The organism is Dyadobacter sp. CY345, assembly GCF_021502725.1.
In the GTDB taxonomy this organism is placed as follows: Bacteria; Bacteroidota; Bacteroidia; order Cytophagales; family Spirosomataceae; genus Dyadobacter.
On record NZ_JAKFFS010000001.1, the window covers coordinates 2,133,845 to 2,306,101 of the forward strand.

General features: G+C 40.4%; 157 protein-coding genes and 1 pseudogene (1 of these 158 running past the window's edge). 76 read left to right on the forward strand and 82 right to left on the reverse strand.

Going from position 1 to position 172,257, the window contains the following annotated elements; translation table 11 throughout:
- From L0657_RS09015 to L0657_RS09040, 6 genes are all read left to right on the forward strand, one after another.
- A protein-coding gene (locus tag L0657_RS09015; RefSeq protein WP_235150254.1) for a hypothetical protein crosses the window boundary here: on the forward strand, positions 1–751 show its 3' portion. 698 nt of this gene lie to the left of the window's left edge; the window shows 751 of its 1,449 coding nt (coding positions 699–1,449); its start codon lies beyond the left edge, outside the window; it ends in the stop codon at positions 749–751.
- Between the two features lie 237 nt (positions 752–988).
- Positions 989–1,666, forward strand: coding sequence for a response regulator transcription factor (locus L0657_RS09020; RefSeq protein ID WP_235150255.1), 678 nt, complete (start codon positions 989–991; stop codon positions 1,664–1,666).
- Positions 1,663–2,925: a HAMP domain-containing sensor histidine kinase gene (locus tag L0657_RS09025; RefSeq protein WP_235150256.1), complete on the forward strand. Its 1,263-nt coding sequence runs from the start codon at positions 1,663–1,665 to the stop codon at positions 2,923–2,925. The genes L0657_RS09020 and L0657_RS09025 overlap by 4 nt, the downstream gene beginning before the upstream one ends.
- 76 nt (positions 2,926–3,001) lie before the next feature.
- Positions 3,002–3,826, forward strand: coding sequence for an HAEPLYID family protein (locus tag L0657_RS09030; RefSeq protein WP_235150257.1), 825 nt, complete (start codon positions 3,002–3,004; stop codon positions 3,824–3,826).
- Between the two features lie 60 nt (positions 3,827–3,886).
- The gene (locus L0657_RS09035; protein ID WP_235150258.1) at positions 3,887–4,327 is read left to right on the forward strand and encodes a PepSY-like domain-containing protein; all 441 of its coding nucleotides are present in this window, start codon (positions 3,887–3,889) and stop codon (positions 4,325–4,327) included.
- 263 nt (positions 4,328–4,590) lie between these two features.
- Positions 4,591–5,223, forward strand: coding sequence for an HD domain-containing protein (locus L0657_RS09040; protein ID WP_235150259.1), 633 nt, complete (start codon positions 4,591–4,593; stop codon positions 5,221–5,223).
- An 84-nt stretch (positions 5,224–5,307) separates the two neighbouring features.
- Here the strand turns inward: L0657_RS09040 and zwf are convergent, their stop codons facing one another.
- The 5 genes from zwf to tkt form a co-directional block, all read right to left on the reverse strand.
- Positions 5,308–6,822 (reverse strand): glucose-6-phosphate dehydrogenase, encoded by a 1,515-nt coding sequence (zwf, locus tag L0657_RS09045; protein WP_235150260.1) that lies wholly within the window; start codon positions 6,820–6,822, stop codon positions 5,308–5,310.
- Positions 6,823–6,847: 25 nt separating this feature from the next.
- Entirely contained in the window at positions 6,848–8,281 is a 1,434-nt protein-coding gene (gndA, locus tag L0657_RS09050) for an NADP-dependent phosphogluconate dehydrogenase (RefSeq protein ID WP_235150261.1), read from the reverse strand.
- The gene (locus L0657_RS09055) at positions 8,278–8,907 is read right to left on the reverse strand and encodes an HAD family hydrolase (RefSeq protein ID WP_235150262.1); all 630 of its coding nucleotides are present in this window, start codon (positions 8,905–8,907) and stop codon (positions 8,278–8,280) included. The genes gndA and L0657_RS09055 overlap by 4 nt, the downstream gene beginning before the upstream one ends.
- Before the next feature lie 8 nt (positions 8,908–8,915).
- The gene (gene tal / locus L0657_RS09060) at positions 8,916–10,016 is read right to left on the reverse strand and encodes a transaldolase (protein ID WP_235150263.1); all 1,101 of its coding nucleotides are present in this window, start codon (positions 10,014–10,016) and stop codon (positions 8,916–8,918) included.
- 105 nt (positions 10,017–10,121) lie between these two features.
- Positions 10,122–12,134, reverse strand: coding sequence for a transketolase (gene tkt, locus L0657_RS09065; RefSeq protein ID WP_235150264.1), 2,013 nt, complete (start codon positions 12,132–12,134; stop codon positions 10,122–10,124).
- A gap of 473 nt (positions 12,135–12,607) precedes the next feature.
- Here tkt and L0657_RS09070 point away from each other — a divergent pair, with 473 nt between their 5' ends.
- Complete coding sequence (locus L0657_RS09070; protein ID WP_235150265.1) at positions 12,608–13,045, forward strand: response regulator; 438 nt, start codon at positions 12,608–12,610, stop codon at positions 13,043–13,045.
- Positions 13,046–13,116: 71 nt separating this feature from the next.
- Here L0657_RS09070 and L0657_RS09075 read toward each other — a convergent pair whose 3' ends face one another.
- The 3 genes from L0657_RS09075 to L0657_RS09085 all read right to left on the reverse strand — a co-directional run bounded on the left by L0657_RS09075 (position 13,117) and on the right by L0657_RS09085 (position 16,948).
- A complete protein-coding gene (locus L0657_RS09075; protein WP_235150266.1) occupies positions 13,117–13,965 on the reverse strand; it encodes an aldo/keto reductase in 849 nt (282 codons plus the stop codon).
- A 235-nt stretch (positions 13,966–14,200) separates the two neighbouring features.
- Complete coding sequence (locus L0657_RS09080; protein ID WP_235150267.1) at positions 14,201–15,631, reverse strand: sigma-54 dependent transcriptional regulator; 1,431 nt, start codon at positions 15,629–15,631, stop codon at positions 14,201–14,203.
- 141 nt (positions 15,632–15,772) lie between these two features.
- Positions 15,773–16,948 carry a Gfo/Idh/MocA family protein gene (locus tag L0657_RS09085; RefSeq protein ID WP_235150268.1) on the reverse strand — a complete coding sequence of 392 codons (1,176 nt, stop codon included), beginning with the start codon at positions 16,946–16,948 and terminating at the stop codon, positions 15,773–15,775.
- Positions 16,949–17,282: 334 nt separating this feature from the next.
- On the opposite strand from L0657_RS09085, the gene L0657_RS09090 reads away from it, so the two are divergent.
- The gene (locus tag L0657_RS09090) at positions 17,283–20,069 is read left to right on the forward strand and encodes a PAS domain-containing protein (protein WP_235150269.1); all 2,787 of its coding nucleotides are present in this window, start codon (positions 17,283–17,285) and stop codon (positions 20,067–20,069) included.
- Positions 20,070–20,177: 108 nt separating this feature from the next.
- Positions 20,178–21,440 (forward strand): Hsp70 family protein, encoded by a 1,263-nt coding sequence (locus L0657_RS09095; RefSeq protein ID WP_235150270.1) that lies wholly within the window; start codon positions 20,178–20,180, stop codon positions 21,438–21,440.
- A gap of 195 nt (positions 21,441–21,635) precedes the next feature.
- On the opposite strand, the gene L0657_RS09100 is transcribed toward L0657_RS09095, so the two are convergent.
- Positions 21,636–21,941, reverse strand: coding sequence for a hypothetical protein (locus L0657_RS09100; RefSeq protein WP_235150271.1), 306 nt, complete (start codon positions 21,939–21,941; stop codon positions 21,636–21,638).
- Between the two features lie 253 nt (positions 21,942–22,194).
- On the opposite strand from L0657_RS09100, the gene L0657_RS09105 reads away from it, so the two are divergent.
- The 4 genes from L0657_RS09105 (at position 22,195) to L0657_RS09120 (ending at position 29,692) form a co-directional block, all read left to right on the forward strand.
- A complete protein-coding gene (locus L0657_RS09105) occupies positions 22,195–27,582 on the forward strand; it encodes a S8 family serine peptidase (RefSeq protein ID WP_235150272.1) in 5,388 nt (1,795 codons plus the stop codon).
- 180 nt (positions 27,583–27,762) lie between these two features.
- Complete coding sequence (locus L0657_RS09110; RefSeq protein ID WP_235150273.1) at positions 27,763–28,398, forward strand: outer membrane beta-barrel protein; 636 nt, start codon at positions 27,763–27,765, stop codon at positions 28,396–28,398.
- 115 nt (positions 28,399–28,513) lie between these two features.
- Positions 28,514–28,894, forward strand: coding sequence for a glyoxalase (locus L0657_RS09115; protein ID WP_235150274.1), 381 nt, complete (start codon positions 28,514–28,516; stop codon positions 28,892–28,894).
- 432 nt (positions 28,895–29,326) lie between these two features.
- A complete protein-coding gene (locus L0657_RS09120) occupies positions 29,327–29,692 on the forward strand; it encodes a DUF488 domain-containing protein (RefSeq protein ID WP_235150275.1) in 366 nt (121 codons plus the stop codon).
- Here the strand turns inward: L0657_RS09120 and L0657_RS09125 are convergent.
- The 3 genes from L0657_RS09125 to L0657_RS09135 all read right to left on the reverse strand — a co-directional run bounded on the left by L0657_RS09125 (position 29,689) and on the right by L0657_RS09135 (position 31,940).
- Positions 29,689–29,877, reverse strand: a complete 189-nt coding sequence (locus L0657_RS09125; protein WP_235150276.1) for a hypothetical protein — start codon at positions 29,875–29,877, stop codon at positions 29,689–29,691. The two genes, L0657_RS09120 and L0657_RS09125, sit on opposite strands and share 4 nt — an antisense overlap.
- 72 nt (positions 29,878–29,949) lie before the next feature.
- Entirely contained in the window at positions 29,950–30,423 is a 474-nt protein-coding gene (locus L0657_RS09130; protein ID WP_235150277.1) for a Dps family protein, read from the reverse strand.
- Positions 30,424–30,563: 140 nt separating this feature from the next.
- The gene (locus L0657_RS09135) at positions 30,564–31,940 is read right to left on the reverse strand and encodes a Gfo/Idh/MocA family protein (protein WP_235150278.1); all 1,377 of its coding nucleotides are present in this window, start codon (positions 31,938–31,940) and stop codon (positions 30,564–30,566) included.
- A 181-nt stretch (positions 31,941–32,121) separates the two neighbouring features.
- Here L0657_RS09135 and L0657_RS09140 point away from each other — a divergent pair, with 181 nt between their 5' ends.
- On the forward strand, positions 32,122–32,595 hold the full coding sequence (locus L0657_RS09140; RefSeq protein ID WP_235150279.1) for a DinB family protein: 474 nt from the start codon (positions 32,122–32,124) through the stop codon (positions 32,593–32,595).
- Between the two features lie 25 nt (positions 32,596–32,620).
- On the opposite strand, the gene ligD is transcribed toward L0657_RS09140, so the two are convergent.
- Both ligD and L0657_RS09150 read right to left on the reverse strand, forming a co-directional pair.
- Entirely contained in the window at positions 32,621–34,168 is a 1,548-nt protein-coding gene (gene ligD / locus L0657_RS09145) for a non-homologous end-joining DNA ligase (RefSeq protein WP_235150280.1), read from the reverse strand.
- Positions 34,168–34,941 (reverse strand): Ku protein, encoded by a 774-nt coding sequence (locus L0657_RS09150; protein ID WP_235150281.1) that lies wholly within the window; start codon positions 34,939–34,941, stop codon positions 34,168–34,170. The genes ligD and L0657_RS09150 overlap by 1 nt, the downstream gene beginning before the upstream one ends.
- Positions 34,942–35,273: 332 nt before the next feature.
- Here L0657_RS09150 and L0657_RS09155 point away from each other — a divergent pair, with 332 nt between their 5' ends.
- Positions 35,274–35,576 (forward strand): hypothetical protein, encoded by a 303-nt coding sequence (locus L0657_RS09155; protein WP_235150282.1) that lies wholly within the window; start codon positions 35,274–35,276, stop codon positions 35,574–35,576.
- Between the two features lie 47 nt (positions 35,577–35,623).
- On the opposite strand, the gene L0657_RS09160 is transcribed toward L0657_RS09155, so the two are convergent.
- The 3 genes from L0657_RS09160 to L0657_RS09170 all read right to left on the reverse strand — a co-directional run bounded on the left by L0657_RS09160 (position 35,624) and on the right by L0657_RS09170 (position 36,513).
- Entirely contained in the window at positions 35,624–35,827 is a 204-nt protein-coding gene (locus L0657_RS09160; RefSeq protein WP_235150283.1) for a hypothetical protein, read from the reverse strand.
- Between the two features lie 38 nt (positions 35,828–35,865).
- Positions 35,866–36,162 (reverse strand): hypothetical protein, encoded by a 297-nt coding sequence (locus L0657_RS09165; RefSeq protein ID WP_235150284.1) that lies wholly within the window; start codon positions 36,160–36,162, stop codon positions 35,866–35,868.
- A 78-nt stretch (positions 36,163–36,240) separates the two neighbouring features.
- Positions 36,241–36,513 carry a hypothetical protein gene (locus L0657_RS09170; RefSeq protein ID WP_235150285.1) on the reverse strand — a complete coding sequence of 91 codons (273 nt, stop codon included), beginning with the start codon at positions 36,511–36,513 and terminating at the stop codon, positions 36,241–36,243.
- Positions 36,514–36,758: 245 nt separating this feature from the next.
- Here L0657_RS09170 and L0657_RS09175 point away from each other — a divergent pair, with 245 nt between their 5' ends.
- From L0657_RS09175 to L0657_RS09205, 7 genes and pseudogenes are all read left to right on the forward strand, one after another.
- On the forward strand, positions 36,759–36,962 hold the full coding sequence (locus L0657_RS09175) for a hypothetical protein (protein ID WP_235150286.1): 204 nt from the start codon (positions 36,759–36,761) through the stop codon (positions 36,960–36,962).
- A gap of 206 nt (positions 36,963–37,168) precedes the next feature.
- Positions 37,169–37,552: a hypothetical protein gene (locus L0657_RS09180; RefSeq protein ID WP_235150287.1), complete on the forward strand. Its 384-nt coding sequence runs from the start codon at positions 37,169–37,171 to the stop codon at positions 37,550–37,552.
- A 184-nt stretch (positions 37,553–37,736) separates the two neighbouring features.
- Positions 37,737–38,306: a TetR/AcrR family transcriptional regulator gene (locus tag L0657_RS09185; RefSeq protein WP_235150288.1), complete on the forward strand. Its 570-nt coding sequence runs from the start codon at positions 37,737–37,739 to the stop codon at positions 38,304–38,306.
- Between the two features lie 158 nt (positions 38,307–38,464).
- The gene (fabF, locus tag L0657_RS09190; RefSeq protein WP_235150289.1) at positions 38,465–39,727 is read left to right on the forward strand and encodes a beta-ketoacyl-ACP synthase II; all 1,263 of its coding nucleotides are present in this window, start codon (positions 38,465–38,467) and stop codon (positions 39,725–39,727) included.
- 479 nt (positions 39,728–40,206) lie between these two features.
- The gene (locus L0657_RS09195; RefSeq protein WP_235150290.1) at positions 40,207–40,443 is read left to right on the forward strand and encodes a hypothetical protein; all 237 of its coding nucleotides are present in this window, start codon (positions 40,207–40,209) and stop codon (positions 40,441–40,443) included.
- A gap of 103 nt (positions 40,444–40,546) precedes the next feature.
- Positions 40,547–41,671 carry a redoxin domain-containing protein gene (locus L0657_RS09200; protein WP_235150291.1) on the forward strand — a complete coding sequence of 375 codons (1,125 nt, stop codon included), beginning with the start codon at positions 40,547–40,549 and terminating at the stop codon, positions 41,669–41,671.
- Between the two features lie 119 nt (positions 41,672–41,790).
- Positions 41,791–42,932 (forward strand): annotated as a pseudogene (locus L0657_RS09205) (glycoside hydrolase family 5 protein).
- Positions 42,933–42,948: 16 nt separating this feature from the next.
- On the opposite strand, the gene L0657_RS09210 reads toward L0657_RS09205, so the two are convergent.
- Positions 42,949–44,424 (reverse strand): PLP-dependent aminotransferase family protein, encoded by a 1,476-nt coding sequence (locus L0657_RS09210; RefSeq protein WP_235150292.1) that lies wholly within the window; start codon positions 44,422–44,424, stop codon positions 42,949–42,951.
- A gap of 80 nt (positions 44,425–44,504) precedes the next feature.
- On the opposite strand from L0657_RS09210, the gene L0657_RS09215 reads away from it, so the two are divergent.
- From L0657_RS09215 to L0657_RS09230, 4 genes are all read left to right on the forward strand, one after another.
- A complete protein-coding gene (locus tag L0657_RS09215; RefSeq protein ID WP_235150293.1) occupies positions 44,505–45,140 on the forward strand; it encodes a pyridoxamine 5'-phosphate oxidase family protein in 636 nt (211 codons plus the stop codon).
- Between the two features lie 153 nt (positions 45,141–45,293).
- Entirely contained in the window at positions 45,294–45,878 is a 585-nt protein-coding gene (locus L0657_RS09220) for a DUF4202 domain-containing protein (RefSeq protein WP_235150294.1), read from the forward strand.
- A gap of 494 nt (positions 45,879–46,372) precedes the next feature.
- Positions 46,373–46,762, forward strand: coding sequence for a response regulator transcription factor (locus L0657_RS09225; RefSeq protein WP_235150295.1), 390 nt, complete (start codon positions 46,373–46,375; stop codon positions 46,760–46,762).
- 20 nt (positions 46,763–46,782) lie between these two features.
- Positions 46,783–48,003 carry a sugar transferase gene (locus L0657_RS09230; protein WP_235150296.1) on the forward strand — a complete coding sequence of 407 codons (1,221 nt, stop codon included), beginning with the start codon at positions 46,783–46,785 and terminating at the stop codon, positions 48,001–48,003.
- Positions 48,004–48,062: 59 nt separating this feature from the next.
- Here L0657_RS09230 and L0657_RS09235 read toward each other — a convergent pair whose 3' ends face one another.
- Positions 48,063–48,680, reverse strand: coding sequence for a DapH/DapD/GlmU-related protein (locus tag L0657_RS09235; RefSeq protein WP_235150297.1), 618 nt, complete (start codon positions 48,678–48,680; stop codon positions 48,063–48,065).
- Positions 48,681–48,793: 113 nt separating this feature from the next.
- Between L0657_RS09235 and L0657_RS09240 the strand changes: the two genes are divergently transcribed.
- From L0657_RS09240 to L0657_RS09265, 6 genes are all read left to right on the forward strand, one after another.
- Positions 48,794–49,465, forward strand: a complete 672-nt coding sequence (locus tag L0657_RS09240; RefSeq protein ID WP_235150298.1) for a TolC family protein — start codon at positions 48,794–48,796, stop codon at positions 49,463–49,465.
- Positions 49,462–51,642 (forward strand): lipopolysaccharide biosynthesis protein, encoded by a 2,181-nt coding sequence (locus L0657_RS09245; protein WP_235150299.1) that lies wholly within the window; start codon positions 49,462–49,464, stop codon positions 51,640–51,642. Before L0657_RS09240 ends, L0657_RS09245 begins: the two co-directional genes overlap by 4 nt.
- Entirely contained in the window at positions 51,639–52,817 is a 1,179-nt protein-coding gene (locus L0657_RS09250; RefSeq protein ID WP_235150300.1) for a glycosyltransferase, read from the forward strand. Before L0657_RS09245 ends, L0657_RS09250 begins: the two co-directional genes overlap by 4 nt.
- 159 nt (positions 52,818–52,976) lie before the next feature.
- Positions 52,977–54,527, forward strand: a complete 1,551-nt coding sequence (locus L0657_RS09255) for an O-antigen ligase (protein ID WP_235150301.1) — start codon at positions 52,977–52,979, stop codon at positions 54,525–54,527.
- A gap of 26 nt (positions 54,528–54,553) precedes the next feature.
- The gene (locus L0657_RS09260) at positions 54,554–55,384 is read left to right on the forward strand and encodes a beta-1,6-N-acetylglucosaminyltransferase (protein ID WP_235150302.1); all 831 of its coding nucleotides are present in this window, start codon (positions 54,554–54,556) and stop codon (positions 55,382–55,384) included.
- Positions 55,385–55,440: 56 nt separating this feature from the next.
- Positions 55,441–56,619: a glycosyltransferase gene (locus L0657_RS09265; RefSeq protein ID WP_235150303.1), complete on the forward strand. Its 1,179-nt coding sequence runs from the start codon at positions 55,441–55,443 to the stop codon at positions 56,617–56,619.
- A gap of 23 nt (positions 56,620–56,642) precedes the next feature.
- Here L0657_RS09265 and L0657_RS09270 read toward each other — a convergent pair whose 3' ends face one another.
- The 4 genes from L0657_RS09270 to L0657_RS09285 are packed head-to-tail and all read right to left on the reverse strand — an operon-like array spanning position 56,643 to position 60,787.
- Entirely contained in the window at positions 56,643–57,410 is a 768-nt protein-coding gene (locus L0657_RS09270; RefSeq protein WP_235150304.1) for a glycosyltransferase, read from the reverse strand.
- A 20-nt stretch (positions 57,411–57,430) separates the two neighbouring features.
- On the reverse strand, positions 57,431–58,207 hold the full coding sequence (locus L0657_RS09275; protein WP_235150305.1) for a glycosyltransferase: 777 nt from the start codon (positions 58,205–58,207) through the stop codon (positions 57,431–57,433).
- Positions 58,208–58,213: 6 nt separating this feature from the next.
- The gene (locus L0657_RS09280) at positions 58,214–59,086 is read right to left on the reverse strand and encodes a glycosyltransferase family 2 protein (RefSeq protein WP_235150306.1); all 873 of its coding nucleotides are present in this window, start codon (positions 59,084–59,086) and stop codon (positions 58,214–58,216) included.
- A 42-nt stretch (positions 59,087–59,128) separates the two neighbouring features.
- Positions 59,129–60,787 carry a glycosyltransferase family 39 protein gene (locus L0657_RS09285; RefSeq protein WP_235150307.1) on the reverse strand — a complete coding sequence of 553 codons (1,659 nt, stop codon included), beginning with the start codon at positions 60,785–60,787 and terminating at the stop codon, positions 59,129–59,131.
- A 176-nt stretch (positions 60,788–60,963) separates the two neighbouring features.
- Here L0657_RS09285 and L0657_RS09290 point away from each other — a divergent pair, with 176 nt between their 5' ends.
- Positions 60,964–62,304: an oligosaccharide flippase family protein gene (locus L0657_RS09290; protein WP_235150308.1), complete on the forward strand. Its 1,341-nt coding sequence runs from the start codon at positions 60,964–60,966 to the stop codon at positions 62,302–62,304.
- A 6-nt stretch (positions 62,305–62,310) separates the two neighbouring features.
- On the opposite strand, the gene L0657_RS09295 is transcribed toward L0657_RS09290, so the two are convergent.
- Genes L0657_RS09295 through L0657_RS09315 form a run of 5 tightly spaced genes read right to left on the reverse strand, consistent with a single transcriptional unit; the run spans position 62,311 to position 66,070 of the window.
- Positions 62,311–63,459, reverse strand: a complete 1,149-nt coding sequence (locus L0657_RS09295) for an acyltransferase (RefSeq protein ID WP_235150309.1) — start codon at positions 63,457–63,459, stop codon at positions 62,311–62,313.
- A complete protein-coding gene (locus L0657_RS09300; RefSeq protein WP_235150310.1) occupies positions 63,456–64,025 on the reverse strand; it encodes an anti-sigma regulatory factor in 570 nt (189 codons plus the stop codon). The genes L0657_RS09295 and L0657_RS09300 overlap by 4 nt, the downstream gene beginning before the upstream one ends.
- A 3-nt stretch (positions 64,026–64,028) precedes the next feature.
- On the reverse strand, positions 64,029–64,367 hold the full coding sequence (locus L0657_RS09305) for an STAS domain-containing protein (RefSeq protein ID WP_235150311.1): 339 nt from the start codon (positions 64,365–64,367) through the stop codon (positions 64,029–64,031).
- 6 nt (positions 64,368–64,373) lie between these two features.
- Positions 64,374–65,531: a response regulator gene (locus L0657_RS09310; RefSeq protein ID WP_235150312.1), complete on the reverse strand. Its 1,158-nt coding sequence runs from the start codon at positions 65,529–65,531 to the stop codon at positions 64,374–64,376.
- Positions 65,528–66,070, reverse strand: coding sequence for a hypothetical protein (locus L0657_RS09315; protein ID WP_235150313.1), 543 nt, complete (start codon positions 66,068–66,070; stop codon positions 65,528–65,530). The genes L0657_RS09310 and L0657_RS09315 overlap by 4 nt, the downstream gene beginning before the upstream one ends.
- A 188-nt stretch (positions 66,071–66,258) precedes the next feature.
- On the opposite strand from L0657_RS09315, the gene L0657_RS09320 reads away from it, so the two are divergent.
- Positions 66,259–67,176, forward strand: a complete 918-nt coding sequence (locus L0657_RS09320; protein WP_235150314.1) for a glycosyltransferase family 2 protein — start codon at positions 66,259–66,261, stop codon at positions 67,174–67,176.
- A gap of 3 nt (positions 67,177–67,179) precedes the next feature.
- Positions 67,180–68,352, forward strand: a complete 1,173-nt coding sequence (locus L0657_RS09325) for a glycosyltransferase family 2 protein (protein WP_235150315.1) — start codon at positions 67,180–67,182, stop codon at positions 68,350–68,352.
- Positions 68,353–68,412: 60 nt separating this feature from the next.
- On the opposite strand, the gene L0657_RS09330 is transcribed toward L0657_RS09325, so the two are convergent.
- The 7 genes from L0657_RS09330 to L0657_RS09360 form a co-directional block, all read right to left on the reverse strand.
- Positions 68,413–68,787 (reverse strand): Hpt domain-containing protein, encoded by a 375-nt coding sequence (locus tag L0657_RS09330; protein WP_235150316.1) that lies wholly within the window; start codon positions 68,785–68,787, stop codon positions 68,413–68,415.
- A 219-nt stretch (positions 68,788–69,006) separates the two neighbouring features.
- On the reverse strand, positions 69,007–70,032 hold the full coding sequence (locus L0657_RS09335; protein ID WP_235150317.1) for an MlaD family protein: 1,026 nt from the start codon (positions 70,030–70,032) through the stop codon (positions 69,007–69,009).
- A gap of 2 nt (positions 70,033–70,034) precedes the next feature.
- Positions 70,035–70,799 (reverse strand): ABC transporter ATP-binding protein, encoded by a 765-nt coding sequence (locus tag L0657_RS09340; RefSeq protein ID WP_235150318.1) that lies wholly within the window; start codon positions 70,797–70,799, stop codon positions 70,035–70,037.
- 6 nt (positions 70,800–70,805) lie between these two features.
- Positions 70,806–71,594: an ABC transporter permease gene (locus L0657_RS09345; RefSeq protein WP_235150319.1), complete on the reverse strand. Its 789-nt coding sequence runs from the start codon at positions 71,592–71,594 to the stop codon at positions 70,806–70,808.
- A gap of 448 nt (positions 71,595–72,042) precedes the next feature.
- Positions 72,043–73,035, reverse strand: coding sequence for a glycoside hydrolase family 43 protein (locus L0657_RS09350; protein ID WP_235150320.1), 993 nt, complete (start codon positions 73,033–73,035; stop codon positions 72,043–72,045).
- Positions 73,036–73,104: 69 nt separating this feature from the next.
- Positions 73,105–74,247, reverse strand: coding sequence for a hypothetical protein (locus tag L0657_RS09355; protein WP_235150321.1), 1,143 nt, complete (start codon positions 74,245–74,247; stop codon positions 73,105–73,107).
- Positions 74,244–75,212, reverse strand: coding sequence for a DUF2157 domain-containing protein (locus tag L0657_RS09360; protein WP_235150322.1), 969 nt, complete (start codon positions 75,210–75,212; stop codon positions 74,244–74,246). Before L0657_RS09360 ends, L0657_RS09355 begins: the two co-directional genes overlap by 4 nt.
- A gap of 91 nt (positions 75,213–75,303) precedes the next feature.
- Between L0657_RS09360 and L0657_RS09365 the strand changes: the two genes are divergently transcribed.
- Complete coding sequence (locus tag L0657_RS09365; RefSeq protein ID WP_235150323.1) at positions 75,304–76,386, forward strand: putative zinc-binding metallopeptidase; 1,083 nt, start codon at positions 75,304–75,306, stop codon at positions 76,384–76,386.
- An 8-nt stretch (positions 76,387–76,394) separates the two neighbouring features.
- On the opposite strand, the gene L0657_RS09370 is transcribed toward L0657_RS09365, so the two are convergent.
- Together L0657_RS09370 and apaG are read right to left on the reverse strand one after the other, a co-directional pair.
- On the reverse strand, positions 76,395–77,171 hold the full coding sequence (locus L0657_RS09370; protein WP_235150324.1) for an O-methyltransferase: 777 nt from the start codon (positions 77,169–77,171) through the stop codon (positions 76,395–76,397).
- A gap of 56 nt (positions 77,172–77,227) precedes the next feature.
- A complete protein-coding gene (gene apaG, locus L0657_RS09375) occupies positions 77,228–77,614 on the reverse strand; it encodes a Co2+/Mg2+ efflux protein ApaG (protein ID WP_235150325.1) in 387 nt (128 codons plus the stop codon).
- A 152-nt stretch (positions 77,615–77,766) separates the two neighbouring features.
- Between apaG and ung the strand changes: the two genes are divergently transcribed.
- Positions 77,767–78,432, forward strand: coding sequence for a uracil-DNA glycosylase (ung, locus tag L0657_RS09380; RefSeq protein ID WP_235150326.1), 666 nt, complete (start codon positions 77,767–77,769; stop codon positions 78,430–78,432).
- 73 nt (positions 78,433–78,505) lie between these two features.
- Here the strand turns inward: ung and L0657_RS09385 are convergent, their stop codons facing one another.
- Positions 78,506–78,910 (reverse strand): Dabb family protein, encoded by a 405-nt coding sequence (locus L0657_RS09385; RefSeq protein ID WP_235150327.1) that lies wholly within the window; start codon positions 78,908–78,910, stop codon positions 78,506–78,508.
- 405 nt (positions 78,911–79,315) lie between these two features.
- Here L0657_RS09385 and L0657_RS09390 point away from each other — a divergent pair, with 405 nt between their 5' ends.
- Positions 79,316–80,284, forward strand: a complete 969-nt coding sequence (locus L0657_RS09390; protein WP_235150328.1) for a zinc dependent phospholipase C family protein — start codon at positions 79,316–79,318, stop codon at positions 80,282–80,284.
- On the opposite strand, the gene L0657_RS09395 is transcribed toward L0657_RS09390, so the two are convergent.
- From L0657_RS09395 to L0657_RS09410, 4 genes are all read right to left on the reverse strand, one after another.
- On the reverse strand, positions 80,281–81,198 hold the full coding sequence (locus tag L0657_RS09395) for a sugar phosphate isomerase/epimerase (RefSeq protein WP_235150329.1): 918 nt from the start codon (positions 81,196–81,198) through the stop codon (positions 80,281–80,283). The two genes, L0657_RS09390 and L0657_RS09395, sit on opposite strands and share 4 nt — an antisense overlap.
- 66 nt (positions 81,199–81,264) lie before the next feature.
- The gene (locus L0657_RS09400; protein WP_235150330.1) at positions 81,265–82,110 is read right to left on the reverse strand and encodes a sugar phosphate isomerase/epimerase; all 846 of its coding nucleotides are present in this window, start codon (positions 82,108–82,110) and stop codon (positions 81,265–81,267) included.
- Positions 82,111–82,201: 91 nt separating this feature from the next.
- Complete coding sequence (locus L0657_RS09405) at positions 82,202–82,741, reverse strand: DinB family protein (protein WP_235150331.1); 540 nt, start codon at positions 82,739–82,741, stop codon at positions 82,202–82,204.
- A 78-nt stretch (positions 82,742–82,819) separates the two neighbouring features.
- Positions 82,820–84,646: a DEAD/DEAH box helicase gene (locus L0657_RS09410; protein ID WP_235150332.1), complete on the reverse strand. Its 1,827-nt coding sequence runs from the start codon at positions 84,644–84,646 to the stop codon at positions 82,820–82,822.
- A gap of 601 nt (positions 84,647–85,247) precedes the next feature.
- Between L0657_RS09410 and L0657_RS09415 the strand changes: the two genes are divergently transcribed.
- The gene (locus L0657_RS09415; protein WP_235150333.1) at positions 85,248–85,793 is read left to right on the forward strand and encodes an outer membrane beta-barrel protein; all 546 of its coding nucleotides are present in this window, start codon (positions 85,248–85,250) and stop codon (positions 85,791–85,793) included.
- A 54-nt stretch (positions 85,794–85,847) separates the two neighbouring features.
- Here the strand turns inward: L0657_RS09415 and ald are convergent, their stop codons facing one another.
- Positions 85,848–86,960, reverse strand: a complete 1,113-nt coding sequence (gene ald / locus L0657_RS09420) for an alanine dehydrogenase (protein ID WP_235150334.1) — start codon at positions 86,958–86,960, stop codon at positions 85,848–85,850.
- Between the two features lie 186 nt (positions 86,961–87,146).
- Between ald and L0657_RS09425 the strand changes: the two genes are divergently transcribed.
- The 8 genes from L0657_RS09425 to lepB (L0657_RS09460) all read left to right on the forward strand — a co-directional run bounded on the left by L0657_RS09425 (position 87,147) and on the right by lepB (L0657_RS09460) (position 94,607).
- A complete protein-coding gene (locus L0657_RS09425) occupies positions 87,147–87,608 on the forward strand; it encodes an Lrp/AsnC family transcriptional regulator (protein WP_235150335.1) in 462 nt (153 codons plus the stop codon).
- A 96-nt stretch (positions 87,609–87,704) separates the two neighbouring features.
- The gene (locus L0657_RS09430; protein WP_235150336.1) at positions 87,705–88,727 is read left to right on the forward strand and encodes an SPASM domain-containing protein; all 1,023 of its coding nucleotides are present in this window, start codon (positions 87,705–87,707) and stop codon (positions 88,725–88,727) included.
- A gap of 163 nt (positions 88,728–88,890) precedes the next feature.
- Entirely contained in the window at positions 88,891–89,688 is a 798-nt protein-coding gene (locus L0657_RS09435; protein WP_090335931.1) for a ParA family protein, read from the forward strand.
- A 32-nt stretch (positions 89,689–89,720) separates the two neighbouring features.
- On the forward strand, positions 89,721–90,650 hold the full coding sequence (locus L0657_RS09440; protein WP_235150337.1) for a ParB/RepB/Spo0J family partition protein: 930 nt from the start codon (positions 89,721–89,723) through the stop codon (positions 90,648–90,650).
- On the forward strand, positions 90,647–91,351 hold the full coding sequence (locus tag L0657_RS09445) for a DUF5683 domain-containing protein (protein WP_235150338.1): 705 nt from the start codon (positions 90,647–90,649) through the stop codon (positions 91,349–91,351). The genes L0657_RS09440 and L0657_RS09445 overlap by 4 nt, the downstream gene beginning before the upstream one ends.
- A gap of 39 nt (positions 91,352–91,390) precedes the next feature.
- Entirely contained in the window at positions 91,391–92,110 is a 720-nt protein-coding gene (gene dapB, locus L0657_RS09450; protein ID WP_235150339.1) for a 4-hydroxy-tetrahydrodipicolinate reductase, read from the forward strand.
- Between the two features lie 27 nt (positions 92,111–92,137).
- Positions 92,138–93,271, forward strand: coding sequence for a signal peptidase I (gene lepB, locus L0657_RS09455; RefSeq protein WP_235150340.1), 1,134 nt, complete (start codon positions 92,138–92,140; stop codon positions 93,269–93,271).
- A 148-nt stretch (positions 93,272–93,419) separates the two neighbouring features.
- Entirely contained in the window at positions 93,420–94,607 is a 1,188-nt protein-coding gene (gene lepB, locus L0657_RS09460) for a signal peptidase I (protein ID WP_235150341.1), read from the forward strand.
- 52 nt (positions 94,608–94,659) lie between these two features.
- On the opposite strand, the gene L0657_RS09465 is transcribed toward lepB (L0657_RS09460), so the two are convergent.
- Positions 94,660–96,483 (reverse strand): alpha-amylase family glycosyl hydrolase, encoded by a 1,824-nt coding sequence (locus tag L0657_RS09465; RefSeq protein WP_235150342.1) that lies wholly within the window; start codon positions 96,481–96,483, stop codon positions 94,660–94,662.
- Positions 96,484–96,638: 155 nt separating this feature from the next.
- Here L0657_RS09465 and dprA point away from each other — a divergent pair, with 155 nt between their 5' ends.
- A complete protein-coding gene (dprA, locus tag L0657_RS09470) occupies positions 96,639–97,778 on the forward strand; it encodes a DNA-processing protein DprA (protein WP_235150343.1) in 1,140 nt (379 codons plus the stop codon).
- A 3-nt stretch (positions 97,779–97,781) separates the two neighbouring features.
- Entirely contained in the window at positions 97,782–98,411 is a 630-nt protein-coding gene (locus L0657_RS09475; RefSeq protein ID WP_235150344.1) for a helix-turn-helix domain-containing protein, read from the forward strand.
- Between the two features lie 65 nt (positions 98,412–98,476).
- On the opposite strand, the gene L0657_RS09480 is transcribed toward L0657_RS09475, so the two are convergent.
- On the reverse strand, positions 98,477–98,908 hold the full coding sequence (locus tag L0657_RS09480; RefSeq protein ID WP_235150345.1) for a peptidylprolyl isomerase: 432 nt from the start codon (positions 98,906–98,908) through the stop codon (positions 98,477–98,479).
- A gap of 67 nt (positions 98,909–98,975) precedes the next feature.
- Positions 98,976–100,451 carry a proline--tRNA ligase gene (proS, locus tag L0657_RS09485; protein ID WP_235150346.1) on the reverse strand — a complete coding sequence of 492 codons (1,476 nt, stop codon included), beginning with the start codon at positions 100,449–100,451 and terminating at the stop codon, positions 98,976–98,978.
- A 190-nt stretch (positions 100,452–100,641) separates the two neighbouring features.
- Here proS and L0657_RS09490 point away from each other — a divergent pair, with 190 nt between their 5' ends.
- Together L0657_RS09490 and L0657_RS09495 are read left to right on the forward strand one after the other, a co-directional pair.
- A complete protein-coding gene (locus L0657_RS09490) occupies positions 100,642–101,934 on the forward strand; it encodes a hypothetical protein (RefSeq protein ID WP_235150347.1) in 1,293 nt (430 codons plus the stop codon).
- A 115-nt stretch (positions 101,935–102,049) separates the two neighbouring features.
- On the forward strand, positions 102,050–103,609 hold the full coding sequence (locus L0657_RS09495) for an OmpP1/FadL family transporter (RefSeq protein ID WP_235150348.1): 1,560 nt from the start codon (positions 102,050–102,052) through the stop codon (positions 103,607–103,609).
- Positions 103,610–103,658: 49 nt separating this feature from the next.
- On the opposite strand, the gene L0657_RS09500 is transcribed toward L0657_RS09495, so the two are convergent.
- From L0657_RS09500 to L0657_RS09510, 3 genes are read right to left on the reverse strand one after another with little or no spacing between them, the layout of a single operon-like run.
- Positions 103,659–104,162 (reverse strand): shikimate kinase, encoded by a 504-nt coding sequence (locus L0657_RS09500; protein ID WP_235150349.1) that lies wholly within the window; start codon positions 104,160–104,162, stop codon positions 103,659–103,661.
- 24 nt (positions 104,163–104,186) lie between these two features.
- Positions 104,187–105,281 carry a BT_3928 family protein gene (locus L0657_RS09505; protein ID WP_235150350.1) on the reverse strand — a complete coding sequence of 365 codons (1,095 nt, stop codon included), beginning with the start codon at positions 105,279–105,281 and terminating at the stop codon, positions 104,187–104,189.
- Between the two features lie 29 nt (positions 105,282–105,310).
- Positions 105,311–105,856, reverse strand: coding sequence for a DUF1599 domain-containing protein (locus L0657_RS09510; protein ID WP_235150351.1), 546 nt, complete (start codon positions 105,854–105,856; stop codon positions 105,311–105,313).
- 170 nt (positions 105,857–106,026) lie between these two features.
- On the opposite strand from L0657_RS09510, the gene folP reads away from it, so the two are divergent.
- From folP to L0657_RS09535, 5 genes are all read left to right on the forward strand, one after another.
- Entirely contained in the window at positions 106,027–106,890 is an 864-nt protein-coding gene (gene folP, locus L0657_RS09515) for a dihydropteroate synthase (protein WP_235150352.1), read from the forward strand.
- Between the two features lie 24 nt (positions 106,891–106,914).
- Positions 106,915–107,718: a diadenylate cyclase CdaA gene (gene cdaA, locus L0657_RS09520; RefSeq protein ID WP_235150353.1), complete on the forward strand. Its 804-nt coding sequence runs from the start codon at positions 106,915–106,917 to the stop codon at positions 107,716–107,718.
- 107 nt (positions 107,719–107,825) lie between these two features.
- Positions 107,826–108,089 carry a 30S ribosomal protein S20 gene (rpsT, locus tag L0657_RS09525; protein ID WP_235150354.1) on the forward strand — a complete coding sequence of 88 codons (264 nt, stop codon included), beginning with the start codon at positions 107,826–107,828 and terminating at the stop codon, positions 108,087–108,089.
- Positions 108,090–108,395: 306 nt separating this feature from the next.
- A complete protein-coding gene (locus tag L0657_RS09530) occupies positions 108,396–109,667 on the forward strand; it encodes a lactonase family protein (protein ID WP_235150355.1) in 1,272 nt (423 codons plus the stop codon).
- 155 nt (positions 109,668–109,822) lie between these two features.
- A complete protein-coding gene (locus L0657_RS09535) occupies positions 109,823–111,436 on the forward strand; it encodes an ABC-F family ATP-binding cassette domain-containing protein (RefSeq protein ID WP_235150356.1) in 1,614 nt (537 codons plus the stop codon).
- 74 nt (positions 111,437–111,510) lie between these two features.
- Here L0657_RS09535 and L0657_RS09540 read toward each other — a convergent pair whose 3' ends face one another.
- Positions 111,511–112,146: a gluconate 2-dehydrogenase subunit 3 family protein gene (locus L0657_RS09540; RefSeq protein ID WP_235150357.1), complete on the reverse strand. Its 636-nt coding sequence runs from the start codon at positions 112,144–112,146 to the stop codon at positions 111,511–111,513.
- A 33-nt stretch (positions 112,147–112,179) separates the two neighbouring features.
- Positions 112,180–113,919 (reverse strand): GMC family oxidoreductase, encoded by a 1,740-nt coding sequence (locus tag L0657_RS09545; RefSeq protein WP_235150358.1) that lies wholly within the window; start codon positions 113,917–113,919, stop codon positions 112,180–112,182.
- A 291-nt stretch (positions 113,920–114,210) separates the two neighbouring features.
- Between L0657_RS09545 and L0657_RS09550 the strand changes: the two genes are divergently transcribed.
- Complete coding sequence (locus tag L0657_RS09550) at positions 114,211–115,167, forward strand: L-threonylcarbamoyladenylate synthase (protein ID WP_235150440.1); 957 nt, start codon at positions 114,211–114,213, stop codon at positions 115,165–115,167.
- A gap of 7 nt (positions 115,168–115,174) precedes the next feature.
- Here the strand turns inward: L0657_RS09550 and L0657_RS09555 are convergent, their stop codons facing one another.
- Complete coding sequence (locus tag L0657_RS09555) at positions 115,175–116,605, reverse strand: ATP-dependent RecD-like DNA helicase (protein WP_235150359.1); 1,431 nt, start codon at positions 116,603–116,605, stop codon at positions 115,175–115,177.
- A 141-nt stretch (positions 116,606–116,746) separates the two neighbouring features.
- Here L0657_RS09555 and L0657_RS09560 point away from each other — a divergent pair, with 141 nt between their 5' ends.
- The 4 genes from L0657_RS09560 to coaD all read left to right on the forward strand — a co-directional run bounded on the left by L0657_RS09560 (position 116,747) and on the right by coaD (position 119,372).
- Entirely contained in the window at positions 116,747–117,187 is a 441-nt protein-coding gene (locus tag L0657_RS09560) for a CBS domain-containing protein (protein WP_235150360.1), read from the forward strand.
- Between the two features lie 127 nt (positions 117,188–117,314).
- The gene (locus L0657_RS09565) at positions 117,315–117,809 is read left to right on the forward strand and encodes an NUDIX hydrolase (RefSeq protein ID WP_235150361.1); all 495 of its coding nucleotides are present in this window, start codon (positions 117,315–117,317) and stop codon (positions 117,807–117,809) included.
- 42 nt (positions 117,810–117,851) lie between these two features.
- The gene (locus L0657_RS09570; protein ID WP_235150362.1) at positions 117,852–118,757 is read left to right on the forward strand and encodes a DUF3822 family protein; all 906 of its coding nucleotides are present in this window, start codon (positions 117,852–117,854) and stop codon (positions 118,755–118,757) included.
- 120 nt (positions 118,758–118,877) lie between these two features.
- The gene (coaD, locus tag L0657_RS09575; protein ID WP_090335858.1) at positions 118,878–119,372 is read left to right on the forward strand and encodes a pantetheine-phosphate adenylyltransferase; all 495 of its coding nucleotides are present in this window, start codon (positions 118,878–118,880) and stop codon (positions 119,370–119,372) included.
- Positions 119,373–119,417: 45 nt separating this feature from the next.
- On the opposite strand, the gene L0657_RS09580 is transcribed toward coaD, so the two are convergent.
- Entirely contained in the window at positions 119,418–119,831 is a 414-nt protein-coding gene (locus L0657_RS09580) for a DUF983 domain-containing protein (RefSeq protein ID WP_235150363.1), read from the reverse strand.
- 63 nt (positions 119,832–119,894) lie between these two features.
- On the reverse strand, positions 119,895–120,584 hold the full coding sequence (locus L0657_RS09585) for an NUDIX hydrolase (protein ID WP_235150364.1): 690 nt from the start codon (positions 120,582–120,584) through the stop codon (positions 119,895–119,897).
- 101 nt (positions 120,585–120,685) lie between these two features.
- Between L0657_RS09585 and L0657_RS09590 the strand changes: the two genes are divergently transcribed.
- The 4 genes from L0657_RS09590 (at position 120,686) to L0657_RS09605 (ending at position 125,653) form a co-directional block, all read left to right on the forward strand.
- Entirely contained in the window at positions 120,686–121,987 is a 1,302-nt protein-coding gene (locus tag L0657_RS09590) for a hemolysin family protein (protein WP_255717770.1), read from the forward strand.
- 1 nt (position 121,988) lies between these two features.
- Entirely contained in the window at positions 121,989–122,630 is a 642-nt protein-coding gene (gene pyrE, locus L0657_RS09595; RefSeq protein ID WP_235150366.1) for an orotate phosphoribosyltransferase, read from the forward strand.
- A gap of 116 nt (positions 122,631–122,746) precedes the next feature.
- The gene (ppk1, locus tag L0657_RS09600; RefSeq protein WP_235150367.1) at positions 122,747–124,846 is read left to right on the forward strand and encodes a polyphosphate kinase 1; all 2,100 of its coding nucleotides are present in this window, start codon (positions 122,747–122,749) and stop codon (positions 124,844–124,846) included.
- Positions 124,847–125,059: 213 nt separating this feature from the next.
- Positions 125,060–125,653 (forward strand): TetR/AcrR family transcriptional regulator, encoded by a 594-nt coding sequence (locus tag L0657_RS09605; protein ID WP_235150368.1) that lies wholly within the window; start codon positions 125,060–125,062, stop codon positions 125,651–125,653.
- On the opposite strand, the gene epsC is transcribed toward L0657_RS09605, so the two are convergent.
- On the reverse strand, positions 125,646–126,479 hold the full coding sequence (gene epsC / locus L0657_RS09610) for a serine O-acetyltransferase EpsC (RefSeq protein ID WP_235150369.1): 834 nt from the start codon (positions 126,477–126,479) through the stop codon (positions 125,646–125,648). The genes L0657_RS09605 and epsC overlap by 8 nt on opposite strands.
- Before the next feature lie 204 nt (positions 126,480–126,683).
- Between epsC and L0657_RS09615 the strand changes: the two genes are divergently transcribed.
- The 3 genes from L0657_RS09615 to L0657_RS09625 all read left to right on the forward strand — a co-directional run bounded on the left by L0657_RS09615 (position 126,684) and on the right by L0657_RS09625 (position 131,690).
- Positions 126,684–127,592, forward strand: coding sequence for an alpha/beta fold hydrolase (locus L0657_RS09615; RefSeq protein ID WP_235150370.1), 909 nt, complete (start codon positions 126,684–126,686; stop codon positions 127,590–127,592).
- Between the two features lie 79 nt (positions 127,593–127,671).
- Positions 127,672–130,287: a phosphatidylglycerol lysyltransferase domain-containing protein gene (locus L0657_RS09620; RefSeq protein ID WP_235150371.1), complete on the forward strand. Its 2,616-nt coding sequence runs from the start codon at positions 127,672–127,674 to the stop codon at positions 130,285–130,287.
- Entirely contained in the window at positions 130,284–131,690 is a 1,407-nt protein-coding gene (locus L0657_RS09625; RefSeq protein WP_235150372.1) for an AcvB/VirJ family lysyl-phosphatidylglycerol hydrolase, read from the forward strand. The genes L0657_RS09620 and L0657_RS09625 overlap by 4 nt, the downstream gene beginning before the upstream one ends.
- Before the next feature lie 196 nt (positions 131,691–131,886).
- On the opposite strand, the gene L0657_RS09630 is transcribed toward L0657_RS09625, so the two are convergent.
- The 3 genes from L0657_RS09630 to L0657_RS09640 all read right to left on the reverse strand — a co-directional run bounded on the left by L0657_RS09630 (position 131,887) and on the right by L0657_RS09640 (position 136,187).
- The gene (locus L0657_RS09630) at positions 131,887–134,361 is read right to left on the reverse strand and encodes a TonB-dependent receptor (RefSeq protein ID WP_235150373.1); all 2,475 of its coding nucleotides are present in this window, start codon (positions 134,359–134,361) and stop codon (positions 131,887–131,889) included.
- A 171-nt stretch (positions 134,362–134,532) separates the two neighbouring features.
- The gene (locus L0657_RS09635; RefSeq protein WP_235150374.1) at positions 134,533–135,060 is read right to left on the reverse strand and encodes a hypothetical protein; all 528 of its coding nucleotides are present in this window, start codon (positions 135,058–135,060) and stop codon (positions 134,533–134,535) included.
- 14 nt (positions 135,061–135,074) lie between these two features.
- Positions 135,075–136,187 (reverse strand): T9SS type A sorting domain-containing protein, encoded by a 1,113-nt coding sequence (locus L0657_RS09640; protein ID WP_235150375.1) that lies wholly within the window; start codon positions 136,185–136,187, stop codon positions 135,075–135,077.
- Positions 136,188–136,448: 261 nt separating this feature from the next.
- Here L0657_RS09640 and L0657_RS09645 point away from each other — a divergent pair, with 261 nt between their 5' ends.
- Positions 136,449–138,302, forward strand: coding sequence for a glycoside hydrolase family 2 protein (locus L0657_RS09645; RefSeq protein WP_235150376.1), 1,854 nt, complete (start codon positions 136,449–136,451; stop codon positions 138,300–138,302).
- 252 nt (positions 138,303–138,554) lie between these two features.
- A complete protein-coding gene (locus L0657_RS09650) occupies positions 138,555–139,055 on the forward strand; it encodes a hypothetical protein (RefSeq protein WP_235150377.1) in 501 nt (166 codons plus the stop codon).
- 64 nt (positions 139,056–139,119) lie between these two features.
- Here the strand turns inward: L0657_RS09650 and L0657_RS09655 are convergent, their stop codons facing one another.
- The 7 genes from L0657_RS09655 to L0657_RS09685 all read right to left on the reverse strand — a co-directional run bounded on the left by L0657_RS09655 (position 139,120) and on the right by L0657_RS09685 (position 146,141).
- Positions 139,120–140,328, reverse strand: a complete 1,209-nt coding sequence (locus tag L0657_RS09655) for an MraY family glycosyltransferase (protein ID WP_235150378.1) — start codon at positions 140,326–140,328, stop codon at positions 139,120–139,122.
- A gap of 176 nt (positions 140,329–140,504) precedes the next feature.
- A complete protein-coding gene (locus tag L0657_RS09660; RefSeq protein WP_235150379.1) occupies positions 140,505–141,248 on the reverse strand; it encodes a glycosyltransferase family 2 protein in 744 nt (247 codons plus the stop codon).
- On the reverse strand, positions 141,245–141,811 hold the full coding sequence (locus L0657_RS09665) for a WcaF family extracellular polysaccharide biosynthesis acetyltransferase (protein WP_235150380.1): 567 nt from the start codon (positions 141,809–141,811) through the stop codon (positions 141,245–141,247). The genes L0657_RS09660 and L0657_RS09665 overlap by 4 nt, the downstream gene beginning before the upstream one ends.
- Positions 141,768–142,694, reverse strand: a complete 927-nt coding sequence (locus tag L0657_RS09670) for a glycosyltransferase family 2 protein (RefSeq protein WP_235150381.1) — start codon at positions 142,692–142,694, stop codon at positions 141,768–141,770. The genes L0657_RS09665 and L0657_RS09670 overlap by 44 nt, the downstream gene beginning before the upstream one ends.
- A 61-nt stretch (positions 142,695–142,755) precedes the next feature.
- The gene (locus L0657_RS09675; RefSeq protein ID WP_235150382.1) at positions 142,756–143,904 is read right to left on the reverse strand and encodes a glycosyltransferase; all 1,149 of its coding nucleotides are present in this window, start codon (positions 143,902–143,904) and stop codon (positions 142,756–142,758) included.
- Between the two features lie 36 nt (positions 143,905–143,940).
- Positions 143,941–145,098: a glycosyltransferase family 4 protein gene (locus tag L0657_RS09680; RefSeq protein ID WP_235150383.1), complete on the reverse strand. Its 1,158-nt coding sequence runs from the start codon at positions 145,096–145,098 to the stop codon at positions 143,941–143,943.
- Complete coding sequence (locus L0657_RS09685) at positions 145,098–146,141, reverse strand: hypothetical protein (RefSeq protein WP_235150384.1); 1,044 nt, start codon at positions 146,139–146,141, stop codon at positions 145,098–145,100. Before L0657_RS09685 ends, L0657_RS09680 begins: the two co-directional genes overlap by 1 nt.
- A gap of 83 nt (positions 146,142–146,224) precedes the next feature.
- Here L0657_RS09685 and L0657_RS09690 point away from each other — a divergent pair, with 83 nt between their 5' ends.
- From L0657_RS09690 to L0657_RS09700, 3 genes are all read left to right on the forward strand, one after another.
- A complete protein-coding gene (locus L0657_RS09690; RefSeq protein ID WP_235150385.1) occupies positions 146,225–147,928 on the forward strand; it encodes a hypothetical protein in 1,704 nt (567 codons plus the stop codon).
- A 568-nt stretch (positions 147,929–148,496) separates the two neighbouring features.
- Positions 148,497–151,421 (forward strand): SusC/RagA family TonB-linked outer membrane protein, encoded by a 2,925-nt coding sequence (locus L0657_RS09695; RefSeq protein WP_235150441.1) that lies wholly within the window; start codon positions 148,497–148,499, stop codon positions 151,419–151,421.
- An 11-nt stretch (positions 151,422–151,432) separates the two neighbouring features.
- Positions 151,433–153,127 (forward strand): RagB/SusD family nutrient uptake outer membrane protein, encoded by a 1,695-nt coding sequence (locus L0657_RS09700; protein ID WP_235150386.1) that lies wholly within the window; start codon positions 151,433–151,435, stop codon positions 153,125–153,127.
- A 108-nt stretch (positions 153,128–153,235) separates the two neighbouring features.
- Here the strand turns inward: L0657_RS09700 and L0657_RS09705 are convergent, their stop codons facing one another.
- The 10 genes from L0657_RS09705 to L0657_RS09750 form a co-directional block, all read right to left on the reverse strand.
- Entirely contained in the window at positions 153,236–153,751 is a 516-nt protein-coding gene (locus L0657_RS09705) for a cupin domain-containing protein (RefSeq protein ID WP_235150387.1), read from the reverse strand.
- 23 nt (positions 153,752–153,774) lie between these two features.
- A complete protein-coding gene (locus L0657_RS09710; protein ID WP_235150388.1) occupies positions 153,775–155,118 on the reverse strand; it encodes an amidohydrolase family protein in 1,344 nt (447 codons plus the stop codon).
- A 753-nt stretch (positions 155,119–155,871) separates the two neighbouring features.
- Complete coding sequence (locus tag L0657_RS09715; RefSeq protein ID WP_235150389.1) at positions 155,872–156,807, reverse strand: bifunctional riboflavin kinase/FAD synthetase; 936 nt, start codon at positions 156,805–156,807, stop codon at positions 155,872–155,874.
- A complete protein-coding gene (gene truB, locus L0657_RS09720; RefSeq protein ID WP_235150390.1) occupies positions 156,804–157,505 on the reverse strand; it encodes a tRNA pseudouridine(55) synthase TruB in 702 nt (233 codons plus the stop codon). Before truB ends, L0657_RS09715 begins: the two co-directional genes overlap by 4 nt.
- Positions 157,506–157,548: 43 nt before the next feature.
- Positions 157,549–158,328, reverse strand: coding sequence for an undecaprenyl-diphosphate phosphatase (locus L0657_RS09725; RefSeq protein ID WP_235150391.1), 780 nt, complete (start codon positions 158,326–158,328; stop codon positions 157,549–157,551).
- Entirely contained in the window at positions 158,325–158,540 is a 216-nt protein-coding gene (locus L0657_RS09730; protein ID WP_235150392.1) for a DUF3098 domain-containing protein, read from the reverse strand. Before L0657_RS09730 ends, L0657_RS09725 begins: the two co-directional genes overlap by 4 nt.
- Before the next feature lie 36 nt (positions 158,541–158,576).
- Positions 158,577–159,458, reverse strand: a complete 882-nt coding sequence (locus tag L0657_RS09735; RefSeq protein ID WP_235150393.1) for an ABC transporter permease — start codon at positions 159,456–159,458, stop codon at positions 158,577–158,579.
- 137 nt (positions 159,459–159,595) lie between these two features.
- Entirely contained in the window at positions 159,596–160,195 is a 600-nt protein-coding gene (locus tag L0657_RS09740) for a bifunctional nuclease family protein (protein WP_235150394.1), read from the reverse strand.
- A gap of 274 nt (positions 160,196–160,469) precedes the next feature.
- Positions 160,470–161,435 (reverse strand): electron transfer flavoprotein subunit alpha/FixB family protein, encoded by a 966-nt coding sequence (locus L0657_RS09745; protein ID WP_235150395.1) that lies wholly within the window; start codon positions 161,433–161,435, stop codon positions 160,470–160,472.
- Positions 161,436–161,495: 60 nt separating this feature from the next.
- On the reverse strand, positions 161,496–162,233 hold the full coding sequence (locus tag L0657_RS09750; protein WP_235150396.1) for an electron transfer flavoprotein subunit beta/FixA family protein: 738 nt from the start codon (positions 162,231–162,233) through the stop codon (positions 161,496–161,498).
- A gap of 168 nt (positions 162,234–162,401) precedes the next feature.
- Between L0657_RS09750 and L0657_RS09755 the strand changes: the two genes are divergently transcribed.
- Together L0657_RS09755 and L0657_RS09760 are read left to right on the forward strand one after the other, a co-directional pair.
- Positions 162,402–162,728, forward strand: coding sequence for a tetratricopeptide repeat protein (locus L0657_RS09755; protein ID WP_235150397.1), 327 nt, complete (start codon positions 162,402–162,404; stop codon positions 162,726–162,728).
- A 185-nt stretch (positions 162,729–162,913) separates the two neighbouring features.
- Positions 162,914–163,270, forward strand: a complete 357-nt coding sequence (locus L0657_RS09760) for a hypothetical protein (RefSeq protein WP_090335811.1) — start codon at positions 162,914–162,916, stop codon at positions 163,268–163,270.
- Positions 163,271–163,340: 70 nt separating this feature from the next.
- Here L0657_RS09760 and L0657_RS09765 read toward each other — a convergent pair whose 3' ends face one another.
- Both L0657_RS09765 and L0657_RS09770 read right to left on the reverse strand, forming a co-directional pair.
- Positions 163,341–164,645, reverse strand: coding sequence for a Gfo/Idh/MocA family protein (locus tag L0657_RS09765; protein WP_235150398.1), 1,305 nt, complete (start codon positions 164,643–164,645; stop codon positions 163,341–163,343).
- A gap of 64 nt (positions 164,646–164,709) precedes the next feature.
- On the reverse strand, positions 164,710–166,038 hold the full coding sequence (locus L0657_RS09770) for an acetylxylan esterase (protein WP_235150399.1): 1,329 nt from the start codon (positions 166,036–166,038) through the stop codon (positions 164,710–164,712).
- Positions 166,039–166,173: 135 nt separating this feature from the next.
- Between L0657_RS09770 and rluF the strand changes: the two genes are divergently transcribed.
- Positions 166,174–166,911, forward strand: a complete 738-nt coding sequence (rluF, locus tag L0657_RS09775) for a 23S rRNA pseudouridine(2604) synthase RluF (RefSeq protein ID WP_235150400.1) — start codon at positions 166,174–166,176, stop codon at positions 166,909–166,911.
- 357 nt (positions 166,912–167,268) lie between these two features.
- On the opposite strand, the gene lspA is transcribed toward rluF, so the two are convergent.
- The 5 genes from lspA to L0657_RS09800 form a co-directional block, all read right to left on the reverse strand.
- Positions 167,269–167,769 (reverse strand): signal peptidase II, encoded by a 501-nt coding sequence (gene lspA / locus L0657_RS09780; protein WP_235150401.1) that lies wholly within the window; start codon positions 167,767–167,769, stop codon positions 167,269–167,271.
- 21 nt (positions 167,770–167,790) lie between these two features.
- Entirely contained in the window at positions 167,791–168,660 is an 870-nt protein-coding gene (locus tag L0657_RS09785) for an alpha/beta hydrolase (protein ID WP_235150402.1), read from the reverse strand.
- A 78-nt stretch (positions 168,661–168,738) separates the two neighbouring features.
- The gene (locus L0657_RS09790) at positions 168,739–169,746 is read right to left on the reverse strand and encodes a phosphotransferase (RefSeq protein WP_235150403.1); all 1,008 of its coding nucleotides are present in this window, start codon (positions 169,744–169,746) and stop codon (positions 168,739–168,741) included.
- A gap of 92 nt (positions 169,747–169,838) precedes the next feature.
- Positions 169,839–170,531 carry a DUF1080 domain-containing protein gene (locus L0657_RS09795; protein WP_235150404.1) on the reverse strand — a complete coding sequence of 231 codons (693 nt, stop codon included), beginning with the start codon at positions 170,529–170,531 and terminating at the stop codon, positions 169,839–169,841.
- Between the two features lie 27 nt (positions 170,532–170,558).
- A complete protein-coding gene (locus L0657_RS09800; protein ID WP_235150405.1) occupies positions 170,559–172,070 on the reverse strand; it encodes a glycosyltransferase family 39 protein in 1,512 nt (503 codons plus the stop codon).
- Positions 172,071–172,257 lie beyond the last annotated feature (187 nt).

Below are 172,257 nucleotides of genomic sequence, written 5' to 3' on the forward strand. Positions count from 1 at the left end.
TCGTCAAAAACTTGCTGATGCGCACGAGAAAATAGAAGCAGAAAACAAACAGGATCTGGATAATTACAAACAGGAATTAGCGCAGGATCCTCAGGCCCAACGTGAGTACGACCAGGCGGCGCAACAATATGCGGAAAGCAAAGGATACAGCTACCCTGCACCGACAGGCGATAAGGTAATTAATTATTACAACAACCCATATTCATATTGGTTTGGTTATCCGTCCTGGTATGGTTCACCTATGTGGTACCCCGGTGCGTTCGGTTTTGGTGGCGGCATGTATTACGGAATGGGTTTATACGGATATGGTTTCCCGACGCTTGGATTTTCGTCCTGGTTCTTTGGCGGAGCTTACCGGTATTATCCTCACTTATACCGCACTTACGGCAACTACTACCGAAACCATTATATTTCGCGGGGACGTTATATTTCCCCAAGAAATGGTTTTATAGGAGCTGCCGGAAGACATTACAATCCTGAAATGGGAGCGCGTTCGAATTGGTTATCCTCGCCAGGAACTTATAACAATGCTCCTCGCAGTTACTCGCAGGGATCGCGTATGATGCAGGGACAGCGTGCGTACAACAGAAGTTACAGTGCCCCAAGAACATATAATAATACACCCAGAAGTTATAATAATGGTGGAAGTAACTTCCGGAGTCCGTCTTATGGCGGAGGGTATAGCCGTGGTTCTTATGGAGGCGGTGCATCCAGAGGCGGCGGAGGCGGTACCCGTGGAGGACGTCGTTAAAGATTTGTTGGTGAGTAAATAGGTTTTAATATGGAAAGGGGTGGTCACATTGTGGTCACCTCTTTTTGTGCGAATACAGTGGACTGATTCGGCAACGATATTGTTTAGCCAGGTTGTATTTCCCAATATCTAATTCAAAATTAATTCGCTGGCCGTAATATTTTTCGAAGTTATTTGAATTTAATAAATAAGGTTTTTCCAGATTCTTTCCAGTTTTGTTTTTGATATTTACGGGTTATGAAAATACTGATTATTGAGGACGAAACTGAATTGATGGAAGTAATCCGTCAGTCGCTGGAAAAGGAAAATTTTCTCGTGGAAACTGCGGAAGATTTTGGCAGTGCGCTGGACAAAATAATTTCGTTTGATTACGACTGTATTTTGTTGGATATCATGTTGCCGGGCGGCAGTGGACTGGATATTCTGCAGGAATTAAAAAAACTGAATAAGTCCGATAATGTTATCATTATTTCTGCAAAAGACTCTCTTGACGACAAACTGACCGGACTTGACCTGGGAGCTGACGATTATCTTACCAAGCCGTTTCATATTGCAGAGTTAAACGCACGTATAAAATCCGTTTTACGCAGAAAAACGTTCGGCGGGAAAAATACGGTTGATTTAGCTAATATAAGGCTGGATCTGGATGACAGAACCTTACAAATTGACAATCAGCCATTGCCTTTAAACCGCAAAGAATTTGACATTCTCAGCTATATGGTGGTTAACAAAAATCGGTTGGTGAACAAAACTTCACTTGCCGAACATGTATGGGGAGACCATATGGATGAGGCTGACGACTATGAATTTATTTATTCACAGATCAAAAATCTTCGTAAAAAGCTGAAAGAAAACCGCGCAGGTATAGAAATTCAGGCGGTGTATGGATTGGGCTATAAACTCGTTGTGGTATGAAACTGCTCAATCATACTTTAAAATATTTGTCCATAACGTTATTTGTCATTATCAGTATCTGGGCGGCGATTTTCTATATCAATATGCTCGATGAAGTCTATGACAGTCTGGACGACGGTTTGGAAAATTATAAGCTCCTGATTATTAAAAAAGCGGAGGAAGATTCCAGTATTTTGAATAAAAAGGAATTTGCAGAAAGTAATTATGAAATTCGTCAAATACCTGAATCTGTTGCGGTTCTAAGGAAGGATGTCCATCAGGATACGCTCATGTATATGCTGAATGAGGAAGATTATGAGCCAGTCAGAATGCTCACTTCGGCGTTTGCGCTCAACAATAAATTTTATGAGTTAAAGGTAATTTCTTCTATGGTGGAGGAAGATGATCTGATCGAAGACCTTCTTTATTCACTGATTTGGCTCTACGTGGCGATGATCGCAAGTATATTGATTGTCAATAATTTTCTCCTGAAAAAAACCTGGAAACCGTTTTACTTGCTTTTGGATCAGTTGAAACAGTTCAAGCTTGGGAAAGATCCCATTATTGCCCCGGCTGAAACACAGGTCAAAGAATTTAAAGAGTTAAATGAGGCTGTTCATTTACTGCTCAACCGGACCCTGGAAACGTATCAGGGCCAAAAACAATTTATTGAAAATGCGTCGCACGAGCTGCAAACTCCACTCGCGATCAGTATCAACAAACTCGAATTATTATCTGAAAGAGAAGATCTGACTGAAAATAATCTGGTCGCCATAGGGCAAGTGATACAAACTCTGGAACGTTTGAAAAGGCTCAATAAATCTCTTCTGTTGTTATCAAAAATCGAAAATAAACAGTTTCAGGATCGCGAGCAGGTTAATATAAACGCAACGTTTAAAAATCTGATTGACGAATTTTCAGACTTTGCAGATTATAAAAATGTCCGGATTTCTATACAGGAAAATGGTCAGTTGAGTGCTAATATGAATAAAGATCTCGCCGGAATATTTATTACTAATTTCCTGAAAAACGCAATTGTACATAATCGTGAAAACGGAACGGTTGAAATTATTATTGAAGCGAATGCTTTTACAATTCATAATTCCGGAACCGAAATTGCCCTAAACGCAGAGAAAATTTTTGAGCGCTTTCATAAAAAATCAAACGAGAAAAATAATACTGGGCTTGGTCTGGCAATTGTCAAGGCAATTTCAGATCTGTATGGATTATCCGTTACTTATCAATTTGATGAAGGACATAAGATGGCCGTAACTTTTTAAATAAAAGTCGAAGGATTTCGATTACCAATTCTTTCCGGTTTTGACTTTTAACATTGTGTTATCAACCGTTAGAAGTATGAAACACATCATCAAAACCTTCATCGCACTGGCCACCTGTTCCGCAGCATTTGGACAATCAGATACTTTGTCAAACCTTCCTGTCAAAATTCACCACGCCGAACCACTATTTATCGACCTTATTCGAGACCTCGGTGCACGAAAGGGCGAAAAAGAATTGAATTTGGGCTGGGGCATGGAAGATCAGAAAGGATTTGTTGCCAACACAGGTTTTTTTGAATATGAGTTCTCGCCTGTGAACAGATTAGGATTGGAAGTTGAAGTACCATTTAGTTTTTATAAGCCTGAATTTGAACGTCAGGACGGAGAATCGGCGCCAAGAAATAGAATGGAAGGAGTAAAACTGGCCTCCCAATATACATTTCTGGTTGCCCAAAAATACAACTTATCGATGGCGATTGGTTATATTCATGAATTTAAAACACACTCATTTTATTCATTAAGGCATGGATCTGCACCTTTAAAAGGACATAGTCTAAACCCGTTTTTTGTGGCAGCCAAACGATGGGGAAAACGGATTCACTCGATGATATATACGGGTCCTGAATGGGAATTTACTTCTGGTGACAGAAATCCGGAAAAGTATTTTCAGGTAAACGCAAGTACGCATTACCAGTTAAATAATGGAGGGAATTTGATCGGTGTGGAAGTCAATCAGGAGTATTCCGGATGGGAGTTTGCTACTGTAGTGAGGCCGCAGGTGAAATTGATGATAACCTCTAATCTGGCCTTAGGATTGGTGACTGGAATTCCTGTAAATTTAGATGATCATGGCATCAGTTTCATGGCCCGTATAATATTTGAGCCCCCCAAAAGAAAGTAGCAAATTCCAGTTTCTTTCCGGAATTGAGTATTTATTTTGTATAAATTAAATCCAAATCATATGAAAAAGTTAATTGTTATTGTCTGTGGTATGTTTTATGCAACCGTTAGCTTCGGGCAGGACCTAAAAGAAACCGAAGTGCCGTCCGTTGTACTAAACACATTTAAGCAACAATTTCCAAAAGCAGCTGAGGTTGAGTGGAAGTTAAAAGCAGAGATGTATAAAGCTGAGTTTGAAATCGCAAAAGATGATCACGAAGTGTGGTTGGAAAAATCCGGTAAGATTGTCAAACATAAGGAAGAAATAAAATCAGAGCAGCTTCCGAAAGAAGTGGTGGCGGCAATAAACAAAGACTATAAAGGTTATAAGATTCATGACCCGAAAAAGACAGATAATGCAGGTGTGGTTACTTACAAGGTTGAACTAAAAAATACTGGTTCCGAGGTGGACGTTACCTATGATAAAAATGGAAAAGTAATCAGCAAAAAGGCGGAAGACTAATAACGGCAACTAGATTTCACAGAAGATATCAAAATCTGATTAGAAAATACGTTAGTTATGTATTGCAATGACCACTATTTTCAGAATTTCCAACTGGAAAATGCAGATCGAAAAATTTTTTCTTGAAAAGTCCGTTCTGTATTCATAAATTCAGAAAGTATTTTGGTTGCTGCTGTAAATTGGTACAGGTTTTGTATGATGAATATATGGTATTTTAAGATGAACCAGGAATTTTGTCGGATGTCGATTTTTATTTCCAGGATATGAAATATACGGAAATTCTAAATGTGGTTGAGCAATATATCGAGCAGTTTTATGGTGCAAAGGAGGATTCAACGCTTACTTTTCACAATTTTGCTCACACGCTTGACGTAGTAACGCATGCTGCGAAGATGTCGCATCATTATGGACTGAATGATAGAGATACCTTTATCGTTGTGGCTGCTGCATGGTTCCATGACACCGGATACTACACAGGAGAGCCAAGCGGTCACGAGCAGCGCGGCGCCGACATGGCGGCTGGATTTTTAAGAGAATTGGGCGTCAGAGAGGAGCTTATCCATGAAATCCAGAAGTGTATCATGGCAACTGTGATGCCTCAAAAGCCGGAAAATCTTTTGCAGCAAATTATGTGTGATGCCGACCTGTTTCACTTTGGAACAGAACAATTTTCAGAAAGGGATATGCTGATGCATGAGGAGGTCGAACGCAAAATGGGTTGTAAAATAGATAGCGGTAAATGGCGTAAAGCAACGATTTGCCTTCTGGAATCTCATTTTTTCAAGACCGGATACGGGCGTGAGTTGCTGGAATTTGGGAAAAGGAAAAATCTTGAAAGACTAAAGCGTAAGGAAGAAAGAGGGATTTTAATGAAAACGCAGTCGACAAATATATAGCCAAATAGTTTTTTCAATTAATTGATACTAAAATAGGGGAGAGCTTTTCGGCTTCTCCCCTTTATTTTTATTAATTCTGTCAGATTATTTCTTGCTTTTTATTGGCAAGGTAAACCAGTGAAAACCATCTCTTGCGATAAGTGCTTCGGCGATTTCCGGGCCCCATGAATCAGCGGAATAATTTGGAAAGTTAAGACTTTTTCTGCCCTGCCATGCATTTAAAATTGGCATAATTAGCTCCCAGGCAGTTTCAACCTGGTCTCCACGCATGAATAAGGTCTGGTCTCCCAGCATGGTATCCAATAGCAAAGTTTCGTAAGCTTCCGGCGCCTGTTCCGTATACGTTCCTTTGTAGTCAAAAACCATGTCGACAGCATTCAGATACATATCCAAGCCCGGACGTTTTGCCTGTACTTGCAGGCGTATGCTCATTTCCGGCTGAATACTGATGATAAGGCGATTTTGCTGCCAGCTTTCATTCGCCTCTTTCGGGAAAACAAAATGCGGAACATCTTTAAATTGGATGGTGATTACAGACGCCGATTGGTGTAACCTTTTTCCGGTACGCACGTAAAACGGAACTCCTTGCCAGCGCCAGTTATCTACAAAAAATTTAATTGCAGCGAACGTTTCAGTGTTCGATTCAGGATTGACTTTTGGTTCCTCGCGATAACCCGGAACTTCCTGTCCTTTCATCCAGCCGCTACCATATTGCCCTCGAACCGCTGACAAACGAACATCCTCTGGCGTAAATTTGCGCATCGCTTTCAATACATCCACTTTTCTATTGCGAATTTCGTCTGCGTCAAAACTTACCGGAGACTCCATCGCAACCAGGCAAAGAAGTTGTAATAAGTGATTCTGAATCATATCACGCATGGCACCCGAACCGTCGTAATAATCACCACGCTCTTCTACGCCAAGTTGTTCAGTTACAGAAATCTGTACATGCTCGATATAATTCCGGTTCCAGATTGGTTCCAGAATTGCATTTGCAAAACGGAAAGCCATGATATTTTGTACCGTTTGTTTGCCGAGGTAATGATCGATACGATAGATCTGTTTTTCGTCAAAAATTCCTGAAAGAAGTTTGTTAAGCGAAACAGCCGAGTCAAGGTCGTGGCCGAAAGGTTTTTCGATAACGATTCTTGTTTTTTCAGGATCAGAAGCCAGATTACTTTTTGAAATATTTTCAGCAATAATCGGGAAAAAATTCGGGGCAACAGCCAGATAATAAATTACGTTCGCTTTTTTGCCCCATTCAGCATTGTGTGCTTCAATTCTCGAACCGAACTCTTTATAAGTTTCATGATCATTAATGTCAGAAACCTGGTAAAAAAGATGCTTTGAAAATTCAGCCCATTTGTCGTCAGCGGCCTTTCCGCTTCTTGAAAACGAATTGATACCTTCAAGGATTTTTACTTTAAAATCGTCGTCAGAAAGGGGAGTTCTCCCGGTTCCGATAATGGCAAACTCATCTGAAAGCCAGCCTTCTAGAAATAGATTATATAAAGCCGGCGCCAGTTTACGGGAATTAAGATCGCCGGTACCACCGAAAATAATAAATATCGTCGGCTGAGATTTAAGTGTTGAATACATGATGTCGTTGGTTTACAGACAATTTTTAAATTTCCGAACCGCTTTTCGGAACCCATTGTGTATGAAAAACACCTTCTTTCCCAATAAGTTCATAAGTATGAGCGCCAAAAAAATCGCGTTGCGCCTGAATCAGGTTTGATGGCATTCTCTTGCTGCGGAAGGAATCGAAATAGCTCAGGGATGAAGCGAAGGCTGGAACCGCGATGCCGCTCGCCACACATTTTGACAAAACAGATCGGATTCCCGGAATTGTTTCGTTCACTATTTTTGCCACATTTCCGTCAAGCAAAAGATGTTGGAGTCCGTTGTCTTTTTCGTAGGCATTGTAAATTTCGTTCAAAAACGAAGAACGGATAATACATCCGCCGCGCCAGATTTTGGCAATTTCCGAAAGGTTCAGACCATAATTATATTCCGTTGATGCATTTGAAAGCATCTGCATACCCTGCGCGTACGTTATGATCATGCTGAAATAAAATGCTTGCTCCAGTTCTAACAGGAACTGTTCCTGATCTACGTCAAAACTAACCGTCTCGTCAGCACTATATAATCCAGATGCCTGTTCGCGAAGTGTTTTATACTTAGACAGATCCCGCATTGATACTGCTGTGTCGATTGTAGGAATTGGAGATTGGAGATCCATGGCAGCCTGCGAAGTCCATTTTCCTGTTCCTTTCGCTCTGGCTTCATCCTTGATGTCATCCAGGAGTAAATGATCGGAACCAGGCTCTTTGTATTTAAAAATATCGGCAGTAATATCTACCAAAAATGATTGCAGGCGGCCTTCATTCCAGCTGGCGAATATTTTCTGGATTTCATCACCTTCCATCTTCAATCCATTTTTCAGAATCTCATATGTTTCGGAGAGTAATTGCATCATGCCATATTCGATACCATTATGGACCATTTTGACAAAATGACCTGCCGAACCTTGTCCGATATACGTGACACAAGGTACTCCGTCGACTTTTGCAGCGATGGCTTCCAATATGGGCTTCATAACGGAGTAAGCTTTTTTATCGCCACCAGGCATAATGCTCGGACCGCGTCGTGCTCCTTCTTCTCCTCCGGAAATACCCATTCCAAAGAAATGAAAACCAAGATTTTGCAGGTATTCAACGCGTCGGTTGGTATCAGTAAAGTGAGAATTTCCTCCATCAATCAAAATGTCGCCTTTGTCTAGAAGCGGCAATAGCTCCTCTATAACACTATCAACAATTTTTCCAGCCGGAACGAGCATTGTGATTGCACGAGGCGTGGTAAGGCTCGCAACAAATTCGTTGATATCGCTGAACCCTTTGACTTTTATATTTTTGCCCTCTTCTTCAAGCAAGGCACCTTTTGAAGCATCTTTGTCATATCCGGCGCCAGCAAAGCCATGGTCACCGATATTGAGAAGTAAGTTTCGGCCCATGGTACCCAGGCCGATCATACCAAAATTATATTGTTGCTCACTCATGATTGCGGAAATTTTTCTCTTTTAAGACCTTCAAGAATTTCTTTCGTAGACTCGAAACTGGTATGATGAAAGGCACGGATACCTAACTTTTGAGCCGTGGTCGTAAACATAATGCGATCATCGAAATAAACACATTGCGCCGGAGTGGCCTGCGCGATACCCATCGCAAGGTTGAACAATCCTGGATCAGGTTTACGCATTTTCACTTCACAGGACGAAATAAAGGCATCAAAACATTCATGGAGTTTGAACTTCCGGACGCGATAATCATTTAATTCCTTGCCTTCATTATTGATGGAAATAACGCGGAAACCGCAGTCTTTTTTCCACTCTTTCAGCCATTTAAGCATATCCGGCAGTTCGACAGATTGTGCGTAGATAAATGCCTTAAAATCTTCTCTTGCGAAGTCGCGGGGATGATTAAAGATGACAGTGTCCAGATATTCGTCAAGTGTTATGCTGCCAATTTCATACACATTAAAAATGAAATTATGTAACACATTAACTTCATTGTAGTCGAGACCGAACTGTTCGGAGGCAATTTTGCGGGATTCGTGCCCCCAGCCATTGCTGAGGAGCACGCCACCGATATCAAAAAACAGAATTTTAAGATCAGTACTTTCCATTATTGCTTTTAGTTGACTTTGGATTTTTGGTCTTCAATAGCCTGTAATAATTTTTCAAAAGGCTTATTAAACTTATCAATTCCTTCGTCTTCCAATTGCTTAGTCACTGCGTCGATATCAATACCAGCCGCTTTGATTTTTTCCATGATTTCTGTTGCTCCTTCAAGATCATCTTCCAGACGGCTCGCAGGATCGCCATGATCACGGTATGCTTCCAATGTATCCAATGGAATAGTATCAACTGTATCAGGGCCAATAAGCGCTTCTACATATTTTGTATCTTTGAAGGCAGGGTTCTTGCTGCTTGTACTTGCCCAAAGAAGACGTTGTGGAACGGCACCTTTATCAGCCAGTTTTTTCCAGCGTTCAGTGCTGAATACGCGTTTATAAATTTCATAAGCCTTTTTAGCAGAAGCAATTGCCACTTCGCCTTTAAGCTCACCAAGTCCTTTTTCATCCAGCATTGGATCAACCAGAACGTCAATACGGCTAAGGAAGAAACTTGCAACGGATGAAATTTTATCAATTGGCAAGCCTTTTTCGGCTCTCTCTTCCAAACCTTTGATATACGCTTCGGTAACTGCTTCGTAACGATCCAGGCCAAAAAGCAAGGTAACGTTGATGTTCAAGCCCTCAGCAATTGCTTTTTGGATTGCAGGAAGACCAGGTTCAGTTCCTGGAATCTTGATCATCACATTTTCCTTATCAACCGCTTTCCAAAGTTCAAGTGCTTGTTTGATCGTTCCTTCTGTATTTAACGCAAGGAATGGCGATACTTCAAGACTTACATATCCATCTGCACCAACAATTTCTGCATCATAAACCGGGCGCAAAAGGTCACATGCACGTTTTATATCACTTACAGCAAGACCAAAAAAAATCTCTTCGTTGGTTTTATCACCTTTTGATAATTCATTGATATCTGCATCGTAGTCTGAGCTGCTGCTGATGGCTTTTTCGAAAATAGCCGGGTTGGAAGTAACGCCTCTTACGCCGTCTTCTTCAACCAGTTTTTTTAATTCACCGGTGTTAATAATCTTACGGTCAATGAAATCCAACCAGATGCTTTGTCCAAAATCGTGGATCTGTTTTACTTTGTTACTTGCCATAATTAACTGTTATTTGAATTAAAAAATACCTTTTACAATTTATTAAATCAGGACGAGAAAAATGTGGTTCTAACCCTAGCAGAACCACATTTTTCGAGTTGCGCCTTATTTATTCAACAAAGCTTTCGCCTTATTAATTACATTTTCGACCGTAAAACCGAAAACTTTATACAATTCATCGGCAGGCGCAGATTCCCCAAAAGTTGTCATCGCAATGATGTCGCCTTCGTCCGTTACGTATTTATGCCATCCCAGCGGAGAGCCTGTTTCAACGGCAAGACGTTTTCTGATTGCATTCGGGAAAACTTCTTCCTTGTATGCTGCATCCTGCTTTTCAAATAATTCCCAGGACGGCATACTCACCACTCTTGCCGCAATTCCTTCCTCTTTCAACTTCGCCTGCGCCGACATAATCAATTCAACCTCCGAACCGGTTGCAATTAAAATTAAATCCGGTGTCTTCTCTGAATCAGAAAGTACATAAGCACCTTTTTCTAACTGTTTTGCATCGCCATATTTTGTCTGATCCAAAATTGTCAAACCCTGACGTGTAAAAACCAATACAACCGGCCCGCCCTTATGTTCCAACGCAACACGCCAGGCCTGCGCAGTTTCGTTAGCATCAGCAGGGCGAATGACAGTGATATTCGGAATCGAGCGAAGTGATATCAATTGTTCAACAGGCTGATGTGTCGTGCCGTCTTCTCCGAGACCGATACTGTCATGGGTATAAACAAATATTGGCTTGATCTTCATAATTGCCGCCAAACGAATCGGTGGGCGCATATATTCTGAAAAGATCAGAAATGTTGCGCCAAAAGGTATCAATCCCTTGGTAAGGGCCATTCCATTTAACGCTGAACCCATCGCATGCTCGCGTATCCCAAAATGGAAATTTCTTCCATCTCTTTTTTCAGGCGTGAAGGAATCAAATTCTTTGAGATTCGTATCGGTGGAGGGAGCCAAATCAGCTGCTCCGCCTATCAAACCTGGAATGCTTGCTGCGATTGCATTCAGCACTTTTCCCGAGGCCTGGCGTGTCGCCATTTTTTTGTCAGCAGCTTCGAAAACAGGAAGATTGTCGAGCCAGCCATCGGGCAATTCTCCGCTAATTGCCAGTTCATATTCTGCCGCCAGATCAGGGAATTTTTCCTTGTATTCACTGAAAAGCTCGTTCCATTTTTCTTCGAGTTTCGTACCTTTTTCTCCGACACCCTGGTAGTATGCAGCGACTTCCTCCGGCACGACAAAAGATTGTTCCGGGTCGAAGCCGAAAAATTCTTTAACCAGCTTAACTTCGTCTGCGCCCAGCGGAGATCCGTGAGAACCAGCCGTATCTACTTTGTTCGGACTTCCATAGGCGATCTGCGTGCGAACTTTGATAAGTGAGGGACGGTTTTTTTCTCCCTGTGCATTTCTTACAGCAATGTTGAGAGCACTGATATCATTTCCATCTTCGACAACTTGCACATGCCAGCCGTACGACTCGAAGCGTTTTGCCACATCTTCAGTAAAAGCGATATCTGTCGTGCCTTCGATCGAAATATGGTTATCATCATACAGATAGATGATATTCCCTAATTCCAAATGTCCCGCCAGCGACGCTGCTTCGGAAGTTACGCCTTCCATCATATCGCCGTCACTGCAAATTGCGTAGACATTGTAATCAAAAATGTCAAAACCAGGTCTATTATACCTCGCTGCAAGATGTTTCTGGGCGATTGCAAATCCAACGCCATTGGCAAATCCCTGGCCTAAGGGTCCTGTTGTTACGTCGATTCCGGGAGCAAGTCCATATTCCGGGTGTCCTGCTGTTTTACTATTAAGTTGTCTGAAATTTTTGAGGTCGTCGAGTGAAAGATCGTAACCTGTCAAATGCAGATAGCTGTATTGAAGCATACATCCATGGCCCGCGGATAAAACAAATCTGTCCCGGTTTGGCCAATCTGGATTTTTAGGATTATAGTGCATAAAATGCGACCATAAAACATGGGCCATTGGCGCGGCTCCCATTGGCATTCCAGGATGTCCCGAATTTGCTTTTTGCACTGCATCAACGGACAATAATCTTGCGGTGTTGATGCCTAATTGTTCAATTTCCTTCGTATCTGATCCCATTTTAAGCTATGCTGATTGATTAGTTATCTTGGTAAAACTATTAAACGGTTACTCTCGAAAGCATGACCTGACCTTTTAAGTACATATTTAATCAATACTTTTTCAAACTGATTTTATAATTTCACCAATTAAAAATTAAGTTACCTGACTTGTTTTAAAAATTCTATTCTTATCCGGCAGAGAGGTTTAGTATAACATTTATGCCAAATATTTTAATCTGAGTTGCTGCCAGGTGGATATCGATGATGTGGGCAATTTATCAAGCCGAGTTTTTTGAATGACAAAGTTGGGCTTATATAATTAATTCATAAAGAGCTGTTTTATCGATTTTGTTGTACATATCAGTGGATTATGTTTTGATTAAAATTAGTCAGGAAGAGGGTGAGGTGCAGTTTTGGAAAAATCCTGAAAAACTTGTAAATAGAAATTAGTTACGATCTTTGTAGTAAGTATTAACCAGTTAACTTTGAAATATGTCATTGAGGGGCCCGATAATTTCAATTGAGGACGACGCAGATGATCAGTACCTTTTAAAAAGTGTGCTGGATGAAATGAAAATACCGAATACTGTTCATTTTTTTAATAATGGGCTTGAAGCGCTTCAATACCTGGAAGTTACAACCGAACAGCCATTCCTGATCCTTTGCGATATCAATATGCCGATTATGAATGGCCTTGAATTGCGTCAGAGAATCGATAGCGAAGAATATTTAAAAAGGAAATCTATCCCATTTGTTTTTTTAAGCACCTCGGGAAGTCCGAAGTTGGTGGAGGAGGCTTATGCTTCGACGATTCAGGGATATTACCAAAAGGCGAGCGGTTTTGATGCCTTTAGACAACAAATCGAATTGATTGTTGAATATTGGAAATCCTGCCTGCATCCAAATAATTTCACCGTTAGCAGTAAGTAGTGTATCTATGTTTAAAACAACTCGCGGCTCCTGAATGTTTCGGAAACCGCGTCTTGTAAAACAATTAAAATCTACTTAGAAAGCTGTTCGAATTCTTCATCCGTCAATTGGATGTCCGCAGCTTTCAAATTTTCATGTAAGTGACCAATGGACTTGGTTCCCGGGATCAATAGTATATTTGGAGATCTCCTTAGAAGCCACGCGAGTGCAATTTGTGCAGTTGTGGCCTTATGATCTGCGGCGATCCTACCAAGTTTTTCTGCAAGCTTCTGAGGCCCTGACGCCAGTGGGTACCATGGTATAAAAGCTTGCCCTTTTTTGGCAGTATAATCTACAATTTCTTCCCACTGTCTGTTACCGAGGTTGTAAAGATTTTGAACCGATACGATTGATATAACTTTTTCTGCCCGTTCGATCTGTTCAATGTTCACTTCGGATAAGCCGACATATTTAATTTTACCTGTTTTTACTGCCTCTGCAACAGGAGCAAGCGTTTCTTCAACAGGAATTTTTGGATCAAAACGGTGAAGCTGCCAAAGGTCGATCGTATCAACTTTTAATCTTTTCAAACTTCCCTCAATGTTTTCACTGATGAATTTTGGATCTCCGTTCGGCACCCATTCATTTGGTCCCGGACGATTGAATCCACCTTTGGTGGCAATAACGAGATCGTGTTTATAAGGCTGCAAAGCATCGGCAATTAATGATTCGTTGAAGTGAGGACCGTAAGCGTCTGCTGTGTCAATGAAGTTGACGCCTGATGCAACAGCTTCCTGTAAAACTTTTATAGCGTTAGGTCTGTCCGCAACCTCGCCAAACACGCCTGAGCCTGTCAATTGCATTGCACCATAACCTAAACGTTTAATTTCTATTTCATCACCTATTTTATAGGTTAATGATATTTTCGAATCTGCTGACATTTTATTTAATGTTCTAATTGAAAAACGTGTATATAAAATTTCCTGATCCTAAAATACCTGATTGGTATTTTTAGTTCAAATCTTAACAGTCAGCTTAATTTTTATGCCAGGTATCAGCCTGAAAAATCCTGATCGAGATTATACTTGATAATAAATTGACTTTAAGAAATCTTGGAACGTCATGTTTTGGTGAAGTTAAATTAGTGAGAGATGATCAAAATGGTAGCAGTAATAATTAAGCGATATTGATTTTTACGATGCCGAGTTTTTTCATTTTGCTTACCATTGTTGATACGGGCAGATCCAGCAGTACCGCTGCTCCATTAGGTCCGGAGATTCTGTTATTGCATTTTCTCAAAACAGAAAGTATGTGATCCCGTTCAAGCTCTTCCATTGTTTTTACTGCAAAACCAGTGTTTCTCGCTGCAATGTCAACTTTTGCGTCATTGGGAAATGGTAACGTGAGTTCTTCTATCTGTTTGCCGGATGTCAGTAACACGCTTCGCTCTATCAAATGTTGTAACTCTCTGACATTTCCTGGCCAGGCGTAAGTTATTAACCGTTCCATCGCAGAATCTGAAATCGAATCTACGCGTTTACCGGTTAGTTTGGCATAATATTTCAGAAAGTGGAAAGCTAGTAAGGGGATATCCACGGGCCGCTCACGCAAAGGCGGCAGCACAATAGGAAAAACGAAAAGCCGGTAATACAGGTCAAGCCGAAAACGACCGCTTGCTATTTCTTTTTCCAGATTACGGCTGGTCGCGGCTATCACACGAACATCTATTTTAATAGAACCCTTTCCGCCAATTCGCTCGATTTCTTTTTCCTGTAAAACCCGGAGCAGTTTGACCTGGAAATCCACCGGCATCTCACCGATCTCGTCCAGCATTATCGTACCGCCGGAAGCTTGCTCAAACTTTCCAATACGCCTTTCATAAGCACCTGTAAAAGAGCCTTTTTCATGCCCAAAAAATTCGGATTCAATCAGATTTGCAGGGAGCGCTGCGCAATTAACTTTGATAAAAGGTTTGTTTTTTCGCGGGGATAGTTTGTGGATAATTGAGGCTATTCCCTCTTTTCCTGTACCACTTTCACCTAAAATCAAAACCGATGTTGTGCTGGCTGCAACCTGCATAACAAGTTCGAAAACTTCCTGCATGCCTTCACTGGTTCCGATAATTCCCTCAAATTCGATTTTACTTTTATCAATATCCGCCCTTTCAGAAAAGGTTGATTTGAAAGCACTTTGATATTCGGAAATATTGCGAAGTTTAGGTTTTTGTTGCTGATCATAATGATGGCGATACTGGGCGATGTCCAGTGTTACCAGCAAATCTTTTTCACGAAATGGCTTGACAAGAAATCCATAAGGATTCGTCGCTTTGGCTGCCTGCAATACCTGAGTGCTTGAATTTGCAGATAAATAAATGAAAGGCAGATTCATTTCATTGAGTAACAACGCAAGGTCAATTCCTGTGCGGGCGCCTTGGAGGTAAATATCCAGGACGATCAGGCATGGCTTTTCATTAGCGATTATTTCCAGTGCTTCGTCCACAGAAAAGGCGATACTACAAACTGTGTATCCCGCATTTTCCAAAGTAATACGAATATCGCCAGCCACGATATATTCGTCTTCAACGATCAGGATCTTGTCACACATCATTGCATGCAGTTTGGCGCTCAAAAAGTTGGCTGGTACTTAATGGTTTTGTCGAACTGCAAGTAAACTATTTTAATTCAGGTTTTATTTTTAAACGATGATATGTACTAGTCTGTTGATAAAATATCAATGTGTTTTTCGTTGTCAAACAGTCAGTTTTACCAACTGCGCTTGTTTTTGAGCTTTCAGCGAGAGTTCTGTTGCAAGGAAACAATGCTCTTGCGACATCGCAGTTTCAGTTCTGTTCAAAACATCCTCTACAAGCTGTTTTCCGTAAGGCAGTGGTTCTTTGCTGCAATCGATATATTGCGTTTCTTTTTGTGTTACCAGAAATAGGTGATTGCCACCATCGCGTCCTGCGATATCGACATTCTTGCGAATTTCAATAAACCCCTCTGTTCCCAAAATTGTTAAGCGACCGTCGCCCCAGCTTTTTAAACCGTCCGGCGTGAACCAGTCCACACGGATGTAGCCTGTACCGCCATTTCCCCGAATCATGCAATCGCCAAAATCCTCAAATTTCGGATATTGCGGATGGCTGACGTTGCCAATCTGCGAAGCGACAACCTCTGCCTTGGTTGATCCGGTAAAAAATAAAAATTGATCAAATTGATGAGACGCGATATCACAAATGACACCGCCATACCGTTTTGCATCAAAAAACCATTCGGGTCTGGAACTGGCTGACATACGGTGAGGTCCAAGTCCAATGGTTTGGATTACCTTCCCAATTGCACCGGATTTCACAAGTTCACCAGCTTTCACAGTTGCCCGGTTTTCGAGCCGCTCACTGTACATGATAGAATAAATCCGGCCGGTTTCCTTTTGAACTTTCCGAACCTGAGCAAGCTGTTCCAGAGAAGTAATTCCTGGTTTGTCAGCCATATAATCCTTACCGCTCTGCATAACTCGAATACCGATCGGGGCACGCTGATCGGGAATTGCTGAACTTAATACAAGCTGAATAGATTTGTCATCCAGTATTTCTTTTTCGTTCGCCACCATCTTCGCGTCAGGATATCTTTTGCCAAAAGCTGCCGTAAGATCAGCCTCAGCGGCATAATATGCGACGAGCTGTCCGCCGCCGCGAATTACTGCTTCAACTTGTCCGTATATGTGCCCATGGTTCATACCGATCACCGCAAATTTGATTCTGCCAGGCTCCACTATTTCTTTCTCGACCGTTTCAGATTTCAATGTTCCTATGGAGACGGCGCTATTTTTAGCCTCGCCCGGAAGGGAAGACATCATCATAATTCCAGCGGCGGTACCTACGGTGCTGCGAATAAATTCACGTCGGTTATCTTCTGTTTTTTTCATTTTGGCTGAAATGGGAAGTGTTTCTTTTTTGTAACATTTTCTATTAAACAGGAAGACTAATTTCCCAATTAACTACCCTTAATGTGATGTGTAAATGTTCATATTCATCGAAAATATGTAATTGAATTGAATTACGCCCATTGGCTGGGTAATCGCAAAATGAGATAGAAAACATCAGATTTTAGAAGCAAACTATAAGTAGATATCAATTGGTACATATTTTGTTAAAGTTTATCGGACATTAAATTTATCTTGATGCCCTGTCTGAAGCTGTTACGATTAAAGTTGCATCTCGATAAAATCTAGCCAAATTTCAAGTTATAATACGCTACTAATGAATGATAAAAAAAGCTCCGTTAATGATCGTCTTCTGTTACAGGAGAGATTTGATCTGGTGGCAAAGGCAACCCATGATGTAATCCGTGACTGGGATCTTGAAAAAAAGACACTTTGGTGGAATGACGTGATGGAATCTCTTTTTGGTTATATAACCGAGGATCTGGAACCTGGACCCGACTCCTGGTATAACAGAATCCATCCTGAGGATCAGGAACGCGTCATTACGAGTATCCACAAATTGATAGAAAAAAAAGAATCGAATTGGTCTGAACATTACCGGTTCAGGCGAGCTGATGGATCCTACGCATTTGTTCACGACCGGGGTTATACGATTATCGATGGCGGCAAACCTGTGCGTATGGTAGCATCCATGCAAGATACATCGGAACAAGTTTTGATGCAGAAAGCGCTGGAAGAAAGCGAAGCCCGCCTTCTATTTGCCCTTTCATCAGCTCAGTTATTTACGTGGGACATCGATACACAAAACCAGATCGTTCACTGGGGAGAAGGAACTCAAAGGCTTCACGGATTTACAAATGCGCAATCCGTCCCATCTACCCAAATGTTAGAAAATGCTCATCCGGAAGATCGAGACCGACTAACTGAGGCCGTAAATCGTGCGCTTACCAGGGATTCGGGAGGTTATTTTGATATTGAATACAGAATTTGCGACCCAAAGAGCAATAGTTTGAGATGGATTCATTCGTCAGGGCAAGCTTACTTTGGGACAGATAACAAACCTTATCGCTTTTCAGGGGTGACGAAAGATATTACTGATCAGGTCTTATCCAGAGAAAAGGCAGCAATAGCTGATCATCAAGCCTCCATTGCCATCGAGGGTTTTGGGGCAGGTTCGTTTGTTTTGGATCTGGCAACGAATGAAATCACTTATTCACCAACTTTCGTCAGGATTCTTACAGGTACAGAGTTCGTTGCAAAAAGCGGAAAGGTTTTTGTTGATCATATTCATAGGGACGATCTTCCGTTTCGTGATGAGGCGCTGGCACTGTTGAGGAAGACTGGCGTTTTGAGCTATGAAGCGAGATTTATCTGGCAGGACGGCTCAGAGCATTGGGTGCGAGTTATCGGTAAAAACCTGGTTGACGCTTCCGGTAAAGCCATTACCCTGTCTGGGATCGTGTTGGATATTACAGATAGCGTGGAAGCGGAGAAAAAGCTTTCTGAGAGTGAGGCAAAACTTAGAACGTTAATGGGCAAGGCTCCCGTTGCCATAGGACTTCTGAAGGGAGAAAATTTTATCATAGAGGAGGCAAATCCTTGCATTCTTCAGGTCTGGGGAAAGGATGAAAGTGTTATTGGAATGCCGCTCATTGAAGGATTACCTGAACTGGCAGGGCAGGCGTACCCGGAAATTCTGGCAAATGTCTATAATTCTGGTGTGCCTTATCATGGTTTGGAGAGCAGGGTTGAATTGATAAGAAACGGACAGAAAGAGGATGTGTATTTCAATTTTGTTTATACTCCATTATTTGAATCAGAAACGGTTACAGGAATTATTATTGTTGCCAGTGAAATTACCGAGCAAGTCCAGACAAAGCTGAAAATAGCTGAAAGCGAGCGGAAGTTTAGAAATCTGATCGAGGAGGCGCCTATTGCCATTTGCCTTTTTAAAGGGCGGGATTTGATTATCGAAAATCCAAACGACGCAATTCTCAAAATTTTCGGAAAAGGTAACGATGTTGCTGGTAAAAAGCTAGCTGACGTGCTGCCTGAGCTTTTGGATCAACCCTTTATGCAGATTCTTGATGATGTTTACACCACTGGTATCGCTTATCATTCAGACGCGGCAAGAGCTGATCTGGTAATAGACGGCGTCATGAAAACCTTTTATTTTGATTTTACCTATCAGCCTTTACGTAATGAAAACGGTGTGATTTATGCAATTGTTGATATAGCTATTGACGTGACCTCGCAGATTGAGTATAGGACTATGCTTGAAAAAAGTCAGGATAAATACCGTCAGCTGGCCAGCGAACTGGAAAACCGCGTGCAAAAAAGTACGAACGAGCTTCGGAAGGCCAACCACGATTTGACCCTTTCTAATGCAAATCTTCAACAATTTGCTTATGCCGCCAGCCACGACATGCAGGAACCGCTTCGGAAAATTCAGGCATTTAGTTCGCGGCTGCAGACACAGTACGAAGATGTTCTGGATGACACCGGTGTCTTTATGCTGAACCGAATGCAGGACGCCGGAAAAAGGATGTCGGCGATGATTGACGATCTGCTTGCTTATTCAAGACTTTCAACGCGCGACGGCGAGTTTGCAGTGGTAAATATGAACAGAGTTGTAGCGGAAGTTTTATCTGATTTAGAGATTGTCGTGCAGGAATCCGGTGCCCATATTATTACAGGAGAACTTATCCCGGTTTGGGGAAATGCCCGTCAATTCGCACAGCTTTTCCAAAATATTATCAGTAACGCTGTAAAATACAGGAACCACGAGCAAAAACCCATTATTCAAATCCGTAGTTCAAGAGTATCTCAGACTGATTCTGAAATTTCGTCTGACCTTTCACCAGAACAGAGCTACGTTAAAATAGAAATTGAGGATAACGGGATTGGATTTAATATGGATAACCTGGACAGAATTTTTCAAATGTTTCAGCGTCTGCATGGAAGAAGTGAATACTCCGGCTCGGGTATTGGTTTGGCGTTATGCCGGAAAGTTGTCCAAAATCACAACGGATATTTAACTGCTGTAAGTGAGGAAGGTAGGGGCGCAACCTTTATCATTTATCTGCCAGAACAAAATGGCTAAGACAATTTCAAAATTCTAAATTTGAATGCTATCGATAATAATACGGTTGTAAATTGTAAAATTTGATAAAAAATCGGACATTGCGCGCCCAAATTTTTACAGATTATAATGACCAGTATTTCCTGCGGAATCGATTTCGGAACTTCCAATTCAAGCATAGCAATAGCAAATCAGGGTAACGTCCATCTCGTTGAGGTAGAAGGTTCAAGTACGACAACACCAAGTGCCATGTTTTTTCTGCGCAAGGGGAATATACCCTTTTATGGACGAGCGGCCGTGAATATGTTTCTGGAAAGAAATCCAGGCCGCTTCATGCGAAGTCTGAAACGTGTTTTAGGTACTCCAGTGATGCGCCAGGGAACCATGGTAAATGGAGAACTAATGCGTTTCAATGAGATTATTACTTCATTTCTAAAAAACTTAAAAGATAAAGCTGACGCAGAAGCAGGGCTGGAAATTGAAAGCGTAGTAATGGGTAGGCCGGTGCACTTCGTAGATGGAGACAGTGCGGCGGATTTAAGAGCAGAAGCAGAATTGAAAGAAATTGCCAGACAATTAGGTTTTAAAAATATTGATTTTCAATTTGAACCGATTGCAGCAGCGTTCGCACATGAGATTAATATTTCGGGTGAAAAATTAGCAATTGTAGTCGATCTGGGCGGAGGTACTTCTGATTTTACCGTTATTCGTTTATCCAACAAATACATTCATAAAGCCGATCGCACGTCTGATATTCTTGCTAATACAGGTATCCGGGTTGGCGGAAATGACTTTGATAAAGATTTGAGCTTGGCTGCCATTATGCCTGAGCTTGGGTATAGAAGTACATACGGCGCCAAAAACCTGGAAGTGCCATTATATCATTATTTTGACTTATCAGAGTGGAGTAAAGTTAACTTTTTATACACCACAAAAATAATCTCCCAGACAAAACAAATCTTGTTTGAGGCGCACGACAAAACCCGTTATAAAAGACTTTTACAAGTATTGGAACAGGAAACGGGCCATACCTTATTGGCTGCTACGGAAGAAACTAAAATCGCACTGACGTCAAAAGCTGAATATGACGCGCCTTTTGACTTTCTTGAAGACGGGCTGACAACAAGAGTTACCCGGGAGCAGTTTGACGAGGCTATTTTTCAGAAAATTGAAAAAATTTCCAATTCTGCTTTGCAGTGTTTGTCTGATGCCGGGGTTCAAAAAGAGGATATAGATTTGGTAATTCTTACAGGAGGATCGACAGAAGTTCCGTTGATTCAGTCAGAATTCAAGAAACTATTTCCAAATGCTGCACTGGCTGATGAGAATAAGCTTTCCAGTGTGGGGCTTGGTCTCGCCTATGATTCCCAAAACAAGTTTGGTAGAATTTAATCGCTAAACGGAGCTTCTTTGGAGCTCTTTTTTAATTTATATTTAAAGTAAAACAGGTTTGATATATTAATATTTCCTGTATGAAACTTCAATTTAGATTTCGAACCTTAGTAATGTAATATAACAAAAAAAACCGGAGCAAGCTCCGGTTATATCAACGTTGAGTAAAGAATTGATGTTATTACTATTTGAAAATTATTCTACGTTACGTCCGTTTTTATCGAGTTTTACACGGGCGGCTTCCTTACCTTTTTTGACCGATAAGTCATAATATTGCGTCTTATCGTCAGCGGTTACCAGAAATGCTTCAACAACTGTCCATCCCGCAAATGCTTCGCTGCTTATGGTCTCTTTGACTGCGGCGGGAAGATCCTCTGGTTTTACTGAAACCTTGTCTTGGTTAATATTAATTTCTGCCTTCGTTTTTAGAACTGGATTAGCCTGAACAGAGGCAAAAGATATAAGTGTTAAGGCCACGGCCGACATTATTAACTTTTTCATAATCTGTGTTTATTTTATTAAATCAGTATTACTGTGCCCTTGCACGTTGTGAAGTCTTGTAATAGTATTATGCCTGTCGATTCAATGTGCTGATAACTAATAACTTGTAATTATAAATATAGCTGAAAGGTGTTTACTAGATACCCCAGGTTGTTGAATATCTCGCCATTGAATTGATTGGTACACGGAATTGGAATATGAATTTATTTATTGAAATTAGCTTTTAATGAAGCCACACATTTTTCACACTACTATGAGATCAGGACCACTACTCAAACTTCTTCTGTTTTGCCTTACCATATCTTTTTCTGCACGTGCCCAGAAGCCGGAGCCGCAAGAGCTTATTTTGAAAAACGGCTCATTTGCTCCGTCGAATAATATAGATCCGGCCAGCCTTCGCGCGCTAACCAGAAAGCTGGTCCCGTTCAAAAAAAAGGTATTTGTTATCATTCAGTTTGACCAAATTCCGTCAGCATCACAGCGTGAGCAATTGCAAAAAGATGGGATAGAATTATTGGATTATGTTCCCAACAACGCATATACAGCAACTGTCGCCGGTTCACTAGATGATAAAGTTTTGAGAAAATCAGGCGCACGATCCGTTATTTCTCCAACACCAAAACAAAAATTGCAGGTTTCTCTGGCGAACGGTACTGTCCCTGAGCATGCAAAAAGCATTGACGGTTTTATCGACGTGTGGGTCAGTTTTCTAAAATCTTTTACAGCTGACGAAATTATTGGGGCTTTGAAAGAGGGCGGTTATCAGATTACTTCGGATGTGTATAAAAGTTATCAGGTACTGGAAATCCGACTCACTGAAAAGCGGTTGATGGAATTGGCCGCATTACCGTATATACAATACATCCAGGCGAAACCAAAGGAGGACAAACCCGTTAACAATCATAGCATTGTTAACGGGCGGGCAAATGTATTGGGCTCGTCCATTGGCGAAAGCCGGAATTTACATGGGGAAGGAGTGGTGGTCGGTGTGGGAGACAACGCTGACCCGATGCAGCATATCGATTTAACAAATCGGATCATCAATAGGATGGCATTAGACTCGGGTGCCCACGGCGTTCACGTGATGGGGACACTGGGCGGGGCCGGAATTGTGACTGAGAAATACGCAGGTTACGCGCCAAAAGTAAAAATGATTGCGCAGTTATATTCCAATATTCTGGCTTATGCGCCGACCTATGTCCAGGATTTTGGTATGGTCATTACAAATAATTCGTATGGGAATGACGTATCGAATTGTTCGACCTTCGGCGACTACGATCTCACCTCAAATATCCTTGATCAGCAGGCATTTCAAATGCCATACTTACAACACGTCTTTGCTGCCGGAAATAGCGGAGCGACTAACTGTGCGCCTTTCACGAATGGTTTTGGAAATGTAGTAGGAGGATATCAGGCGGCTAAAAATGTAATTACGGTTGGAAATACTACGGCAGAAGCCATTGTTAATTTTAATTCAAGTAAAGGACCTGTGTCGGATGGAAGGACCAAACCGGAAATTTCTGCCCAGGGAACTCAGGTCGTTTCGTCTTATGCAGTAAATAATGGTTACATCAATTCTACTGGCACCAGTATGGCTGCTCCCGCGGTTTCTGGCGGGTTGGCGTTGTTATATCAGCAATACCGTAAACTGCATAATCAGGAGAATCCAAAGAATGGTTTAATGAAAGCGTTGATTTGCAATGGAAGTATAGATAAGGGAAACGCAGGTCCGGATTATCAGTTTGGCTTTGGCTGGATGAATCTTTTGCGTTCCGTTAAAATGCTGGAAAGTAATAGTTATAGAAACGCAACGGTTGCGAATTCAGCTGTAAATTCTTTCGATATTGTTATTCCTGCAAATACCGCGCAGGTAAAAGTGATGCTCTACTGGAACGATCCTGCGGCCTCTATTTTGGCTGCAAAAACACTGGTAAACGATCTGGATCTGACCGTTGAGAATTCTTCGGTCGTGACGTTACCAAAATTATTGGATCCAAATCCTGCAAATGTAAACGTTCCGGCCACGACGGGAGCTGACCATATCAACAATATGGAGCAGGTAATCATCAATAATCCAGGTGCCGGTACTTATAAAATTAACGTAAACGGTACGGCCATCACGCAAGGTGCGAATCAGGAATATTTCGTGGTTTATGATATTGTTCCTGCTTCAACAACGTTGACTTATCCGATTGGAAAGGAGCGTCTGGCACCTGGCGACGTCGTGTATATCAGTTGGGACGCATTCGGTAATACATCCAACGAATTCAGGGTACAGTATTCCAAAGACGATGGGGTGACCTGGAATAATATTGCAGGAAATTCGCTCAGTACTAATTCTCTAATAGCCTGGTCCGTTCCTGACGATGTGACAGACAAGGCCAGGATCAAAATTATGAATACGGCCACAGGTGCAGAAACGATAAGTGAAGCCTTTACTATCGTTCGGCCGCCATCAATTCGACTCTCGAATGTTCAATGCGAAGGTTATATTGCTTTGGAATGGGATGCCGTTCCGGCTGCCACCGATTATGAAGTGATGATATTGCAAGGTGATGAGATGGTTTCAGCAGGAGTTACTTCCAATTTAAATTACACATTTAACGGATTATCAAAAGATGATACCTACTGGTTTTCTGTAAGGGCCAGAGTAAATGGAAACCCCGGACCAAGAGCAAATGCGTTGTCACGAAAGCCAGACGCTGGTACCTGCGCAGGAGCGATTTCCGATAACGATCTAATAATAGAAAGTATCGTGTCGCCTGCTTCATCCGGGAGGCAGTTTACGCCGACAATGTTTTCTCCAAATACTCCGATTACCATTCGAATAAAAAATCTTGATGACCAGGTTTCTTCCGGCAATGTGGCACTGAGTTATGCCGTAAATAACGGTGTCGTAAATAGTTTTACCGTTCCTCTGTCAATAAATGGTGGGGCGACCTTGGATTACACTTTTCCCGTCCAGGAAAATTTTTCTGCATTAGGTATTTATTCTGTTTCGGCAGCGGTAAGTAAAGCGGGTGATCCGGTAACTTCAAATAATTCCGTTACAAAAATCTTCAAACAGCTTCCTAACGCAGCTTTGGCCTTGCCATTTATTGACAATGTTGAATCCGTACCAATTCAAACTCAAATTGTTGATGTGACGGGACTGGAAGGAGCTGACCGATATGATTTGACAAATACTACCACGGCAGGACGCTTACGAACTTTTGTTAATTCGGGTATGGCATTTTCCGGAAATAAAGTTTACAATTTAGATGTTGATCGCTACTTTCCAGCCGGCAACAGTAATTTCCTGGATGGTACTTTCAACTTATCAAACTACAATTTAACAAACGATGTGCGACTTTATTTTCGATATAAAAACCACGGCCAGACAGCTCATCCGGATAATAGTGTTTGGGCAAGAGGGAGTTATAACGATCCTTGGATACCGATTTACGATTTGGATGCTGAGCAAAATCCTGCGGATAGGCCGTATAAACTTTCGAAAAGCATAGAGTTAAGGAATTTTCTTCTGGAGAACAATCAGAACTTTTCAACAAGTACGCAGATCAGATGGGGACAACATGGAACAAGAATAACCGCAGATCCTACCAGCGGAGCAGGATATTCCTTTGATGACATAACCCTGAAAGTTGAGACAGACGATGTTCAGCTTTTAAGTCTGAATAGTATCACTGAAAATAGCTGCGGTCTCGGTGCGCAACATCCGGTAACTGTCACCATTCGTAATAGTGCTGATAACGCAGTCAATAATGTTTCTGTATCATATAAACTAGGGAACGGCCAGGAAGTGGTTGAAACAATTCCGACAATTGGTGGTAAGCAAACGATCCAATATACTTTCACGACAAAATTGAATTTGTCTGCTCAGGGGCGATATGCTGTAAAGGTAGCTGTAAGTTTGCCAACTGATACCTATCTGGAAAACAACGTTCTGAACCTTTCGTTTTATAACAATGCCTTGATTTCAGCCTTTCCATATCTCGAAAACTTCGAGACGAATAACGGGAACTGGCATAGCTCCGGCACAAATAATTCCTGGGCTTATGGCACACCCGCCTCAACGAAGATCAACAGAGCTGCCAGCGGTTCGAAAGCCTGGAAAACAAATTTGACAGGCAATTATAATAATCAAGAAACATCTTATTTGTATTCTCCCTGTTTCGATATTACGGGTATGGCAAACCCGACACTTAGTTTAAGCCTGGCGCTTGACATTGAATTCTGCGGCCAGGAAGACTGTGATCTGGCGTTTTTGGAATATTCAATCGATGGAAATACCTGGATTCGGTTAGGTGCGAAAGGGCAGGGAACGAACTGGTACAATAAGGTGGCCACCGACCAGGAAGCTTGGAGTATCGAAAATTATACGCGCTGGCACGTTGGTACGATTACTCTGCCTGTAACAAATGGAAACATTCGTCTCAGGGTGGTTATGAAGGCAGATCCTGGAACCACACGCGAAGGAATTGCGATTGACGATGTGCATATATACGACAGCAACGCAGGCATTTATGACGAGGGAACAACCTTATCTGCCGTCTCTCAGCAACCTGCAAATGCTTCCGGCTGGATCGACTTCAAACAAAACGGAAAACTCGTCGCATCAATAAATCCGAATGGGCAGCAGATTGGTAACACCGGCGTTCAGGCATTCATTAACCCAGGTGCAGTGCGCAACAATGGCAGCCAATACTATCTGGACAGAAATGTGACGATCAAACCTGCCAACAATAGTTTGAGTGCCGACGCGACTGTTCGTATTTATTTCCTGGATTCGGAAATTGAGAAGTTGATCAATGCTGGGGGCTGCACAAATTGTACTAAAATTTCGACCGCCTATGAGGCTGGTATTTCCAAGTACACAGACGCGGATAAGAGTAAAGAGGATGGAGACATCAGCAACAACTCATCAGGTATCTGGTCATTCATCGCTCCGGCCAGTACTGTAAAAGTCCCTTACGACAACGGATATTATGCAGAAATCAAAGTTAGGAACTTTTCCGAATTCTGGATAAATAACGGTGGAAACGACGATAATAATCCGCTTCCTGTTGAACTTATCAGTTTTAATGTCAGCAAAGATCCGGCTCTTGAAAACCCTGATAAGGTGCTTGTTCATTGGGAGACTTCATCTGAGATGAATTCAGATCATTTCGAAATTCAGCGGGCTGATGGAGATGACGCATTTAAAATCGGCCGCTTCAAAAAAATAGGAGAGGTCCGTGCATTTGGCAATTCTATTTCCACCAAAGTTTATAGTTATGTAGATAATCAGGCTGACAAATCCGGGAATTACTACTACCGCTTGAAGATGATCGATGCGGACGAAAGTTTTGAATACTCTGCGGTAAAGTCAATCAGCTTCGACGCGATTGCTGATTGGCGGGCATATCCAAATCCGACCCGCGGGAATTTTGACATACAATTCCAGGCAAGCGCGGGCTCCACTGTGTATTTCAAAGTGTTGGATTTGAAAGGAAATAGAATCTATCAAAAGACATTAATTGGCAACGGAACACGACAAATACTTTCAGTGGACTTGACAGATTCCAAGTATGCATCAGGTTTGTATGTTGTCGAAGTAACTTCTCAGGAACAAAAGAAAGTTTTCAGAGTTATAAAATTGTAATTTTTAAATATTTGTCATTCAATGATTTAATCTGAAAAGGGAATATTTCAGTCGCTGAAATATTCCCTTTTCAGATTAAAAGAATATTAGAAGGACAAAAAAAACCTCAGTTTCTCAACAAAACGCCATTTCTTCGCGTATCGAGTAAAAACAGTAGAGATAATAAAATCAACAGAGTTTATGAAAAAGTTATTTGGCCTCTCCACGCTGCTATTATTAAGTTTCTTCTTTTCCGGAACTGCATCAGCACAAAAATCCCTTACGTTACTCGGTACTTACGGAATCACAAACCAGAGCGATGATTCCGATGGTGCTTATGGTTTCGGAGCGCAGTACCGCTATTTTGTGAAACCCAATATGGCAATCGGTTTGTCAGCCAAATATATTACAGAAGATATAAATCGCGAGCTTTCTTTAAAAACGATCAGAGGTAGGGCAACGAATATTCCTGTTAATTTAATGGGAGAATATTATTTTGGAAGCAGAGGAATAAAACCCTATGTAGGTCTTGAAGTGGGTTTGAATATTCAAAAAATCGAAGGTTTTAATATTATCGTTGATAAATCTACAATCAGACCGGGTGTTTCCCCTAAGGTTGGAATTATTTTGCCAATGGGAAGACGTTTACAATTTATGGTTGAAGGTTCTTATGATGTTGTTATCGGCTCGGCAAACTCAGTGAATGTAGATGCTACTAAAATCGGGAATGAGCTTTATTCAGTAAAAAACAGCAATCAGTCGATTACCGTTACAGGTGGTATCCGTTATATTTTTGGTAAAATGGAAAAGAAAGTAAAACCTGTTCCGGAGCCTTAATTTTATAATTGTTTCTTATAAAAACCGGCAGCAAGATCTTTACAAGATCAGCTGCCGGTTTTTATTTGCGATTTCTTTCGTTAATTGCGCACCAGGTTCTTAATTTAAATTCCGCATGTCAGAAAAATCCAATCTATTACTTTCTATTCGCCCCGTTGTTAAAACTGAACCCGCAATAAATCCGGCAGAGCATTTCCAGAATTTGACACTCCGTCCTATTTTGAGGTTCCAGAATGATACTTTGATCCGCATTTTCAGAAAATATGTGGTCGAACGAAAAAACACATTCAACACATTGACAGAAGCTGATAAGAAAATATATATCACCAACGCGTTAAGGCAAGATGTAAAACTCCATTCGCTTCTAAAAGGTGTCATTATCGGTCATTTTACCGAAGAGGAATGGCAGGTTTATCTGACGGAAGAAACAGATATTAACCGACGTTTATCCAACCTGATTTCACAGCGGCTTTTGAGCAATTTAGCAGATATTTAATCCGCTATTGCTGGATTGAAAACGTGCAGTTGCATACCAACTGACTATTATAGTCTGATAATGGATACTGACCTTGTCATATTATTTCGATAGGGATTAAAATTTTAATAAAATAATAATATAAGATATCTCAAACTTATTTGACTCAGAACCAAGCATAAAATAAGGAAGTGATTTTCTCTTCTTTATTTTAATTTCCATTTAATACCCTGTTTATCTGTTAGTTGAATCCAATTTAATGCAACCATTACGAAACGATTTCAATAATTTTCGGACGACTTTTTTTTCATCAATATTTAAATTGTGACAAAAGAAACGCATAATTAACTGGGCGAGAAAATCATTCAAAAACTAGATTGGTTGTTATGGAAACTATTTTTAAATTTCCCTAGTTTTTATTTAGTCTAAGAACTGTAAAGCCCTAACTATGATATGAGTACCGTACAGATTAAACGAATTTATGACCCAAAAGATGAAGCGGACGGCTTCAGAATTCTTGTGGATCGTTTATGGCCTCGCGGGTTGAAGAGAGAAGAGGCAAATGTTGATGAGTGGTTGAAAGGTGTAGCTCCATCGGCCGATTTGAGAAAATGGTTTAATCACGACCCTGAAAAATGGGAGGAATTCAGGCAGGATTATACCTTCGAATTGCGGCATTGCATGTCGTCTGTGCATGACCTTGTTGACAGGATAAAAAAACATAAAACGGTTACGTTGCTTTATGCATCTGACGATGAAAAGCATAATCATGTCGTTGTTTTAGCTAAGTTTATCAATAATTTGATGCAGTCAAATTAATGTCCTGATAGCGTGTTTCTGATTTCCTGCTCGGTGCCGTGAACGAAATGTTTATCGCCATTATTCAGGATAATAAGGCTGAATCTGAAATCTGCATCCGGCACAATTTCCTGAATATCAGACTGGTTAATGGCTATTTCGGAATTTTCGTCTTCTTTTAATTTGAACTTTGCCGCTTTATTCATCTGTGAGTTTAAAATATTTTTTGGATTTGAATAAAAAACACCGGAAAAGCCGTCCGGTGTTTTTTAGTGATGTTATTGTATGTGGGCGCGCAGCATCCACGCTATCTTTTCATGTTGTTCCATTAATTGCGTAACATAATCACTGGTTCCGGCATCCTTATGCTGATCAGCAAATGTGTTGATATTCCCACGGATGAACTCAATAATACTTTCATGATCCTGAAGCAAATATTTAATCAGGCTCAAACTATCATTTCCACCTTCATACTGCTCGGTAAGGTGACTAAGCTGCAAATAATTTTTGAGTTTAGCCGGAGCAAAATGTCCAAGCTGACGAATTCTTTCGGCTACGCTGTCAAGAATTTCTGCGGATTGTCCATACAAATCTTCAAAGTAAACGTGTACCGAATGGAAATCAGGGCCGACAAGGTTCCAGTGTGCATTTAGCGTTTTAGTATATAGGATAAATTCGTCTGCCAGTAATATAGCAAGTTGGTCAGCGACGATTTTCCTGTTTTCATCTGATATTCCGATTCCTGGTTTCATTGGTAAGATTTTTTAAGTTTAATAAGTCAGTGTAAAAAAGTAACTCTAATTGACATGTTTAGGCTCGCTAAATTACAAAGCTAAAAAGCACTATAATTGTACCAACCGAGGTTATTAATGTATATTTTACTTTAAATTAATCACTTTTTAATTTTCATTTCAACAGGGTCCCATTGAATAATTTTTTTCTTGAAGTAACTGTCGTTGCAGGCCAAAACCGGGGCGGCTGCACGGAAGCCAAAAACAGGATCTTCAACGGTTCCCAAAGTGCCTTTTCTCACATTTTCAAAGAAATCACGGAAATGATTTGCGTGCGCATCATCTTCTTTCGGCGCATCAAAGCGGATTTCTTTCACAGGGTCTGCTTTTCTGGTATCGGCGGGATATCTGGCGTTATACTGCTTCTCAAATTCTTTTTGCTCGCTAGCAGAAAAAGTCCCGAAACTGTCATATCCACCATAACCCGGCGCTTTTGGCAGTTTCTTTTTGGTGAGGATCAGATTGTTTTCTGTGAATTCAATCTGGCCTTCCGTGCCGATAATCCGAGTGTTATTGGCGACAGCGCCAGCATTTGCAAAGTTTACCCGCAGAACCATTTGAAAATTTGAATGAAGATCAGTTTTTGGATATTCCAAAATGGAAACAAGAACATCGGGTACATCACGTCCGTCTTTCCAGTAACTCAATTCTCCTGATGAAAAAATTCGTTCTGGTCCCATAGAGTTGGTTACAAAGTGAACGCCGGTGATCAGGTGAACGAATAAGTCACCTGCGACACCCGTTCCGTAATCTTTATAATTTCTCCATCGGAAAAAGCGTTTGGCATCAAAAGCAGTTTTCGGTGCATCTCCTAAAAACGTATCCCAGTCCAGCGTTGTCAGCGAGGCGTCAGTTGGAATAGAGTAATTCCATGCACCAAGCGAATTGAAGCGGTCATTGTTAGATTCTACAAAATTGATATCACCGATTTCCCCTGCCTGAAAAAGTCTTTTCGCTTCTTTGAAAGAAGCTGAACTGATCCGTTGGCTTCCAATCTGCATAGTTTTTCCCGATTTCTTCCAGGCATCAATGACTGATTTCCCCTCGTCAATGTGTTGAACCATCGGTTTCTCACAATACACATGTTTGCCAGCTTGCAAAGCCGCTTTGGTGATATGGTCATGCCAGTGATCGGGCGTTACGACAAGCACGGCATCGATATCTTTTCTTTCCAGAATCTTTCGATAATCACGGGTTGTAAAAATATCTTTTCCATAGGTTTCCTTGACATGCGTCAGACGGCCATCATACAGGTCTGCCGCAGCAACAAATTCAGCGTCAGGTGCGCCCCGAAGAGCTGCTTTGGTGTCCTGATTTCCCTGAATACCCATTCCGATTGTTGCAAAACGGATTTTGTCGTTTGGACTGATTTTCCTCAGATCACGAATGATATTAAATGGCTTGGCAACGCTTCCTGTTGCAATTAATGCCGAAGCGGCTGTCACGCTTTTGATAAAATGACGGCGGTTACTACTCATGGGTTTAGTGTTATACGTTTGGGGATATTCAATTCCCTAAAATAAGTAATAAAAACAGGATGTAATTACGCTCATGACAATTATTCAATAATCACGTAAAAAAGTATAGCCTGACCAGGCACTAAAATTTTGTGTCAAATAGTATCAACTCGTACATTTAAAATTTAAAAGTATCCAACAAATGCAAAGGAAATTAATTAACGATGAGCTGATAAAGCTTATCAAAATTGGGAATGCCCATGTTTCGCTGGACGATGCGGTGGCAGATTTATCGCCTGAACTGCGCACGGTTGTACCTGCAAATCTTCCTTATAGTATCTGGCAGCTGCTCGATCACATAAGAATCACGCAGTGGGATATCGTTGAATTCTGTTTGTCTGAAAATCATAAGTCGCCGAAATGGCCGGATGATTATTGGTCAAAAAATCCGGATAAGGTCTCAGATACGACTTGGGAAGACTGTATAGAACAGATTCACCAGGACCGGGAAAGGTTTTTCGATTTATTGGAAAATGATGAAATTGATCTTTTAGCGCCTTTTCCTTATGGCGAGGGTCAGAATATTTTCAGAGAAGCGCTTCTGATCGCTGACCATACATCGTATCATTTAGGGGAAATTCTGGTTTTACGAAGGCTTTGGAAAGATTGGGACTAAATAAAAAAGCACTTCCAACGAGTGGTTATGAGTGATGCGATGCTTCCAGTTTTTGGATGGCTTTTTCAAGATTGATTCCCTTGCCAAGAACACCTTTGAAAAGATCTCCTTTTTTCTCAATTCTTTCGAGCGTGTTTTTTATTGTAAAATCATGGAAATCCAGCCCACGTTTCACTTCATCCCATTCCAACGGGGTGGAGACAGTTGCGCCTGGTTTCGGGCGAACGCTGTAGGCGCAGGCCAATGTTTGCCCGATACGATTTTGAAGATAGTCAACGTAAATCTGGTTTTTCTTACGTTTTGATAGCGATCTTTCAAGTGTCGTAATATCCGGCAATTTTTCATTAACCATGATCGCAATGATATTTGCAAACTCTTTGGCTTCGTCGTAGGTATGTTTTTTATTAAAAGGCACATAAACGTGCAGTCCGGAAGAACCGGAAGTTTTGCAGTATCCAACAATACCAGCCTGGTCCAGAATTTCCTTGGTTGCGAGCGCCACGTCGATGACATCGTCAAAAGTATTTTTATCTGACGGGTCAATATCAATAACGATATAATCCGGATTGTCGAGATTTTCAACCGTCGAATTCCACGGATTCATTTCGATACAACCCAGATTCGCAGTGTACAGCAAACTTTTTTTATCATTACAAACCAGGTAATCAATCATTTTATCATTCGATTCGGAATGAATTTCTGCCGTTGTTACCCAGTCCGGCGCATTATCTCCCGCATCTTTATGGAAAAATGCCTGTCCGTTGATTCCATTCGGATTTCTCTTCAACGAAAGCGGCCTGCCTTTTAGGTACGGAAGAATATATTTGGAAACTGAGTCATAATATTCAATCAGGTCGCCTTTCGTAATTTTCTCGTCGGGCCAATAAATTTTGTCCAGATTTGTCAATTCAAGCTTTGCCTTCGATTTGGAAGCTTTTTTGACGTTGGCGGTATGTACTTTATCTGCTGTTTCCGGCTCTGATTTTTCTGCCTTGCCCTGCGTCTTTTTGCTTTTTTCCTTCTTTGAATCGAACGGTTCCAAGGATTTTACCTTCTTGATATCATATTTTTTATCAATAGAAAACTCATCCTTGTGTTTGATCAGAAGCCAGTTTTTTTCGCCGTTTTTCATACGGACTAGCACAAAACCGCCTTCGACATTCTGGCCTTTTAAAAATACTTTCAACTCACCTTTTTCCAATGCTTTCAAGGCCTCCTTTTCCGTGATTTTTTCAAGATCCTCATTCACCGGAAAAAACGCGCCATGATCCCAAACATCGACCGTCCCGGCACCATAGTTTCCATCTGGTATTGTTCCGAAAAAGTTGATGTAATTCACAGGATGATCTTCCACTTCCACAGCAAGCCTTTTATCCTCCGGATTCATGGAAGGACCTTTCGGAACCGCCCAACTTTTCAAAACGCCGCCAAGTTCCAGCCGGAAGTCGTAATGAAGTCGCGTGCCTTCATGTCGCTGGATCACAAATCGAAAAAGGCTTTCTTTTTCATCATGTGCCTCAGGCTCGGGCGTCTCCTTAAAATTTCGCTTTTTCTTATAATTGGTAAGTGACATCAGGATGCTTTTCTTTTACTGTTTTCGAGACTTTCTTTCAGTTGTGCCATCAAATCCTTACTGCGCGAATGAACCACCTTCATAGTTGAAGCCGCAGGTTTTTTGCCCTTCGATTTTGCTTTTATCAATGACAAAAGCTTTTCTGTATAGGTATCTTTATATTTGCTTATATCAAAATCGGTGGTCAATTGTTCGATCAGGTGAACGGCCATTTTCATTTCCGCGGGTTTAACCTTTACCTCGGGAATATTAAGCTCATCAGTTTCTTTTATCTCAGCATGAAACCTAATTTTGTTTAAAACCAGAACGTCACCAATTGGCTTGATTATTACCAGACTTTCCCGGTTTCGCAGCACATAACTACCTAAACCGACCATTCCGGTTTTGGCGAGGGCCTCACGCAGTAATGCATACGCTCTTATCCCAGATTTTTCAGGTTGCAGATAATAAGGCGTCTCATAATAAATGCTGTCGATTTCCTTTTCATTTACAAATTCAGCGATCTCAATAATCTTGCTCTGCTCAGGACTGGCTTTTTCAAAATCTTCATCGTCAAGCACCACGTACTGATCGTCTACTTTATAACCTTTCACGATATTTTCCCAGAGAACTTCCTTTCCAGTATTGGCATTGACTCGTTGGAATTTAATATTTGCCTTGTCCTTTTTGTCAAGCATGTCGAGATCGAGCTCACTATTCTGAACTGCACTGAATATTTTAATCGGAATATTTACGAGGCCAAATCCAATTGCCCCTGTCCATATCGCTCGCATAAGTTTTCATGGTTTGTTAGTGAAATTATTCCTGAAAAATCTATGCCGTAATTTATTTGTTGACTGACAGACGTTTACAGCTTCGATCGGGGAAAAATATGGACAGAAAATTTTTGTATATCCAATCAGTATGACATCCAAATAGCCAGATAATTTGGCATTTATTGACAGAGAATCAAGGGAAATGCGTTTTTTGGTAAAATTAATAGTTCTGAAATCTGAATATTCTTGACATTTTCTTGTTGCTTTAAGAGAGCGGTTACTATCCTGCATTTTTCCAGTCTAACCACGAGAGAACGCGATTTTGAATTATTTAAATTGAAAAAAGTAAAATGAAAAGTAAGTATTTGGCCATCGTAATTTTGGCGGGTTTATCAGCAAGTGCATTGATGGAATCCTGTGCAACAAGTAAAGAATATTCGGCATCCGGAACGGTTCAAGCGATTGAATTTGGCAAGGATGGTTATACGGCCAGTTTGAAAGATAAGGATGAAAATGATTTCGATGCGCTGATCAGCGTAGTCCGGATGCAAAAAGATTATAAGGTACTGAAAGTAGGGGATAAGATAGAATTATCCGGCGATACTATTCATCTGGACAATAAGACCAGAATTTTGGTGAAGAAAATTAAATGATTTGAAAGGAAAGTGCCCTGATCAATTCCGGGCATTTTTCTTATTACTTATTCTTTGGTATAGACCGGAAGAATAATATATTTTGAACCATTGTAATCATATTCACTCATCAGCCGCTCAATCACTTTTTCGGCATGGCGTTCGGAAAGGAACTCAGTATACCATTTTCCGATTTCATTTTGTGCACTGACCGGATGCGGCAATATCCCTTTTTCAGGATCAAGAATAAATATGCTGAAAGTTTTTTCCATAATTTTTTAGGGCGCATCAGGTGGTTCAAATGGGTAGATTACCACTCCGACAAATAATTGTTATTTTTTGCCTCGCTCCGTTTTGTATTTTCAAAAGCGATCTTTATTGTTTCAATTATCTGGTCAAGGTCGGAATATGCTTCTTCAACGGAGGGGAATTCGTTCTCATGGACAAACAACACATTACTTTCCCTTTCAGTATACTCACCTAATAAAATTATCTTTCCGATATAACCTTCATTAATTTTTTCGACTGAGGTGATAATAGCTTCCGGCTTTGAAGCGATTATGGCCAGATCGTCGTAATCAATCCGAAAAATATCAAAATAATTCATGAGTTTGTGAGTAGAATAATTTGAATCAAAGGTAGAGAATTTACCCAATTTCTACTCACAAACTGTTGGTAAGATGTTTTATGCCGATTTCTCGACATTGTTAATAGGTTTCAAATTTTCCCAAAACTCAATTTGAACATCATAAGCTTCTTCCGGAGTAACATAGTCAATATACTTCTCCTCCCGACCCTGGTTTTTTGCCCTGACAACCGGATCAACCCAGCCATCCAGTTCGTATGTTTCTGCACGATAGTCCCAGTTTGTTTCATCCTGGCTCACATTCGCTGTTACAATCACTTTTACTTTACCTCCCATCGGACGATGAAGGATTTTTTCATAGCTTATTTCCATGGTTTGATAGTTTAATTTGTAGCGTCATCGCGTTTAAGTCGCTTAATTTGACTTTCAATTATACCTATAAATTCAATGCCAACCAGGTCATATAGCAAGAAAAGTCCGATCTCATGCCAACATGCGGAAAAAATTAAATATTTTGAATATTCTTTTGAGAGAAGTAGAAAAACTTGGTTTTTAGCCAATTTAAAAAATAAAATATTTATATTGCGGCATAATTAATAAAATCCGAGTCCACAATTATGAGGAAATCTGTATTTAACGACATCTATACATACACTAAAAAGAATGGTGATAGAGTTTTCATGATCTCTATGTTGACGGTGGTTATGATTGTCGTTTTGGCTTTTAAGAAGCCAGAGCAGCGTAATTCAGGTGAAGACAGAAACTTCTCTAATGTTGAATTAAAAAAGGACAAGATCAATTATAATATCTTGTTGAGATAACCCTTCCAAAAATTTCCGAAAATACTTCCGAATAGTTTCTTCTTGCCGCACGAAGTTTCGACGCTTATTCCTTCCATAACTGAGACAGTGTATTAATGCGCATCGATTCTTGCTTTTTGCAAAGTCATTGTAGCTATTCTATAATTTTATGGCACAATATTTGAACCATAAAAATTATTGAAATAAACCAAACCGAAAGATTTGTTATGGAAAACAACACCACCGCCAACGAGCCTGATTCTTCACATAGGGTGACCGACATGTCCACTTTATCACAAGTATTGGAAAGATTAAGATTAAGGAAAATCGATAATGAATATAAGTGGACCGAAGAAGGTTTTAACGCCGGAAAGGGTAAAAACTACGATCCGGAAGATTTGACCATTATCAAGACATATCGTTTTGAAGGAGAGTCAGATCCCGCCGATACTTCAATTTTATATATTATTGAGGCAAAAGATGGAATGACTGGGTACAGTATGGATAGATACGGCGTGTATAGCGATCATGATGACGAAGAAGGATATGATAATTTCATCAGAAAAATTCCTATTTCGGATCGGGATGAACAGCTGATCTTCGAAGTTTAGGCAAGCTAATTGTTTTAAAAACCTTCATAAAAATATTCAAGCGGGGAAGTGGGAAACCATTCTTCCCGCTTTCTTTTTTTTTCTCTGTTAAAATCTCTACACTTTTATCTGAGTTAATTACGGCAATTTTAATTTTAACTGAAATTGCAGTATTTTTACCGAACAGTCGGTAAAGTGAAAAGATATGCCAGTAATCAAAGTTGTTCCTGAGGATGTGGATAGAAAACTTACAGAAGTTTTCACGCAATATGGTTATGACGGCGCATCAATGGAACTGTTATCAAAGGCGACAGGCTTGAAAAAGGCGAGTTTGTATCATCGATTTCCCGGCGGTAAAAAGGATATGGCTGCTCATGTTTTGAAAAACACAGAAACGTGGTTTCAGGAGCAGGTCGGGAGTTTGCTTCATGATCAGGATCGTGAAATAGGAGAGCGGCTATCGGAAGCGATTGGAAAAATAAGTCTTTTATTTGAAGATGGCGCCCGCAACTGTTCGTTAAGAATGTTGTCTGCTTGCAGCGAGGCCGCCTATTTCCAGGAAATCATTGCGAGTTGTTTTAAAATTCTGCGCGATGGTTTTTCTTTCGTTGCAAGGGAAAGCGGTCTGTCTGAAAGAGAAGCAAATGAAAGATCAATGCAGGCGATTATAAATATTCAGGGCTCCCTGGTGTTATCCCGCGCGATGGGTGATAATGATATCTTCAAAACGAGTATTTCAGCGATACCCCAACTTCTTGGCATTCAGAAGAAATAAAATAGAAAATAATTTTTATTTTACCGATCGTTCGGTAAATTTACAATTTCTTAGCTGTAAAAGTTTTTTTCGGGAGGTTTTAGATTAAACAAACTTTAATTTCGTCCCCTGAAATCGGCAACTAACTAAAAAGTTAATATAAAATCGAAGTCTGGAAAATGAAAATTAATAAGGAATTAAACCGTGTGGTAGTAACAGGCCTTGGTGCACTGACGCCGATCGGAAACAATGTAGATGATTTTTGGAGTTCATTGATTAATGGCGTTAGCGGTGCCGGGAATATAACAAAGTTTGACACCACACATTTCAAAACCAAATTTGCATGTGAGCTAAAAGGCATAAATGCACAGGATTTTTTTGAAAGAAATGAAGCAAGAAAATACGATCCTTTCACGCAGTATGCGTTGATCGCAGTGGACCAGGCGGTACAAAATGCCAATATAAATTTTGATAAACTCAATAAAAATAGGGTTGGTGTAATCTGGGGAAGTGGTAATGGAGGTATTCAAACCTTTCAGGAGCAGGTTATGGAATTTGCTTTGGGAAATGGTACGCCACGTTTTAATCCCTATTTTATTCCAAAAATGATTGTGGACATCGCTTCTGGCGTTATTTCGATTAAATATGGTCTTCGAGGACCAAACTTTACGACGGTATCCGCTTGTGCCAGTTCTAACACAGCGATCATTGATGCTTTTAATTACATACGTTGGGGCAAAGCGGACATGATTATCACCGGTGGGTCAGAAGCTCCCATCAATGAAACATCAATTGGCGGGTTCAACGCATCCAAAGCCTTATCCACTTACAACGAAGATCCTTCAAAAGCTTCACGTCCTTTCGATGTGAAACGGGATGGATTTGTCATGGGAGAAGGGGCCGGTGCCTTGGTGCTTGAAAGTTATGAGCACGCTGTAAAACGTGGCGCACCGATTCTCGCTGAGGTTGTGGGTGGTGGTATGGCAGCTGACGCTTATCATTTAACAGGGACACATCCGGAGGGAGAAGGCGCTTATCTTGGAATTTTGGAAGCGCTGGCTGAGGCCAATTTGCAGCCAGGTGAAATTGATTATTTGAACGTTCATGCGACTTCAACGCCAATGGGTGACGCAAGCGAATTGAAATCTGTGGAACGTGTTTTTGGTTTTAATTCCGGGCTTAACATCAGCGCGACGAAATCGATGACCGGACACTTATTGGGTGGAGCCGGAGCGATCGAGGCAATTGCATGTATCAAAGCGACCATGCACGACATCGTACCGCCAACGATCAACACAACAGAAATAGATGCCGACTTTGAGGGCAGATTTAATCTGACGTTAGGAGCCGCGCAAAACAGAAAGGTCAATTATGCGATGAGCAATACTTTTGGTTTCGGTGGACATATTGCAACAAGTGTATTTAAAAAGTTTGAAGAATAGATTGTTAGTGATTATTCATCCACAAAGTCCCCTGAACTTGTTTTGAAGTTTAGGGGCTTTTTTATAACCTATACGAGATTGAATAATGTAAAAAGTGCTGCATAGCAATAAATATAAAAAGCCTTGATATCATCAAGGCTCTTTTGCTCATTTTAACCCTCCTCTACACTTGTAAAATAAGTGGCACAAAAGTAGGAGGTGAAAATTTAATAACAAAGCAAATAATAGAATTAATATTACCTATTTGTAATATTAATTCGCAATAAATATTCGATCCTGTGAATTATCGCAACAATTTGATTTCTAAATTGTCAGGAACAGTTGCCGGAAAGCTGGATATAAGTTCCCGGTATAAGTGCTATTAAATTGTTTTGAAATTGGTACGATTTTAATAAAACATAAAAGAAAATTTAATATTCAACGTTTAAAGGCTGTATAGCAAGATTATTACACGGGTTAAACCTAAAAAACAATATAGTATGTTCGTGCCAAAATTTATGAAGGACGATTGGGTCAGGAGGAAAGGTAGTTCGCAACTAATGCAAATCGATGAATATCAGACAGAGCTGGTTGTAGAAGTATTAGCGGGAAGAAAATCGGCTGAACATATTCACAGGCAGTACAATGGGAAAGTCTGGTGTACGTGGATCAATGAAAATGAGCATGTCGTGTCAGAGCCATTTCCTGAATCAGAATTGGAAGTTGCCAAACAGTAGGATTGGTCGTCTCAGAAATTGTAGGACCTGGCAAGTATAATGATTTTTATAAATACTTTAATATACTGTGTTTGTAAGAGTCAAATTATCAATTCTGCGAGATATGCGTATACAGTTATCAGTTCTCAGGCTATTTATCTTGCTTGCTTCTTTTTCAGGAGGTTATGCATTGGCCCAGCCAGCGACATTGGCTACCGGTTCGGCCGCACCGGATTTTAATTTAAAAAATGTTGACGGGAAAAATTATTCCTTGAAGAGCTTCGCCGACGCCAACGTCCTGGCGATCGTGTTTACATGCAACCATTGCCCTACCGCGCAGGCATACGAAGACAGATTAATCGCTTTGACATCTGAATTTAAAGACAAAAAGGTTGCGGTCTTGGCCATATCTTCTAATGATCCCAAGGCGATCCGGCTGGATGAGTTGGGATATACAGACATGGGCGACACTTTTGATGAAATGCAGCTTCGCGCAAAGGACAAAGGTTATAACTTCCCCTATCTATATGATGGAGATGATCAGGCAACGGCTTTGGCTTACGGCCCCGTTGCGACTCCGCATATCTTTATTTTTGATAAGGAAAGAAAACTTCGGTATACAGGCAGAATTGATGATGTTGAAAAGCCTACCGGAACTCCCAAGAACAGAGATGCACACAATGCGATCCTGGAATTGATCGCCGGCAAACCTGTCACTGTTGCAACAACCAAAACTTTCGGCTGTTCAATGAAGTGGACTACGAAAGAGCATAACGTGCAGGATGAGGAAGCGGGCTGGGCAAAGGAGCCTGTAAGTTTAGAGACCATAGACGAGGCAGGTATCAAAGAATTAATTTCCAATAAATCTGATAAGCTAAGATTGATCAATGTCTGGGCGACATGGTGCGGCCCTTGCGTAACCGAATTTCCGGATTTTATGCAGATGCATCACATGTATCGAAACCGGGATTTTGAGTTTATTTCGATCAGCGCGGATACACCGGATAAGAAAGGTAAAGCTTTAAAATTTCTGCAAGGAAAAAGGGCTTCGAACAAGAACTTTATTTTTCAAAGTGAAGATAAATATAAGCTAATCGAAGCGATTGATCCGAAATGGCAGGGAGCGCTTCCTTATACAATTCTGGTGGAGCCGGGCGGCAAAATAGTATATGCACAACAAGGGCCCATCGACCCTAAAAAAATGAAAAAGATTGTAGTTGAAAATAAATATTTAGGCCGGTTTTACTGATAAAATGATTCCAAATACCAGCACAACCACGAAGTGATTTTAAAAAGCAATTTGTGGTTGTTGTTTTAGCAGCAGCAAAATTGAGCTTTCTTTTTGGCTAAATAAATTTTTAAATCTTCATGCATAGAAGGACATTTGTTAAAAGCGCAGGTATGCTCGCCGGTGCCGGTTTGGCACTTCCTGATTTAATGGGAGCGGTTGGCACATCTGTTTCAAAAAATAAATTACCCAAATGGAAGGGTTTCAATTTGCTCGATTTCTTCTCGCCAGACCCGAATTCTTCGAGAAAAAGAACAGAAGTGGAGCAATTAAAATGGATCAGTGACTGGGGATTTGACTTCATTCGCCTTCCTATGGCATATCCGTCATATCTCAAATTTGACAGAACCAAAAATATCACGCCAAAAGAAATTTATCAGATCGACGAGCAGGCGGTGGATCGAATTGACAATCTGGTTTCGCTTGCCCATAAATATAAATTACATGTCAGCCTGAACCTCCACAGGGCTCCAGGTTATTGCGTCAATGCTGGATTTAATGAGCCATATAATCTTTGGAAAGACCAGGAAGCGCTTGACGCTTTTTGTTTTCATTGGAATATGTGGGCAAAACGATATAAAAAGTATCTTCAAGGCTGATAAGTTTTGATCTGCTCAATGAGCCTAGTATGCGTGAGGACATGAACGAACAGCTTTCTAAAAGAAGCGCTGTGCCGGGTGCTGTATATAGAAAACTTGTCATTGCTGCTTCGGAAGCGATTCGGAAAGAAAATTCAGGCCACCTGATCATTGCAGACGGAAATGATGTCGGCTCCAACGTAATTCCTGAAATTACAGATTTAAACATTGGTCAAAGCTGTCGTGGATACCACCCTGGTACTATTTCACATTATAAAGCTCCTTGGGCACATAAGGATCCGGAAAATCTTCCTGAGCCTAAATGGCCGGGCCAGGTTGGGGATCAATATCTGAGCAGGGAGATGCTTGAAAAATACTATAAACCGTGGATTGATCTTGTAAAACAGGGAGTTGGGGTTCATTGCGGAGAATGTGGCTGCTGGAATAAAACCCCGCACGCAGTATTTTTGGCCTGGTTTGAAGATGTGCTTGATATTCTTTCTTCAAATGGCATCGGTTTTTCGTTATGGGAGTTCGCAGGAGATTTTGGTGTTCTTGACTCGGGCAGAACGGATGTTGTCTACGAGGATTTTCACGGCCATAAACTCGACAGAAAATTGCTTAACCTGATGTTGAAATATTGATTTATAAGCACTCACATTATTGATTTTTCAAAAGTTTAGTGAGGATTTCAACACTTTGTTCCAGCTCTTGTACTGTCGAAGAAGCGAAGCCAAATCGGGTTGCGTTTAATCTTTCCGGGAGTAAATTGCTTTCAGCTCCATCGGAAAAGTACAAACCTGTTTTCAAGGCTTTTTGAGCCAGCTTTTCGAGATCAATATTTTTATCAAACTTGGTCCATACTGCCATACCGCCATCAGGAATTTGAAACTGAACGAAATCGGATAAGTGTGAGTGTAGCAATGAACAAATAACATCCCGTCGTTGGCGGTACGTCCGAAGAGACTTTCGCAAGTGCCGTTGGATAATACCATTTTGAAGAAGCTCAGCCATAGCATTTTCGAGCATGGTGTCTCCCTGACGATCAATAATGCGGCGCAGAAGAGAGAGATGTTTGATCACGTTTTCTGGCCCTACCAGATATCCGACACGAAAGGCTGGCGAAATGGTTTTTGTGAATGAACCGCAATAGAGTACCATACCCGCCTGATCCGCTCCTGCGAGCGGAAGCAATGGCCGGCTCAGGTAGTGAAAATCGTAGTCGTAATCGTCCTCAAAAATGATGAAGCCGTACTTTTCTGACAATGCCAGTAATTGCAGACGGCGGTCAGCACGAAGGGCGACGGTGGTAGGGTAATGGTGGTGAGAAGTTACATATAACATGCGTAACTTTATTTTTTTGCAGATATCGTCAAGTGCGTCAACAATAATTCCGTGCTCGTCCACAGGGATTTGTAAAATATTTGCTCCTGCCTGCATAAAGTTCATCCTGGCGCCCGACCAGCCAAGTTCAGTAAGTGCAACATTATCGCCTGGATTTAAAAGTCCTGTACTGGATAGATACAAACCCATTACCGTCCCACGGACAATAAGAATATTTTCTGGCCCGGTCTTTAAACCGCGGGTTTCGTTGAGGTAAGTTGAAAGTTGGCGACGGAGCCAATAGCTGCCCGCGGTATCACCGTAACCTAACTTTACATAAGAATTTCCAGTGATCAGCTGGGTCCGATAAGCCCTAGAAAGTTCTTCTAGAGGAGCAATCCGCGGATCCGGGAAGCCGTCATCAAGACGTAAAGATGATGCGTTTTTCAAAACACCACGATGTAAATGAGGTTTATCTTCAAACGAAAATCCGGCGAATTTTTTTGTGTCAATTATTTTGTCTGGATTATCATTCAGCGGTTGCGGATTAATTTCCGGAAAGTGTTTGGCGACAAAAGTTCCGCTGCCGGTTTTGCTTTCGAGCCAACCTTGTGCTAATAGTTCGTCGTATGCGCGCACAACTGTTTTTCTGTGAATATTTAGTGCGTCTGCCAATTGCCGGCTACTTGGTAATTGCTGACCGGATTGCATAATTCCTTTTCTGATCAAATCGGTAAGCTGATTTGCTATTTGCAAATAGACCGGAAGCTTTTCTAATTTGTCTATAATCAGTTCAGAGGAAATTGGCTGCATCAATTGGACTATCTATTTTGTGTGAATTGGAGTCTTCTCTTGATCCAATAAACAAACAATTTTGTAAAAAAACAAACGATATGTCAGCACCACTCGAACATCTTGTCCCTAGCCGCGCCGCTAAAAAGGCCCGTTTTGATTCTGATTCAATTTATCCAATCCTGGATGAAGCGCTTTTTTGCACTATAAGTTATTCAATTGATAATCAGCCATTCTCCATTCCGACTTCCTTCGTGCGATATGAAGATAAGATTTATATACACGGTTCAGTAGGTAGTCATTTTATCAGGCAAATAGCCACAGGGATTCCCGTTTGCATCACAGTCATGCTGGTAGACGCACTCGTAGTTGCCAAGTCTGCTTTCAGCCATTCGGTGAACTATCGGTCTGTTGTAATTTTCTCCAAAGCAGAAATAATCGAGGATTATGAGCAAAAACTGGCATCCTTTGAATGGCTGACCAACAAAGTGGTACCGGATAGTTGGGAATATTTGCGGCCGGTTAAGCCAAATGAGGTTAAAAAAACAACGGCCCTGGCCTTTAAACTTGACGAATCGTCTGCGAAAGCACGAACAGGTATGCCAAACGATGAAGAAGAAGATTTGGAGCTGCCGATCTGGTCAGGACTTATTCCTTTGTCAAACAAAAGATTATCTCCAATAAGTGATTCGTTAAGTGAAAATATTTCGCTGCCAGCTCATTTACAACATTTGTAACCCTGCCCAAGATTTTGCATCCGCTCTGGAATCACAAAGTACCTTTGTGGTTTCAGAGCCTTTTTAGTTTTAGATGTTTTATCAGGATTTTAAATTTCTATCGTATTTATCTTTTATTTGTAACATTGTCGATTTAATGCAGAAAATATCACCATGGACAAATTAGAGAAAGCTTTTACCCTTTTTGACGCATATAATAAAAAATCGCCGGAAACTGTTTTTTGGGAAAATCAGGAATTTCCATCTGAATACTTTTACGCGTTAAAACTGTACGACTGGGTGAAAATACTGGAACCACAAGCGTCAGAAAGTCTGCTGCTGGCATCCCGGGCACAACATATTGGTCGCTGGGAAATTTCCCGTAAATCTTATCCAGAGGGTAGAGTTGGTTATTTAAAGTGGCGAAGTGACCTGGGTAAATTTCATGCTCAAACTGCGTCAGAGCTGTTGAAGGAAGTTGGATATGATGATGAAACCATTAAACGTGTGCGGGAAATTATCCAAAAACAACGGTTAAAAACGGACGAAGATGTTCAGACTATTGAAAATGCGCTTTGCCTGGTTTTTCTTCAGTTCCAGTTCGACGACCTGATTGAGAAGGTAAATGAAGAAAAAATGATTGATATACTTCGGAAAACATGGGGTAAAATGAGCGAGCCCGGAAGAAAGCATGCCCTGGATTTAAAATTTAGCGAAGCTGGAACCGCTTTGATTACAAAAGCTTTGCGTGATAATTGAATTTATTAATGTTGAAATAAACTAACTGTTAGTATTATTTCTATTGTACTTCTTCAAGTTTTAAATTATTGCATCTACCGTAAAATTTAATATCTAAAACGACCGCTTAGCCGCTTCGCAGGCTGGATTACCCATTTATTTACTATCAGAAAACAACTTTAAAATTCTTAAATCCTAGTCGATTTGAGAATTTAAATAAAATAATATTTAGTTTGACTTGGTGATTGTAGACATTGTTCGTAATTTTACTTTGCAAGTTATTCGACAAGTTAAATACACATACTATTTACAATAACTTCAAATCTGTGTTGTATTTAGCACTATTCATACCCGATTATTTATCACTATTCCCATATCTTGATGAGAAGGCAGATTTTAGTGCATTTGAGCAGACCTTAATGCAAAGTTACTCGATGAACTATTTCTACAAAATTTTACAGGACTATACACGCACTATAAAAGACTTTTAAAGTATATCCGATTTTACTCAACATATGGACCCTAGAAAAAATCTACTTGTAATGGATGATGAGCCAAGTATTTGCAAGATACTTGAGCATTTTTTGAAGAAGGATTTTAATGTATTTGTCAAAAGCGACGGCGCTGAAGGTATGTTATGGCTGGAAGAAGGGAACGAAGTCGATCTTATCATTGCTGATTTACAAATGCCTAATTTAAATGGCAAGGAATTTCTGAAAACTGCAAGAGCTAGTAATCTTTATGCGGATATTCCTGTCATCATACTTTCCGGTTCCGATGAAAGTAGTGAACGAATACAATGTCTTAACCTTGGCGCAGATGATTTTATGGTGAAGCCGTTTAATCCGGTGGAAGTTCATGCCAAGATTAACGCCATTTTGAGACGTAGCAAAAGATACTCCTGATACCGTAAACCTGCAACACGATGGAATGGACAAGTCAGTCTGAAGTTACTTTTGTTGATACAAAAGTACCCCCTTCTGCACAATACCGAATTGCTTATCTGACAAAAGATTTTGACCAATATTTATGGTTCGTGGCTAATTACGGCGCTTTTCTTCGGATAGAATATTTCGAGGAAAAGGAAGAACTTTTGAGAGCGTTGCAAGATTATTTTCCAGCGGATGCAATTCTGGCCCATGTAAAAAGCGGCGCCTGGGAGCTTTTAGATACTGTGAGAAACAGTCCCGGTTTCGGGAATATTCCATTTATCGTTTTAGTGGAAAATCTGAACCCTGCGGTTGTTAAAAATGCCCGGGTGAAGAAGGCAGACGATATTTTTGCAACTAATTTTTCAGAGGGAGACCTTTTGAACAGGCTGCACTATTTCACAAAACGCAAGTGGTATGTTGCCAGCAAAGCTTCCAAAAAAATAGAATCCGAAAAAAATCAGACGCCGTTCTGGAAAAGAGCAATCGATATTATTTCCACAGGAACAGCTGTAATTCTGTTATCTCCAATATTTCTTCTTGTGGCGCTGCTTATCCGGCTCGACTCCAAAGGTCCGGTCTTCTACAAGTCTAAGCGTGTGGGGAGCGGATATAAGATTTTTGACCTTTACAAGTTCAGGACTATGCGTACCGATGCCGATCAAATGATCCGCAAAATGGCTGCGTTGAATATGTATAACGTCAAAACGCCTTCTGCCGAAGTGAAGGCTGAAAATTCAAATCTCTGTGAAGTTTGTCGAGGAGGCGGATCTTGTAACCGACGATTATTTCTCGATGGAAAAGAGATTTGCGAAAAAGTCTATCAGACACAAAAAGAACAGAAAGCCGCTTTCATGAAATTTCAAAACGATCCAAGAATTACAAGAATTGGAAATTTTTTGAGGAATACCAGTCTGGACGAATTACCCCAGCTCATCAATATTCTGAAAGGGGATATGTCTCTGGTTGGAAATAGGCCTTTGCCACTTTATGAAGCGGAAAAGCTGACAACGGATCATGCCATTTTACGTTTTGCAGGTCCTGCGGGACTTACTGGTCTTTGGCAGGTTACCAAAAGAGGCAAGGGGAAATCTGACATGTCGGAAGAAGAAAGGACGGAACTTGATATCACGTATGCAAGAAATTTTTCTTTTAAGATGGATATGCAAATTATCCTAAAAACTTTTCCGGCATTGTTTCAATCTGAAAATGTCTAATAATTTAAGATTCCGACATTTTCAATTTCACGCAACAGACTTACTTTGAGTAATTTATGTTAAGAGGTTTTTACCCATTCTTTTTGCGTATCGTCATACCTCTTAATTACCCGCGCAGGGTTGCCAACGGCTACCGAATAAGCTGGAATATTTTTGGTTACAACAGCTCCGGCAGCCACTACACAATGTTTACCAATGGTCACTCCGGCGGTAATCACGGTATTGGCGCCAATCCAGCAATCGTCCTCAATAATGATGGGTGCTATGCTGACACCTTGCTTATGAATGGGTTGGCTAATGTCTGTGTAAGTATGATTCAATCCGCTTGCTACAATGTTTTGAGCAAGAATGACATTATCTCCAATTTTAACAGGGCCAATTATAACGTTACCAAGCCCAACCAGAGCGTTTTTCCCGATTTGTACCGCACCGACACCGTTGTTAATGGTACTAAAATCTTCAATAACAGAATTGTTCCCGATTGAGAACGGGTTGAACGGAACAACATCCATTCTAACCCAACGTCGAATAATTACTTTTTTTCCCTTTTGATGATAAAACGGATTTAAGAAAATTCTTACCCATAATCTTGGACGAGCCTGATTGGTAGGAATTAACATCCAGTGAATGAATGTTTTAAGTCTTGGATTGTTTTTTATTTTTTCGGAAACCGACATGGTTAGGAGTTATTTTAAGAACGTTGAGTTTCTTGCTTTTTTAACAGATGGCTGTTTGCCTTATCCAAACAAATGTAGTTTTTAATATTTTATTTTTTCAAAAATTAATGCAGATGAGATACGCAGTGATTTTGTTTTTTTCCTTTTTCATCGTTCAAAATGCGCAAGCACAAGAATCGCTGGCCAGGGATATTTCATACGATTATCTCGAAAAATTGCTGGCAGTCTGCAAGAAAAATTACCCGAAGATCAAGATGTTTGAAGACCGTGTGAGTGTGGCTGAGTATGGAGTAAAAAGAGCCAAGTTATCTTATTTTGATATCTTTTCCGCAGGCTATTTATACAGTCCCAACAACAGCAACGCCACCTCCGGGACTGCCAGTTTCCTTGGCGGATATCAGTTAGGTTTTTTCGCCAACGTAGGTTCCTTGCTGCAGAAGCCCAGTATTATCAAGCAGGCAAAAGGAGAGTTTGCTGCTGCAAAACACGACAAAGAAGCCTTTGATTTAAGTATGGAGGCAGAGGTAAAAAAACGGTATTTCACTTATGTTCAGAAAGTTGCAGTGCTTAAAATAAGATCCGGGGCCATCCTGGATGTTGAAAATATGCTTACAATCATTAAGCACCGATTTGAAAAAGGAGAGGAAACGCTCGACAATTACAACAAAGCACTGATTTTACAATCTGACCACGTGCAGAATATTATCAATGCGGAAGCTGATGTTTTAAATGCAAAAAGCAATTTGGAAGAATTGCTGGGGCAAAAACTGGAAGAGATAAAATGACGGATTTTTTACAATTTTTAAAATTACTGCAAAGGAACAAAATTACACTTATTGTGGTCCCACTGATCACAGTGATTGTGTGTTACTTTCTGGTCAAAAAACTCCCGGACTCTTTTGAATCCCGTGGACGGATAGCGACTGGTCTGGTGGACAAAACGGATCAGGTCGTCACCAAAGCGAAAGATGAGCAGGAAAACCAGATCGCGCGAAAATTCGAAAGTCTTATTCAGGTGGTATTCCTGAAAAGAACATTGGAACAGGTCTCTTATCGTCTGATATTAAATGATTTAAAGGGAATTAAAGATTCGACGTGGCGGGAGCCTGTGAGGGAACTCAGGGATATGAGTAAGGCTGACAGGGCCAAGGCCATCGCTGTAATCACTCAGAAATATAAGGCGAGAGAGGAGCTTTTTGATTGGAATCCGTATGAAAATCAATTGAATAAAATCATTGAGGACATGCATTATGACCCTGCATCGCTCAGAGAAAAGCTCACCATTTATCGTACGGGCAGCAGTGATTATATCGATATTAATTACGAATCAGACAATCCATACCTTTCGGCATATGTAGTCAACACACTAGCCGAAGAATTTATTTCCTTAAACTCTTCCCGCGTTGTCGACAACAACAGGAAAACAATTGATTTTCTTCAAAATTTCATGCAGCAGAAGATGACTGCTCTAAACGAGCGAATGAATGCGCTGCGAAATTACAAAATCAAGAACCGGGTATTGAACCTGAATGAGCAAGCGAAGAGTATTTATGGTCAAATGTCTGATTTTGAAACCCGTAGAGAAATGTCACAAAAAGATATTATTGCCTATGGTGCAGCGATCAAAAATATTGACAATAAATTTAATCCGACAGACAGAAAGTACTTTGAAAGCGCGCTTACTGAGATTAACCAGAGTATTGTCGCCAACAAGATCATTCTAAAATCCTTAAATGAGCGATACATCCAAAATAACTTTGATTCCAAATTAAAGTTCAGCATCGATTCGCTGAAAAATAAACTTGGAGAGCAGATTGCATTGGCTTCTGATAAATATGCTTATAATCCGATGGCATTGAAACAGGATCTGGTAACGCAGAAACTTACGATGGAAATATCGCTAGAATTAGCCAAAAACAGTGTCTCATCGATACAGGGCGAGCTGGACAGGCTCAATCGGAAATTTGATGGCCTGGTACCCAATGAAGCTAAAATTCAGGAGTTTGAAACGGGGATTGATATTGCAAGTAAAGAGTATATCGAGGCGCTGCAAAGATACAATGAGGCAAGTCTGGAATTTAGCTTTCCAGTTTATCTCAAAATGATTGAAAGAGCTTTACCAGGTGAAGTTCAGGCATCGAAAAAGATGGTGCTAGTTATACTTTCCGGGATAATCAGTTTGACATTTTGCGTGTTCGTATTCTTTATTCTGTTTTATCTGGATAAGTCAATTCGTTACCCGGCGCAACTGGCCAACGCGACTAATATGCCTGTACTCGGCTATCTAAACTTACTGGGAAGGGAGTCAGATATAAGTCTTTCCGGGATGAATTCCTCGGACGGGAAATCAATACGACTATATAAAAACCTGGTTCGTTCAATTCGTTATGAAATTGATAATGAGATAAATGATCCTAAAATTATCGCAGTTACCAGCTTAACTTATGGTGTTGGGAAAACATCTTTTGTGCTCGCTTTGGCCTGGGCTTTTTCGAAGATCAGTAAAACTGTTTTGATTATTGATGGAAATTTTGGTCAACCGGATATTTCCAAACTAAACCCTGATGCAACGCTTTTTGAAACTTTTCTGAATAATCAGTCTTCCTTGGAAGGAATTAGCGGACAAATAAGTATTCTTGGAAATAAAGGCGGGGATGTTTCCTTACTTGAATTGAACGACGAGAAACTGATCGGCGAAAAAATTAAGATATTAAAAAACCAGTTTGATATCATTTTAATTGAAACAGATTCTTTGGCAGCAATGAACAAAGCGAAAGAATGGGTCACATTTTCTGACCGTGTTGTCGCTGTGTTCTCTGCCGGTCACACCATTGCAGAAGATGATCAATCTAAAATTCAGTACCTGAAAAATGTTGGAGACAAATTTTCGGGTTGGATTTTAACGAATACCGAGGATATTCCTGAACAGGCAGGCAAGCTGGATAAAATACTAGAAGTATGAAAGTAATAAGCTACCTATGGATTTTTGTTCAGGTTTTAATCGGGTTTAATCTCGTCTTTCCTGTTCTCTTGTTATTGATATATTTGTTGCGTCGATCTGTCAGAAATGCGGTCAGAAATTCGACCTTGCCCGAAATGCCGGATTATGGTATCATAGTAACTGCTTATGAACAGATACAGCAGCTACCTGCAGTGGTAAATTCACTGTTGAAACTTAACTATTCAAATTTTCACATTTACGTTGTAGCCGATAAGTGCGACATTACAAATTTGCATTTCGAATCAGGGAAAGTATCACTTCTCAGGCCTGAGCAAGTTTTAGGAAGTAATACAAGATCTCATTTTTATGCAATCAGAAATTTTATCAGGCCTCATTCACATCTGACTATTATTGATAGCGACAATTTAACAGATCCAGAATATCTCAACGAATTAAATGTATACTTCAATCTAGGTTTTTATGCGGTGCAAGGTGTCAGGGAAGCTAAAAATCTCGACAGTACTTATGCATGCCTGGATGCAGCACGTGATATTTATTATCATTTTTACGACGGGAAAATTCTTTTCGGCTCGGGCTCTTCAGCTACACTTGCGGGTTCAGGAATGGCCTTTACAACGCCTCTTTACAAACAATGTCTCGAACATCTGGACGTCACCGGAGCTGGTTTTGACAAGGTTCTGCAAGATGGAATTGTAAGCAGAAAGTTTAGAATCGCTTTTGCTGAAAAGGCTATTGTTTACGATGAAAAAACCAGCGGAACAGATCAGCTTGTAAATCAAAGAGCGCGATGGATCAATACCTGGTTTAAATATTTTACGCTCGGCTTTAAGATTTTCTTTAAGGGAATTGCTGGTTTCGACTGGAATCAGATCGTTTTCGGGTTGGTTCTTTTACGGCCCCCCTTATTCATTTTTCTCTTGCTTTCAGGGTTCTTTCTTTTTATAAATCTGTTCATTGCACCGGTAATGGCTTTGATCTGGTTTCTTGCAATGGTCGTTTTTGTTATCGGATTTTACATTTCCCTGAAAGTTTCAAAGACAGATCAGCGGATTTATCAGTCGCTGGTTAATATACCAAAATTCATTTTCTTTCAGGTAATGGCTTTACTCAAAGCGGGCAAAGCAAATCAGATTTCCGTAGCAACTCGCCATGGACAGCCAACCGGGAAGGAATAGAATAATATGAAAATATACCCGGAAAAAAATAAGGAAAAAGACGAAGAAACGTCCATTTTTGGCCATTTGACCCCCTTACAGAAAATAATGAGGCAATTGGCACTTTTACTGGCGTTTGTGAGTGTTTTTATTTTTTTTGTCAAAATACTATTCTTATAAGTGGAAGAGAATATCCTTTTTTTGGGCAATAAGAAGGCAACCCGCCACAATTTGATGGGGAAATTAAAGCAATGGTATTGGATTGAAAAGTTTAATAATCCCGTTGGTATCATCACGCTGCTGATTATTTCCGTGGTTTTTGGGACTCTTATCGCTTATAAAGGTATCACTGCAGCAGCGCTGATTTTAGTCGTCCTGTTTGTCCCCACTGTCGTATTTGGTATTGTAGCCTATCCCGTTTTTGGTATCACTATTCTCTTAATAATGGCCTATTTGCTGTTTTTTATCATGAGAGTGGGAATTAACTTTCCATTAGGAACTGCCATGGACGGGATTCAGGCTTTACTGATATTAGGTTTTTTTATTTATCAGAGAAAGTACCCTGACTGGAGTGTTTTTCGTGGTCCCATCAGTTTCATGATCCTGGTATGGATCGGGTATAATATTATGGAAGTCATCAATCCAATTGCTGAATCGAGGCTTGCCTGGGTGTATACAATAAGATCGGTGGCTGTTGTGATGCTCATGTATTTCGTTTTTATGTTCCAGATAAAAACGGTAAGTGCGATCAGAGGAATTATAAAAATGTGGTTGCTGCTTTCAATTTTTGCAGCACTTTATGCCTACAAGCAAGAATATATTGGCTTCTCGGCTGCTGAAGACGAGTGGCTTCATTCAGATCCAAACATTGCCAATTTGCTTTTTATTGCCGGTCACTGGCGGAAATTTTCCATCTTTTCTGATCCGGTAGCGTTCTCTTATAACATGGTCGTAAGCAGTATTCTTTGCATCGGATTGCTAACTTATGTCAGGACTTTTTGGAAGAAAATTGTGTTAATGTTACTCATTGCCTTGTTCTTTTCAGCCATGTTATTTTCAGGGACCAGAGGCGCTTATGTGCTCTTACCAGCTGCAATGGTTCTTTTTCTTATTCTGAGGTTTAACAGACAGGTATTGTTCGGAACTGCAATCGCTGGTGTCTTTATGGTATTTCTTATTTTTGTTCCTACTTCAAACTCGAATATCGTCCGCTTCCAAACTGCTTTTAAACCATCGGATGACGAATCTTTTAAATTGCGGACAGCCAATCAAAAGCGGATCCAGCCTTATATCTGGGCTCATCCGATAGGAGGAGGGTTAGGCGCTACTGGTGCCTGGGGACAACGTTTTGCTCCGAATTCTTACCTGGCAAATTTTCCCCCGGATAGCGGATATGTCAGGATCGCCGTGGAGCTAGGGTGGGTGGGACTTTTATTGTTTTGCATTTTCATGTTTTTCATTCTTCGCGAAGGAATAAACAACTATTTTCTTATTCAAGACCAGGAACTCAAAACATATTGCATGACAATGCTTATGATCGTTTTTGCCTATAATATCGGAAATTATCCGCAGGAGGCGCTGGTGCAGTTTCCGTCAAATATTTATTTTTATCTGGCAACGGCACTGATCAATATCACCCGAAGAATAGAATTGAAGCAAATCGCAAAGAGGCAAAAAGAGGCGGATCTGTCAGATAAGGTTTACGCTGCCAGGATGAATGTTGTGGTTTAATAATTTACAAATTTGATTTTTGTTTGATGAAAATTGCTCATTTGATACTGGCTCATTGCGATTCTCAACAATTGGGGCGACTCATTGACAGATTACAAAATCCGGACGCGTTTTTTTTTATACATATTGATAAAAAAACAGAGCTCGATTCATTCATGTTTTTGAAAGACAAGAAGCAGGTTTACTTTGTAAAAGATCGGGTGAACGTGGGCTGGGGAGCGTATAGTATTATTGAGGCCACAATTAATGGTTTTAAAGAAATATTAAGTTCAGATCTTTGCGTTGACTATGTAAACCTGTTGAGTGGTGCAGATTATCCACTAAAAAAAGCCAGTCAGATCCATCAGTTTTTTGAAGAACATAGCGGTCAAAATTTTATGGAATATCTGTCCGTTTACGATGAATGGACGGAAGCAATACCCAGATTGACGGAATATCATTTGACAAACTACGCTTTTCCGGGAAAGTACGTCGCTCAGAAGTGGCTCAATCGATTGACACCAACACGAAAAATGCCTAATAATCTGATACCAGTCGGGAAGTCACAATGGTTCAGCATAAGTGTAGAGGCAGTGAAATTTATTTTAAATTATTTGGAAAAATATCCCGAAGTGGTGCGTTTTTTCAAGTTAACATGGGCACCTGACGAGATTATTTTCCAGACCATTCTGTATAATTCGGAGTTTAAGGACCGTTTGGTCAACAATAATTTACGGTATATAGACTGGTCCGCAGGGAAAGCAAGTCCGGAGATTTTGACAGAAGCCGATCTGCCAACGCTGAAAGCTTCAAACGCATTGTTTGCCCGGAAATTTAGTATGTCAAAACATCCGGAGATCATGGATCTACTGGATTAAGATTAGGAAATTAGCATTTCAGTTCAGGGATTATACTCACGTTATTAAAGATTTATATGGACATTATTATTACCGGACAACAGGCCTGGGACGTGGAAATTGGCAGTAATTGCAAAAACATCGCCCTGGAATTCAGTAAGACGAATCGGGTTTTGTATGTCAATTCCGCGCTTGACAGAATCAGTCTGATGAAAAACGGTAATGATCCTAAAATAGCAAAGCGAAAAAGAGTAATTAATAAGCAAGAAAGCGGATTGGAAGAAATTCAGGAGAACCTTTGGGTACTTAATCCTGATCAGATGATCGAGTCGGTCAACTGGATTTCATCAGATTTAATCTTTAATTTTCTTAATAAACGGAACAACAGGATTTTTGCTCAAAGTATCAGGGCCGCTGCGGATAAGCTCGGGTTTCAGAATTGCATTCATTTCAACGACAACGATATGTTCCGTAGCTTTTATCTGAAAGAGTATTTGAAGCCGCGTCTTTCAATTTATTATTCCCGGGATTTCATGCTCGCCGTGGATTACTGGAAGAAACATGGAACTGCATTAGAACCTCAACTCATTGCTAAAAGCGATTTATGCGTTGCGAATTCCACATATCTGGCAGATTATTGCCGAAAATTTAATGAAAAATCGTATTACGTCGGACAAGGATGTGATCTGGATATTTTCATGAATGGCACGAACGATCCGACACCAAAGGACATGATAGCTATTAATTCACCCCGAATCGGATATGTTGGAGCATTGCAAAGTCTGAGACTGGATTTGGATCTGCTTCGTCATATAGCAATTTCGCGTCCAACCTGGAACATTGTGCTGGTTGGTCCTGAGGATAATGAATTCAGGGAAAGTAGTTTGCACATGTTACCAAATGTGGTTTTTACCGGATCAAAGACCTTTGACCAATTGCCTGCGTATATCAATTCATTCGACGTTTGTCTGAATCCTCAGCTACTCAATGAAGTGACGATAGGGAATTATCCTCGTAAAATTGACGAATATCTGGCGGTTGGAAAGCCGACAGTTGCAACGAAAACGGATGCTATGAGCGTGTTTTCAAAACACGTTTATCTCGGAGAAACCAAGGAGGACTATGTCATACTGATCGAGCAGGCATTGGCCGAAAATTCGACGTCAAAATCAGCTGAGCGCAGGGAATTTGCAAGTTCGCATACCTGGGAAAATAGTGTTGCAGAAATTTATAAAGCGATTGAGAAATCGCTTTAAACGTTGCCTTATTTTGTAAATACTTATTTCAAATAATCCAGATTAAACTTCAAATGCCGGTATAAATGGCGTAACTGGGTCAGGATGACATTATCACTTTCCCGCCAGATATCTCGTTTCATCGTACTTGGCTCGGCTTCTGAATTTTTTTGCAAAAAAATGCTTGTATAATCTTTATAGAACATGGCCTTCCCTTTATTTTTCAGAAAGGACATCATCATACTATATTCGGTTACATCTCCCTTAGCTCCTTCGATATAGCGGCCAAACTTTTGGAAAAAGTTTGTTCTGCGCAGATGGGGATGATCGCTGTAAACGTAGAATTTCTGATATCCTGGTTTCCACAACTTAAAATCCATTTCATAGTAACCGTGCTCTGAGTTTTTAAGATATGGATATTCAAAATAGGCATAAAAACGCACCACGTCCAGATCTGCTTTTTGATTCATCAAACCGACTGCATTTTTAAAACTTTCCGGGAAAATTGAAGTAGGTGTAAAATCTTCCTGGACATACAGTGTCAGCGGCGTTTTTACAGCATCCTGACCTTTGTTTATATTATTACCCAGCCCTTTATTTTTTTTGGTAGTTATAAGTTCGAAATCGAAGTTCTTTTGAAGTTCATTCAGGTATGTAATATGTTCCGGCTTGCTGCCATCGTCGGAAACGACGATTTCTTCGAACCTGCAGTTAAGGTCCGTAAAGGATTGCAACAGATGTTCAAGCGATTGACTCCGGTTGTAATGGGTAATCAGCAAGGTTATATCCTTAAAAAAATAGTCGTTTTCCATCGTTGTTGAGCCGCAAAAAATTAATTCATTATTAAAAGATCCAGTGTGTTTTTCAGCCAGCGGTAACGCAGATACACCAGGCGGCTCAGCTGAATTAAAGGATTTTTACTTAGCCGCCAATCCGGGCGCTCCATTGTACTTGGCTCATCAGAAGAATTTTTCTGATAGAATAACTTCGTGAAATCGTCAAAAAAGAGGCCTTTGCCTTTTCTCTGGAGAAAATGGATTGCCATTCGGTATTCGGTTAAATCACCTTTGATACCTTCCGGATATCTGCCGAATTTTTTTAAAAAATCACTTCTTCTTAAATGCGGATGGTCGCTGTAATAATAGAATTTTAAGTGATTCATGTCCCAGAAAGAATAGACCATTTCTGAAAATCCTTTCTTGTATGGTTTCAAGTTCGGATATTTGAAATAAGCGTAAAATCTTACGATATCCCATTTTGGATCCTCGCGCATAAAATTTAGGGCATCTTCAAAATGAGCCGGAAATATTTCAGATGGTTCGAAGTCTTCCTGGACATACAAAGTGAAGGGCGTCTTCACGATATCTTGTCCCTTATTTATATTGTTACCAAGACCTTTGTTGACATCGGCCGTTGTTAGCTGTATAGGGTAGCGGGTTTTTAAAACACCTATTCTTCTTAAATGCTCTGGGCGACTGCCATCGTCTGAAATGATGATAGCGCCAAAAGTGCAGTCTAATTTGTCGAAAGTGGTTAAAAGACGATCAAGGGATTCGCTCCGGTTGTAATGTGTTATTAGTAGCGTCGTATCTGGGAATGTATATTTCATGAGTTTTTAAAACAAGGATAGATAATCTCGCATACCTTTTAACTGCCTTTTAGCACGGTTCAAAAAGGCATTGAAAATACTTCCATCATCCAGAAGTCTGCGGGGAGAAGTGAAAACAGTTGCTCTGGAATCGGTTACCATTTTCAGATTGCCCGCTTTTTTCAGGTTCATTGCCATACGTCCGTCTTCGGCTTCATTTTCATAGTCGCTGCCAACGATATTTGCATAGACTCTGGTGCCACTAACTTTGAAGCCGCCTGTATTCCGGCCGATTTCAGTCACAAAGCCCATATTGAATCCATAAACGTTTAGATATTCGCGGTTTTTTTTTCGGATCTGAATCATTACTCCGGCAAATTTCTCGTAGAGCCAGAGCCCGAACCGGCCTTGATTTTCCGGAGGAATGAATGAATAATTTCCATAAACGCCCGTGATATTGGCATCTTTTACCATGGGGGCGACCATAAGATCAATCCAGTCTGGCGGATAAAAGGTATCAGAATCAGCGCATAAGTGATATTTTCCCCGAGCCGAATCCAAACCCATTTGTCTTGCAAAAGGAGTTCCTTGTATAGGTTGCAAATAATTTCTAACGCCAAGCGTATCGAGGACTTTTTGCGTCCCGTCGGAAGAATTATTGTTCACAACAACAATCTCCACCTTATATTTAGTCTTGCTTGCAGACAAAGAGGACAATGTTCTGTAAATATTATTTTCCTCATTCCATGCCGGTATCACGACAGAAATGTCCGGATGCTCATGCTTGAAATTGTTAATAGCTGTTTTAAGAATATCAATTTCACCAGAGGATAAATCCTGAAATTGTTTATTTTTAAAAAGGTGCGGATGAATCCATTTCGGTAAACCCAAGAAGTTCATATTTTGATAAATTTCATAACGTTGAGACTATAAGTTCGGCTTTCATAAACGTCTTTCAGGATCGAGTTCAAATAAGTATAATTTCACATCGGTACCAGTTTCCCGGGAGGGATATGAATCTTTTAAAACACCAAATGAAGAAATTTTTTCCAGCATTTTTTTGACCGCATCAACCTTGTAATAGTACCATTTAGGTTCTTTTTCTATGTCACCTATTTTAATCCCGTTGTATGGTTTGTATGCATACCACAATCTTCTACTCCCGTTCAATTTTTTGAAATCAGAGGATAGATTTTTAAAGTAACTATCGAAATTATGTGAAACATACCTTACATCACTTCCAAAAACCGTCTTGAAATTAAAGCCATATGCTTGCTGATAATACCTGAATGAAGGCTGATTGTTCCAATATACATACACCACATCACCAGCCTGATAATTTTTCTGCAAATATTGCATAGCTTCCCGCTGGCTGGATTTTTTATAGTCCCCGAATAATTCAGGATCGATCATTTGTAAAGTAGAATTCAGTAAGGGTGCTGCCAGCAAAGCGCAAAGGAAAATTTTCTTCGCCCATGCTGATACAGGCCAGGTATAAATATTTTCAACACCCTTGCCTATAACCAAAATAAATATCGGTGAAAGAAAAACTGTTAACCTTTCGCGTAACGGATAGAATTCCAAAGCTGAGGCAATCAACGCCAGAATTACGGGAAGAGCAAACAAGAGCAGGTGTTTGCGTTCTTTTTTTAAAAGCGTCCAAAGCCCGAGAAGCCCGGTCAAAATCGGTAGCGCAGGCATCCTCGCCAGAATTCGCAATTTGTCGCTGTAGTCGTTTTTGTAGTCTAGGTCAAACCACGTCAGGCCCATGGGATACCGGACCAGTGAATATATCTGTTTAAATGGCCAAAGTAAATCTTTAACAGAGTGTGGCGGAATTGGCATAAAAGCATCCCTGTTGCGCCAGAATTGGATAAGCCATTCCTCTTCGGGAAATTTACTTATAAAAAAAGCATACTGAATTAGAAAACTTATAAGCCATACTGAAAAGGGGATCATGTATAAGAAAAGCTGTTTCCACTCTTTTTTTATCAGGCAGGTAAGGCAAACCGAACCAGCCATTCCGAATAAAACAAATAAAGATGAAAAGGAAAACCATAAAATAATGGCTCCCAAAATTCCCCAGATCAAAAGATCTTTAATATTATCTTTTTGAACAAAATGAGTATAGAGGTATAAAGACAAAACCGAAGCGAAGAATTCCGTACCATATTGTTTCACTTCTACGGCATGGTAGATGATGGGCGGAGCAAGTGCTACGACAAAAATAGCAGCGAAAATGCTTTGATTCGAGCGTAAAAAATAACGCGCTACCGGCACAAAAGTAAAAAGCGCAGCAATGCCTGCGACAAACGGAAAAAGTCTGAGAGATAACTCCTTTTTGTCAAAAAAGAAAACACCCAAATGTGCCAGCCAAAGAAAACCAATAGGCGCGCGCTGCTGATAGTCGAGCGGTAACGTCGCCAGTTCTGTAAAGTTCATCCGGATCAGACTGGATGCCAGGAAAACCTCATCCTCCCAAAGAGATCTGTTGTTCAGGTAGTGAAAAACCCGAAAAAAAAACCCGGCGAACAGAATTAGTAATATAGGAAAACGATGATTTTTGAAAATATTTTTAGAGCTGGTAAACGTTTTTGTCATGCGTCGGGCAGGAATTTTTATTGATCAATGAATTGTAAAGTATCTTTATGAGTTCAGTGGCAAATTAGCGATTTTTTTTGTAGAAATTATTCGTACTCTCGACAATTAATATTAAAAAAATTCACGTATTTGCATTACTTCTGCAATGCACTGGCCAAAACCTACTCAACAGATAAATGACTACACAATTATTACAGAAGTTACAAAACAAGCATTTCCTTTCTCTTGCTGGTAACGGTATCATGTCGGTTTTGGGCATGTTAAATATGATTATTCTCTACCGTGCGCTGCCGGTTGCCAGTATCGGAATGTGGGTATTTTTTCTTTCGATACTCTTATTAGTTGATACTTTCCGGTCTGGTTTTCTGACTACTGCTTTTATCAAGTTTTATGCAGGTGCTAATCCTGAGAGAGCGAAGGAAGTTGTCGGCTCTGCCTGGTTCATTGGAGGAGCGATTACGGCCATTTTGGTACTGATCAATATTCCTGCCTATTTTTTGATTTCTTATTTAAAAAACCCATCAATTGTTTTATTTGTTGAGTGGTTCGGGATCATTTATGTGGCTTCATTGCCCTATTTTATTGCCTCGTGTGTTGTTCAGGCTGAGCAGCGTTTTGATAATCTTTTGTATATCCGCTTCTCAAGTCAGGGCATTTTTATCGTCTTTGTAATCATTATGGCATTTACAAAAACTGCTACGCTTCAAAATATTATTTATGCTTATCTGGGTGGCGCATTTTTAACAAGTTTATTGACCATTGTAATGGGCTGGGCCAGGATTTCATGTTTCAAAAACAGAACTTGGGCATGTATTAGTGAGATTTTTCATTTCGGTAAGTACAGTGTCGGGACTACATTGAGTTCAAATTTATTCGGTACGTCCAACACCATGATTGTTAACTTTATGCTAGGACCGTCTGCGCTCGCCGTGTTTAATTTGGGACAACGCTTGATGGAGATAATAGAAATTCCTCTAAGAAGTTTTGCTGCGACAGGGATGCCTGAACTTGCTGCTGCATACAATGCCGGAGACAGGGAAAGGGTGATTGATACCATGAAACGATACACCGGTCTGATTACAGTGGCATTGCTGCCTGCTTGTCTGGGTGCAGTTGTTTTGGCAGACGTTGCGATCCATATTATTGGTGGGAGCAAATATGTAAATTCTGAGGCAGCTAATATCATGCGGCTGTTTATGACATTTGCATTGCTATATCCGCTCGACAGATTTTTTGCATTAACGCTTGACGTTATTCATCAACCCAAAATCAATTTTATAAAGGTTTTATTAATGCTCCTGGGTAGTGTCTCAGCTACTTTTGCAGGGATTTACCTAACCGGAAATATCTATGGCGTTGCGATAGCCGGCATTGTTCCAACTTTAATCGGTGTGAGTATTGGGTACTGGGGACTGAACCGTTGGCAGCCATTTAATGTCTGGAGCGTCTTTAAAACTGGATATGATGAAGCACTAATTTTAATAAAAACATATTGGCTAAAGTTATCAGCCAAATAATTAAGTTTATTTCTCAAGATTCAAAGTAGCAGTTTCAGGCAACCCTGAATTATTTTTTTGCTTCTTATATTGAAACCTCATTTCTATATTTTTGTAGGTCCAGGAGGATACCAGATAAATGATCAGGAAATTTAAAATGAAAAGATACGAATAAGCAGTTGGCGGGAATTTAAGAATTCTGATAAATAGTACGTTAAACAGGCTGATCAGCAGTGCGTGTGACATATAGATGGAATAGGAATACTGACCGAGTTTTTTCAATATTCCGATGTTTTTTAATTGTTCTGATATCAAACCTTTTTGGAAGGAAAAAATATAAACACAAGCAAAAAATAAGATTTCAAAGATAATTCCCCAAGGCTTCAGAAGATCACCATTCGTGATGCAAAAAATAATAATGACCAGCGATATGATCTCGGCGATCGTAAAAAAGCCTACTGATAACACCCGAACGTTTTGATTTGTTTTGTCGAAAACACTGAAGCAAACTACGCCAGTGAAAAATCCTAGTATGCCGCGCAGAAAGCCATAATTGAAACTATAATTGATTTGGAAACTATCCGAAACGAACCATAAACCGGCAATTGAAATGATGATAACAATACCGAAATAGAGATTGCGCCGTAAAGACTGATTGGATAAATAAAGGATTAAGAGTAAACTTGCAAATACCACATAGGATATCATTTCTGCACTGATCGACCAACTTGGTATGTTCCAGCTAACGTCTTTGACACCAGGGATCGGGGTGGAGTTTATCAGAAAAAGTGAAGTGAAAAACGTAATGATATTGTTGGCGGGATTTTCAAGATTATTTACCTTAATGTAAGGGTTAAGCAGATTTTTGGCAACTTCCATTCCCGCAAATGCGATCAGCATTATAAAATGAAGCGGGTAAATCCGATAAATTCTTTTAGTCAAAAATAGTCTGAATTGCTGCCAGTTCTCCATGCTTTTATAACTGTAAGCGATCACAAATCCGCTCAATACAAAGAAAAAATCAACAAACATGTCCGAGTTTTCGATAAAACTATTGTTTATTATGGGTGTCTCGGCAAAGGGGCCCAGGTGAAAAAGGAAAACCATGGATGCGAAAATACCCCGAAACATGTCTAATACTTCAAATCTGTGTTTTTGATTAAGTAAAGTGTTCATTCATAATATTTAAATGTCACGCTGAAAATATTTTTTTTGGTATTTGGATCATATAGATATCGAAATTCTTCGGCAGCCTTCGCGATGATCATCAGTCCAAAATGTTCACTGGTCGTAATCAAAAGTTGGGGCATTTCAACATCTTCCACTTCTTTTACGACAAATTCAGCGCTCAGTTCAGATCGGACCATTACCTGCAAAGAATCCATTCCGTTTTGGTATACTTCAAATTGCTGATGTGACTCAAAATCTTCTAATGGCCAGACCAGCAGTTTTTCGCCACTGTTAACCAGCAGCTTTAATGGGTTTCCACGGTCTTCCTTTTCAATCGTCAAAGAACTTTGAATTAAGGTTATTAGCAGAAAGCTCTCGTCTGTGCCGGCATGTTTAGTACCATTAATCAGTAACTCGGTTAATGCCCATTTTATCCGCGCCAAAATTTCTGACGACACAGGTACCAAATCCTTCGGCTCTTCAATAAATTCAACACAATTTCTTACCACCGAAGCAACGTCTTCCGCCTTGTTTGAGAACACAAAAGACTTACTATACCCGTTATTTTTCATGCATTAATTTAACATTTCCATTGCCTGATTAAAATCCTTGTAAATTTTAAACACTTTATCCATTCGAATCAACGTAAGCAGATTTTTGACGTCGGGCTTTAATGATACAAGGTAAATGTCTGTTTTTCTGGGCATTGCATATTTCAGCGCAACGACTAAACTTCCCAGAAATGAGCTGTCTATATAGTTTACGTTTTCAAAACTGACAATAACCAGACTTGCGCCGTTGGCAACAAGCGTTATCATTTCTTCCTTAAATTGATCAGCATTTGAAAGACTTGCTTCGTCTGTTAAAATTGTCGCCTGAACGACTTTGTCGATTTGATTAACCTGAAGTATCATGATGGGTTATTGTTTTTCGATAAAAATTATACTTGCGTCGTCCATTTGGTTACTATCATTGATCTGATCTAAAACATGCGTCCTGATCAAGTCAAAACTTTTTAACTTACCTAGGTATGGTTTTATTTTTTCTACGAAAAAAGGATAATCACTCTTTTTGGAATTGTTTGATGGGATATCTATCATGCCATCTGTAAATATCGCCAGTTGATCGCCGGACTTCATTTGAATAAATTGTTCATCATAAAATCCATCTTCCAAAAGTCCTAATAAAAGGCCGCCCGAGAGAACGGTGGCTGCGTTACCGTTCTCCGCATTGAAACTTATCAGAGGTAAATCTCCAGCCCCGGTATAAGATACTTGGCCCGTTTGACTGTCCAGAAGGAGCAGCGAAAGGCTCGATAAAATATTTTGCAGGCTTTCGTCCAGGCAAACCAACTTGTTTATTTTTTGAACAATGGTGTTTAATGCGAGATCATTATCAAGCACGCAAAACCTGATTGCAGCACGGATATAACTTAGAAACCCGAATGTGAAAAACCATGCTTTCCATTTCTTTCCCATAATATCACCCAGAAGTGCGAAGCAGTAGCGTTCGTCGACTTTGATGAAATCAATAAAATCGCCACCCGGATATCCAAGGTATCCTCTATGCCAAAAGTGCACTTTAAAACTTTGCAATTCCGGGCTTCGTTCCGGGACTGACTTTACGTTTAAGGTCTCAGCTGCTATGCGTAATTCGCGGATGGAACGTATGTGTTCATTTTCAAGCGACTTGATGATATTATTCAGCTTAGAAATGATGACGGGAATCGGCGTTTCCTTATTGATATAATCTAACGCATTCATATTCAGTCCTTCGAGCATCATCGAGTCGTCCGTAAACGAGGTCAGAAACACGAACGGGATATCACGAATATTCGGGTTAAGTAAAACGGTCTGTCTAAAATCGAAGCCGTTGATTTCAGGCATATCATAATCTGACAAGATCAGATCTGGCATTTCCTTTTCCAGCAATTTCAGCGCTTCGATTGCAGAATCAGAGAGCAGACATGTGTAACCCGCTCGTTTCAAAGCTGATTCTATAACTTTTCTGAAAAGTAGATTATCTTCTACAATCAGAATCGTTCTTACTTTTGTAGGAGTTTCGGGGAAGGCGATCATTTCTTATTGAAATTTAGAACAAACAATAGAACTCCGCCGAAAATAATTAACAACGAAACCAGATCCATGATCGTTACGCCGTCATTTGCATTAAAATAAAATACAGTGAAAAGCTCAAAACTTGGCGGTGCCGGCATTATGATCATTGCAAAACCTACTACAATTAATAATAGGGCCAGAATAAACATGACACCTTTTTGTACTGCATTTTTCTTGATGTAATTCTTACTTATTTCACTATCAATTTTTGTTTCTGACAACAGTTTTTCCAATCCTTCCAATAATTCTTCCCGCGACAAATTATTGTCCTGGTCAAGTGTGGCGAAAGGTTCGAGCTGTTTTGGCGTGAACAATGACCTCTGAAACGCATCTGCAATTTGCTGCTGATAGCGTTTGGAACTCATACTGTCGACGCTTGTTTTGTCAATTACTGCAATTAATTCACTCACTTTTTGTTCCAAAGCAATATTTCCGTCGCCATTTGCCGGCGACTTTGAAGTCGGAATATTATTGATGTCTGGTAAGCGAGTTATTTTCACTTTTTTTACAATTGATTACACTTTCATTAGTTTGAAGGGTGCCCAGGATGCTTTTTGGTCAAAAAACACAGCCGCGAGACAAATTTTGTTTAAAGCTATGTTTTTATTGTTAATTTTGAAATACTTCTACAAATCATTGAAATTAATTCTTCAATTTTATAGATAATAATTCGATACAGTTCGACCTGATGAAAAGAGTTTCTATTGTTACTGTTAATTTTAATCAACCAAAGGTTACAGAAGATTTACTCAGATCGCTGACGGAGGTAAATACCTATCCTAATCTGGAAATTATAGTTGTTGATAATGGGAGTAAAGATAACTGGGTTCCTGATTGGCAAAAAAGATACGAAGACGTCACATTTATTCGATCAGAGCTGAACACCGGGTTTGCAGGCGGAAATAATATCGGCTTGAAAGTCGCAGCAGGAGATTACTATTTTCTGATTAATAATGATACAGAAGTAACCGCGGATCTTATCGGAAAGCTAGTGGGAACGCTGGAAGAAAATCCGAAAATTGGTGTTGTCTCGCCAAAAATTCACTATTTCGATCAGCCCGGAATGCTCCAATATGCAGGATATACAAAAATGAATTATTTCACGGCCAGAAATGCCTGCATAGGGCAGTTTGAAGAAGATCGAGGACAATTTGATTCCCTAACTGGCGCAACTGGATATGCGCACGGCGCTGCAATGATGCTTTCCAAAGCTGCGGTGGAGAAAGCGGGTTTCATGGCAGAAAATTATTTCCTATACTACGAAGAGCTGGATTGGTGCGAACGTATTCGAAGGGCTGGTTATGAAATTCATGTCAATTTACAGGCTTTGATTTATCATAAGGAATCAGTTTCTGTTGGCAAGCGATCGACGCTGAAAGAATTTTTTATGACTAGAAACAGGATTCTGTTCATTCGGAAAAATACGCCAACTACCACTTTTGCTATTTTCTGTGTATACTTTTTTTTGATGGTGATACCGAGAAATCTATTCGGTTATATAAAAAATAAGGAGTTCAACTTTATTCCTTTTTTCTTAAAGGCGATTCTCTGGCACTTCTCGAATTCTGTCGATAGTAAAAATCTAGGCTACCCCGTCAAATTTTAAAATATGAAAATCCTCTTTTGGCTTAGTTTATTTATTATTTTTTACACCTTTCTCGGTTACGGAATTCTACTTTTTTTTCTTGTTAAGCTTAGGAGATTTTTTAAAGGTAGGCGGCTTATTCCAAGTTTAGATCAGGATTTTCCCACGCTGACTCTGATTGTGGCAGCTTACAATGAGGAGGACCTGATTTTGGAAAAAATTGCTAACACGCTGAGCCTTAATTATCCAAAAGACAAGCTGAATCTATTGTTTATTACAGACGGATCTTCAGATAGAACGCCTGATTTAATTGGTGGGTTTGCTGATATAAAACTCATGCACTCCCCGGAACGAAATGGGAAAATTCATGCGATTCATCGTGCAATGTACGAAGTTGATACGGAGGTTGTAGTATTTACGGACGCCAATACTTTCTTGAACAAAGATGCGCTGTTGTTAATTGCAAGACATTATGCAGACCCGAAAGTAGGAGCAGTGTCGGGTGAGAAACGAGTTTTGCAGGACGATGTCTCAGATGCAACTGCGGGAGAGGGGTTTTATTGGAAATACGAATCAACTTTGAAGAAATGGGATTCTGAGCTGTATTCTGTCGTAGGAGCTGCAGGAGAATTATTTAGTGTCAGGCGCTCGCTTTATGAGCAGGTTGAGGCGGATACGATTCTGGACGATTTCATGATTTCCATGCTGATCGCGCAGAAGGGATACCGTATCATTTACGAACCGGAAGCTTATGCGTCGGAGCTGTCTTCGGATAATATAAAAGAGGAATTAAAGCGGAAAGTAAGGATTGCGGCTGGTGGAATTCAGTCAATTCTTAGGCTGAAAAAGTTGTTTCTGCCATTCAGTTTTCCTTTGTTATGGTTTCAGTATATCAGCCACCGTGTTCTTCGATGGACCGTCACACCATTTTTAATGATTCTGGTCTTTATTTTAAATTTTATCATTTGTTTTCAGGATCCATCAATTATATACTTCCTCATCATGGCTGGACAAGTGCTTTTCTATGGGGGAGCGTTGGCAGGTTGGGTTTTGGAGAAGCGTAAAATAAAAGTGAAAGCCTTATTCGTTCCTTACTATTTTTGTGTAATGAACTACGCCGTGATAGCAGGAATTAATAGATATTATAAAGGCAGCCAAAGCGCAGCCTGGGAGAAAGCCAAAAGAAAAACCGCTTAAAAACTAAAAGCCTCTGAACTCCCTTGAGAATTTCAGAGGCCTAGCTAATGTTATAAGTTATCAGGAAGCGAGGTGCCCTAGCTTTTCAGCTTCCTCCTCCAGGATTGGAATAATACGCTCAACATCCTCGTTGATCCGAAGATAATGGGCAACAATTTCCTTTGTTTCAACTTCATTATGAATATCACGTTCCAGAGCTTCCACTTTCAGTCGGATACCCGTTAGCCCTGCCATTGTAAAGGATGGCTTTATCCCGTGAACTACACTGGCAGCTTCTGCGATGTTTTCCTCTTCAATAAGTGATTTTAAACTTTTCCACCTAGGTAAAGAGTCCGAAAGGAATGCTTCAAATATTATTTGTATTATAGACGCGTCATCACCATAAATTTGACTTAGGTAATTAACGTCGAGTGCGGGGTTAAGAGATAGAGCCATTCAGATATTTCTTTGGAATTATATGGGTGTTAAAATGATTTCAAAACTTTTGAACAATTGTAACGAATATCTTAACTTTTTTCTACAACAGAAATAACAATATAGAATACATTATAATGTAAAGTTATAAGTACTTCTCTAAATCTCTCGTAATACTACCTAAAATCGCCGCTTGAAATTAGGACTGCCCTGATCCACAATTAGTTTCCCCGCCAGTTTTTAAGGTTTCACCTCAGTTTCTTTTTCTTCCTCTTTTTTTAATTCTTCCTTAGCTTTTTCTTCATTCTTGTCTTTTTTCTTGAAATATCTTCTAAATAAAAAGTTCTGACGAAGAGCAAGCATGTTTTCATCTAATTTTGCTGTGCTTGTTTCAAGATTTTGAATCGTGTTTTTCAAATTTGACGCGGTGCCTTCATCATGAAGCAAAACACCCATCGGGCTTTTCGTATTAGAATTTATATCAGCACTTGCTGTTTTTAAATTATTTACCATTGTGTTGGCCGAAGCAACCGTTTCGTTCAAACGAACCATGGTTGCTCTAACGTCACGCATGATAATAGTATCAGTCGCCAGGTCATTTGCCAAACCACCTTTTTGATTCAATTTGGCTCCGTAGGAAGACAATGCCGCCGTAAGATTCTGCGCATTCATAGATGCTTTCTTCAATCCCGCCATCGTAGCGTCCACGTCCCGATATAATTTGTCGTCATTTAAAAGCATACCAACCGTTCCTCTTCCTTCAAGAACATTCTTACTGATTTTCTTAAAAGCATCAGTAATGGATAAAAGATTTTTGTTGTTTTCAGACAACACGCTCAACATTTCTTCAGTGCTTTCAACCTTTGCAACAGCCAATTGATCACCATCTTCTATGGACGGCACTTTCTGAGTTCCTCCGTAGATTACAATAATTTTATTACCAATTAGTCCATCTGTACTGACTTTCGCCAATGCATTTTTTCTGATAAATTCCTGGGATTTTTCTTCGATATTCATCATCACCTCAACTTGTGAGTTTGGGAGAAATCGAAGCGACTTTACAGTCCCGATTTTTACACCCGAATACCAGATATTGTTGCCGGCTTTCAAACCATTAACATCTTCAAAAATCGTTTTGACCGTTATATTGGATGAAAATACTTTTTTCATACTCCCGATCGTAAGAATTCCGGCGAGTAAAATGACCAGTCCGACTATCACGAAAAGGCCTACTACAACGGAGCGTTTTCTATTGCTTGTTTCCATTACTATTGAATAAAATTATAATCGTAAAAACTTTTAACTCTTTCTTCATTTGAAGCAAAGACTTCTTCAAAAGTGCCCGTCATCGCAAACTTGCCATCCAGTAACATCGCAAGTCTGTCGCCGGTTTGTCGTGCACAGGTTAGATCGTGGGTAATAATAATTGCAGAGGTGTGATATTTTTCCTTCACCTCATTGATTAATTCATTGATTTCGATACATGTGATCGGATCGAGTCCGGCCGTCGGTTCATCATATAACATGATTTCAGGCTGCAAGATCAGCGTACGGGCAATACCAATGCGTTTACGCTGTCCACCGGAAAGCTGCGATGGAACCTGGTTGATTGTCTGCGATAACCCGACAGATTCCAATACTGATTCAACCTGGTCTTTCACCTCAGCCTTGGAAAGATTTGCAACATTTCTCACCAAAGGAAATTCAAGATTTTCCCGCACCGTCATACTATCATACAACGCACTATTCTGAAACGAAAAACCAATTTTTCTACGGAGCTCATTCAGTGTTTTGCCCTGAAGGTCTGAAACTTCCTGACCAAGTACATTTACAGTTCCTTTATCCTGAAGAAGTAACCCGACGATTATTTTAATCAAAACCGATTTTCCGGTTCCTGACCGCCCAAGCACGACAACATTTTCACCTTTGAATACATCCAGGTCCACTCCATTCAAAACATGCAAGTCGCCAAACGACTTATACACGTCCCGGATTGAAATGATTGGATCTTCCTGATTTGTATTTTCTGACATACAATTCTAACCTCTGAAATAATTAGATACCTGAACTATAATAACCTCTTCAATAAAAATTAAAAACATAGAAAGAACAACCGAAGTGTTCGCTGCTTTTCCAACACCTTCGGTTCCTTTGGTGGCGTTATAACCCTGGTAACAACCTACCATTCCGATTGTGAAACCGTATGCAACTGCCTTGGCAACTGAGGTTCCAAGATCCAGGAAAGTTATCTGCTCAAATGCTTTTTCAAGGAATGCTACGCCGCTGGTTCCTTCGTTCAAGTAAACGTTTAGGAATGCTCCAAGCAAACCAACCAGCGTACAATAGAACATAAGTAATGGAATTGTAATGGTTGAAGCCAGTACCCGTGTCACAACCAAAAACTTGAAAGGATTGATTGCGGAAACTTCCATAGCGTCAATCTGCTCCGTAACGCGCATCGAACCAAGTTCTGCACCAATACTGGAACCCACTTTCCCGGCACTAATCAATGCAGTTACCAATGCAGCCAAGGCTCTTACAATCGCAATGGAAACCAGCGAAGGGAGCCATGATGTCGCCCCAAACTCCGCCAACGATGGTCTGGATTGTTTTGTAAATACCATTCCGGTAATGAAACCGGTCATCCCTATAAGCATTAGGGATTTGTAACCAATTGCATAACATTGCTTGACCAATTCCTGAAATTCCATCCGCCCACGAAAGGCTTCTACGAAAAAGCGGATAAAAAACTTATAGCCGTTGTATACTGATAGAAAGGCGTGATCTAAATTTTTTGTAAAAACATGTTCTTTTGGCTTCGTGCTCATCAAAAATTGTGCAAAAGTTGATAACCTATATTATGGTATTAAATGATTTGGCCGTAATTTTTTTGTCAAAATTGTGCGATTCTGGTATATCGAAGCACCTTCAACGTTTAGTGTATGAGTCATAGCAAAAATTATTCCATGCACTTCATTTTATCCAATAATTGTGAAATAAGATTAATAAAAGAAATGATCTATGATGCGCCGAGTGGTTAATTTTACTCCATGTACTCAATTTTTGAATCATGACGAAAGTCTTCGGCGAGAGGATATTCTAAAATTCCTTAATAAAACATACGACAGATAATCCTGAAATTCAGAATGTTTTGTTAGCATAAGTATCGAATGTCGTTGTGAGATTTGAATCTGTGCGTCGATCAGCCAAATATTTTAAAGAAGGAAAAAGTAATAATTCGGCATAGGAATAAATTTTCATTCCTATGCCGGACAATTATTTTAAAGGCAGCGGTTTCACACCCTCGTTCGTGATGATTACAGGATTGATCATGCCTTTTTCATCGAATGTCATTAAATCTACACAGGTTACACGGTGATTCCCATCAGTTTCAGTGAGTGGGCGGCGGTGATAGACAATATACCACTCGTCTTTTCCGGGAATTTGTATAACGGAATGATGACCTGCCCCGGTTGCAACTTTCGGATCCTGCTGAAGAATTTTCCCAATTCTTTCAAACGGACCAAACGGAGAATCAGCGATTGCATAGGCCACCGAGTAGTTGGGTCCCGTCCAACCACCTTCTGACCACATAAAATAATATTTTCCATTACGGATAAACATAAACGGTCCTTCAACATAACTTGCCGGCGTTATTTCCTTAAAAATTTTTCCGTCTTCAAAGGGAATAAATCCTGTAAAATCGTTTTTCAGTTTGGCCACGTTACAATGTTTCCAACCACCGTAGTAAAGGTAGTATTGTCCGTCTTTATCCTTAAAAACAAACTGGTCGATAGGTTGAGCGCCATTGTGGAATTTGTCTATCAGCGGTTTTCCCAGATAATCTTTGAACGGGCCCTCTGGTTTGTCGGATACAGCCACGCCAATTCCACCCGATTCGTTGTCGCTTTGAATATCGTTAGCTCCGAAAAACATGTAGTATTTTTTATCTTTCTCTATAATGGAAGGAGCCCAGACTGCTTTTTTAGCCCATTTTACGTTCAAGGTGTCTAGAACTCTATCGTGTTTCTTCCAGGTTACCAGGTCTTTTGAAGAAAATGCGTCAAAGAAAACCTGGTCTTTATAAGGCGCAGAAAAAGTAGGGTAGATCCAATACTCCTTTCCTCCCTTCGGACTATTGAAGATAATTCCCTCAGGATCGGCATACCAGCCTGGAAATACCGGATTGCCGGAAGTCGTTTTGGCTTTCTGGGCGTATGAAGAAATTGAAATAATGACAAGGATGACTAACAAGAATTGTTTTTTCATATGTAGTTTTTTGATGCAAGATAAGCGCACTGTTAAGGAATTCAAATACTATACTATTTAACAGACCATTTAATAATCGTTTCCGGCTCCACCACCACCAAAGTTTCCACCGCCGAATTTAACCGAATCTGCTTCCGGAGCCTGGCCAAATTGATTGGCGATCAGTAAAGCCTCCAGATTAGCCAGCTTTCTTTTTTCAGAAACATCATCGGAAATACCGAATCGTGGGGTTTTCAAATAATGTATAATCAACAAACTGAACAGGATCAGTACGGAACCGGCGATGCATAAAATAATTTCGATAGCAAGCATATCAAAGTAGTATCGAAAAGTGAAACAAGAAAATGCGACAGCCAGAAGACCAACGACCAGAAAAATACGGTCTTTACTTTTAAGTCCTTTTAAACAGTAGAAAAGCGGTATCGCGGCAGTGAATATGTAGAAAACTATCGCAAACGGGATTTCTGGCGCATTGTTGGTTGCGAGATCTGCAAGTAACGCATTTCCTTGCCTGACGATATAATAATTTCCTCCCAGGTAGAAAGTAATCAGGACAACTATTTTGATCAGTTTCTGACACTCTTGATAATAAAGGCTCTCTATTTTTTTGTTTAATAAATAAACGGCTGCGGACAAAATCATGATGGCAAATGGCAACAGCGATTTACCAATGGGAAATTTGATCAAAAAAGAGGCAAAGAGAACAAAAACGGATGTTATTGTAATGAATACTGTAAAAAGGTCGGCATAACGTAATGAAGTAATGCCATTGACTAGCAGCACAAACAAACAATATTGCCAAAATTCCAGACCCTCAAATAATACTAAGAGGAAGGTAATTACGGCTAGATTGGCCATATAAAGAAGGGCATTGTCGATACCTGAATGAAACAGTTTACGTTCCTTGATTAAAAATTCAAGGACAAAATAGTAGCAAACAGCACTGATCAGACATAGAATGGCAAAAGTTTTATTTCCCGCACTTTCAAAAAAAAATAACGAAAGAAAACCTGCAAAAAAGCTGCCGCCAAATATTGTAAAAAGAAATAATCCAATTTTAACAAATATTCCCGGCCTGTAAAACGACTCAGGATAAGTGGCTTCAACTTGATCGATCTGCCCGTCGGTCAATAAATTATTTTTCGACCAGGAACGTGCAGTACTCTGAATGAACAAATTTTGAACCCAGGATTCGTTATAACCTTTTTTCATTTTTTAAGTCCTAAGATTTTTTTGACATTCAACAGGAAAAACAGCACACCGACGCTGCTGAGCATAAAATAATAGATACTAAATGCGGCTAAAATTGTGTCGGGGAGATATGCGAAGAGCGAATAACTAATCAGAAAATATCCATAGATAACGCCCATAAGGAGAAATATGAGCGACTGAGAATTTCTTGCATAATATACCAGAAACAAACATAACATCGCAACTATTAGCAAATAGACGATTTTAAATTCTTGATTAAATACCCCCGTCAGCCCGGTAACAGCGGCCAGATTTCCGCCCAGAATAAGATAAGTAAAAGCAAAATGTTTTTTCAAATTTCTTGTTTCAGATAGCCAACCGATCAGGCAAAGGGCTAGACCGAGAATGGTTCCGGTGGCGATAAGTCCGGGAGAGCTGAAATCATTTTTTGTCAAAATAGACATAGGAGATATAGTGATTCCCAACCAGGAAGCGAGTCCGGTTATGGCCATTGACAAGACGCCTCGATGATCAAATCGGTATGCAAGTAAAAAGAATAGCAGAGTTGGAATGAATATTGCTATACCATAACGCGTACCAAAAAAATTATATTGGAATTGCAGGTAACCTTCCAGAATAAGGAAAAGCGTACAGCCAAATAGTAGGGAGTAATCGCCATATTTGGTGGTTTGGTTTATTTCTGACCATTGAAAGGGTTGCCTGGTTTTATAGACGTAATAGAAACAAGTGGCAATCAGTGCCGAAATGACGGTAATAATTGCCTGATGTCCAATGGTATCGATGTTTTCATAGACAAGAATTCCCAGACCGGAGGTTAGCAGCGATATGCCAAGATATAAAATTGAACGAAGTTCCCAGTGAATGGAAAACGGTTTTTGCGTTTCAAATTCCAGGATCTTTTCGGCTTGTTGTCTTGGAATAATTTCTTTTAAAATAAGACTTTCAAGTATTGATTTGGTATTCATCGGCTTTCAAGGTGGGGGAGAATCAGGATATAATTTATAAAGATAATTGATTCTTGGAATCTGTATATTGCCCGTAAATAAGTAGTCGCATATGAAGTTATTTAAGTGCAGTAATTGCAGCCACGCCGTTTATTTCGAAAACATTTACTGTCAGTATTGTCATTCTTCCCTGGGTTTTGAAACGCAGGAACTCAATCTTTATGCGCTTAAACCTGAAAGTAACAGAAATTACAAGCTTATAAATGGTTCTGAAAATCAGAAAGCCTACAAATATTGTCAAAATCATGGCTACAATGTCTGCAACTGGCTTGTGCCGGTTGGCAGTAATTCTGTTTTTTGTAAAGCTTGTGAATTGAACCGGACAATTCCATATTTAGGACAAAAGGATGATTACGACAAGTGGTATCGTGTTGAAACAGCTAAACGAAGGCTGATACATTCGCTACTTCGATTTGGATTGGAAGTTAAGAGCAAGAGCGCTGCTTCATTCGGCGGCATTATGTTTGACTTTCTTTCGGACCGGAATGTTACAGATGGAAACCGCGTCCTAACCGGACATGATAATGGTTTGATTACCATGAATATAGACGAAGCGGATGATATTTATCGGGAAATGTCCCGAAATCAAATGAATGAAGTTTACCGTACACTTCTCGGACACTTTCGGCACGAAATCGGGCATTATTATTGGGATATTCTCATCGGGCGAAGTTCAAAAATTATTGAGTTTCGTAATCTTTTTGGAGACGAACGCGCTGATTATGGTTATGCTTTACAACAGTATTATTCCAATAATACTTCAAAGATCTGGAAGAAGCATTTTATTAGTAAATATGCCAGCGCACACCCTTGGGAAGACTGGGCAGAGACGTGGGCACATTACATGCATATTGTAGATACTCTGGAAACAGCCGACTCATTTGGGTTAAATGTGCAGCCCAAAGTAACGACCGGAGCCATGAAAACATCTTTTGTCGATCCCTACTCAGTTGCGGATTTTGACAACATTATTGACATGTGGCTCCCGCTAACGTTTGCCATGAACAGCCTTAACAGAAGTATGGGACTACGCGATTTATATCCTTTTGTAATCAGTAAAACGATCAAGGAAAAATTACGGTTTATACACCAGATCGTAAAGGAAGCTGGCAGCAATCGGCAGCAGCAATACTAATTACGCATCTAAAACCTTAGAACGAAATTCTCCTTTACCTGTTCTTTACGAAAAAACACCAGTCCAATCCAGAATAAATCGACGGTAAGTGTAACCTGAGGATGCGCTTTAATATATTCCCATGCCTGTGTCATTTCCTCCGACCAGTAAATATCATCGAAGATAAATAACGATTCGTTTTTCGCATGGGGGAGGCATTCTTCGAAATATCTTACCGTTGGTTCATAACGGTGATTTGCGTCAAAATAAGCATAATCCAACCCGTTTGTTAGTTTGCTTAATGTTGCTGGCAAAGTCTCATCAATATTTCCCAGCATGACTTCAATATTTTTAGCACCAGATTTTTCGAAATTTCTCCGGGCAATTTTTGCTGTTTCAGGGCATCCTTCAAATGATAAAATATGGGAGTCGGGTTTGGCTTTTGACATATATAATGTCGTCAAACCAAGCGATGTGCCCAATTCTAAAATACTTTTGGGTTGAAAGTGACGGATCAGCCGATGAAAAAGTTTTCCGAATTTTTCGGGCTTTTCTGCGTTTTTAGCAATTGTCTTTATTTTTCTTAGATTCGATTTGTTGATACGGGATCCTGCACCAAGGTCAAGAATTTCTATCGTTTCATTTGAAGCAAGCAATTCCTGACGCAGCAATTTTAGATTTTTATAGTCTGAGTGCGTTTCACTTTTATCCTTAATTACCTTCGTGTAGAGTTCAAACAAGAAGGGTGAGTGGATTGCGTGTTCATTCCCCGAGCGAAGGAGATACTTAAAATAAGAAGTAATCAATTTTGGTATTTTTTATTTTTAAATTCTTTCGGCTTTCACAGTTGGTGTGAAAGATTTTAATTAAGCCGGTATGGAACAACGAGTGAAAATGCGGGGATGATTACACGAAACTGGCGTCCGTCCAGCACTCTTTCCATTAGATAGGTACCTGACATTTTCCCAAGATCTGTACGTAAATTGCAGCCTGATACATATTCGTGTATATCGCCAGGTTCCAAAACAGGCTGTAAACCCACAATGCCTTCTCCTTCTACTTCTCTGACAGTTCCGTTAGCGTCGTATATTAACCAGTGCCTACGAAGCAATTTCACTGTATGCTCACTATGATTTTCAATGAGAATCTTGTAAGTAAACACAAAGTGATCCTGTCTCGGATTCGAATAATCCGGCTGATACTCAGTTAATACTGTGACTTTAACGCCGTCTGTTACTTTCGAAACCATATGCATTAAGGATATTGATCAAATATTCCAGCAGACAAAGCCTGGTGGTATGTCTTTTGTAAACTTCAATTTAAACGAAAATAGTCATCATTTAGTGATAAAACCAAATCAAAAAACAATTAATTTGGTTTTAAATTCAATAACAAAAAAGCATGGATGTTAAAATAGAAGAATCCTGGAAAAAACGACTGTCAGCGGAATTTGAAAAACCATACTTTGGTGCGCTGACTGATTTTGTAAAGCAGGAATACACAACAAAACAAATATTTCCACCCGCAAAACAGATTTTCAACGCCTTCAATCATTGCACATTTGACAACTGTAATGTTGTAATTTTAGGTCAGGATCCTTATCATGGATTTGGACAGGCAAACGGACTTTGTTTTTCGGTGAACGATGGTGTAAGAATGCCTCCATCGCTACTGAATATTTTTAAGGAAATTAAGGAAGATTTGGGAATTGATATTCCAAAATCAGGAAATCTGGAACGTTGGGCTGATCAGGGAGTTTTATTGCTCAACGCTACACTGACGGTCGAAGCAGGTCAGGCCGGTTCTCATCAGAATAAAGGTTGGGAGACGTTCACGAATGCTGTGATCAAATGTTTGTCTGACGAAAAAAAAGATCTGGTTTTTATGCTCTGGGGTAAATATGCTCAGGATAAAGGGAAAATCATCGATGAAAATAAACATCATGTTTTAAAAGCCAAACATCCCTCGCCAATGGCTGCAAATTACGGAGGGTGGTTCGGCTGTAAACATTTCAGTCAGGCCAATGATTATTTAAGCCAACGTGGGTTGAAACCAATTATCTGGTAATCGAAGGAACAAAAAAAGAGTCGGGAATTCCCGACTCTTTTTAATAATTTTCACTCCTATTACTATTTAATAATTACCTGTCGATATTGGAATTCATTTCCAATACTTTATCCCAGTGGGCTTCATTGCTTTTCACGAAAGCTGTGCGATCCTTATTCGTTGCATATTGTTTCGCTGCCTCGTTAGTACGGAAAGTCAAATAATGAACAACATCATATTCCTTTTCGCCTCCTTCTGAATTTTGTACACGACCAGCCGAATAGGCTACGACGTCGTTGACATTATTTTTTAATACAGCAAAATCACGCATGTGTTTTTCGATGTCTTCCGAAGTTGTACCAGGTTTGAATTTGATACAAACAACACGCTGCGTTTCTGCTGGTTTGTGCGGAACATAAGCTCCGTAAATGATTAGCATAAAAATGCTCAGCAGAAATACTGGCAGTAAATATCCTAGTGTTTTATTTTTAGTTCTCATTATTTCTATGTCGGCTTAACCCTTAATTCTATTACTAAACAAAAATAAAACAAATAATTAACATTGCACTATTTTTATAAATAATATAATGTATTCTGTATTTTACGTATTTCTCAAAATATTAATTTGTCAAGTTTAATTCTGCGATATTTTATTTTGCAAACGCTGTTTTGCCTCTTTTGTCAGAAATGTAGAGGTAGGGATTAAAATTTAGTGAGATGATTTTTAAAATTTATGTAATACTGAAATCAAGTTTAAAAATTGGTTAAAACGTTACTTTTTTCGTGAAAACAAGTATAAAGCGGTGATAAATAGCAATGTTCACACACCAAACTTTATATGGATTCGTCAATAATAAGTGATGATAATTTTCGAAAAAAATTTAAAGTTTTTTTGAAAAAACCGATGATTTTGATTTTCGTGCTTCTCATTTTAACGCTTGAATCGGGATTTGGGCCTAAGTGGGGATTCTGGGCGCACAAAAGAATCAACCGTCTGGCTGTGTTTAGGTTGCCGCCGGAGATGCAGTATTTTTACAAAAAACATATCGACTATCTTACGGAAAATGCAGTAAATCCCGACCGGAGAAGATATGCCGTAGTTGGCGAAGCTGAAAGACATTTTATCGATCTTGATGTTTACGGAGATAGTGCGCTGGCAATTTTGCCCAAATTCTGGTCTGCCGCTGTTAAAAAGATAGGAGAGGACAGTTTAAGAAAACACGGCATTGTTCCGTGGTTTATTCAATCGGCGGCATTCCAGTTGACAGATGCATTTAAGGAAAAGGATACACGGCGAATTTTACGGATTTCTGCGGATCTGGGACATTACGTTGCGGATTCAAATGTACCGTTGCACACGACCAGAAATTATAACGGACAACTAACGGGGCAGGAGGGGATTCATGCATTTTGGGAATCCCGTCTTCCAGAGCTTTATGTGCAGGACTACGATTTATGGATTGGTCAGGCTGTTTATATTGATAATCTCGCCGAAACTGTCTGGAATTCTGTGAATCGTGCACATTTGGCCAGTGACTCCGTTTTTTTGTTTGAAAAGCATCTGAGCGAATCTTTCGATCCGGACAAGAAGTTCAGTTATGAATTGAGGAATAATTTCCTGGTGAGAACCTACTCTCAGGAATTTTCAGAACAGTACCATAACTTGTTAAAAGGTCAGGTCGAACGGCAAATGAAGGCGTCAGTTGAGATGGTCGGCAACTTGTGGTTCACGTGCTGGATAAACGCGGGACAGCCCGATTTGCGAAAAATGAAAGATTTCGCTCCAGATGAAAAGGAGAAAAAAGCAGAAGCCGCTGAACAACGGAGTTGGTTACAGCGGCTTCTGCGTATCAGGTCAGAAAGTGATGATTAGGCTTCTTTGAAAACTAGTTTTTTCATATACTCGGCGTCATTTCCAATACTTGTAATAACCGATCCCGGATATTCTTCCTGCTCAACAATAAATTGTGTGATACCGCTGTCGGAACCTACTTTTAATAAACTTGCAAAGTCGATCTCGCCAGTTCCCAAATCAACAGAATGTGGCTCTGGCTTGCTTACAAGGTCTTTAATATGGCAAAGATCGTAGCGGCCGGCGTACTTTTTCAAATGTGCAACAGGATCCTTACCCGCAGCCACGATCCACATCAAATCAAGTTCATAGTGAACAAGCGATTTGTCTGTGTTGTCAAGTAAAATTTCTTGTGGTAGTTTTCCGTCCTGCTCCTTGAAAGAATAATCGTGGTTGTGGTAGCCGAATTTAATACCAGCTTTCTGGCAGATTTCGCCTCGTTTGTTAAATTCATCCGCACGTTTTTTCCATTCGTCCAATGTTTTCTGCGGGCCGATATACGGTTGCAGCAAGTAAGAAATGCCGGCTTCTGAGGCTTCCGCCGCCGCTTTTTCCAAATCTTTTGTCGTATCTGCGTGGGTGCTTACAATGGTCATCCCAAGCTCGTCCATGTATGCTTTGAATTCCTTTGGTTTCATACCCCATAAAAATCCTTTGTCGCCGGCGTAACTTTCAATCTTTTTATAACCCAAACCAGCAATTTGTTTTAATACGCCTTTTGGATCTGCGGCAATGATATCACGCACACTATATAATTGTAAACCGAAATCCGGGATAGAAGGAGCGCCAGATGCGCCTGTCGACGAAAGGCTGGTTGAGTCGGTACTTTCGGACGATTTTTCTTTGGATCCACCACATGACGAGAGGGAGAAGGCCAGAGTGCCTGCGGCGGCAACACCAGCTGATTTTAAAAATAATCGGCGATTATAAGTCATAAAAAAGGTACTGTTAGGATTAAAAGGAAATTATTGTCTTGGTTTTAAACTGTATTTCCGGCAATTTTATTTTGATTTTTCGAAAGAGCTTCGGAAATATTTGACGCTTTCCGCCACTTCCGCACTGCTATTTTCCCAATGGTACTCATACTCAGCAGATATTGGCCCTTTGAATTTTTGACGTTTCAGCTCCAAAATAACCGCATCCACTTTGCTATCACCTTTTCCCCAGACAACATCATGGTATTTGCCATCGGGCGTGTCTTTCACCACATCTTTAAAATGAGATCCAAGCACATGACCGTCCAGCTTTTTCAGGCATTCCACAGGATCCAGTCCGGAACGAACCCAATGTCCAATGTCCGAACATGACCCAATAAATTTACTTTTTGCGGCATATTTCAGAACAGAATCCGGATGCCAGTAATGTGAAGGTTTCGGATGGTTATGAAGCGCAACATTAATTTTATACTGATCGGCAAGCGGAGCGATGTAGGCAAATTGCTCAGGTTTAGGCTCTGTATTGATATTCAGGATTCCCATATCTTTGGCAAACTCGAACAATATTTTCCATTCGCTTTCATCTTTTGCGTTCACAACGCCGAAGGCAGTCATCGTTATGCCGTGCTTCTTAAGAAGCGCTTTTACTTCCTGGCGTTTGGCGGCGTCCATTTTAAAATCCATATTGCCTTCCAAACCACCGCCCAATTTCTGCCCGGGAAATGCTTCTATATACTTCAATCCACAGCTGTCGATTTTGCGTAGGGCTTCATCGAAAGTGAATAAACGAAAGGTATATGACTGAGCGCCAAGTTTCCAACCCATTTTATCCTCGGGAGTTTTTTGGGCGAAAGCAGCAAAGCTGCATAAAACAAACAGCGAGAAAAGGATTGTAGATTTTGAAAATTTCATGAATTTGAATAATAATGTAAAATAAACACCTAGAAAAGTTCGGGTGTTTATCGAACTACTCAACATTCGTTAATTGTCTAAGTTATACAGCTTAATCTGGAATTGGTATATTGTACAAACCTGAGCGCAAGAATTGAAAAGTGACAAATAGCTGACCAAAATGTCTGGTGGTATGTTCTGCGGCGTGGAAAAGTAATCCTAGATGTGTTGAAGGAATTTGTGACCGGCCAACCATGCGAACTTCTAAAAGGGTTGCAGAATCAGTACCTTCTATTTGCGCGATTGTGCTGGAAATTTGCTTATTCAGATTTTCCAGTAAATCAATAAAGGTACAACCTGGAAATGGCTCCTCACTTTCCCTTTTGAGATATTGAAGCTGCTCCTCAGTCAGTGGCTCAGACCGCGCATAGGTAAGCAAACGATCCAGAACACCGGCAAGATGTTGCATATGAAATCCTACGGATGCGAGTCCTGCGGGTTTTTTCCATAATAATTCGTTTGGGAAGCTGTTGTCAAGAGAATTTATTTCCTCTTGAACCTGCAAAATTGCCTGCGCGACAGGTTGCAGCAGCGGAGGTATGTCAGCAAGCGGTCCGCGCAGCCAGACTTCGGGTTTTTGATTATTTTCCATCCTGAAAACAACAAAAAAAGGGACTCTTTTACAAGTCCCTTTTCAATTCATATATTGGTGTCAGAAATAACCAACTGATTATTTTGCAATATCAATCTGTACTGCTTTACCTTTAATCGTATTACCGTCCATTGCGCGCAATACTGTACGAGCATCACGTTCCGGAACGTCAACGAAAGTAAATTTATCATAAATATCAATTGCGCCGATTGTTTTACCAGGAATATTTGCTTCACCAGCAATTGCTCCAACGATATCACGAGGCATGATATGATCCTTACGTCCAAGACTTAGGAAAAGGCGAGTCATACCAGCTTCCGGTGCCGCTGTACGTTTTGCTTCTCCATCACGCTCACGTGGTTCACGCGGTGCACGTGATTCGCTGCCAGAACGTTCTCTGCTTGCAAAACGGTCACTTCCTCCACGACTTCCGCCGTCACGGCTTCCACCATCGCGGCTGCCTCTGTCGAAACGTCCGCCTGTTGCGCTTGAAGAGCGACGTTCGAAACGGTCATTTCCGCCTTCACGACGACCTTCTCCGCCACGTCTTTCTTCCCATGCAAGATTTCCTTCTGAGTATTCATTTTTCTGAACCCCCATAATTTGCTTAGCAAGAGCAGCAACAATTTGTTCTGTTGTGAAACCGCTGTGACGCAACATTTCCAGAACATCCTGATAAAGATCTGTGTCGCCTTCCTGAATTGCAGCAGAAATACTTTCTACAAAACGAGCCTTACGAACACCAACGATATCTTCATAAGAAGGAATAACGCCTTTCTCGATTTTTACTTTTGTATAATTCTCAATAGTTTTCAAACGGAACTTTTCGTCACGTGCAACCAGAGAGAAAGCTTTTCCGGACATACCGGCACGACCTGTACGGCCGATACGGTGTACGTAATATTCTTCATCCAATGGAATATCGTAGTTGATAACTCCGTCAAGACCGCTAACGTCAATACCACGGGCAGCTACGTCAGTTGCAACAAGGATGGTGGTTACGCCAGCCTTAAATTTGCTCATTACATTGCTACGTTGTTGCTGACGCAAATCACCGTGGATACCTTCTGATGCATATCCGCGAAGCTGAAGATCTTCAACGATCTCGTCAACTTTACGCTTTGTGTTACAAAATACAAGTAATGATTTTAAATGATACATATCGATCAAACGAGTCATTACTTCCACTTTTGCCTGTGGTTTTACTTCAAAACAAACCTGTTCGATATTTACGTTAGTCAGCTCATTACGAACCACTTTAATCAATATCGGATCATTTAGGAAGCGTTTTGTGATAGACATAATCGGCTTAGACATTGTAGCCGAGAAAAGAATCGTTTGACGATCTTCAGGCATGTCAGCCAAAATGCTTTCAATATCTTCACGGAAACCCATGTCAAGCATTTCATCCGCTTCATCAAGTACCATCATACGTACTTCATCAAACTTCAAAGTGCGGCGTTGCATGTGATCCATTACGCGGCCAGGAGTTCCTACAACAATATGAACACCTTTTTTCAACGAACGTATCTGGCGATCAATAGAATCACCACCGTATATAGCTTCAATTTTAATTCCACGTTGAAATTTAGCAAGTCTTCCGATTTCCTCAGAAACCTGTACAGCTAATTCTCTTGTAGGGCAAAGTATAAGTGCCTGAACAGCATTGCTAGATGTGTCAATACGTTCAAGTACAGGTATTCCAAATGCAGCAGTTTTTCCGGTTCCCGTTTGAGCCTGACCAATCACGTCAGATCCTTGCATAACAGCAGGGATACCTTGCGCTTGTATTGGAGAGGGTTTGGTGAACCCCATTTCAGTTAAGGCTTTAAGGATGTTTTCTGAGAGTCCTAAATCAGCGAAGGTCTCAAAATCTTCAATTGTCTCAATTGTTTCAGTAGTCATCTATCTTATTATTGTTAAATTCTTTAAAAATTATTTTTAAGAATTAGAAGTCAGTAGGTTGCCAGCAATATCAGACCCGATATCCTTCATGACGAATATCAAATACAATATTGAAAACCTGCACAATTTGAAATCATGTCTGATTGTTAAGGTAAACCGCGAAACCGGTTTGGTACAACAACGCTGATGACTTCGAGTATTTTAAATTTAAGGGATTGCGCTAAGCCCACCACAAGACATCCGTGGGGCTCTGCATGACGAAACGGGTAAAACCAACCAGGCGTTTTAAAGGTTGGTGGCGTTAAATAATAATCGCCGGACCGTGATATGAAGCAGAGAAGCGAACGGATGTTCGTTCTAATTTTTTTACAAAAGTACGAATTAATATTTAATATGCAAATCTCTGGGAAATAATAATTGTAATATTTTTAGAAAGCTGAGTCTACCGGATAGTCTAGCTTGCTGTAAATGATCCATTATCATGCAGGAAATAACTTTTTCTTTATGTCGGGCCACAGTTACTTTTTTGCATTAAGCCCGTATAAAGTAGCAAATCACCGAATCAGGTGAAAGTTTTAACGCAAATATAAAACACACTACAATGAAAAAGTACCTTTTAGGCGTAATGCTTGCCTGCGCTGGTTTATCTTCTTATGCTCAGAGCAATACAGTTCTTGTTTATGGAAATTTAGGGATCAATTCGAGTAAATCTGCTATGGATATTAAAACCAGCAGTTTCGAATTTTCACCGGGGGTAGGATATCAGTGGAATGACCACTGGACGGGAGGGGTGAATTTGAAGACAACCTCAGCAAAGACAGGTTCACCTGAGATCAAAACAACTTCTTTTGGTGCTGGCCCGTTTGTTCGTTATGCCTATCCGTTGTCGGATATTTTTGCAGTGTATGGCCAGTTGAATACCAATTTCTTGGCGGGCAAAACGGCTGGTGTAAAAATGAATGGATTTGAATCCACGCTTTTTCCAGCAATCGGAGTCAATCTGAAAAACGGGTTTGCACTAAACTTTAATTTCGGAAGTCTTGGTTTCGCAACCGGCAAAGTAAAGGGCCAGAATAAAACAAATAGTTTCGGCTTGAATTTCGGCAGCGGCGTGGGATTTGGGATGTCCAAAAACTTTGGCTTGTAAAAAACAAGGGCTGTATCGATTGGATACAGCCCTTGTCTTAACATTATATATAAATCATAACACTTCGCTCACCTCTGTATAAGATAAGTTCCAAGCATCGGAAACACCTTTGAAAACAATTTTTCCGTTTACAACATTAAGTCCTTTACGCAGTTCTTCGTTAGTCGCGCATGCTGCTTTCCATCCTTTGTTTGCGAGCTGCAAAGCATATGGAAGCGTGGCATTTGTTAATGCAAGTGTAGATGTATAAGGCACAGCACCCGGCATGTTTGCCACGCAATAGTGGACAACACCATCAACTTCATAGATTGGATCTTCGTGAGTGGTTGCATGGGAAGTTTCAAAACATCCGCCCTGATCGATCGCTACATCGACCATAACAGTGCCTGGCTTCATCAGTTTCAACATGTCGCGGGTAATTAATGAAGGAGCTTTTGCGCCCGGGATCAATACGCCGCCAATAATCAGGATTGAGCTTTTTACAAGATCACGGATATTGTATTCGTTTGACATCACCGTGTCAACATTTGCAGGCATGATGTCTTCAAGATAACGAAGACGCGCAAGGCTTATATCTACAATCGTGACATTGGCACCTAAACCTGCCGCCATTTTCGCAGCCTGTGTTCCAACAATTCCACCACCTAAAACCAGTACGTTTGCAGGTTTTACTCCGGCAACGCCGCCAAGTAAAATTCCAAATCCACCCATAGGTTTTTCAAGATATTTCGCACCTTCCTGGATTGCCATACGTCCGGCTACTTCGCTCATTGGAATTAGGAGCGGAAGGCTTCTGTCAGTTCTTTCCACCGTTTCGTAAGCAAGGCAAACAGCCTTACGTTCGATCATCGCATGTGTCAACGGCTCTGACGAAGCAAAGTGGAAATAGGTAAATAACAATTGATCTTCTTTGATAAGCGCATATTCGCTTGCAATTGGCTCTTTTACTTTTACGATCATTTCAGCAATTGCGTAAACTTCTTCGATTGAGGGAAGAATTACCGCACCTGCTTCGGCATATTGTTCGTCTGAGAAACCGCTTGCTTTTCCCGCTTCCGTCTGAACGTAAACCGCGTGGCCATGTTTGCGAAACTCAGTTACTCCGGCTGGCGTAACGGCCACACGGTTTTCATTGTTTTTGATTTCTTTCGGAACTCCGATGATCATAGTAATCGAATGTTTTATTTTTGGAAAAGAGTGAATCTTGTCTGGTTTGTAAAATTACCAGATTGAGGAAAAACATTCTTTTCTGATAGAAAAATATAGAAATAAAAACTATTAGATTTAAGTTTTAAAGAAAAATATTCTTTCATTTACCCCAAAATCAGCCTGAACTATAAAAAATTACTTTCTATGCAACTCGATACCACAGATCGCCGGATTTTGGAACTTCTGCAAGAAAATGCACAATTCACAATGAAAGAAATTGCGAGCCGGATCAATCTTTCTGTAACACCCGTCCACGACCGTATCCGTAAACTGGAAAGGGAAGGGTTTATTGATAAATATGTTTGCCTTTTAAATCGCAGAAAACTTGGGAAATCGCTCATCGTTTATTGCAACATAACACTAGATAAGCAGAAGCGTGAAAGTTTTGAAGATTTCAACCAGGCGATCGTTAATATGAGTGAAGTTTTGGAATGCTCGGTTGTTTCAGGCAATTTTGATTATATGTTGAAAGTGGTGGTAGAAGACGGCGAGGCTTATAATCAATTTTACCAGCATAAACTTTCTGCACTAAAAAGCGTGTTACACATTAGCAGTTACTTCGTAATCTCAGAAATAAAGTACTCGACCGGTATTTCTTTACGTTGAAGGATTTGGAGTTTGTTTGGTAAGCCGTGTTCAAAGTGTTGTTTATAAGCTCAGTTCGGATTGCAGATGCCGGTAAGCTGGCTAAAAATTAATAGAATGAATAAGAATTTAAAAGATGGTTTGAACCTGATGTCGAAAGTAACGCCTAAGCGTGCCTGGAACGCCATTCAGATATTAAGCAGTTATTTTTACTCAAAATCTACGGGTAGACCAGTTCATTGGGGTATGCCGATTGCAATTTCCTTTGAACCGACAACTTCCTGTAATCTACGTTGCCCTGAGTGTCCAAGCGGTTTGCGGTCGTTCACCAGGCCAACCGGTATGATGGAAGAAGCATTATATAAAAAAACCATCGACGAATTGGCAGATACGCTCTTGTATCTGATTTTTTACTTCCAGGGCGAACCCTATCTGCATCCTAAGTTTTTTGAACTGGTGCAATATGCACATGATAAAGGAATTTACACTGCAACTTCTACCAATGCTCATTATTTAACGGATGAAAAAGCAAGGAAAACTGTTGAGTCTGGCCTGGATCGTTTGATCATTTCAATCGATGGCACGACGCAGGAAACCTATCAACAATACCGGATCGGTGGAAAATTGGAAAAAGTGCTGGAAGGGACACGAAATATTATTAAGTGGAAAAAAGAATTGAAATCGAGCACGCCACATGTGATTTTCCAGTTTCTAGTTGTAAAGCCTAATGAACATCAGATTGAAGATGTGAAAAAGCTGGCCGAGGAAATGGGTGTGGATGAAGTGGGTTTGAAAACAGCTCAGATCTATGACTATGAAGAAGGTTCTGAGCTTATACCAACCATCGATAAATATTCCCGCTATAAGAAGGAAGAGTCAGGGCGCTTTTCAATCAAAAATAAGTTTGTAGACCATTGCTGGAAAATGTGGCATTCCTGTGTTATTACCTGGGATGGAGCCGTTGTGCCTTGCTGTTTTGACAAGGACGCAGAGTACCAGTTAGGCGATATGAAACGCTCAACTTTCAAAGATTTATGGCGTGGAAAGAAATATACTGACTTCCGTGCTTCACTGATTCGCTCGCGCTCAGAGATTGAAATGTGCAAGAATTGCACCGAAGGAACTGAGGTTTGGGCGTGAAACATTCGTCAATTTTCCAATTTTTAAGAAAATTAACAAATATTAATCTGATTCAATCGATTGATATTCAGTGATTAATCAGTTTTTGTTAAAACTGCGTGGAACATTTTTTGGTGGTTTGCTCCGAATAATTGAAATTTGGCACTGGTAACTCAAACAATTCATGGGCAAAGTAATTGCAATTGCAAACCAAAAAGGCGGAGTAGGTAAGACTACTACTGCAATAAATCTCGCTGCCAGCCTGGCAGCATTAGAATTTCGTACGCTTATTATTGACGCAGATCCGCAGGCGAATTCCACCTCAGGACTGGGATTTAATCCTCAGGAAATGCAGAACAGCATCTACGAATGTATGGTAGAGGACGTTCGTACGAGCGAGGTAATATTGGAAACCGATTTTCCTAACCTCAATCTATTGCCTTCGCATATAGATCTTGTCGGGGCGGAAATAGAAATGATTAACCTCAAAAATCGTGAGCAGCGCATGAAAGATGCGATTGCCGAAGTTCGTGACGATTATGATTTCATCATCATTGATTGCTCTCCTTCGCTTGGTTTAATAACGATCAATAGTTTAACAGCGGCAGATTCTGTCATCGTACCCGTTCAATGTGAATATTTTGCATTGGAAGGTCTGGGGAAACTTCTGAACACCATCACAATCATTCAGTCGCGGTTGAATACGAATCTTGCGATTGAGGGTATTCTTCTGACCATGTACGACCTTCGCTTACGTTTGTCGAACCAGGTGGTTAATGAAGTCACGAGTCACTTCGAATCCTTGGTATTTAATACAATCATTCCCCGAAATATCCGTCTAAGTGAATCGCCAAGTTATGGGATCCCTGTTTTGGCGCAGGATGCAGATAGCAAAGGTGCCATCAGTTATCTTAATTTGGCCAGAGAAATCCTGACTAAAAACGGATTGCTGTCAACGGATGCACATCAGGGAGTTAATTGATCAATTGTATTTAGGGGAGATCATAGCGCAGAATGGAAACAAGCAATAAAAATAAAAAAATGACCGGTCTTGGTCGAGGCCTGGGAGCACTGTTGCAGGACTCTGACAAGGTCAATAACACCCCGCGCCCAAACACGAGGCCGTCTTCTATGGATGCCGTTGGATCCATGAACGAAATCGAGCTGGACCAGATTGAGGCAAATCCTTATCAGCCAAGAACAAAATTTGATCAGGAGGCGCTTCAGGAATTAGCAGATTCGATTCGGGTGCAGGGAATAATCCAGCCGATAACGGTCAGGCAATTAGGCCCGGATCAGTACCAGCTTATTTCAGGAGAACGGCGTTTGCAGGCTTCCAGGTCACTTGGTATGCTTCGTATTCCTGCTTATGTACGTACCGCCAATGACCAGCAAATGCTGGAAATGGCGCTTATTGAAAATATCCAGAGGGAAAATCTTAACTCTATTGAAATTGCATTAAGTTATCAACGACTGATTCTGGAATGTAATTTAAAACAGGAAGAACTTGGTATTCGCGTTGGTAAAAACCGGACAACTGTCAATAATTATATCCGTCTTTTGAAATTGCCACCGGTGATTCAGGCTGCGCTGCGTGACAACAGGATCAGTATGGGACACGCACGTGCGATTATCACAATCAACAGCGATCAGATACAGTTAAAGATTTTTAATAAAATTATTGAAGAAGGCTGGTCGGTGCGGAAGGTAGAAGAAGAGGTTCGGAAACTAGGTATGATGAGCAGCATGTCTTTTGAAACAAAAAAACCTGTTGCGCTTAATCAGGAAATAAAGTCATTGCAATTTCAACTGTCTTCGTTTTTTGGAGCCAAGGTTTCTGTAAAGAGCAGTGATGACCATAAGGGTGAAATCAAAATTCCTTTTGGTTCGCAGGATGAATTGAAGAAGATTTTGGAAACATTGAAATTTGAGGGGAAGGCTTGAAAAAGTGGTTTTTAATCGGCATCGTTCTTTTTATCTCAGGTAGAGGAAATGCGCAGACTGTCAGACCGGATGGTGAGAAAGGAGCAGCTGTCAAAATCGTGGTTTCAGATACGGCAGCGATTGTGAAAGGGGATACGTCTTTGTTAAAAACAAACAAAAAATGGGTTCCTAATCCTAAGAAAGCTACTAAATTGGCGGCAATTTTACCAGGATCCGGGCAAATTTATAACCGTGATTATTGGAAAGTCCCACTGGTCTACGCTGCTTTTGCAGGTGGGACGTGGACGGCAATTTACTGGAATGTCCGTTATCAGGATTTTGTGAGAGGTTACAAGACCTTTTATGATCTCAATGAAGGTAGTGCAAAATACGGCCAGTTGAAAGATGGCGTAACATCTGATACCCGTTTGCCGGTATTTTATCGCGGAGGTATCTTAAATGGAGAACGGGTTGATTCACTTGCATTGACAGTCGACCAGGTAAGGAGAGAAAAAAATCGTTACAGACGTTTTCGCGAGACGGCGATTGTTTTCACCGTAGCACTTTACGCACTTTCCATTATTGAGGCAAACGTGGCAGCGCATTTAAAGACTTTTGACCTTTCAGAAGATTTATCTTTGAATGTAGCACCAAAGGTTCAGCAGCCAAATATGACCAGACCAACACCCGGCATTAGTCTGGTGTTTAATTTTAAGAGATAGATTATTAGTAAAGTATTGATTGGAATTTAAGTTTTTAAAATGAAAATATTATTGCTGGGTTACGGCAAAATGGGTAAGACGATCGAAAAGATTGCTCTTGAAAGAGGCCACAGTATTGCTGGAAAAATCGATCTTCAAAACCGGTCCGAAATGGACTCTTTGGGAAAAGATGATGTTGACGTTGCCATAGAATTTAGCTCACCAGAATCTGCTTATTCAAATATTACTTATTGTCTTAAAAAAGGATGGCCAATTGTATGTGGTACAACGGGCTGGCTTGAACATCGGACAGAAATTGAGCAGTTATGCAAAGCTGAGCAGGGATCGTTTTTCTACGCTTCCAATTACAGTATCGGTGTTAACCTTTTCTTCCGCTTAAATCGTCATCTTGCAAAATTGATGAATGGTCAGGGCTATCAGGCTTCTATGACTGAAATTCACCATATCCACAAACTTGACGCCCCAAGCGGAACAGCAATAACGCTTGCAGAAGGAGTAGCGGCTGAAAACAAAGCGGTGCAAGGATGGAAACTGGCTCCGGAAATTGAAGGTGGCTTTATCACGATCACTGCTGAAAGAGAAGGCGAAGTTCCGGGTACACATATTATCCGTTACGAATCAGACGTGGATACGATTGAAATTTCGCATACGGCTCATAACCGGGCTGGTTTCGCACTTGGTGCCGTGGTTTCAGCTGAATGGCTTCCTGGAAAACAAGGTGTTTTTGGCATGGATGATCTCCTAAAAAATTTAGATTAATACACGTAACGCTCAATAATTTCTAATATGGCTTTTAATAAGGGAATAAACTCTACGACATCACCAAAACATAAAAAATCGGCAGTCCGAGAGTGGTTCGACTCTGTCCTTTTTGCAGTAATTGCGGCTACGCTTATTCGCTGGCTGTTTTTTGAAGCATTTACAATTCCAACGCCTTCCATGGAAAATAGCCTTCTGGTTGGCGATTTTTTGTTTGTAAGTAAGCTTCACTACGGAACGCGTACACCAAAAACACCTTTACAGGTCCCATTGACGCACCAAACCATTTGGGGTACAAATATTCCTTCCTACACCGATGCTATTCAATTACCTCAATTTCGTTTACCGGGTTTCAGTGATGTAAAACGTGGCGATGTGGTGGTTTTTAATTACCCACCAGAGCTTCAACATCCGGTTGATTTGAAAACCAATTATATTAAAAGGTGTATGGGACTACCCGGCGATAAACTAGAAGTTCGGGATCTTCAGGTATTTGCTAACGGAAAAGCCGTTGAAAATCCTGTAAGAATGGAAAACGAGTATTTTGTTGCAACTACGACGAGCGTTAACGAAGCGAAAGTTTTTAAGGATAATGGAATTTCTGAATACAACTCTTATCAGGAAACATTCAACGACACGATTGCCAGCAACGATCAGTCGGGTTATCTGGTTTTCACGACAGTTGAGTTGGCGGCAAAATTAAAGACTTATGATTTCGTTAAGGGCGTTACTTTGGTAAAGGCTTCAAAAGAAATAAGTGAGCCGATGTTATATCCAAACTCTCAGCTATTCAAATGGAACCGTGACAATTATGGACCGATCACAATTCCTGCGAAAGGTATGACAGTTCAGCTTACTCCCGAAAACATTGCGTTGTATGGGCCAGTAATCAAAAATTATGAAGGAAAAGATGCTGTGGAGCTCGAAGAGAACAATGTAAAAATTGCTGGTAAGGCAATTACATCTTACACTTTCGATCAGGATTATTATTTCATGATGGGAGATAACCGCCACAACTCGGCGGATTCGCGTTACTGGGGATTTGTTCCAAAAGATCACATTGTTGGCAAAGCAGTATTTGTATGGATGTCGATTGATCCTGCACCAACCACTTTCTTCGGTAAAATCAGATGGAGCAGATTGTTCCGCGTGATCAACTAAGCAATATTGAACTAAGGAAAAAGGGGGAGGGATGCTAAATGCATTTCTCCCTTTTTTATTTTAATCCTCAATTATATAATAAAATTATATATAGTTGTTTGTTTATTATATTGAAATGTTGCAATATTGTATTTAAAATGTTGCTATTATGATAACCTTTCCGAAAAACAATACTATTGCCGAATCAATCAGTACAAAGAAAACCAAATCTGCGTTTCGGGAGTGGCTGGATTCAGTTTTTTTTGCCGTTATTGCTGCAACATTGATCAGATGGTTGTTTTTCGAAGCATTTGTAATTCCTTCTTCTTCCATGGAGCACACGCTTTTGGTTGGTGAGTATTTGTTTGTGAGTAAGCTGCATTATGGAACCCGTACGCCAATTACGCCGCTGCAAGTTCCGCTTACGCACCAGACAATTTGGGGAACCGAAATACCTTCTTATCTCGAATGGATTAAAATGCCTGAAATGAGGTTGCCAGGTTTTTCTGACGTGAAAAGAGGTGATGTTGTTGTTTTTAACATACCTTCTGAAAACCCGGGTGTTTATCAGAAGTATAGTAATGTGCTGCCAAATTTAAAACCGCATCCGATTGATCTTCGCACAAATTATATTAAAAGGTGTTTGGGACAGGCAGGAGATAAACTGGAAATTATAGCTGGCCAGGTTTACGTAAATGGTACAGTAAGTGAAAATCCAGTTGGTATGCAAAGTGATTACTTCATTTCATCCGGCACAGCAATTAATGAGGTGAATATTTTTCGAAAAAACGGGATCACTGAATATTCTCCATATACCGAAACCTTTGACGATACCTTACCAGGCAATGATGAGAATGGATATATCGTTAAAACGGCAGCTCAAACCGCTGAGAAATTAAAGTCCTATGATTTTATAAAACGCGTTCAATTGTCTGTCCTGCCAAAAGGGATAAAGGAAAGTTATCTTTTCCCAAATTCTGATTTGCTTAATTGGAACAAGGATAACTATGGGCCCATTGTTGTGCCAAAACAAGGAATGACAGTTGAATTAACCGCTTCAAACAGTGCCCTGTATGGAGAAGTAATTCAGTTTTTTGAAGGAAATCCAGACATAACAAATAACAATGGCGTATTAAGTCAGGCGGGTAAACCGATCACAAAATACACATTCAAACAGGATTATTATTTTATGATGGGGGATAACCGTCATAATTCTGCGGACTCACGCTATTGGGGGTTTGTACCGAAGGATCACATTGTTGGAAAAGCGGTATTTGTATGGATGTCTATTGATCCTGATCCTTTGCGTTTTATCGATAAGATTCGCTGGGACAGGTTATTCAGAGTGATTAATTAAGCAAAAAAGCTTCCCGGACCGGGAAGCTTTTTTGATATTTGAGAACTAAATATTACTCTTCTTGTGAGAATATCAATGCGCTGTATGGTGGAATTTCAAGTGCTGCGAAATTAGGCATATTATCAAAATCACCAGGCATTGTATTGATATCAAAAACGCCAAGATTTGAGAATTCCTGATCGTAATAGGTATTATCACTATTGAAGCGAAGTTTCCACAAGCCCTCTCTCGGGAAACCAACTTTGTAGTCATGAAAAGTTTCAGTTGAAAAATTCAGGACGACAACCACACTATCTTTCGGACCGCCATTTTTGTATCGGTGCATAACGATTATTTTCTTCTCGTTATCAGCACGTAAAATATGAACATCCTGACCTAACAAACCTTCGGTTACTCCATACCAGTTTCGGCGAAGATGGATTAAATCCCGATGTAAATTTGTATATCCTGAGAAAATTTCTTGTCTTGACCAATCAAGCGGATCAGTATCGGAGAACCATTTATCTTCCAAAAGAGGTTGTCCCTGGAAGATCATTGGAATCCCAGGAGAAGTCATAACAAGCGCAACACCGAGTGCAGCACGTTTTTTGGAGTACCAATTATTCACATCGCCATTGGCAATTTCTTCCGCAACCCTGGCCTGACCATTCGAAACTTCATCATGTGATTCAGTATAGATAATTCGTTGAAACGAATCGGAATTGTAACGACTGGTAATCGCGTGAACAACGCTTGGAATATTTCGATCCTGATCGTTGGCAGTTATAATTGCATCACGAACGGAATGAACGAATTCTGCATCCCATTGAGAACCATAACCCATACCATCGTTTTCGACGGAATTAGTCACCATATCCAAAGAATGCATATCCTCTGCGATGGTTATATGATTTGGGAAATTGTCGCTTATATCTTTATTGATCCACTGCATCAAGGAAATTCCTTCTTCAAGATCGTTTCCAGGGTTTCCGTCGGCTTTCACGTTTCTGATATAAACAACCATATCCATGCGAAGACCGTCGATGCGGTAATCACGCAACCACATCATGGCGTTATCATGAATATATTGTCTGACCTCGCCACGTCCGAAATCCGGTCTCGTTCCTCCCCATGGCGTTTCTGCCTTCCAATCGTTGTAGAAATAAATTCCTCCGCCTTCATTTTCCGACCAACCATCAAATCTCCAAAGATCAAGATCAGACGGGCCAAAGTGATTATAAACAACGTCCAAAATTACCGCGATTCCATATTCATGGGCCGCTTTTACAAAAGCTTTCAAACCGTCAGGTCCACCGTAGTCCGACTCAATTGCAAATGGATTGGACGGATTATATCCCCATGAGCGATCGCCCGGGAATTCGGTACTTGGCATAATCTCCACAGCATTGATACCTAAGCTTTTCAGATAATCTAGCTTCTCAATCGCAGTATAAAACGTCCCGATCTTATTTTCTTCCTTTGCGTTGAAGGTTCCGATATGCAATTCGTAAATAACCAGTTCATTCCAACTAGGCATCGCGTAATCTACATCTTGCCAGTCAAAAGTTGCATGATTATAAACAACACTATTCCCAACTGAATTGGTAACTTTTAAAGCATAAGGGTCATTACGCTGAAAATCGCCGTAAGGTGTTTTTAAAGCGAACTTGTACTCATCATCTTCCTTTGAATTCTCAACCAAAAGGCCCCAATTTCCATTTTCTTCTTTGTGCATTGGATGCGCCTCTACATCCCAGTCATTAAATGTTCCAATAATCGAAACACTGTCTGCATTCGGCGCCCATACTCTGTAATGAACTCCTTCCGGATGGCAGATTGCGCCCATCCCTTCAAAATTTTCTATGATGTCGGTGTTGTCTGTATTTAGGTTTTCCATGTAGGGATTTGACTTTTTGAATTTATGATATGTATGGCAAAATCTGTGCCACGTATATATCCTTAAATCGCGACGTGTATATATGTTTTTATACTGCGGAAAAAACTGAATTTGAATCAATATTTTATAATTTGCGATTCAAAACACACACTACTATGTTGGAATCACCGGAAAGTGAAAAGCTTTGCACGCTTGCTTTGGTCAATACGCCTGGCATTGGATCAGTCACTATACGACAGTTGATTAGTTACTGCGGAAGTGCTGAGAAAGTATTTAGATCGGATTATAAAACCCTGATTAAAATCCCGGGCATCGGCGATAAGGTTGCAAGACTTATACTTAAAAAGGACGGCATCGCGGAGGCAGAAAAAGAATGGAATGAATGTATAAAAAGCGGTGCTGATCTTCATTTTTTCTCGGATAAAACGTATCCCAATCGCTTGAAGTCACTTTATGATGCACCGGTGATGCTGTATTCGAAAGGTAATTTTGACTACAATAATCAGCGTACAATTGGCATTGTCGGTACCAGGCAAATTACTGATTACGGCAAAAGTGTAACTGAAAGTATCATAAAGGATCTCGTTCCTTTTAATCCTCTTGTTGTCAGCGGTCTGGCCTATGGCGTAGACATTACTGCGCACAGAGCCTGCCTTAAACATGAACTGACAACCATAGGAGTTATGGCCAGTGGGCTTAATGTAATCTATCCGGCGACACACCAGAAAACTGCTCGTGAGATGCAAGATAACGGTGGTTTAGTTACAGAAAATGCATTAAATACAAAACCGGATTTTATGCGTTTTCCAGCAAGGAACAGGATCATTGCCGGGTTGAGTGACATTACAATCGTGGTAGAGTCTGCGAAAAAAGGCGGGAGTTTAATTACTGTGGAATTTGCACAAAACTATCACCGGGAAGTGTTTGCGGTACCAGGAAATTTAAACAATCCACAGTCGGAAGGTTGTAACCAACTAATTCGGGATAACAAAGCCGCAATCTTCACTTCCGTGAACGAAATGGCGGAGGCGATAGGTTGGAATTTACAGAACAAAGAAAATGATTTGCGTGTTACTAATTTGAAAGATTCTGAAAGCGCTAACCTAGTATTTGACGGATTCACACAAGATGAGGGGCAAATTCTTTCACTTTTAAAACGGCAGGGGAGCATGCAGCTGGATGAATTGTCGTGGCAAAGTAGTATGCATCTGAATAAACTGGCAACGTTATTGTTAAACCTTGAATTTCAGGGAATAGTTAAATCCTTTCCGGGGAAGAAATACGGATTAATTTAAATAATGACAAAAAGTACAATACAGTTAATTAAACAGGGTGAGGGTTTGACTGTTGAATTTAAAAGGACAATAGACAGTCCATTTAAAATTGCAAAGACGATTGCGTCGTTTGCCAACACTTCGGGAGGTGTTTTACTTGTGGGGGTTGGTGATAATCGCGAATTGTTTGGAATCACTTCGGAGCTGGGTGAACTGGAAAAACTGGAAAAGGCCTGTACCGAATTAATCGATAAGATGGTTCCCATCAGGTTCAAATCCGAAAAGCTTGACAACAGGACACTTTTGAGAATAGAGATAGACGAAAGCCAGGAACGTCCGCATTATGCAATCAACGAAAAGGGGCAGAGAATGATTTATATCCGGGTAAAAGATAAAAGTGTCCCAACTTTAAGGCTGTTTATTGAAGGACAAAGTGACTTTGACACCCGAACCTTACTTGATTCCAGACATGTCAGAACTTTGGTTCAGTATCTAAAGGAATATGATTCGGTAACAGCCAAAGTGTTTTCAAGAATAATAAATATTTCAGAAAAGAGGGCAGAACGCTTGCTGAATGATCTGGCGGAGAAACAGGTGTTGTTGAGATTGAAAAAAGGTAAACCGGAATTATTCAGTTTAAAATGGGTTGAATAAAAGGATATACATAAAAACGGCTTTGAATCAAAAATTCAAAGCCGTTTTTATGTATTATCAATAAATTACTCAATACCAACAAGTTCCAGTTCAAAGATCAAATCCTGACCCGCCAATGGATGGTTTGCATCCAGAAGCACATGAGTTTCTGTAACTTCTTTAACGATAACCGGGATAACCTGGCCATTACCATCCTGATGCATATTTAGCGTGATACCAACTTCAAGTGGAATATCAGCAGGAATCTGGCTGCGCTCGAAATTTACGATCATATCTTCATTCAAAGGTCCGTATGCCTCTTCGTTAGGAATATGGATTGTTTTTTTATCTCCAACTGCCATGCCTGTAACGCCATCATCAAACCCTTTGATCACTTGTCCGCTTCCCAATAGAAATGACAATGGTTCACGTCCTGCTGAGGAATCAAACAGTTGGCCATCCGGAAGGGTGCCTGTGTAGTGTACCTGGACAGTATCACCTGCTTGTGCTTGTTTCATTTTGTTAGATATAATGGTAAAAAAATATATTAAGGTGATGCTTGCTAGTGTTTGAAAGTTTTTCTTATCAATAAGCTCTTGCAAACACAACACGCCTCGACGAAGGATTGCCTGAATAAATACAAACGCCTTCTTCATCTTCGGAATTTAAAGGAACGCAGCGGATAGTTGCTTTAGTTTCTTCTTTAATTTTTTCTTCCGTTTCGGACGTTCCATCCCAGTGCGCCAGAATGAAGCCGCCTTTGGTATCCAATACCTTGTTAAACTCTTCGAAAGTATCTACTTTATAAGTATTTTCTTCACGAAAGGCTAGGGCTTTATTATAAATCGATTCCTGAATATTATCAAGCAAAGCGCTGATGTGCTCGATGATACCTTCCAGTGAAACAGTTTCTTTCGTCTTTGTATCGCGGCGTGCGATTTCAACAGTATTGTTTTCCAGATCACGGGCACCCATCGCCAAACGAACAGGGACGCCTTTCAATTCATACTCAGCGAATTTGTAACCAGGTTTGTAAGCGTCGTTATTATCAAACTTAACACTGATACCTTTTTTCCTCAATTCTTTTGTTATCTCACTCACCTTCTCAGAAATCTGGGTAAGTTGTTCTTCATTTTTATAGATCGGAACAATCACTACCTGAATAGGCGCAAGTTTAGGTGGTAAAACCAATCCGCTGTCATCAGAATGTGCCATAATCAGCGCACCCATCAAACGTGTGCTTACACCCCATGAGGTACCCCAAACATATTCAAGTTTTCCTTCCTTATCCTGGAATTTAACATCAAAAGCGTTAGCGAAGTTTTGTCCGAGAAAATGGGATGTTCCTGCCTGTAGCGCTTTTCCGTCCTGCATAAGTGCTTCGATACAATAGGTATCCACAGCGCCTGCGAAACGTTCATTTGCTGTTTTAACACCTTTCACGACCGGAAGTGCCATCCATTCCTCTGCAAACTGAGCATAGATTTCAAGCATTTGTTTCGTCTCCGCTACCGCTTCCGCAGAAGTCGAATGCGCAGTATGTCCTTCCTGCCAAAGAAATTCAGTGGTTCTTAGAAACAATCTTGTACGCATTTCCCAACGCACCACATTCGCCCATTGATTTATCAAAAGCGGCAAGTCGCGATACGATTGAATCCAGTTTTTGTATGTACTCCAAATCACCGTTTCCGATGTTGGACGTACGATTAATTCTTCTTCCAATTTGGCTTCGGGATCAACAATTACGCCACCGCCATTTGGGTCATTTTTTAATCTATAATGAGTTACAACTGCACATTCTTTTGCAAATCCTTCAACGTGGGAAGCCTCTTTGCTCAGATATGATTTCGGGATAAATAGGGGAAAATAAGCATTCTGATGGCCTGTTTCCTTAAACATATCATCCAATGCGCGCTGCATTTTTTCCCAGATAGAATAGCCGTAGGGCTTAATTACCATACAACCTCTCACAGCGGAAGTTTCAGCCAAATCGGCCCTTTTTACAAGTTCATTGTACCATTCGGAGTAATTTTCACTGCGTGTTGGTAAGGCTTTACTCATTCTTCTTAAATATTATGTAATGGAAAGCAGTATGACGGTTTGTCAACTCGCTTTTTAATCAAGTTGCAAAGATAGTTTTTTATGTTAACTTTGGAATTAATGTCATAATAATGATGTTTTATTAAAGTCTGGTACAAAATTTTATGTATATTAGAGACAACATTATAAACTACTAAGAGCCATGGGGAGCATGAATAATTTAAAGTATCTCTCAGTGATGTTGCTATTTGGTGTTGGTGCCTGTACCAACAATCAATATGCATCTCAGGGGGGATATGATGACCTTTACGGAGGGAATCCAAATTCGGGAGAAGTAAGAAGAGATTCGCGTGCCAGAGGCGGGCGTTCACAAGAGGAGCTATCTCGTTCAAATAATCCTGATTATCAGGGGTCAGATGAAGAGCAACTAGCTGGTAGTGCTGATTACTACGATGATTCGTACCTTTCAGCAAGAGGTGTTCAGAGAAATTTGAACGATAATGTTGGTTACAATGCTGGATTCACGGATGGTTTTAATCAAGCTACACGTTTATCAGGTGGTTACGGTTTTAGCCCATATTCAAATTTTAATCCATATTTCGGAGGAAGCGGTCTAAGCCTTGGCTTGGGCTTTGGCTTTGGTAATATGTTTAGAATGAGACCGTCGATTGCGATGGGCTATGGTATGGGAATGGGTTACGGCATGGGAGGAATGGGTTATGGTATGGGTGGCTTCGGTTACTCGCCATATTCGATGTATGGTTACAGTCCGTTTGGATATGATCCATTCTACGGTGGTTTCGGTTCAGGGCTTTATGGATACGATGCATTCGGATATGGTGGTTATGGAGGCTACGGAGGATATGGGTACGGATATAACCCATGGGCTTACAACGCTCCGGTTATTGTTGTAAATAATACTGATCGCAGAGGATATTCAAGAACTTACGGCAATCGTGTTTCAGGCAATGGTGTGAGAGCTTCAGATCGTTATAACTCTAACTTTGTAAACACTCCGCGTTCATCGAATTCGGTTGGTCGCAGCAATGCCAGAACGTCTGGTGAATATACTGCGCCAAGGTCTAACGCACGTTCTTACTCGAACAGTGGCCGTGGGGTTTCTAATGCGAATGGTAATTCGAATGCAAGGACTTATTCGAGAGATAATAATTCAAGTGATGGAAATACTTATTATTCTCGTCCGCGACAATCATCAGGAAGTAACTATTCCAATAATTTGAATACTTACACGCCGCGGTCGTCAAGGACTAACAATAACGATTCCTATAGCGCACCAGCGAGAAGCCAGTCTAACTATTCTGCTCCTTCACGCAGTACGCAATCTTATCAGGCGCCGACCAGAAGTTATAACGATGCTCCGGCGAGAAGCAATAACACATATAATGCACCAGCGAGAACTTACAGTGCACCGACTTACAGTGCGCCAAGTAGCGGTGGTGGAGGAGGCGGTGGTCGTTCGTCTTCTTCGAGAGGTCCACGCTGATAATCAGGAATGATTTTTATACGTTGAAAATATAATTTAGACCCTGCAAAATGTCATATTTTTGCAGGGTCTTCGTTTAGTAACCAGTATATATAATTAAAAAATTACTCTCGCCATGACAAAACCCAAAATATGGATCGGGCTATTTTGCAGTCTAACGTTTTCTTTTCCAACCTTTGCACAATATGCGTCCGATGCTTTTAGATATTCAGAAATTAATCAAACAGGAAGTGCCCGTTTCCAGGGGCTTGGGGGAAATCATACGGCTTTGGGGGGCGATCCAAGTTCAATAAGCGGAAATCCTGCCGGGCTTGGTTTTTATTCAAGGTCTGAGGTTAGCCTTAGCCCGTCAATAACTAATTTCGGAACAAAGACGAGTTATATTGATAACACTACATCGGATAGTAAATCTAACTTTAATCTTGCGCAGGCATCATTAGTCATCACCAGTCAGCCAAGTTTTCAAAGAAAATGGAAAAGATCATCACTTGGAATTTCTTACTCACGTCAGCAGTCTTTCCAAAATAGGTTTAGCTATTCAGGATTAAATAATCGGAGCGCCTATGTTGACAAGGTGATTGACGATGCAAATAATGCAAATCTCGCGCAGTCTACACTAGCACAAGATTATTTGCCTGGGACATCGACGGAGCTGCCTCTGGCATATTCGGAAGCAGCTGCTTATTTTGGGATGCAATACATTTATCCAACCACGAGCGCAGGTCCTCCATATGCAAGAGACGACAGACAGAGGGCATCAAATCAATCAGGAATATTTGATTCGAAAGGTGGCCAGACGCAGTGGACAGTTGCATACGCCGGAAATTATGACGATAAATTGTATATCGGTGGCTCGATAGGTTTCACCAGAATTAAATATGATTATTCACATTCTTTTACCGATAGCTTCGTCAATCCTACTGTGTTTAACAGCGCATCGCAGAATGAGGAATTATCAGCTTCCGGAAATGGTATAAATGCAACTTTCGGTTTGATATATAAAGTTTCTCCCACACTTCAATTCGGTGGCGCGTTGACGTCTCCAACATTTATGGCCATTAAAGAAACATTTACCCAAAGTTTGAGAGCTGATTACATTAGAGGATCAATTCTCGATGATAATGGGAATGATGTTGGGCCGGTTGAAAATTATATTCCGGTCGCTCCAAACGATTTTGAATACTCAATTACCAGTCCGCTACGTGGTTCTGTCGGTGCCACTGTATTCCTGTCAAACAAGGGCTTTTTAACGGGTTCGCTGGAATACGTAGGTTATGGCGCGATGCGGGTAAGAACAAATTTCTATTCTGCCAGTGCAGACAACAACGCATTCAGGGATGATTACAAGGCTGAAATAAAAGATACTTACAAAGGTGCTGTGAATGCCCGGTTGGGTGGTGAATATCGCGCAGGAATTTGGAGAGGAAGATTGGGGCTGGCTTATCTGTCAGACCCATATAGATTCGCGTCGGATGATATAAACAGAGACAAATTGTTGTTTTCCTTGGGAGCTGGTGTGCGTAACAGCCGTTTCTTCGCAGATATTTCAGGCACTTACAATACATTCAAATCCGTTTATACTCCTTATGTTTTGAACAATTCTGAGGACTATGCGTCCGCGAGAATCACAAATAATACTGTTAATGTAGTTTTGTCAATAGGAACATTTTTCTAAAATAAAATGGTCATAAAAAAGCAGAGCTCAAATCGGGCTCTGCTTTTTTTTATAGCAACGGCTGAACAATCGTCGACAATTGTGTCACATCGCTGTCTCCCGAAAGCGTATAATCCGCACGGGAATAATAGGGAAGCCGTTGTTGATATTTCTGTTCAAGTTCTTTTTGAAGAGATGTTGCGCCGGATAATAACGGTCGGTCATCTTTTCCGTGATGTTGGATACGTCTGGCAAGCTCATTTGGGCTGACGTCAAGGAAGATACTAATCCCACTTTTTTTAATAAAATCCATGTTGTCAAAAAAACATGGAGCTCCGCCGCCAGTCGCTATAACCACTCGCCGATTTTCGATCGTGTTTTTTAAAACACGGCTTTCCACCTCGCGAAAATATGATTCTCCCTTCTGACTAAAAATTTCTTGAATTGTCATATTTTGATCTTTCTCGATCAGTTTATCCATATCGACAAAGCGATAATTCAGAAGCCGCGCAAGTTTTTTTCCCAAAGTAGACTTCCCCGAAGAGGGCAGCCCGATAAGAAATATGTTTTTCATCAATTAAATGCTCTTTGGGTAATATTATTTCGCCGCATCTTCTAAGACTTCCTCCGGCGTTGGCGTGTCGTTATAATGCCATTTTCCTTTTACCGTTCCTTCGTTTAAAAGCCACAGACCGGGATTAGAACGGGAAATTGTTTTTAAAACCGTTGCATCGACATAATAGTACGGTAGAGACAGCTGGTGTTGGGTCAGGAATTCTGTTATTTCGGCGCTGCTGGCCGAAGTCAGGACAATCGGCTCAACTCCTTGCTTTTTTACCGCATTAACAAGTTTCTGAATGTCAGGAAAAGCAGCCGTGTTAATATCAGTCAGGTTTTTAATGATTAGGAAAAGCTTTTTGCCTTTAAAAGCTTGTTCGGTAAAATCACCATCGTCATTCCAGACCCTGAAATCAGTAATTGTTGGTTTTGCGTCTTCATTCATCACAATCATATCCTTGAAAACCATGGTCGTATCCGTTGGATATTGCTCGAATTCTAACTCTTTACCGCCTTTGGTAAAAACATATTTGTAACGCAAAGGTTCGGAAGGTTTCATCTGAGCGGGAATATTGGCGCCGACACGGTATGCCAAAAGATCAAATATTGGTAAATGTCTTAATGAATAAACAGCAATTCCTAAAGAAGCGAAGGTTGAAAGCGCAACGATAAAACCGGTTGGCTGAGACTTGAATATTTTTCGATTATAAATAATGAATACGATCAGAATCAGCAGAAATACATCCTTTCCAAAAGAAGTCCACGGAGTCAGTTTTATTGCTGCACCAAAACATCCGCAATCGGTCACCTTATTGAAGTATGCTGAATAAAATGTCAGGAACGTGAAAAATACGATGATTAATAATAATAGCCATGAAATTGTCTTTGGCTTATATCCAACGAGCAACGCGATTCCTAATACAACCTCTGCCGCGCAGAGAAATACGGAAAAGTAAAGCGCAAACGGTATGAGTGCTTCAAAAAAATGTTGAAAAGCAGAAAAATCTGTTGCAAAAACTTCAAAATATTCTTCGAGTTTGTATTGAGTCCCGACAGGATCGTTTAGTTTTATTAATCCTGAGAAGATAAATAACAGACCAACAATACCTCTGGAAATGTGCGCAAGAATTTTCATGTAGACAATTTTGTTAGGCAACCGTATTATTAATTAGTTTGAAGGCCGTTCGATTTGATGAGGCAGAAAACAGAATAATTTATAATATCCTGATACCCCGATTTGACACCTTCGGAAACAAGCGTAAATCCCTCGTTATCCTCAATTTGTTTAATTCGAAGCAATTTCATTAAAATAATATCTGTCATCGAGCTGACACGCATATCTCTCCAGGCTTCACCATAGTCATGATTTTTATCAAAAAGCAGCTGTCGCACAATGCCAACCTGGTTGTTGTAAAGCCGTGTAAGTTCATCGGCATTGATATCACTTTTGTCGGAGCCAAGTTCAATCTGAATCAGGGCCATAACGCAATAATTGATAATTCCGACAAATTCTCCGGAGATATCATCATTTACTTTCTGAACACCTTTTTCCTGGATCGTCCGGATCCGCTGGGCCTTGATAAAAATTTGATCCGTTATAGAAGGAATGCGCAAAATACGCCATGAAGTTCCGTAATCTTTATTTTTTTTTGTAAAAAGATCTTGGCAATACTGAATGATTTCCTGATATTCCGCTTCGGTCGATTTCACGCGTACTTAAAATGTTTGGCTTAATTAAATCTTTAAAACGTAAAGCAATAATATCTTACGGCGCCGCTAACATCAGGCGAAAATCCTTGTATAAATTATTTGTGGACTACTTGACCGTCTGTCATTAAACTAGAAAAACACGCTTTTTATTCTAATATCATTGCTTTAATATGGCGCAAGTTAGTAAAAAATCGATCAAAATTCGGGGACGACTACTGGATCTTTCGGTTCCAAAGGTGATGGGAATTTTGAACATTACACCAGATTCGTTCTATTCCGGAAGCAGGATGAAGTCGATGGAGGAGGTTACAGATCGTGCCGGGAAAATGCTGGAAGATGGTGCATCGATGCTTGACGTTGGTGGTTACTCCACAAGACCAGGGGCGCGGGAAGTGGGGACTGAGGAGGAGCTTGACCGTATTGTTCCGGTGATAGCGCAGTTAAATAAGTATTTTCCCGAACTTATAATTTCCGTTGATACCTTTCGTTCAAAAGTGGCACACCAGTCTGTTTTGAATGGTGCTCACATAATTAATGATGTAGCCGGAGGGAATTTGGATGGCGAAATGTTCAAGACTGTTGCTGAACTTGGCGTACCGTATATATTGATGCACATGCGCGGCACGCCGGAATCCATGAGCAAACTTACCGATTATGATCCTCTGGTGCCAACAATATTGCAGGAATTGCAGGTGAAATTGGTTCGTTTACGGGACATGGGTGTTTCAGACGTCATCGTTGATCCGGGATTTGGTTTTGCTAAAACAATCCCTCAGAATTTTTCATTGATGAAAAATCTGTCTGAATTTCATAAGCTGGGTTGTCCGCTGCTTGTAGGAATATCTCGGAAAGGTATGATTTATAACACTTTGCATATCACTGCGGCGGAAGCTTTGAACGGTACGACGATTTTGAATACGATTTCTTTACAGCATGGAGCGTCAATTTTGCGTGTTCATGATGTGAAACCTGCGGTTGAAGCTGTAAAACTGTGGATGACTACTATTGGTATGAATGAAAAAGTGGTAATTTAGTCTTGAAATAATATTAATGTTATTATGCGTGTTGGTTTTTTGAATGTTAACTGGACTGATATTCTGGATGTTTTTTTGGTATCGATACTTCTTTATCAGGTTTACTTTCTTGTTCGCGGCAGTATAGCAAGCAGAGTATTTTTGGGATATCTATTTGTCTACGTCTTTTATCTTGTCGTTAAAGGACTAGGGCTAGGGTTGCTCACAGCAATTCTTCAATATTTCATGGGCGTTGGGGCGGTTGCGCTTATTGTGATTTTTCAACAGGAGATTCGCCGCTTTCTGCTCATTATAGGGAAATCTACCATATATACGAATAACGACTTTCTGAAAAAAATCCTTGGAAATACAGTACTTGATCTTAAAAACAAGAATCTTAGAGAAATAATAGATGCCAGCAAGACCATCGCATCAAATTTCAATGGTGCATTGATTGTTTTGAATAAGCGTGACGACTTGGGGAAATTCATTGAAACGGGTGAATTATTGGACGCAAGAGTTTCCAAGCCTTTGATAGTTTCCCTTTTCAACCAATATAGTGAATTGCACGATGGAGCAGTTGTCATCGTTGACGGACGCTTAAAAGCTGCGCGTTGTGTGTTGCCCGTCGCTGATGGAGTAGATGTTCCATCTTCACTCGGATTTCGTCACCGTGCTGCTATGGGAATGAGTGAAGCGACTGATGCTGTGGTGATTGTGATATCTGAACAAACCGGTAAAATATCAATTGCCGTGGAGGGTGAATTGTTAAGCAATATTCCTGTCGCAGAACTGGAAACACGAATCGCAGAGTATTTATCTTCGGATGTTCAGCGACTGGTTAAATAGAAACCATGCTTTTGTTTAAATTATTTGCAACTTAAGTTGCGTTTTTAATATCGTATGACTATTTTTGCAGACCGATTCTAAGAATTGAAAAATATCATCATTATACAATGGCAAATCATAAATCAGCATTAAAAAGAATTCGTGCCAACGAAACGAAACGCTTGCGTAATCGTTACCAACACAAAACTACTCGTTCATACGTAAAAAAACTACGTGAAACGACTGACAAAACTGTTGCAATAGAAGTTTTCAAAACTGTTTCTTCTATGTTGGACCGTTTGGCTAAGAAAAACATTATCCATAAGAAAAAAGCGTCTAACCAAAAATCGAAATTGGCTAAGTTAGTTAATTCGTTAGCGGTAGCAGCATAAGCGGCTTTTTTACTAAGATATTTGCCCTGATAGTTTACTATCAGGGTTTTCTGTTTTATCTGCCATGTGAAACGAAATGAATGAAAATATCTTGAGATAAATTTGAGTTAAAAGTTGAAAGGTCGGTTAAGACCAAAAAATGGAACTTGCCAGCGAGTAAATTTTGTGTATTAAATCTTTTATACTCTATATTGCAATCTGTTAAAAGAAACCTTGTGGCACCTGAAAACAGGCTCACAAGGTTTCTTTTAATAATAACCAGTTTATGTTTTATTAAAATTCAATTATCTAAAACTTTCTTTTTCTATGAAAAAAGTCGCATTATTTGCCGGTTTGGTAGCTATGGGAGCAATTCCTGCGGTTGCTCAATCGCCTATTAATTTTAACGCGAGAGGCCTTGTGGTTGTTTCTGATGCTGATATGTCAGCCTCTGCGGTAGTTGATGGGAAGCTATTAAGAGACAACACAGCAAAAGATCTTTTAACATCAATTAAATTTCCTATTGAGAGGAGCAAGTCAGTGGGGACAGCCTTGGTTTCAAACTCAGCGCTGGGATCGGGAAAAACAATGGCAGTTCCAACGACAGGAGGGCTCGCCTATGTCTTAGAAAGTCGTTTGCGTCCGGATGACGGCGTTGCAGAATACAAAGATGCAGCTTTGGAGTTTCCGGCAGGAGAGAAACTTTTTGTGGTAGATATCACAAATTTGGCGGCGCCCAAAGCGAAGTTCGGATTTCCGGTAGGGAAATATCCTACTGCAATCGACATTAACAAAAATGAGCTGATCATTTCCACACGTCAGGCGGGAAAAGATTTGGTATTTATTGAATCCGCGCCAGATGGAAAGCCTGCAAGGTTTTTAAATTTACCTTCTGGCATTGATTCGACAAATAAAATTGTTGACGTTACATGGCACCCATCTGGTGACTTTATTGCTTTTACGCTTGGAACAACCCACGAGGTAGGGCTGTACAAAGTTATACGTGAAGCCGGAAAATTGAAAAACGTTGAGATGGTTGGCAAACCAGTCGTGGTTGGAACAGAACCTGGTTTTGGCAAGTTTTCACCAGATGGAAAACATTACTTCGTTGTTGACTCCAAAGGCGCAGCTGGTAAAGGTACCGGCGAAGGTGAATTATTTGTCGTCGATTTCTCGATGGACGGTGCAGTGGAACACAAAATTGCAAGTAAAACTGCCATTGGCGTAAATACGGGTTCTTTCGCAATCAGCCCTGACGGTACTTCTCTGGTAACTGTGAATGCTGCTAAGAGTGGCAGTCCCTGGTCACAAGCAGGTGCTGCAACAGGAGCTTCGTTAAGTCTATATAAATTGGCTGCGGATGGAGCTTTGACAAAAGTTTCTGACTACCCATTCGAAGGTGTGTATCCTCAAAGCGTTGCATTTGACAAAGACGGATCTAACCTTGCTGTATCTGTTTACGAATATCTTGATTACGGCAATGGAACAGGTGGCGTTGAGTTCTGGGCAGTCACCAAAGGTGACGCGCCAGCGTTGAAAAAACAAGGAGCCAAAGTAAGCGTTGGAAAAGGCGCGCATACTTTACGCGTTATCCCTTAATCGAAAACTAAAAATATTTAGGTAGAGGCCGGTGTTCCATCGGCCTCTTTTGTTTGGGAAGTTGATAGAAACTCAGGATATCGTAGCTTCCTGTCATAGATTATCCCTCTAAATTTCGTAATTTTGCACTTTCATTCATAAAAATCAATTTTAAGATGATTACGGTTCAGAACGTATCCTTGCGGTACGGCAAAAGGGTGTTGTTTGATGAAGTAAATATAAAGTTTGTACCTGGAAACTGTTACGGTATAATAGGGGCGAATGGAGCAGGTAAATCAACATTTTTGAAAATTCTTTCAGGCGAAATCGAAGCTCAGACAGGTTTGATCAGCATGAATCCCGGAGAACGGATGACTTTCCTGAAACAGGATCAGTTTGAGTTCGACGCATATACGGCCATGGATACGGTGATTTTGGGACACGAACGTCTTTACAAAATCATGAAGGAGCGTGAGGCGATTTATGAAAAGGAAGATTTTACGGACGCTGACGGAGAAAAAGCAGCAGATCTGGAAGCAGAATTTGCTGATTTGAATGGTTGGGAAGCTGAAACCGAAGCTGCACAATTACTGAGCGGTTTGGGGATAGGAGAAGAGGCGCACAATATCTTAATGGGCGACTTGAATGTGAACCTAAAAGTTCGTGTTCTTTTGGCACAAGCACTTTTTGGAAATCCGGACGTACTTTTGCTGGATGAACCTACGAACAACCTTGACGTTGAAATGGTGTTGTGGCTGGAAAACTTCCTTGCCGATTTCAAAAATACAGTGATTGTTGTTTCTCACGACAGGCACTTCCTGGATGAGGTTTGTACGCATATTGTCGATATCGATTTCAGTAAGGTGCAAATGTTCTCGGGTAACTATTCATTCTGGTACGAATCCAGCCAGTTGGCGATGAAACAACGCCAGGATCAGAATAAGAAATCTGATGACAAGCGTAAAGAACTTGAAGAATTTATTCGTCGTTTTAGCGCAAATGCATCTAAATCTAAACAAGCAACTTCTCGCCAGAAATTGCTGGAAAAGATTACAATTGAAGACATTAAGCCGTCATCACGTAAATATCCTTACATCGCTTTCAAGTCAGAGCGTGAAGTTGGAGATCAGATTCTAGCTATTGATGGTTTGTCTAAAAAGACTGAGGATGGAATCACTTTGTTTAACAATATGAGTTTCAGCGTTAACAAAGGAGATAAAATTGCCTTTGTAAGTCGTAACACGTTGGCGATTAGTGCGTTTTTTGACATTTTAAATGGTGAACAAAAAGCAGACAGAGGAACTTTCAACTGGGGCGTTACGATCACCAAGTCATATTTCACGAAGGATCCAACGTCATTTTTCGATGTAGATTTGAATTTGGTGGATTGGCTTCGTCAATACTCTGAAGAAAAAGACGAGAGCTTTATTCGCGGTTTCTTAGGTCGTATGCTTTTCTCGGGAGAAGAATCGCTTAAAAAAGCAAAGGTACTTTCAGGAGGGGAAAAAGTGCGTTGTATGCTTTCTCGCACAATGCTTTCAGGCTCCAATGCCCTGATCATGGATGACCCGACCAACCACCTTGACCTTGAATCAATCACAGCATTGAACAATGGATTGATTGATTTCTCCGGGTGCCTGTTGTTCTATTCTCATGATCACCAGTTCGTACATACCATCGCAAATCGCATCATCGAAATCGGACCAAAAGGTATTTTGGATAAACTGATGTCTTATGATGATTTCCTTAAAGACGAAACTGTTAAAGCACAGCGGAACGCGTTGTACTAATAATATCTAAGTATATAAAAATAGCGGTCATCAAATTTTTGATGGCCGCTATTTTTTATATAACAGTTTACTGATTACTCTTTTGTAAAGCCGTATTGCTTCAAAACTTCCTCAGGAGGGCCAGACCACATGTTGGGCGTATTACCAACATAACCGATATCATCGATACCAATTTTGGTCGTGTAAAATCCGGATGCTGTAAGATTTCTCATCAAATTGAAAAATGCAACACCTTGACTGTAAATAGGTTTAGCATTTTCAGGATAAGCAATATCATCTACAATTTGAATTCTTTGTGCCGGCGTCAGAAGCGTAAAAGTTTTTTGAAAGCGTTTACTTGACTCACGGTCCAGCCACTTCAAACCACCGCGCATCGGTACCTGATGTTGCGGCATATCCTTCACGATAAATTCAATGAAGGCAGGAACTCCTGCATCGGATGCGCTTCCGGATTTGGAATCAGCCGGAATAATGATGTCTGCCAAAACCTTAATTGTCGCTAATTCTGATACTGTGAAGAATTTCTCCTTCATCAACTGAGCATCTCGAATCGCTTCTTCTTTCTGACGTCCCCCCGGAATTTTGAGAGGAGTTTCTGGCGGCAATTGACTTTCAATCTCCCGCGCTTCCGCAAGGGCTTCCTGTGGGTTCATCGCCGCAAATCCCAGGGAGCTCAGTGTTAATGCTTTTAATGAATCTCTACGTTTCATTTTTCTATAATTTAAATCACGACGAAGTGACTATTATATATTCTTTTGTTTGATCTGTTCAATGATGTGGTCAGACGCTCTCCATGACAATGCAAGAATCGTCCATGTTGGATTTTTATCCGCCTGAGATACAAATGATCCACCATCGACAACGTATACATTTTTAGCATCATGCGCTTGCGAAAACTTATTCAAGGCAGAAGATTTTTTATCGTCTCCCATACGAACTGTTCCCACTTCATGGATAATACGGCCAGGAGCAGCAATACCATAATTAGTATCGGCACCTGGTTTCTTGCCCAGTGCGACACCTCCCAGAGCGTGAATCATTTCTTCAAATGTCTCATGCATGTGTTTTGCCTGCTTGATTTCGTAATCTGTCCAGTTGTAATTGAAACGCAAAACAGGAATACCATATTTGTCAACGACATTCGGGTCGATCTCACAATAATTATTTACGTTAGGAACTGCTTCCCCACGTCCGGCCATTCCCACATAAGCACCATAGAAGCGACGATAATCTTCTTTTAGTGAAGCTCCATAACCTCCGGCCTGTTTGGTAGTTCCGTTGGCCGTTGGATATTTACCATTTAATCCCTCAATTCCTGAACCGAAACCATAACTTGGCATACCCATACCTCCACCGTATTCGATGTGATATCCACGAGGAAAATCTAGTTTTTTATTGTCAAGCCACCAGGGCGTGTACACGTGCATACCACCTACGCCATCTTCATTGTAACGCTTGCGATCCATCAAATTTGGAAGAAACGCGCTTCGTGACGCACCCGTTGAATCGTGAAGATATTTGCCAACAACACCGCTTGAATTAGCAAGTCCAGCTTCGTGACGGCTTGATTTAGAGTTCAAAAGCAAACGGGCGGATTCACCAGCACTTGCCGCCAGAACAACGACTTTTGCTTTGATCGTATGTTCGGTAAGTTTTTCGCGATCAACGTAAGAAACGCCTGTTGCCAATCCTGAATTCGGATCAGTTAAAATTTCACGAGCCATCGCATTGTTGATCAACGTAACATTACCGGTTTTTACTGCCGGGATAACCAACACTGAAGATGAAGAAAAATCTGCATATGCCTGGCAAGAACGACTACATTGGCTGCAATAAAAGCAAACACCACGTTGATCGTTAATCGGTTTTGTCAGGATCGAAAGACGCGATGGGATAACCGGAATATTGGCTGCTTTCCCTGCTTTCTTTAAAAAATGCTCGTGCAAACGTGGTGGAGGCGGTGGAAGGAATATCCCATCCGGCTCATTGTGAATATTTTCAACCGTACCAAAAACACCGATCAGTTTATCAACCTGGTCATAGTATGGTTTTACATCATCATAGCCGATAGGCCAATCGTCACCAAGTCCGTCGATGCTGTGTCTTTTAAAGTCATTTGGCCCAAAACGCAGAGAAATTCTTCCCCAGTGATTGGTCCGTCCACCCAGCATACGGGAGCGAAACCAGTCAAATTTTGTACCATTTTTATGTGTATATGGTTCTCCCTCGAGTTCCCAACCTCCCCATGCAGCATCAAAATCTCCAAAAGGACGGGTAGTACTTGCACCGCGACGAGGAGATTCCCAAGGCCATTTTAATTGGGTAATGTATTTAGGATCAGCCGGATCAAAATATCCACCAGCTTCCAGGAGTGCCACTTTTGCACCTGCTTTTGCAAGCTGATAAGCAGCCATCCCGCCTCCTGCTCCTGATCCAATTATGCAGACATCAAAAACAGCAGGTTGTTCTTTAATTTGGAACATAGTAAAGGATTGATTTAGAAAATACTATTTATTCAATAAATATAAACACGTAAACTGTAACAGTAGCCGATCCGAATACTTTTCAAACTAATTTAAAAACAATCTAAATGAGGGAAGTTCCTGACTGCCGCCACTCAATAGGAAGTTTTGAAAAATCGATTTAGCAAACTGTTATGAAAACGAGATAAATGAGATATTTGGAAATATTTACTTAACATAAAAATGCACCTCTCAATTAAGGATTATAAACGTTTTACTTACCTTTATAGTCTAAAAAAAGAGCATTACATTTTGGCTATTATTGGTAAGGATATAGATCTGGCGAAGGAATTTCTTCAAAATAATCAGTTAGTTGCAATTCCCACTGAAACGGTATACGGGCTGGCTGGAAATGCACTCGATGAAAAAGCAGTTTTATCCATTTTTGAGACAAAAAACAGACCTTCATTTGACCCGCTGATTGTTCACACGGACTCGCTGGATAAGCTTCGCAGATATGTAACAGAAATACCTGAAGAGGCACAGCAATTAGCCGAGAAATTTTGGCCCGGGCCGTTAACGCTATTGCTTCCTAAAAAAGACATTATTCCTGATCTTGTTACCTCCGGCTTGGACACAGTGGCTGTAAGAATCCCTAATCACTCATTGACGCTGCGTTTACTTGCTACACTGGATTTCCCATTGGCCGCGCCCAGCGCGAATCCTTTTGGATATATTAGCCCGACCACAGCGCAACACGTTAATCAGCAACTAGGTGAAAAGATTTCTTATATTCTTGATGGTGGAGAATGTGGGATTGGGATAGAATCCACTATTATCGGGTTTGTTGACCAAGTTCCAACGGTTTATAGAATGGGTGGTCTGGCGATTGAGGATATTGAAAATGTGATTGGCAAAGTAGTTCTGATGTCCCATTCTTCATCAAATCCGAAAGCTCCGGGAATGTTAAAAAGTCATTACGCACCGAGAAAACCTTTCTTCCTGAAAGATAGAAATGAGATGTCCGAGATGTCTGACGATACTTCGGCATATCTTTTGTTTGATCGTTTTATCGAAGAAATCGATAAAAAAAACCAACGTTTGTTAAGTCCATCGGGAGATTTAAAGGAGGCAGCACGCAATTTATTCGCTTTCCTCAGAGAGCTCGATGCCCAGCCAGTCGACCACATTTTCGCAGAATTTGTACCAGACCGCAATCTTGGAAAAGCCATAAATGATCGTCTGAAAAGGGCGGCCGCGATTGACTGATTTGTCCTTAACTTTTGAAGAAATAGGAATGGAAATTCATTAAGAAGACCTCATCAGTCGCACGTGTAATGGCAGTATATAACCAACGAATAAATTCGCTATTGATTTGTTCCTCAGGAAGGTAGCCCTGGTCAATAAAAACTGCGCTCCACTGACCGCCCTGAGCTTTGTGGCAGGTAAGGGCATAAGCGAACTTCACCTGCAAAGCGTTCAGATAAGGGTCTTTCCTAAGCGCTTCCGAACGATCCTTTTTAGACTTAATATCCAAATAATCTTCCAAAACACTTTCATAAAGTTTTCTGTTATCTTCGGAAGATAGGGCAGGAGAAGCAGAGTGAAGCGTGTCAAGCATAATTTTCGCTTCAAATTCTGGCTGTTTGTCATAATCCGTAAGGCGCAAAACAACATCCGCGAATCGGAAGCCGTGTATTTCCTGTGTTTTTTTAATTTTAAGAAGTTCGACGAAATCACCGTTTGCAATAAATCCGGCTGGTGAATCTTCATCAAGTACCGAGTAGTTATTCCGTACAACCATTAGCCGATCGCCTGCGTCCAGCTCTTCCTCCGAAAAATTTATTTGACGCCGTATATATTCGTTATACTGAACAGCTGATTTATTGGAACGCGTTAAAATAATTGTGTTTTCCTGACCATGTTTATCAAAAGCATACCGAAGCCCTTCTTCCAGTTTTTCACCAGTCATCCGGAATGTGTCGCGGTATGATTTCGTTGTGATCTGGATATCCGGCTTTTCATTTTTTAGTTGATCGCGTAATTCTGTGGCGTTGTATAGAATGCCCGACTGTTCATCCTGGCGCATAACTTCCGTCAATTCTTCTTCAAAAACTGACATGTAAAAGTTTTTCTCAAGATAATCTTTATCCAACGCAGGACTTAGTGCCTTTCCGACCGGAGGCAGCTGAGCCATATCACCGATAAGCATCAGCTTATTTCCCGGATTTTCAAAAACAAACTCAATCAGATCGGCCAGGAGGCTGCGGTTGCCATAATCGGCCTCATCACTGATCATCGAAGCTTCATCAATGATAAAAAGTGTATTGTCGTGATAATTTTTTTGTCTCTGAAAAGCCAGGCTTCCTGAGAAGGAATCGGCAGTTTGTTTGTAAATTTTTTTATGGATCGTTAGCGCTATCTTTTCAGAATAATTAGACATTACTTTGGCGGCTCGTCCGGTCGGAGCCAGCAAAACAGATTTTAAGCCGTAATTTTTTAACACCTGGATTAAAGTGCTAACAATCGTCGTCTTTCCCGTTCCCGCATAACCTTTCAATAAAAAGCAGTCCCGATAGCGTTCCAGCCCAGTTTCCTCGATCAAAAAATCATCCGTTTTTGCAAAGAAACGAAGCTGTCCTTTGGTAGGTCTGAACGGAAATTTTTTAACAAGTCTTTGGGACGGTAACATTTGATTCGCTTCCATAATTGCGAAACTACACGATGCAAAGGGAATATCAAAGTCGACTGTCAGTAACAAAAATATACTTTGATTTTATTGGACTTTTTCTTAGCAAATTCTTATATTAGTTTTCGAGTTCATCTTTTCATCATAACCTTCAGATCTATGCAAGTATATCAAGTGCTCGCCAACAAGTCCATCGATGCTATTTTCTCAATCACAAAAGAGACAACCGTTTTCCAGGCATTGGAGCTTATGGCCGAAAAAAATATCGGTGCTGTCCTGGTTATTGAATATGGAGAACTGATCGGTATATTTTCTGAACGTGATTACGCGCGAAAAGTGATCCTGATGGGCCGGGCTTCACGCGATACACTGATCGGAGATGTAATGACGGATAAAGTAATCACGGTAGAAACGGATCAGAAAATCGAAGATTGTATGCAGATTATGTCTGATAAACATATTCGTCATTTACCGGTCAACAGAAAAGGTGAGCTGGTAGGAATTATATCTATTAACGACATCGTATCAGCCATTATCCGAGAGCAAAAGGCCCATATCAAATCACTGGAAGGTTATATCTCTGGTACTCCATACGCTTGATCAAATGTTAATGCAAGGAGTTTTACTGCCAAGCTAGCTTTGGGAGCTAGTATCGTATTGCACATAAATTATAAGCTTGTCAGATTTGAGAGGTTCTTTATATTTGTTGCAGCAATAATAATGTGAGTTGGAAGCTGGAAAACAAGCACTACAAAACTTATACGGAAACAAACTGCGGGTGCGCGTTTGTGGAATCTGTATTCAAGACGATCAAATCTTACTGGTTCGGCATAACTTTGTTGGTTCTGAAAATATATTTTGGAGCCCACCAGGTGGTGGTATGGAGTTTGGCGAGTCTGCGCCTGCAGTGGTTGCACGTGAATTTTTTGAAGAGACCGGTTTGGTAGTAGAAGTTGGCCAAATGCTTTTTGTAAATGAATTAATTCTACCACCTTTGCATGCAGTTGAAATTTTTTTTCATGTAGAAATTGTTTCTGGGTCTCTAACGAAAGGTTTTGATCCAGAGTTTTCGGCAGAAAACCAAATTCTTCAGGAGGTCAGTTATTTGACGATGAAAGAAGTAAAACAACTTCCTGAAAATCATGTGCATAATGTGTTTCAAAAATGCAAAACCCTGGAAGATCTACTTTTATTGCAGGGATACATGACCAATCAGGATTGAAAGCAAGCATATAATTAATTGAGAATCACTTAAAATCAGATTGTGGCACAAATTGAAAACCAGGCAATTGAAGTAATTCCTACGCTTTTAGTGGGGGATAATTCATTTGATGCAGATGCAATACCGTTTTGTACGTTATGCATTGAAGTGGATGAGCGACGAATACGTTTTTGTATCGTCCGGGATGAAAAGATGGAATGTATCTGGCTGGAAGATTATAATTTTGATGTCGTATTGAGTCAGGATGAAGTTTTTGAAAGGTTAAAAAAGATTTTCACAGGGCATTTGCTATGGTCTTCGAATCATTGGAAAAACGTACGGGTGTCAATTAATTCTCACGCTTTCAGTTTAATACCTACGCTCATTTTTGAAAAGGACTCAGCGCCGAGTTATCTGGAATTTGCTTTGGGCCATCCGGTTGACAAAGAGGAACGCGTGTTATATCACGAGATTCCGCTGGTTCACGCAAATAATGTTTTCAGCATTCCGAAAGTTTGGTATGATTGGATGGCGACGCACTTCGAATCGTCAGATATATCATTTTATCACTTGACAAGTCCATTAATTATTGGCGCGCTGGTAAGTCACGCCGAACACCAGGAATTGAAAATGGTATCCATTTATCTTGAAAAGGGGTATTTTACGTTAATTGTCACGGAGAGTCAGCAGCTTATTTTGTGTAACAGGTTTAAATATTCCCAACCGCAGGAGCTTGCATACATCGTACTTTTCACGCTAAACGAACTGAATTATCTTCCCGAAGAAATGAAAGTCCTGTGTTATGGCGAAGTCAATCCGACGTCAGAATCTTTCGAAGAATTAAATAAATTTTTCCCCAACATTGAAATTGGTAATGGTCCAACCACGCTGAAGTATAGCACCCATTGTGGTGATATTCCGGGCCATCGTTATTTTGGTTTGTTTAATACTTATTTAGTTTCCTCCTAATTTTATCCTCAGGTGGTAAATTTGTTATAATATGATTAGAATGAATTGTCTCGGTGTTTCATTCTAATTATTTCGGTATTATTGTTCCAAAATAGATAAGCTCTCCTGTTATTAATTACTATGAAGCGAATAGCGTTATTTCCGGGCTCTTTTGATCCTTTTACAAAAGGACATGAAGATATTATTTTGAGAGGATTAAGACTTTTTGACGAGGTTGTTGTTGGTATCGGAAACAATTCCAGCAAGCAACGCTATTTTCCTCTTGATGTAATGAAGGAATTGATCGAGAAGACGTTTGAAAAAGAGGAGAATGTCCGTGTGATTACCTACAATGACCTAACTGCAAGAATTGCGCGGGAAATCGGAGCTAAATTTTTACTTAGGGGTTTGAGAAATACAACCGATTTTGAATATGAAAACGGTATCGCCCAGGTAAACCGATTTGTCTATGAAGAAATCGAAACCGTATTTCTAATAACATCGCCTAATCTTGCCCCGATCAGTTCGAGTATAATTCGCGATCTACATCGTTACGGACAAGGGGTTGATGATTTTTTACCGTATTCGCTTTCGGAATTAAATAAGCTGCGAGAGCTGAAAAATTCCGGGTTATAATATTATTGTCAATAGCTTAAACGAGTGTTTAGCTATTGACAATATCTACTTTCCTATTACAGTTTTTTTCTCTTCCTTTGCCACGCGGCCTTTTTCCGGATCGTATTTAACGAAAATATTAATCCATATTAATCGTGCGAGACGGAACATGACAGGTATCAAAATCACGTAGGATATTACGAGTCCTGTCAACACATAATACATATCCAGATCCAGGATAAGGACAAAACCGACAAAAAACGCGACCATCAGCCCGACGGATAACGCGTAGCTGACGTACATGGATCCGATGTAAAAACCTGGCTCTCTGGTGAATGACTCCTTGCAATACTCACATTTCTCATTCAGCTTGTCGAACTTTTTAAGATTGTAAGGATTATTCGTCTGAAAGAAACGGCCAGTCTGGCATTTCGGACATGTATTGGTGAAGATGCTATATAATTTGGTGCCCTTAAACATGGAAATTGATCATAATGAAATTGAATAATTGTGCCGCATAAACGAGTTGTGCAGCACAATTATTTACTGCTCTTTCAGATTCTGGATTTTTTTCAAATGATCAACTACGTAACGGATCGAGCTGAATGAATTAATGAGGATCGACTTGGCTTCTGTTGGGGTATACCATTCGAGCTTTTCAATTTGCTCTTCTTCCTGCGGACTCATCTTTGAATCATCGAGGCAGTCGAAAAGATACCATTTTGTACGTTTCAGAATGCGGTTATTGTTCATTGTGTAAGTATGCCAGGTCGTGCAAATTTTGTCGCGGACAAGTGCTTTCACCCCAGTCTCTTCCTCAATTTCACGAATGGCTGCTGTTTTGGAGTTTTCTCCCTTATCAAGTTTACCTTTTGGCAGATCCCACTTTTTGCGGCGGTACATAAAAAGCCATTTATCACCTTTCACAACTACGCCTCCTGCTGCTTTAATGACTTTATATAACCCTTTTACTTTTTCTTCCACATCAGTCTTTTCGCGGGTTGCCATCGTAATCGAAAGCATCTGCTTCGGAATTTCTTTTTCAAGTAAGCCAATTGCCTGAATAGCCGTTGTTGCATTAGCATTCAGAAAAAGAACATGGCCTGCAAGCATATTCCTTTGAAGCTTCTCTAATCTCAGGTCAACAATGTGATCAAAATCAGAGGTTTCTGCCGCAGTTAATTGATTTGTCCGTACAATTCGGAAGGGACGGTCGTCGAAAAAAATAGTCATTTGTTGTGGGTACGGATGTCGATGAGCAAAATTAAGTAAAGAGTTTAGTTTAGACAGTGATTATTATTGATAAATTTGCAGTAATAATAAATAATAATTTCTTGGAACTCCTTATCATATTACTTTTAGTGCTCCTCAATGGTATTTTTTCCATGTCTGAGATCGCACTGGTATCATCAAGAAAATCCCGGCTTGAATCAGCGGCGCGCAACGGCGATTCAAGTGCTAAGGCTGCCCTTCATCTAGCAAATTCTCCAAACAGATTTTTGTCAACAGTTCAGATCGGTATTACATTAATTGGCCTCCTTACTGGTATGTACAGTGGTGACAACATCACCTCAGACTTTGAAAAAATAATTACAAACATTCCGATTTTGACGCCCTATGCACATACGCTTGCAGTCGGGACTGTGCTTGTTACGATTACCTATCTTTCACTTGTACTTGGTGAATTAGTTCCCAAACGCATTGGAATGGCTAATCCAGAGGCAATTTCGAAATTTATGGCTCGTCCGATGAACCTGATTTCGGTCGCGACTGCGCCATTCATTTCGCTGCTGAGTTTTTCAAGTGATTTAATTATCCGTTTGTTGAATATCAAGCAAAGCGAAAATTCAGTAACAGAGGAAGAAATAAAAAGCTTGATCCAGGAAGGCACGACTGGCGGTGTATTTGAAGAAATTGAACAGGAAATTGTGCATAACGTCTTTCAGCTTGGCGACCGGAAAATTACTTCCCTGATGACGAACCGCCAGGAAATTGTCTGGCTTGATGTGGAAGATACGGTTGAGGAAAACAAAGCAAAAGTTTTAGAATCCAGACATTCGATTTATCCGGTTTGTAGGGATACCGTGGATGATGTTGTCGGTTTAATTTACATAAAAGATCTCCTCGCAACCGATCTTGAAGTAAAACTTGCTGATTTAACAGATATTTTACGCGAGCCGGTTTATCTTCCTGAAAGTAACCGGGCATACCAGGCGTTGGAAAAATTTAAAGAGCAAAAAGTTTATTTCGGGATTATCGTTGATGAATATGGCGGAATGTTGGGCGTGGTTACGATGCACGACATTATGGACGCGTTGGTTGGAAATATTTCCGAAGAAGATGAGGAAGAGTCTGAAATTATTAAACGCGACGACGGAACTTACCTGATCGATGCGCAGCTTCCTTTCGATGATTTTATTCAATATTTTGATCTGAATATGCAGGAAGCGGATCGAAAAGAATTCATAGGTTTCAATACGCTGGGCGGATTTGTGCTTCATGTACTTGAAAATATTCCGAAAACCGGTGAGAAATTTAAATGGAAACATTTCGATTTTGAAGTGATTGACATGGATAAAAGTAGAATTGACAAATTACTGGTTACTAATAACAAGAAAGAAGATACCGACGAATAAAATGGCCGAGGAAACCCCAATATCAAGCAGAGTTGCAGAATTACTTTTAGAAGCGCAAGCGATTAAACTAAGCCCAGACAAACCATTTCAGTGGAGCTCAGGTTGGTTATCACCTATTTATTGTGACAACCGTGTGGCATTGTCTTTTCCGGATACGCGTACTTTCATCAAAAAGGCGCTGGCTGATTTGATCAGGTCAGAATATCCTGATGTTGACGCAGTTGTTGGTGTTGCAACGGGCGGAATTGCTCAGGGAGCTTTGGTCGCTGACGTCCTGGAACTTCCCTTCGCTTACGTGCGTCCCGAACCTAAGAAACACGGTATGGGAAACCAGATTGAAGGACGATTGGAAAAAGGCCAGTCTGTAATTATTGTGGAGGATCTTATTTCGACAGGCGGAAGTTCTTTAAAAGTCGTTGATGCACTCAGAAATGCAGGAATTGAAGTCGCTGGGATGGTGGCTATTTTTACCTATGGTTTTGAATTAGCTGAAAATAACTTTGAAGAAAAGGAGGTGAAGTTAAGTGTTTTAAGTAATTATGACGCGCTGATAAATGCTGCGGTAGAACTTGAATATGTCACTCAGGAGCAGGTTGAAAGTTTGAGCGCATGGCGCGTTCAACCAGATCAGTGGGGTAAATAAGATATTTTGCGATCCTGTTGAGAATGACAGAATGATGGAAAATTCCAACATTCTGTCATTCTCTCTTTGTATCAATTAATCATTTATTATATTGTAGAAAAAATTCGAACTGTTGCATGATTGATGTTTCCTATCCCTATTTTGATACTAATTTAAGTTGGCTTTCTAATAATTTCAGGTTACTCATCGAAGCGGACGACGAAACTGTTCCCGTGCGTGAGCGGCTGAAATTTATGGGACAGTATTCGTATCAGATCGAGGAATTTTTTCGGGTACGTATTCCGAATCTTCTTGCAATGGGGGAGGTAAGCAAGGATATTCGGTCAAAATTAAATGTTTATCCTGAATCACTTTTAGAACATGTATACGAAACCGTTGATAATCAGTTAAGAGAATTTAACGAAATCTTGGTATCCAGGATTTTGCCAGCCTTGAGCGACCAGGGAATTCACCTGTACTTTAAGGAGTCTTTCGCTTCGGAACATTTGCCCTTTATAAAAAAGTTTTTCATTGATAAGCTGTTTCGGTATTTGCAGCCCGTTTTCCTGGATGGGAGAAGAAATTCCAAAATCACTTTCTTTGAATCCAAAGAGCTTTACCTAGTTATCCAGCTGGTGAGACGAGAAGATCCTGATGATGACTGGTATGCCATTGTCAATATTCCGACGGAGCCTTTTGGACGATTCATTGAGTTGCCCGAGTTGGATGGAAAAAAGCATGTGGCATTTGTAGAAGATATAATCCGTGAAAATCTGCCGGTTTTATTTCCGGGATATGAGGTGATTGATTCCTATGCTTTGCGTGCAGAAAAAGAAACAGAGTTGACGATCGAGGACGAGTATCCGATGATCACCGCTCAGCGGATTTTGAGGCAGCTTGAAAAAAGGAATTTTGTGCAGCCGATGCTGTTTTTTTACGAATCCGGTATGCCGCTGTATATGAAGGAATATTTGTCTCACAGAGCCGGAATGCTCATGAACGAATTCCAGGAGCGCGGACAATATATTTACATGCAGGATTTTCTAAATTTCCCTTCATTTTCAAAAAAGCTCGATTATCCCTACCAAAGACCAATTCTGAACATTGATTTTGAAGAGCGGGAATCCGTTTTTGAATCAATTCAGCGTGCTGATCAACTTCTACATCTGCCGTATCATTCGTATGATCCTATCGTTCGGCTTTTCAACGAGGCAGCGATTGATCCTTATGTTAAAGAAATCCATGTTTCGCTTTATAAAATCAGTTCTAATTCTTTTATTCTCAATTCATTAATAAGTGCTTCGAGAAATGGAAAGCGTGTGGTAACTTATGTCGAACTAAACGCAAAACTGGACGTACATGAAAATATGCAATGGTCCCGGAAAATGCGGGATGCAGGCGTAAAGATTATTTTCAGCGTTCCGGGTTTGAAAGTTCATGCAAAGATGGCATTGATCAAACGCCGCGTACAGAAAGGGTGGGAGCGGTATGCTTATTTGGGTACAGGCGGTTTTTACAGATTAACCAGCCGGGAATTTGTGGATCATGCCCTGCTGACCAGCCACCGTGAGCTTACCAATGAACTCGAATTGTTATTTGGTTATTTGTATACGCAGGATGAACCTAAAAAATATAAATATCTTCCGTTCAACTTCTTGCAAGTCACCCAATTTACGATTCAGAAGAAACTCGTTGATTTGATCGACAGGGAAATTAAGCATTCAAACGCTGGGCTTAAAGCGTTTATCACCATTAAGTTGAACCAGATTCAGGACCATACTTTGATTGATAAGTTATATCAGGCGAGTAAGGCGGGCGTTCTGGTTCACGTTATTATAAGTGAAAGCTGCGGAGTAATTCCTGGTCTCCCCTCGATTAGTGATAACATTACGGTAAGCCGCCATGTGGATCGTTACATGGAAAACACGAGAATATTTCATTTTGGAAACCGTGGAAATGACGAGATTTTCCTTTCTTCATGCGACTGGACTTATCGCAATCTTCATCGAAGGATAGATGTCTGTTTTCCAATTCTCGACGATGTGCTCAAAGGACAGATGCGACAAGTGTTGAAAAATTATTTGAACGATAATCAGAAAGCTGTTCGTCTGGATTTATATCAAAATAATTTGAGAATTCCTTACGATCCGGCGACTCCGAAAGTTCGGGCCCAGGAAGCAAACTATCGTCTGGCCGAGAGACTTGAAAGAAATGGAGTGGTTCGTCGGGCAGAATAAATATTTTTAAAATTTTAGAATAAATTTTAGATCGAAAACGTATATTCAACATGCCGTTTTTGAATTACTGAGGCTATACTTTTTGAAAATCCCCTCCTAATTTACCAGTGTTTGACTTCTTATCGGTCCCAAATGTCCTTGAGATGTAAGAAGGTTATGACTATATTTGAAAGTATACAACTGTATCTCAATTAACAAACAGGAATACGAAATATGGGAATAGTAGAGCGAAGAGAACGGCTGAGAACTCAGGTACGTTCCGACATCGTCAAGACAGCCAAAGAAATAGCCCGCGAAGATGGGTGGACCGCCGTTTCGATTCGTAAAATCGCTGAGGTTATTGAATATAGCCCGCCAATTTTGTATGAATATTTTGAAAGTAAGGATAAATTACTTGAAGCGATCAGAGTAGAAGGCTTCGATTTTCTTCAGGCTGAATTCATAAAAATCAAGAGTCATTTCAGAAACCCGGAAAAGCAGCTTACCGAGGTTGCACGTTCAATCTGGGCATTTGCGGTTCAAAATCCGGAAATTTATCAGGTCATGTTTAATCTTGAAGGGGCCTATTGCGACTCGAAACGCGTGTATTCTCAGGCGATGAACATTCGTGACAATCCGGTTTGGGAAATGATCGCCGTGCTGCGTCCAAAATCAGGAGAAGCTGTAACTAAAACGTACTACGAATGGTGGTGCCTTACCTACGGTTTTGTATCGATTACCATGACAACCCAGCCATCATATGCATTCGCACAGGCGGAACCGATATACATGGAGGGCGTCAGAAGGTTTATAAAAAGTATTATGTAGCAGAGGTTGTTTGCTGGCGTACTTCCAGTTTGCTTTGGTGATAAACCATAGAATACGGAGGTACGCCATGCACTAGCCAGGCATTTCCGCCGATCACAGAATCGTGTCCAATCACGGTGTCTCCTCCCAGAATTGTTGCATTGGCATACACCACGACATTATCTTCAATAGTCGGATGCCGTTTTTTTGACGCCAGGGATTTTGAAACATGCGTTGCTCCCAAAGTAACGCCCTGATATAATTTCACATTGTTGCCAATATGTGTGGTCTCACCGATAACAATACCGGTTCCGTGATCAATAAAGAATGAATGACCAATAACAGCATTAGGATGAATATCGATGCCTGTTTGGCTGTGGGCATACTCAGTGAGCATTCTTGGCAATAGCGGAATGCCACACTTAGCGAAACTATGCGCCACCCGATAAGTCGCAATAGCCGAAAAACCCGGATACAAAGCAATCACTTCTTCCATACTTACCGAAGCGGGATCGTTCTCAGTAATTGATTTGGCATCCTTCAAAAGCATCTCATAAATTTCCGGAATTCCTGCAAAAACGGTATCCATGATCTCTTCCTTATTACGCTCAAGCTGCGGCATAAGCGGAGTTAGCATACAGTCCAGTCTTTTCCGCAGTTCCAAAAATGCGCTTTGCATATCCTTTGCGCGCTCATTTTGCTGGCAATCCTGACTGATAGGAAATAAAAAATTGATCAGCCTTTGAATGAAAAGTCCTGCATCCTGTCTTGAAGGTAATTTGTATTGGAAAATTACATTTTGCTCATTCAGTCTTTGAAAAAATAATTCTTGCTGGTGGTCTGTCATTACTCCTTATATTTTTGGTCCTGCATTTCAGAAAGGACGGCATTATTTTTGTACGATATATCAGGAACAAAAAATGCCGTATAAAAATTATATTTTGATTAATTCTTTTGAATTTATTGCGGCAAAAATGTTTTTTACCTAAATTTTATCGTAAATGTAATACTTACGTGAAGGTATGCATTCTTTGGAACATTACAGAAGCTTATGATTAGTGTTAAATTTTTCAGATCCAACGTTATTATTTTAATTCTGTCGGTGCTGCTTACATCTTGCTTTTCCCGTTACCTGATTTCTGAAAAACAGGTAAGAAAACACTATGCGTCAAAAGATATTAAACCCGAAATTCATATCATAAAAAATGATACGCTGTCACTGTCTGTTGCTAGCGTCGGTGCCGATACCCTGCCGATGCTTTTGTTAATACACGGGGCGCCAGGCTCATTGTGGGGTTACATGAATTTAATGGATGATAAGGATCTTCAACAACATTTTCATATTGTCTCTGTCGATCGGGTGGGTTATGGTAAGTCTGCTCTAAAAATGAAGAAAAAGCGTAAATACGTTACATCAATAGCAACACAAGCGAAGGCGTTGTTGCCTGTTTTTCAGTTGAATCACTCAGACCAGAAAGTAATTGTGCTCGGGCGATCTTACGGTGCTCCGATTGCCGCGAAAATGGTTACGCTTGTTCCTGAGAAGGTGAAAGAGCTCATCATGGTTTCACCGGTAATTGATCCGGACAAGGAGAAGTTTTATTGGTTTTCCAAATGGGGTAGAAATGCGTTAATACAGTTGTTCCTGCCCGGTGCATTCAATACGGCGACAGCCGAAAAATATAGTCATTCTGACGAGTTGAAAAAGTTGTTACCTGTTTGGCAAAATCTTCTTGTACCGACAACAGTAATCCAAGGCGGAAATGACTGGATCGCGGATCCTACAAATATTGACTTCGCGCGAAAACATATCAAGAGTAAAAAAGCGCAATATATCTTCCTAAACAATGCTGGCCACATGATCACCTACACACATTTAGATATGATTAAAGAAATGTTGCTAAGGAGTCAGCTTTTTAAAGAAAAAATTTCCGCTATTGACATTGAAAAAGACAACTAATTTGGTTGTCTTTTTTGTTGTCTTTCAGTAAAGATTAGATGCTTTTCAATTATCCCTCCGATATTTTGTTAGAATTGCCATGGAAAAAGAATCGAATTTATTCAGTTCAGGTTTCATTTTTCTGACTGAGAATAAAAAGATTATTACAAGAGGGCTAGTCGCTGCGGCCAGCATTATTATGGCCGTTTGGTTTATTCGCCACGAGGAAGCGGAAGTGCGGAAGGTTTTTGGCTTAATTCAGACAGCATCTCCTTTTTATATCATAATTGGTCTGTTGGTGACGGTTGCCTATATTTTTTTGCAGGGCTTAATGTACCAATTTTCCTTTCGTGCGCTCGGAAAATATATTGATCTGGTAACCCTTACAGAGCTTTTCCTAAAAAGAAATTTTATTAGCGTTTTTTTACCCGCTGGCGGAATTTCTTCTCTTGCTTTTTTTACTTCCAAAACAGAAAGAAAAGGCGTTACCAAAACAGAGATTCATCTTGCCTCTTCAATCTACGCAGTCTGCGGGATTGTTTCTGTGTTTGTCATTGCTATCCCCGCAATTATCTGGCTGCTTTTTCAACAGACTATATCGAGTAATGAGCTCTATGCTTTTGGAGGACTTGTTGTGCTCATTGCGCTTTTGTTCTCCGGCATAAACTCGTTCATTAATCGAGGGAAATTCTATCATTTTCTTTTGAAATATCAACCGGACCTAGATGTTGTAATGGGGCAGATGCAGGACGGAAGTTTCTCCAAGGCCGCCGTGCTTAAATGTTTAACGGTTTCAATACTTATTGATTTGGCAGGAGTTTTGCATCTATATGTTGCCTTTTTTGCGCTGAATGTTACTGCACCGTTCGAGGCAGCTTTTCTAGGATATCTGGTTGCCACGATCTTTTTAATTCTGTCGCCGTTCGTACGCGGAATAGGCGCGATTGAATTATCGCTTAGCGTACTTCTGGTTCAGTATGGGATGGATAGTGTTGCGGCCATTTCTGTCACAATGATTTATCGGTTATTCGAATTTTGGGTGCCACTGCTCGCTGGGATGTTTACATTTCTTTTCAAGAAAAATAACCTGGCACTTCGAACATTACCAGCGTTTTTGATTCTACTTCTAGGCATAATTAATATTATTTCGGTTCTCACTCCCGCGATCACGTCGCGCGTCCATTTATTGCAGGATTTCCTCCCGTTGAATCTGATAGTCGCTTCAAATTATTTTGTCCTTTTGACAGGCATTATCCTTCTATTCATGTCCGTCTTTCTGCTTAAAGGTTATCGCACTTCTTATTATTTTTCACTCATATTATCCGCTGTATCACTTTTTGGCCATCTCACGAAAGGGATAGATTATGAAGAATCCTGCCTTGCGATTTTTGTTATACTGACTTTGCTGTTCACAAGAAAGCAGTATTTCAGGAAGGGTAATAAAAGTTACCAGCTTTTTGGGATTCGCACGGTCTTAATTGCTATATGCGCAGTATTAGTCTACGGCATTGTTGGGTTTTACTTTCTGGATACTGAGCATTTTGGGACTGACTTTTCGTCAACAGCATCTGTAAAAAATACGCTTTTGTACTTTTTCTTGATAGGAAACAATCTGGATGCCCGGACAATATTTGGCCGTGACTTCCTTTATTCGATCAATTTATTGGGAGCATTGAGCATATCCTTTTTGTTGTATGCATTCATTCGACCTTTCATTTTCAAACCAGAGATGGAGGATGAATCCTGGCGAAGGGCAAAAGATTTGGTCAGCCGCTTCGGAGATTCCTCTCTGGACTATTTTAAGACTTATCATGACAAGCTCCTTTATTTTGGAAAAGAAGTCGAAGGTTTCGTTGCCTACCGGATTGGAGTCGGATTTGCTGTGGTTTTGGAAAAACCAGTATGTGCGAATGAACTGGACCAGATAGTGCTGGTCAGAGAATTTGATCAGTTTTGCCGGGAAAATGATTTGGAGTGTACTTATTACAGATGTGATCAATCAGCATTAGACGTTTTTCACAAACTTGGAAAGAATTCGATTATCATCGGACAGGAGGCAGTGATCGATCTGTCGAAATTCTCATTGGAAGGCGGAGAGAAAAAATCTTTACGAAACGCAGCAAAAAATATTTCAAATAAAGGATTTTCCATCAAAATTTACGAAGCACCCGTTAAAGATGGAGTTTTACAGCGACTGAAAGCGGTAAGTGATGAGTGGATTGAAACGACGGGTTATGATGAAATGGTTTTCTCACAAGGTATTTTCGACAAGGAAGAACTGAGGCAACAGACCATTCTGGCTTTGGAAAATGAGGATGACAAAATAATTGCTTTCGCAAATATTATCCCCGACTATGAAAAAGGAGAGGGGACATATGACCTGATTCGCAAGACGAAAGATGCACCCGGAACTACGCTGGACGCAATGATGATAGAAATTATTAATTATTTTAAATCTCTAAATTTTCGGTATGTAAATATCGGAATGGTACCACTTTCGGGGGCAGAAGAAGGACGTGATATAACAGAAAGAGCTATCAAGTTTGCATATCAAAATGTCAAACAATTCAGCTACTATAAGTCACTTCGTGATTATAAAAGTAAATTTTCTCCCGATTGGAAAAGTAAATATTTAATTTATGACGATGCCTATGCGTTAATCCGCATTCCGGCAGCATTGAACAAGGTGGTCAAAATGAAGAAAGGGGGATTATGAAAACTCCATTAACATTGCTTTTTTTCCTGTTTACTTTAAACGCAAACGGCTTTATCGTCGATTCTCTTGACTATGGTCGCTTCGGAAAACTGAAAGTTTATCATTCTAATACTACGCCAAAACAGATCGTCTTATTTGTAAGTGGTGACGGTGGATGGAATAAGGGGGTAATCGATATTGCAGGAAACTTTTTAGCAATGGACGCTGCCGTTGTTGGAATTGACATCAGGACATACTTTAAAAACTTGCAGAAAACTAAATCTGAATGCTTTTACCCTGCATCTGATTTTGAAAACCTAAGCAAATTCATTCAGAAGCGCTACCATTATAGAAATTATTTAACTCCTATTCTTGCCGGATATTCCTCCGGCGCAACTTTGATATATGGAATTTTGGCTCAGTCGCCAGCTAATACTTTTTCCGGAGCCATTGCTTTTGGTTTTTGTCCTGATCTTCAAATTTCCCGCCCGCTGTGTAGTGGTTCTGGTTTGAAAATTCATCCTTTGGATCAAGAAAAGGGATTCTTTCTCGAAGTTAGTAAAAATTTGCAGGAACCTTTTCTGGTATTTCAGGGGAAACAAGACGAGGTCTGTGATTTCAAAACAACAGCAACTTTTTTTAAACAGATTCCAAACGCCAGATTGATTACATTGGAGAAAGTGGGTCACGGTTTTTCGGTGAAACAAAACTGGGTACCCCAGTTAATGTCAGCTTACAAAGAATTTTTGGTAAAAACGGAAAACGAACATAAACCGGAAAATGATCTAAAGCTCGAAGCTGAAACAAAAGATCTTCCTGTACACATAATACCTTCTGCATCTGCTTCTGATAAACCGATGGTTTTCTTCATTTCCGGCGATGGAGGATATACCAGTTTTGATAAATCATTTTGCCAGGAATTAGCATCAAAAGGTATGTCAGTTGTTGCGCTGGACGCTTTGAAGTATTTCTGGAACGAAAAGACACCGGAATCGACAACAGCTGATGTTGAGAAATTAATTGGTCTTTATAAAGACAGATGGAAAAAGGAAAAGATTGTTTTAATAGGTTACTCATTTGGTGCTGATGTCATTCCGTTTGTTTTTAACAAAATGAATAAATCGATGCAAGATCAAATCCAGTCGCTCGTACTGATGTCTCCGGCCACAGACGGCGATTTTGAAATACATATCAGCGACATGCTAAGCCTTGGCAGCGCTCAGAAAAAATACGATGTTGTTTCGGAAATAGACAAGGTGACAAATGTGAAATTGCTTTGTATCTATGGATCCGAAGAAGATGCCGAAATCAAAGCAAAAACTAAAAACGCCGGACTGAGTTTTTTGACTATAAAGGGTGGCCATCACTATGACAATGCGTTCAGGCAACTTGTCGAGGCAATTGTAGCTCATTCGACGAAATAATGAATAAGCCTTGCTCAGTTAAAAAACCGGCTAGTTTTAAATAATTCTGAATAAGATAACATCATGCCAAAACTTTGTTAAATAAGAGAATATTTTTGCACCTTGATTAATAATAAGAAAACGACTGGTCAAAGACCAGCCGTTTGTCTGAATTATTAACCTATGATAACAATTTTTGACACGGATTCTCTCCGTGTCAGATTTTGATTCCGAAGGAAATTACAATACTCCTTCCGTCGGATGTCCAGATCCCGGCTCCGGGATACATGGTTGGGCGTTTCGTGAAATATTTTTTATCCAGAAAATTATTAACACCAAATCTTAGCGTGTAACTTTTTGCAATACGCCAGGTGCCATTTAAGTCCCATATGCCATATGACGGCACCTTACCTCTTGCACCATTAACAGAAGGCTCCACGGTATTAAGTGCGTCGGAATATAGCTCGCTCACATAACTATATTGAAGTGTAGCAAGTAGCTTATTATGAGTGAATTGTAATCCATTTCTACTAATCCAGGTCGGAACTCCCTCTAATTTATTTCCTTTCACATCTGTGTTTTCGTTGTTTACTATGGAGCGTCCTTTAAGATAGCGGGCATTAAAATATGAGGTTGATGTAAATACAGAAAACTCAGTTTTAGAACCTTTCAGCCCGCTGACGGAAAGTGGTTTGTATTCTGCATATACTTCAAGCCCTTTTGTCATGGTATTTCCTGTATTAGTACGTAGAATATATGCTTTGCCCTGGTCGTCATTCAAAGCCAGAGTTCCCATCCTGTTTTTATACAGCATTTGAAATACGCTCATATCATAGGAAAACACCTCACCAATCCGGCCATTAATTCCTGCTTCAAGATTGTACCCTTTCGCATCTTTCAGGTTTTTGTCGACTTGTTCCAAAACTGAACCTGGAATTATATCCTTGAACACAACCGGTCTGTATGCCTGTGAAAAACCTGCGTAAATTTTACTTTCAGTTCCCAGTTTGTATTGCGAACTGATTCCTAATAGCGGAAATTTGTGTTTGATACTGTTCGGAAGCGTTTCTGGTTGGTAATATGTGATTTTGCCTGTCATATCGGTTGTCCCGCTTTCCACCCTAACTCCCGGCGAAACTGTTAACCTAGGAGTAAGGTATATGAGGTTTTCGACGAAAATAGCAACATTGGTGGTTTTCATATGCAAGTCTCTTCCCCATGCCGGATCTGTTAAAGTCAGATCAAAATCACTGCCGGTTGTTCCTTTTCCTAACTGCCTGCGACGCAGATTATTTTTCATCACTTGGATACCACCTGAGACAAAGTTGGTCATACCGGCAACTTTATACTGATGAACAAGGCGTAGTTCGGAGGTGAAACTTTTAAAATTATCAATGTCAATCTGCCTCGTTTTGTACTGGTTCGTTGTTGGATCGATCGCATCAGGAATGTTTGCAAACGCATCAAACATTACGCTATTCCGACTTCCGAAAACGCCTGAATTGGTTAAACGAAGTTTTGTAGATGAACTGATTTTCCAATCTATAACAATGGAAGGAATATAAATATCAGGGTTGAAATAATTCCTCGATCTAGTTGCCTGACGGGAATCCTGGTCAAACATAGCGTCTGTCAATGGCCCCGGAATTTGATAAACATAGGAAGAACGACCTAGCTCAGCCTTAATTTTGAACGACTTATTAAATTCATACGTCAAACTTGCGAACTGTGATTCCGCATCTGATTTGGAATTCTTTCTATATCCATCCGAGTGCCTTTTCTGGTAGTATGCTGAGTAAGTGAGTTTTCCAATTTTCCCGCTTATTGCGTTGTAGGAGCTGAAAAGTCCGTATAATCCGCCGGAATTGACTGTTTCAAAAGAGAATGACTTTGTGGTATCAGCCTGCTTGGTTACGTAATTTATCATGCCACCAAACTGTGCTCCATACTGCAAAGACGCAGATCCGCGGACAAGCTCAATTCGTTCAATCGATTCCATTGCAGGACTGTAGTGACTTGCTGGGTAGCCGTACATATCAGAATTTGTAATGATACCGTTTTGACGAATGTTGTATTCCCAGGAACGGTGAGGATCTAATCCACGCGTAGAAATATTGATCTGATTTCCGCTTCCGTCCATATCGTACACAAAAACACCGGGAATTTTGGCAAAGATCTGTCTTCCTGTTTTTTCTGAAATATTGGCATTTACGCCTCCCAGCTGAATAACCTCATTTTTCTTTCCTGCGGGCAACAGAAAATCATGGACGTCGGGCAGACGCTCAACCTGAATATTATTCTTTTTTTCTTCAATAACAACTTCGTCCAGTCTACGAATATCTTCCTGTAAAGTTATTGTCAGATAGTGCGTTTGAGTTTTAAATGATTTGATTTTTATTTTCTTAGAATGATACCCAATGATAGAAATATTTAGTGTCTCATCATTTGAAGAAAGATTGCCAATCTGAAAAAAGCCTTCATTGTTCGTAACAGTGCCTTTCTTAGTGTCTCCGACGGTGATGTTAACTCCCTCAATTCCAATACCGTTGGTGCTGATAATTCTTCCTGAAATGGTGTTTTGAGAAAAAGATAATGTCTGTGAAAGTAGAATAAGTATGAAGGAGAATATTCCGGTCCTAGTAATTTGAAAGGGAATCCGACTTTTATTTATAGTAAAATTTATACAATACATAATTGATTAAATGGAGATTTGCGATATTATGCACTGTCATTTCGCTTTGTTTCAAGCAAAACAAACAAGTGAATAATACCAAAATGGTGACTCAGCCTTTAATAACTGCGTTTAGCGCTACGCAACAGCTCTAAAAGTTAAGGCTTCTAAAAAAAATGAATTATCGAAAATTTACGCCAGGTCTGGCGGAGGAGATTGGATACTTTCTGTGGGCGGCACCAGCTTTGATAAAATATATTCAAAACTTGAAGGTTCGTTCCACTCGAAAAAGTAGAAGATATGTTTACGGCAAATGGCCATGTATTCTTTCAAAAAATTTTTTAGAATATTTGCTGAGCTTCCCTTATGGCTATCGCTTTCCGTTTTTGCATGATCCTCGAATGAAGAAACAAGCGTCCAAAAACGTTCACGGGAAGTCTGGCTGAATTGACAATGAACATACAGCGTGTCGTTGACGATTTGTTTGGAGACAACTTTATAATATTCGTTGCCTCTGAGAATTTCCTCGTCGGACGGTTCTGTGTTGTGCCAATCAGTTAGGTATGGAATCTGAAGCGGGAACTTTAAGATAATATCATCATCACCCGACAAGGCGATATTTGAATTAGAAAAATCTTCTTCCAGTATACTATAACAGGAAAAACCCAGTGTATTGAAGATGAGTAGTCCTAATAGCAGTATGGAGAGAAGTGTTTTCAACTTGCAAATGGTTTTTATCGTACAACCTTTCTGGTTACAAACTTACCATTTTCGTCTGATGCCTTGATAATGTAGACTCCGCTAGTCAGCTGGCGAAGATCAAGTTGTTCTTTCCATTCGACAGTCGGCGACGTTGTATTAATTTCACGTACAACCCTCCCTTCAAGATTTATCAATTGTAGTTTTAATGTTGTCGCATATTTGCTGTCGACTTTAACAGTCAGATAATCCTGCGTAGGAACTGGATATGCGGCTATCGCAAGCGTAAGTTCTGAATAGTCTCCATCAGGGTTTCCTGCAATTACTCCCGTAGTTGTGGCAGGCACATAAGGAGGAATCTCTACTGTCGGCCCCTCTTTATCAATAACCGTAATGATACCTTCCCGATATGTTTCAGAAATTTTGATTCCTTCTCTCCACTCATCAATGACAACTGCGTATATGTAATTACCCAGAGCCTCAGGCGCATTCCAAATTAATTTTTTATCAACCTGATCAAGAGAAAAAGTACCTTTTTTGACTACATCATTCGGGAATATATATTTTTCATCCAGCATCCGCACGCCACAAGTACCAGGTGAAGGCGAGCTTAATTTTTGTAAATGAGCTGATATACTGTCAGAATCTGAAATCGTTGGTTTCAGATCAATCTTTAAAATTTGTTTTGCCCCGGCTGTCGTAACCGGAGTTGCCAGGATCGGAGTACTGTTTGAGAACTGTGTATTAATTACCGTCCATAGGAACATGGGTGTAGAGTTATCATTGTAATTGATGATTCCCAAAGATCTGTTATCAATTGCAGATGAAATCTGGAAAAGCCCGGTAGAAGGGTAGGTGTGCGTGACCTCGTAAACGCCTACGGAAATCCCTTTTGATTCTCCACTCAAAGCGGTCAGACTGCTGCGATTGGCAATTGCGGTGCTACCATCTCCAAAACATATCTCAATTGTTTTTTGAGAATCCGTAGCCGAACCGCCTCCAAGTGCATCGAAATAAATCTGGGCAGAGATTCTGTAAGTAAGTCCGGCCAGATTGGTCGCCCTTATCTCACCTCCCAACAAATGCGTTGCAGAAGCGAAAGAGGCTGATATGAGTATAAAAAAAAGTGCTCTGTAAAAAGTTTGCATAAAGAACAGGGTTTTTCGTCGAGAAGTCGTTATGTAACTCTTCAACGAAACAAATGAAACAATTCGTATTTGCAATATAGCAGAATTGTTAACCAGATTGCAACCTGAATTTTTCTTTTTAAAATTTGCAGAATTTAATGCGCTGAAAGCGTTTAATCTACCTTTTTAGTTTGACCAATATTTTTTATTTGACAGTAGAGTCGGTGGGAAATAAACTTTTACCGATGTTAAATTTCCTGATTACCAACCTGAAATTATTGAATGAAAAAATTGCTCGCCGGCATCGCATTTTATATCGCTTTGTCTTTTAATTTAGTCAATGCCCAGCAGTCAGATACCTGGAAGATTGTTCCGGGGAAAATCACAACGCCATGGGCAGAAAAAGTTACAGCTTCGGCACCACATCCGGAGTATCCCCGGCCGCAGCTAATAAGGGCGAACTGGGTGAATTTGAACGGGCTTTGGAATTATTCAATTGTTCCGAAGTCTTCTTCCGATATCAAACCGTCAGCTTTTCAGGGGGAAATTCTTGTTCCGTTTGCTGTGGAATCTGCGCTTTCGGGTGTGGGCAAAACGGTAGGTAAAGACAGTGTTTTGTGGTACCAGCGAACACTCGCTTATTCTTCAAAAATAAAGAATCAAAGTGTCCTTTTGAATTTTGGGGCTGTTGACTGGGAATGTGATGTATTCGTAAATGGTAAAAAAGCAGGTTCGCATAAAGGGGGATACGACCCATTTTCTGTCGATATTACGTCATTTCTGGTTAAAGGTTCAAATCAGGATATTGCGGTACGCGTTTGGGACCCGAGCAGCGACGGTCCGCAGCCTCGGGGAAAACAAATTAAAAACCCAAATAGTATCTGGTATACGCCTGTTACTGGTATTTGGCAAACTGTATGGCTGGAAACGGTTCCGACAAGTTATATTACTTCAACAAAACACACGCCGGATATTGATAAAGAGACAATCACAATAAAGTCAGTTGTGAAAAATGCTTTACCTGGCGATGTTGTTAAAATATTGGCTTTGGACGGAACGACGCAAATCGCTGAAAAAGAAATTTCCCCAGAAGAGGATGCTGTTGTGACTATCAAAAATCCAAAATTATGGTCGCCGGAAAGTCCGACTCTCTATGATTTGAAGATTACGCTTGTCCGCAAAGGTAAGGTTGTTGACGAAGTAAAAAGTTATTTCGCGATGAGGAAGATATCGATGAAACCTGATCAAAATGGAATTCAGCGGATGCTTTTAAATAACAAATTCGTCTTTCAGTATGGCCCTTTGGATCAGGGATGGTGGCCAGACGGCTTGTATACTGCACCAACTGACGAAGCGATGAAATTCGATATTGAAAAAACAAAGGAAATGGGTTTCAATATGATCCGCAAACACGTGAAGGTTGAACCTGCTACCTGGTATCGCCATTGCGATCAACTTGGGATGCTCGTTTGGCAGGATATGCCGAGCGGGGATATGGGAAACAATTGGGAGCCAAACCCGGGAATAACCGGTAACGAAACCGAACGCGACAGGACGCCGGAATCAGAGAATATTTTTAAAACCGAATGGAAGGCGATTATGGACGCTAATCATAATTTTCCATGCATCGTCGTTTGGGTACCTTTCAATGAAGCCTGGGGGCAGTTCAAGACTGCGGAAATTACCAACTGGACGAAGGAATACGACCCAAGCCGCCTGGTCAACAGTGCCAGTGGTGGAAACTTTTTCCCGGTGGGCGATATCATGGACCTTCATCATTATCCTGCACCGGTTATGCCCCGGCCAGATTTGTTTGGACAGAAACAGGTGATCGTTCTTGGAGAATTTGGTGGACTGGGTTTACCAGTTGATCAGCATACCTGGCAGCAGAAAGATAATTGGGGGTATCAGAGTTTTAAAACAAAAGAAGAATTGTATGACAAGTACGAAACTTTCATTGATCGTTTCGAACCTTTAATTAAACGAGGTTTATCCGCAGCAGTTTACACACAAACAACGGATGTTGAGGTTGAGATAAATGGTTTGATGACTTATGACAGAAAGGTTATAAAAATGCCGGAAGCAAAGTTGAAAGCAATTCACAGCAAATTGTATAATCCGGCTTGGGGAAATTAATTTAAAATAGCGAAAAATGAAGCCGTCTGGAATGTTTCCGGGCGGCTTCATTTTTCGGACCTCTTGTTGATATGACTGATTCACTTTTTTGACAATGTCACTGGCAATCCGTGCCCGGCTAATTCTAGAGCTGATTAGTATACGATTGTCCGCAATTAGTATACGGTTTTCCACAAATTACAATAAATCAAGTGGTTAAAAATGAGTGGTATCATATTTTCGGGTGCCCTGTTAAATCAAACAACAACCGAGATGAAAAGGAAAGTCATATTATTGTTTTCGAATACTTTTTTAGCCGCAGCTATGTTGCTAACGTCTTGTAATTCTTCAACTGACAAGGATAGGAAAGAACTGGCGAATGCGGAAGAGGAAGCTTTGGAAAAAGCGGAAGAAGCCAACAAGATGGTACCTCAGGAAACTGATTCCAGCGACATGAAGAAAGTGAAGGAAGACTTAGAGGAGGCCAGTGCGAAATTATCGGAAAAGCAAGACGAATATCTGACTTCATTACGTGAAAAAGAGAGCAAACTGAATGATCGTTTGAAAAAGAACAATGAGAAATTGGTTTCAGCAGATGGAGATGCCAAGAAGCGTTTGACAGAAAAACAAGATAAATTAACAAAGGAACGCGATCAGCTACAGGCAAACATTCTTGAAATCCAAAGTCCGATGACTGACAAGCAACTTGAAACGGTGCAGAAAGAAATCAATGCATTAATTGCTGTAATCGACAAAGAACTTAGCGTAGAATAATTTATTTATCCTTGATAAAAAATAAGGCGATCTCAGAAGAGGTCGCCTTATTTTTGTTTTCAAATTATAAATCTTTAAATAACTTTTTCCCTGAAGTTACTTCCTTACTCTCAAACGTAGTAGGTTTAATAATATTCTTGCGTGCTTTGATCTCGACACTTCTCTTTTTCAAGTAGTAAGCCAAAACCATGTAGGCCACGAACATTCCAATGTATATGTAAAGAGAAGCCGTATTTGAAATATCTCCATGGAAGGCAAAAAATAAAACCGTATTTAAGATCGTAACCATCCAAAGGGTGAAAGATGCCCAAAAGTGATTGAGACCTGAGTCTATAAGAATATGGTGCATGTGATTTCTATCCGCAATAAATGGAGATCCACCCTTTACGATACGAACTATAAAAACGCGTAACGTATCAAAAATTGGAACGATCAATAAAACCATTACGATGATAGGGGCGTTGAAATATGCAGTTGCATCATTTTTATAGCCGACATTAAGCGATAAAAATTCAACTGCAAAAATGGAAAGTAGGTAACCGATAATTAAAGATCCGGTATCACCCATAAATATCTTACTCGTTTTGGAAAAGTTGAATCTTAGAAATCCGAGTAATGAGCCAGACATCGCGAAAGCCAGACAGCCGAAAGAGAAGTGGTCGTTAAGGATAAACCATATACCAAAACCTACGCCTGCAATTAAACTGATTCCCCCGGCAAGTCCGTCAATTCCATCAATTAGGTTGATGGCGTTGATAATGGCAATGAAAATGAAAACAGTAAGCGGGATGCTAACGTAATACGGGATCTGATGAATTCCGAAAATGCCATAAAAATTGTCAACCTTGAAATTGCCCATCGCCACAAGTATCAGCGAAGCGCAGATTTGTACCAGCAATTTTTTTGTTGAATCCAGCGCAAGTATATCATCTTTTAATCCCAGGAAAAATAAAATTATAACCCCCGTCATCGATAAACTGATCAGGTTGGAGTCAACTATATTTTCGGAATGGGGCCACAAAAAGTAAGCGATAAGCGTTGAGGCAAATATGGCTATTCCGCCCAGCGTCGGTGTTTCGGTCTGATGTGAACTTCTGAATCCGGGTTTTGCAGTCAAATGTAGAAGATTTGACAGATTGATTATGATCGGAATCGAGATAATGGAAAGAAAACAAGCGATCAGGAAAGAAAGGATACATTGGTATACATCGTGATGTACCATATTATTAAATCCTCCCTCGCTTATTATATATGTTGGTAGCTGTAATTCCATATTCTTAGTTACTAATGACCCGACTAAATATTAAATATTTATATCTGATGGTACGTCAAATTTGACGAATTAATTTGGGAAATAATAACTTATGTGCCCCACCATCGTCAAAATACTTATTTAAAGGCCTTGTGTGATTATTTTAAGGTCTAGTGTATGTTTACTATTAATTAGTTTTACAAAAACTGTACAATTTTACGAACAGGTTTTAGCCAGAGGGTAAAAAACCAGGGTGTTAATTCATTTATTTTCCATGCCCTCCGATCGTTGCGGTTCGCTTCAATTCTGTTTTTGTAAGTGCTGTTACTGACGCCGCCCGTTCTCATTTTTACAGTTACTTTTGGAACGTAAGCAAGCTTTATACCATTTTTGAAAATCATCCGCAGCATCAATTCATAGTCAGCAGCACTGCCCATATCCAGGCGAAATTTCCCAAACTTATTATAACAGTCTTTTCTAACGAAAAACGTCGGGTGCGGGGGCATCCAACCCATGAGAAAGGAGTTTTTCTCATATTTACCAGACACCCATTTCCGTTTGATAATTGAATTATCCTGCCCGTCAACGTAGTCGAGATCTGCGTAACAACCATCAGCACCAGTCGTCTTAAAGGCTTGTGCAATACTTGAAATGACTGTCTGATCAGCGTAAAAGTCATCAGCATTTAATATACCAATAACGTCTCCGGAGGCGAGTTCAATACCCTTATTCATGGCATCGTAAATTCCCTTATCGGGTTCGCTCAGAAATTTATCAATTTTATCGCCATAAGATTCGATAACTTCCTTCGTCCCGTCTTTCGAATTTCCGTCAATAATTATATACTCAACTGAATCAAAATCCTGACTTAGAACAGATTCAATACAATGTTTTATGGTTGAAACGCCATTGAAGACAACGGTGATTATGCTTATTTTCAATGTGTTATGTGTCTTGTTTTAATAAATGTACAAGGGTTGCCCTGATAAATTCCATAAGCATCCAGATCTTTGACAGCGACAGAATTGACTGTTAGTACTGCATGAGAACGAACGGTAACGCCCGGACAAACAGTGGCCTTCGCGCCGATCCAAGCGCCACTTTCTATCGTAATGGGCAGGGTGATCAGATCAAAAGAACTTTTGGTAAAATTATGGTTTCCAGTCAATAACATTGCGCCTTGACTTAGACAGCAATTTTTGCATAAAGTAACGTCTGTAAGATTGTCAATCCAGACATTTTCTCCTATCCAAATGTCGTCCTCAATGGTCAGAAACCAAGGATATTTAATATTTACCTTCGGTTTTATCGTCACGTTTTTTCCAATTTTCGCACCAAAAATTCTCAGGGCGAAAATTTTAATTGACACCGGAATTGGCAGGTAAGTATTAACTATAATCCGGCCAACAATGAACCAAGCCAGTTGTTTTGTCTTACTCCCAGGTCGGTACCAGCTGTTATCATAACTTGACAGACTGGTTTGGGCTCTGGAGGTCTTTTCCATATTCTGTCCTAAAATGTGATACAATACTTTCCTTATCTTTTCCGGCCCGCTGATATACCTCAAAAATTTTGGCATCTACCAGAAAGCGGTACCAGAAACCTTGAAGAAAATGCCAGATCAATCCCTTTTTTCCATCTAAAAAACCACCCTTTATGACAAACCGAAAGAGGAAATACATGAATGGTCGTGTAAATAGAGGCAGATTTGCATATTTGATTTTCAGATAACGTGTTCGCTGTTCCTGACTTCCCCAGAATTTTGGCGTGACAGTTTCTTTATTACCAAAGTTATATTTTATATTCAATAAATCAATTACCTCACGTATTGCATAATTATTATGCTTTTGAGTCCACCAGGTTAAATTGTTCAGATTGTGGTCAACAATATCATTTTGAAGCTGTGCCGTTGTGCCGCTGCTTAATTTGATATGTTCATCCATCCACAGTTCCTCGCAAACGCCGGTACCGCGACGCCAGATGCGTAGAAGCCATATCGGGTAATATCCACCGTGATTGATCCATTGATCCATAAAGACCACTCTTCTTTTTACATAAAGTCCTGAAATGTTCTCGGGAGTAGTGGCGAGAGAGGTTTTAAGCTCTTCTGCGAGCTCGGAAGTGATATACTCATCAGCATCCATGCGCATAAGCCATTTTGTTTGAAACGGATTATGCTGAATTCCGTAATTAAACTGGAAAGCATAAGAAACCCACGGGTTTTGTACAACCACCGCACCGAGGCTTTCGGCTACGGCGACAGTATTATCAGTTGAAAAAGAGTCTATGATGAAAATTTTATCCGTGATCAGCAACAGACTTTTGATGCAGCGCCCAATGTGTTTTGATTCATTATTCGTTAAAATGATGACGGATAAATCAACCATATTGTGGACTCGGATTGTGGGGAATTGGTTTTAGTGTATGCTTTATCTATATCAAAGGTAATTACATTTTTTTAATTTTCTTGTACTCTTCCAATAATTGGTTTGCCACAACGGTTATATCAAAATTATCAGTTACCATCTGGAAAGCCCGATTTCTCAAATCCTGAGCATAACTTTTATCTTGCAATATTTTAAGAAGTCCTGCTGCAACACCTTCACTGTTAAGTGGAGTCAGGTATGCCGCATCGTATTTTTTGATGTAATCACCAAAGCCGACACGATCAGAAACAAGAGCAGGAACTTTTGAAGTCATCGCCTCCAAGACCGCGATCGAAAAACCTTCGGAATAGGAGGGCAGGACGAAAAGGTCAGCATCAGAAAGCGCTTCTTTTTTGATCGTATCTGTAAGCATTCCAACGAGCTTGATGCGGTCGCCAAGATTATTGTTTTTGATAAATTCCTCCGTTTCCGCCTGGTAACCGTCGTCCGGGCCTGCTAAAATTAAAACAGCATCAGGCAATTTTTCGTAAACCTGTTTAAAGGCCGGAAGCAATAAGTCCAGCCCTTTTTTTATATTAAGCCGACCCATGAAAAGGATCATTTGCTGCTGTGGAGATATTTCATGTTTCTTCCGGAATGTGCCTTTTTCGGGAAGGTTGACATATTCAGATACTTTCATCCCATTTGGAACTATGACCATATTGGCAGGCCGGTAACCCAAATAACGTATCACATCTTCCTCTTCATCTGTATTATTAATCTGAATAAGATCGGCTTTTCCAAGAATCCTTTTTTGATAAAGTGCCGTCACAATATCCTTTTTCCATTTGCTGTGCGCAACCGCCCATTTGTCCAGCAAACCGTGAATGGTGATAACCAGAGCCGCTTTATGTGGAATCAGAAAGGGAGCCAGGCTTCCGAAATGCCAGATCCCATGCATATGAATGATATCATAATCCTGAATATTTTTTTTCAGAAAATCATACATCTCAACAGAAAATTCACGGTAAAAGTTACTGATCGGCGTAGTCCGCTTGCATGGAATCAATCGGGAACCTTCGGGTGCCGGATACATTTTTTCGCCCGGCGTCATCGGGCTTAAAATATCGACCTGATGTCCTTGCCTTAAAACTTCGGTAGTATGATCATAAATGATTCTTGCCGGGCCTCCAATTGCCCATGTATAGGCACAAATATTTAAAATTCGCATAATTACTTTGAATGAGGTAGCTGAGATAAGCGACGGTTATTTAGAATTTTCGTCTAGTTTCTTATAGCAGGCTACCATCTCTTTGGCTACTTTTTTTGATGAAAATGGTTGTACTAATTTCAATGACTCCTGACCCATCAGCTCGATTTTTTCAGGATTTTCAATAAATGATCGTAAGGCAGCTTCAAGTTCCTTTGGACGCTCAGGATTAAATGTAAATCCGTTTTTTTGATTCATAACAAGATCCTCAGCGCATCCGCATTTTTCAGAAACAAGCACTGGCATCCCGCAAACCATCGCTTCATTCACGACCAGACCCCACGGCTCGGATTTGCTAGGCAAAACCAAAACATCACTGTCGGCAAGCCAGTTTGGAACCTTATACCAGGGAAAACCTCCTGCAAACTTAATGCGATTATCAGAAAGATAAGAACCAGACAATAACTCCAGTGTTTGACGCATAGGCCCGTCTCCAACAAAAAGCAGATCCCATGGCTCTGCTGATATTTTTTCACTTACGGATTTATAAGCTTCAATCAACAGTTCAAGGTTTTTTTCCTCCGCCAGCCTGCCCACATAAATGAATTTTCTATTCCGAGATAAGCCAGAAGATATCCGGGATTTTGCTTCCAGATAATTTTTTCGGATTATGTCCTCATCAATTACCGCAGCATGCCGCACTGCGATCTGCGATTCTCTTACACCTAGCGACAAAAGATAATTGGCTGATGATTTACCAAAACAGAAAAACGCATCCGCACGGTTTACAATCCAGCTTTTAATTTTTTCTTTTAAAGCAGATCTGTTATGATCCATCGTCGACGATTCTGATGAGAGCACGACTTTCACGCCTTTCCTGCGTGCGTAAATCATCAGCAGCACTTGTGCATAATCAAAATAGCCAGTTACGTTTAATACAGTCGGTTTGAAATCATCGAAAGCTTTTAGGAGCGCCGGAAGTCTTTCTTTAAAGCTAACAGTGTCTAAACTCCGGTTAAACAAAACCTGATATGGATAATCATACTGAAAATTTTCATCATCTTTCATGACGCTGCGGCTAGCCTCATGCAAAGCGATATGCACAACCATAAAGGTACTTTCCGGGTTGTCTTTTTTTAAACAATTGTGAATTTCAAAAAAGAGCTTTGATTTATAATGCGCCCATAATTGATTGTGAATAACCAGTACACGCATTATTGCTTTTTATTTAGATAGTCCAAAAACAGAGGATATAAATTGTTGGCTAGGAAAACTTGGCCGGGATTATTGAAATGCACAACGTCCATTTTCCTGTAAAGCTTTGTCGTAATTCCATAATCAAATTCATTTACCAACCGAACGTGGTTTTCCTTTGCAAAGGAAATTATTTCATCTCCCTGGTCATTGAATTTACCAGCTTCAACTTCGGAAATTTCAGGGTGCAAATAGATGAAAAACGGTATGTTATTATCCTTTGCCATTTTAACAAGCTCCGCATATCCTGGGTTAAATCCTATTCCGGATTTGCGGATTCCGCCGTCGTCGGGCTTTTCGGATATGATTTTTTCATCTCTTCTAGCCTCTATTTTGATTGCCAGAGAATCAGTTTTGGGTTTCTGCGCTACGGGATCTATTTCTTTTTGCGTAGAAAAAAATGGAATTTTCGCGGAATAATATTCGATGTAATATGGATAAAGATATTTATAACGCTCCCAGACTTCCAGAATCGCGGACGGATACTGTTTGTCGGGCATATTTGGATCTATGCCAATAATGCTTTCGTGTCCCATAATGTCATGAGCATCATGGCTGCTGGTTACCAGGCAGATGAGTTTGGCTTTAAATAGGCCGAACTTTTTCAAATAAGCGGCGACATTATCTGGTCCCCACGAACCGGCAGAAATATTTAAGACACGGACCCGCGTATTTAATGTGGAAGAAAGCCTTTTTTCAAGAAAACCGGATGCGAGGCTATCCTGGTCCGTTAGGCTGCCACCGTTAACAACGGAATCTCCTATGAGAAGAATTACTATGGAATCCGCCGGAGAAAGCGGGTCATTCCGCATCGAAAAATTATTGGTTCTTACGACATTCCCAAATCGTTTTACTTCTTGATTTGGTGCGTAAATATATTCAAAATCAGGGTCTGAGACATAAAGGGGAGCGTTGCAAAAACCGTATTTATAACGAAGCACAAGCTCCGCAATTCCGGCAACGATTATCAGAAAAATAATAAACCTGAAAATAAATTTTAGCATAAAGTAATTCTAATTTTGCGATGTTCGCTGATGCAAATTTAGAATTACTTTTTCATATTTGATTTTTTATTGAAATTCACGCCATGATTTCCGCTAAATATCGCAAGACCATCACGTACACAATACTGGGTTTAGTCATATTATCGCTGTTGCTTTGCAGCGTTGTCTTTCCTCCATTTCATGGGTATTATACAACCGATGAAAATTTCGTAGCAGATTCCGGTGTATTGTTATGGTACGGCAATACGCCCAGAGGACTGGACTGGCCGGCGGCTCCTCATATGTTATTTTACTATCTGACGTTTGGTGTATCCTGTTTGCTTGCCACGATCCAGAACATTGGGAATTTAACGGGCCTGATTTCAGTATTTGATATTTTTGATTTGCAGGCATATAAGTTTTTGACCTACCGTGAACCTTTCATTTTGATTGGCAGAACTTTCCAAATCCTGGCGGTTGGCTTTATTTTGTATAGAACCTCAGTAATTCTTTACCGGCAAAATCACGAATTGCTGATTGAACCCGTCAAGCTTTTTTTGCCAATTATTTTCATCACTTCAATGCTTGTACTGAATACTTCTCCAGTGCTTAGACCAGAAGCGATATCAGGTAATTTGTTTATACTGCTGCTCGCCCGGATGATTTTCAGCGATTCGTTAACGCAGAAAGAAATAGTAGTTTATTCCGGAGTTTTCGGCTTGATTCTGGCCGAGAGACTGATTTTTGCATTCTTTGTTCCTTTTTTTATCGGTGCTGTCTTTCTTTTGGCAAACAGGAAAAAGTTTCAAAATGCTGGATTTTCCTTATTGATGATTTTTATCACATTTGTAATTTTTTGTCCTTTTATTATCACAGATACACTCGTGATCATGAAATCCTTCGTCGGTGGCATAATTGCAAAAATTAACGATAAACCGATGGGTACTTTCTTCAACCGTGAATACATCGGTCAATTTCTTAAAGAGCCTGTCAATATAGTAATACTAATTTTAGCTGCGCTGGGTCTTTATGCTATGCTTCGTACTAGAAAAATACTGTACTTTCTTTTAATAGGGAATACGTTTTTATTCCTTTTCCTCGTCTTGCGTTCTTCACTTATTTACGACACACATGTTCTGCCAGCCGCAGTCGTAACCATGTTCCTGGTTGGGCTCGGGCTGGGATTTGTGGCTGAAAGAATAAATATCTGGGGCATACGTATTGCGGCAGTAGTCATGATCATAATTGCGACTACAAATATAGTTTCATCTGCTAAGTATCACCTCAGAGTCCACAAAAGGTTGAATATGCATGATGCATGCGCCTGGATTTCTACTTTACCATCCGAAACAAGAATGCTGGTTAATCTGGAATTTGAATTTTATGTACCAAAGTCCGAACAGTGCTTGCTGAGGGAACAGGCGCTGAACAACGATAACCGGAAAATGATTAGGAAGCTCAACTATTTACTTGGCAGCAAAGCCGGGATGGAAGTTGAAGGGAAGGATCTCCCAATTATAGCAAATGCATTTGCTTTCGAAGATGAACGACAATATGATTCGCAGTATAAGATATTATTGAAATATACGCCTGGCGAGAAGTCAAAAGTTTACGACTATGATGTCTACTTTGAAGCTGTTGAACTGGCAAGCCACAGTATTAAAACCGATCTTGCTTTCCAGGATTTTGAGAAAGGAAAATATGAATATTTAGTGACTGAAAAATTCTTGAAAGACCGTAAGCCAATTAAAATTTTTGACAAGGAATGGGGAGTTCAGTACTATGTCTATAAGAGGGATAATTATTGAAATAACCCTTGCGGTTGTTATAATCGTATACATTATGAATTTTGTACAAAAGACCAGTCGGACAGACCTTGTCTTTCTTTATATTTTCCAATTCACAATGTCTTCATCACATTTTGTTGATCATAAGGTAATATAGGCAATGCAATTTTGCGCCTTCTCAATCAGGTGCTAATTGTTTTGACAACTATATTATCAGTATTTCTACAAAGTACAAGCCTTTCCAATGCTAGCAGATTGCATTATTTTGGTAAACTAAATTATTTCAAACGTTTGCATAAATATTCAAACGTTTGCATTTAATTGTCGACTATTTTATATTTTTTATATTAATAATGCAATTTGTACTTTTGGTGAATCTCTGATAATTTTTACGTTTTAAAGCCTTCTGCGCATTTTTCAAATAATTTAAAAACAAATAATCCACATTATGAGACAAACTCTATTAGTCAGCAAAAGAGGTATCTGCTGTTGTTTCTTATCCGTCACTGCTGTGTTCGGACTGGATGCAAACGCAGGAACCGCCTTCGCAGAGAAGGTACGGCAAACATCTCATTTGTCCGTCAGGACAATGAAGGATATTCCACTTCGTGGCAAGGTGGTTACCGCTAAAAACGAAGGATTGCCAGGTGTTACGGTTGTCATTGCCGGTGTTGACGGAAACAATAAACAAGGTACTACAACGAACGAAAACGGTGAGTTTACGTTCAGCAGTCTGGAAGCCGGGAAGAAATATAAAATTGATTTCAGTTATATAGGCTTCGAAAAGCAGTCTCTCGCGGAATTTGTTTTGACGGAATCTAACAGTGAATCACTCAATATAACTTTAAAAGAATCAGCTGCTGACCTGAACGAGGTTGTTGTTGGTTATGGAAGTACAACTAAAAAAGATATAACGGGTTCGGTAAAATCTTTGAAAAGCGGTGAATTCAACACAGGTATCATTAACTCTCCTGAGCAATTATTTCAGGGAAAAGTTGCGGGTGTAAACGTTACCTCTGCGACAGGCGAGCCTGGTGGAGCAGTGAACATTACCGTTCGTGGTCCTGGTGGCGTTCGTACGGGAAGCACACCACTTTTTGTTGTCGACGGACTCGCTCTGGACAACAGCAGTACTGGTGGAGCGACAAATCCTTTAAGTTTTATCAACCCTCAGGATATCGAATCGATTGACGTATTGAAAGATGCGTCAGCGACAGCAATTTACGGAGCGAGAGGAGCAAACGGGGTAATTTTGATTACAACGAAAAGAGGAAAATCAGGCGTGGCAACGGTAAATTATTCCGGAAGCTTTGGTATTTCTAAGATGGCGCGTCCGATAGATGTGTTTTCTGCGGAGGAATTTCTCACAGAAGCGACAAAATTGGGCGGAACGTTTATAGATGGAAAAGGTAATACGGATTGGCAGAAAGAAATTTCGAGAACGGCTTTCACGCAAAATCATAATGTTGCATTAAGCGGAGGCTCGGAAAAGTCTACTTATTACGCTTCTTTCGGTATGCAAAAACAGGACGGAATTCTTAAAAACAGTAGCCTGGACCGTTATACCGGGAGGATTAACGTCAATCAGAAATTGCTGAATGACAGGGTCAGTGTGGATGTGAATTTGAATGCTACCAACACAAAAAATCTAAGGCCAAATCAGGGAATGATCGGAAGCGCGCTTGCCGCCAATCCAACGTATCCCGCCTATGATGAAGCCGGAGCTCCGTTTCAATATCAGGATGGGACTAATCCGTTGATTACGTTGGCATTGGAAAAAGATCAGACGACAACGAACAGGGTTATCGGAAATATTTCTCCATCGGTTACACTTTTTAAAGGTTTGGTTTATAAGTTGAATTTTGGTGTCGATAATTCCTCTTCAACACAGGATTTACAATCTCTTGCCAACAAAGTTCCTTTTCAGGACGGTCGCCTGGAAACAAGGGACGTAAGAAATAGCAACAGGTTACTTGAAAATTACATAACCTACACGATTGAAAAAAACAGCCACAACTTTTCTGCATTGGTAGGCCATTCGTATCAGAAAATATCTTTACAGAAAAGAGCTTACAGTATTAACAAGTTCTCTGTGGGTGGTATCGAGCCAATTTACAATCCTGGTGTAGGCCAAGACCTAACATTGGTGAACAACCGTCCAACTGGTGAGGCAACATTAAATGAATTGCAGTCATTCTTTTCAAGAGTGAATTATGCATTCAAAGACAAATATCTTATTACAGCGACAGTTCGTGTGGATGGTTCTTCGAAGTTTGGTGCAAATAATAAATACGGAGTTTTCCCGTCGTTCTCTGTGGGCTGGAGACTTTCTGAGGAAAACTTCATGAAGTCTTCTCCATTTACGGATTTGAAACTTCGTGCAGGTTGGGGACAGACTGGTAATCAGGAAATACCTTCGAAAATTACCCAGGCTTTGTTTACGTCAACAATTACTGATAAAACAACCTACCCATTGTTCAATACAGGCGCTTATCCGTCAGGAACAACATACGCTCGTCTGGCAAACCCGAATATTCAGTGGGAAACTTCGGCACAAACTGACTTAGGTATTGACTTCGCCCTTTTCAAAGGGGCTCTGAGCGGTTCGGTAGATTATTTCAGCAAAACTTCAGAAAAGATCCTTTTAGAAGTAATTCCTTCTGATCCTGTTCAACCTGCCGGAACGTACTGGACGAATGTTGACAATATGAAAATCATCAATCAGGGAACAGAAATTGACCTTTCGTATCGTAAAAATCTAACAAACGGTATTCGTTTCGGATTGGCAGGTAACATTACCTTTATCAAAAACAACGTTAAAAATTCTCCATATTCGGTAATCCCTTCCGGTTCTGCACAAGGTTCAGGTCTTACCTCTGCGACTATCAACGGATACATCAGTGGAGAACCGATTGGTACTTTTTACCTGAAAGAATTTATCGGCTTTGACGATAAGGGAATTAACCAGTTCAGAGACGTTGACAGCGACGGAATTATCACAGATAAAGACCGTGTGGCTGCCGGATCGGCGCTTCCAACGAAGATGTATAATTTCAGCGGAACCTTTGGCTTTAAAGGTTTTGACCTTGCTGCGAACTTCAACGGGGTTTCTGGTAATAAACTTTATGACAACACTGCGAACTCCAATTTTTATAAACTGAGATTGTCAAAAGGTATCAACGTAACGCCGGAAGCGATTTCAAGACCGGAGGAATCCACAAACAACTCGGCGCCGGTATCAACTCGTTTCCTTAAAAATGGTGCTTTCTTACGGTTGAACAATCTTGCGTTGGGATACAACGTAAATACAACTGCATTGGGAATCAATAACTGGGTTCAGACAATCCGTATTTCGGTAACTGGCCAGAATTTGTTTGTGGCTACGAAATATAACGGATACGATCCGGAAGTGAACAACGACAGATCGATCAATGGTATCACATCTTACGGAATTGATTATCTGAGCTATCCAAAAGCAAAATCGATAATCTTTGGTTTAAATATTGGTTTTTAATTCTTACGACGATGAATAAGAAATTCCCTATACTATTGACGGTTGCCGGCATGCTGATATTCAGTAACGCCTGTACCGATTTAAAAGAAGAAGTGCTTGACGAAAACCTTGGTTCGACGTTGACGGATGAGCAGACAGCGAATGGGCTGATCGCTCCTGTTTACGCACTTTTACCTGAATTGCACAAGCATACCAATTATTTCGCTTTACAGGAAATTTCTACGGATGAAGCAATTTTGCCTTACCGTGGCGGTACTGACTGGGGTGATAATGGTATTTATCTGGCACTTCATGCGCACAATTCCACCAGTACCGACCCTAACATCAAAGGTACCTGGGACCAGATCGTGCAAAGTATTTCCAGATCGATCACTGCCATAACAACCTTGTCTACTGCGAGGGACGCTAACTCGGCTCTGTATCTTGCTGAGGCGCGGGGAATGCGGGCATATTATTCGATGATGATGTTAGATCTGTTCGGGATCGTGTTCATTAAAGAAGATGCTGGAACAACTTCGACAATCGTTCGCGGCGCGGAGGCGGTTGCTTACATTGAGAAAGAATTTCTTGCAGTTGAGCCGTTATTGCAAAACAAAGCAGCTGTTGGTCCCGGACGTTTGACGAAAGGTGCAGTTTGGGGACTGCTGGCCAGACTGTATCTGAACTCTGCGGTGTATAAAAATATTTATTCCCCTCAGTTTACTTTCGCCAGCAATGACATGGATAAGGTGATCGAGTATACCGACAAAATTATTAACTCGGGAGAATATAAGTTATCAGCAGATTATTTCTCAATTTTCGGAAATACAAACCATGACAATACTGAGTTGATTTTTGCTGTTGACCAGCGTCCTGATTTGAATGGTCATAATCGACTTGCTTATTTTTCACTGGCTGGTGATCAGTTTCCGCTTGCTGCTTTTCCGGCTGCAAACGGTACAGATGGTCCTGCGATCACATCTGATTTTTATCAAACCTGGGTTCAGGCTTATGGCGCCGAAGATCCAAAACGCGATCCACGCTTTTATCAGGAAAATTTATCCAGATATAGCAATCCTGCGGATAGCTGCATAGCAGATGCGAGTTATAAAATCAACCGCGGAATTTTGCGTGGCCAGCAGTATGGAGCGATCCGTGTGAATGGTGTTTTTCTGAGATGTCCTGATGGAAAGTTGAAAGTAGGAAGGCTGACGAATCTAAGCCGCAACCGTGGTGATCTGCCAGTTAATTTTACAGAAAAAATCGACTTTACAACAGCTGGAAGTGGGTATAGCGCGGGATACCGTGTTGAAAAATATGAATTCAGCCGCGTATCAGATACCGGAAGAAATAAAGGAGAGGCCGATATTTCAATTCTGCGTCTGGCAGATATTTACCTAATGCGTGCGGAAGCGAAGTTGCGCAAAAGCGCATCAGATGCAACGGCACTCGCGGATGTGAACACTGTTAGAGCTGCCAGAACTTCTACTACGCCGCCACCAGCATTAACATCTCTTACGCTTGACCTTTTGTATCGTGAAAGAGGATTTGAATTATATTGGGAAATGGTTCGTCGGACGGATATGATCCGTTTTGGAAAATATGAAGGAACCTGGACGGAGAAGACCAATAATGACGTTCATAAACGTATCTACCCGATACCTCAAACCGCTATTGACGGAGCTTCGAATTTGCCAGGTTATATGCAGCAGAATACGGGGTACTAATGTTGAATGAGTGAATGAAAGAATGAGCGAATAAAATATGCTTATTCGAACTATGAGGAGTTTTGCAGGTTTGTTTCTGCAAAACTTCTTTTTTTATTTATCACAATGTCAGTCCTGATTATTCCAGAATTTAATCAGCCCGTTATTTTTTCCCAGCAGCGGATCTTTGTCAGGGAAGGGAACTTTTGAAATATTTTCATCAGCCAGCGGACGTTCGTTTGCTTTTCCTTTCATCAGATCATATTCCATTCCATTTGGATAAGCACCAACAATTGCGAAGTCTTTCGAGGATTCAATATTTTTATGTCCGACACCCGCCGGAATTATAATGATATCGCCCGCTGCAACCTGAATTTTTTTACCATTGGCACCACCCAGTTGCAGTAACGCATTTCCTGAATAAACGCCTAAAACTTCATGTGTTATACTGTGGTAGTGATGATAGGGAAACACGCCATTTCGCCAGGAATTTGTCCAATTGTTAGATTCGAATTTTTGTTCAAGCCACTGAGCGCCTGGATTCCCCGTTTCAGAAAATGCCGCTTTGTAAATGATTAGCGGATATTTGCTGTTAGGAATATTCCCATCATCTTCAAAAAAATAGGTTTCAGGTACGTTTTCCATAATGCCGGAATATTTTTTTGAAATTATTTATTCAGCGGTCCTTTGCTTACTTGCTTTCCATCCTTCCATACCGATTCAATTTTTCTGGTATTCCTGATATCCTTTTCTGGACTTGCGGTCAATACGATAAAGTCAGCTACTTTGCCCTTTTCCAGTGTGCCATATTTGTTGTCAATTTTCAAAACAGTCGCTGCGTTTTTGGTTGCCGCTGTGATGGCCTGCATAGGCGTTAGTCCTGCCTGAACCAATAATTCCAGTTCCAAATGCTCCGAAAATCCCTGTGCACGGATTGGAAATGCACCTGAATCGGTTCCGAGGGCGACCAAAATGCCTGCATCATGAATTTTTTTTACGTTAACAAGTGCAATCTTGAAACCCTTCATATTTCTTTCGAAATCAGGCGAATTTTTAACCTGGTTCTGATATTTTTCGGAAACGATCATCTCATACACCCCCGGTTCGAGCGAAGCTTTGAAAAATGGCTCTTCCACCCATTCAGGTTTTCGGGAGTAGATATAGGCGAATTCATCCAGGGAAAGTGTCGGGATATAGGCGACGCCATTCTCTTTCATTTTTTTCAATAGATCATCATCGATTTCTTTGTCGCGAATACTGTGTGCCATAATATCCAGCCCCGATTCTGTCAACGAACGCGCGTCCTCTAAGTTATACAAATGACTGGCTACCGGAATTTTCCTTTTATGGGCTTCTGCAATGATCGCCTTGTAAATCTCCGGCTTGATTTTCTCAGCTTTTCCGCCGTGATCATCAACCCACATTTTGACGACAGTTGGTTTTACTTTGGCAAGATCAGCTATCAAGCTTGGTACCTGGTCAGCAGCAGTGGGGCGAAGCAGCAGGTTCATCCAGGAAGCTGGCGAACTTTCAGGCGTGTTGAATCCATAACCGGCAGAATATAATCTGGCACCTGGAAGAAGTCCGGCTTGCGTGGAATCTATAAATCCATTAAAAATTAACGGACGATCCGTTCCCATGGTCAGTATCGTGTTTACTCCATAGTCCTGATACCTCTTCAATTGTCTTAAAATATTTTCTCTGGTATAATTTTCGGCACTTGATGTGTTTCCTTTCAACGTCCCGATATGCGTGTGCGCACTGATGATTGCTGGGATTATTGTTTTCCCTTTCAAGTCAATCTGCATTGCAGCTGGTTCTTTTAATCCACGCTGAATGGATTCAAGAATTCCATTTTTGATTAATATATTAACATCAGATTTTGACGCAGACCCGGTTCCATCAATCAGATTTACGTTTTTTAACAAAATCAAATCAGCTTGCTGCGCTTGTGCGGTAACCGTGAACAACAATAATACGTAAAAAATCAAGTAGCGAAAATGTAGTTTCATCGTGTTTTTAGTTTACAGATTATGCATTATAATTATACCAAAGCTGAGTAAAAAGTTGCTAATCAAGACAATTTATATCAACTTTTTATATTGATTTTCAATTGAAGAGAATTCATTATTTTGCTTAATTTGAAGTCAGTTTGATATCTTGTCTAATACCTTTCTATCTCGGGTATTTCAAGCCACATCGTGGCTCCCTGTTTATAGAAAATTTGGCATACGTCCGAAATGCGGCTCCATAGGAGCCTCCTGATTTTGCGATAATCATTCATTCATTCATTCATTGGCCAAAATCAGATATCTTGAACATGGATTTTGTGATCAAATTATTTGTTTTAAGCAAGATGAATAGAGGTAAAAAAAAACGCACCATCGAAATTTCTTAGGCGACTCCTCCGGAGTCTGAAAAGCGGCGGGGAAAAACGTTGAGCTATAAACAGAATGCTCCTATTGGAGCGGTGATAACCAGGTAACCACCGATTGCAACCTCAACTTCCTTGATGAACGTTGAGCTATAAACAGAATGCTTCCATTAGAGCGGTGATAACCCGAGACCAGCGTTTTTGTGAATTTATTGTTAACATGGATTATTGTAATTTCATTTTAAACATTGGTAATCAAATGAATAAGATTAATTTACTCTTGGCGCAAAATTAAACTCTCGTATCGATAAGTGTAGTCGTCAACTAAAGAAAAACCCTGAACCGGCAAATGTAGGCCGATTCAGGGTTTTTCTTGACTAATTATCAATTTCTATTTTTGATTATCAAAAAATAAGGACGCATTCTCTTTATCAATTTTAATCTGTTCGATTAAAGCATTGATCCCACTGAATTTTTGTTCAGGGCGCAAGTAATGAAGCAGCTCAACAGTCAGATCTTCTCCGTAGATTTCTTTGTCAAAATCAAAAAGATTGGCCTCGATCGTTCTGAATGTTCCGTCAACCGTTGGTCTTACACCAATATTCAGCATTCCTTTATACACTATCCCATCATAAATGGCATTGATAACATACACGCCATTGGCCGGAATTAATTTGTAAGATTCGTTTAAATGGATGTTTGCAGTGGGGAATCCGATTGTTCTGCCCAGTTGTTTACCTTTTACGACAACACCTGTGATAGCATAGGGGCGGCCCAGAAGATGTTGTGCTTCGTCTACATTTCCTGATAATAAGGATTGACGAATTCTGGAAGAACTTATCGCAAGATCTTCTATATCCTGACGGAGAATTTCTTCGACCTCAAATCCATAACTGGATGCATTTTTTTGTAAAAATTCGAAACTTCCTTCACGATTTCTCCCAAAACGATGATCATATCCGATGACCAGCTTTTTCGTGCCAATTTTCTCAACCAATATCTGACGAATAAAATCGTCTGATGAAAGTTCCGAAAATGCTCTTGTGAATGGAATAATCGCCAGATGTTGAACACCCATTTCTGCGAAGAGTGCGATCTTTTCGTCAATAGTCGAAAGCAGCTGTAAATCCTGGCTGTCCTCTGAAACCACCATACGTGGATGAGGCCAAAATGTAAGTACAACTGACTCACCGCCAGACTGAATGCTGATTTCTTTTAATCTCGCAAGAATTTTTCTGTGGCCAATATGCAGGCCGTCAAAAGTACCACTGGTTACTACGGCACACTCCAATCTCTCAAAGGAATCCAGGCTGTGGTATATATTCATTCGTCAACCGGTAACTTCAATTCAACACGTTTTTGATAAATGAAATCGGTCAGATTATGGGCGTCTTTTAGCTCAAAAGTGCCAATTCTGGTCCGGCAAAGCGCGCTTAAATAGGCGCCGCTCTCCGCCGCTACCCCGAAATCTCTCACAATACTACGAATATAAGTGCCTTTTGAACAAATGATCCTGAAATCTATGGCCGGGAAATTGGTACTGTCAATTTCGAATAACGAAATTTCAACGGTCCTTTTCTTGATTTCAGCCACCTCTCCACGCCGCGCTTTTTTATAAAGCCGTTCACCATCCACTTTAACTGCAGAATAGATTGGAGGAGTCTGCTCGATCATGCCGAGAAAAGTTTTTCTTACCGATTCGAGTACTTCTGGTGTTATATGAATTACCGGGTAGTCAGCATCAAACTCTGTTTCAAGATCAACTGAGGGAGTTGTTTTACCCAGAACGAAAGTGCCGGTGTATTCTTTTTCCTGCGCCTGGTAGGAATCAATGGTTTTTGTTTTTTTGCCTGTACACAAAATAAGTAAGCCGGTGGCAAGGGGATCCAATGTTCCGGCGTGACCAATCTTGTTGTATTTACAGGCTCTTTTTATTTTGTTGACAACATCAAATGATGTCCATTTTAGCGGTTTGTCAATCAGCAAGACTTCCCCTTCGTCTGGTATGGTAGTATCGTTACTCAAATTGTTTTATCTAATTAAATTCCCCCGGTCTGCCCCGCAAGTTTTATACGATGTCCAGTTTGTAACCGGATGCCAAAAGACCTAAAAGAATAAGTCCTAAAATGATTCGGTAATACCCGAAAACCTTGAAACCGTATTTCGTAAGAAAGTTGATAAAAAATTTAATCGCCAGCATCGCAACGACGAATGCGACTAAATTACCTATCAGCAAAGTTTTGATATCAGCTGCCTGAATGGTATCGTATGTTTTCAAAAGCTTGTACCCACCAGCCGCAGCCATTGTCGGTACCGCCAAAAAGAACGAGAATTCAGCAGCTTGTTTGCGGGAAAGTCCCTGCAACATACCTCCGATGATCGTTGAAGCTGAGCGGGAAACACCCGGGATCATAGCAATACACTGGAAAAACCCGATTTTCAAAGCATCAAAGTAAGATATTTCTCTTTCGCGCGTATTGTCGTTATTGATCCGGTCAATGAATAACAAAATAATACCACCAACCAAAAGTGAAATTGCAACGACTATTACGTTTTCGAGCATCGAATCAATAAAATCGTTCAACAGAAAACCAAGAACCGCAGCCGGGAGAAATGCAACGAAAAGCTTAAAGTAGAAATCTGTGGATTGAAAAAAACGCTTCCAGTATAATACAACAACCGAAAGAATAGCACCGAATTGGATATTCACAGTAAACATTTTAGTGAATTCCAGGTGGCTGATCCCCATGAACGAGGATGCTATGATCATATGTCCTGTGGAAGAAACGGGTAGGAATTCTGTGATTCCCTCAACAATAGCTAAAATAATTGCCTGCCAGATGGTCATGAATTAGCGGGTTTACGTAAGATAGCCCAAAACTCAATGATGAAACCGATGATTACGATTATCGGTCCAACAGTTAATCCAAGCGTACCAAAACCAAATTCTTCGGTATCAAGACTCATAATTAAAAAACCGCCGAGAATTACGGCTAATCCGATCAGCATCATTTTGTAGTTTGATGCACCAAATGGAAGACTGCTTTTTGTGTTGCTCATAACTTTTGTTGTGATAGTCAAAAATATTTATTTCGATCAATACAGATCATCCAAAGCCATACGCAGATAACGTGCAAGAGATTGATAAGTACTCGCAATGCCAATCATTATGCCAAGCGCAAGAACAACGGCTACCAGAATAACGATCTTGTCATATTCCTGCAACATGGCCAAACCCTCTACGTTTCTTACAGCCACCTGCTGCAAGGCAATCAGTAAACCACCAGCTAAGACACCGCCGATTGTTCCCTGCATAGCGCCGCGAAGAATATACGGACGCTGAATAAATCCATTTGTAGCGCCAACAAGCTGCATACTTCTGATCAGGAATCGCTGAGAATAAATGGCAAGTTTGATCGTATTATTGACAAGTAGTACGATAATGATCAGCATGATCAAGGCGAAACTTGCCAGCACGATATAAATCTTGGTAACGTTACGGTTGATATTATCAGCAAGGTCTTCCTGGTAAACCACTTCGTAAATACCTTTTATTTTCTCAATATCCTTTTTAATCAGCTGCAATTTTGACTCTTCAAAATAATCCTCGCCGATTTTAACCCGATAGCTGTCGCGCAACGGATTTTCACCTAAAAATGCTGTGAAATCTTCTTTTGTACCTTCAATAAATTCTTTGGCCGCTTCTTCTTTTGAAACAAAGGTGATAGGATTTGGCGTTTCAACAGTAGCGGAAACATAAGGTTTAGATTTCAGAACAGTCAATATGGAGTCCTGCCCGGCCTTCGTCTCCGCTTTGTCAATGAATACCCTGACTTCAATATTTTGACGGATAATAGAAACCAGCTTTTTAGACTGAATGACCAGAAGTCCGCAAAAACCAATCAGGAATAGTGCAGCCGTCAGGCTCATAACAATCATTGCATTGGGGTAACTTCCAATTTTTTTCTTTTTAGGCATAAAAAGGGATATTGTACAATCCTGTTTTACTCAAACTTTCGAATGAAGTAATGATGGCAAAAATACTGATTAATCTAAGACTGATACTTTATACGGATCAATCTTAACTATTTTTAACGAATGTAATCCGCCAGAAATTAATTTCTGCGACCCATTTCATCACGGATTTTCGCCGCTTTTTCGTAATCTTCTTTTGTAAGGGCTTCGTCGAGCATCCGTTGAAGCTCGTCAAAAGAAAGATCTCTCAACTGATCTGTCAAACTTCCGCGAGACTGCAAAGTTTCCTTTATTGCATCCTCTTCGTCCTCATCCTCGTCCTCAGAAATTGAACTTGATATGATTCCGGCTTCTGAGAGAATTGCTTCGTAGGTATAGATAGGAATATCAAAACGTAATCCAATTGCGATGGCATCAGAAGGACGAGCGTCAATTTCTACCTCTCTCAAACTATCCTTACAAACGATTTTGGCATAGAAAATGCCTTCTTTCAAATCCGATATGACGATCTCTTTCAGGGTGTAATTCATCCCTTCCGCAAATGATTTGAACAAATCATGGGTCATTGGGCGGTTCGGAACGATATTCTCAATCTGCACAGCGATTGCCTGTGCTTCGAACACGCCGATGATAATTGGAAGGCGTCGGTTTCCTAATTCTTCACCCAAAACAAGAGCGAATGAACCGGCCTGAGATTGGCTAGGGGAAAGCCCTAATATTTCTAACTTAATTTTTTTCACGTTTGGACTTTATTGGACTAACGCAACGTTTTTGCAAACAGTTCTGGTGATTTTGCGCAATGGGTACTATGATTCATAAAACTTTAAAACAAATTATGTCGAATGTCTTCTATGTCCGGTTTTTATGAGATAGTGCTGTAAATCAGACAAATATCCTGATAAAAATACGGCATATTTTACATTTTCTACAACATGCTATTGTTTCAGTATGCAAAAATAAAAAACCCGCCCTGCATAAAAAAATGCAGGGCGGGGTATAAGCCAAAACTATTCGTCATTTAAGGTCTTGAACTGCCTTAGTCAGCTTGGGTAATACCTCAAAAATATCGCCGACAATTCCATAATCTGCGGCCTTAAAAAATGGAGCTTCCGGATCTTTATTGATCACGACAATATATTTTGATCCATTAACTCCGGCCAGATGCTGGATCGCTCCTGAAATTCCACAGGCGATATACAAGTTTGGCGCAACTTTAATACCAGTCTGCCCGATGTGCTCGTGATGAGGACGCCAGTCCAGGTCGGAAACTGGTTTGGAGCAACCAGTCGCCGCGCCTAATGATTTAGCAAAATCGAGCAACGGTTGCCAATTTTCAGGGCCTTTCATACCGCGACCGCCCGAAACGATAATATCAGCCTCCGTTAATGAAAGTTCAGAACTTGCCTTTTCAATTTGTCCGACAGAAGCCAGGAAATCCGAATCACGGAGTACCGGTGTGAAAGTCTCAACGGTTGCGGTCCCTGAACCTTCCGTAGCTTCAATTGCGTTTTTCTTAACAACCAGAATTTTAATATCGGATTTTATTTCAACTACTGAAAAAGCCTTTCCTGTGTAGATACTTCTTTTTACACTAAATCCGCCATTGATTACCGGCAGATCGGTAACTCCTGAAACAATTCCGGCTTTCAATTTTGCAGAGGCACGCGCTGCAACGGCATCGCCTAAGCCAGACTTAGAAATAATGATAATCTTACTATTTTCTTTTTCAACTGCCTGGGCCAATACGTCTGCATAGGCAAGACTATTTTCATGCGACAGCTTTTCGTCAGCAGCATGTAAAACTTTTGTCGCGCCGAAATTTCCGATTCGCTCCAATTCAGCCGCGTCTGCTTTGCCCAATGCCAAAACGGTAGCTGTTGTTCCCGTTAATCTGGCGACTTCTGCGCCATAGGCTACGGCTTCCAGTGAAGTTTTTTTCACGGAACCGTTATCCAATTCAATAAATATGAGTACTGACATCTTGATCAAATTTTAGGATTCTGACGGAGCGTAAATTTTCTCTGTCAACGAAATATTTTATTAGAGAACTTTCGCTTCTGTTCTCAGCAGTTTTATAAGCGTTTCCGCTTCTGACGCCGGTATCATTTTACAGGCACCTTTGGGAGCAGGAAGCGAAAACTTTTCAGGCGTTGTCATTTCTTCTACTGAAACTGGTTCTGCCACAACAAGCGGTTTTGTTCTGGCTGTCATAATTCCGCGCATATTCGGAATTTTCCATTCTGAAATTGGCTCCTGACATCCCAGGACGAGCGGCAAAGAAGCGGTCAGTGTTTCTTTTCCGCCATCTATTTCTCTCGCTATGGTTGCAGTTGTTCCATTAATTTCCAATTTCATAACAGGCGAATAGGAGGGGATTCCGAGCATTTCTCCCACAAGACCGTGTACAACGCCACTGTTAAAATCGATGGATTCACGACCCATTAAAATAAGGTCATATTTATTTTCGGACGCGATATGGGCAATCTGCACAGCAGTATAATACGAATCAACCGGATCGGTATTGACACGAATTGCGTCATCTGCGCCGATTGCGAGTGCTTTACGTATTTGTGGATCTGCATCTGCTTCTCCGACATGAAGTACGGTCACCGAGCCGCCAAGCTGCTCTTTGAGTTCCACTGCGCGCGCCAGGGCATAGTCGTCATAAGGGCCGATTATATATTGTACACCGGCTTTGTTAAGTTTGGTGTCGTTATCGGTAAATGTTATTTTGGCCGTCGTATCCGGCACATTGGTAATACATACGAGTATTTTCATGGTATGGCAAGAAGTTGCTGATGTATAACCTTTAAATTCGGTCAATAATATTATTTCAAACTTAAATGTGATACACCAATCGTTCGTTATAATTTTTTTAAGAATAAATTTATTGTGGCGAATATACAGAAAAACATAAATAGTATGCAAGCATAACATTATTAAAAAATGAAAAACTCATTGCTGGAAAATCTACTAATATTTTACGAAGAGGACCCGAACGATCCATTTAACATATATGCGCTGGCCCTGGAATATCAAAAGACGAATGTGGCTAAGGCAGAATTGTATTTTAACATACTTCTTGACGAACATCCCGACTATCTCGCAACCTATTACAACGCAGCGGCCTTTTTCGCGGCGCTTGAAAAAAATGAAAAAGCAGAGCTTGTTTATCAGAAAGGTATCGATCTGGCGTTAAATGTTAAGAACACCAAGACGCATCAGGAGTTGCTGAGAGCCTACCGTTCTTTTCTTGACGAGCTGGAAGATTAGTCCATCTTGGCTAGATTTTATTTTGTAGTCTGGCAAAAAAGTAGTAGTTTTCCCAATTGGTAAGAAATGCGGCTTGTTTGGCGACTTTTTTAGGTTACGACGCTTTCACTCTTCTCAGGTTTTAGTTTTAATATTTTATGTTGAGTTTCCTCGTCGGTCGGGGAGAAAATCATTCATTGTTATTTATGGAAAAGGAATCATTTATTCCCATTGTTGTAAAATGGGCACAAGCTCATGGATTCAAGGAAATTCAGGCCAATATGGAAGGCTTTGAAACACCTAAATCTTATGAAAGAGCTGCTGATAATGAGAAATTTACGCCGGACGTTACGGGTGTGAATATGTTTAACAGACATTATCTGGAAGTGTCCATGAAAACAGACCAACTTCGTGGAAGCGTTTCTAAATGGAAGCTTTTGAGCGAATTGGCAGGAATGAAAGGTGCTAAATTGTATTTGATGGCGCCACGTGGTCACGTCCGTTTTACACGTGAAATAATCACACAATATAACATTCCGGCAGAAGTTATCAAGATTGACTAATTGCCGTCAAGAAATTGAAATGCCGGCTTGATGTTCATTAAGAACTTCAGGCCGGCATTTTTTTTGTAATTTACACTGTCGGGTATTTCCACTCACCGCGGTAGTCTCTTCTTAGTAACTTATTTGCTTCGTCATCTCCGGGAATGATTTCTTTTTCTCCATCCCAGACAATACTTCTTCCTAATTTGTAGGACAACATACCAAGCAACGCCAGATTGGTTGAACGCTGCCCAACTTCAATTTCACAGACCGGCGGAGTATTTGTTTTAATGGAAGATAAGAAATTCGCCCATAATTGCTGAATATTTTGGTCGTCAGGTTTGTTCAGCTGCGCATCCTGATGTATGATCGGTTTATTTGGATTGGAGGGATAAAATGTCCAGCCGTCAAGCCAGCCCATATGGAATGTTCCTTCGGTACCATAAAAATATACGCCGACTGCCTGCTGCGGATGAGTTTTTTCAGCATTGTTCCCTGCAAAGTTCCGGTGCTCCCATTCCAGCGTAAATCCATCAAAATCATAAAGCGCCACCTGATGATCAGGTGCATCCGTATTATCCTGGCGAATAGCCCGCCCACCGGTTGAGTAAACTTTTTTAGGATATTTTTGCTCTGACCACCAAAGTACCTGATCCAGCCAGTGAATTCCCCAGTCGCCAAGGGTACCGTTAGCAAAGTTCAGATAATTGCGAAAACCTTTTGGATGTATCGTTTTATTGTAAGGGACAAGCGCTGCCGGACCGCAATACATATCCCAATCCAATCCTTTTGGCACTTCCGAGTCTGGCGTTTTTTGACCAGCTCCGCCACCATAGTGAACAAATGCCCGTGCCATACCAATCTTCCCTGCTTTGCCGGATTTTAGAAATTCCATTCCTGAAATGTTATGAGGAGAAACTCTGCGGTGCGTGCCCACCTGTACAATCCGGCCATGTTTCCTGGTGGCATTCACCATAGCCCGTCCCTCTTGAATGGTATGACATATTGGTTTTTCAACATAAACATGGGCGCCGGATTCGATCGCCGCTATGCAACATAGCGCGTGCCAGTGATCGGGCGTGGCAACAATCACGATTTCGGGTTTTTCTTTTTGCAGCATTTCCCTGAAATCCTTGTATAGTTTGGGTTTATCTGGTGTAAGTTTAGAAATTTCACCGGACGTTAGTTTCAGCTGATTTTCATCCACGTCGCACAATGCGACAACTTTGGATTCTCCGGCTTGTATCGCACAGCGAAGGATATTGGTTCCCCACCATCCGGAGCCGATCAATGCGGTTTTATATTGCGTAGTTCTTTTTAGAGACGTCAAGAGCGGCAGAGAAGAAAATGCGGCTCCGGCCATTACAGATTGCTCGATAAATTTTCTACGATCCATAGGGAATGAGTGAAAGAATGAGTGAATGATAGAATGGGGTGGACGGTCCAATATCTTGGTCAGATTATTTTCCTTGTTTTAGTTTGCTTACCAGCCAGTTGTTCATCATCTCACGTTCTTCCGGGTAAGTCCAATGGCCGGTTTCAAGATACAATTTCAATTCTTTTGGAGCTGTGGTGACGTTGTATGCAGCGTACATCGAAGTTGGCGGGCAGGTTTCATCGTTATAGCCCCACATATAAAAACCAGGAACTTTCACACGTCTGGCGAAATTAACTACGTCGTAATAACCTACTGTCGCCAGTTTTTCTTTGGTGTTGTTAAACTTCAAATTCGACTTATCAAAATAGTGTGGCCATCCGCCAGCTCTGCCGCTCAGATAACCTGTCGCATCACTTAAAGCAGTATAAAATGCTCCAAGCCATTTAACGCGCGGATCAATTCCGGCCGTGATAATGGATAATGCGCCGCCCTGACTTCCGCCTGTTACAGCCAGATTAGTGCCGTCGTATTGAGGAAGACTGGTCAGGAAATCATTTGCCCGAATACATCCCAAATAAACTCTTTTGTAGTAAAACCGATCCCTGTCATCCAGATTGTAGGCCGGATATCCGTTTAATGCGCCTTGTCCCAGATCAATGTAAACAGTTGGCTCCATAATGACCGACACGCCATGGATACCAATTTCGAATGTAATAATATCTTTTTCTGCCATCGCCACGTCGCCGTAATATGGACGAATGCCGGCGCCAGGAACTTTTAACAAGGCCGGATATTTTCCTTCTTTTTTCGGGATTGTTAAAATGCCGTATAAGCGTGCATTGGGTCTGAAATTTTGAAGGTTTACGTGATATACATTTACTTTTTCAGTGCAACGTTCAGGTATTAAAGTCATTTTTGCGTCCATTGGAACAGCCGCTAGTTCTTTTTTTGCGGCATCCCAAAAAGCATCAAAATCAGTTGGATTTGTCACCGTTGGCTGTATTTTTTCGGGCTCGAATCCAGCTGTTGCCAGTCCTTTATATTCCCCGCCATCCACGTTCGTAAACGCGATACATCTTAAAAAACCTGGTGTTTTTAAAGTGCCTGCATCCACGGTCAGCGTTCCGTTTGCAGCTGTTTTGCTTTCCTTGATAATTGGCTCCATTTTTTCCAATCCGATCTCATAGCGTACAGGGGAATTTTTTACAAGATTTCCGTTTTGGAATACAGAGATTGTGAATTTTACCTTATCGCCCGTTTTGTAAGTCCAGTCTGATCGATCCGGTGCCACTATGATCTTAATGGCGCGTTCAATTGGCTGGGAAAATGTCTGCGCGAGAGAAAGCCAGAAGAAACATATTAAAAGATAAATACGGTTGCCCGTAAAATTAGAATTTATAGTGTTTCGCATAAAAAATATTGAAAATTATGAACCATTGGTATAGAAAGAGCTAACGTGTCGGTTTCTTTGATTTCAATCCAATTTTTTTTGCAATCTTTATCTTGTAAGAAAAAATCGATCATTAATCAGCAATTCTAGTATAAGTTGATCCGCATAAATAAATTTATCAGTGAGACCGGATTCTGCTCACGCCGTGAGGCTGACAAACTTGTAGAGCAGGGGCGAGTAATTTTGAATGGGAAACAAGCCGTATTGGGTGATAAGGCGACTGCCGGCGACCAGGTTTTGATTGATGGGAAACCACTAAAAATTAAAAAAGCTGGCATTTACATCGCTTTCAACAAACCGGTAGGAATTACTTGCACCACTGAGCGACAGATAAATGGGAATATTATCGACTACATCAAACACCCTGAACGTATATTTCCTATCGGGCGACTGGATAAGCCTTCGGAAGGCCTGATTTTTTTGACGAGCGATGGGGATATTGTTAACAAAATTCTACGCGCGGGGAATAACCATGAGAAGGAATATGTCGTCACGGTGGATAAGCCAATCAAGCCGGATTTTGTTCAAAGAATGAGCGAGGGCGTTCCGATTCTGGATACAATAACCAAAAAGTGTTTTGTCCGAAAGGATAGTACTTATGTATTTACAATTATTTTAACACAAGGATTGAACCGGCAGATACGTCGAATGTGTGAATATCTTGGTTACAATGTTACAAAGCTGAAACGGGTGCGGATCATGAATGTAACCCTGGAAAATCTGCCTATTGGAAAATGGAGGGATATGACGGTTGAGGAGTTAAGGCAAATAAATGAATCGGTGCAAAATTCTGTTAAAACGGAGGATGGATCTTATTTGGAAGATGAGGAATAAAAATTCATTTTATTAAAGTATTTCGGTGCGCTGCACCTTTTCTGATAGCTATCATCATTCATGCTACAAAATATTTCGGCGCTCTGCGCATGATATTCGTAGCATCATTGAGGGATGTGGTTTGTGCATTTGGCAACATTGGTGCAAGAATAAGGGCAGCGTATAGGAGGTGCAGAGCACCTAAATATTTGTAGTGACATGAAGTCAACGAGTCTCAAAAAGTGCAGCGCACCGCGCTATTCAAACCTCAAATTGGTGATTTTTATATTATTTACGCTGTAAACGTTGCATGATTTATCGATGATATCAAAACCAAAATATATTCGTAATGACGTGAAAAAGAGCGACTTCGTTTTTTTACCAGGATAATAATTTTCTGTTGGAATAAGACTGAACAAGGAACAATCCCATTCCGACCATGATGGAAACATCAGCCATATTGAAAATTCCTGTCTGAAATATTCCAAGATTGATATGCAAAAAGTCCGTCACTGAGCCGTGAACGACCCTGTCATAAATATTACCAATACCACCGCCAATGGCAAAACTTAACGCCAGCATGCTCATTTTTGAGATGTTTTTTCTCATGAACATGTAATAGACGCCGAAAGCAAGAGCCAGCATTGGGATCGCTGCAAGAAGAATAAATTTCAGGGTTTCAGGAAGCGCGCTTCCGATACTCAGCATTGCCCCCTCATTTTCCACGCGGGTCAGTGTCAGATAATTACTGATCAAACTAATATTTTCATAGTAACCGACTTTTTGCCGGACGATACTCTTAGAAATCTGGTCGCAGCCGATGTTAGCGACAAGAACTGCCAAAATGGAAATATTGGTTAATAACTTCTTTGTATTCATTTCGGAGCTGATGAGTGGCCACTATTTCAAATGCATTTTAAGAAAAGCAGCGATTTTTGTTCTGTTAGATTCAACGTCAAACATTTCGCCGTAGTGTGGTGCATTAGGAACAACAATCAATTCGGTTTTTACATTCACGTGGCGCAGGTAGGAATTTAGCAGAACAGATTGGGTATAAGGAACCGACTCATCTTTTTCTCCATGAAAAATTAAAAATGGTGGATCATTTGCGTCGACATAGGTAGTCGGACTCGCCATCGTCGCGAGATCCGGTCTTTCCAACACAGTTCCTCCCAACAGAGAAGTCAAGGCATCCGTAGGATCATTAATTTCCACTTTTGGTATGAGCGCCAGGAAATTCGAAGGTCCGTAGAAGTCGATTACAGCTTTAATTTTGAAAGGAATGTTTTTTCCTTTTACTGAAAATTGTTTGACATTGTTGTTATTCGACAAGGCTAAAAGTGAAGCCAAATGACCGCCGGCTGAAAAACCGATAACTGCAATTTTACTTTTATCAATGTGATACTTCTGGGCATTAGCGCAAAGCCAGCTTATCGCCTGGTTGCAGTCCTGTATCTGAGCCGGGAAAATAGCGTCAGTGCTATAACGATAATCAATGCTGGCAAAGGCATAACCCTGTTCAATAAAAGAACTCACGGTTTTTTTCATATACCCCATATCAGCAAATTTATCATTCAATTTCCACGCGCCGCCATGAATCCATACGATCAAAGGAAGGTTGCCTTTGACATTCTTTGGTAGATAAATATCCAGTTTATGACGTTTTAATGTGTCGCTTGCATAACTAAGGTCGTTGTGCATCACAGTTCCGGCCGGAAAAATATTTTTGATTTTTTCCGGAATCTGTGCACCTGCATATTCAGTGATCATTAAAATCAGGATTATGATTTTGGCTGTTTTTATCATGTCAGGTAAAATAATATTGTTAGAATTTGTTTAGCTATTTGATTAAATTAATTCTGGCTCTGATAAAATTTTGTTATGATCCGCCCAACGTTTGATAATCATCTTAATATATCGTTCCAGATAAATTTCATTCAGAAAAACGTTCGCCCAATTATCAAAGCGTTGGCACTGAATGCCTAGATAGAAAAAGTAAATTGAGGTGCTGAAAAAAGGCAGACTTCGTTTTTCCTCATCGCTTATCTGTATTATCGACTCATATCCTTTCAGGAAACTTTCAAGCTTTAACTTATATTCGGTTTCATCTCGTTCAAGATGGTAAAGCTGCATCACATAATACCCAATATCCAGAACCAGCGGACCATTTCCACAAAAATCAAAGTCGAAAATAGTTACTTCCTGTTGGTTGGTAAAATGCATATTGTCGAACCAAATATCCAGATGCACCGCGCCGTTACGAACTTTTGAAAAATCAGTTTCAAGAAAACATTGCTTTAATCGGTCTTTCAAATCTGCCATATATATCATTTCCGGATGTTGAGCATCAAGAAATAATTTTAACCTTTCGAACGACTGTGTGAGCAGAATATCAGAGGTATAGTTCACACGATCCAATTTGAAATTTTCAGTTAAACGATGGATTTGGGCCATTGACTGCCCAACTGCGAAATGTGTTTCCGTAGAATAATTTATAAGCTTAGCTCCCTTTGCATGTGAAAATAATACACCAAAACGCGTTCCTTCGGGGGCATTCAATTCTTTGATAAATTCACCGTCGGCATCTGCGATCGGGTAGGATACAGTGACTTCATTTTCTTTGAGAAGATTAACTAGGCGTATTTCTTCAAGAATTTCAGCTTTCGTCCGCCAGTTAAGGGAATATATCCGAAAGACAAATTTTTCTGTATCCGTAGTAATCAGATAGGTATGGCTTATTCCTGTTTTCAATAATTTACAACTAACAGAATTTGCCAGTTGATATTCTTTTTGTATAAATTCGGCCAGATGAATCGTTGATAATGTGGAATTGGTAACGGGAAACGGAGAAATCATTTTAGTTTTGCGGATAGATAATTATGTGATTCACTCGGATTTTATTCAGTGTATGAAAAACCAGATAAACTCAAAATCTTATTATTGAGTTTCTATTTTGTCAGTGCTTTAATCGGTGTTAATTCTACTTTTTTAAACTCAACTTCTGCACCTTCTGCCTGTAGGGCAATCTGTCCTTTTTGTGCTGTGGCGTTATATCCATAATTTACAAAGTCGCCGTTCAGCCAAACCTTGATAGAATTTTTTACACATTCAATCGTCATACTGTTCCACTCGCCAAGTGGTTTTTCAGAGCCGTCGGTAAGGTTTGGGATCCGACGTAGTTTGTCGCCATTTACACCCCAGTTTGCTTTTGGGCCACGACGTCTTTCCATATCCGGCGTCGTTATGTCTTCCTGAATACACCAGAAATCACCTGCATTTTGATGCATCATCTGCACTTCTATCGATTTTGGGAACATATCGTAAAGCGCTCTTGGCGTTGAAACGAAAACCAGCGCACCACAATTCCCAGGTTTTCCGGCAAACCGATATTGGAAAGTCAATCGAAAATTTTCGTATTGCGCATCCGTGATTAAATGGCCCCCAGGCGCACCTAAGCTGACTAAAAGCCCATTTCTTATAATAAAAGGTGTCTTCAATTTTGGATCTTTATCCATATCGGGGACATCAATATGCCAGCCGTTGAGATCTTTCCCATTAAAAAGACTCTTTGTTTCTTGAGCAATCGCGGCAAAGGGAGCCGCCAGGAAAAGGCAGCTGATGATCAGGAAATGTTTTTTCATTTTCAAATTTAATTCTTGTTCTGCTTATCAGTGCCAACGATTTTCTTCGATGTCACTTTTGATTATTTTATTAATTGAAACCTTGGCACTAACCAGTTGATAAATACTTGCGCCGTATTCCCGCGCATACTTATTCTCAACCTTACCAGTCAGCGAAATCTTTTCGAAGAGTGGCTGTTCTTTTATTCTCTCTTTATCGTCATCATCCGCATTCTGCACAAGGATAACATTCTTGATTTCTTCATCAAGCGGTACCCAATTAATATAATCCGCATTCATCGTAACCGCCTGAATACCATATTTTGAATAATAATTGATCGCACCTGCTTGCCCGTAGTTATCGCATAGCACCAGCGTGTGCTGTTTGTCATCCAGTTTTTCGTAAGTCGCGTCCACTTTTGCCGCCAATTCTTTCCAGCCCAGCATGTCTGCAAAATCCTGCGGCAGCGCGTGGTCATGTCCATCTTCCCACCGCAACAATCCAAGATCTTTATAGCGTTGTGAGTTTTCGGCCATCTCTTGCGGACTGATGGTCGGAAAGCCAACTCTGAAAAGGATTATAGATGAAAGCAAAATTACCGCCACAGTTACCGGACGAAGCCATTTAATTTTAGAGGTCAATAATTTTTCGATGTAGACTGAACCGAAAGACAGAAAGATGGGATATAGACCGATTGCATAGTAACCTTTGGCTTTCAGGAAAATAAAAAGTCCCATCGTAAATGCAAAGGCCCAAAAGAATAACCGAAATTTTCTGAATGGGGGATATCGGAAAAATGATATAAAGGCAGTAATCAAAACGAAAATCGAACCCATAAAAAACAGTATTTGCTCTTTCAAAAAATCAGCCGTTTTCACATTCACAAGCTGCGTTTTTGAGAGTAATTTCATGTGGTAAACAACCGGGAAATTGTTTTGGTATTGCCATATTAAATTAGGCAGAACAATGAGAAGAGCAACCGCGCCGGCGAAGTATAAATGTTTGTTTGTGAAAATTTTTCTATTCGTTATCAGTAAAGCAGGAATAAGCCCGATGATCTGGAAAAGTATGTTGTATTTATTCAAAAAACCTAAACCCAAAACAATCCCCGTTGCATAAAGCCAGTTGTTGTTCTCTGATTTAATATACCTTAACAGTGTATAGTAAAGCAAGGTCCAGAAAAAGACGTCAACGGAATTGGGTTGATACAACATGTTGATCCTGAGCAGTACAGAAAAAGTTATAGCAGTTGACCCAAGGATTAAGGCGAATAAATCACCCTCTAAAATTTCAATAGCTTTCCAGACGATCAGCAACGTGAGCGCCCCATATAGAGCCGGAAAAAACTTAACCCAAAATTCTGAATTTTCCAAAGCCAGGATCAGCCAGGAATGCCACGAAGTAAAGGGAGGAACCGACAGATATCCCCATGCAAGATGTTTTCCCTGGTCCAGATGCAAGTATTCATCCCGGTGCAGATCATATTCAGGACCGATTATTACATATTGAATTGCAAATTTCAAGACAATAAAAAACAGGAGTATATATGTTTTCTTCAAGGATATAGGAGTTTGAGAAGTTGATCAATATGAAATGGCTGTGAGGAAAATTTATATTTTACCCGTTGGGTGAAATGAATTAGCGAAAATAGAAGGATGCATATTGGGTTAATATACTGAATTTCAGTATATTAAAGTCGCCAAACCAATCCCAATATGCATGTCAAAAATAGTAAAAAATTATACA

Coding starts and splice junctions, on each gene's coding strand:
- zwf (WP_235150260.1), bottom strand. CDS start 6,822: ATGTATTCAACACTTAAATCTCAGCCGACGATATTTATTATTTTCGGT.
- L0657_RS09690 (WP_235150385.1), top strand. CDS start 146,225: ATGATTTCCGCTAAATATCGCAAGACCATCACGTACACAATACTGGGT.
- L0657_RS09680 (WP_235150383.1), bottom strand. CDS start 145,098: ATGCGTGTACTGGTTATTCACAATCAATTATGGGCGCATTATAAATCA.
- L0657_RS09150 (WP_235150281.1), bottom strand. CDS start 34,941: ATGCGAGCGATATGGACAGGGGCAATTGGATTTGGCCTCGTAAATATT.
- L0657_RS09480 (WP_235150345.1), bottom strand. CDS start 98,908: ATGAAACAAGCACAAGCAGGTGATACTGTCCAGGTACACTACACAGGC.
- L0657_RS09490 (WP_235150347.1), top strand. CDS start 100,642: ATGAATAATTTAAAGTATCTCTCAGTGATGTTGCTATTTGGTGTTGGT.
- L0657_RS09245 (WP_235150299.1), top strand. CDS start 49,462: ATGACGGATTTTTTACAATTTTTAAAATTACTGCAAAGGAACAAAATT.
- L0657_RS09185 (WP_235150288.1), top strand. CDS start 37,737: ATGCCAGTAATCAAAGTTGTTCCTGAGGATGTGGATAGAAAACTTACA.
- L0657_RS09615 (WP_235150370.1), top strand. CDS start 126,684: ATGATTAGTGTTAAATTTTTCAGATCCAACGTTATTATTTTAATTCTG.
- L0657_RS09260 (WP_235150302.1), top strand. CDS start 54,554: ATGAAAATTGCTCATTTGATACTGGCTCATTGCGATTCTCAACAATTG.
- L0657_RS09240 (WP_235150298.1), top strand. CDS start 48,794: ATGAGATACGCAGTGATTTTGTTTTTTTCCTTTTTCATCGTTCAAAAT.
- L0657_RS09770 (WP_235150399.1), bottom strand. CDS start 166,038: ATGCGAAACACTATAAATTCTAATTTTACGGGCAACCGTATTTATCTT.
- L0657_RS09100 (WP_235150271.1), bottom strand. CDS start 21,941: ATGAAAAAGTTAATAATGTCGGCCGTGGCCTTAACACTTATATCTTTT.
- L0657_RS09400 (WP_235150330.1), bottom strand. CDS start 82,110: ATGAAATTTTCAAAATCTACAATCCTTTTCTCGCTGTTTGTTTTATGC.
- L0657_RS09560 (WP_235150360.1), top strand. CDS start 116,747: ATGCAAGTATATCAAGTGCTCGCCAACAAGTCCATCGATGCTATTTTC.
- L0657_RS09210 (WP_235150292.1), bottom strand. CDS start 44,424: ATGCAGCCAATTTCCTCTGAACTGATTATAGACAAATTAGAAAAGCTT.
- L0657_RS09345 (WP_235150319.1), bottom strand. CDS start 71,594: ATGAGCACGAAGCCAAAAGAACATGTTTTTACAAAAAATTTAGATCAC.
- L0657_RS09215 (WP_235150293.1), top strand. CDS start 44,505: ATGTCAGCACCACTCGAACATCTTGTCCCTAGCCGCGCCGCTAAAAAG.
- pyrE (WP_235150366.1), top strand. CDS start 121,989: ATGGCCGAGGAAACCCCAATATCAAGCAGAGTTGCAGAATTACTTTTA.
- tal (WP_235150263.1), bottom strand. CDS start 10,016: ATGGCAAGTAACAAAGTAAAACAGATCCACGATTTTGGACAAAGCATC.
- L0657_RS09275 (WP_235150305.1), bottom strand. CDS start 58,207: ATGAAATATACATTCCCAGATACGACGCTACTAATAACACATTACAAC.
- L0657_RS09350 (WP_235150320.1), bottom strand. CDS start 73,035: ATGAAAAAACAATTCTTGTTAGTCATCCTTGTCATTATTTCAATTTCT.
- L0657_RS09605 (WP_235150368.1), top strand. CDS start 125,060: ATGGGAATAGTAGAGCGAAGAGAACGGCTGAGAACTCAGGTACGTTCC.
- L0657_RS09645 (WP_235150376.1), top strand. CDS start 136,449: ATGAAAAAATTGCTCGCCGGCATCGCATTTTATATCGCTTTGTCTTTT.
- L0657_RS09310 (WP_235150312.1), bottom strand. CDS start 65,531: ATGATCGCCTTCCCCGAAACTCCTACAAAAGTAAGAACGATTCTGATT.
- lspA (WP_235150401.1), bottom strand. CDS start 167,769: ATGAATACAAAGAAGTTATTAACCAATATTTCCATTTTGGCAGTTCTT.
- L0657_RS09665 (WP_235150380.1), bottom strand. CDS start 141,811: ATGGAAAAGACCTCCAGAGCCCAAACCAGTCTGTCAAGTTATGATAAC.
- L0657_RS09330 (WP_235150316.1), bottom strand. CDS start 68,787: ATGGCTCTATCTCTTAACCCCGCACTCGACGTTAATTACCTAAGTCAA.
- L0657_RS09795 (WP_235150404.1), bottom strand. CDS start 170,531: ATGAAAAAACATTTCCTGATCATCAGCTGCCTTTTCCTGGCGGCTCCC.
- L0657_RS09435 (WP_090335931.1), top strand. CDS start 88,891: ATGGGCAAAGTAATTGCAATTGCAAACCAAAAAGGCGGAGTAGGTAAG.
- L0657_RS09030 (WP_235150257.1), top strand. CDS start 3,002: ATGAAACACATCATCAAAACCTTCATCGCACTGGCCACCTGTTCCGCA.
- L0657_RS09650 (WP_235150377.1), top strand. CDS start 138,555: ATGAAAAGGAAAGTCATATTATTGTTTTCGAATACTTTTTTAGCCGCA.
- cdaA (WP_235150353.1), top strand. CDS start 106,915: ATGCGTGTTGGTTTTTTGAATGTTAACTGGACTGATATTCTGGATGTT.
- ald (WP_235150334.1), bottom strand. CDS start 86,960: ATGATCATCGGAGTTCCGAAAGAAATCAAAAACAATGAAAACCGTGTG.
- L0657_RS09175 (WP_235150286.1), top strand. CDS start 36,759: ATGAGGAAATCTGTATTTAACGACATCTATACATACACTAAAAAGAAT.
- L0657_RS09080 (WP_235150267.1), bottom strand. CDS start 15,631: ATGATGTGTGACAAGATCCTGATCGTTGAAGACGAATATATCGTGGCT.
- proS (WP_235150346.1), bottom strand. CDS start 100,451: ATGAGTAAAGCCTTACCAACACGCAGTGAAAATTACTCCGAATGGTAC.
- epsC (WP_235150369.1), bottom strand. CDS start 126,479: ATGACAGACCACCAGCAAGAATTATTTTTTCAAAGACTGAATGAGCAA.
- L0657_RS09410 (WP_235150332.1), bottom strand. CDS start 84,646: ATGACTACTGAAACAATTGAGACAATTGAAGATTTTGAGACCTTCGCT.
- L0657_RS09625 (WP_235150372.1), top strand. CDS start 130,284: ATGAAAACTCCATTAACATTGCTTTTTTTCCTGTTTACTTTAAACGCA.
- L0657_RS09140 (WP_235150279.1), top strand. CDS start 32,122: ATGCAAAGGAAATTAATTAACGATGAGCTGATAAAGCTTATCAAAATT.
- L0657_RS09700 (WP_235150386.1), top strand. CDS start 151,433: ATGAATAAGAAATTCCCTATACTATTGACGGTTGCCGGCATGCTGATA.
- L0657_RS09130 (WP_235150277.1), bottom strand. CDS start 30,423: ATGAAACCAGGAATCGGAATATCAGATGAAAACAGGAAAATCGTCGCT.
- L0657_RS09200 (WP_235150291.1), top strand. CDS start 40,547: ATGCGTATACAGTTATCAGTTCTCAGGCTATTTATCTTGCTTGCTTCT.
- L0657_RS09725 (WP_235150391.1), bottom strand. CDS start 158,328: ATGACCATCTGGCAGGCAATTATTTTAGCTATTGTTGAGGGAATCACA.
- L0657_RS09785 (WP_235150402.1), bottom strand. CDS start 168,660: ATGATCACTGAATATGCAGGTGCACAGATTCCGGAAAAAATCAAAAAT.
- L0657_RS09640 (WP_235150375.1), bottom strand. CDS start 136,187: ATGCAAACTTTTTACAGAGCACTTTTTTTTATACTCATATCAGCCTCT.
- L0657_RS09295 (WP_235150309.1), bottom strand. CDS start 63,459: ATGAACACTTTACTTAATCAAAAACACAGATTTGAAGTATTAGACATG.
- L0657_RS09530 (WP_235150355.1), top strand. CDS start 108,396: ATGAAAAAAGTCGCATTATTTGCCGGTTTGGTAGCTATGGGAGCAATT.
- L0657_RS09155 (WP_235150282.1), top strand. CDS start 35,274: ATGAAAAGTAAGTATTTGGCCATCGTAATTTTGGCGGGTTTATCAGCA.
- L0657_RS09730 (WP_235150392.1), bottom strand. CDS start 158,540: ATGAGCAACACAAAAAGCAGTCTTCCATTTGGTGCATCAAACTACAAA.
- L0657_RS09580 (WP_235150363.1), bottom strand. CDS start 119,831: ATGTTTAAGGGCACCAAATTATATAGCATCTTCACCAATACATGTCCG.
- L0657_RS09290 (WP_235150308.1), top strand. CDS start 60,964: ATGACTACACAATTATTACAGAAGTTACAAAACAAGCATTTCCTTTCT.
- L0657_RS09025 (WP_235150256.1), top strand. CDS start 1,663: ATGAAACTGCTCAATCATACTTTAAAATATTTGTCCATAACGTTATTT.
- dprA (WP_235150343.1), top strand. CDS start 96,639: ATGTTGGAATCACCGGAAAGTGAAAAGCTTTGCACGCTTGCTTTGGTC.
- L0657_RS09125 (WP_235150276.1), bottom strand. CDS start 29,877: ATGAATAAAGCGGCAAAGTTCAAATTAAAAGAAGACGAAAATTCCGAA.
- L0657_RS09670 (WP_235150381.1), bottom strand. CDS start 142,694: ATGGTTGATTTATCCGTCATCATTTTAACGAATAATGAATCAAAACAC.
- L0657_RS09475 (WP_235150344.1), top strand. CDS start 97,782: ATGACAAAAAGTACAATACAGTTAATTAAACAGGGTGAGGGTTTGACT.
- L0657_RS09705 (WP_235150387.1), bottom strand. CDS start 153,751: ATGGAAAACGTACCTGAAACCTATTTTTTTGAAGATGATGGGAATATT.
- L0657_RS09340 (WP_235150318.1), bottom strand. CDS start 70,799: ATGTCAGAAAATACAAATCAGGAAGATCCAATCATTTCAATCCGGGAC.
- L0657_RS09425 (WP_235150335.1), top strand. CDS start 87,147: ATGCAACTCGATACCACAGATCGCCGGATTTTGGAACTTCTGCAAGAA.
- L0657_RS09090 (WP_235150269.1), top strand. CDS start 17,283: ATGAATGATAAAAAAAGCTCCGTTAATGATCGTCTTCTGTTACAGGAG.
- L0657_RS09135 (WP_235150278.1), bottom strand. CDS start 31,940: ATGAGTAGTAACCGCCGTCATTTTATCAAAAGCGTGACAGCCGCTTCG.
- L0657_RS09035 (WP_235150258.1), top strand. CDS start 3,887: ATGAAAAAGTTAATTGTTATTGTCTGTGGTATGTTTTATGCAACCGTT.
- ung (WP_235150326.1), top strand. CDS start 77,767: ATGGATGTTAAAATAGAAGAATCCTGGAAAAAACGACTGTCAGCGGAA.
- L0657_RS09085 (WP_235150268.1), bottom strand. CDS start 16,948: ATGAAAAAAACAGAAGATAACCGACGTGAATTTATTCGCAGCACCGTA.
- L0657_RS09120 (WP_235150275.1), top strand. CDS start 29,327: ATGAGTACCGTACAGATTAAACGAATTTATGACCCAAAAGATGAAGCG.
- L0657_RS09685 (WP_235150384.1), bottom strand. CDS start 146,141: ATGCTAAAATTTATTTTCAGGTTTATTATTTTTCTGATAATCGTTGCC.
- L0657_RS09115 (WP_235150274.1), top strand. CDS start 28,514: ATGTCAGAAAAATCCAATCTATTACTTTCTATTCGCCCCGTTGTTAAA.
- L0657_RS09745 (WP_235150395.1), bottom strand. CDS start 161,435: ATGTCAGTACTCATATTTATTGAATTGGATAACGGTTCCGTGAAAAAA.
- L0657_RS09540 (WP_235150357.1), bottom strand. CDS start 112,146: ATGAAACGTAGAGATTCATTAAAAGCATTAACACTGAGCTCCCTGGGA.
- L0657_RS09265 (WP_235150303.1), top strand. CDS start 55,441: ATGGACATTATTATTACCGGACAACAGGCCTGGGACGTGGAAATTGGC.
- L0657_RS09365 (WP_235150323.1), top strand. CDS start 75,304: ATGAAGTTATTTAAGTGCAGTAATTGCAGCCACGCCGTTTATTTCGAA.
- L0657_RS09710 (WP_235150388.1), bottom strand. CDS start 155,118: ATGAAACTACATTTTCGCTACTTGATTTTTTACGTATTATTGTTGTTC.
- L0657_RS09585 (WP_235150364.1), bottom strand. CDS start 120,584: ATGACTATTTTTTTCGACGACCGTCCCTTCCGAATTGTACGGACAAAT.
- lepB (WP_235150341.1), top strand. CDS start 93,420: ATGATAACCTTTCCGAAAAACAATACTATTGCCGAATCAATCAGTACA.
- lepB (WP_235150340.1), top strand. CDS start 92,138: ATGGCTTTTAATAAGGGAATAAACTCTACGACATCACCAAAACATAAA.
- L0657_RS09630 (WP_235150373.1), bottom strand. CDS start 134,361: ATGTATTGTATAAATTTTACTATAAATAAAAGTCGGATTCCCTTTCAA.
- L0657_RS09415 (WP_235150333.1), top strand. CDS start 85,248: ATGAAAAAGTACCTTTTAGGCGTAATGCTTGCCTGCGCTGGTTTATCT.
- L0657_RS09440 (WP_235150337.1), top strand. CDS start 89,721: ATGGAAACAAGCAATAAAAATAAAAAAATGACCGGTCTTGGTCGAGGC.
- L0657_RS09110 (WP_235150273.1), top strand. CDS start 27,763: ATGAAAAAGTTATTTGGCCTCTCCACGCTGCTATTATTAAGTTTCTTC.
- apaG (WP_235150325.1), bottom strand. CDS start 77,614: ATGGTTTCGAAAGTAACAGACGGCGTTAAAGTCACAGTATTAACTGAG.
- L0657_RS09555 (WP_235150359.1), bottom strand. CDS start 116,605: ATGGAAGCGAATCAAATGTTACCGTCCCAAAGACTTGTTAAAAAATTT.
- L0657_RS09235 (WP_235150297.1), bottom strand. CDS start 48,680: ATGTCGGTTTCCGAAAAAATAAAAAACAATCCAAGACTTAAAACATTC.
- dapB (WP_235150339.1), top strand. CDS start 91,391: ATGAAAATATTATTGCTGGGTTACGGCAAAATGGGTAAGACGATCGAA.
- L0657_RS09170 (WP_235150285.1), bottom strand. CDS start 36,513: ATGGAAATAAGCTATGAAAAAATCCTTCATCGTCCGATGGGAGGTAAA.
- L0657_RS09765 (WP_235150398.1), bottom strand. CDS start 164,645: ATGGATCGTAGAAAATTTATCGAGCAATCTGTAATGGCCGGAGCCGCA.
- L0657_RS09675 (WP_235150382.1), bottom strand. CDS start 143,904: ATGCGAATTTTAAATATTTGTGCCTATACATGGGCAATTGGAGGCCCG.
- L0657_RS09750 (WP_235150396.1), bottom strand. CDS start 162,233: ATGAAAATACTCGTATGTATTACCAATGTGCCGGATACGACGGCCAAA.
- L0657_RS09695 (WP_235150441.1), top strand. CDS start 148,497: ATGAAGGATATTCCACTTCGTGGCAAGGTGGTTACCGCTAAAAACGAA.
- L0657_RS09040 (WP_235150259.1), top strand. CDS start 4,591: ATGAAATATACGGAAATTCTAAATGTGGTTGAGCAATATATCGAGCAG.
- L0657_RS09360 (WP_235150322.1), bottom strand. CDS start 75,212: ATGAATACCAAATCAATACTTGAAAGTCTTATTTTAAAAGAAATTATT.
- L0657_RS09230 (WP_235150296.1), top strand. CDS start 46,783: ATGGAATGGACAAGTCAGTCTGAAGTTACTTTTGTTGATACAAAAGTA.
- folP (WP_235150352.1), top strand. CDS start 106,027: ATGGCGCAAGTTAGTAAAAAATCGATCAAAATTCGGGGACGACTACTG.
- L0657_RS09395 (WP_235150329.1), bottom strand. CDS start 81,198: ATGACTTATAATCGCCGATTATTTTTAAAATCAGCTGGTGTTGCCGCC.
- L0657_RS09755 (WP_235150397.1), top strand. CDS start 162,402: ATGAAAAACTCATTGCTGGAAAATCTACTAATATTTTACGAAGAGGAC.
- L0657_RS09620 (WP_235150371.1), top strand. CDS start 127,672: ATGGAAAAAGAATCGAATTTATTCAGTTCAGGTTTCATTTTTCTGACT.
- L0657_RS09790 (WP_235150403.1), bottom strand. CDS start 169,746: ATGATTTCTCCGTTTCCCGTTACCAATTCCACATTATCAACGATTCAT.
- L0657_RS09325 (WP_235150315.1), top strand. CDS start 67,180: ATGAAAATCCTCTTTTGGCTTAGTTTATTTATTATTTTTTACACCTTT.
- L0657_RS09335 (WP_235150317.1), bottom strand. CDS start 70,032: ATGGAAACAAGCAATAGAAAACGCTCCGTTGTAGTAGGCCTTTTCGTG.
- L0657_RS09390 (WP_235150328.1), top strand. CDS start 79,316: ATGATTTTGATTTTCGTGCTTCTCATTTTAACGCTTGAATCGGGATTT.
- L0657_RS09250 (WP_235150300.1), top strand. CDS start 51,639: ATGAAAGTAATAAGCTACCTATGGATTTTTGTTCAGGTTTTAATCGGG.
- L0657_RS09655 (WP_235150378.1), bottom strand. CDS start 140,328: ATGGAATTACAGCTACCAACATATATAATAAGCGAGGGAGGATTTAAT.
- L0657_RS09495 (WP_235150348.1), top strand. CDS start 102,050: ATGACAAAACCCAAAATATGGATCGGGCTATTTTGCAGTCTAACGTTT.
- L0657_RS09195 (WP_235150290.1), top strand. CDS start 40,207: ATGTTCGTGCCAAAATTTATGAAGGACGATTGGGTCAGGAGGAAAGGT.
- tkt (WP_235150264.1), bottom strand. CDS start 12,134: ATGGGATCAGATACGAAGGAAATTGAACAATTAGGCATCAACACCGCA.
- L0657_RS09225 (WP_235150295.1), top strand. CDS start 46,373: ATGGACCCTAGAAAAAATCTACTTGTAATGGATGATGAGCCAAGTATT.
- L0657_RS09465 (WP_235150342.1), bottom strand. CDS start 96,483: ATGGAAAACCTAAATACAGACAACACCGACATCATAGAAAATTTTGAA.
- L0657_RS09280 (WP_235150306.1), bottom strand. CDS start 59,086: ATGAACTTCTTGGGTTTACCGAAATGGATTCATCCGCACCTTTTTAAA.
- ppk1 (WP_235150367.1), top strand. CDS start 122,747: ATGATTGATGTTTCCTATCCCTATTTTGATACTAATTTAAGTTGGCTT.
- fabF (WP_235150289.1), top strand. CDS start 38,465: ATGAAAATTAATAAGGAATTAAACCGTGTGGTAGTAACAGGCCTTGGT.
- L0657_RS09270 (WP_235150304.1), bottom strand. CDS start 57,410: ATGGAAAACGACTATTTTTTTAAGGATATAACCTTGCTGATTACCCAT.
- L0657_RS09300 (WP_235150310.1), bottom strand. CDS start 64,025: ATGAAAAATAACGGGTATAGTAAGTCTTTTGTGTTCTCAAACAAGGCG.
- L0657_RS09095 (WP_235150270.1), top strand. CDS start 20,178: ATGACCAGTATTTCCTGCGGAATCGATTTCGGAACTTCCAATTCAAGC.
- L0657_RS09535 (WP_235150356.1), top strand. CDS start 109,823: ATGATTACGGTTCAGAACGTATCCTTGCGGTACGGCAAAAGGGTGTTG.
- ligD (WP_235150280.1), bottom strand. CDS start 34,168: ATGTCACTTACCAATTATAAGAAAAAGCGAAATTTTAAGGAGACGCCC.
- L0657_RS09165 (WP_235150284.1), bottom strand. CDS start 36,162: ATGAATTATTTTGATATTTTTCGGATTGATTACGACGATCTGGCCATA.
- L0657_RS09020 (WP_235150255.1), top strand. CDS start 989: ATGAAAATACTGATTATTGAGGACGAAACTGAATTGATGGAAGTAATC.
- L0657_RS09075 (WP_235150266.1), bottom strand. CDS start 13,965: ATGTCAGCAGATTCGAAAATATCATTAACCTATAAAATAGGTGATGAA.
- L0657_RS09055 (WP_235150262.1), bottom strand. CDS start 8,907: ATGGAAAGTACTGATCTTAAAATTCTGTTTTTTGATATCGGTGGCGTG.
- L0657_RS09405 (WP_235150331.1), bottom strand. CDS start 82,741: ATGGAAAATAATCAAAAACCCGAAGTCTGGCTGCGCGGACCGCTTGCT.
- L0657_RS09285 (WP_235150307.1), bottom strand. CDS start 60,787: ATGACAAAAACGTTTACCAGCTCTAAAAATATTTTCAAAAATCATCGT.
- L0657_RS09180 (WP_235150287.1), top strand. CDS start 37,169: ATGGAAAACAACACCACCGCCAACGAGCCTGATTCTTCACATAGGGTG.
- L0657_RS09105 (WP_235150272.1), top strand. CDS start 22,195: ATGAGATCAGGACCACTACTCAAACTTCTTCTGTTTTGCCTTACCATA.
- L0657_RS09505 (WP_235150350.1), bottom strand. CDS start 105,281: ATGAAAATTCTTGCGCACATTTCCAGAGGTATTGTTGGTCTGTTATTT.
- L0657_RS09320 (WP_235150314.1), top strand. CDS start 66,259: ATGAAAAGAGTTTCTATTGTTACTGTTAATTTTAATCAACCAAAGGTT.
- L0657_RS09160 (WP_235150283.1), bottom strand. CDS start 35,827: ATGGAAAAAACTTTCAGCATATTTATTCTTGATCCTGAAAAAGGGATA.
- L0657_RS09715 (WP_235150389.1), bottom strand. CDS start 156,807: ATGAATATATACCACAGCCTGGATTCCTTTGAGAGATTGGAGTGTGCC.
- L0657_RS09070 (WP_235150265.1), top strand. CDS start 12,608: ATGTCATTGAGGGGCCCGATAATTTCAATTGAGGACGACGCAGATGAT.
- L0657_RS09760 (WP_090335811.1), top strand. CDS start 162,914: ATGGAAAAGGAATCATTTATTCCCATTGTTGTAAAATGGGCACAAGCT.
- L0657_RS09735 (WP_235150393.1), bottom strand. CDS start 159,458: ATGCCTAAAAAGAAAAAAATTGGAAGTTACCCCAATGCAATGATTGTT.
- L0657_RS09305 (WP_235150311.1), bottom strand. CDS start 64,367: ATGATACTTCAGGTTAATCAAATCGACAAAGTCGTTCAGGCGACAATT.
- coaD (WP_090335858.1), top strand. CDS start 118,878: ATGAAGCGAATAGCGTTATTTCCGGGCTCTTTTGATCCTTTTACAAAA.
- gndA (WP_235150261.1), bottom strand. CDS start 8,281: ATGAGTGAGCAACAATATAATTTTGGTATGATCGGCCTGGGTACCATG.
- L0657_RS09385 (WP_235150327.1), bottom strand. CDS start 78,910: ATGAGAACTAAAAATAAAACACTAGGATATTTACTGCCAGTATTTCTG.
- L0657_RS09220 (WP_235150294.1), top strand. CDS start 45,294: ATGGACAAATTAGAGAAAGCTTTTACCCTTTTTGACGCATATAATAAA.
- L0657_RS09545 (WP_235150358.1), bottom strand. CDS start 113,919: ATGTTCCAAATTAAAGAACAACCTGCTGTTTTTGATGTCTGCATAATT.
- L0657_RS09355 (WP_235150321.1), bottom strand. CDS start 74,247: ATGAAAAAAGGTTATAACGAATCCTGGGTTCAAAATTTGTTCATTCAG.
- L0657_RS09430 (WP_235150336.1), top strand. CDS start 87,705: ATGAATAAGAATTTAAAAGATGGTTTGAACCTGATGTCGAAAGTAACG.
- L0657_RS09500 (WP_235150349.1), bottom strand. CDS start 104,162: ATGAAAAACATATTTCTTATCGGGCTGCCCTCTTCGGGGAAGTCTACT.
- rpsT (WP_235150354.1), top strand. CDS start 107,826: ATGGCAAATCATAAATCAGCATTAAAAAGAATTCGTGCCAACGAAACG.